This is a genomic window from Allobosea sp. 10L422 (assembly GCF_056395345.1).
In genome coordinates, this window is sequence record NZ_JBFTJI010000008.1 from 1 (window position 1) to 217,048 (window position 217,048).

Sequence of the window (217,048 nt, forward strand, 5' to 3'; positions counted from 1 at the left end):
GGGAGCGGCTGCGGCGCTGTGCGCGGCGGCGTCGGCTCGGCCGGCGGACGTGGCGGCGTCGGCCGGGCCGCGGGCGGCTGCTGAGGTATAGGCGCCATGTTCGGGGYGGGGCGCGGAGCGGGAGGCGCCTCACGCTGCGGCATTGGCGGGCGCTCGGGCTGCGGACGCGCAGCAGGCGGCTCGGCACGCGGCTGCGGCGCGGGCATCGTGGGAGGCTGCGGCCGGGGAACAGCCGGGCCGGGCTGCATCTGCGGCGGGCGCGGAGCCTGGGGGGCGCCCGGCGCGGCGGGCCGCTCAGGACCGCGCTGGCCCGGCTGCCCACCCGGCGGACGGTGCTGCTCCTGTGGCCGCTGGCGTGGTCCCCGTCCCGGCTCCTCGTCGCCGGCTGCGGGGGCCTGGGCCAGCCGGTATCCGGCTTCGGCAAAGGCTTGCCCGGCCTGCGAAATGACGAGGGCCGGCAGGACGGTCCCGACCAGCAACCAGCGTTTCGTGCGCATTGCAATTCCCGTTGTTCGTTTCAACGCGAGGGTATCAGGCCGGTCAGGGCCTGAACCCGCGATGAAGCGAAAACGGCAGGAATCGGGCAGCGGTTCCGATCGGACGGGTCAGAGCCCGGCTTCGGCCTTCACATAGGCTGCGATCTCGGCATGGGTCGCGAACCAGCAATCGCCCTTGGCCTTGGCAAGCCGGACCAGCTCTTCGAGGATCCAGAAGCGCGAGCGGTAGGTGATGACATGGGGATGCATGGTCAGCAGGAAGAGGCCGCCTTCGGCATAAGCTCCCTCGAACTCGCGGCGGAAGATGTCGAAGACCGCCTCCGGCGGTGTGTAGGGCCGCAGTGCCTGGAAGCGGTTCATGCTGAGATAGGCCGCGTCGTCGCGAATCCATTCGACCGGCAGCTCGACCATGCCGGTCGCCTCGCCCTTCTCGACGATCTCATAGGGATCGTCATCGGCGAAGAGCGAGGAATCGTAGAGCAGCCCGAGTTCGCGCTCGACGGCGAGCGTCACCTCGGAGAAATCCCAGGACGGGGTGCGCATGCCGACCGGGCGGATGCCGGTGATCTTCTCCAGCGTATCGGCCGAGCGCAGATGCAGTTCACGCTCATCGGCCGGCGGGACGGCCGTGTTGACCTCATGGATCCAGCCGTGAAGGCCGACCTCGTGCCCCTCGCCGACGATCCGGCGCTGCTCGTCGGGATAGAGCAGTGCTGTCACAGCCGGTACGAAGAAGCTCGCCTTGATGTCTTCCTTCTCGAGGAGATTCAGGATGCGCGGGATGCCGACGCGATTGCCGTACTGGCCCCAGGACAAGCGCCCGACCGATTTGCCGCCGTCTCTCAGCTCATTGGTCTCGTGGTCGACGTCGAAGGAGAGCGCGATCGCGCAGCGGGCACCGTTCTTCCACTTGGCCGGCTTCAGGTTGCGGCCGGCGCGCACCTGCTCGACCTTGCCGCGCCAGATCTCTTCCGGCCATTGCCAGGGCAGGAGTTCCACGAGTTCGGCGTCGCTCATCGGCTGTCTCCTCAGATCGTCGCAGCGCCCGGCAACACCGGCACGGCGGCGAGCAGTCGCTTGGTGTAGTCGTGCTGCGGATGGTCGTAGACCTCGCCGGCCGGGCCGCTCTCGACGATACGGCCGCGATACATGATCGCGACGCGGTCGCAGAGATGGCGGACGACCGAGAGGTCGTGCGAGATGAAGATCAGCGTCAGGTCGAGTTCCTGCCGCAGGCGGATCAGCAGATTGATGATCTGCGCCTGGATGGAGACGTCGAGCGAAGCGACCGGCTCGTCGCAGACCACGACATCGGGCTGCATCGCGAGCGCCCGCGCTATGGCGACGCGCTGGCGCTGGCCGCCCGAGAACTGATGCGGATAGCGGGCAGCAAAGGCGGGATCGAGCCCGACTGCCGCCAGCCATTGCCGGACATAGTCCTTCGCCTCGCCGCTCTTGATGAGCGCATGCGCGAGGGGCCCTTCGGCGATGCTGTCGCCCACCGTCATGCGCGGATTGAGCGAAGCGAAGGGATCCTGGAAGATCGTCTGGACGCGGGTCGTGAGCTTGCGGGGCCGTTCGCCGGTGCTCATCACCGGCGCGCCGTCGATGCGGACGAGGCCATGGTCCGGCGCGTAGATGCCGGCCGCCACGCGTCCCAGCGTCGACTTGCCGGAGCCGGATTCGCCGACAAGGCCGAGCGCCTCACCACGCTTCAGCACCAGCGTGACGTCGTCGACAGCCTGCACGGCGGCCGGCGCCTTCGACAGACCGGCCTTCTGGGCGAGTTTGCGGAACAGACCGGGCGTCCCTGCGAAGCGCTTGGCGACGTGTTCGATGCGGACGTAATGCGCCGCATCGGCAGCTACCGCTTCGGCCTGCCTGACCACGCGCGGCGGCGGAGCAACGTCTGAGCCTACGCCACCGGCGAGCAGGGTGCCGGGTTCGGCGCGCGAAGGCAGCGCGTCGAGTAGGGCCCGCGTGTACGGATGCTTCGGATGGGTCAGCACCGAAAGCGTCGGCCCGGCCTCGACGATCTTGCCATGGCGCATGACACAGACATGGTCGGCGAGCTCGGCGACGACCGCAAGGTCGTGGCTGATCCAGATCAGCGCCGTGCCGAGTTCGGCGACCAGTTCCTTCATCTCGGCGAGGATCTCGGCCTGCACGGACACGTCCAGCGCGGTGGTCGGCTCGTCGCAGATGATCAGCTTGGGACGATGCAGCAGAGCGATTGCGATTGCGACGCGCTGGCGCATGCCGCCGGAGAACTGGTGCGGGTAGAAATCGACCTTGCCCTCGGGGTCGGGAATGCGGACCTGCGCCAATGCCGCGACGGCGCGGCGGCGCGCCTCGGCGCCCGAGACCGTCTCATGCGCTTCCAGAGCCAATCGGATTTGCGTCCCGATGGTCAGCATCGGGTTCAGCGTCATCATCGGGTCCTGGAAGACCATCGAGATCTGCTTGCCGCGGATCTTGCGCAAGTCGGAGGCAGGCAAACCGACGAGTTCGCGGCCCTCGAGCTTCACCGACGAGCCGGACTCGACGCGGCCGGGCGGGTCGATCAGCCCGATGATCGAGAAGCCGGTGATGCTCTTGCCCGAGCCGGACTCGCCGACCAGGCCCATCACTTCGCCGCGCTTCAGCGCGAAGGAAACGCCGTCGACCGCCTTCACCACGCCGGCACGCGTGTGGAAATGGGTGGCGAGATTCGTGACTTCGAGGAGAGGGGTCTCGGTCATCGGCGTTGACCTCCGCCGTCGTGCTCGCCCTTGTGGCGAGCATCCACGTCTTGAACACAGTCCTCAAAGAACAAAGACGTGGATGGTCGGGACAAGCCCGACCATGACGGGTATGGCGTGCCCCGAGCCCTCATCGCTTGAGCCTCGGATTGACCTGATCGCGGACGCGGTCCCCGACAAGATTGATGGCGACGATCAGGATGATCAGGGCGAGGCCGGGATAGATCGAGATCCAGTAGCGGCCCGAGAGCATGTACTGGAAGCCGTTCGCGATCAGCATGCCCAGCGAAGGCTCGGTGACGGGCAGGCCGACACCGAGGAAGGACAGCGTCGCCTCCAGCGCGATGGCGTTCGCCACCTGCACGGTCGCAACGACGATCAGGGGCGGCAGGCAGTTCGGGAAGATGTGGCGCAGCACCACGCGCCAGCCGGGCAGCGGCGTCGACAGCACCGCCTCGACATAGTCCTTGCCGCGCTCGGCCGAGGCCGCGCCATGGGCGGTACGGGCGAAATAGGCGTATTGCGCGGCGGCGAGCGCGGCGATGAGCTGGACCTTGCCCTGCCCCAGCAAGGCGGAAAGCACGAGCGCGAGCAGAATCGCCGGGAAGGCGAGTTGCAGGTCGATGACGCGCATGATGAAGGCTTCCCAGCGCCCCCCGGCATAGGCGGCGCCGATGCCGAGCGAGACGCCGAGCGCGAAGGCCAGCGCGCCCGCCACCAGCCCCATCTGCAGGGAAATCCGCAGACCGTAGAGGATGGCCGAGAACAGGTCGCGCCCCTGCGCATCCGTGCCGAGCCAATGCGTATAGCCGCCCTCGCCGACATATCCCGGCGGGCGGCGCGCATCGGAGAGCGAGAGATTGGCGAGGTCGTAGGGGTCCTGCGGCGCGACGAGCGGCGCCAGCAGCGCGATGCCGATCATCAGCACGACCACGGCGAGCGCTACGACCGCGGTCTTGCTCTCGCGGAACTCGGCCCAGAAGCGAGCGGCGGGAGAAGCGTCCTTCATCGCGCGCCCCCCTTCCTGAGGCGCGGATCAAGCCCGACATAGGCGAGGTCGACGAGGAAGTTGATGGTGATGAAGACGAAGGCGACGAGCATGAGATAAGCGACCATCACCGGCCGGTCGAGCGACTGGATGGAGTCGATGATCAGCTTGCCGATGCCGGGCCAGGAGAAGATCGTCTCGGTGACGACGGCGAAGGCGAGCGTCGAGCCGAATTCCAGGCCGAAGACGGTGACCAGAGGGATCGAGATCAGCCTGAGCACGTGCCGGCGCAGCACGGTCCATTCCGAGAGGCCGGCGGCGCGGGCGAACTTCACCGTATCCGACAGCATGGCCTCGCGCGTGCCGGCCCGGGCCAGACGCGTCATCAGGGCAAGCTTGAAAAAGGCGAGGTTCAGCGCGGGCAACAGGAGGTGCGTGAGCCCGTCCAGAGTCAGGAAGCTCCATTCGATGCCGAAGACGGAAACGGTCTCGCCGCGCCCGCCGGCAGGCAGCCATTGCAGTTCGACGGCGAAGGCCATGATCAGCACGAGGCCGATCCAGAAGGTCGGCACGGAGAAGCCGAGGATCGAGACCGTCATGATCAGCTTGGAGGCGATGCCATCCGGCCTGTAGCCGGCATAGATGCCGGCGGGGATGCCGATCAGCGCCGCGCCGCAGACGGCGGCCAGCGTCAGCTCAAGCGTCGCGGGCAGCCGCGACAGGATGAGCTGCATCACCGGCATGCCGAAGACGAAGGAGCGGCCGAAATCGCCGTGCAGAACGCGGCCGAGGAAGGTGAGGTACTGCTCCCAGAGCGGCCGGTCGAGCCCGTAATGCGCGATGGTCTGGAGCCGGAGTTCCTGGCTGACATCGGGGCCGATCAGCACGTCGATCGGGTTGCCGATCGCATAGACGCCGACGAAGACCAGCACCGACATGACGAGCATGACGACGAGCGCCTGCAGCAGACGGAGGGCGACATGCCCTAGCATGCGGCCGGCCTCCGAGATGGCGTCACGGCCAGTTCTCCACCATCGCCGCGCGGGTCTCCTCGACACCCACTTGCCAGACCTTCAGCATCTCGTCGTCCGGCCGCTGATAGAGGCCGTGGAAATTGCCATCTCCAATGATCTCGCGCCGCCTCACGGGGCTCGCCGCCTGGTACTGCGCCGTATTGAAGGGCGGCTTGGGCGTATCGGGCATCGTCACGCCCGCAAGCCGCGTCCAGGGGAAGTTCTCCATCCAGGAGGCGTGCGAGGCGGCGGGGTCGATGGCCTTTACCGCGGCCTGGAATAACGGCGCCGCCCACCAATTGTGCAGCCGGATGCTCGCATCCGGATGGCGGCCCAGCCATTCGGTCGCGAAATTCAGCGCCGGCGAATTGCCGCCATGACCGTTGACCAGCACGATCCGGCGGAAGCCCGAGCGATAGAAGCCATCGAAGATGTCGCCCAGCAGCGCCGTGTAGGTGTCGAGCTTGAGCGAAATGCTGCCCGGAAAATCGAGGAAGCCCGGCGTCATGCCATAGGCCAGCACCGGGAAGACGGGGATGCCGAGCGGCGCGGCCGCCTCCTTCGCCACCCGCTCGGAAAGGATCACGTCGGTGGCAAGGCTCAGATAGGCGTGCTGCTCGACGCTGCCGAGCGGCAGGACGCAGCGGTCGTCCCGCTTCGCCTGGGCTTCGATCTGCATCCAGTTCATCTCTGCGACCAGCACGGCGCGTTCCTTGCTTTGCTTCCGCAGGCAGTAGACAGTTCGCCCAGCCACCCGCCAAAACCATCCTTGACTCTGGCATTCCGGAGCGTCAAGTTCCATTTGGAACTAAATTGGCAGGGAACCCTCGCATGCGGCGCTCGCCAGCCTCTCTTTCGCCCGTCGATCCGGAACGGGAGGCCGCGCTGGCGACGCTCGATCCGCTCACCGTCACGAAGCTCTGGGACAATCCCTGCTGGCTGTCATTTCGGCTGAACTTCCTCGCCTTCCGCTTCAACGATCCGGTCTATCGCTGGATCGAGACCCGCTACGGCCTGGTGCGGCCCGAATTCGTCGCGCTCTATGCCGTGGGGTTGCGGGAGGGAGTCGCCGCCAAGAACATCGTCGCCTCGTCAGGCCTGCCGAAGAACACGCTGTCACGCGCCGTGCAGAAGCTGCTGCAGAGGCGGCTGCTCAAGCGCGAGACCGATCCCGGCGACCTGCGCAGCTATGTGCTGCATCTGACGACGGCAGGCCGCAAGATCTACGACGAAACCATGCCGCTGATGGTGCAGCACCAGAACACCATGCTCTCCCGCCTCGGCGAAGACGAGCAGCATCAGCTCTGCGTGCTGCTCGACAAGCTCGTCATCGCTTCGCCCGTCTGGCCCAACGAACTCGAAAACGAGGGGAACTTATCATCATGAAACCGGCCCGCACCTTCCGCCTCGCGGCCTTTGCCAGCCTGCTCGCCGCTGCCGTCTCGACCGGCGCGCTGGCCCAGACCCTGACGATCGGCGTGCGCGCCGGGCCTGAATCGATCGACCCCCATTTCACCGCCACCGGCACCCATGCCGAGGCGCTGAAGCATGTCTTCGACACGCTGACCTGGTCCGGCGACAAGCTGCAGATCGAGCCGCGGCTGGCGCTGAGCTGGAAGACGCTCGAGCCGACCGTCTGGGAGTTCAAGCTGCGCCCCGGCGTGAAATTCCATGACGGCTCGGACTTCACCGCCGAGGATGTGAAGTTCTCGATCGAACGCATCCCCGTCGTCGCCGGCCCCAACCCGACGACGATCTATGTCCGGCGCGTCAAGGAGGTGAAGATCATCGACCCGCTGACGGTGCATATCGTCACGGACGGGCCGGCCCCGAACCTGCCGAACGACTTCATCCGCCTGTTCATCGTCTCGCACAAGGCAGCTGCCGGCCTGAACAAGGACAACGCCAACGAGGCCTTCAACTCCGGCAAGGCAGCTGTCGGCACCGGCCCCTACAAGTTCGTTTCCTGGACGCCGAAGGACCAGATGGTGCTGGATCGCTTCGATGGCTACTGGGGTCCGAAGGAGCCTTGGGCCAAGGTCGTGCGCAAGGAGCTGCCGAACGATGCCGCCCGCGTCGCCCAGCTCAAGGCCGGGCAGGTCGACATCATCGTACGCGCGCCGGCCTCCGACGTGCCGACGCTGAAGCGCGACGCCAAGCTCAACGTCGCCACGGTCGAGAGCGTCTATCTGTTCAACATGGAGCTCGACATGCGGGACAAGACCCCGCAGGTCACCGCCAAGGACGGCTCGGCCCTGCCTAAGAACCCGCTGCAGGACGTCCGCGTGCGCGAGGCGATCGATCTCGCGATCGATCGGCCGGCGCTGGCGGAGATCGCGATGGAGGGCCTCGGCGCCCCGGCCAACCAGCTGGTGACGCCGACCATCGCCGGCTTCAACAAGAGCCTGCCGGCGCTCAAGCCCGACATCGCCAAGGCCAAGAAGCTGATGGAGGAGGCCGGCTATCCCAACGGCTTCAAGATCAGCTTCTCCTTCACCAATGACCGCCTGCCCGGCGATCGGCAGGTCGGCACCTCGATCGCGCAGATGCTGGCGCGCATCGGCATCGACGTGAACGCCAACGCCCAGCCGGGCGCCGTGTTCTTCCCCGCCCGCCTGCGCGGCGAYTTCTCGATGTCGATGTCGGGCTGGGGCACGCTGACGGGCGAGGCCAACTACACCCTGTCCTCACTGGTGCATTCGAACGACCCGGCCAAGAAGCTCGGCGCCTTCAACGTCCAGAACTACGCGAATCCCCAGGTCGACAAGCTGATCGAAGATGCTGCGGTGGAGATGGACGAGGCCAAGCGCAACCAGATGCTGGCCGATGTCGCAGCCATCGTCGCCAAGGACCGGCCGCGCCTGCCGATCACCGCCGTGGGCTCGGCCTGGGCGATGCAGAAGGACAAGGTGACGATCAGCCCGCGCGTCGACGAGGACACGCTGGCCATGGACATCAAGCCCGCCAAGAAGTAACGCCGCGGCCCTCAGGCGTCATGATCGGCCCGCCCGGCCATGACGCCGTTCGACCAGACCGCTTCAGTTACCTGACAGGAAATCGACATGACCCTCGCGCTTGCCATCCATGGCGGCTGCGGCACGTTGCCCAAGGCCGAGATGACCGAGGCCGAATGGGCGCAGGCTCGCGCCGACCTCGCCGCCGCGCTCAGGGCCGGCTGGACGATCCTGACCAAGGGTGGCAAGGCGGTGGATGCCGTCGAGGCCGCCGTGCGGGTGATGGAGGATTCGCCGCATTTCAACGCCGGCCATGGCGCGGCCTTCAACACCGATGGCGAGCACGAGCTCGATGCCTCGATCATGGATGGATCGACACTGGCGGCCGGCGCGATCTGCGCAGCCCAGCGCATCCGCAACCCGATTACCGCCGCTAAGGCGCTGATGCTGCGCGGCGACCCGCTGCTGCTCGCGGGCCCGGCCGCCGACGCTTTCGCCGAGAATGAGGGGGTCGACACCGTCGACAACGAGCATTTCTCGACCGAGCGTCGGCGCAAAAGCCTGGCCTCGATGAAGATCCGGGAGATCGTCGGCACCGCCGCCGAGGCGAGCGAGGCCGAGAAGCACGGCACGGTCGGCGCCGTCGCCTGCGACGTGCAGGGCCATCTCGCCGCCGCGACCTCGACCGGCGGCTACACCAACAAACCGGCCGGCCGCGTCGGCGACACCCCGATCATCGGCGCCGGCACCTATGCCCGCGACGGGCGCTGCGCCGTCTCCGGCACCGGCAAGGGCGAGTATTTCATCCGCTACTGCGTCGGCCATGAGATCGCATCGCTGATCGCCTATAAGGGCCTTTCGCTGGAGGCCGCGACGCAGGCCGTCATGGCGGAGCTCTCCGAGCACAAGATTGGGGCCGGGCTCGTAGCAGTCGGCGCGGATGGCACGGTCGTCGCTCCCTTCAACACCGACGGCATGTATCGCGGCTGGGTGACGGCCGACGGCCTGCTTCATGTCGCCACCCACAGCAGCGTCGAGATGGCCGGCCAGGCGTGAGACAGCACCGATGAGCGAGCCGATCCTGATCTGGGGTGCGGGAGCCATCGGCGGCACGCTCGGCGCCTATTGGGCGCGGGCGGGCGTGCCGGTTCTGCTGGTCGACATCGTCGCCGAGCATGTCGAGGCCTGCCGGACCCGCGGCCTCGCCATCTCGGGACCGGTCGAGGAATTCACGCAGGTGGTGCCTGCCGTGACACCGGCTGAGCTCAACGGCCCCTACAGCCGCATCGTGCTCGCCGTGAAGGCGGGCGCGACCGAAGCGGCGCTCGCGGCGCTCAAGCCACATCTGGCCGAGGACGGCTTCGTCCTCTCCGCCCAGAACGGGCTCAACGAGCTAGCCATCGCCAGGGCCGTCGGCGAACGGCGCACCATGGGCTGCTTCGTCAATTTCGGCGCCGACTGGCTCGGGCCGGGTGAAATTCTCTACGGCAACCGTGGCGCGGTCGTGGTCGGTGAGCTCGACGGGTCGATCGGCGAGCGCGCCACCGAGATGCATCGCCTGCTCGGGCTGTTCGAGCCGGATGCGATCTTGACCGACAATGTCTTCGGCTATCTCTGGGGTAAGCTCGCCTATGGCGCGATGCTGTTCGCCACGGCGCTCACCGACGATTCTATGTCGGCGAATTTCGCCGATCCCACCCGCTTGCCGGTCTGGCTCGCGCTCGGCCGCGAGGTCGGTGCGGTCGCAGCCAAGCGCGGCGTGATCTCGCTAGGCTTCGGGGAGTTCGACCCGATGGTCTTCGCCCCGGGCCGGCCGGAAGGCGCGCAGATCGAGACCATCCGCTGGCTCGCCCACTACACCGCGCAGACGGCCAAGACCCATTCCGGCATCTGGCGTGACCTTGCCGTGCGCAAGCGCAGGACCGAGGTCGATCCGCAGATCGGCATCATCGCGACTGTTGGCCGCGAGGTCGGCGTGGCGACGCCGGCGCTGGAGACGCTGGTCGCGCTGATCCACGACATCGAGGAAGGCCGCCGCCCGATGGCCTTCGAAACGCTGAAAGTGCTGATCGACCGATGCAGATCCGTTTCGACGGCCGCGTAGCCCTCGTCACTGGCGCGGCCCAGGGAATCGGGCGCGCCATCGCTGCCGCGCTCGCCCAAGCCGGAGCTTGCGTCCACATCGCCGACATCGATACAGGCGGCGTGCAGGAGACTGCGCGGGAGATCGGCGCGACCGGGCATGGGGTCGATCTCGGCTCGCCCGAGGCCGCGCAGGCGCTGGTAGGCGACATCGTCGCGACGGAAGGCCGGCTCGAACTTCTGATCCATGCCGCCGGCGGCGTGCGCGGACAGGTCGGCCGCGCGATCGAGGAGATTTCGGAGGAAGACTGGCGGGTGATCTTCGCCGCCAATGTCGATGCCGCCTTCTTCCTCGCGCAGGCGGCGGCGCCGGCGATGAAGCAGGGAGGCTACGGCCGGATCGTCACCATCTCATCGGGCGCTGGCCTGCGGCCGAGCCTCACCGGCATCCAGGCCTATGCCAGCGCCAAGCACGCGCTGGTCGGGCTGACGAAGCAACTCGCCTGGGAATTCGGCCCGCATGGCGTCACGGTAAACTCGGTCGCGCCGGGCTTCGTGCGCTCGAACCCCGCGACCGAGCGGCAATGGCAGAGCTACGGGCCGGAAGGGCAGAAGCGCCTCGTCGAGAGCATCCACACAAGGCGCCTCGGCACGCCGCAGGACATCGCCAACGCTACGCTGTTCTTCCTGAGCGAACAGGCCGGCTGGATCACCGGCCAAATCCTCTCGGTGGATGGCGGGCGGTCCTGAGCCTGCAGCCGTCATTCCCGGGCGACCGAGGGTCGACCCGAGAATCTCGTTCCGAAAAGGTGCATCGGGCAGGAGTTGCTCGGGCCCAGCCCGAGCATGACGAGCGTTTGTGGCCTCAGCCGCAGTTCGCTTTATCGGCGGGCTGCTCGGCGCCGACCATCCAGCTGGTGCCGAAGCGATCGACCAGCATGCCGAAGCGGGGCGACCAGAAGGTCTCGGCCATCGGCATGGTGATCTTGGCGCCACCTTCGGAGAGACCCGCGAAGATGCGCTCGGCCTCCTCGGGGGTCTTCACGCCGACGCTGACGAAGACCGAACGCATCGGTCCGTCCGAGCGATCCGGCGGCGCATCGGACGCCATCAGCATCTGCCCGTCGACCTCGAGGCAGGCATGCATGATCTTGTCGTGCCACTCGGGCGCGATATGCGCCTCGGCCGGCGTGCCCTTGTGGTCCATCATGGCCAGCATCTTGCCGCCCAGTACCTTCTCGTAATGGGTGAAGGCCTCGCGGCAATTGCCCTCGAACATCAGATAGGTCGAGAGTTTCATCGTCTTTCCTCCTCGCTATGTTGAAACGTTCAGGCGATGCGGCGGTAGTGAGCCGCCATGAACTCGGTCCACTGGCCGTCGGCGCCGAGAGCGCGCGAGGTCAGCGTACGGTGATCGGGCGACAGGAAGGTGATGATATCCTGATACTTCGCCGTGGAGCCGTCGCCCGCCATGCTCGGCCCTTCGGTATCGAGGACCAGCGACTTGTCGTCGGCCGAGAGCGCGCCGTCATAGCGCCAGATCATCGTCATCATCGAGGCGACGAAGGTGCCGACGAAGCGGCCCTTTGCCGGGTCGAAGCCAAGAGTCATCAGGCTGGTAACCGGCGTGCCGTCCGGACAGGTGCCTTCGCCTTCGCCGAGCGTCCAGAGCCCGCCGAGGGAGCGGACGGTCTCCGCGCCCGTCGATGTCGTGGGCGGCTGGCCCGGCCCCATCGAGCACGTCATCTCCGCGGTCCACGCGCCGACGAGCTGATGAAGCCACTCATGTTCCTTCTGCGGTTCACCCATCATGCGCATGATCCTTAATGATTGCCGTCGGCCAGCTGATCGCGGTTGCCGAGGGCGGCTCAGGCGGGGCGCTCGGCCGCCGTCTTCATCGCCGTCAGGCCGGATTCGAAATCGCCGCCGACCATGCGATCCATGTCCATGAAGACGTGCATGATCTTGCCGACGAACGGGGTCGGACCGGTCATGGTCCAGGTCACGAGCGTCGCCGGACCTTGAGGCGTCAGCGTGAAGGTCACGTCGTTATTGGCCTCGAACGGCTTGACGAAATCGAGCTTGAGCGCGACCCGGCTCGGCGTATTGGCTTCCATGATGCGCATGCTGCCTTCGCCGACGTTCTTATCGCCTGCCCAGGCATAGGTCGCGCCGACGCCGGTCTCGGGGCCGCCATAGCTGCGCTTCATCGCCGGGTCCTTCTTCTCCCAGGGCGACCAGGCGCCCCAGGCCTTGAAATCGGCGATCAACGGGTAGACCCGCTCGGGTGGCGCATTGATCGTGGCGGTGCGGGTCACCTGAAAGGTGTCGGGCTTGCGGGCGGCGAGGATCAGCACGACGGCGATCCCGACCACGACGATGCCGAGCAGGCTGAGAAGAACGGTCTTGAGCATGGTAGTCACCTGCAAAAAGGCTGAGGGGAATGGTCGAGCGTCACACGCTCGTTTCATCGGGTGGTTTCGCCCTGATCTCACGCAGAACCTCGTCCAACCGGCCCAGGCTTTGGTCCCAGAAACGGCTGTAGTGTTCCAGCCATTCCGAGACGTCCTGCAAGGGGCTGGGGTCGAGCCGGCAGGGTCGCCACTGGGCTTCCCGCCCCCGCGTGATCAGCCCCGCGCGCTCCAGCACCTTCAGGTGCTTCGAGACTGCGGGGAGGCTCATCGCGAAGGGCTCGGCCAGTTCCTTCACCGAACTCTCGCCTTGCGACAGCCTGGCCAGAATGGCGCGGCGCGTCGGATCGGCGAGGGCGGCAAAGGTCAGGCTGAGCGGGTCCGTCGACATCGTATGAAACCGATCAGTTAATTAACCGATTGGTTTTGTAATGCTGCCCTTCCCACCTGTCAACCGCCTTCGTAAGCAGTTTGTCGTAAGCCACCGCCGGTTGTTGTCAGGAGCAAGGACACGCAAACAGGGCTCTTCGCCCTGGCGCATTTTCTTCACGCGCACCGGTGTCCACTTCGCTCGAAAATGCTCTAGAACCGACATACGAGGAGGACGGACCCGCTCATGAGCTTCGAGACCGCAGCGACACCCGAAGCCGCCATCGACCGGCTCGAGCAGCTCTATGACGAAGCCCGCTCGGCGCTGCGCCGCGACCTGCAGCACTTCTTCGATACCGGAAAGGCCCCGACCACGGAGGATCGGGAGCGCTACCGCTACCCCATGCTGCGGGTGACCTACGAACCGTCGAAGCTCCCGGAGGCCACGCGGCGCGGCTATGCCAAGTTCGCTGCGCCCGGCATCTATTCGACGACGGTGACGCAGCCCGCCGAATTCCGGGCCTATCTGCTGGATCAGCTCAAGCCGCTCGTCGCCGAATACGGCGCGACGATCGAGACCGGCATCAGCACGCAGGAAATCCCCTACCCCTATGCGCTGGAAGGCGGCGACGAGCTCGGACGCGGGAAGACCACGCCCGCCGAACTCGCACGGCATTTCCCGACGCCGCTGCTGGCGCTGGTCGGCGACGAGATTGCCGACGGGACCTATGAGCTTATCGAAGGCGAGCCGCGCCCGCTCTCCCTGTTCGACGCGGTGAGGGTCGATTATTCGCTGCGGCGCCTCGTGCACTACACCGGCACGGACTGGCGGGCGGTGCAGCCCTGGGTTCTGCTGACGAACTATCACCGCTATGTCGACCAGTTCGTGCGGCTTGGGCTGGCCGAGATCGAAGCCGGAACGGCCGAGGCGCTGGTCGCGCCGGGCGGCATCCGCATCGGGCGCGACGGCCTCGACGTCTCGGCGGCGGAACGGGTGATGTCGGCGCCCTGGCACCGCTTCCAGATGCCCGCCTACCACCTGATCCGGAAGACCGGCGAGGGGGTGACGCTGGTCAATATCGGCGTCGGCCCGTCCAATGCGAAGAACATCACCGACCATCTGGCGGTTCTCAGGCCGAATTGCTGGCTGATGGTCGGCCATTGCGGGGGCCTGCGCCAGACCCAGATCATCGGCGACTACGTCCTCGCCCATGCCTATCTCAGGCAGGACCACATTCTCGACGAGCTGGTGCCCCCCGAAGTTCCGATCCCGGCGCTGGCGGAGGTCCAGGTCGCGTTGCAGCAGGCCGCCGCCGAGATTACCGGCGAGAAGGGCGACCGGCTGAAGCAGCGGCTGCGCACCGGGACCGTGGTGACCCAGGACGACCGCAACTGGGAACTGCAATGGACCAAGGAACGGCGGCGCATCAACCTGTCGCGCGCCATCGCGGTCGATATGGAATCCGGCACCATCGCCGCGCAGGGCTATCGGCTCCGCGTGCCCTACGGCACGCTGCTCTGCGTCTCCGACAAGCCGCTCCATGGCGAGATCAAGCTGCCGGGCGCCGCCAACGCCTTCTATGAGCGCGCCATCGGCGAGCATCTGCGGATCGGGCTCGCTGCGCTGGAGAAGCTGAAGGAGGCGGGCTCCGCCATCCATTCGCGCAAGCTCCGGAGCTTCGATGAGCCGCCGTTCCGGTAGGCGAGGGGAGAAGCGGCGTCACGCTCGGGCTTGACCAGAGCATCTCGTGACGGAAAAGCGCCCTCTCCTCCGAGAGATTCTCGGGTCGAAGCAAGGCTTCGCCCGAGAATGACGATTCAGCGCCTGCCTCAGCCGAACACGCCGTAGGCGACCAGCGCCGCGATCACCCAGAGCGCGGCGGTGCCCCAGCGATTGCGCTGCGCCTCGGCACGCCCGATCGCCTCGACGCTCCGCTCGTCGAGCGCAAAGCCGTTGCGCGAGGCGTCCTCCAGTTGGCCGAGCACGCGCTCTGCACGAACGATCGTGTCCGGGAGCGCTGCAAGCGAACCGAGCAGCGAGCGGGCGCCGCGCCCGGCCTCCTCCAGCTTGCCGATCGGCCCGAGATGATGGGTGATCCAGCTGCGGACGACCGGATCGGCCGTGCCCCACATGTCCAAATGCGGATCCAGCGAGCGGGCGACACCCTCGACGACCACCATGGTCTTCTGCAGCATGACGAGCTCGGTGCGGGTCGCCATGTCGAACATGCCGGTGATCTCGAAGAGCAGGGTCAGCACCTTGGCCATCGAAATCTGGTCGGCGCGCTTGTCGTGGATCGGCTCGCCGACGGCGCGGATCGCCTGAGCGAAATCCTCGACATCGTGATGGGCCGGGACATAGCCCGCCTCGAAATGCACCTCCGCCACGCGGCGGTAATCGCGGGTGATGAAACCGAGCAGGATCTCGGCAAGGAAGCGCCGCTCCTTCAGCCCGAGCCTGCCCATGATGCCGCCATCGACTGCGACGAGCCGCCCTTCCGCATCGACGAAGAGGTTTCCGGGGTGCATGTCGGCATGGAAGAAGCCGTCGCGGATCGCGTGCTTCAGGAACGACTGGATGATCGTGCGCGCGAGTTCCGGCAGATCGTGGCCGGCAGCGCGCAGGCCCTCGATGTCGGAGAGCCTGATCGCCTCGATCCATTCGTCGACCAGCATCTCGCGGGCGGTGAGCTGCCAGTCCGGCTCCGGCACGCGAAAATCGGCGTCTTCCTTGGTATTTTCCGCGAATTCGGAGAGGGCGGCCGCTTCCAGCCGCAAATCCATTTCCATCGCGACCGAGCGCGCCAGCGTCTCGACGACCCCGGTGAAGCGCAGGCGCCGCGCCTCGGCCGAGCGGCGCTCGGCCTGCTCGGCGCCGAAGCGCATCGCGGCGAGGTCGCGGTTGAAGCGGTCGCGGATGCCCGGCCGCAGGATCTTGACCGCGACCTCTCGCCCGTCCTTCAGCCGGGCGCGATGGACCTGCGCGATCGAAGCGGCGGCGACCGGCTCGCTGAATTCCGGAAACAGCGTCTGCAACGGGACGCCGTGCGCGGCCTCGACGATGGCGCGCGCTTCCGCCATCGGGAAGGCCGGCATCCGGTCCTGCAGGGCAGACAAGTCCTCCGCGATCTTCATGCCGACGACATCAGGCCGCGTCGCCAGGAACTGCCCGAACTTGACATAGGACGGGCCGAGCCGTGTCAGGGCCGCAGCGAGCCGCGTCGCCGAGGAACCGGCGCCCCGCCGCTCGATCAGTCGGCCGAGGCGGATGAGACCACGTGCCAGGGGCGGCAGCACGGAAGGATCGACCAGGGAGAGCGCGCCCTCGCGCGCCAAGACGAAGCCGACGCGTGCGCCGCGCAGCATGTGGAAGAAGGAGGAGATCATGCGCGGCTCGCCCGCGGAGGGGTCCATGTCGTCATGGTCGGGCTTGTCCCGGCCATCCACGTCTTTCCTTCATTCGCGTCGCAAGACGTGGATGCTCGGCACAGGGCCGAGCATGACGGCAGCAGGATCATCACAGCTTCCAGCCGGAATGCAGCGCCACGACCCCGCCGGTCATGGGCGTGAACTTGGCCCGGCGGAAGCCGGCATCCTCGATCATCCCCGCGAAGGCCTGCGGCTTCGGGAATTTGCGGATCGATTCGACGAGATACTGATAGGGCTCGGCCTCGCCGGTGACCATGCGGCCCATCGGCGGAATGACCTTGAAGGAATAGGTCTCGTAGATCTTGTCGAGCAGGGGCACGTCGACATGGCTGAATTCGAGGCAAAGGAACCGGCCGCCGCGCTTCAGGACGCGATAGGCCTCGGCCAGCGCCTTGTCGATGCGCGGCACGTTGCGGATGCCGAAGGCGATCGTATAGCAGTCGAAATGGTTGTCCGGCAGGCCGAGCGCCTCGGCATTGCCCTGGACGAAGCGGACGCGATCATCCTCCGGAAAGCGCTTGTCGGCCCGCTCGCGCCCGACACGCAGCATATCGGCGTTGATGTCGAGCACGGTGACGTCGGTCTGCGGCCCGCCGGCCTCGAGCACCGCAAAGGCGACGTCGCCGGTGCCGCCGGCCACATCGAGGTGGTGGAAAGGCCGGTCCTTGGCCGGGTTGATCGCGGTCAGCAGCGCGCTCTTCCATGCGCGGTGCAAGCCGCCCGACATCAAATCGTTCATCAGGTCGTAGCGATTGGCGACCTTGTGGAAGACGTCGTCGACCTTGGCCTGCTTCTCGGCGAGCTTCACCGTCTCGAAGCCGAAATGAGTGGTGTCGGAGGCTGCTGTCACGTTTGGGCGGACCTTTTGCGGGCGGACCTTGTATTCGGCTGAGGCGATGAATAGCCAAAGGCGGCGGGCTTGTCGCGGCCCGTCTCGACGCAGGCTTTACGAAGGTCTCAACTCATGCCCGAGCTACCCGAGGTCGAAACCGTCCGGCGCGGGCTGGAGCCTGCCATGCTGGGCGAGCGCTTCGCGCGCGTCGAGCAGCGCCGGCCCGATCTGCGCTTTCCGTTGCCCGACCGGTTCTCCGAGCGGCTGACCGGCCGACGCATCGAGGCGTTGTCGCGCCGGGCAAAATATCTGATCGCCGATCTCGACGACGGCGAGGCGCTGGTCATGCATCTGGGCATGAGCGGGCGCTTCATCGTCGAGGCGCCCGGCACGCCCCCGACCGAGCCGGGCTCCTACTATAATGAAATCGGCCGGCACCTGATCCACGACCATGTCGTGTTCGAGATGGGGACGGGCGCGCGCATCACTTATAACGACGTGCGTCGCTTCGGCTTCATGGACCTCGTGCCACGTGCCGCGCTCGCAACGTCGAAGCATTTTTCGGGCATGGGCATCGAGCCGCTCGGCAACGAATTGTCCGGCGAAATGCTGGCCAAGCTCTTCGCCGGCAAGATCGCTCCGCTCAAGGCCGCGCTGCTCGACCAGCGGCTCGTCGCCGGTCTCGGCAATATCTATGTCTGCGAGGCGCTGTTCCGCGCCGGGCTTCATCCCGAGGCGGAAGCCGGGACGATCGCGACGCCGACCGGCCGCCCACGCGACAAGGCGCATGAACTCGCCCGCATCATCCGCGAGGTGCTGGAGGAGGCGGTGGCGGCCGGCGGCTCGACGCTCAGAGACTTCGCCCATGCGGACGGCTCGCTCGGCTATTTCCAGCATCGCTTCCGGGTCTATGACCGCGAGGGCGAGGCTTGCCTCACGCCGGGCTGCGGTCAGCCGGTGAAGCGGCTGGTGCAGTCGGGCCGCTCGACCTTCTATTGCGAGAGCTGCCAGCCACGACGGTGAGGACCTCGCGTCATTCTCGGGCTTGACCCGAGAATCTCAGGCCGGAAAGGCACGGGTGCCTCATTCTGCAGGAGATGCTCGGGTCAAGCCCGAGCATGACGAGCCCCTGATCCCGGGTGCGAATGCGCGGATGCGCGCAACGCGCATGGACTTGAGCCTTGCCGGCCCGCTAAAGCTGCGACGACAGCATCATCGGGGAGGCCGCCATGGCTTATGAGACCATTCTCGTCGAGACCAAGGGCAAGGTCGGGCAGATCACCCTCAACCGTCCGCAGGCGCTGAACGCGCTGAACGGCCAGCTCATCGGCGAGATCAACGCGGCGCTCGACGGCTTCGAAAAGGATGCCGGCATCGGCTGCATCATCATCACCGGCTCCGAGAAGGCCTTCGCCGCCGGGGCCGACATCAAGGAGATGCAGAGCCGGACCTTTCCCGGCACCTATCTCGACGACAAGTTCGCGGATTGGGACCGGATCGGCCAGCGCCGCAAGCCGATCGTCGCGGCGGTCGCCGGCTTCGCGCTCGGCGGCGGCTGCGAGCTCGCCATGATGTGCGACTTCATCATTGCGGCCGACAATGCGAAGTTCGGTCAGCCCGAAATCAATCTCGGTGTCATCCCCGGCGCCGGCGGAACCCAGCGCCTGACCAAGGCGGTCGGCAAGGCCAAGGCGATGGACCTCATCCTCACAGGCCGGATGATGAATGCCGAGGAAGCCGAGCGTTCCGGTCTCGTAGCCCGCATCGTGCCGCTCGCCGATCTGATGGCCGAGACGCTGAAGGCGGCCGAGACGATCGCGGCGAAGTCCCTGCCCTCCGTGCTGATGGCGAAGGAATCGGTCGAGCGTGCCTTCGAGGTGACGCTGCAGGAAGGCCTGCGCTTCGAGCGCCGCGTCTTCTCCTCGCTCTTCGCCACCGCCGACCAGAAGGAAGGCATGTCCGCCTTCGCCGAGAAGCGGAAGCCGGACTTCAAGAACGCCTGACGCCGCGCGTGCGGGCCGACGCCGCGCCGGCGCGCACGACCGATCACCTCCATGCATGGCCGGGGCGTCGATCTTTGACTTGAACCCGGCCCCGCCCTGCTGACACGATGCACCTTCATCAGCAGGACGAAACCCATGACCACCGCAGCCCGCATCGCCGCCCCCGAGGGCATCACGCTACCGACCTATGCCGATGTCGAGCTCGCCGCCGAGCGCCTGAAGGGCGTCGCGCATCATACCCCGGCGATGAGCTCGGCGACGGCCAACCGGCGCAGCGGGGCGAGCCTCGTCTTCAAGCCCGAGAACCTGCAGCGCATGGGCGCCTTCAAGTTCCGCGGCGGCTACAACGCCATTTCCGCGCTCTCCCCCGAGCGGAAGAAGGCGGGCGTGCTCACCTTCTCCTCAGGCAACCACGCCCAGGCCATCGCCTATGCCGGCAAGCTGCTCGGCGTACCCACCACCATAATCATGCCGGAAGACGCACCGAAGGCGAAGGTCGAGGCGACCCAGGGCTATGGCGGCGAGGTCGTTCGCTACGACCGCTACACCCAGGACCGGCTGGAGATCGGCAACCGCATCGCCACCGAGCGCGGGCTGACGCTGATCCCGCCCTATGACCATGCCGACGTCATCGCCGGCCAGGGCACCGCGACCAAGGAGCTGATCGAGGATGCCGGGCCGTTCGACATCCTGATCGTGCCGCTCGGCGGCGGCGGGCTTCTCGCCGGGGCTGCCCTGGCGGCCAAGGCGCTCAATCCCAATTGCCGCATCTTCGGGGTCGAGCCCGAGGCCGGCAATGACGGCCAGCAGTCGCTGCGCTCCGGCAAGATCGTCAGGATCGGCGTGCCGAAGACCATAGCCGACGGCGCGCAGACCGCATTCCTGGGCGATCGCACTTTCCCGATCATCCAGGCGCTGGTCGAGGACATCGTCACCGTCAGCGACGCCGAGCTCATCGAGGCCATGCGCTTCTTCGCCGAGCGGATGAAGCTCGTGGTCGAGCCGACCGGCTGTCTCGCCGCAGCCGCGGCGCTGACCGGCAAGGTTCCGGTCGAAGGCCAGCGCGTCGGCGTCATCATCAGCGGCGGCAACGTCGATCTGGCGAGCTTCGCCCGCTTCATCGCGCCCTCCGCGTGAGGATAGCGCGGCGAAAGCGATTCCGGCGTTGACGGCGGTGTCGCAAGCGACTATAGCCCCACCACTCGCGGCGGCCCGCGCAAGCTCGGCCGCCGCTCACGTTTTTCCAGCAAGGAAGCGGCCAGGCCCGCCGGCAATAATGCCAGGCGCCCAACCGCGATGAGAACGAGGACGTTTCGATGGCCAATACGACGTCGGCCAAGAAGGCTACGCGCAAGATCGCCCGCCGCACCGAGGTCAACAAGACCCGCCGTTCGCGGATGCGCACCTTCCTGCGCAAGGTCGAGGAGGCGATCGCCTCGGGCGACAAGTCTGCCGCAGCCGAGGCCCTGAAGGCTGCTCAGCCCGAGATCATGCGCGCTGCGCAGAAGGGCGTGGTTCACAAGAACACCGCCTCGCGCAAGGTTTCCCGCCTTGCTCACCGCATCGGCGCGCTGGCTTCCTGAGCGTAAAAATCCGTCTGTTTCGACGGCGAAAAGCCCGGCCTTGCGGCCGGGCTTTTTCGTTGGCTAAAGCCTCTCCTGTTGCGACTCGGCCACATGCGTCGACGGAACAGAAAAACCTCGCCCGCAAGCCATTTCCGCAGGCTTTCCACGGGTTTGCGGACTTGACTCTCAGGCGCGCTTCAGAGCGAAAAATCGGCCTCCGCAACAGACTCCGCCGCTCACAAAAAGACCTGTATTATCATCACCTTAGTGGGCAAAGGATTTTGGCGAGTAGAATCGCGGCGACTCTGCGGCGGGCTTTTCGAGACCAGCGAAAAAAAGATTCGCGGCGTGCAGGGGAGCCGGGCATCAAGAAAATCTTAAGTTCCCCAACCAATTGCAGGGCGCAGCCTCGCTTTGGCGGAGCCACCTCGCAGGCCAAGTCTTCGAAGCCGGCTGAAAGGGATGTTGCAGCCCGTCGAGAGCGCCTTGTAAGGTCCCTTCATCGCCCGGCGGACAGCAATGACCGCCAGGCGTTTTCCAGAGATGATAAGCGTTTTGGCTCGCGACCATGGAGGTTGGAGGATGTAGCTCCTTTGTCTTTTAGTGTTGAGATAAAGGGCGGCATCGTCCCTCGACGAGCCTTCCAAGCGTAATCGACAGAGCATGGATCGGAACCTGCGGGCGATAAAGCGCCCGACAGGACGGGATCCTTTTTTAACCGGACAACAGTGCCAGGAACGCGGCCGCCCTGTGGCCGCCGCTCCGAAGGCGCGTGCATTTCAAAGAATGGGGCCATTGATGTTCGAGCGACAGGAACTCGGTGATACGGTCGATACAGCGTCTGTGGTGGTGATCGCGGCTGACGAGGCCGCCGGGGTTCAGCTGGACGAGGTTTCGGTTCAGGACGCCTGGGAACGCGTTCGGCGGCGCCTGCGCGCCGAGCTTGGCGAAGACGTCTTCTCCAGCTGGTTCGGCCGGCTCGAGCTCGCCGGCATTGTCGAGGGCGTGGCCTATCTCACGGTCCCGACCCGCTTCCTGAAGAGCTGGCTCGAGGCGCATTATGCTGAGCGCCTGCGGGTGAACTGCATGGCGGAGCTGCCGGCGCCGGGGGGCGTGCTGCTCTCGGTTCGCACGGTCTCGCGCGAAACCACGGTCGTCGCACCACGCGTCGACGCCGCCCTGCGCGCCCGGCCTGCCACGACGCCCTCCCCCGTCGCGGCCGAAGCCGCCCGGCCGGCTGCCGCTGGCGGCGCTCAACCCTGCGAATCCGATCTCGTCGATGCCTGCGGCACTGCGCTCGACAAGCGCATGAGCTTCCAGAGCTTCGTCGTCGGCAAGTCGAACCAGCTCGCCTTCGCGGCGGCCGAACGCATCGCCGGCGCACCGGCGGGCCAGAGCCCCTATAACCCGCTCTATCTCCATGCCGGCGTCGGCCTCGGCAAGACGCATCTGCTGCAGGCTGTGGCGCAGGAAGCGCGCCGCCAGGGCAAGCGCGTCGCCTACTTCACCGCAGACCGCTTCATGTATGGCTTCGTCGCGGCGCTGAAGTCGCAGACCGCGCTCGCCTTCAAGGAGAAGCTGCGCGGCATCGACCTGCTCATCGTCGACGACGTGCAGTTCATCCAGGGCAAGTCGATCCAGCAGGAGTTCGGCCACACGATCAACGCACTGCTCGATGCCGGCAAGCAGATCGTCGTCGCCGGCGATCGCCTCGCCGGTGAACTGGAAGCGCTCGATGAGCGCATCCGCTCGCGGCTTGGCGGCGGCCTCGTCGTCGAGGTCGGCGAGCTCGACGAGGCCCTGCGCGTCAAGATTCTGGCGACCCGCATGGACGCGCTGCAGGGCGCCCATCCGAACTTCCAAGTCAGCCCGGATGTGATCGCCTATGTCGCTCGCGTCGTCACGACCAACGGCCGTGATCTCGACGGCGCCGCCAACCGCCTGCTCGCCCACGCGACGCTGTCGGGCCAACTCGTAACGCTGGAAACGGCAGAGTCCGCAATCCGCGATCTCGTTCGGACGCGCGAGCCGCGCCGGGTCAAGATCGAGGACATCCAGAAGCTCGTCGCGACGCGCTACAATGTCAGCCGCGCCGACATCCTCTCGGAGCGCCGCACCGCGGCAGTGGTCAAGCCGCGCCAGATCGCGATGTATCTGTCGAAGGCGCTGACGCCGCGCTCGCTGCCCGAGATCGGCCGCCGCTTCGGCGGACGCGATCACACCACGGTGCTGCACGCCGTGCGCAAGATCGAGAAGGCGATCAGCGAGGACCGCTCGCTGCATGACGAGGTCGATCTCCTGAAGCGCATGCTGCAGGAGTGAGCCCGGCGCGGATAGATCGCCCTGCGTCCCTCCGGGCGTGAAGCGGTCTATCCCTTTGTCGAAGTGTCGACTTCGCCCGAAAGGTGGGCTCCACTTTTCGGGCCGATACGCGGGCACGCGCCCGTTGCCGCCAAAGGTTGTGGCTGCCGGAGCGCACAGGTCTTGCGCGCCCGCCCCGCGTCCTGCAATGTCGCTGGCCATTCATCGGCCCGGGCAGCCATGCCCGGGCGGCTAGCGCCAGAAGACTAGACAATCATGAAGGTCACGGTCGAACGTTCCACGCTGCTCAAGTCGCTTGGCCACGTGCATCGCGTGGTGGAGCGCCGCAACACGATCCCGATCCTGTCGAACCTGCTGCTGAGCGCCTCCGAGAACGGCCTGCGGCTCAAGGCGACCGATCTCGACATCGAGGTGGTGGAGACGATTCCGGCCGACGCAGCCGAGCCCGGTGCCACGACGGTTCCCGCCCATACCCTCTACGACATCGTCCGCAAGCTGCCCGACGGCGCGCAGGTCTCGCTCGAGACGACCGGCGATAGCGGCCTTGTGCTGCGCTCGGGCCGCTCGCGCTTCCAGCTGCAGACACTGCCGGAGAGCGATTTCCCGGACATCACCGCAGGCGAGATGGCGCATCGCTTCGTGCTGCCGGCCGGCGAGCTGAAGCGGCTGATCGACAAGACACAGTTCGCGATCTCGACCGAGGAGACGCGCTACTACCTCAACGGCATCTATCTCCACACCATCGACGTCGATGGCCGCCCGGTGCTGCGCGCCGTGGCGACGGACGGACACCGGCTCGCCCGCGTCGACACCGCGGCGCCGCAGGGCTCGGTCGGCATGCCCGGCGTGATCGTGCCGCGCAAGGCCGTGGCCGAGATCCAGAAGCTGCTGGAAGACGGCGAGAGCGAAGTCGCGGTCGAGCTTTCCGGCTCGAAGATCCGCGTCGCGACCGCCAGCGTGGTGCTGACCTCGAAACTGATCGACGGCACCTTCCCCGATTATCAGCGCGTCATCCCGAGTGGGAACGACAAGCGGCTGACGGTAGACAGAGGCGATTTCGCCGCTTCCGTCGACCGCGTCTCGACCATCTCGTCGGAGCGTGGCCGTGCCGTGAAGCTCTCCATGGCTGACGGGCGCATGACGCTCTCCGTCACCAATCCGGATTCCGGCTCGGCGACCGAGGAGATCGAGGTCGATTATGAAGCCAGCCCGCTCGATATCGGCTTCAACGCCCGCTACCTCATGGACATCGCCGCCCAGCTCGACGGCGACACCGCCCTGCTCAAGCTCGCCGATCCGGGGTCGCCGACCGTGATCCAGGATCGCGAAGGCGCTTCCGCGCTCTATGTGCTGATGCCGATGCGCGTCTGAACGAGCGGCCCATGGCCGCCGTCGCGCGCCTGATCCTGCAGGACTTCCGTTCCTACGAGGCCCTCGATCTTCCGGTCGGGGGCCAAATCGTTGCGCTGATCGGCGAGAACGGAGCCGGCAAGACCAATATCCTCGAAGCGCTCTCGCTGTTCACACCGGGACGGGGCCTGCGCCGTACCGAGCTTTCAGTCATGGCGCGGCAAGGTGGCGACGGTTCCTTCGCCGCCTCGATCACGCTCGCCGAGGATGCTGGTCGGCTCGGCATCGGCCTCGGCCCCCTCGACGCGGAGGGGCGCCGGCCGCGTCTCGCCCGCATCGACGGTGCCGCGGTCGGCTCGGCGCTCGCCTTCAGCGACTATCTGCGCGTGGTCTGGCTCACGCCCGATCTCGACGGCTTGTTCCGGGGCTCCGCCGGCGACCGCCGCCGCTTCCTCGACCGTTTGGTGCTGGCGATCGACCCGGGCCACGCCACCCGCTCGAATGCGCTGGAACGGGCGCTGCGCTCGCGCAACCGCATCCTCGAGGAAAGCCCTGGACAGGCCCAATGGCTCGACGCGATCGAACGCGAGGTCGCCGAACTCGGCGTCGCCGTCGCGGCTGCGCGCGCCGAGACAGTGGCGCGTTTGTCCGCGATCATAGCCGAGACCCGCGATGAAGCCTCGCCCTTCCCCTATGCCGATATCACGCTTTCGGGCGAGATCGACGAACTCGTGGCCCGCCTGCCGGCCATCGATGCGGAGGACGCCTATCGCGACCTGCTGCGCCAGGGCCGCCATCGCGACCGGGCAGCCGGGCGCACGCTCGCAGGCCCGCAGGCCTCCGATCTCGATGTCCGCCACGGACCGAAGGACATCCCGGCCGGACAGGGCTCGACCGGCGAGCAGAAGGCGCTGCTGATCGGGCTGGTGCTGGCCCATGCCCGGCTCGTCGCGGCGATGAACGGCATCGCCCCGCTGGTCCTGCTCGACGAAATCGCCGCGCATCTCGACCCGCGCCGGCGCGCGGCGCTTTACGAGGGCCTCACCGGGCTGGGCTGCCAGGTCTGGATGACCGGCGCCGACGCCGCCCTGTTCGGCGACCTGCCGGCCGGCGCGCAGCGTTTCGCGATCACGCCGGGCCGGGCCGACCCGCTGGATTGATCGATCGGACCACGTCTTGCGATGGGACGGGGCGGAGCGTCGCTGTTAGCATCTCGATAAATCGGGAGACGCCCATGGAACTCGCCAGCCTCGCCCTGTTCGCGGGCGTCTATTTCCTCGCCGTCGCCTCGCCCGGGCCGGCGATTGCGGCTCTCGTCGCACGCTCCCTCTCCACCGGCTTTCGGCGATCCCTGCCCTTCCTCGCCGGCATCGTCGCAGGCGACCTCGTCTGGTTCACGCTCTCGGCGCTCGGCCTCAGCGTCCTCATGCAGAGCTTCCACGGCGTCTTCGTCGCGATCAAATATGCCGGCTGTGCCTATCTCATCTATCTCGCCTTCAAAGCCTGGACGGCTCCGGCCGAGCCGCCCAAACCTTCCCCCGCCGCGCGCGGCGAGGGCATCCGCCTGTTCCTGGGCGGCATCGCGCTGACGCTCGGCAATCCCAAGGTCATGATCTTCTTCCTGTCGATCCTGCCATTGGTCATCGATCTCAACGCGCTGACCCCGCTCGCCTATCTGGAAGTCATGGCGCTGATCGCGCCGATCCTCGGCGGGACGATGCTGGCCTATGCCTATGCGGCCGATCGGGCACGGCGCCTCGTCGCCAGCCCGCGCGCCATGCGCTGGATCAACCGGACGACCGGCGGCGTGATGGCTGGCGCCGCAGCAGCCATCGCGACGCGAAGCTGAGCCGTCGTGCTGCTGGCCGCCGGCCTGCTCGATCTCGGCTTCGCCCTGTTCCACGCCGCCTTCTGGCGATTGTTCGGCTGGCCGGAGAAGCTCGAGCGCTCCGGCAGCCTGAACACCGCGATCACCCAGACGCTCAACGTCATGCTGGGTTTCGTCTTCCTCGCCTATGGGGCGGCGCTGCTCTGGCAGTCGGAGCAAGCGAGCGCCCAGCCGCTGCTACCCTTGGCCGGTGCCGGCTTCTGGAGCCTGAGGCTCGTCCTGCAATTCATCTGGTTCGATCTACGGCCCTGGCCGTCGAGGCTGATCGCCGCGATCTTCGCATTGACCGCACTCGTTCATCTGTTGGCGGCGCGCGGCTAGGCGGGCGAAAGACTGGCCAAGCGCGTCCGGCTGCGGCACACCCCTTCCCCATGTCGCCATCCCGCGAATCAGAAGCCCGCGCGATCCTGAAATCCGTGTGGGGCTACGATGATTTCCGCCCCGGCCAGTGGGAGGTGATCGAAGCTGCCCTTACCGGCCGCGACGTCTTCGCGGTGATGCCGACCGGCTCCGGCAAATCGATGTGTTACCAGCTCCCGGCGCTGGTCGCGGGCGGCCTCACTCTCGTCGTCTCGCCCCTGATCGCGCTGATGCGCGATCAGGTCGGCCAGCTCGTCCGGGCCGGAGTGCCGGCTGCCTCGCTCAACTCGATGAACAGCGAGAGCGAGGCCACCGAGGCCTGGGACCGCCTCAACGCGGGCGATCTGCGGCTCCTCTTCGTCTCGCCGGAGCGGCTTGCCGGAGAGGGGCTGGTCTCGCGCCTCAAGCGCATCGGGGTGACGCGGCTCGCCATCGACGAGGCGCATTGCGTCTCGCAATGGGGCCACGACTTCCGCCCGGAATATCGGCTGCTCGCCAAGACGCGCGAAGCACTTGGCGGCGTGCCGGTGACGGCGCTGACCGCCACCGCCGACCGGCAGACCCAGGCCGACATCGCCGCCCAGCTCTTTCCGCAGCCGCCGCAGATGGTGGTGCATTCCTTCGACCGGCCGAATCTGAAGCTCGCCTTCGCGCCGAAGGATCAGCCGCGTCGGCAGATCGACGATTTTCTGCGGCGCCACCGCAACGGCTCCGGCATCGTCTACTGCTCGTCGCGCAACAAGACCGAACGGCTCGCCGAAGGCCTGCGCGAGAAGGGCTGGAACGCGCTCGCCTACCATGCCGGGCTGGAGCAGGCGGAGCGCAACCGCAACCAGGACACCTTCCTGCAGGAGGACGGCGTCGTCGTCTGCGCCACCATCGCGTTCGGCATGGGCATCAACAAGCCGGATGTGCGCTTCGTCGTTCATGCCGACATGCCCGGCTCGATCGAGAGCTACTATCAGGAGATCGGCCGCGCCGGCCGCGACGGCCTGCCGGCAGACACGCTCACCCTCTACGGCGTCGACGACATGGCGCTCCGCCGCCGCCAGATCGACGAGAAGCCGGTCGACGATGAGCGCAAGCGCATCGAACACAAGCGCCTGAACGCGATGATCGACCTCTGCGAGAATGCATTGTGCCGGCGCAGCGCGCTGCTCAGCTATTTCGGCGAGGAGACGCCACCCTGCAGGCATGGCCAGGCCCCGTTCCGCTGCGATCTCTGCGGCGCCGAGGCGCCGGCGCTTCAGGACGCGACGCTCGATGCGCGAAAACTGCTCTCGGCCGTGATCCGCTCGGGCGAGCGCTTTGGCGCCGGTCACCTCGCGGACATCCTGACTGGGACGGCGACCGAGACGATCCGCCGCCAGAACCATGACGGGCTCAAGACCTTCGGCGTCGGCTCGGACAAGCCCAAGGCGGCCTGGACCGGGCTGACGCGCAAGCTCTTCGCCGCCGGCGCGCTGGCCGAGGCCAGCACCGAGCATGGCGGCTTCCGCCTGACGCCGAAGGGCGAGGACATCCTGTTCGGCCGGGAGAGCATCGCGCTCAGGGCCGATCCCTTCGCCGAGCGTCGCTCCCGCCGCGGAGAGCGCGATGCCGCCCGCGCCGACGGTCTCGACGAGGGCACGGCCGCCCTCTTCGAGCATCTGCGCAAGCTTCGGCTTCAGCTCGCCCGCGAGGAAGGCGTCGCGGCCTACATCATCTTCACCGATCGGACCCTGATCGCGATGGCGCGCGAGCGGCCGCTCGGTCTCGAAGAGATGCGCGCGATCGAAGGCGTCGGCGAGCGCAAGCTCGCGCAATATGGCGAGGCCTTCATCGAGGCGATAACGGAATTTCGGGGGTAGGCGCTCCGGCCTGGGCAGCCGTCATTCTCGGGCGGAGCGAAGCGTAGACCCGAGAATCTCTGACATGCGGCAACGCCGGAGCCTCCATCGGCATGCGATGCTCGGGTCAAGCCCGAGCATGACGCTCTGTTCCGACGCCGAAGACACCGGCATCAACGCGCCGACTCGCACACGCGCGCCTATGCGCGTGAAAAAGCCATCGTCTACCCCTATATTGTCCTTTCGAATCAGGATCATCGCGGGCACTCGCTCGCCCGCTCAGGGACCACTTCATGACCGATGCCGCGCTCAGCGCCCAGCCAGACGACTACGGCGCCGATTCCATCAAGGTTCTCAAGGGTCTGGATGCCGTTCGCAAGCGGCCTGGCATGTATATCGGCGACACCGATGACGGCTCCGGCCTGCACCACATGGTCTACGAAGTCGTCGACAACGCGATCGACGAGGCGCTCGCCGGACATGCGGACCTCGTCACGGTGACGCTGAATGCCGACGGGTCGGTCACCGTGACCGACAACGGCCGCGGCATCCCGACCGATATCCACAGCGAGGAAGGCATCTCGGCGGCCGAGGTCATCATGACCCAGCTCCATGCCGGCGGTAAGTTCGACCAGAACTCCTACAAGGTCTCGGGCGGCCTTCACGGCGTCGGCGTCTCCGTCGTCAATGCGCTCTCGGTCTCGCTCAAGCTGCGCATCTGGCGCGGCGGGCATGAGCATTTCATGGAATTCCGCCATGGGGACGCGGTGGCGCCGCTCGCGGTGGTCGGCCCGCAGGGCGACAAGCGCGGCACGGAGGTCACCTTCCTGCCGTCGCAAGAGACCTTCACCATGGTGGAGTTCGACTACAAGACGCTGGAACACCGGCTGCGCGAGCTCGCCTTCCTGAATTCGGGCGTGCGAATCGTGCTGACCGATGCCCGCCATGCCGAGGTGGTCCGTGAAGAGCTGATGTATGATGGCGGCGTCGAAGCCTTCGTGCGCTATCTCGACCGGGCCAAGACGGCGGTGATCGAAAAGCCGATCATGCTGACCTCGGAGAAGGACGGCATCACCGTCGATGTCGCCCTGTGGTGGAACGACAGCTACCACGAGAACGTGCTCTGCTTCACCAACAACATTCCGCAGCGCGACGGCGGCACCCATCTCGCCGGCTTCCGAGCCGCGCTGACGCGCCAGGTCACCGGCTATGCCGAGAGCTCGGGCATCTCGAAGAAGGAAAAGGTCTCGCTGACCGGCGACGACTGCCGCGAAGGCTTGACCGCGATCGTCTCGGTCAAGGTCCCCGATCCGAAGTTCTCGTCGCAGACCAAGGACAAGCTGGTTTCCTCTGAAGTCCGCCCGGTCGTCGAGAACGTCGTCAACCAGGCGCTCTCCGAGTGGCTGGAAGAGCATCCGAGCGAGGCCAAGACCATCGTCGGCAAGGTGGCGGAAGCCGCTGCCGCCCGCGAGGCCGCCCGCAAGGCACGCGACCTCACCCGCCGCAAGGGCGCGCTCGATATCGCCTCGCTTCCGGGCAAATTGGCTGATTGCCAGGAACGCGACCCGGCCAAGTCCGAACTCTTCATCGTCGAGGGTGACTCGGCCGGCGGCTCCGCCAAGCAGGGCCGCGCCCGCGAATACCAGGCTGTGCTGCCGCTGCGCGGCAAGATCCTGAACGTCGAGCGAGCCCGCTTCGACAAGATGCTCTCCTCCGACCAGGTCGGCACGCTGATCACGGCGCTCGGCGCCGGCATCGGCCGGGCCGATGCCGAACAGGGCGGCTTCAACCTGGCGAAGCTGCGCTACCACAAGATCATCATCATGACCGACGCCGACGTCGACGGCGCCCATATTCGTACCCTGCTGCTGACCTTCTTCTACCGGCAGATGCCGGAATTGATCGATGCCGGCCATCTCTTCATCGCCCAGCCTCCGCTCTACAAGGCGGCACGCGGCAAGAGCCATGTCTACCTGAAGGACGAGCGGGCGCTGGAGCAATATCTGGTCGACTCGACGGTCGACGGCGCCACCTTCCGCACCGGCGACGGCATCGAGCGCGGCGGCGCGGATCTGCGCGTCCTGATCGAGGAAGCTCGCAACGTGCGCAATGCGCTGTCGCAGCTGCATTCGCGCTATGACCGGCGCGTCGTCGAGCAGATGGCGATCGCCGGCGTGCTGCATCCGGTGAGCGAGGAGAACGAGGCGCAGGCGAACGAGGCCGCAGCCTATGTCGCGCGCCGGCTCGATGCGATCTCTGACGAGTTGGAGCGCGGCTGGGAAGGCAAGGTCAGCGAAGGCGGCTTCGTCTTCTCGCGCATGGTCCGCGGCGTGAAGCAGGCGGCGACGATTGATGCCGGCCTGCTCGCCAGCGCCGAGGCCCGCAAGCTCGATGCCGCGGCGCTCTCGCTGCAGGAGGCCTATGCCAAGCCCGGCACGCTCGCCCGCAAGGGTGATTCCTTCACGATCAATGGGCCGAGCGATCTGTTCGATGCGGTCTCGACCATCGGTCGCAAGGGCGTCGCGCTGCAGCGCTACAAAGGACTGGGCGAGATGAACCCCGACCAGCTCTGGGAAACGACGCTCGACCGCGACGTGCGCTCGCTGCTGCGGGTCAAGAACGACCAGAACGACGAGGCCGACGATCTCTTCGTCAAGCTGATGGGCGATGTCGTCGAGCCGCGACGCGAGTTCATCCAGACGAACGCGCTGAACGCGACCGTCGACATCTGATTTCGGTTTTGCTTATCCGAACGCCTTGAATCGAGACCGAGGCTGCGACGCGCAGGTGGAAGGCCGCGAACGGGAGACCAGCCGCCGGATGGCGGCCGGTCTGGAAATCACATCTTCTTGCCGTCCTTGCCGAATTGTTTGAGGAAGGCCGTCAGATCCATGATTTCCTTCTCGTTCTTGATGCCCGCGAAGACCATCTTCGTTCCCGGGATCTTGGCCTTCGGGTCCTTGATGTATTCGGCGAAATTGGTTTCGTCCCAGGTCAGATTCGCCGCTTTGTTCGCCGTCGAATAGCTGTAGCCCTCGACCGAGCCCGTATGGCGCCCGAAGAGGCCGTTCAGCTCCGGACCGACGCCATTCTTAGCCGTCTCACCAAGCTGGTGACAGGCCCTGCACTTATTGAAGGAGCGCTCGCCGGCGGAGACATCCTGCGCAGGGGCCGGCTGTGCCGCGACAAGTGCGAGCAGGAAGGGAACGGGGATCAACGTCTTCATCGGATTCCTCTGTGGCGGTGTGAACAGGAAAAAGCTGCGCTAACCGAGCATGTCGGCCGTCATCGCGGCATACCAGGACAGGTTCTCGACCTCGTTCTGCTTACGAAGCTCGGCCGCTTCGCCGTTCTGGGACACGAAAGTCTCGATCGCCGCGATGCGTCCGTCGCGCGGCTCGTAGCGCCCGCCGACCTTGATCGCGTCGTCGGTCTCGACCAACGACCAGCAGGTGTTGAGATAGCGCGGCGGAAAGCTGCGCGCGCCCGTGAGCTCCGCGCGGATCGTCATTGCCGCGACCTTGGCCTGGCTGTTGGCCGCGAAGGCGGATTTCGGCATATCACCGGCGATGCAGGCATCGCCGAGGACGTAAATGTTCGGATCGGCCGTTGATTTCATCGTCGCGGGGTCGATCGCACAATAGCCGCCCATAGGCGCAAGGCCGGCGCTGCGCGCGATCTCGCCGGCCATCTGCGCCGGGATCACGTTGACGAAGGCGCAGTCGCGGTAGGTTTCGAAGCCGGTCACCACGGTGTTCGTCGCCGGATCGACCGACTTGATGCCGTCATGCACCTTCGGCCCGAGCCATTCGATCATGGTGCCGTAATGCGCCTCCCAGCCTTCCTGGAAGACTCCCTGCTTCGAGAAGCTTTCCTTGGGATCGAGGATGACGATTCGCGCATCGCCCCGGCCGCTGCTCTTGAGCACATGGGCGAACATCGAGGCGCGCTCATAAGGTCCGGGCGGACAGCGATAGGGATTGGGCGGCGCGATCATCACGATGGTGCCGCCATTCGGCACGGCATCGAGCTTGCGCTTGATGAGCTGCGTCTGCGTTCCCGGCTTCCAGCCATGGGGCATCGCCTCCTCCCCGGCTTTCGACCAACCGGGAACGGAATCATATTTGAGGTCGATGCCGGGCGAGACGACGAGGCGATCGTAGGGCAGCCTGCGGCCGTCGGCGAGCACGACCTCGCGCTTGTCTCGATCGATCTGCGTGGCGCGGGCCCTGGCGAGCGTGATGCCGTGCCGGCTCACCAGCGCATCATAGCGATGGGTGATCTCGTCGTAGCTCTTGAACCCGCCGAGATAGAGGTTCGAGTGGAAGCAGGTGTGGTGGAGCTCGTTCTCCTCGACCAGCGTTACGGCGAGGGCCCCGTCGGCGTCCTTGGCCAGGTAGCGGGCGGCCGTGGCCCCGCCGGCACCGCCGCCGATCACCACCACGCGCGCCCTGGCCTGGCCGAGCACGGCAGGCGCCGCCAGCGTCGCCGCGGCGATGAGGCCGGAGCGCATCAATCCCCTGCGATCGATCCGCATGGCGCTAACCGATCTTCATATAGGTGAAGCCCTTGGATTGCAGCGCCGCGACGGCAGCCACTCCCGAGGGCACGAAGCTGATGAAGGACGCGTCACGCGCCTTGGCCTTGTCGATCCTGTTACGCTGAAAGGTGATCTCGCAGAGGTGGATCCGCAGGCCGCTCTTGGCGACATCCTCGACCCGTTCGAAGATTTTCGGCACCATGGCCTCGTCCGCCCAACTCGTTCCCTCCAGGGAGTTGAGGAAGAACTTGACGCCTGCACCATGGGCGACGACGACGATCTGCAAGGCGAAGGGATCGGCCCCATAAGCCGAATAATGGTTCGAAATATTCGTCAGCATCTGCACGAAACGCTGCGGGTCGCCAAAATCGCAGTGGTATAGGCAGGCGACATCGGCCTCCTTCTTGAGATCCGCCAGGCTGACCTGTGGCGGAGCGGCCGCGGCTGCCGTCGCAGCGGCGGCCAAGCCAGAAGCCGCAGCCGCGAGCAGCCCGCGGCGCGACGGTATCCCAGCGCAATCCGTCATCGTCTTCCTCCCTGTTCGCCGCCGCATATCGACGGTCAGGGGGCCGTTTTCAGCCCCTCGTAATAGGCGGCCAGAGCCGCAACTTCCTCCGCGGAAAGCTGCCGGGCGACGTTGCGCATCGCGGCGTTGTCCCGGTCTCCCAAGCGATAGGCATCCATCAATGCAGTGAACTGATCCACCGGCATTCCCGCGAGCCCAGGGATGGCGCCGGCCTTCGGCGCATTGCCATGACAGGTCGCGCATTCCGCCGAGAGATATTCACCGAGCGCGCGATCGCCCGCGGCATGGGCCTGCCCGACAGCCAGCCCTGCCGCCACGGCGGCAAAGCCAATCCAGCCGGGCGCGCCCTGGGCCATCCCCATCAATCGACTTTCGGCGCGGTCTTGGAGTCCGGCGTCACGTCGAGCACAGTGGCGCGCCCGGTGATCCGCACCTCGCTCTTGCAGTCCTTCATGCAGGGCTGCCTGCCCCAGAACGACTTCTCCGCCGTCTCGCGGTCGTCGTCATAGAAGGCGGAGGCATTCGGCAGCTTCACCGAGGTGAAGTTCTTGTCCGAGAGCTCGAAATCCTCGTCCTTCACGATGTCGTTCAGATAGAGCAGATAGGCCGTCAGCGCGTAGACCTGATCCGGCTCCAGCGACTGCGCATTGCCGAAGGGCATCGCGCGATGGATGTAGTCGTAAACCGTCGAGAGATCGGGCCAGAACGAGCCGATCGTCTTCTCCGGCCGGTCGTCCTTGAGCGAACCCTGCCCGCCCGCGAGCACAGGCCAGCGACCATTGCCCTGCCCGAACTCGCCATGGCAGCTGGCGCATTGCGCCTGAAAGATCTCGTCGCCCTGGCGGACCGTGCCCTTGCCCGGCGGCAGGCCCTTGCCATCGGGCCGGACGTCGATCGACCAGGCCTTCACTTCCTCGGGCAGCGCCTCGCGGCCGAGACCCGTCCTGGCGGGAGCCGCCGGGCCTCCGCCGGGCGGCTGCGACTGGACGACATGGGGATGCTTCGGCTGGGAATGCTGCTTGTGCGCGGGCTGTGCCAGCAGGGGCCCGGCAATGGCGACCACGAGCCCGGCCGCGCCGGCGAGCAGCGCGATCCTAGGAGATTTCGACATTCTCGGTCTCCCCGTTCGGCTTCACATGCCAGGTCTGGATGCCGTTGTTGTGGTAGATGGAGTTCGCGCCGCGGATCTTGCGAAGTTCCTCCTTCGTCGGCTGGACGTAGCCGGTCGAGTCCATCGCGCGCGACTGCACCAGCAACTCGCCGCCATTCCAATCGAAATCGACATAGAAGCGCGTCAGCGATTTATCGAGAACAGGGCCGTCGATGCGGGCCTGCTGCCAGTTCTTGCCGCCGTCCAAGGTGACGTCGACACGCTTGACGGTGCCGCGGCCCGACCAGGCGAGACCCGAGAGCACATTGCGGCCCCTGGCCTTCAGCGGCGCCTGCGGCGAAGGGTTGGTGACGACCGACTTCGCATCCATGATGAAGGTAAAGCGGCGCGAGCGCCCATCCGCCAGCAAGTCGGTGTATTTCGAGGTCTCCTCGCGCGCCATCCACGGCATGTCTCCGACCTCGATGCGGCGAAGCCACTTCACCCAGAGATTGCCTTCCCAGCCCGGGATGACCGCACGCAGCGGATAGCCCTGCTCCGGGCGCAGCGCCTCGCCGTTCATGGCGAAGGCGACGAGCACATCGTCGAGCGCCTTCTCCAGCGGCAGGGACCGGTTCATGCCGGCAGCGTCGGCCCCTTCCAGCATCAGCCATTTCGCGCTGGGCTTCAGCCCCGCCTCGGCGAGGATCACCTTCAACGGCACGCCCGTATACATGACGTTGTGGACCATGCCATGGGTGAACTGGCAGCCATTGAGCTGCGACCCGCGCCATTCCATACCGGAATTCGCCGCGCATTCGAGGAAGTGCACGCGATTCTCGCGCGGCATCCGCTTGATGTCCTCCATGGTGAAGACGAGCGGCTTGTCGACGAGACCGTGGATCATCAGCCTGTGGTTAGCCGGGTCGATATCGGCGATGCCAGCATGGTGACGCTCGAAGCACAGCCCCGAGGGCGTGATGATGCCGTCGAGATCGTGCAGCGGCGTAAAGTTCACCGAGGATTCCGGCGAGGCCGTGAGCCAGGGCACGTCGCGACGGATCACATTCTTCTCGAAGCGCGAGGGCGAACCGTAAGGGTGCTTGTCGACCCCCTCGCCGAGATAGCGGTTCCAATCCTGCACCTCGGTAATCAGCGGATCGGGCTTGGCCGTTTCCGCGCGGGCGACGCCTGCCGTCGCGAGGCCGGCACCGGCCAATGCGGCGCCACCGAGGAAACCACGCCGGCTCGGCGCCGGATTGTCAGCGTGCGAGGTCATTCTCTCATGTCCTCCGATCAGTTTCGCGGCCAGGCGGTCGCGGCGCTCATGCGCCGCTGACCTTCACGGCGTTGTTGGGTTTCGGCGCGATCGTCTTGGTCGCGGCCACATGATCGCGCACCACGTCCCAGATCGGCGGACCTTGCGTACCTTCGTTGACGCTCGCCCAGCCGGAGACGACATAGTGCTTGCCCGCCTCGATCTGCTGGCCGGATTTCAGGTGGGTGAGCTCGGAGATGCGGCTGCCCATCGGCTTGGCGACGTCGATCGCGTAGCCCATGCCGCCGACTCGGACCATGTCGCCACCACCCTGGAAATAAGGATCGGGGTGGAAGATGTTGTCGGCGACGTCCTCCAGCACATCCTTGAGCTGCTGGCCGGTCATTTCCATCCGGTAGCAGTTCGGATAGGTGATGGCGGTGGCATTGGTGATCGCTTCCCAGGTGATCGCCTCGCCCGGCAGCAGCGAGCCGCCCCAGCGGAAGCCCGGCGAGAGCGTGATCTCGGCGTCGCGCTGCTGCATCATCGCATCGCAGATCAGGTCGTCGAAGGTGCCGTTGAAATTGCCGCGACGATACAGCAGCGCGTCCGTCCGGCCGATCTCCCTGGCGAGATCGGCGGCAAAGGGCTCGCGCAGCTTCGTCACCAAGGCAGCCATTTCAGGGTCGGGCGCGATCGCGTCGGCGAAAACCGGCAACAGCTTGAAACGGAGATCGGCGAGCTTGCCGTCCTTCACCGAAAGATCGAGACGCGACAGGAACTTGCCATGCGAGCCGGTCGCGACGAGCACGGTGTCGCCGACGCGGATCAATCCCGGCATCGCGTCATGGGTGTGAGCCGTCAGGATGACGTCGATACCTTTGACCCGCGAAGCGAGCTTGCGGTCGACGTCGAAGCCATCATGCGAGAGCAGCACCACGACTTGGGCGCCCTCGGCGCGGGCTTCGTCCACCTGCTTCTGCAGTTCCTCCTCGCGGATACCGAACTCCCAGTCCGGGAACATCCAGCGCGGATTGGCGATGGCGGTGCGCGGCAGGGCCTGGCCGATCACGGCGATCCTGGCGCCGCCCTTCTCGAAGATCTTGCGCGGCGGGAAGACCGGCTCGTTCCATTCCTTGTCGCGGATATTCTGCGCGAGGAAGGCGAAAGGCGCGGTTTCGACGATCTCCTTGACCCGGTCTGCACCGAGCGTGAACTCCCAATGCGAGGTCATCGCGTCGACCTTCAGCGCTGTCATGGCGTCGACCATGTCTTGGCCCCTGGTTTGCAGCGCGCTCCAGCTGCCCTGCCAGGTATCGCCGCCATCCAGCAGCAGCACGTTGCCGTCGCCACGCTCGGCCCGTACCGCCTTGACCAGCGTCGCGATACGATCGAGCCCGCCCATGCGGCCGTAGTTGCGCGCAAGCTGGACGAAATCGTCAGAGGTGAGAGCGAAGGCGTCGGGCGTTCCCGCGGCGATCTTGAAGTAATCGCGGAAGGCGGCGTCGGTCAGATGCGGCGGCAGGCCCTTGACCTCGCCGACGCCGAGATTGACCGAGGGCTCGCGGAAATGCAGCGGCACGAGCTGGGCATGGATATCGGCCAGGTAGAGGATGGTGACCGTGCCCAGCGGATCGAAGCGCAGGATGTCGGCCTGCGAAAGCTTCTGCTGTGCGGCCGCACGTCCGAGGGGACCGAGCCCCGAGGCGGCGGTGATCGCCGCCGCCGCGGCCGTCGCCTGAAGAAATTCGCGTCTTGAGATCATGTGTCGTCCTTCGGAGACGCGCATGTCGCGCCCCGGGAGATGATCGATGGTCGAAGCGGATCCGGAGGCGCCCTCGGCGCGCGCCGGCAGGGACCGGCGTCAGCCGACAGTCAGCTTGCTCTTGGCCGTGTAATCGGAGCCGTCGTCATCCTTCCAGACGAAGGTGAACTCGCCGGACTCGGCGGCCTTGAAGAAGAAGGACTGGTAGGGGTTGGCGGAGATCGCCGGGTTCCAGTCCGCGACGAAGACCGGCTTGCCGTTGAAGCTCGCCGTGAACTTGTTGATGATCTTGCGCGGGATCGTCTCGCCCCTGGCGTCCTTGCGCTGCCCGGATTCCATTTCATGCGAGATCAGCGTCTTGATCTCGATCATCTCGCCGGGCGCAGCCTTGGCCGGGACGCGGACGCGGGGCGTCGGTTTCGTGCTCATGGTTTCCTCGCCTTTTTTCGTCGTTTCGCGGGGTCGGCTTGTCAGCCGCCGCAGCCGCCGATCGTGACCTTCACATTCGCTTTGGCGGAGTAGAGGTCGCCGTTCGACATTTCGGCGATGCAGATCACATCCTGCGTCTGGGCGAGGCGCATGCGGGTCGCGGCGGAAGCCTTTCCGCAGGCCGGCGTGAACTGGTAGCTGACCACGCCGGGCTGCGGATTGCCGTCGGCGAAGACGTGGACCGCCTTGACGTAATCGGCATCCGTCATCGGGCTTTCGACCTCGACATTGACCGGTACGACGAGGCCGTTCTCAGCGATTTCCGGGACGTCGAGCTTGATCTTGCCCTGCGCCATCTTCTTGTCGCCGTAGAGCTTCTTGATCTCGGCAGCGACCGCTTTCTCGTCGGCGAAAGCCAGGCGCGGCGCGATCGCCGCAGCGGCGAAAGCCATGGCCGCAGCCTTGATCGAGTCGCGGCGCGACAGCCCTGAAAGGCCCTTCTTCATTCGCGTTCCTCCCTGGAACTGGTCTCATTTTAATGCTTGACGGGGCGGCGAAACGCCGCACATCATTTGCACGTATCGTTATATCGATTTTTTTGAATGTAAAGCCCCTCGAAGGGCTGAAGGCACCCGCAGCATAAGCGGGCGATGAGGAAACGAAAGGGCTAGGGATGAAGATTCCGGTGATCGCGGCGGCCGCATTCGCGGCTGCCCTGACATTTGCTGCCGGCCTCGTGTCGGCGCAGTCACCACAGGACGACAGCGAGAAAGAGATCGAACGCTATCGCCAGATGCTGTCGGACCCGTTCTCGAATCCCGGCTTCCTGGCGGTCGATCGCGGCGAGGCGCTGTGGAGCGAGGCGAGAGGAACGAAGAACGTTTCGCTCGAAGGCTGCGACCTCGGCGAAGGCGCCGGCAAGCTCGAAGGCGCCTATGCGAAGCTGCCACGCCATTTCGCCGATGCGGACAAGGTCATGGATCTGGAGCAGCGCCTGCTCTGGTGCATGGAGAAGGTCCAGGGACTCGACACCAAGGACGTCGTCGCCCGCCGCTTCTCCGGTCCAGGCAAGGCCTCCGACCTGGAAGATCTCGTCGCCTTCATCGCCAACAAGTCGAATGGCATGAAGATCGAGCCACCGCTCTCGCACCCGAAGGAGAAGGAGGCGGCCGCCGTCGGCGAGGCCCTGTTCTACACGCGCGGCGGCGTCAACGACTTCTCCTGCGCCACCTGCCATGCGGAGGAAGGCAAGCGCATCCGCCTTCAGGGCCTGCCGAATCTCTCGGTCAAGGGAAAGACCGCGCAGGAAACCATGGCCTCCTGGCCGACCTATCGCGTCTCGCAGAGCGCGCTGCGCACCATGCAGCATCGGCTCTGGGACTGCTACCGCCAGCAGCGCTGGCCCGAGCCGGCCTACGGCTCGGAGGCACTGACCGCCCTGACCGTCTTCCTGGAGACCCGGGCGGAAGGCGGCGAGCTCAACGTTCCCTCAATCAAGCGCTGAGGACAAGACGATGCTGAAACTCGCCATCGCGCTCGCCGCCGGCGTTCTCCTCGCCGGACAGGCGGCCGCGCAGGAGCGCCCCAGCCAGGCGGTCATCGACGCCTATCTGCACTCGACCTTCGGCAAGGCCTCGCCGGAATGGCAGGCCCGGATCAAGCCCGACGAAACCCTCGCGATCTGCAACACGACGCGGAACAATCCGTCGTCGGCGCAGTCCGACGAGATCCTGAAGCGTGAGGCCACGCGCGTGACCTACCCGGCCGACGGCAAGTTCCTCGGCGATTGGAAGAAGGGCTACGCCGTCGCCAATAACGGCCGCGGCGGCCAGTTCTCCGATCCGCCCGGCACGGTCGCCGGCGGCAACTGCTTCGCCTGCCACCAGCTCGATCCCAAGGAAGTGAGCTACGGCACATTGGGCCCCAGCCTCGCCGGCTATGGCAAGGACCGCAAATACGATGCCGAGAGCGTCAAGGACGCCTACACCAAAATCTACAACTCGATGGCGGTGGTGCCCTGCTCCAACATGCCGCGCTTCGGCGTGAACAAGGTCCTCAGCGAGGCCCAGATCAAGGATGTAATGGGCTATCTGTTCGACCCCGAATCGCCGGTCAACAAATAGGCCGGGCCATGCTGACACGCCGCCTGCTGCTCGCCGCCGGAGCCGCGAGCCTCGCCGCTCCGGCCGCCGCGCAAGTCGTGACCAGGCTCGGGCCCGAGGCGGAGCAGCTCACCATCCTGAGCGATGGGGGCTTCGAAATGCCGCTCGCGATGCTGGCGCGCGAGGTGCCGACCGACGCGATCGCGGCCGAGACCGGACCGGCCGATCCTTATCGGACGGTGCTGAACGTCACCTGCCTGCGGCGCGGCGCCGACCTCATCCTGTTCGATTGCGGAGCCGGCGCACATTTTCTGCCCGGCTCGGGGCAATTGCAGGAGAGCCTGCGCGCCGCCGGCATCGAGCCGGAAGCCGTGACGCATGTGCTCTTCACCCATCTGCATCCGGATCACTTCTGGGGGGCGCTCGACGAGTTCGATAGCCCGCTCTTCCCGAATGCGCGCTGGCTCGCCGCCGCCCGGGAGATCGATTTCTGGACGGCGCCGAAGGTCTACGAACAATTGCCGGCCGACCGGCACGCCTTCGCCGCAGGGGCGCAGCGCATCGCCAGAGGGCTTGGCGACAAGCTGGAGCGTCTGCAGGCCGGGGGCGAATGGCTGCCCGGAATCGCGGCAGTCGAGACGGCCGGTCACACGCCCGGACACGTCTCCTTCGCCTTCGAGGCGGGAGGCCAGCCCGTGATGGTTCTGGGCGATGCGCTCACCCATCCGCGAATTTCCTTCGCCTATCCCGAATGGCGGCCCGCATCCGACCAAGATGCCGATGTGGCGGTCGCCACGCGTCGATCCCTGCTCGACAGGCTGAGCGCGGACCGGACGATCGCGATCGGCTATCATCTTCCCGGAGCGGCAGGCCGTGTCGAAAAGCACGGCCCGGCCTATCGGTTCACCGCAAGCTGAGCGGCGATCAGGTGGCAACCCCGCCGAACACCGCGCCATAGCCGCTCCACACGACGTAGAGCCCCACCAGCGCGACAATGCCAGCGAAGACACGCGTGAGCAGCGTTTTGCCGGCTGCGAGCCGATGCGCGAGCAGCGTCCCTCCGATGCCGCCGACAATCCCGCCGGCGACGAAGAGGGCGGCAATGCGCCAATCGACCAGGCCTGACAGCGCATAGGACACTGCCGTTGTGATCCCGAAAGCGGTGACCGCGACGAGCGAAGAGCCGATTGCCATGATCATCGGCATCCGCGCCGCACCCATCAGACCCGGCACGATCAGGAAACCGCCTCCGATTCCGAAGAACCCCGACAGGCCGCCGACAAGCCCGCCCATGCCGAGCAACCTCGGCAACAGCGTCCTGGCCGTCGCCCGGCCGAGCGATTGGAACGCGACGCCATCGCCCTTCTTGCGAACAAGCATCATGACCGCGATCACGATCATCAGCAGCCCGAACAGCAAAAGCAGCTTCTGCCCGTCGAAGCGCTTGCCGATGGCCGAGCCGGCAGCGGCTCCGGCGATGCCGGCGGCGGAAAAGACAAGCGCGCAGGGCCAGCGCACATTGCCCACCCGCGCATGCCCGACGAGGTTGGAAAATGCACTGAGCGCCACCGCGACCGAACTGGTGCCGATCGCGATATGCGGGGAGCCCACGCCGACGACATAGACCAGCAGGGGCACGGCCAGGATGGAACCGCCGCCACCAATGAGGCCGAGAACGAAGCCGACCAGCGAGCCGGATCCGACCGAGGCGATATCGGGCGTCGCGATCATGCCGCGAGCTCCGGCTTTGCGGCGTCCGCCCGCCCGATCCCTCCCGATCCCAACAGGGTATCGTCGATGCATTCGATCTGCATGGTCATCCTCCCGAGTCCGGCGCCATCCGCTCTCTCTCTGGGCAAGGTCGGGGAGCCCGTGAACCGGCCCCCGGAGTGGGTCGCGGGCGGCTCAGAGCACGTTGAGCGGCACCTTGAGGAAGCGCTTGCCGCTGTCGTCGGCCTTCGGCAGTTCGCCTGCCTTCATGTTCACCTGCAGAGACGGGATGATCAGCTTGGGCATGTCGAGCGTGCGGTCGCGCGCCTCGCGCTTCTCCACGAATTCATCCTCGCCGATGCCGTCGCGCACGTGGACGTTGTGCTCGCGCTGCTCGGCGACCGTGGTTTCCCAGCGGATTTCACGGCCATTGGGACCGTAATCATGGCACATGAACAGCCGCGTCTGCTGCGGCAGCGCCAGGACCCGCTTGATCGAGCGGTAGAGCGTGCGCGCATCCCCGCCCGGAAAATCGGCGCGCGCGGACCCGCCATCCGGCATGAACAAGGTGTCGCCGACAAAGGCGGCGTCGCCGATGACATGTGTCATGCAAGCCGGCGTATGTCCGGGCGTATGCATGGCGAAGGCGGTCAATCCCCCGATGCCATAGGTGTCGCCATCGGCGAAGAGCCGGTCGAACTGGCTGCCGTCGCGCTGGAATTCGGTGCCTTCGTTGAAGATCTTTCCGAAGGTTTCCTGAACGACGGTGATCCGGTCGCCGATCCCGATCCTGCCGCCGAGCTTGCCCTGGATATAGGGCGCGGCCGAGAGATGGTCGGCATGCACATGGGTCTCGATCAGCCATTCGAGGAGAAGCCCGCGCTCGCGGATGAAGGCGATGATCGCGTCGGCGGACTCATAGGAGATGCGGCCGGCGGCATAGTCGATATCCATGACGGAATCGATCACTGCGCAGGCGGTCGAGGCCGGGTCTTTCACGACATAGCTGACTGTGTTGGTCGCCCTGTCGAAGAAGGCGGTGACCTCGGGCCTGGTCGCGAGGTCGACGGGATGGGGAATGCCTTGCATGGGATCGATCCTCAGTTGCGGTGAGCCGGCGCGGTCGGCGGTGTTGCCGGGCTTGCGGCTAGCCGCCGCGCGAGAGCCATCCCGGCGAGCATCGCCACGATGAAGACGAGAGCGGGCAGGCCGCCGGTCAGGGTGGCGACGAGAGCCGGGCCCGGGCAGAAGCCGGCGAGCCCCCAGCCGATACCGAACAGCGCCGCCCCGGTGACGAGCCGCCTGTCCGGCCGGTTCGCTGCTGGCAATGCGAAGCGCTCCGCGAGCAGCGGGCGGCCCCGGCCCAGCACGAGACGATAACCGACCAGGGTCACGCCGATGCCGCCGGCCATCACGAAGATCAGGCTCGGATCCCACATTCCGCGCGGTATGGCGCCGAGATCGAGGAAGGCCAGGACCTTGGCCGGGTCCGACATGCCGGCCAGGATCAGGCCGAGACCGAAGACCAGCCCTACGAGGAATTGGATCAGAATCGACATGGTCGGCTCACAACAGGTGCCGGACGACGAAGACGGTCGCGATCGCCGTCGTCATGAAGGTCGCTACCGCGATGAGCGAGCGCAGCGAGAGCCGCGAGAGCCCGCAGATGCCGTGTCCGGAGGTGCAGCCATTGCCCCAGACCGAACCGAAGCCGACCAACAGCCCCGCAGCCGCGAGCACCGGCATCGCCACGCTCACCTGAGGCACCGGCCAGACCCCGGCAAGCGCCGCATAGGCGAGAGGCGCCAGCACCAGCCCCAGGACCATCGCGACGCGACCGGAGGTCTGCCCGTCGCGCTCCGGCGGCAACAGACGCGAGACGATACCGCTGATACCGGCGATGCGTCCCTGGAACAGCATCAGCGCGACGGCCGCTAGGCCGATCAGGGCGCCGCCGGCAAGCGAGGCGAACGGCGTAAAGCTGGTCGCGATCATGACGAACGCCCCGCGCTGCAAGTGCTGATGCCAAGCAGACCATACGCAGGGCAATGCCGGATGGTCGCCGTCAGGAGCATCACCGCACCCCACGCGGTGAGCGCGTATTTCCAGGCTCCGAGCGGCGCGGCCCAACCGGCCAGCGGCGGTACGAAGGCGGCTGCGACGAGCACGGCGCCGAAAATGAAGCGCAGCATGCGATCGCGAGAACCGATATTGACCATGTCAGGCTCCGGGTCTATTTGATATGCAATAGTCGATATATATCGAAATTAGAATATGTCAATCACGTTCGCCTCCGGAGCCGGCCTGACGGCGCCGCCAATCGAGAAAGCTGCCGCCCTGCTCGGGGCCATGGCGAATCCGCGGCGGCTGGCCATCCTGTGCCGGCTCGTCGAGGGCGAGGCTGCAGCCGCCGAATTGGCGGGCGTCACGGGCCTGAGTTCGGCCGGCGTCGCGTCGCACCTCGCTCAGCTGCGGCGGCTCGGCCTGATCGCCGCGCGCCGGCGCGGGATTTCCGTGATGTTTTCCCTGGCGAGCGTGGAGGCGGCGGCCATTCTCGAAACGCTTCACCGCCTCTATTGCGGAAGCGAAGCCGGTGTCAGCGTCTCGGCAGAAGCCCTCTGAGCGAGCCTTCCATGAGAAAGGCGATGCCGATCCTTGCCCCGATCATCATGCCCGCGATCGCGAGCGGCCAGGAAAGCGCCATCATCGAACCGGCCGAAATCCCCTGCCCGATCGTGCATCCCCCTGCCAGCACGCCGCCGCCGCCCATCAGCACGGCACCCAGCAGATGGCGGCGCATTTCGCGATCGTCATCGAACGCTTCCCAACGAAACTCCCTGTCATAGAGCGCGGAGAGGAAGGAACCGAGCACGACGCCGGCCAGCGTCCCGATGCCGAATTCGAGCAGCGCCGCCGGCGCCGTCAGAACGGCGTAAAGGGCGCGGCCGACAGGCGAAACGAAGGTCAGACTCTGGGCGCGCGGAACATGCTCGAAAGCATCGACCGCAACGCCCGTCACCCACCAGCCCGCCACAACCGCCAACCCCAGCGTCGCCCCGGCGATGAGCAGGCGAGGCGACCGCCGCAGCCGCGGATCGATCCAGACCAGCGTTCCGAGCAAGACGGCTCCGAGCAGCGTCAAAAGCAGCCGGGAGTGCGGAAACCCGAAATAGTCCAGCACGCTGTCGAGATTGCCTTTGATCTGGCCCGGCAGCGGCCAGGCGACCTTTTCGAGGACATCGATACGAACGGGCGCCAGCATTCCGCGCAACGTGGCATAGGCCACCGAGCCGAACACCATCATGACGATCAGGCTGCGCAGATCGCCGGCACCAAGCCGTACCAAAGAGCCGAAGCTGCAGGTTCCGACCAACGCCATGCCGAGCCCGAACAGCGTGCTGCCGACCATGATCGACAGCCATGGCAAGGCGGGCTGGACATAGGTCGAGCTGGAAGGGTCGAGCAGGCCGAGAGCGACCAGAGACTGCGTTCCCGCGAGCGCGACCGCCAGGGCCAGCCCGAAGATGCGCAGCCGGCGCGTATCCCCGCCGATCCAGGCATCCTCGACCGCGCCGAAGGAACACAGCCGCGCGCGCCGGACCGTGAAGCCGCAGACCGCTCCAGTTGCGACGCCCGCCAGCGCTGCGCCCCAGGCGGAGAACTCCGTCATGGTCCGAGCAGCCGGTCCGCCGGAAACGGGCTCACGGCTTGGTCGTCTCGCTTGCGCCGGTGCCGCAGAAGATATCGTAGATGACCGAGATCACGCGGCGGACATCGTCATTGGCGAGGCTGTAATACATCGCCTTGCCGTCGCGCCGCGTCGTGACGAGCTGATCCAGCCGGAGCCGCGCCAATTGCTGAGAAACCATCGGCTGACGAAGCGAGAGCAGGTTCTCAAGCTCCGTCACCGTCCTTTCGCGCTCGGCCAGCAGGCACAGCAGCAGCAGCCGATTCTCATGCGAGAGCGCTTTCAGGAAATCGCTCGCCTTGCGCGCCTTGCGCATGAGCTGATCGAGCTCCGGCGAGAATTCGGCGCCGTCGCGCAGCTCGGTTTCGAGCGCTTTCGAGACGATCGCGGTCATTCTGCCCCCATCTCAAGGCTTCGGTTTGCCATCGCGCTTGTCCATGCCAGCTAAGAGCTGCCCGAGCAAACCCCAAAACATATCGTCGTTCAGATAGCCGGTGATGCGGCCGACTTCACGGCCATCGTCGACCAGCACAAAGGTCGGCGTCGCGATGACCGGCTCCCGCAGGCCAGCATCTCGCACTCCTCCTGCCGAAAGATCGATGCGCCTCAACGGGGCGAGCGCGCCTTCGCGCGTCTTGGCGTAGACCGGCGCGACCTCGCGCTCGAAGCGGACGCAAAACGGGCAGCCGTTGCGCCGGTACATGACAAGTTCCGCAGCACCTGCCGATGCGAGGGATTGGGCCGACAGCACAAAGGCTGCCGCAGCGATCTTCCCCCCATGCCACCAGCTTGCAATCATATCGACAACATAGTCATATTCATATGTTTATACCAGCGACTTCCAAGCCTGCCGCGGGAGGCTGCCCATGATCACCAGAAGAGACCTGCTCGCCCCGGCCTTGGGCGCGGCCCTCGCCGCGTCGAACCTGCGGCCGGTCTTCGGCAAGGCGCGGCTCGGCGAGGACGGCCTCTACGCGTTCGACTGGTATCTCGAGAGCTTTCTGGATCTCGCGGACGATCTCGGAGCGGCGACGCGAGACGGCAAGCGCTTTGCGATCCTGTGGGGGTTGCGCAACTGCCCCGCCTGCCGGCGAATGCATGAGGTCTGCATGGCCGACCCCTCGATCGAGACCTATATCCGCGACCATTTCGCCATCCTGCACCTGAACATCCTGGGTTCGCGCGAGGTGACGGATTTCGATGGGATAAGGCTGACCGAAAAGCGGCTTGCCGCCCGTTACGGGATCATCGGCACACCGGCGGTCCAGTTCTTTCCGCAGAATGCGGAAGGCCTCGCAGGCCGGCAACCGCGTGATCGCGAGTTGGCGAGAATGGACATGCTGCCTGCACAGGATCGATTTCTCGCCCTGTTTCAGGATATGCGGCGCTAGCACCACACACACTGCCGGAAGGTTCAATCCGAGGCTACGCGCCGCGTCGATGGGCCTGTGGCCGGCGTCAGGCCGGCCTGCCAGCGCCGGATGTCGAGATTGTATCGGCCGGACGGTCCGCCACGGCGTCAATGACGCCATCTCGCCCGTCGCGAGCAGCTTAATGCACGCGTGCGCTGCGGGCCGACCCTCCGAATCCATAACATCCCGGCATCGCTCGATACCCTCCGGTCGATTGCCGCCAATTTCCAAAGCTTTGAGTATCAGCCCGACAAGGGAAAACGACCATGCACGACCTGACACTTTGCGTTCATCACCCGGCCGTCGACGAGGAGGGCTATGCCTCGCTCGCCGTGCCGACGCATCGCGCCTCGACCATCGTCTATCCGGACGGAGCAAGCTTCATGGCCCGCAAGTATCGCGGCTTCGACGGCTATACYTAYGGYCTGCACGGCACGCCGACGACSCGCACGCTCGAAGCGCAATTGACGGTCCTGCACGATGGTGTCCGCACCGTGCTGGTGCCCTCAGGGCAGGCGGCCGTCACTCTCGTAATGCTGTCCGTGCTGATGCCCGGCGACAAGGTCCTGATCCCCGACCATGTCTATCCGCCGGTCCGCAGTTTCTGCGCCGAATATCTGGCGCCGCGCGGCATCGCCTATGGCGTCTATGATCCGCTGATCGGCGCCGGCATCGCCGATCTCATCGACGAGACCGTCAAGCTGGTCTGGGTCGAGTCGCCCGGCTCCAATACGATGGAGGTGCAGGACGTGCCCGCCATCGTGGCTGCCGCCAAGGCSAAGGGCGYGCTCGTCGGCTGCGACAACACCTGGGCGACGCCGCTGATCTTCAAGCCGCTGGAGTATGGCGCCGATTTCGCCTGCGAGGCGCTCACCAAATATGTCGGCGGCCATTCCGACCTGCTGCTCGGCTCCATCACCGTCAAGGACATGGCGCTGCGCCAGAAGATGAAGGAGATCCTGCGCGGCTTCGGCGTCGGCGTCTCGCCGGACGAATGCCAGCTCGCCTTGCGCGGCATCGAGACCATGGGCCTGCGCGTCGCCCATATGGGGAAGGTCTCGGAGGATTTCGCGCGCCGGCTCGTCGATCATCCCATGGTCGAGCGCGTGCTGCATCCGGCCCTGCCGTCATGCCCGGGCCACGCGATCTGGAAGCGCGATATGGGGCGGTCCTCGGGGCTCTTCAGCCTCGTGCTGAAGCCTGTCGACGACGACGCCATGAGCGCGGCGTTGAGCGCATTGCGCATCTTCGCGATCGGAGCCTCCTGGGGCGGCACGCGCAGCCTCGTCGCGCCGCAGGCGGTCGTGCAGGATCGGACCGCGACGAACTGGACGGCCAAAGGTCCGCTGCTGCGCATCAGCATCGGCCTCGAAGATCCGGAGGAGCTGTGGGCCGACCTGAGCCGACTGCTTTCGGTCCTCGGACAGGCCCCCGCGAACAAGGCTGCCTGACAAGAAGCAAAGCCAAGCCGGGGACGACGAAGACACGGCGCGAGGCTCGCGCCGTGATCGGGAGAACTTTGCCCGAAGACGGCGTCTGGAACACAAAAAGAAGGGGAAGTACGATGAAGATGGTTTTCACCGGGCTCGGCGCAGCCCTCGTGGCGGCGTGTCTCGCCACGCAGCCGGCTGCCGCGGATACGCTCAAGACGATTCGAGATCGCGGCAAAATCATATGCGGCACCAGCACAGGCGTCGCCGGCTTCTCGACCCAGGACGCCAATGGCCGCTGGCAGGGCTTCGACATCGACATCTGTCGCGCACTCGCCGTCGCAATCTTCAACGATACGGAGAAAGCCTCCTTCGTACCGCTGACTTCCAAGGACCGATTGATCGCCTTGCAGGCGGGAGAGGTCGACGTTCTGCCGCGCACGACCACCTGGACGCTGGCGCGCAACACGGGCCAGGGCGTCACCTTCACCGGCGTGAACTACTATGACGGGCAAGGCTTCATGGTGCCGAAGAAGCTCGGGGTCGCCAGCGCGAGCAAACTCGACGGAGCATCGATCTGCGTCGCGCAGGGCACGACGAGCGAGCTTAACCTCGCCGACTATTTCCGCCGCACCAAGATGAAATACGAGGTCGCGGCCTTCGGCACGGCGGAGGATGCTCTCAAGGCTTACGAGTCCGGACGGTGCGACGCCTACACCACGGACGTCTCTGCGCTCTCTGCGAATCTGCTCAAGTTCCGAGACCCAAGCGAACATGTCGTGCTGCCCGAGATCATCTCGAAGGAACCGCTGGGTCCTTGGGTCCGCAGCGGCGACGATACCTGGTTCAATCTCGTACGCTGGACCCTGTTCGCCCTGATCAATGCGGAGGAGCTCGGCGTGACCAAGGCGAATGTCAGGGAGCTGGCGGAGACTTCAGCCAATCCCGAGATCCGCCGCTTTCTCGGCAAGGACGGGAAATATGGCGAAGGTCTCGGCGTGACCGCCGACTGGACCGTTCGGATCATCACCGCGGTCGGCAATTACGGCGAGAGCTTCGAGCGCAATCTCGGCATGAGCTCGCCCATGAAGCTCCAGCGGGGCCCCAACGCCCTCTGGATGGAAGGCGGACTGCAATACTCGCCCCCGTTCCGGTAGAGCACCTCGTCACATCGCCCTCAGAGCCACATAGTGAATGCGCTTGTTCATGGAATGCTCCTGTCGTCCGCGGTTTGAAACTCATGGCCGGATCAGGACGGCGTCCTTGATCCGGCGCATCTCGAAGTCGGAGATCAGGATTTCGAGCTCGACCTCCCAGCGGCCAGGCACCGGCAGGTTCAGCTCATCCACCCGCCAGATGCCGTCCTCCCCAAGACGCGCGCGCCGCTCGATCGGCTCGATCCCGGCCGCGGGGTTGCTGAAGCCGAGGCTGAGCTCCTTGGCGGGCAGCGGACCGAACTCGCCGTTCATCAGCACAACATCGACCGAGACCCGTCCCACCCGGCCGGGCGAGACGGTGACGTCCGCCATCGCCTGCATGGTGTGGATATGGACCAAGGCTGGCTGCGTCTGCGCCGCCAGAATGGAGCGCGGCGGCGGCGTGAAGCGCCAGAGCGCAGCGGTGCCCAGGACCGCGACCAGCACAGCAAGCTCGGCAGCGATGACACGCCTCATGACGCGTGCGGCGATGAGGTCGCCGGCCTCGGTCCGCCGCGTCAGGCGCCAGCGGTTGAAACCGGCCAGCGTGAAGACGACAGCGACAAGGGCAAGCTTGGCGAGCAGGACGCGGCCATAAGCCGTCCACAGCAGCGCCGCCGGCGTTTCGACCTGCACGACGGCCAGAACGAATCCGCTGAGCAGAAGCGCGGCGACGACGACCGCAATCCCGGAGGAAAATCGCCGCAGTGCGCCACGACCTGCCTTGATCCGCAGGGCCAGAGACAGCGGCAGCAACGCGCCTGTCCAGAGGGCGATCGCGCTCGCGTGCAGGAACACGGCAGGACGCATCAGCCATTGTGGATGGGCGGCGCTGGCATGGCCGCTGCTCGCGAGGGCAACCCCGGCCAGCAATGCGCTGAGAAGCCCGGCTACGCCCGCCGCCGTTCCACGCAGCTGGATTCCGACGAAGGCGATGGCCAGGGCCATGGCCGCGCCGACGGCGGTCCAGAGATAGCTGGTCGACGCCGCGGCTTTCCAGATCGCCGGCTGGAAGAAGGCAACGAGCGAAGCCCCCATCGCGTCGAGGCCTTGCGCGCTCAAAGCGACGGGCACGCAGATCAGGCCGAGCACGGTCATGACGGTGGCGAAGCGCCTCGCCGAGCCGGGGAGCGGGCCGACCCATGCCCCACTCGCAGCGGCGCCGCAGCCGAGGAACAATCCGAGATAGAGACCCAGCCGGCTCAGCCAGACGAGCATTCGCACGCTCGTATCGAACTGCTCGCCGGTCTCGGGCGCCGTGCTGCTGGGCGCACCGATCGAAAACACCAACGTGCCGCCGACGGGGTGGCCGTCCTCCGAGACGACGCGCCAGCTCAGCGCGTAGGTGCCGCTCACCAGTCCGGCCGGAGCAGTGATCACGACCGTGCCGTCCTTCAGCGCGAAGCGATCGAGTATGCGGGCTGCGCCATCCGGCCCGAGCAGCCTCAGCGCAAGCGGCGAGACCGGCTCGCTGAAAACGAGATCAATCTGCCCCGGCGGAGCCACGAGCACGCTGCCATCGGCCGGAACGGCACGGTTCAGCGCCGCATGCGCCCAGGCGAGACCGGGCGCCCCGGCGCCAACCAGAGCAAGGAGAAGCAGCAGCAAATAGCGGCGGAATCGGACTGACATGGCTAATCCTCGCGGCGGAGCGCAGGATGCGCCCCGCCGCCAAGCGGTCACTTCGCGGGGGTGAGCTTCACGCCCGGCGCCGGGAACTTGTAATCGTCCGCTACCTTCCCGGCGGCCGGAATCTCGATCCAGCGCTCGACGGCGCCGCCCTCGCATTCCTGCACGACCGGCATATAGAGCGTCGTGTCGGCCTTCAGATCCTTGGTCAGATAGCCGCGCAGGACGAACTCGTCGTAATGCTCGTCGAGCAGCTTGCCGCCGCTCCAGACCACTTCCCTCACGCCCTCGGAAGTCGGCGTGCCGTAGTAGTCGTAGGACTTGTCGTACTTGCCCTTGACGGTCTCGAGGGTCCAGCCCGGCTTCGGCATCGGCTTCACGGCGATGACGCCTTCCGGAATCTGGACGCGGACCTTGGTCGTCGCCGCGCCCTTGCAGCCATGCGGTACGCGGAGCACCGCCTTGTAGGTCGAGCCGAGGGCGGCTGAGGGGCCTTCAAGCGTGATATGCGCGAAAGCCGGGCCGGCAGCGATGAGGCCGGCCACTGCGAGAAGATATTTCATGATGCTTGCCCTTGCTGATTGAGGCCGTTTCGTCGGCCGGTTTGCGACAGGCTGGCAGCCCGCCGGATTGGGAAAAGCGGGGAACGACAGTGCGGAAGAGATGCGCCATGCGGCAACCCAGCGGCGGCAAGTGGCCGCTCGCGTCCGCCCAGGACATCATCGATGAGCGCGATGGCGGCTGCGAGCGCGCCTGTCGCGAAGCAGCCCGCAAGGCGAGCCGGGGGATGGGATGGCATGGCACCGAATCCGCGCCGTGCCGGCGTCGGATCGGGCTATGAAGCGCGTCACAACGGCCGGCGGCAGGCTGAAGTCAGCCGTCGCGGACGCTCAGGGCGCCGGACGGCGGCTCAGACGATAGCCGGAGGCGCGCGCGGGTTAGCGAGAGAATGCTCGGACAGGAATCCGACGGGCCGGTCGAGCCGGCGAGCGAAGGCGACCTGATCGACCGGCCGATGCAGCAGTAGCTGGAATTCCGGCTGCGCCGGATCGGCTCCAGCGAGCATTGGGCAGCCGGCCGTGCAGCAGCTCATGCCGGCATGGCTCTGCGATTTGTCATGATCGCTTCCCGTCTGCACATCGCCGCCCGGCGCGCAGTGCGTCAACGCGAGTGTGCGGTCGAGCGAGAGCGCATTGGCGTATGTACCGGCGGCGAAGCCAGCGAACAGGGCCTGGATCACGAGCAGATAGGCCGCGAAAATCGCGACCCAGCTCCTGACATCAGATCCGCTGCGATGGCTCAAAGCATCGACCTCCGATGCCTCGATATCACCGACGCGGCCGAGATCAAATGGCTTTGCGGTCGCAGGCTGCGTCGGCTTCTCCGCTCGCAATTGGCCAGGAGCGCATTGATCCGCTCAGGCGAGCCCCGGGCATCGGGAAGCTCGGCGCGCCGCCGATGCGAGCCCGCTCGGTTCCGCCGCTGGTTCGTTTCCGAGCATGTGTTCCGCGATGATGCGCTCGACGGCCAACTCGGCGGCGCCGCCATATTCGGTCGCCTCGCCGGTCATCCTCACTCCCAGCTCAGCGCGCCCCCGTTCTGGTACTCGATGACGCGGGTCTCGAAAAAATTCTTCTCCTTCTTCAGGTCCATCGCCTCGCTCATCCAGGGGAACGGGTTCTCGGCCTCGGCGAAGACTGCGGCCAGGCCAAGCTGGGCGCAGCGGCGGTTGGCGATGAAGTGCATGTACTGCTCGCAAAGCGCGGCGTTCAGCCCGAGGAAGCCCCTCGGCATCGTGTCGCGGCCATAGGCGGCTTCGAGCTCCGCGGCTTCCCGGAGCATGCCGCGCACCTCGTCCTGGAAGGCCTTGGTCCAGAGATGCGGGTTCTCGATCTTGATCTGGTTGATGACGTCGATGCCGAAGTTCAGATGGATCGACTCGTCGCGCAGGATGTACTGGTACTGCTCGGCGATCCCCACCATCTTGTTACGCCGGCCGAGCGAGAGGATTTGCGCGAAGCCCGTGTAAAACCACATCCCCTCGAAGATCACGTAGAAGGTGATCAGGTCGCGCAGCAGGGCCTGGTCGTTCTCCGGCGTGCCGGTGCAGAACTCCGGGTTCTCGATGCTCTGCGTGTGCTTCAGCGCCCAGGCCGCCTTGTCGGTGATCGAGGGCACCTCGCGATACATGTTGAACAGTTCGCCCTCGTCGAAGCCGAGACTCTCGACGATGTACTGGAAGGTGTGGGTGTGGATCGCCTCCTCGAAGGCCTGGCGCAGCAGGTACTGCCGGCACTCCGGGTTGGTCAGGTGGCGGTAGATCGCCAGCACGATGTTGTTGGCGACGAGGCTCTCGGACGCCGCGAAGAAGCCGAGATTGCGCTTGAGCATGCGCCGCTCGTCCTCGCTGAGCCCGTCCTTCGACTTCCACAGCGCGATGTCGGCCTGCATCGAGACCTCGGTCGGCATCCAGTGGTTGTTGCAGCCGGAGAGGTACTTCTCCCAGGCCCATTTGTACTTGAGCGGCAGGAGCTGGTTCACGTCGGCGCGCGCGTTGATCATGCGCTTGTCGTCGACCGTGACGCGTCCGCCGTTGCGGTCGATCTCGCCGAGGCCGGTGGCATCGACGACAGGCGATGGGTTGGTCAGGATGGCGGGATTGGCCGGGGCCGCCGGCTTGGTGTCGGACCAGTCGAGCATGGGATGTTCCGTTCAATGGAGTGCGGGGCGTCATGCTCGGGCTTGACCCGAGCATCTCTTGCCGAGGAGGCTCTAGCGCCTCGTCCTGCCGGAGATTCTCGGGTCTGCGCTTCGCTTCGCCCGAGGATGACGCGGATTGCGATGAAGGCGGCCGTTACTGGCAAGCTTCGCAGGTCGGATCGTCGATCGAACAGGCGTTTGGCACGGCCACGCCGTTTTCCAGCGGGATGTCGATGATGATTGGCGCGGCGGCCTTGGCAGCGACCGGCACGGTGGCCGAGACCGCATTGAGCTTGCCGTCGGTGCCCTTCAGCGTCGACTTCTCGACGTGGGTCGCCGACAGCGCCCGCAGGTAATAGGTCGTCTTCAGGCCCAGCCGCCACGCCAGCCGATAGGCCTCGTCGAGCTTCCGGCCGGAGGGCTGCGCCATGTAGAGGTTCAGCGATTGGCCCTGGTCGATCCATTTCTGGCGTCGGGCGGCGGCGCGGATTAGCCACTCGGTCGGGATTTCGAAGGAGGTCGCGTAGAGCGCCTTCAGGTCCGCCGGGACGCGGTCGATCTGGCTGACCTTGCCGTCGTAGTATTTGAGGTCCGAGACCATCACCTCGTCCCAGAGCCCCCTCGCCTTCAGGTCATGGACGAGCCCGGCATTCACCACGGTGAAGTCGCCCGACATGTTCGCCTTGACGTAGAGCTGGCTGTAGGACGGCTCGATCGACTGCGAGACGCCGACGATGTTCGAGATCGTCGCGGTCGGCGCGATCGCCATCGTGTTCGAGTTGCGCATGCCGGTGGTCTTCACCCGCTCGCGCAGGCCCTGCCAGTCCAGCGTCGCCGAGCGATCCAGCTCGGCATCGCGATCGCGGGCTTCCGAGAGGATGTCGAGCGAGTCGATCGGCAAGATGCCCTTCGACCAGAGCGAACCCTCGAAGCTCGGGTAGCGGCCGCGCTCGGCGGCAAGATCGACCGAGGCCGAGATCGCATGAAAGCTGATCGCCTCCATTGACGTATCGGCGAAGGCGACGGCCTCCTCCGACGCCGTCGGCAGGCGCAGCGTCTGGAGCGCGTCCTGGAAGCCCATGATGCCGAGCCCAACCGGACGGTGGCGCAGGTTCGAGCGGCGCGCTTCCGGGATCGTGTAGAAATTGATGTCGACGACGTTGTCGAGCATGCGCATCGCCGTCTTCACGGTCCGCGCCAGCCGAGCCTGGTCGAGCCCGTCGGGGCCGACGTGGGCGGCGAGATTGACCGAGCCGAGATTGCAGACCGCGACCTCGTCGGCCGAGGTGTTGAGGGTGATCTCGGTGCAAAGATTGGATGAATGCACCACTCCGGCATGTTGCTGTGGTGAGCGGAGATTGCAGGCGTCCTTGAAGGTGATCCAGGGATGGCCGGTCTCGAACAGCATGGTCAGCATGCGTCGCCAGAGATCGACGGCCTTCAACTTCTTATGGACACGCAGCTCGCCGCGGGCGGCCTTCGCCTCATAGGTCTCGTAGGCTTCCCGGAACGGCTTGCCATAGAGATCGTGCAGGTCCGGCACCTCGTCGGGCGAGAACAGCGTCCAGTCGCCGCCCGCCTCGACGCGCTGCATGAACAGGTCGGGAATCCAGTTCGCCGTGTTCATGTCATGGGTGCGGCGGCGGTCGTCGCCGGTGTTCTTGCGGAGGTCGAGGAACTCCTCGATATCGACATGCCAGGTCTCGAGATAGGCGCAGACCGCGCCCTTGCGCTTGCCGCCCTGGTTGACCGCGATGGCTGTATCGTTGGCAACCTTGAGGAACGGTACGACGCCCTGGCTCTCGCCATTGGTGCCCTTGATATGGGCGCCCAAGCCCCGCACCGGCGTCCAGTCATTGCCGAGCCCGCCGGAATATTTGGCGAGCAGGGCGTTGTCCTTCACTGCCTTGAAGATGCCGTCGAGGTCGTCGGCGACCGTGGTCAGGAAGCAGGAGGAGAGTTGCGGACGCAGCGTGCCCGAATTGAACAGGGTCGGCGTCGAGGCCATGAAATCGAAGGACGACAGCAGGTCGTAGAACTCGATCGCCCGCGCTTCCCGGTCGATCTCGCGGATGGCGAGGCCCATGGCGACGCGCATAAAGAAGGCCTGCGGCAGCTCGAAGCGGTTGCCACGGACATGCAGGAAGTAGCGGTCGTAAAGCGTCTGGAAGCCGAGGTAGTCGAATTGCAGGTCGCGCTCCGGCTTCAGCGCCGTAGCGATACGGACAATGTCGAAGCGGCCGAGCTCGGGATCGATCAGTTCGTTCTCGATGCCGGTCTTGAGGTAGGCCGCGAAATAGTCGCCGTAGCCGGCGGCCATCTCTTCCTGCGTCGCCTGCTCGGTATGACCCTGGACGAAGGTGAGCGCCTCGCGGCGCAGTTTGTCGAGCAGCAGGCGGGCCGAGACCTTGGCGTAGTTCGGCTCGCTCTCGATCAACGTGCGGGCAGCTAGGATCGGCGCCAGCGCCAGCTCGTCGAGCGAAATGCCGTCATAGAGGTTGCGGCGGGTTTCCGTCAGGATCGGCTCGGCCGCGACACCATCGAGACCGGCGCAGGCCTCGCGCACCACCTTGTCGAGGCGAGCAGAATCCAGCGGCACCATCGCGCCATCGGCCAGCTTCATTCGGAAGGCTGGTGCGGCCGACTTAGCAGGCTTCGCTTCAGACAGCGCCTTGGCTCGCTCGCGCGCGCGTTCCTCACGATAGAGCACATAGGCGCGAGCGACCTTGTGGTGCTCGCCGCGCATCAGCGCGAGCTCCACCTGATCCTGGACGTCCTCGATATGGAAGGTGCGGCCGTTCGCGGCGCGACGGGTCAGCCCGGCGACGACCTGGTCGGTCATTTCCGCGACGGCTTCGTGGATGCGACGCGAAGCGGCGGCGTTCGATCCCTCGACCGCCAGGAACGCCTTGGTCAGCGCGACCGAGATTTTCGAAGGGTCGAACGGCGTCACTGCGCCGTTGCGGCGAATGACCTGGTAGCCGGGTTCGCTAGCCGCGGCCTTGGCCACCACAGGATCGGCGGCCGGAGAAACGGCAACCGGCCGCTCGGCTTCAAGAGAAAGAGACATGGCATCAACCCCAAATGTTGGGGGCAAAGGCCAGAGCGGTTGCGTCGAGAAGGCGCGCGGCACCACAAGGCCGCGACCTGCCAAGCGCACCACCGGGACACCCCGCCCGTGGACGTTCATGGTGTCGCGGCAGGTCTCCTGGCTCGCGGGTCAGCGCTCTCGTCCCGTCTTCCCAAGACCTTGCGGTCTCAGTGACTCAATCGTGGACGTGAACTCGCCGCTTACAGTTGCGGGGGCAGCGCCGGCTTCGCACCGGCTTCCCTCTTAGCTCTCGATCTTGCGATTCGAGAGACCATCGACCACCAGATCTAGTGGCCAACGCTGTTCCGGTGTCAATAGGTCGCTATGCCCTTCATTCGGCGCCTTCGATCATCGCCACCGTCGGCCCGGCAGGCATACCGCAACGCGAGCCCAAGGCCTCGCCACGCCCAGTATGAAAGGCCTTACACGGCGTTGTACGGCACGAAGCCGTGCATGCGCTCGTCGATGGCGAGCGGCTTGCCGATCGGCGGGAAAGCCCGCTGCGGGCAGTTCGAGCGTTCGCAGACCTTGCAGCCGGCGCCGATCGGCGTCGCCGCGCTCGGGTCGCCCAGATCGAGGCCCTTCGAATAGACGAGGCGGCTCGCATGGCGGATATCGCAGCCAAGCCCGATCGAGAAGGTCTTGCCGATGTCGCCGTAGCCGCCAACCGCGTCGTTCACGGTGCGGGCGATCCAGAGATAGGTCCGCCCGTCCGGCATCTGCGCAGTCTGCGTCAGAATGCGCCCGGGCTGCGCGAAGGCTTCGTAGACGTTCCAGAGCGGACAGGTTCCGCCTACCCGCGAGAAGTGGAAATCGGTCGCGGATTGCCGCTTGGAGATATTGCCGGCCCGGTCGACCCGGACAAAAAAGAACGGCACGCCCGGCGCCCCCGGCCGCTGCAGCGACGACAGGCGGTGGCAGACGGATTCGAAGCCGACGCCGAAACGCCGGGCGAGGCGGTCGATATCGTAGCGCTCGGCCTCCGCTGCATCGAGGAAGGTGCGATAGGGCATGAGCAGCGCCGCGGCGAAGTGATTGGCGAGGCCAATGCGGGCGAGCGCGTGCACCTCCGCCGCCCCGGCCGCAGCCTCCTCGGCCAGCCGCCCTATCGCCTCCTCCATTTCCAGGAAGCCGATCTGCGTGGCTATCTGGAAGGCGCGCTGTCCGGGATCGAGGAGAGCCGAAAGGTGAAGCCGGCGCTCCTTCGGGTCATAGCGCCGCTGGGCCTGCCCCGCCATGTCATTGGAGAGCTGGATACGGACGCCATGCCGGCGATCGAGGCGGCGGGCTAGCCCCTCCGCCACCTGCCCGACCTTCAAATCCGCCGTTTCGAAGATGCGCTCCGCCGCTTCGTCGAGTTCGGAAAAATGATTGTGGTGCGCGTAGAAGAAGTCCCGCACCTGCTCATGCGGCATCAGCGCCCGGAAGGTCGCCTCGCCGCCGCTGCCGAGCCCGAGTTCGCCCGCCATCGCATCGGCCCGCTCCAGCGCGTTGCGGTAGCGCCGATGCAGCGCGACGACCGCCCGGCCGAGCGCGGGCATGTTCTCCACCACCTCGCGGATCTCGCTGACACTCACGGAATCGCCATTGGCCGGATCGGCGAAGACCTCGCGCAGGTCGGCGACCATCCGCGCCTCATCCCCTTCCGAGAAGAGCTGGACGTCGACGCCGAAGACCGCGTTGATCTTCAGCAGCACCTGGACGGTCAGCGGGCGCAGATTCTTCTCGATCTGGTTGAGATAGCTCGGCGACACCTCGAGCGCCTGAGCGAGCGCAAGCTGGGTCAAGCCGCGCTCTTCGCGCAGGCGCTTGAGGCGGACGCCCGCAAAGACCTTCTTCATAGGCAAGTTCCATTCGCAAAATTCGCAAACACGTCCTATGCCATTCGCATTATTTCACATTTTCAGTCATTTTGCGCCGCAGCAATAGCGAATATTGTGTGAGTTATTCTTATCAAACGAGAGGGCTTTCGCAATGGATGTGATCGGTTTCGACCCAGTCGCCGGACATCGCGGGACGAACACCGCCGCCAAGGCGCAGGCGGCTCCGCGCAAAACCTATTCGGAACTGAGGGCCGAGCTTCTCGCCCGCTATCCCTCCGGCTTCGGCCCCGGCGGCGTCGCGGTGGATGACATCGTGCAGTTGCGGCAGCAGAACAGCTTCGACACGCATCTCGACATCGCCCGCGCCATGGCGAGCGTGGTTCGCCGCGACATGGCGATCTACGACGCCGACCCATCGCAATTCACGCAATCGCTTGGCTGCTGGTCGGGATTCCACGCCCAGCAGATGATCAAGTCGGTCAAGCGGCTGCGCGGCACGGCCAAGGGCGCGTATGTCTATCTCTCCGGCTGGATGATCGCCGGCCTGCGCAACCGCTTCGGCCACCTGCCGGACCAATCCATGCATGAGAAGACGGCGGTCGCCGACCTGATCGAGGAGATCTATGTCTCGCTGCGCCAGGCCGACGAGGTCGCGCTGAACGACCTGTTCCGTGCGCTGAAGACGGCGCGGGAGGCGGGCGACGCCAAGGCCGAGGCCGAGGCGATCGCGGCCATCGACGCGTTCGAGACCCATGTCGTGCCGATCATCGCCGATATCGATGCCGGCTTCGGCAACGAGCATGCGACCTATCTGCTCGCGAAAGAGCTGATCAGGGCCGGGGCCTCATGCCTGCAGATCGAGAACCAGGTCTCCGACGCCAAGCAGTGCGGCCATCAGGACGGCAAGGTCACGGTGCCGCGCGAGGACTTCATCGAGAAGCTGCGCGCCTGCCGCCTCGCCTTCGAGGAGCTCGGCGTGACCGACGGCGTCGTCGTCGCCCGCACCGACAGTCTCGGCGCCGGCCTCACCCAGAAGATCCCGGTCAGCCAGCAGCCGGGCGACCTCGCGGCGGAGTATATGAAATGGCTCAAGACCGAGCCGGTGACGGCCGAGGCGCCGCTGCGCGACGGCGACGTCGCGCTCTGGAAGGACGGCAAGCTCGTCAAGCCGGCACGGCTGCCCAACGGCCTGTTCCAGTTCCAGGAAGGCTCGGGGCGCGCGCGCGTCATCGAGGACTGCATCGCCTTCATCAACGACGGCGGAGCCGACCTGCTCTGGATCGAGACCGACACGCCCAACGTCAACGAGATCGCCTCGATGGTGGCCGAGATCCGCAAGGCGGCACCGAGCGCCAAGCTCGCCTACAACAACTCGCCTTCCTTCAACTGGACGCTGAACCTGCGCAAGCAGGTCCGGGCCGAGTGGCTGAAGGACGATCGCATCAAGGCCGGGGACTACCCGGACAACAATGCGCTGATGGGCCCCGATTTCGACGACAGCGAACTGGGGCGCGAGGCCGATGAAAGGCTCGCCCGCTTCCAGGTCGATATCTCGGCCGAGGCCGGCGTCTTCCACAACCTGATCACGCTGCCGACCTTCCACCTCACCGCGAAGAGCGTCGACGAGCTCTCCCGCGGCTATTTCGGGGCGGACCGGATGAAGGCCTATGTCAACACCGTCCAGCGCGAGGAAATCCGGCGCGGGATCTCGGCGGTGAAGCACCAGCACGAAGTCGGCTCCGATCTCGGCGACAGCTTCAAGGAAATGGTCGCCGGCGAGCGCGCGCTGAAGGCGGGCGGCCACGCCAACACCATGAACCAGTTCGCCGCCGCCTGATCCAATCGGCCGGCGCGCTCCCGCGCCGGCTTCTGCCCCATCAACCAGAGGGAGGCCGTCATGTCCCAGCCGGAATTCAAGATCGTCCCGAAGGCCGAACTTTCCACCGAGGATCGCGCCATCCACCGCCTTGCGGATGCGGTTCACCGCCTCAATGAGGCCGTCCAACGCGCGGTCGAGGCGGGCATTTCGATCGAGCTGGTGCGCGCCTCCCGCTTTCATGACGGCAGCGGCAACTGGGGCGACCAGATGGTGCCGCTGGTGCGCGCTCCCGCGGCGCCGGCACCGGCTCAGGGCTGAGGAAGACCGCCGACGAGGCCGAGGCGAGGACGCCCGGCCACCCCGCATTCGGTGCGGAGGTCGATCCGGGAAGTCGGCCCGCGCAGACCCTGATCTGCGCGGGTTTTCTCGTTATTTGAAGCCGATCAGCACGCCGTCCGCGCCCAGCGAAAGCTGCAGCCCCTTGCGGCGGGTGGCCAGCTTCAGGGTCACGCCCTTGTCGTTTCGCAGCCAGAGCGTGCCGCGCCCCTGGCCGCCAAGCGCCCAGCCTTCACGCAGCTGGAGATAGGCGCCCGGGAAGTCGTCGAGCCGGGTCAGCCCATAGACGGTTCCGTTCGCCGTCAGCTTCGATGCGCCGATGCCGCCGACGCCGAGGCCTCCGACAGTGATGCCGTAATTCCGCTTGCGGAAGTTGAGCGTGCCGCCACCCACCTGGCCAGAGCCGATGAACGCGACCTGGACTTGCTCGATATGGACCCTGCCCGTCGCCGGGCCAAGATTGCCCTGCTGCGCGCTGGCCGGCAGCGCCAGCATCAGGATCGCCACGAGCAGGGAAAGAGCTTTTGCAACGTGCTTCATCATGGTCTCCTCGCTTCAGAATGGATTGATGTAGTTGGTGATCGCGATCTGCCGCAGCAGGACCTTGCGGATCAGATGGGCCGGCTTGACGCGGTCGGTGAAGATCGCCGCCGTGCCTGTGCTGCCCGCCGGCAGAGAACGGGCGAAGGCTTCGTCGTCGAGCTTCACGCGCACCACGAAAGGAGCGGCCCTGATCGCGCTCGGCGTAACGGCGGCACCCGAGGTCTGGACTTGTCCGGTCGAGACGGCCTGCAGAATGCTCTCGACCTTGCCGGCCTGGACCGTTCCCGGCGTCATCTTGAAGGTGAGCTCAACCGGCTGGCCCGGCGCGAGATAGCGCGAATCGACCTGGTTGATCTCGACCCCCGTGATCGTGTCTGCCGTGTCGATGAAGGCCATGACCGGCGAGAGCGGCAGGCTGGAGACGCGAGCGCCCTTGCGCAACGCGACATTCGTGACATAACCGTCGGCCGGCGCGCGGACTGTCGTCTTGTCGAGATTCCATTTCGCGCCGTCGAGCTGGGCCCGGAGCTGAGCCACGGAGGCCTGGCGCTCCTCGACATCGAAGGCGCGGCCGGTGCCCTGGCTCTGCAATTGCGTCATCTGGACAAGGCGCGTCTCCTGGAGCGAAAGCTGCGCCTGGATGGCGTCGACCTGCGACTGGAAAGGCGTCGGATCGATCCGGAACAGGATGTCGCCCGCCTTCAACGGCTGATTGGCCTGAACGGGAACGTCGATCACCTCGCCGGCGACATCGGGAACGATCGCGACGGAGTTGCGGACGACAAGCACGCTGCCCTGCGGCGCGCCCCAGCCCATCGGGATGAAAAGGCCGATGAGCAGCAGCAGAAAGACAAGGACAGGCGAGACCTTCCAGAAGGAGTTGAAGGGCACGATCCTGAGTTTCACCAGGATGAAGAGCAGGGCGAGATAGGCGTTGAGGAGGACGACGATCATCGCGCGGCCTCCGCTCCGGAGGATGCGCGCTCCGGCCTCGCGGGGATATCGACATAGGCCCAGATCAGCACGGCCGGCCAGAGCACGAAGCCCAAGAAGAGCGTGATCCAGCCGCCGATCGCCACCGCCTCGGCCCAGGGATGGTTGCGTCGTCTTGCGACCATGCCGGGCCACATCGCCATGAAGACGATGACGAAGACCGTGCTGGCGGCCAGCACGATCAGGACGATCCAGGCGAAGAGATCAAGGCCGGACATCGCTGGACGCTTTGTTCATGCTCGCGCTCCAAGCAGTTGGATTCAGTGGTGGCAGTGAATTCCCGGAGCCTCGCAATGAGCCGTCGCTCCGCTTGCGAAAGGCGACTGCCGCACCCGCCAGCCGTTCCCCCATCTTGCGATCCCAGGTCGGGCCTGCGCCGAAGAGGCTGCGCTCGAGCAACGCGATGGCCGAGCCCAGTTCGCCGGTCGAACGCGCATGTAATTGCTGTTCGGCCGGCAGACGCTGGAGCCATTGAATGAGCGCGCAGTAGGTCGCTGAAGCATCTCCGGCCCTGGCTGTACGCGCCAGCTCCCGTCGCGCCGCGCCTTCCGATGCGCGGTGGCGCTGTTCGGCCCGCTGCCAGAGCGCGGCCAACCTCCCGCGCAGCAGGATCAAACCAAGAGCGAGTGCGGCGAGAATGAAGCCGGCTGCGAGCCATAGAGGTCTCGACGTCCAACCCAAGCGAACTTCGGGACGGCCCGCCGGCGCTGCGACCGTCACCGCGACGCCGGGCAGAGTTTCCGTCCGCGCCCGCTTGGCCGAGAGGCTCCACCAGGGCTGCGTCAGCGCCGGCAGATCATAGGCTCCAGCCTTCTCGAAGACATAGGTGACCTTGTCGGTGCGGTGGCCTTCGACGGCACCGCGCTCGCTGCGATCCTCGACGACCGGCGGATCGGCATAGATGCGCACGCCGTCAGGCGCGGCGAATGTGAACTCGGCCATGCCGAGCGCCGGCACGCCATCCGCCTGCCGCCGAATGGTCCGCACAAGCGCGCTCCCGGGCCTGAACTGCGCGGTCCGGGGATCCGGCGACCAGCTCTGCGCGACGCTGACGCCGTCGGCAGCGAGCACCGGACCAGACGGATCGAGACCGGGCGGCACCGTTACCGCGATCCGCATCGGCTCGCCCTTCGCCGCCCCGACGGAATCGCCATTGCGATCGAGCAGCGTCACATTCGGCGCGGGAACGGCTATCTCGCCACCGCGGCGCGGAAAGACGATGAATTCGAAGCTCTGGCCGACATAGTCCTGATCGTCGATCCGGTCCCGCATCGTCGTCGCCTGCGTCTCGAAGCGCAGGATCTGCGCGCCGGGTGCCTCGGGAACGCTGACACGCGGCGGATGAAGCATCTCGCCCGGAAACATGACCTGAACGTCGAGCCGCACCGGCTGGCCGATCACGATGCCCTGAGCGGGGCTGATCGTCGTGCGGATCACCGGTTGGCCCGCAGGGGCCTGCGCCCAGGCCAAAGCCGGGATCAGCGTCCAGACGAACGCCATGGCGAGCTTCATGGCGCCGCTCCCTCCGCTTGCGACTGGAGCTGATAGGCAAACTTGGCCCGCAGGAAATCGGCGGGCTGCGTCTGGACGCGCTTCAGCCAGAGAGCGCGGACCTGCTCGTCCGACATCGGCTTCTCGCCCTCGACCGTCGAATCCTCGCCGCCCTTCTTCGTCTTGTCGAAGACGATCTCGTCGGGCTTGTCGTCGGTGTTGCCGGTCTCGCCGCCCTCCGTCTTCTTCCGCTCGCCGCGGATACGGGCGATCTCGCGGTTGTTTACCGCCGCCGGCCAATCGGGGCGCAGCGCCAGCGCCCGGCCATAGCGCTTCATCGCGTCATCGTACTGACCGAGCATCACCAGCGCATTGCCCTGATTGAAGGCGCCTTCGGCCGTATCGCGCGCGGCGAAGGCCTGCGCCGCTTCCTTGAATTCCCCGGCCCGGAACAGCGCGACACCGCGCCAGAGCGGATCCCGAAACGCCTTCGCAGCATCCGCCGGACGGCTGCGGCTCATCAACAGCCGACCACGCTGATCGGGCGTCAGCCAGAGATCGCGCCAGCCGATCCGATATGCCGCAGCCGACAGTGCCAGGATCGCAACAAGCGCGATGGCCGCATAGGGAGAAGACCACAGTGAGCGGGCGCTTTTCATGTCAGCACCCAACCGCGGCGGAACCAGAGCAGGTTGAGCAGACCGAGCAAGGGGACCAGCCAGTAGCCGGCTTCCCGCCAATGCTCGCCCTCGCCCGCGACGCTGGCAGCGGCATCGCCGCTGTCGAGGCGGCGCACCACGGCGGCGACGTCCGTCTGATCCGGCGTGGTCGGAATCGTGGCGGCGCCCATAGCCCGCGCCGCATCGGCCACGCCGCTCGTATCGACCTCCGGCGGGACCAGGGCGAGCAGCGTCACGGCCGGCCCCTTGATCCGACCGAGATCGACGACCGCCTCGGGCGCGATCGTATCGGCCATGACCAGGATCGAGCCGCCATCGGCACTGCCTGCGAGCGCGCGCCCGGCCAGCTTCAGCGCCCCCGCGAGATCGTCGCCCTCCTTCGGCATGATGCGCGGCGAGAGCGCCTTGGCGAGATCGAGCACGACGCTGCTATCCGGCGTCGCCGGCAGCACGAGATGCGCGGAGCCGGCATAGGCGACGAGCGCCGTCGAAGCCCCTTCGCGCGCGGCCATGATGTCGGCGAGCTTCTGCCGGGCACGGTCGAGCCGCGTCGGCGCGAGGTCCTGCGTCAGCATCGAGGGCGTGACCTTCAGCACGACCGCGACGGCAGGCTTGGCCTGCGCGAAGGGCGAGGGCTCGCGCTGCCAGGCAGGGCCGGCCACGGCGAGCGTCGCGATGATCCAGGCGAGGAAGAGCCAGTCCGACGGGGTGATGCGCTGGTGCCGATCCGCGCCGACGAGGAGATAGGGCAGCAGCGCCGGATCGATGACGCGGCGCCATTGCTGCAACGCGTCGGAGCTGCGGCGCTCGATCAGCCACAGCGCCGCCGCCGGGAGCAGCGCCAAAAGCCAGAGCGGCCGCAGGAAATGGAAGGCGCCGAGTGCGTCCATCATCGCAGCGCTCCCGCGATCGCTGCGGGCTCGGACGCTCCCCGGCGCCGGTGACGCCGCAGAATGAACAGCGCCTGGGCCAGCATGCTCAGCACCAGCATGCCCGCCACCGGCACCCAGTAGATGTCGCGGCGCGGGCGAAAACTCACCGTATCGATATGACGGGTCTCGATCTCGTCGAGCCTGCGATAGATATCGGCAAGCTGGGCACGGTCGAGCGCACGGAAGAAGCCGCCGCCGGTCGTATCCGCGACCTCCTTCAGCGCGGCTTCGTCGAGCTTGTCCTCGCCCGCCGCCTGCGGATCGCCGACTGCGACCGTATGGATGACGATGCCCTTGTCCCTGGCGACGCGCGCGGCCTCGGCCGGCGGGACCTTGCTCATCGTGTCGTTGCCATCGGTCAACGCGATGATCGTCCTGGCCTTGACCGTGCTATGGGCGAACAGGCCGATCCCGAGGCCGATGGCATCGCCGAAGGCCGTGCGCGGGCCGGCCATGCCGACATCGGTGTCGCGCAACATCGTGCGGCACAACTCCAGATCGGTGGTGAAGGGCACGAGCGCGAAGGGTGCATCGCCGAAGACGACCACGCCGACGCGATCGCCCTTGCGGCGCGAGAGGAACTCGTCGAGCACCTGCTTCACCGCCGTCAGCCGATCCACAGTCTTGCCGGATGCGTCGACGAAATCCTTGGTGTCCATCGAACCGGAGAGATCGACCAGGACGAGCAGGTCGCGGGTCGGCACATCGTGATGCAGGGGCGGTTCGATCCATTGCGGCCGGGCGAGCGCGGCGAGCGTCAGGAACCAGGCCAGCGTCAGGAGCAGCAGGCGCCCGAGATGACGGCGCGCGACCACGCCGCCGGAATAGGGCTGCTCTCCGCTCAGCCGCGCCAGCCTGTCGAAGAAGGGCACCCGCAGGCCGGCGCGCCGTTCGGCATGGGCGGGCAGCGCGAACCAGACGAGCAGCGGCAGCGGCGCCAGCAATCCGACCCAGGGATAGGCGAAGGAGAGCATCGTCACCTCCGCCCTGAGACACGGCCGCGCTGGCCGCGCAGCCAGGCCTTCGCTTCTGTGGACAGCGCCACCTGAGCTTGAGCTTGCGCCCCGTCATTTGCCGCGAACAACGCATCGAGACGGGCGGCCAATCCGTCCATCGGCGTGCCGGAAGGTGCGGTCGCGCGGATAAAGGCCGTCCAGGACGCGCCGGTCAGGGCGGCTACGCGCTCGCGCCCATAGGCGACCATGGCCGCGCGCTTGAGCACGGCCGAAATGGCGCCGGCCGCATCGCCATCTCGCGCAGCGCTATCGACCTCCTTGGCGGCACGGCGCAGATAGGCGTCGGCGCGATAACGCTGCAGGGCGCGCCAGCCGAACACGGCGAGAGCCGCGACCGCAGCGCTTCCGACGATCCAGATGCCGACGGCCGGCGGCCAAAAGGCGAGCGCCGGCGGCAGCGCCAGATCGGCCATGTTGGCGAGATCGCCGGGATCGCCGCTCATGGCGATCTCCCGCTGGCGCTTGCGAGCCTCTGCGCCTGCCGCCGGCCGATCAGCTCGCGCATCTGCTCGGCCACGTCGCGATCAGGCGCGATCGGCAGCACCGGGATGGCGCGGCTGCGCGAGAGCCCCGCCATTCGCGCACGCCATTCCACACGCTCGTCGGAAAAGCGCCGGCGCAGCGACGCCCCGGAGGCATCGACCTCGATCTGCGCCTGCCCCGAGCTGAAGGTCGCCCTGCCGATATCCGGCAGATCCTGCTCCAGGGGGTCCTGGACGAAGACCGCAAGCACGTCGTTATGGGCGCAGAGACGGGTCACAAGCCGCCGGGTTTCCTCGTCCTCGCCGGCAAGATCGGAGATGACGCAGATCAGCCCGTCATGCTTCACCATGCGTGCAGCCGCGCTCAGCGCTTCGTTGAGCCGGCCCGGGCTGCGGTCGGATGGCGAGGCATGTTCGAGCGCCGCATTCTGCCGGGCAACCTCGCTGAGGACACGTACGGCACCCAGATCCCGGGCGCGCGGCTGGACCGTCACGACCTCATCGTCACCGAAGACGACGGCTCCGACGCGATCGCCGAGGGAGGTGACACGCCAGGCCGCGAGCGCGGCAGCCTCAGCAGCGGCAACCGACTTCATCGCCCGCCTGCTGCCGAAGAACATCGTGCTGCGCTGGTCGACAAGCAGGATGACCGGGCGATCGCGCTCCTCGGAATAGACCCGCACATGCGGGCTGCCGAGCCGCGCCGTCGCGAGCCAGTCGATGGTGCGGGTGTCGTCACCCTCGAAATAGTGCCGGAGTTCCTCGAAATTCAGGCCGCGCCCGCGCAGGCGCGAGGCGTGGCGGCCGGCGAGCAGGCTATGCACGGGCTGGCGCGGCAGGAAGCTGAAGCCAAGGGCGCGATGCTTGAGCCGAAGCAGGTCGTCGAGCGTGGCGAAGGCACGGGCTCCCGCGGCCGGAGCCGGCCCTCCCGTCCTCGCCCTCTCCCGCATCAACGCCATGACGCGCCTCGCTACGCCGCAACGGCGACCTGTTTCACCACCTCGTCGAGCACCGCATCGGCGCTGACGCCCGCGGCACCCGCCTCGTAGCCGAGCGAAATCCGATGCCGTAGGCAGTCATGCGCCACGGCCTGCACATCCTCGGGGGTGACGTAGTCCCGCCCCTGCAGCCAGGCATAGGTCCGCGAGCATTTGTCGAGCGCCAGCGTCCCGCGCGGGCTGGCGCCGACCGCGATCCAGTTCTTGAGGTGCTCGCCATATTCGGCGGGCCGCCGCGTCGCCGCGACGAGCCCGACCATATAGGCCTCGACAACACCCTTCGTCGTCACCCGGTCGATCTCGGCGCGGGCATCGAAGATCACTTGCTGCGGGATCGACGCGGCTGTCTCCGGCGGCCTCACATTCGCGGCGGCGGTCTCGGAGCGCACCAGCCGCATCACCTTCACCTCGTCGGCATCGGAGGGGTAGTCGATGCGAACATGCATCAGGAACCGGTCCATCTGCGCCTCGGGCAGCGGATAGGTTCCCTCCTGCTCGATCGGATTCTGCGTGGCGAGCACCATGAAGAGCGGCGGCAGGTCGTAGCGCTTGCCAGCCACGGTGACGTGGCGCTCCTCCATCGCCTCTAGCAAGGCCGACTGGACCTTGGGCGGGGCGCGATTGATCTCATCGGCGAGGATCAGGTTGCCGAAAACCGGGCCCTTGCGGAATTCGAACTGGCCATTGGCCCGCAGGATCTCGCCGCCGGTCACATCGGAGGGCAGCAGGTCCGGCGTGAACTGGATGCGGCTGAACGCGGATTCGAGATTGGCCGAGAGGCTCTTGATCGCCCGCGTCTTGGCGAGGCCCGGCAGTCCTTCGAGCAGGACATTGCCATTGGCGAGCAGCGCGACGACGATGCGCTCGACGACCCGCGCCTGCCCGATGATGTCGGCATTCATCCGGCTCTGCAGGTCATTCACGGTATCGCGCGCGGTCCGCCCGGCTCCATCCATGGCCCGATCCCTCAACTGCATCCGGATCGGACTGTGGCGAAAGCTGAGCTCAAGTCAGCCGCGTAACCGTTACGGCGGCAGGGGGCGGCCCGCGCCCGCGCCATGGCGAGAAGCGGCTCTGTGCGGCCCATGCCTGCGTCGTCAAGCGTGTAACCGTAAATGCCGGGTCGGGGCCGAAGCCCCGAACCGGCATCGCCGGCTTCAGGGAATCTTGGGAACGAGATCGTTGCCGAAGCTGTCCGTCTGGCGCGCGAAGCTGTTCGTGCCGGCCTGGATGTAGGCAGGTCCGCCGGCGCGCGCCGGGATCGGACCGGGATCAAGATAGCTGCGCGGCGGCGGCACCGACGTCACGCTGAGCTGCGGCTCCGGCGACGAAGCAGCCTCCTGGGTCGTACAGGCACCCAGCATGGCGGCGGGAACGATGAGCGTGAGCAAGGCGGAGAAACGGAGACTGCTGGTGTCGATCATGCGGATTTCGGCCTCAGCCGTCCTTTTGTCGCGCGTGGTTGCAGCTCATCTCTAGAGGGGTCAGCGCCCGCGGACAACACAGCGAAAGCCGACATGGCTGGTGGAGGTATCGATCGGTTCGGCGTGACGTGCCGCCGGCCGGTACCGCCGGCAATAATTCGGCGCGCAGAGATGGGAGCCGCCCTTCAGGACCTTGCGCGGGATGCGGATGTCCGGCATGCGCGGATCATAGCTCTCGGCTTCGGGGCCGCCGCGCGGATTCTGCGGCACGCAGCAGGCTTTCGGCGCATCGCCCTGATGTTGCACCGACCAGAAATCGGCGGTCCACTCCCAGACATTGCCGATCATGTCATAGAGGCCATAGCCATTCGGCGGGAAGGTCCCGACCGGCGAGGTACGGGCCCAGCCATCCTCCTTGGTGTTCTCGAAGGGGAAGTTCCCCTGCCAGGTATTGGCCATGTGCCGGCCACCCGGCATGAGCTCGTCGCCCCAGGCGAATTCAGAATCGTCGCGGCCGCCCCAGGCGGCGAATTCCCATTCCGCCTCCGTCGGCAGCGCCTTGCCGGCCCAGGCCGCATAGGCTTCGGCATCGCGATAGGCGACATGGACCACCGGGTGATCGTCCAGCCCCTTGAGCGAGGAGCCTGCGCCATAGGGCTTGCGCCAGGTCGCACCGAACTTGAAGGTCCACCATTGCGACCAGTCGCGCAGATCGACGGGATGCGAAGGCGGGTCGAACATCAGCGACCCCGCCCGCAACATATGCGGCAGGGCGCCCGGATAGTCCTTCGGGTCCGGGGCGATTTCGGCGAAGGTGACATGGCCCGTCGCCTCCACGAAAGCGCGGAACTGCCGGTTGGTGACCGGCGTCACATCGATCCAGAACGGGTCGACGCAGGCACGATGGCTCGGCGCCTCCTCGGAATAGTGCTTGTCCGAGCCCATCCGGAACAGGCCGCCGGGGAGATGCACCATTCCATCCGTCCCGGCGCGGGCCTCGATCTCCGCGGCATCTGCCATGGCCCTAGTCTCCCTTGCCGTTCTTGCGTTCGCCATCGGCGAGAAGCTGCTTGCGCGCCTTCGCCATCGCCTTGCGCAGATCTTCGTCGAAGGCCGGAAAGCGCGGGTCGAGCTTTTCAAGGCGTTCGACGATCGTCGCCGCCACGACGAGCCGCGTGAACCATTTATTGTCGGCCGGCACGACATGCCACGGAGCGACCTTCGTCGCGGTGGCGGCGATCGCGGCCTGATAGGCCCGCTGGTAGTCGTCCCAATGTTCCCGCTCGACGATGTCGTTCAGATCGAACTTCCAGTTCTTGTCTGGCTCGTCGATGCGCGCGAGCAACCGACGCCTCTGCTCCTCCCGGGAGAGGTTCAGGAAGAACTTCAGCACGACCGTGCCATTCCGCGCGAGATGTTTCTCGAAGTCGCGAATGCTCTCGAAGCGCTTGGTCCAGAGCTCTTCGCCGGCGGGCTCGGGCGGCAGGTTCTGCTTGCGCAACAAATCCTCATGGACGCGCACGACCAGCACCTCCTCGTAATAGGAGCGGTTGAAGATGCCGATTTCGCCGCGCTCCGGCAGTTTGCAGCCGGCCCGCCACAGGAAATCGTGGCGAAGCTCCGACAGGCTCGGAGCCTTGAAGGAATGCACGATGCAGCCCTGCGGGTTCACGCCCGACATGACGTGCTTGATCGTGCTGTCCTTGCCCGCCGTGTCGATCGCCTGCAGAACGATCAGGATCGACCAGCGGCGCTCGGCGTAAAGGCGCTCCTGGAGGTCGTGCAGACGCTTGACGCCGAGCTGCAGCAGCTCCTTCGCCTCGTCCTTCTCGATGTCGAGACCGCAGGTCTCGGCCGGATCGAACTGCTTCAGTCGGAAGCTGTCGCCATCGGCGACCCGGAAACGAGCGATGATGTCATCCGGCCGCATCGCCAGCCCTTTCTCGCGAAGATCGGCCGCGCAGGCAACGCCGCGGCATTCTGCTACACTTCCCTGCTTGGATCGCATGCCGCCCCAAGAGGGCGCAATCGCCATTTGCGACCACGCCCGTCCTCCGCCCCCGCGAAAGCTGGGGAGCCCGCCTTCGCAGGCCCCCTCGTTCGGCCGGCGGCTATTTTGAGGCGCCCGTGCGGTCCAGATTGCGCATCAGAGCATCCACCATCTGGTCGACGCTGAAGCTCGCCGGACGCTGGCTCGGCGGAAACTCCTTGAAGGTCTGCAGGAACGGCGCGACCTTCCAGACGCCGTATTGGATCAGATAGGCGTTCTTCGCGAGCCAGTCATAATACTGGTCCGAGACGATGTCGGCCCGCTCCATCGGGTCCATGCGCAGGTTGAAGACTTTCGGCGCGCGCAGGCAGGTGAAGGGGTTCGCCCAGACGATGAAACCGCCGGGCTGACGCTGCTCGCAGAACACGATCTTCCAGTCGTTGTAGCGATAGGCGACGAGTTCACCATCGTCATTGAAGTAGAAGAACTCGTTGCGGGCCGATTTTGGCTGCTGGCCGGTCAGGTAGGGCAGCTGATTGTAGCCGTCGAGATGGACCTTGGCCTGTTGGTTGCCGAGCGTCGTGCCCTTGGCGAGCTTGTCCTTGATATCGCCATCGCCAGCGGCGGCGACCAGTGTCGGGAACCAGTCGAGGCCGGAGACCATCTCGTTCGAGGCCTCGCCCGCCTTGATCTTGCCCGGCCAGCGGATCATTGCCGGGACGCGGAAGGCGCCTTCCCAATTCGTATCCTTTTCCGAGCGGAATTGCGTGGTCGCCGCATCGGGCCAGGACCATTGGTTGGGGCCGTTGTCGGTGGTGTAGACGACGATGGTGTTGTTGGCGACGCCGAGATCGTCGAGCGCCTTCAGGAGCTTGCCGACATCCTCGTCATGCTCGAGCATCCCGTCGGCATAGTCGTTGCCGGGCATGCCGCTGCGGCCCTTCATGGACTCGCGCACATGCGTGTAGACATGCATGCGGGTGGTGTTCATCCAGGTGAAGAAGGGCTTCTGCGCCTTCACCTGCCGCTGCATGAAATCGATCGCAGCCGCGGTGGTCTCGTCGTCGATCGTCTCCATCCGCTTGGCCGTGAGCGGGCCGGTGTCCTCGATCTTGCCGTCGGCGGAGGTCTTGAGCACGCCGCGCGGTGAATTGGATTTGACGAAATTGGCGTCGTTCTTCGGATAATAGGGGCGCTCCGGCTCCTCCTCGGCATTGAGATGGTAAAGATTGCCGAAGAACTCGTCGAAGCCGTGCCGGGTCGGCAGATATTCGTCGCGATCGCCGAGATGGTTCTTGCCGAACTGTCCGGTCGCGTAGCCCAAAGGCTTGAGCGCCTGCGCGATGGTGACGTCGCGGTCCTGCAGCCCGACAGTGGCGCCGGGGATGCCGACCTTGCAGAGGCCGGTCCGCAGACAGACCTGACCGGTGATGAAGGTGGAACGGCCGGCCGTGCAGCTGTTCTCCGCGTAATAGTCGGTGAACATCGTGCCTTCCCGGGCAATACGGTCGATGTTCGGCGTCCGGTAGCCGACGACCCCATGCGAATAGGCGCTGATGTTGCTCTGCCCGATGTCGTCGCCGAAGATCACGAGGATGTTGGGCCGGGCAGGGGCCGAGGCCGGGGCGGGTTGCTGGGCCTTTGCGGCCCCTGAGAGGCCCATGACGGTGGCCAACGCCGCCGCCGCCACCGCAGCCAGGAATTTTTGGCGTTCCATGAAATGCTCCTGGTTTCGCATCGCGACAGTGGAGACATTGCCGACACAGCGTTCGTCCGCGCACGCGATCGAATGCATCGCACGGGGGCATTCCGAGCTTAAGCTTGTAACAGTTACGGTCGCCCGGCGCCGCGCGCGTGCCGACGCAGGCCGATGGCGGCGGAGATCGCGCTCGTGGCTTCGGCGGCCAGGTTGTCGACGCGCTCATAGCCACATGCACCCGCGACCACATAGTCCCGGAAACTGGTGGCCAGGACTTCTCCGGTGCCGAGATCGCCCAGGCGCCAGGAATAGCGCATCGTGCTGTCGACGGGGCGCACGGCGATATCGAGCGAGAACGCCTCGTGCGGCGCGGAGTAGATGGCCTGGATCGACTCAACTGCCGCCCGGCGCTCATCCGACGGCACCACGCGGATGGAGAAGGAAGCCCTCTGCAGCATCATGGCAAGTGCATCGACGAAAAGCTCGGCCCGCGCCGCCATGTCGTCGTTGCCGCGCCCGGTATGGTCCTGCAGGATGACTTGCGGGGCGAACGACGAATGGTCGGCCCCGCTCTCGACAAGACCACAGCCAGCTTCGATACCGTCGACCACACAGGACCAGGCGAAAACCGGGACGTAACCGCCTTTAGGAAGTGAAATCCGGAGAGCGGCATCAGATCCGGCGCCTTCGTAATAGTACGCCAGGGCCGTTCTCAGGCGGGTCGCTTCGATCCTGACGATCGGATCCGTCGTCGGGTCAAAGGCTTCGTCACGGCCGAAAACATCGACCCCGATGGTGTAGGCCTTGATGCGATCGGCCGAGCCCTTGACGGCCTGCGTCACCACAAATGCGAGAAAGCGTCGGTTGCGCTCGGACAGGCGTAGATCATCGGAATTCAGCAGTACTTCGAGCGCTCCGAGAACCTGATCGGCTCCTGGTGGCTCCTGCCCGCTATTCAAGCTCTCGCCCATCGCTCAGCCCCGCTGCTGGACCGAAACCACGTCGATATTCGCTATATGCCGATCGCACTATGACTCTCTGTCAATCCCGTGGGCAAGCGCGAATACGCATGGCGCGCTCGCGAATCTTCCCTACCTCAAGAAAGTCGATTCAAGATATCTTGCTCTGTCGCAATCATCAGCGAGCGATATTCCTGCGACCGCTCGAGGGCGGCAGGAGCCGCAGACTTGTCCCAATAGGACGCCGCCTCGCAGGCGACCTCATAGGCTTCGCATAATTCCGCAATCCGCGCATCCCTGTCGAACAGGGTCTTGAGCGCCGCGCGTTTCTGTGGCCACCGAAGCATCAGGCGAGCCAGGCCGCGTCTTTGCGCCTTTTCCATCGGCCGCGCCTTCTTCAGTGGAACGGGCACGTCCACATTCTGGCTGAGGTCATCGCTTGCTGAACATCATGTAACCGTAACAATGCCGGTCCTGGGACCAGAAACGGAAAGACCGCGCTTCTTGACGACTGAAGCAAATCAGCCCAGCGTCGACGGCAGGGGTCAGGGAAATCGTTCATGCGGCGCATCGGTACGGCCGTCTTCGCAGCGACGGCGTGGGTCGTCGCCGGTGCAATTCCAGATACCGCATTCGCCACCGAGGGCGGCGCGAGCCTTTATGTTCCTGGATTTCGGGGACCCGGCGCAGGCATCGTCCCGCCGCCCGGCTTCTACTTCGAGAACGATTTCTATTCTTATTCGGGGCGCCTCTCGGCGAGCCGGCAGACGCAGATCGGCGGCGCCGTCCTGGCCAATGTGAAAGTCGAGGCGCGGGTCGATTTCGTCACACCGACCTGGGTAACGCCGATCGAGATTTTCGGTGGCAATCTGGGTTTCGCCCTGACCCTGCCGTTCGGCCAGCCCCGCGTCAGTGCGGGCGCGCTGATCGCCGCGCCCCGCCTCGGCCGCGCCTTCGGCGCAAAGCTGCGGGATTCGGACTTCCTGTTTGGTGACCCCGTTCTCACCAGCTTCGTCGGCTGGCATGCCGGCAACTTCCATTGGCAAGTCGGCGGCGCAGTCAACATCCCGTCGGGCACTTATCAAGACGGCTCGCTGTCCAACCTCTCGTTCAACCGCTGGATCGGCGACATCTACGCCGCCGCGACCTGGCTCGATCCGAAGATCGGGCTGGACATCTCCGGCGCGGTCGGCCTCGAGATCAACGGCACCAACGACGCGACCGACTACAAGAGCGGCAACGCCGTGCATGTCGACCTCGCCGTCAGCCAATATTTCAGCAAGGAATTCTCGGTCGGCGCGTTGTTCGCACATTACCAGCAGATCACCGGCGACAGCGGTTCGGGCGCGTCGCTCGGCCCCTATAAGGGCCGTGTGACCGCTGTCGGCGGCACGATCGCCTATTCCTTCGCCGTCGCCGGCACGCCGGTCACGGCACGCCTCAAAGTGCTGCGCGAGGTGAGCGTCGAAAACCGGCCACAGGGGACGATCGGTCTTTTCAGCATCGCGTTCCCGCTCGGCGCCGTCGCGCAGGCAGCGCCGCCGCCCGAGCCCGTGCCTGGCGCCCGTGTGGTAAAGTACTAGCCGACCGACGTCGAAGGATCTGCAGGAAGTCGCGGGCGCTGCGCTTTCCAAGTCGCCGGCAAGGGGGTACTTGGCTGTCGCGGTGAGTGCGCTCGCGCCCTGCACCGGTTCCGCCGCTAGCCCAGTATTCACCGGATCATGGCCCAGACGACCCCTGCCACCCAGGCATTGAAGCGGCTCGGCATCGGCTTCGAGCTACGCAGCTACGACTATGATCCCAATGCCGAGCGGGTCGGATTGCAGGCAGCCGAAGCGCTGGGAGAGCCGCCCCATCGCGTCCTCAAAACCCTGATCGCACAGGTCGACGGCAAGCCGGTCTGCATCGTGCTCGCCTCCGATCGCGAGGCCAGCATGAAGAAGGTCGCGGCGGCCTTCGGCGGCAAGTCGGCAGCGATGATGCCGGTGCCGGATGCCGAAAGGCTCACCGGCTACAAGGTCGGCGGCGTCAGTCCCTTCGGCCAGAAGCGCAAGTTGCCGACCATCGTCGACGAAGCGGCGTCCGGCGAGGCGCTGGTTTACGTCAATGGCGGCCAGCGCGGCCTGCAGATCGCGCTCACGCCCGCCGATCTCCTGCGTGCTGCCGACGCGCGCAGCGCCCCGCTCTCAACCTGATCGCGGCCTCGCGCCGCCTTTCCCACTCGCTCCCGATGGCTTAGTGGCACGGGGGCGCCGCTTCCCAGGGTTTCCAAACGAATGATTCGCCTCGAGAACATCAGCAAGCAGAACGGAAAGCAGATCGTCTTCATCGAGGCGTCGGCCGGGCTCCTCAAGGGCGAAAAGGTCGGCCTCGTCGGGCCCAACGGCGCCGGAAAGACCACGCTTTTCCGGATGATCACTGGCGAGGAAGGACCGGACGAGGGTCAGGTCTCGATCGATCGCGGCATCACCATCGGCTATTTCAGCCAGGATGTCGGCGAGATGTCCGGCCGCAGCGCGGTCGCCGAGGTGATGGACGGGGCCGGGCCGGTCAGCACGGTCGCGGCGGAGCTCGCAGAGCTCGAGGCCGCCATGGTCGACCCGGACAGGGCCGACGAGATGGAGGACATCATCACCCGCTATGGCGAGGTGCAGGGCCGCTTCGAGGAGCTCGACGGCTACGCCCTGGACGGGCGGGCCCGCGAAGTTCTGGCGGGCCTTGGCTTCAGCGAAGAGATGATGGAAGGCGATGTCGGCGCGCTCTCGGGCGGCTGGAAGATGCGTGTCGCGCTCGCCCGCATCCTGCTGATGCGCCCGGACGCGATGCTGCTCGACGAGCCGAGCAACCATCTCGACCTCGAAAGCCTGATCTGGCTGGAATCCTTCCTCAAGGGTTACGAAGGCGCGCTGCTGATGACCTCGCACGATCGCGAGTTCATGAACCGCATCGTCGGCAAGATCATCGAGATCGACGGCGGCGCGTTGACCACCTATTCCGGCGACTACGAATTCTACCAGCAGCAGCGCGCGCTGGCCGAAAAGCAGATGCAAGCGCAGTTCGAGCGCCAGCAGGCGATGCTCGCCAAGGAAATCGCCTTCATCGAGCGCTTCAAGGCCCGCGCATCGCATGCCGCGCAGGTGCAGAGCCGGGTGAAGAAGCTGGACAAGATCGAGCGCGTCGAGCCGCCGCGCCGGCGCCAGACCGTCGCCTTCGAGTTCCAGCCGGCGCCGCGCTCCGGCGACGATGTCGCCAGCCTCAAGAACGTGCACAAGGCCTATGGCAGCCGCAGCATCTATGAGGGGCTCGACTTCCATATCCGTCGCAAGGAGCGCTGGTGCATCCTCGGCGTGAACGGGGCTGGCAAATCGACATTGCTCAAGCTCGTCACCGGCGCGACCGAGGCCGACGCGGGCACCGTCACCGTGGGCAGCAGCGTCAAGATGGGCTATTTCGCCCAGCACGCCATGGAGGTGCTCGACGGCGAGCGCACCGTGTTCGAGGCGCTGGAAGACCGCTTTCCGCAGGCAGGGCAGGGCTCGCTCAGGTCGCTGGCCGGCTGCTTCGGCTTCTCCGGCGACGATGTCGAGAAGCGCTGCCGCTTCCTGTCCGGCGGCGAGAAGGCGCGCCTCGTGATGGCGATGATGCTCTACGACCCGCCGAACTTCCTCGTGCTGGACGAGCCGACCAACCATCTGGACATCGCGACCAAGGAGATGCTGATCACCGCGCTCTCGCAATATGAGGGCACGATGCTCTTCGTCTCGCACGATCGGCATTTCCTCGCTGCGCTGTCGAACCGGCTGCTGGAGCTGACGCCCGAAGGCGTCCACGCCTATGGCGGCGGTTACACGGAATACGTTGCGCGCACCGGGCAAGAGGCGCCGGGCCTGCGGAGCTAGACGTTCTCGCTAGCGCGCGAAGACCGACCAGCCGGTCGCCTCGGCCAGGCGTTCCAGCGCCTGCGTGCCGAGCAGCGAATTGCCGTTGGCGTTGAGGCCGGGCGACCAGACAGCGATCGCGGCCTTGCCTGGAGCGACGGCGAGGATGCCGCCGCCGACACCCGATTTGCCGGGCAGGCCGACGCGGAAGGCGAAGTCGCCCGAAGCATCATAGTGGCCGCAGGTCAGCATCAGCGCGTTGATGCGCCGCGCCCGCTGGGCCGAGACGACGCGCGGCCCGCCCGGTTCGTAGAGCCCGCCATGCATCAGGAACCGCCCGGCCATGGCGAGCTGGCGGCAGCTCATGGCGATCGCGCATTGATGAAAATAGACGCCGAGCGTCAGCTCCGGCGCGTGGGTGACGTTGCCGAAGGCCTTCATGTAGTTGGCGAGCGCGATGTTGCGGAAACCGGTCGCCTGCTCGGCCCGCGCGACAGCGTCGTCGATGACGATCCTGTCGTCATCCGCCAGGTAGCGCACGAAGCGCAGCAATTCGCCGATCGCGACGCGTGGCTCGTGGCCGGCGAGATTGATGTCGGCGACGACGAGCGCGCCGGCATTGATGAAGGGATTGCGCGGCACGCCCTGCTCGCGTTCGAGCTGAACGATCGAGTTGAAAGGCGTGCCGGAGGGTTCGCGCCCCACCCTGCGCCAGAGYGTGTCGCCGACCTTGCCGAGCGCCTGGGTCAGAGCAAATACCTTGGAGACGCTCTGGATCGAGAAGGGTTCCTCGCTGTCGCCGGCGGCGTGCACTGCGCCATCCGCCGTCACGACGCAGAGCCCGAACTGACGCGAATCGATGCGGGCGAGCGGCGGGATATAGGTCGCGACCTCGCCGCGCTCGCCGGCGTCGCGCATCTCGTCGGCAATGTCGCGGACGAGCCGCCCGATATCCGTCACGCCTGAGATCCCGGCTGCTGCGCATGGCAGGCAAGCCCGAGCGGGACCGCCGGGTCAAGCCCCTCCGCGCCGGCAACCGCTTATTGCAGGCGAAGCGTCCCGCCGGAGGAGGCGCCCCCGATCACCGGACGCTGCGAAGCGATGACGCACAGCGATTTGCCGCGCGACTTCGCCTGGTACAGCGCGGCATCGGCCGCGGTCATCAGGCTGTTCATGTCGCGGCCATGCTCGGGAGCGAGCGCAATGCCGACGGAGGCGCCGATATGGAGCCTGTGGCCGCTGTCGAGCTCGTAAGGCTCCGAGATTTCCCGCACGATCCGCTCGCCGAAGCGCTGAAGCTGAACGTGCTCGGTCTGCTCGGAGAGGACGACGAACTCGTCGCCGCCGATGCGCGCCGCGATGTCGGACGCCCGGACGAGGCCGCGCAGCCGCTCGGCCACCAGCTGGAGCAAAGCGTCCCCCGCCATATGGCCGTAGCTGTCATTGACGGCCTTGAAGCCGTCGAGATCGAGATAGACCAGGGCAAGCCCCTTGGGAGGCTTCGCATCGTCGAATTTCGTCGTGAAGGCCTTGGCCAACCCGGTCCGGTTCGACAGCCCCGTCAGCATGTCGTGCCGCGCGTGGAAGGCATTCTCGCGTTCCGCCCGCATGGTGGAGATCAGCATCCCGTTCAGCTTGTAGGCCGCCATCGTCATGCTGAAGAGATAGAACGGGATCTGCATGAAGGTGATGAGCATTATCGGCTCGGACAGGAAAGGCGCCGCAAGCACGCAGGGACCGAGCGTGAGTGCGACCATCACGCCGGCCATGCGCGGCGCCGCGAAATTTCGAAAGCAAATGCCGCCCACCATCGCAGCCGCCGACAGGCAGGCGAGCGTGGACGCCACCCAGTCGCCGCTCATCAGGCTCAGGAACGTGCCGGCGCCGATGCCGGCCGCCCAGGCGACGCCGAGCAGGAGATAGATGTCGGTGGGGGTCGATTGGCCGCGCGCGGCACGCTTGCGCGCCGCAAGCAGGACGCACAGGCGCACGACGCAGCAAACGATCTCGAAAGCACACCAGAGCGTGAATGGCAGGGTCGGGATGCGCCAGGCGATCAGGAAGGACACCGCCAGCGAGTTGATGACGCCGCCGGCGAAGATCGGCAGCGTGCCGTAGAGGCTTGCAACCAGCGCGCCCCGGATATCGGGGGGGACATCCGGGCCGGCATCCGCAAGCCAGCGCGTCACACGCCAACGCGGCAGGCTGAAACGGAGGACTGGGGCACTCATCGGCTGATCCGGCTCCTCTGGCGAGCAGGCCAGCGGAGCACCCGGTCGCGAAGGGTGCCTAGCAATCAGGGGTTACGATTCAGTGAGGAACGCCGCGCGAATCAAGCGTTGTATGCAATGCAGGGCTGCCGAAAACTCGGATCGTCACCGGATCTGGCGGTAGACCCAGACCCGCGCAGGCGGAATGTTGCGCAGCACCCAATCGGAGACGAAGGCCTTGAGGCCGGATCCCTTGCGCGGGATCGGCGAGATCACCGAATAGGTGAACTGGATGAACGGCGCGCCCTCGACAAGCAGCGGAAAGGCCTCGCGCGCCAAGGCCGTGCGGGTGGCCGGCGGCCGGTTGAACAGCGGCAGGCTCGAGACGAGCGCGATCGCCTTCTCGTGCAGATGGCCGGTGAGAGTCTTGGACAGGGCATACGCATCGCCCTGCACCACCGTCGCACGCGGAAAGCGCTGACGCAGGAGCTCACAGAACTCCGGGCTGTACTCGACGAGGATGAGACGGCTCTCGTCGATGCCACGCTCGATCAGCGCTTCGGTGACCGGGCCGGTGCCGGGGCCGATCTCGATGACCGGGCCGGGCTGTTCGGGATCGACGAAGGAGGCCATCCGCCGCGCGAGCGCCGGGCTCGACGGCGTCACCGAGCCGGTGCGCAGCGGGTCGTCGATCCAGGACTTGATGAAGCGGGCCTCGTCGCCGAGCTTCGCCCTGGCTTCGCTGACTCGACTCTTGAACTTCTCGGCGGTGCTGCGAACTTCGCTCTCGACCTTGTAGCGGACGGCCGCCACCTTGAGCTTGGCTTCGGCGACGCTGTCGACAAGGTCAGCCGCCGTCACCCGCACCTCGCCCTCGATCCGCGACGCCACGCGGGATTGCCCGAGGCGAGCGGCGAGCGACGTTGCGCGCGGACGATGACGGATCGTCGAAGACATGGCACCCCTTGATCGCCGCAGAGACGACGCGTCTGACGCAGCCGAACGTTACCTGCGCGGCATATGGGGTCAAGAGCGGCCGCCCGCCAAGTTCTTTTCCGCAGTTCCGGCAAAAAGCTGTCAGATCAACGGCCTCGGCGGCGAAGCCTGCTCGTAGACCGCAGCCATATGTGCGGTCAGGCGCGGGTTGAGCAGCGTCAGCCGCCCGCCCGAGAGCGAGAACAGCCCGGCCTTGCGCAGACGCGACCAGGTCTTGCTGGTGTGGACCAGAGACAAGCCCAGCGCATCGGCGAGCTGCTGCTGCGAGAGCGGAAAGGCGAAGCTGTGGTTGCTGACGAGGCCTAGCGTATCGGCGCGATGGTAGAGCGAGATCACCAGCGCGGCGATCCGCTCGCCCGCATTGCGCTGGCCGACCGTGGTCAGATTGTCGTCGATCAGGCTCTCCTCGCGTGAGCCCAGCCAGGCCAACTCATAGGCCAGCGTCGGCATTCTGACGAAGAGGTCCCAGATCCGCCTGCGCGGGAAGACGCAGAGCTCGACATCCGTGAGCGCTTCGATGCCGTGCTCGGCCGCGCTGAGCAGGGAAGCCTGCAGGCCTACGAGATCCCCCGGAAGGAGAAAATTGAGGATCTGGCGGCGCCCGTCTGGCAGGGATTGGTAGCGGAAGGCCCAGCCCGAATAGAGCGTGTAGAGTTCGGCATCCTCCTGGCCGGGGTGAATGATGTCGGCGCCGGCCGGAAGGCTGCGATGGTCGATCTTCATGGCCTGAATGAAGCGGATCTCGTCGTCTGCCTTGTCCTTGAAGGCGGGCTTGAGCCGCAGCGGGCAGGCAAGGCAAGGCGTTCCCAAGCGGCCCTGCTTACTGACGATGTTCATGAACCCACCGGTCCCCCCGACTCCGCCGCGGAACGCATCGGCAAGCGTCCAACGCGCAAGACGGCGGCGCGTTCCGAATCGGCTCCAAAGGAACCATCTCGGCTTCCGCTGCGTTTTCCTGTCGAAATCCGGCCCATCCGGGCCGGAAGCGTTGGGAGATGGACATGCCGAAAGCCAGCCTTGCCCCCGCTGTACGAGCCCTGCTTTTCTTCGGCTTCATGGGTGCGGCCGTCACGGGTCTGACCATCGGAGCGCAACTGCAAATCCCCTCCGACCAGAGTTCGACGAGCGTCGCCATGGCCAGGGGCGAACGCGACAAGGCCGCGGATCTCCGCTTCGCCGCGGTCGATTCCGCTGACCGGACGCGCAGCACGGCGAAGAGGGCGATCGCCTCACCGTCTCAGCAGGCGCTTGCAAGCGGGCCTATAACGCATGTCGTACGCTGAGCCTGCCAGCGGAACCTGACGCGGTTCCCCGCGTTAAACGCGCGGCGCATCCTCGCGTCGCACTTCAAGGCCGCCTCTGGCGGCTTATTTTTTGAGTGCAGGCAGAGCCCCCATGCTGCGTATCCGACACGCAACGACCTATCGCTATGCGCAGCCCGTCGCCTTCGGCCCACATCGGCTGATGCTGCGGCCACGCGACAGCTTCGACCTACGCGTCGTCGATACCGCCCTCTCGATCTCGCCGTCCGCCAGCCTGAGCTGGATGCACGACGCCTACGGCAATCCCGTCGCCATCGCGAATTTCGAGGCCGAGGCCGATACGCTCGACATCGTCAGCACCCTGATGCTCCAGCGCTTCGGCCCCGCCATTCCGCGCTCCGAGATCAAGCCCGGCACAGCGCTGACCGGGGTCGTCTACGGCGAAAACGAGCGGTCGGCGCTGCAGCCGTTCCTCGCTCTCGCCAGCGCCGACCCCGACAAGATGCTCGACCGCTGGCTCGCCGATTTCAGGGCGAGAACCGGCCAGGGCTCGGGCCATCTCCTGCGCGATCTCGCTCACGCGCTCCATGGCGCACTCAGCTACACCACCCGTTTCGACGAAGGCACGCAGCACCCCGTCGACACCCTGGAGAGCGGTTTTGGCTCCTGCCGCGACTACGCCTGGCTGTTCATCGAACTCGCACGGCGCATGGGTTTCGCCGCACGCTTCGTCACCGGCTACATCCATGACAGGAGCCCGGACGACGCCCTGCTGACCAGCGCGGTGGGATTGACCCATGCCTGGGCGGACGTCTTCATCCCCGGCGATGGCTGGGTCGAGTTCGATCCGACCAATGATCTCGTTGCCGATCGCCAACTCCTGCGCGTCGCAGTCGCCCGCGTGCCGGAGGATGCCTCACCCATCGCCGGCAGCTTCACCGGCCCGGCAGGGTCCTTCCTGGGGCTGAGCGTCGGCGTATCGATCGAACCGGTCGACGCGCCCCAAGCCGGATCGGATCTGGCTGAATCAATGTGATCGGCCAGTCCCGCTCTGACTTGGAAAGAGCTCGGTCAGGACGTATGACTGACACGCCAGCGGCCAAGCGAACCGCCTTGAGGCTCTGCTGTCTGCACCGCCTCGATCTGGGCGAGGAGGCCGGCAAAAATACGCGGCGGCGCGCCGTGGCTGATCTCGCGATCGGCGTCGAGCCAGACCTCGATCGTGTCGTCGTCGATATCGACGACATTGACCGTGACGCGCACGCCCGGCGTGCTGCGCAGCGCGCGCGAAGCGACATCAGCCACAAGAAATCCGAGCGGGATGATGCGATCCACCGAAAGCGTCGCCGCCGTATCGATCCGGCTCGTCACCCACTGATCGCGGCTGCGGATCAGATTCGAGATCATCGTGACGACGTCGTCGAGGAAGAGATCGACGCGGACCGGCTGCATCTCTCCGTCCGCCAGCGTGAAGCGATAGGCTGCCGAAAGGACATGGACGCGACATTCGGCATCGGCGAGAGCCAGCCGGGCCTCGTCGCGGTAATCGCGCTTACTCAGGCCGATATAACTCTGGACGACCTGCAGGCTGTTCTTCACCCGGTGATGCAGCTCACGCACGAGGAAACGGTTGTCGTCCAGGGCGGTTTGCAGGCGGCGCTGACGCACCTCCTGCTCGTCGACCATGGCGTTGAAAGCTTCCGCCACGCTGCGGATATCGCTCGGCATGTCCTCGGCGAGCGCCACTCTCGCCCGCCCGGACGAAGCCCGCGCACGGGCCGCCGCTTCGATGCCGCGCAGCCAGCGGGCGCAATGCTTGTCGATCGCGCGCAGGTAGACGACGCAAAGCAGTGCAAGAGTGGTCAGCGGCGCGAGCAGGAGCACGAAGAACTGCAGGCGCGCGGCTTGGGCCGGCCCGTCGTCGAAGCTGGCGATGACGTAGAAGTCGGGATCGGCGACCATCCGGGCCGAATAGACGCGATCGGGACCGGCGCGACTGGGCGCCGTCCAACGTTCGCGGCCGTTCGGAACCCGATTCTGTTGCGGCAGCCAATTCATATCCGCATCGTCGCCGCGGTTGGCCACGATGTCACTGCCCCGGCCGATCAACGCGACATTCATGTCCCGCCGCCCATCGCCAAGATCGAAGACGTTCTCCAGCAGCTCCGGCGCGGTCAGGAGAAGTGCCTCTTGCAGACCCCTGCCGGCCGTCTCCGGGTCGGCCATCAGGATGGCGAGATAACGCCGGCCGGCGAGCGTGACCTGATCATAGCGGATTCTGCCGAGATCGGCGCCGTTCCAGTTCGCGACGGAAGGAAGCTTTGCCAGCTGTCTGGCGACGTCGCCCAGTGTCTCCTTCGAGAGATCGGCATTGAGAGAAGCCGCGCAGATGCGACCATCGGCGCTGCGCAGGAAGAAGGCGTGGAAGCCGCTCGCCCGCTGCATCGCTTCCAGCCCCGCTTCCTCGCAGACAGCAGGATCGACGCGCGGATCGCTCGCCATCGTTCCAAAGGCGAGCAGTGCGCGCGAAGCCCCCCGGTACCAGACGCGCGTGCGCACCGCGAAATCATCGACCGCGCGCAGCTGGGCTGCCTCGATCGTCGCGACGGCAGCGCGATAAGTGGCATAGGCAGCGAAAGCCGTGGCGCAAGCAACCGGGACCGCAATAGCGATCAGAAGGGCCAGAAGGCGCCCTCGAACGGTGCTGAACCGCGCCAGACGCATCAGGAGCCGACTGGTTCGGAACCGACCCTTTGCATCGCGGCCGCGCTGGTGCGGTCCGGCCCAAGATCGTCGACGCCACCGATGGAAAGCAGCTCGGCGAGCTTCGTCCGAGCGCGGTTCACCCGGCTCTTGATCGTGCCGATCGCCACGCCGCAGATGTCCGCCGCCTCCTCGTAGGACAAGCCGGTCGCGCCCACCATGATCAGGACTTCACGCTGCTCCTCGGGAAGCTTCGCCAGCGCCTTGCGGAAATCGGCGAGGTCGAGATGGCTTTCCTGATTGCCATGCGTCGCCATCCTCTCGGCATAGGTGCCTTCGCTGTCCTGCACCTCGCGCCCGCGCTTGCGATAGAGCGAGTAATAGGTGTTCCGCAGGATGGTGAAAAGCCAGGCGCGCAGGCTGGTGCCCGGTTCGAACTTGTCGGAGTTGCCCCACGCCTTGAGAAGCGTATCCTGGACGAGATCGTCAGCGAGCTGCATCGACCCCGACAACGAAGCCGCGAAGGCGCGCAAGTTCGGGATTTCGCGAATCAGGCCGTCCTTGAACTCGTTGGCAGCGCGGGAAGCCTGAGGGAGATCATTTGCACTCATCGGACGACGCTCCGGCTGCGCGCAGTTCCGTCGCTTCGAGCTGCGCCAGCAGCACAAGGAATTTGTCCGGGACAGGTGCGTTCACAATGTCGTCGTAGTGCGCCTTGAGCGAGCGACCTATGGATTCCTGCACCTTCGCATCCAGAACCAGTTCGAAGTCGTCATTGTCGCCTCCGTCCGGCTCGGACATCGCTGTATCCACGTTGCTCATCTCAGCCCTCGCGCCGCAACCGGGCCTGCTTTTCCAGCAAGTCCCGCACTTCATCTCTCTGTCGGCGAAACCAGAGCCAGATGGCGGTGGCGACACCAATGCGCCCTAATAACAGCCGCGATTTCAAAAGGTTCCGCATCCGGCAAAAAATAAATTCCTTGTCAGCGGCTCATCCTAAGCCATTATCCAGGCACGATAAAAGGGACGCGTTCATGTCTATCGCAAAAGAAATTGCGCCTCATCTTCCTTACCTGCGCCGGTTCGCGCGCGCCCTCAGCGGCACTCAGGCCAGCGGTGACGCCTATGTCGTCGCAATGCTGGAAGCGCTCGTCGCCGATCCATCAGGCTTTCCTCGTGGCATCGATCCTCGCGTCGGTCTCTATCAGTCCTTCCTGAAGCTGTGGTCCTCGGCCGGCGTCGATACCAGCGAGCCGATCGTCGAGCTCACGCGGGCTCCGGCCGAGCGCAATCTCGAGGCGCTGACGCCAAGGCCACGGCAAGCCTTCCTGCTGCGAACCGTCGAGGGCTTCTCGATCGAAGAGGTCGGGACGATCATGGGCGTCGACACGACCGAGGCGGCCGCGCTCGTCCAGACCGCCGGCCAGGAGATTGCCGAGCAGGTCGCGACCGACGTGCTGATCATCGAGGACGAGCCGATCATCGCGCTCGACATCGAGACGATGGTCGAGGAACTCGGCCACAGCGTCACCGGCGTGGCCCGCACGCAGCGCGAGGCGATCGCGCTGGTCGGCAAGAAGCGCCCCGGCCTTGTGCTGGCCGATATCCAGCTGGCCGATGGCAGCTCCGGGCTCGATGCGGTCAACGAGATCCTGACCTCGATCGACGTGCCCGTGATCTTCATCACAGCCTACCCTGAGCGGCTGCTCACGGGCGACCGGCCGGAGCCCGCCTTCCTGATTACCAAGCCGTTCCAGCCGGAAGCGGTGAAGGCCGCGATCAGCCAGGCGCTGTTCTTCGATCGGCGGGCCGGCCGCAAGGCCGCCTGAGCCCCTTTACTTGCTGATCAGAAGCCCGCGGCGCGCCGCGGGCTTTTTTTGTCGCGCCCGGAACCAGCACCGCCGCCGCACGTTCCGCAACACGATGTCGGTTTGGTTTTCGGTGCGGGAGGGCATGGACCATGGCGATGACCTGCTTGTCGGCAGCGATCGCAGCGATTTCGGTCGCGGCAACGCTGTTTTCAGGAGCCGTGGCACCGGGCGCCATGAGCGGCGAGATTCTGTCACTGGTACTGGCCGCATTGACCAGCCTGGCTGTGGCGGGAGCAGCCGCTCTCGACAGCTGATCCCGGCAAGTCGCCTCGGCGGTTCAGCCGCACGAATTCTTCTGCTGACCGCAGTCGGCCTCGTCTCCGCGTCAGTCCGCGCGGAGGTCGCGTCACCGCGGTTCCAGGGGTCCGTGCCAAGTTGGTCCCTGCAAAGATTGCCGCCGCCGCGGCCCGCAGAGCTTCCGGCGCGCACGCCCGCTCCTCCCCCGGAGCAAGCCAAGCCCTCGCCCCCCCCGCCCGCCCAGCCTTCCCAGCCCTTGCCCCAGACGACAAGCGTAGAGCCCCAGGCTTGCCTCGTCAGGATGGCCTCCATTCCCGGAAACAGGTTGGAGTCTGCCGTTTCGAAAGTTTCGAAGGCCGACCCCGCCTGCCGCGTGGACGAGCCGGTCCGCCTCCACGCGCTGGCAATCCGGGGCAGCGCATCGGGACAGACGGTGACCTTCGAGCCGGCGCCGCTGATCAGCTGCGCGATGGCATCGGCCATCGCAGACTGGCTCGACACCAGCATTCAGCCCTTGGCGCGCGGATATTTCAACCTCAGCCTCACCGCGATGCGTGTCGGCGGCGGGCAGGAATGCCGGCGACGCAATGGAGCTTCCACCGGCCCGATCAGCGAGCATGCGAGCGGTCAGGCCTTGGACATCTTCGCCTTCAAACTCGCGGAAGGCGGCACGTCGGAAACAGTCCTGGTCGAGAAGCCCTCCGGCCTTGTCCAGAACCGCTTCCTCGACGCAGTCCGTCAGTCGGCGTGCGGGGCGTTCATGACGGCGCTGGGGCCGGGCTCCGACGCCGCCCATGCCAACCACCTGCACGTCGATATCCAGACGCGACGTTCGCGCACATCACGTTTTTGCCAGTAGGGGAGATCTAGGCGCCAGTGTCGAAGCGCAGCAGGAAAGACCGGGATTCCGGGGTATCATCAACCCCGTCGCCATCGACAAGCCGCGGAGCGGCGCGCCGCGCCGCCATCACAGCCAGCGCCGCGTCGCAATCAAGTCCGGTCGCCAGCAGATCCTCAAGCTCCCAGAATGGCGGAAGAGCCGCCTCGGAGGCCTGGTCGTGGATTGTTGGGATTTCTCCCCGCAGACGACTCACGGACATCGACATTCCCATGCCAAGATAACGAGTCAACGCAACAGGCTAGCTTTGGTTCCCTTACGGCGGAACTGTGGGTTTCTTGGGGCGTTTCGATCGGTCCACCGCCAGGAGCATATGCGATGATTACTGGGCATTCCCGATCCAGCCTTGCCCTCGCCGCCTTCGCAGGCCTGGCATGCCTGACCAGCCCGGTATCGGCCCAGCAGCCGACCGGGCCGTCCACCGGGCGGCTATCCTGCACGCTCAGCAGCCCCCCTGCCGCAACGGTGACGACGCAGAAGCCGATGGAGTGCCGCTTCCGCCCCAGGCGCGGGCCGCTCCAGCAATATACCGGCGTCGTCCGCGGCTTCAGCATGGATCTCGCGTCGATTCGCAGCGCGGCGATGGCCTGGCGCGTCTTCGGTCCGTATGCACGCGCGCCCCTCGGAGCGCTGACGGGTCAGTACAGCGCGTCGGGGACGGGCGCCGGAACAAGCGGACATGTCCTGAACGGGGGAGAGAAAAACCAAGTGACCCTGCAGCCGCTGCCGTTCCAGGGCCATCGCGGCATCAATGTCGCGACGGGCGTGACCGCCCTGGAACTGACGCTTGTGCCTCCCGGCAAGCGGCGCTGAAAGACCGACATTCGATAGGGCGGGAACGCGTTCCCACGACCTGATCAAAACCTCTGGGCCAGCGTGATCCTCCCCGAAGAATTACTTTTCGCTAACCTTGACCTGGCAAAATTGACTCAAAGTCAACGTTTCTACCCCACTATCGAGATGGAAGCAGGAACATCGCCAATCCCATGACGTTATCGAGACATCATGGGGTTGCAGAGTGAGAAGCCGCCGGTCGATGGCTGATATCCGCGTTCTGATCGTCGAAGATGACCCGTTCATCGCCATGGACATCGAAAGTGCCGTGGCGGAGCAGCTAGGCGCCGAGGCCGAGCTGATCGTGGTCGAATCCGTCGCCGAAGCACACCGCGCCGCGGCTAGAAAATTGTCCTGCGCGCTGCTCGACATCGACGTCGTCGACGGCAAGACCTTCGACGTCGCGCGTGCTCTTCAGAAAGCCGGAACACCCTTCGCTTTCGTCTCGGGATCGGCTCCGAGCGATGTTCCCGCCCCTCTGCGCAGCGAACGCTTCCTGCGCAAGCCGTTCTCGATTGGCGAAGTGGCCCGTTTCGTCGTGAATGCGATCGGGGCCCGCGACGAGGCCACCCAAGGCTAGCGGCCAAGCGCTCGATCACCGCACAAACTCAACGCATCAAGGCGAAGGCTGCGAGTTCTCCCGCTTCGGAAACGTCAACGTCACACGCGTCCCGGGCCGTTCGTTCCCCGGGCGCAGCGGCTCGGTCGTCATTGTGGCCCGCATGCTGCGCAGCAGGCTCGCGATCACCGTCTGTCCCAGGCCCTTATTCTCGGCTGCGGCGGGCAGACCGACGCCATCGTCCTCGATCGACATGGTGAGGGCCGGCGCGTCCTCAGCGTCTTCGCGTGCGAAGCGGATCATGACTTTCCCGGGCATACCGTCCGGAAAAGCATGCTTGATCGCGTTGGTGACGAGCTCGTTGACGATGACGACGAAGGAGACGGCATCGCGCCCCGGCAGGCGGATCGAATCCATATCGAGATCGATGGTGATCGGGCGACCTTCCGCCGCCTTGCCGATCTCGGCGAGCAGGTCCTCCATATAAGGGCGCGCGTCGATCTCGTCCGTCTCGATATCGAGGCGCAGCCGCCTCTGGCCGGCCGCGATCGCCTGGATGCGCGACTGCGCCTGAGCCAGCGCTGCCTTCACCGCCGGCTCCCGCGTCTGCCGGCTCTGAACGTTGAGCAACGCCGAGACCATAGCCAGGTTGTTGCCGACACGGTGATTGACGTCGCGCAGCAGCGCCTCGATCCGCAGATGTTCGTTCTCGAGCTGCCTGGTCCGTTCGCTGACGATCTTTTCGAGCTCGGCATTGCTGAGCGCCAGCGCCAGGCTGCGGCGCTGGCGCCGGCGCAGCTGCTGCCAGGCGGCGAACGCCAATCCCGCCAGCGCGATGACGATACCCGTGCTGCCCCAGAGCCGGCGGCGCTCCTCCCGGCGATAGAGAGACAGGAGGCGGACGTTCTCCGTCTGCTGGATCTCCCGCACCGTGTCGCGCAGCCGATCCATCGCGTCGTTGCCGGTGGCATCGCGCACGAGGGCCAGCGCCTCATCGCGGCGCCCTGCCCGCTCGAGCACGATCGTGCGGTCGAGCTCCTCGAATTTAAGGCGCATGTCGTCGCGCAGTTTGGCCACCTGCGCCGTCTGGAGCGGATCGGCATCGACGAGGGCGGCGAGGATATCGAGCTCCGGCCCGGCTGCCGCCCGCCCTTCCGTGAAGGGTTCGAGATAGCTCGCCTGGCCCGTGAGGAGATAGCCGCGCTGGCCGGTCTCGGCATCGCGGAGCCGGCCGAGGAAGCGCTCGGCCCGCTCGCGGATCTCAACGGCATGCGCGGCCGAGTCGGCGGCCTCGCGCGCCTGCTGGTTGATCCACGCAGCCACGACGATCGCCACGGCAACGACGCCGATCGCAATGATCGTGGTCGTCGCCGAGCGAAGCCGCGTGCCGAAGGCCGGGAGGGCCGGAAGCGAAAATCGACTGCGTGTGCTCACTTGGGCAGGCATGCCAGCCTTGTTAAAGGACGCATGCCGATATCCCTATGTAAAATGACACAGGCCGTCCACCGCGGCGGCGCCGAACAGGTCTGTGAGGTCACGCCTCGTCCTTGTCCTTGTCGCCGCCGGCAACGATCTGTCGGCCGAGAATGGCGCCGAGCACGACTACGCCACCGGCGACAGCTATGCGCCAGCTCAGCCGCGGACCGATCAGCTTTGCGGCCAATGGCGCTGCAGCGAGCGCCGCCGCGGCGGTCGGGCGCGGCGGCCGGCGCCGGTTCTTGACGAAAAGCCCAATGCTGAAGGCCAGCAGAGCCGCTGCAAACAGCCCTCCCGCGATCCACAGGCTCGCAGCGATCGCGCCGTAGCGAAGCGCCAGCAGCGTGTGCAGGGCGTTCAGCGCGTAGCCGGCCGCGCAGAGCAGCAGCAAGGCCGCAACACCGAACAGGCCGTAAACGGTGACGTTGCGCTTCACCGCCCCGGAAACCTCCGAAGCGATGAAAGATCCGAGCCCCCCCAGCATGGTCAGCGCGCCGACAGATAGCCGACGAACAATCCGACCGCGGCCGCCAGGCCGAGGGCGCGCAGCGGGCGCTCGCGGATCTCGTCCTCGATCAACCTCTGCAACTCGGTGGCCTGCTCCTTGGCGACATCGACCATCTTGTCGGTGTCGACGCCGACGGCGCGCAGCCGATCCGTCACGGTCGCCGCGATTTCTTCGGCGCTGCGGGTCAAGGTGTCCTCGAGCGCGCTCGTCTGCCGCTTGGCACGGGCACCGGACTGGCGCATCTCGGCCGCAACATCCTCGGCACCCGCCTCGACTTCGGCCTTGGCGCGCTTGGCGGCCGCGGCCGCCTGACGTTTCGCGGATGTCGTTGTTGCCATGGCGATCGGTTCCTGTCGCTTTCCTGAAAGGGGATGGTGCCGGGGCGGCTGCGCCGCCGCAAGAGGCCCCGCCGCTGTCGCAACGCGCCCGGCCGCGGTTCTGTTCCGGCTAGGCCGCCTGGGCTTCCTGCGCCTCCTCGCCGTCAGCCTTGGCCTTCTCGCGGCGATAGCGGGCGAATTCCTCCTGCGCCACCATGGCGACGATCACGATCGGCGTCGAGAGCACCGCTCCGATCGGCCCCCAAAGCCAGAGCCAGAAGATGAAGGCGATGAAGACGAGGAAGGGGGAGATCGTCAGCCGATTGCCGACGAAGACCGGCGTCACGGCATTCCCTTCGACGAGATGGAGGGCGTAGTAGGCCGCGGCCGGCCAGAGCGCGGAGAGAAGTGACGGTGCATCCAGGAGCGCGCCCGCCAGCAGCAGAACGGCGACGATCGCCGGACCGATGAAGGCGAGATAGTTGAGCAGGAAGGCGAGCGCACCCCAGAAAACCGGGAAAGGCAACCCTGCCAACCAGGCAATGGCCATGGTCAGCACGCCCATCCCGAGATTGATCACCGTCACCAAAGCGAAGTAGCGCGCCACCCGGGTCTCGATCTCCTCGAAGAACGAGCCGGCGGATCGGCGCGCACCGCGGCCGAGGCAGAGCCTGAGGATCCGGGCCTTGAGGTGACGCCGTGTCGCCAGCCAGAAATAGACGGTGGCGACAAAGATCAGCATGCCGCCCGCGGCCGCCGAGGACGTCAGGGCGATATCGAAGAGCGGGTTGCCCTGGGAGACGCTGAGCTCGGCGCCCTTGCCCGTCATCGCGGCGATGCCGCGCTTGAACTCGTCCATGAAGGCGAAGACGCCGGCGAGCTTGGTCTGGAGGGCCGCCATCATCGCGGGGGCCTGATCGCTCCAGCCTGCGACCGGCACGGCAAGGATCGCGACCGCTCCGAGCAGCAGGCCAATGAAGAACAGAACCACGAGCGCCGATGCCGCCTGCTGCGGCACGCCATAGCGAACGAGCCCGTCGGCCAGCGGGCCGAGCACCAGCCCGAAGATGACGCCTGCCATGACCGGCATGGCGATGACCTTGGTCAGCGCGAGCGAGGCCGTCGCCAGGATGACGAAGATGCCGACAATGGCGTAGCGGACGATGAGATCATGCTCGTAAGCCGTGACCTCGGCGCTTTCCTCCACCGGATCCGGTTCCGCCATATAACGCGGAAACGGCCGCCAGGCCGATGAGCTGAGCATGTTCCTGCTTCCAACGCGTTAGAGCACGCGCCCCCCTGGCGCGTCGGTAGCGTCAACGCGGGATGGATCGGCCCGGTTCCCGGCGGCCTCAGTGCGCCTCGTCCCAGTTGTCGGCGGCGCGGGCCTCGACGGCGAGGGGCACCCTGAGCTGCACGGCCGGATGCGGGGCTTCGACCATCACCTTCTCGATGATCGGCAGGGTCCTTGCGACTTCCTCCTCCGGCACCTCGAAGACGAGCTCGTCATGGACCTGCAACAGCATCCGGGCATTGAGCCGGTTGGCGGCCAGTGCGTTGTCCATGCGGGTCATGGCGCGGCGGATGATGTCGGCGGCCGAGCCCTGGATCGGTGCGTTGATCGCCTGGCGCTCGACGAAGGCGCGCTCCGACGGGTTCTTCGAGGAAACCGCCGGGAAATGGCAGACCCGGCCGAAGATCGTCGTGACCTGGCCGTGGGCGCGCACATGGGTCTTGGTCTGGTCCATGTAGTCGCGGATGCCGGGGAAGCGCTCGAAATATTTGCGGATATAGGCGCTCGCCTCCTCGCGGCCGATGCCGAGCTGGTTGGCGAGGCCGAAGGCCGAGATGCCGTAGATGATGCCGAAATTGATCGCCTTGGCGCGGCGGCGCACCTCGCTCGGCATGCCCTGCACGGGCACGCCGAACATTTCGGAGGCCGTCATCGCGTGGATGTCGATGCCATCCGCGAAGGCCTGCCGGAGCTGCGGGATCTCGGCGATATGGGCGAGCAACCGCAATTCGATCTGGCTGTAGTCGGCCGAGACGAGCTTATAGCCCTTCTCGGGCACGAAGGCCGTTCTGATCTTGCGGCCCGCTTCCGTGCGGATCGGGATGTTCTGCAGATTGGGCTCGGAGGAGGAGAGCCGGCCCGTCGTCGTCGCCGCCAGCGCATAGGAGGTGTGGACCCGGCTGGTCTGCGGGTTCACATAGCCCGGCAGCGAATCCGTATAGGTCGATTTCAGCTTGGCGAGCTGGCGCCATTCGAGAATTTTCGAAGGCAGCGCGTGGCCCTGCTCGGCGAGATCCTCCAGCACGCCGGCGCCGGTCGCCCATTGGCCGGTCGCGGTCTTCTTGGCGCCTGCCAGCCCCATCTTGCCAAACAGGATGTCACCAAGCTGCTTGGGACTGCCGATGGTGAACTTCTCGCCGGCAAGCTCGTAGATCTCGTCCTCGAGCCGCGCCAGCCCCTGCGCGAAATCGCCGGAGAGGCGCGACAGGATCTGCCGGTCGATGGCGATGCCGCGCGTTTCCATGGCGGCGAGCACGGCGACCATCGGCCGCTCCAGCACCTCGTAGACCGCGGTCTTCTTCTCGGCGGCCAGCCGCGGCTTCAGCGCGAGCCAGAGGCGCAGCGTGACATCGGCATCCTCGGCGGCATAGTCGGTCGCCTTGTCGAGCGGCACCTTGTCGAAGGTCACCTGCGATTTGCCGCTGCCGGCCACCTGTGCATAGGGGATCGTCTCGTGGCCGAGATGCAGCTCCGAGAGCTTGTCCATGCCGTGGCTGTTRKTGCCGGCATCSAGCGCATAGGARATSAGCATCGTGTCCTCGATCGGGGACACGGAGAGCCCGTGGCGCTCCAGCACCAGTAGATCGTATTTCAGATTCTGGCCGATCTTGAGCACGCCCTTGTCGGCAAGCAGGGGCTTCAAGGCCGCGACGGCCTGCGCCAGCGGGATCTGCTCCGGCAGCAAGCCCTCGTCGAAGAGGCCGCCATCCCCGGCACGGTGCTGAAGTGGGATGTAGCAGGCGCGGCCGGGCGCAACCGCCAGCGAGATGCCGACGAGATCGGCCTGCATCGCGTCGAGCGAATTCGTCTCGGTATCGAGAGCGACATGGCCGGCCTGATAGGCCCAGCCGATCCAGCGTTCGAGATCGGCGAGCGTGCGCAGGCATTCGTATTTGGAGCGGTCGATCTTGGCCGCGATCGCCTCGTTCTTGCGGGACGCGGCCAGATCGGCTGGCTTCATCCAGCCGGCCTCGCCACCGCCGGCCTCCGGCGCAGTCGCGGCCGGCGACGGCGCAGCGGGGCCGGTGGCAGAGACGGCGTCCTCTATGGCATCGGCGCCGGCATAGAGCGCCTTGAGCTCGGCCGCGCGCGAGCCGCCCGGCGCCAGCGCGGGATCGGGGTCGATCGCGCCGACATCGGCCTCATAGGCCTCGGCGACGCGCTTGGTGATGGTGGTGAATTCCATCGCCTTGAGGAAGGCGACGAGCTTCGCCGGGTCCGGCTGTTCGAGCGTCAGGTGTTCCAGCGGCGTCTCGACCTTCACATCGTCGACCAGCGTGACGAGCTTGTGCGAGATGCGGACCTTCTCGATCACTTCCGGATTGGTCAGCGTCTCCCGGCGCTTCGGCTGCTTGATCTCGCCGGCCCGCGCCAGCAGGGTTTCGAGATCGCCATATTCGCCAATGAGCTGCGCGGCCGTCTTGATGCCGATGCCGGGCGCGCCCGGCACATTGTCGGTGGCGTCGCCCGCGAGCGCCTGCACATGCGTGACCTTATCCGGCGTGACGCCGAAATACTCGACCACCTCCGGCTCGCCGATGCGGCGCTCGGCCCGGAAGCCGGCACCCTTCTTCTGGTCGCCGGAGGCGGGGTCGTACATCGCGACACCCGGCCCAACGAGCTGCATCAGGTCCTTGTCGGCGGAAACGATCAGCACCTCGGCACCGGCCTCGCGGGCCTGACGGGCATAGGTCGCGATCAGGTCGTCGGCCTCGTAGACATCCTGCTCGACTGGGATGAGACCGAAGGCGCGCACCGCCTCGCGCATCAGCGGGAATTGCGGGATGAGATCGGCCGGCGGCTCGGAGCGGTTGCCCTTATAGGCGGGGTAGATCGCCTTGCGGAACGAGTTCTCCGACTTGTCGAAGACGATGGCGAGATGAGTCGGCCTGACGCCGAGCACGCCTTCACGCACGAACTGGAAGAGCTTGGTGGCAAAGAGCCTGACCGCGCCGGAGGGCAGACCGTCCGATCGGGCGTTGTATTTCCGGTCCTGGTTGATCGACTGGAAATAGGCCCGGAAGATGAAGTTCGAGCCGTCGACCAGAAAGAGGTGGTCGCCGGGCTTCAGGGCGGGGGCGTTCGTGGCTGCATCGCTCATGGCGCGGACCATAAGCGGGCGCAGGCAGCGGGTCCATTGCGATGGCGGCGCGACGTGCAAGAAGCTGTCAGGAATGGCGGCGCCCAAGCCGTCATGCTCGGGCTTGACCCGAGCATCTCTTTCACCAGTGCACGCTTGTCCTGAGATTCTCGAGTCCGCGCGATGCGCGGCCCGAGAAAGACGACACGTTACTTCACGATCGCATCGATCTCCGCCAATTCCTCGGCGCTCAGCGCCCAGTCGGCCGCTCTGACGTTGGCCGCGACCTGCTCGGGCTTGGTCGCGCCGGCGATGACGCTGGAGACGACCGGCTGCGCGGCGAGCCAGGAGAAGGCGAGCTCGACGAGGCTGTGGCCGCGCGCCTCGGCGAAGGCAGTCAAACCCTCGATCCTGCGCCAGTTATCCTCGCTGAAGATCTCGCCGGCACGCTGCGGCAGCTTGGTCAGGCGTGCGCCTTCCGGCATCGCCGCGCCGCGCTTGTACTTGCCGGTCAGTGCGCCATTGGCGAGCGGGAAATAGGGCAGGAGACCCATGCCGTAATGGGCGATGGCCGGGATCAGGTCCTTTTCGGCGCCACGCTTCAGCAGGCTGTACTCGTCCTGCGCCGAGGCGAAGCCGGGAATGCCGAGATCGCGCGCCGTCCATTGCGCATCGGCAACCTGCCAGGCGACGACGTTCGAGCAGCCGACATAGCGGACCTTGCCCTGGCGGACGAGGTCGTCGAGCGCGCGCAGCGTCTCCTCGATCGGGGTCAGCGCATCGGGCCGGTGGAGCTGGCAGAGATCGATCCAGTCGGTCTTGAGACGGCGCAGCGAATCCTCGACCGCACTCATGATGTAGCGGCGCGAACCGCCCTTCTTCACGCCCTCGGCATCCATCTCCATGCCGAACTTGGTCGCCAGCACAATCTGCTTGCGCCTTGCGCCGAGCACCTCGCCCAGCGCCGTCTCCGAGCCGCCGCGCTCGCCATAGACATCGGCGGTGTCGAACAGGGTGATGCCGTGCTCGATCGCAGCATCGACCACCTTGCGGGTCGCGTCGAGATCGATGCGCCCGCCGAAATTGTTGCAGCCGAGCCCGACGAGCGAGACGCGCAGGCCCGAACGGCCGAGATTGCGGAATTGCATGGCAGTGATCCTCCTCCGGAAGGCGCACACAGGATCAGAGCCGGGACAGGCCGACAAGCGCAGCCGCCGTCACCCAGGCACTGCGCCCCGCGCAGAACGGAGACTTCGATGCCGACGCGCCTCCGGTTTCCCCTGGGGCATTTGACCCAGCGCAAGGCGCAGGCAGAATGATCCGGCAAACGTGTGCCGGACATTGCCCAACAACCGGAGATTTCGATGGCCCCGTCGATCAAGAGCGTCTTCACCGCCTATACCGAGGAAGGTCTGGGCGAGCATGACACCGCGCTGGGCTATGCCCTGTCGCTCGCCGAGCAGGCCGGCGCGCATCTGACGATCCAGGCGGCGGCGATGCGCTACGCCGTTCCGGCCTCGTTCGTCGGAGACTTTGGCGCCAGCTTCGTCAACGTCGAGAACCGCCGCATCAGCGCGCTCGCCGAGCGCTTCGCCGAGCACGCCAAGACCAGCGCCGGCCTCGCGGGCGTAACCAGCACCATCGAGACGCCACAACTGGTCTATGCCGAGCTCGCCGACCGGCTCGTCAGCGAAGCCCGCGTCCACGACCTTACCGTGCTCGATGTCGAGAAGGACGCGGCAGAGCGCGACCGGGGCCTGATCGAAGCCGCTCTGTTCGACAGCGGCCGGCCAGTGATCATCGTGCCGCCAGGTGCCGAAGCCTTTGCCGCCAAGCGCATCCTGATCGCCTGGGACGGCAGTGCGGGCGCCGCGCGCGCGGTCGCAGAAGTCCGGCCGTTCCTGAAAGGTGCCGAGGTCGAGATTCTCTCCGTCACCGGCGAGAAGGATCTGTCGCGCTTCGTCGCGGGAACGGAGCTGGCGCCGCATCTGGCGCGCCACGGCGCGTCCGTGACCGTTCGGAACGTCGCGGTGAGCGGAAAGAACGATGTGGCCGAGACGATCCGGCAGGCGGCAGCGGATTTCCGCGCCGATCTGATCGTCTGCGGCGCCTACAAGCATTCGCGACTGCGCGAATGGCTGCTCGGCGGTGTCACGCAGTCGCTGCTGAAGTCCACGCCGCTGCCGCTCTTGATGAGCCGCTGAACCGGGCCGAAATGAAAAGGGCCGCCAATATGGCGGCCCAATTCCTCAGGCCACTTCGGCCTTCTGCTTCTGCGAGCGCTTGCGCTCGTTCGGGTCGAGGATCGCCTTGCGCAGGCGGATCGACTTCGGCGTGACTTCGACGAGCTCGTCGTCGTCGATCCAGGCCAGCGAGCGCTCCAGCGTCATGCGGATCGGCGGGGTCAGGCGGACCGCCTCGTCCTTCGACGTCGTGCGGATATTGGTGAGCTTCTTACCCTTGAGCACGTTCACCTCGAGATCGTTCTCGCGGGTGTGCTCGCCGACGATCATGCCCTGATAGACCTTCCAGCCCGGCTCGATCATCATCGGGCCGCGATCCTCGAGGTTCCACAGCGCATAGGCCACGGCCTCGCCGGTCTCCATCGCGATCAGCACGCCGTTGCGGCGCCCGCCGATCTCGCCCTTATAGGGCAGGTAGTCATGGAACAGCCGGTTCATGATCGCGGTGCCGCGCGTGTCGGTCAGCAGTTCGCCCTGGTAGCCGATCAGGCCACGGGTCGGGGCGTGGAACACGAGACGCAGGCGATTGCCGCCCGACGGGCGCATCTCCAGCATGTCGGCCTTGCGCTCCGACATCTTCTGCACGACGACGCCGGAATGCTCCTCGTCGACGTCGATCACGACCTCTTCGATCGGCTCGAGCAGCTGGCCGTCCTCGCCACGCTTCAGCACCACGCGGGGACGCGAGACGCCGAGCTCGAAGCCCTCGCGGCGCATCGTCTCGATCAGGATCGCGAGCTGCAATTCACCGCGGCCGGAGACGATGTAGCTGTCCTTGTCGGAAGCTTCCTCGATCTTCAGCGCCACGTTGCCCTCGGCCTCCTTGAACAGGCGGTCGCGGATGACGCGGGTGGTGACCTTGTCGCCCTCGGTGCCGGCGAGCGGGGAATCGTTGACCATGAAGGTCATCGACACCGTCGGCGGATCGATCGGCTGCGCCTTGATCGGGGTCTCGACCGAGGGGTCGCAGAAGGTATCGGCGACGGAACCCTTCACCAGGCCCGCGATCGAGACGATGTCGCCGGCGACGGCCTCCTCGATCGGCTGGCGCTCCAGCCCGCGGAAGGCGAGGATCTTCGAGATGCGGCCGGTCTCGACGACCGAGCCGTCGCCGGAGAGCACCTTGACGGTCTGGTTCGGCTTGGCCGTGCCCGAGGTCACGCGGCCGGTGATGATGCGGCCGAGATAGGGGTTGGCCTCCAGCAGCGTGCCGATCATGCGGAACGGGCCTTCCTCGACGGTCGGCTCCGGCACATGGGAGAGGATGAGGTCGTACATCGGCGCGAGGCCGTTGTCCTGCGGGCCCTCCGGCGAATGGGCCATCCAGCCCTGCTTGCCCGAACCGTAGAGGATCGGGAAGTCGAGCTGCTCGTCGGTGGCGTCGAGCGCGGCGAAGAGATCGAAGACCTCGTTGATGACTTCGGTGACGCGTGCGTCGGGCTTGTCGACCTTGTTGATCGCCACGATCGGGCGAAGGCCGAGCTTCAGCGCCTTCGAGACCACGAACTTGGTCTGCGGCATCGGGCCTTCGGCCGCGTCGACCAGCACGATGGCGGAGTCGACCATGTTCAGGATGCGCTCGACCTCGCCGCCGAAATCGGCGTGGCCGGGCGTGTCGACGATGTTAATGCGCGTATCCTTCCAGACGACCGAGGTCGCCTTGGCCAGGATGGTGATGCCACGCTCCTTCTCGAGGTCGTTCGAATCCATCACGCGCTCGATGACGCGCTGATTGTCGCGGTAGGTGCCAGACTGCTGCAGCAGCTTGTCGACGAGCGTGGTTTTGCCGTGGTCGACGTGCGCGATGATGGCGATGTTGCGCATGGACATGCGGATAGGGCCTTGCTTTCAAGGCCACGAGCCGGTCAGGTTCGAAGCCCTGCCGGCGCAGCCAGTTTCACGTGAATCCGGAATTCGTTGCGCTGCACATAAACGCTGGAAGGCGTTTCGGCAACCGTTGAGGCTGCCGAAAGGTGAGCATGCTCAGACTTCGGCCAGTGCCCGCTGCCGCTCGGCAACGGCCCGGCCGACCTGATCGATGGCAAGCCGGTAGGCGGCCAGAGCGGCGGTATCGAGGTCGCCCTTGGCATAGTCGGCGAGAACGCGGGTCAGAATCTGGTCCGCCTCGCGCCCGAGCCGGGCGAGTTCCGCCTCGTCCTCGCAGGAGCGGATCACGGTAAGCAACTCCAATAGCTCGTCGAGGCCGGACATGGCGCGGCGGCGCCGGTTGGCGCTGTCGCGGCTGAGCAGCGCGGCGCCGCCGGTGCCAACCGCCGACAGGGCCATCGCACCGATATAGAACCAATCGCCGTAACGATCGAAAAAGGTCTCCTGCTCGCCGTCGATATAAGCTGCGGCGCCCGAATGGACCGGCAGCGGCGCGTCCTTGTCGGTCGAGGGAGTTTCCAGCGCCTGCACTGCCGGCACCTCCCCCGCAAGCGTCAGTCTCAGACCGAGGACGTCCTTGGTCAGGTCGCCGACCAGATTGTCGTCGAGGCTTTGCGCAGCGACGAGGCGCGAGGTGATCGAGATCGTCTGCAGGCCCTCGGCCGGCCGGGGCGGGTCGCCGCCCAGCGCGCCGCGGACGATCTCACCGGATTCGATCGCGCGATAGTGAGCCGCCAGCGCGTCGGCCTCGCGGATCGGGATCAGGACCGGGTCCTCGCCCCAGGCGGTCCGCAGGCGGCGCAGGCCTTCATTGTTGGTGTGCGAGCCGACGGCATTGATCGAGAAAAACACCTCGATGCGCCCCTCCTTCGCCGCCGGGATCACCTCGTCGGGCGCCAGGGCGACGATCTCGACATCCTCGGGCCGCACCTCGTACTGCGTCAGGACGCGCTTGAGCAGGGTGAGATTTCCCGGCGGGTTGCGGATCACGCCGACCTTGCGGCCGCGCAGATCGGCAATGCGGGCGATGGCGCTCTCTTTGGTCGTGATGAAAAAGGGAAAGGTCCGCCGGGTGATCAGAACCGTGTCTGCGGTGGAAGGCATGGCGATGTCGGCCCGCAGCATGGCAAGATCGGCCTGTCCGGCATCGATTTTCTTCGCACTGTCCTCGGAGCCTTCCGTCAGGATGAGGCGCAGGCGGATGGCGGCCTTGTCGCGGTTGAGGCCCTGGACGAAGGCCGCCGCCATACGCGCATCCTCGGAGCCGAGGGGGCCGACAGCCAGACGCAGCGTGTGCGGCTGGCTGACATAGTAAAACCCCGCGGCAGCGAGGCCGGACATGGCGAGCAATGCCGCCAAAACCGCCAGACCGCGCCTGCCCATGCCCAGCCGGACCAATCCGTGCCCCCTTCGTCGCCCCGTTCAGCATGACTTCCTTCGCCATCATGTCGCAAGTACGGCATGCACCGGCGAACGGACCATGCTAAAGGCTCGGCCATGTCGATTGGCTCCCCGTTCCTGGTCAAGATCTGCGGTCTCTCAACCCCCGAGACCATGCGTGCCGCGCTCGATGCCGGCGCGGACATGATCGGGCTCAACTTTCACCCGAAGAGCCCGCGCTTCGTCACGCCCGAGCGCGCCGCCGAGTTGGCCGACATGGCACGCGGCAAGGCCGAGATCGTCGCGCTGGTCGTGGACTGGGACTTGCAGCGCGCCGCCGAACTGGCCCGGTTCCTGAAGCCCGACTGGCTGCAGCTTCATGGCTCCGAGCCGCCGGAACTGGTCTCAGCCATCGCCGCGGCAAGCGGCAGGCCGGTGATGAAGGCGCTCGGCATCGCCGAAACCGGCGATCTCGCAGCCATCGCGGCCTATCGCGACGTGGCCGGCCGCATCCTGCTCGACGCCAAGCCGCCGAAGGACGCGGCCTATCCCGGCGGCCACGGCCGGCCCTTCGACTGGACGCTGCTCGCCGATCTCGACCCCGGCTTTCCCTTCATGCTATCGGGCGGGCTCGATCCGGCGAATGTCGCGGACGCTATTCGTATCGCCCGGCCGGCGGCCGTCGACGTCTCCTCGGGCGTCGAAAGCGCGCCGGGGGTCAAGGACCCGCAATGGATCGCGGAATTTATCGCGGCGGCCCGCAAGGCCGCTGCGGCAGTACAGGAAGGCTCGAGCGCATGAACGCCCCCTCCAACCCCAACAGCTACCGCAACGGCCCCGATGAGAACGGCCGCTTCGGCCTGTTCGGCGGCCGCTTCGTCGCGGAGACGCTGATGCCGCTTATCCTCGAGCTGGAGCAGGCCTATAGCGCAGCCAAGGCCGATCCGGCCTATCATGCCGAGATGACGGACGGGCTGAAGCATTATGTCGGCCGGCCCTCGCCGCTCTATTTCGCCGAACGACTGACCGAGCATTTTCGTAGTCAGTCGACGGCCTCCGGCCTATCGGGCGGCGCCAGGATCTACCTGAAGCGCGAGGAGCTGAACCACACCGGCTCCCACAAGGTGAACAACGTGCTCGGCCAGATCCTGCTGGCGCGGCGCATGGGCAAGAAGCGCATCATCGCCGAGACCGGCGCCGGCCAGCATGGCGTCGCGACCGCGACGCTCTGCGCCCGCTACGGCCTCGAATGCATCGTCTATATGGGCGCGGTCGATGTCGCCCGTCAGGCTCCCAACGTCTTCCGCATGCAGATGCTCGGCGCCACCGTCGTTCCGGTCGAATCCGGCACCAAGACGCTGAAGGACGCGATGAACGAGGCGCTGCGCGACTGGGTGACCAATGTCGCGACGACGTTCTACTGCATCGGCACGGTCGCGGGCCCCCATCCCTACCCGGCGATGGTGCGCGACTTCCAGTCGATCATCGGCAAGGAGACCCGCGAGCAGATGCAGGAGGCCGAAGGCCGCCTGCCGGATTCGCTGATCGCCTGCATCGGCGGCGGCTCCAATGCGATGGGGCTGTTCCACCCCTTCCTCGACGACGCCTCCGTCGAGATCTACGGCGTCGAGGCCGCCGGCCACGGCATCCCGAGCGGCCTGCATGCGGCCTCGCTCACCGGCGGGCGCCCCGGCGTGCTGCACGGCAACCGCACCTTCCTGCTGATGGATGATGACGGGCAGATCAAGGACGCCCACTCGATCTCGGCCGGGCTCGATTATCCCGGCATCGGCCCCGAGCATTCCTGGCTGCACGATGTCGGCCGGGTGAAGTACCTCTCGGCCACCGACGAGGAGGCGCTGGAGGCGTTCCAGCTGATCTCCAGGTTGGAGGGTATTATTCCAGCGTTGGAGTCGGCGCATGCCCTCGCCCGCGTCGCCGAGCTTGCCCCGCAGAAGCCGAAGGACCATCTGATGGTGGTCAATCTCTCCGGCCGCGGCGACAAGGATATCCCGCAGGTCGCGGAGATCCTGGCGGGACGCTGATCGTCGCCTCGCACGCCCAAAGTTCTTGCCTCGAGGCTCTCGACTCCCGGTATATAATCGGCAACCATGAGTTGTTCAGGCGCGTTCGCGCCGGAACTGCTGCATGAGGCGGGACCGGGCCGGTGGGGGACAGCGGTAGCGACAGCTGTTCGATCGATCCCGGACTCGCGACTGCGGGTTTTCCGGTCGAAATCGCTTTTCTCGCGCGGCACGGCGTAGCCCCTGCCGCGCTGAGGCGGGCAGCCGAGCGCGCCATGCGCAACCGCACCGATCCCGCGCGCGAAGCCATGGCGCTCGGCCTGATCGACGAAGTCGGTTTCTACCGTGCGTTGGCGGCCGAGATGGGCCTATCATTCCGATCCACTCCCCCGTCGCTGCTGCCGGGTGGCGGATATGGCGCGATCCTGCGCCAGGGCATCGCGCCCACGGAGGAAGGGACCTCGCTCCGCTTCGTACTCGCGCCGGAAGGGCCGGCGCTGCGTCGAATGCTCGAAGGCGGCCCGCGACGGCGCGCGGATATCGCGGTGACAACGCCGCGCCGCTTCGCCGAGGCCTTGCGCCGTTCCAATGCCGCCGAACTGGCGCGCCATGCCGCTGGGCTCGACGAGACCGGGCTCCTCCGCGACAGCGCCCGCACCGGCGCCGGCCGCGGCCAGGTGATCGCCACGGGCATCAGTCTCACTGCGGCGGCGATCGGCGGCATCTTCGCGCCGCTCGAAACGTTCTTCGCGCTCGCCCTGCTGCTCGGCCCGCTCTTTCTCGGCCTCATCATGCTGCGCCTCGCGACCACGATCGAACGCACGACGCCCGATCTCTGGCAAAGCCATCGGTGGCGCGTCGACGATGCGCGCCTGCCGGTCTACACGGTCGCCGTGCCGATGTACCGCGAGGAGGCGGTTCTGCGGCAATTGACCGATGCGCTCTGCGCCCTCGACTATCCGCCAGCCAAGCTCGATATCCGCCTGCTGATCGAGGCCGACGATGCGGGCATGCGCACGGCGCTGGCAAAGATGGCGCTGCCGCCGCACTTCACCGTGACGGTCGTGCCGCCGGGCGTGCCGCGCACGAAGCCGCGGGCGCTCAATCTCGCGCTGCTCGAAGCCCGCGGTTCGCTGTTCACCATCTTCGACGCCGAGGACATCCCGGACCGGCAGCAGTTGCGCATGGCGGCAGCACGCTTCCTTGGCGCGCCACCTGAACTTGCCTGCCTGCAGGCGAGGCTCGTGATCGACCACGCCGAGGAAGGCACTCTCCCTGGCCTTTTCGCCCTCGAATATGCCGGGCTCTTCGAGGTGCTCAACCCCGGCCTGCTTCTGTTCCAGCTGCCGATTATGCTGGGCGGCACCTCGAACCATTTCCGGACCGAGGTGTTGCGCAAGGTCGGCGGCTGGGACGCCTGGAACGTCACCGAAGATGCCGATCTCGGCCTGCGGCTGGTACGCGCGGGCTATCGCATCTGCGATCTGCCCTCGACGACGCGTGAGGAGGCGCCTCTGACGATCCTGGCCTGGCTCAAGCAACGCTCGCGCTGGATCAAGGGTTACATGCAGACCCTGGTGACGCATTCGCGCAACCCGCTCGCGCTGCTGCGAGAGGCCGGTTTGAGCGCGAGCTTTGCCTTCCTGTCGCTGACTTTCGGCACGATCGCGACAGCGCTGGGCTATCCGGTCTTCGCCCTCGCCGCGCTGCTCGCCTACTGGGATGGTTCGCTGTTCGCCCCGGTCGGCACGTTCGCGACCGTCACCTCGACGATTGCCCTCTGCGTCTGGCTTCTCGGAAGCGTCGCACTTTTCGCGCCCCCGGCGGTCGGCGCGCTGCGCAGGGGCTCACCCGGCCTGCTCCTGCTGCTGCCGCTGCTGCCGCTCTATTACGCTTTGGTCTCGGTCGCCGCCTGGATGGCGCTCTACGAGTACTTCAATCGCCGCTTCGTCTGGAACAAAACCGAGCACGGGCTGGCGCGCCGGCGCGCGCCCGTCGAGGCGCCGGCTACGAGTGACGCAGCCATTCCGCTGCAGCCTGTGCCGGAGTCTGCTCGATATTGAACGCGCCGATGAAGCTGCCGTCCTTGCCCATCAGATAGACCAGTGCGGTGTGGTCCATCGTGTAGTCGCCATCCTTCAGCGGCACCTTCTTGGCGTAGGCGCGGTAGGCCTTGACCACGGCGTCGATCGCCGGCCGGTCGCCACTCAGGCCAATGATGCGGGAATCGAAGGAGCCGAGATAGCTCTTCATGGTTTCCGGCGTGTCGCGCTCCGGGTCGACGGTGATGAACAGCGCCTTGAGCCTCTTCGCCTTGTCGCTCTCGCCAGCGGCCCGCAGCGCCTCGGATATCTCGAAGAGCTTGGTCGGGCAGACATCCGGGCAATGGGTGAAGCCGAAGAAGACCAGGAACGGCGAACCCTTCAGATCCGTGTCCGAAAGCGGCGTTCCGTCCTGCGTCGTCAGCGTGAAGGGGCCGCCGACGCTCGCGGTGCCGCTCCCTCCGCCCTGGCGACCAGGCGCGAAGGTCAGGATCGCAGCCGCGGCCAGCGCGAGCGCGCCGGCAAGGAACACGACGAGAGGAAGGACGATACGGCGGTTCACGAAGAGCTTCCCGGAAGAGCGGACTACAAGCCGCTAGAAACACGCGACGATGGCGGCGATGAGCCCGTCGGTGAAGAGCCGGTCCCCCTCGCGCCACCACAGCAGCAGGCCCGCCAGCAACAGCCCGAAGAAGCCGCCGCCAAGCAACAGAAGCCCGTTGCGGCTCGAAGAGCCCGCCCCGGCTTGCGCTGTCGGATCCACCTGCACCATTCCGCCACCCTATCGCCAGCCGGCGCCGCCCGAAAGCGGGCGGCGTGACGCAGGGGCTCACAATGCGGCGATGCGGCCATGCGCAAGGCACAGCCCGGGCTGGCCGCCGCACGACGACGCGGCCCGGGCTCTGCCGCCGGCTTACTTCACGGGGAAGGTCAGCGGCGAATAGTCGGTGACCGGACGCTTGATCCAGTCATTGCCCGGTGCCGCAGCTTCCGTCCGCTTCTGAGCTTCGTGGAGGCGCAAAGCCGCCGCGGGATAGTCCATGGTCAGGACGGTGCCGTCGCGCACGACGAGCTTCCCGTCGACATAGACGCGGTCGACCGCGCGCTCGGCAGCGGCATAGACCATGCTGCGAACGGGGTCGCGGTGCGGCTGCATCATCGGGTGCCTGAGATCGACCATGACGAGGTCGGCCTTGCAGCCGGCTTCAAGCCGCCCGATGTCGTCGCGGCCGAGCGCGGCAGCGCCGGCCGTGGTCGCGGCCTCGAAGATGTCGGTGGTGGTGAGCGTACGCGGGTTCTCCGCCATCAGCCGGGCGACATAGCCGACATGGCGCATCTCCTCGAGCATGTTATGCGGATAGGTGTCGGTGCCCAGGCCGATCCGGACGCCGGCGCGGCGATAACGCCCGAAATCATCGAGCGCGATGCCGCGACGCATGAAGACCGTCGGGCAATGGGCGACCATGGTGTCGGTCTCGGCGAGCAGCGCGAGGTCGCGGCGGCTGTGCCAGCCGAGGCGCGGATAATCGTCGAGGAAGATGCCGTGGCCGACGATGCTGGTCTCGCCGAGGACGCCGAGCTTCTCCAGCCACTGGATCGGCGTCACGCCATGGCGGCGGGTGATCTCGTGGAACTCGACCGTCGACTGGGCGGCGTGGATCTGCCAGGGCAGGCCGCGACGCCTGGCTTCGGCGTAGCTGTCCTTGATCAGGCCCTCGCTGCAGGTGTCGATCTGGGCGGGGCAGACCATGCCGAAGAGCCGGCCGGACGGGTGCTTCTGCGCCTGCTCGATGACGTCGAAGGCGGTCGCCATGGCAGCGGCACCGGCCTTCTCGTCCCATTCGTATTCCACGACATGGCCGTTCTTGGTGTACCAGCGTGCCGAGCGGAACATCGGCGAGACGCAGACGCGCAGGCCGCTATCGGCGGCCAGATCGAGCCAGCCGGGATGGGCGACCGAGAGATCGGCGAGCGTGGTAACGCCGGAGAGCAACAGTTCGGAATAGGCGACCTGCACGCAGTCCGGCACCGCCTCGGCATCGGGCCGCAGGATCGGCATGAACTCGTAGAGCGAGGAATTGTAGAGCGCGGGCGAGCCGAGCTCGTCGAGGAAGCCCTTGTTGAGCGCCTCGCTCGAGGGGTGCGAATGAATGTTGACGAGGCCGGGCATGACCATGCGCCCGTGGCCGTCGACGGTCTCGTCGGCCTGCCCCTCATAGCGGGCGCCGACATAGCGCAGCGTGCCATCCTCGAAGGCGACATCGGCTCCGCGCAGATAGACATGCCGGGCGGCTTCCGCATCCCAGGCGACAACGACGTCGGCGTTCTTGATGACCGTGATCGTCATGATGTTCCCTCCTCAGAGCATTCCCGCGCCGCTTCGAAGCGTTGAAATTCTCTATCCCTTTGTTTTGACGCATTTTCTTCACGCGAACCGGTAGCCACTTCGCTCGAAAATGCTTCTCCAGCCAGACGTCGAAAAAGCGCCGCGCGACCGGGGCCACGCGGCGCTGAGGAAGCTAGCGCTTCAGCTTGATATCCAGCCCCTTGTAGAGGCCGGCGCCGTAGATGCCGTGGGCGCGCACGCCCTCGACCCGGTCACCCGCGACCACCCAGAGCGGCTGCGACGCCAGCGGCACCCAGACATTCGCCTCGGTGAGCTGGTTCTGCACGGCGCCGATCGCCTGCTTGCGCTTGTCCGCATCGACGGCGGTCGCCGCCGCCTTGAGCAGCTCGTCGGTCTTCGCGTCCTTCCAGTTCATCCGGTTCGGCGTCGGTGCCTGCCGGCTGGCGAAGTAGAGGTTCAGCGCCTCGGTGGCCGTCACATAGGGGTAGGACATGTAGAAGGCATCGAACTCCTGCGTCGCGAGCTTGCCCCAGGCGACGGTGGCGTCCCAAAGCTGGATCTTCAGGTCGATGCCGACCTTGCGCAGATCGGCCTGCATCGCCTCGGAGATGCGCGGATTCACGTCGTTGCGGATGCCGTAGACGATGAAGGTTGCCTTCTGGCCGTCCTTCTCGCGGATGCCGTCGGCGCCCGGCTTCCAGCCAGCCGCTTCCAGCACCTTGATGGCGCGGGCGGCGTCATGCTTGGGCATCTTGCCGGCCGAATCCTTGTCGTAGTCGAGCACGGCCGGGTTGAGCAGCGAAGGCAGCGCGGTGCCCTTGCCGAAGAAGATCGCCTTGGCGATGGCCTGCTTGTCGACGGCCATGTTGACCGCTTCGCGGATCGCCGCGTCCTTCGAAACGGGCTTGTCGACCTTGAAGCCCATGAAGATGTCGTAGATGTAGTTTTCCTGCCGCTGCACCGTCATGCCCGGGATGCGCTGCATCGTGTCGAGCGCGATATAGGGCATGTAATAGGTCACGTCGGCCTGCTTGGCCTGGATCGCGGCCATCAGCGTGTTCGACTCGGGAATGACCTTCCAGACGATTTCGTCGATCTGCGGCTTCGGGTCCTTGTAGATCGGCGGGCCCCAGCTGTAGTGCGGGTTTTTCTTGAGCACCAGCTCCTGGCGCGGGGTCCATTTCGACCAGCAATAGGGGCCGGTTCCGTTGAAGCCCTGCACGCCGAAGTTCGGGCCGAGCTTCTCGACCGTGTTCTTGTCGACGACCGAGGCGAAGGACAGCGCCATCTGGAACAGCAGGTCGCTATAGGGCTCCTTCAGCTCGTAGATCAGCGTGGAATCGCCCTCGGCGCGGATATCCTTGACCGGTCCGCCACGGAAGGAGACGGGCGACTTGTTGGCCGGGTCGGTCCAGCGCTTCAGCGAATAGACGACATCGTCGATCGTCATCGGCCGGCCGTCGCAGAACTTGACGTCGTTGCGCAGCTTGAAGGTGTAGGTCATGCCGTCCGGCGAAACCGTCCAGCTGTTGGCGAGGCCGGGCTTGATCGTCTTCATGTCGAAGTCGACCGTCACGAGCGTATCCGCCATCATGTAGAGCACCTCGGCGGCGGCCGTGGCGGTGGTGCGGATCGGATCGTAGTTGTCGGCGTCGATCACGCGCAGGATCGAGAGCGGCGCCTTCTGCTGCGCCAGGGCCGGCATGGCGGCCAAGGTCGCGGCAGCAGCACCGGCCAGAAGCAAGGTGGATCGTTTCATCATCGGTCTGGTCCCCTTTTGACGTTTCTTGACTGGAATGAGCGGCTTACTTGCGCAGCTTCGGATCGAGAGCGTCCCTCAGCGCATCGCCGAGCACGTTGAAGGCGAGGACGACCGCGAAGATCGCGAGACTCGGCAGCACCGAGACATGCGGCGCGAAGAACAGAAAGTTGCGGCCGTCGGCGGCCATCGCGCCAAGCTCGGCTGTCGGAGGCTGGGCGCCCAGTCCAAGGAAGGAGAGCGCCGCGCCGAGCAGAATGACCTGGCCGAAGCGCAAGGTGACGAAGACGAACATCGCCGAGAGGCAGTTCGGCAGGACATAGCGCAGGATGATGCGGAGATCGCTGAGGCCGAGCGAGCGGGCCGCCTCGATATAGCCCTGCTGCAGCACCACCAGCGCCGAGCCGCGCACGACGCGCGCCATCAGCGGCACGGTCGCGATCGAGAGCGCGATGATGACCGCCGTCAGCCCGGGCCCGAAGATAGCGGCGATGGCGAGGCCGAAAAGGATGGCCGGGAAGGAGAGCAGCACATCCATCAGGCGCATCAGGACGCCCGAGAGCTTGGGATAATAGGCCGCGGCGAAGCCGATGACGCCACCGATCAGGCAGCCGAAGATCACCGAGGCGCTACCCATGAGCAGCGTCGTCCTGAGGCCGAAGAGCAGGCGGGTGATCATGTCGCGGCCCTGCCCGTCCGTGCCGAGCAGGCCCATCTCGCCCGGCGGCTTCAGCGTGTTGGCGAGGTCGTTGCCGTAGGGATCGGTCGGGGCGAGCCAGGGCGCGAACACCGCGCCGAGGATCGCGAGCACGACTAGGGCGAGCGCGATGCAGGCGCCGACATCGGAGAGCAGCATCCTGAGCACCGTCTTCCGGCGGACAGGCGTGGCGGCGGCCACACTCACGGCGGCTTCCACCGCGCTGGTGCCGGGCTGGAGCGGGCTGGTGACGGAACTCATCAGGCGCCCCTCACACGTGGGTCGAGCACGGCATAGAGGACGTCCACCGCGAGATTGACCAGGATGAAGCCCAGCGACAACACGATGATCGTGCCCTGCGCCATCGGCAGGTCGCTCGACAGGATGGCACCGACCGCGAGCCGGCCGATGCCCGGCCAGCTGAACACGGTCTCGGTCACCACTGCGCCGCCGAGCAGGAAGCCAATCTGCAGGCCGATCAGCGTGACGACCGGCACCAGCGCATTGCGCAGCGTGTGCCTGATCAGCACAACCCACTCAGCCAGCCCCTTGGCGCGGGCGGTGCGAACATGGTCGGCGCCGAGTTCGTCGAGAACCGAGGTACGGGTCATACGTGCGACCGGGCCGACGAAGACGCCGCCCAGTGTGAGCGCCGGCAGGATGACGCCCTGCAACCCTTCCCAGGTCCAGAGCGGGCCGACGCGGCCGGTGAAGGGCAGGATCGGGTATTTGAAGCCGAAGAGCCAGATCAGGCCGAGCCCCAGAAAGAAGACCGGCAGCGAGACGCCCGCGACCGAAACCGCCATGATCGCGCGATCGAGCAGCGAGCCGCGGAAATAGGCGCCGAGCGTGCCCAGCAGCATGCCGAGCGGGATCGCCCAGACCAGCGATGCGAACATCAGCTCGAGCGTCGGGCCGATGGTATTGCCAAGCTCCTGCACGACCGGGACGTTGTTGATGATGGAGACGCCGAGATCGCCCTGCGCAAGGCGCCCGATATAGATCAGGAACTGCTTCCAGAGGGGCTGATTGAGCCCCAGCTCCTGACGGATGGCCTCGACGACGTCCTGCGTCGCGGTCGGGCCGGCGCGGACCTGCGCCGGGTCGGTCGGCACCACCTGCATCAGCAGGAAGCCGATCAGCAGCACGCCGAGCAGGACCGGGAGGACCAGCAGCAGCCTTTGCAGCGTATGTCGGAGCATGAAGTGGTCCCCGGCCTATTGCGCGGCAGCGGCAAGCTGACCGTGACGGTCGAAAACGACCTCGCCGCCGAGCAGCGTCAGGTCGCAACGCACCTCGTTCTCGACCGCTTCGACCGGAACCGAGAAGATGTCGTGCGAGAGCACGGCGACGTCAGCGAGCTGGCCGGGAACGAGCCGGCCGAGCTTGTCCTCGGCGAACTGGGTGTACGCGCCGAGAAGCGTATAGGCGTGGACCGCCTCCTCCATGCTCAATCGCTCGGCGCCGCCTATCACCGTGTGGCGCTTGGTCTGGCGGGTGACCATGGTGAAGAGGTTCTTGAACGGATCGGTGGCGCAGACCGGCGCATCCGAGCTCGCCGCGGCGTGAAGCCCGGCATCAAGCCATTTGCGCATCGGATAGGAGGCACCGGCGCGCTGCTCGCCGAGATTGATCACGTAGAGATCGCCGAACTCGTAGATGAAGGCCGGCTGCGGCACGGGGTCAATGCCGGCCGCCGCCATGCGCGCGAGCTGGCCGTCGGTCAGGAAGCCGCAATGCTCGATGCGGTGGCGGCGCCCGCGGATCGGGTACTCGGGGCTGTCCGCCTTCTCGATACCGGAGAGCACCTGCTCGATCGCGGCGTCGCCGATGGCGTGGATAGCGAGCTGGTAGCCGAGCTTGTGATAATGCGCGAGATAGCCGTGCATATCGGCGTCGGAATAGATGAAGATGCCGCGATTGTCGGGGTCGCCGACCAAGTAGGGCTCGCTCATCGCGGCGGTCAGACCGCCGGCACTACCGTCGCCGAAGACCTTCATCGCGCCGTAGCGCAGCAGGCCCGTCTCGCGGCCGAAGCGATAGCCGGCCGCATGCGCCTCGTCGCCGATGCCATCGGCATTGCCGTAGATGCAGACCCAGGTGCGGACCGGCAACGTGCCGGCGCGCGCGACCTCCTCATAGGCCTCGATCTCGGCCATGCCCGCGCCCATGCCGACACCGGCATCCATCACGCTGGTGAAGCCCTGCGCGAGCATGTAGTGGCCGGCCTTCTCGATCGCTGCCTTCAGCTCGGCAATGCTCGGCTGCGGCATGGCCTCGACGATCAGCCGCATGGCGCTCTCGGCCAGCAGGCCGGTCAGCTTGTTGTCGCGCCGCTCGATCAGGCCGCCAGCCGGGCTGGGAGTATTGTGGCCGATGCCCGCGGCCGCCATGGCCCGGCCGTTGACGACGCCGACATGGCCGCAGGTGCGCTTGATGTAGACGGGATTGTCCGGCGCTATGCGATCCAGCTCCTCGGCCGTGGGATGGCGCCCCTCGGCGAGTTCGTTATGGTCGTAGCCGCGGCCGGTGACCCATTCGCCGGGCTTCTTGCCTTTCACCGCGGCAGCGATGCGACGCAGGATTTCGTCGATGCTGTTGACGCCTTCCTCAGGGCGCAGATTGACCTCGCCCATGGCGAGGCCAAGCGGCAGCAGATGCATATGCGCGTCGTTGAGGCCGGGAATGGCGACGCGACCGGCGAGATCGACGACCTTCGTTCCCGCGCCCTGCAGAGCGGCAATCTCAGCAGCCGATCCGGCTGCGAGCACCTTGTCGCCCGCGATGGCCAGCGCTTCCACGAAGCCTTCCGCCAAGCCGCAGAAGATGCGGCCATTCAACAAAACGGTCTCGGCCTGCGTCATCGACCCTGTTTACCCTGTTTTCCCTGTTGAATTCTCGCCAGGGGTCTTGGCACGCGACTAGTATTCGGCAAGCAGCTACCGTCACATGGGAACGAAACATCGCTTCCACGCGGTCCTACCGGACAGGATCAAGAATTTAGTCTGGACGGCCTGCTCTAAACGCGAAAACTATTCCACTCCGCCGGTTCCCCATGACACTATTTTCTTATTGGCTTTCCGTCAGCATTGCTCAGAATATTGAGCATGGCAAGGGCCGTCGAGCGGGCGCGCCCTGCATGACGCGCAGAAACGACAAGGCGCGCAAAACGGGGAGGCTGAACAGCGATGAGCTTTGATGTCGGCGGAAGGCTGAAGGAAATAAGGCTCGCAGCCGGGCTTTCCCAGCGCGAACTTGCGGCGCGCTCGGGCGTGACACACAGCCTGATCTCGCTGATCGAGCAGAATCGGAACAGCCCGTCGGTGGCGTCGCTGCGCAAGATTCTCGACGGCATCCCGATGAGCATGGTGAATTTTTTTGACGAAGCCCGGGCGCCGAAGGACAAGGTCTTCTTCGAGGCGCCGGACCTGCTCGACCTCACCTCGCGGCTGCATCAGGTCAATGGCGGCGAAAGCCGGGGGCAGATGTCCTTCCGCCAGGTCGGCGATGCGCAGGCGCACAACCTGCAGATCCTGCACGAATCCTACGAGCCCGGCGCCGATACCGGCATCGCGATGCTCAAGCACGATTCGCATGAAGGCGGCGTCGTGCTCGCCGGAGAGCTCGAGATCACCGTCGGCGACCAGGTCAAGGTGCTCAAGCCGGGAGACGCCTATCTCTTCGACAGCCGCATCCCGCATCGCTACCGCAATATCGGCACGGAGCGCTGCATCGTCGTCAGCGCCTGCACGCCGCCCTATCTCTAGGCCGCGTGCCCGGCGCCGGCAGCGTCAGCCCTCGCGAACCGCGACGATGAACAGGCGCGGGAAGCGCAGCAGCACCTTGCCGTCCTGTTCGGGCGGATAGGCCGGCGCAATGCGCGCGAGATAGCGCGTGAGGAAGACCTCCCGCTCCTCAGCCGTCAAACGGTCGAGATAGGGCTTGAGCCCCGTGCTCTTGAACCATTCGGCGATGGCTTCGACGCCGGCGAGCGCATGCACATAGGTCGTCTGCCAGATGTCGACCCGGCAGCCTGCGGCCATCAGCCAGCGGCGGTAATCGCCGAAGGAACCGATTGCCGAGCGCTCCGCCTTGGCGGTGGCCAGCCGCACTGCCCAAGGCCCTTGCGCCGCGACCTCGCGCATCGCGACATGCGAGGGCTCAGCGAGATTGTTCGGCATCTGCACGGCGAGGCAGCCGCCCGGCTTGAGCGAACCTGCCAGCCGCGGAAACAGGCCTTCATGGTCGGGCAGCCATTGCAGCACGGCATTGGCGAAGATCAGGTCGTAGCCCGCCGCATCCGACCATGAGTTCACGTCGCCCAGCACGAAGGACAGGTTCGGCAGGCGTTTGCGTGCCTTCTCCAGCATGTCCGGCGAGGAATCGAGCCCCTCGGTCGCGGCACCCGCAAACCGCTGCGCGACCAGTTCGGTGCTGTTGCCGGGGCCGCAGCCGAGATCGATGCAGCGCTTGGGATCGCCGAGCGGGACCCGGGCGAGAAGATCGATCGACGGGCGCGTACGCTCATCCTCGAAGCGCAGATATTGTGCGGCGTCCCAGTCGGGCTTTGCGGTCATGCCGAAGGCTTCCGTGCGAGCAGGGCGAAGCGGGTCGAGGATGCCAGCCGGATCGCGTCGTGCAGCGGAGCAGCTCGCTGCTGCTCGCGAACGACCTGGATATAGTCGGCCGGGACGATATCGACGAAGCCCGCGGCCTTCAGCATCTCCTCGAGACGCTGCCGGCTGAGGCCGTCCTTGAAATAGAAGCGCTTGGTGATCGAGGCATGGGTGTCCGCGTCGATCTGGTGGACGGGCGCTCCGCGCCTGTCGCGCAACCAATTGCCGAAACGGTTGACCAGGGCCTGCCAGCGCGTGCGATTGACCCAGTCGCCGTCGATGACGAGCAGCCGCCCGCCGGGCCGCAAAACCCGGAACCATTCTCCAAGAGCCGCCTCCGGATCGGTCAGCGTCCAGACGAGATGGCGGGTGATCGCCGCATCATAGCTGGCGTCGTCGTCGAGCAAGTGCTCGGCATCGCCGAGCCGGAAACGCGCCGCCTTGCCATGCTTGGCGCGGGCGCGCTCCAGCATGGCCTCGGAGAAGTCGAGCGCGGTGACACGGTGGTTCAGCGAAAGCAGCGCACGGGTGATCTCGCCGGTGCCGCAGGCGAGATCCAGCACGTCGAGCGGTGCGGGGCCGAAGGAATCGCGGATCAGGCGCTGGAAGGCCTGCAACTCCCGGTCGGATTTGATCGCATGGCCGAAGGAAAGATCGAAGCTCTCGGCCCGCGCCGACCAATAGGCCCGGATCTCTTCCTTCAGTGTGAAATTGTCGTGCGGAGCGGAAGCGGACATGGCTCAATGAACCTGGATATAGGGCTCGACCAGAAGCGTGCCTCGGCTGGAATGCTCCAGATGCACGCCGACCGCATATGTCTCGGAGACGGCCGGATGCGCAAGCACTTCGGCCGGTGCGCCCGCCTGGGCGATGCGTCCGCCGTTCATCACGAGGACACGATCGGCGAAGCGCGCCGCGAGCGAAAGATCGTGGATCGCCACGACGGTAACGATGCCGCGCCGGCGCGTGGCCTCGCGGATCGTCGCCATTACGTCGAGCTGGCGGCGCACGTCGAGCGCGCTCGTCGGCTCGTCGAGCAGGAGCACGTCGGGCTCGCGCACCAGCGCCTGGCCGATGGCGGCGAGCTGGCGCTGGCCGCCCGAGAGCGTGGCGATGTCACGCGAGGCGAAGGGAGCGAGGCCTAGCTCCGCGATCACCGCCTCGACGGCGCGTATATCCTCGGAAGAGGCCGCGAGCGCGAAACCGCGATGCAGGCTCTTGCGGGCGAGCAGGATGATGTCGAAGACCGAGAGCGCCACGCGCGCGTCGGTGTCCTGGGCGAGATAGAAGACCTTGCGCGCGCGTTCCCGCGCCGGAAGCATCGCAAGGTCGCGATCGTCGAGCTTCACCATGCCTGCCTGCGGGGCAAGCAGGCCAGCCGCGCAGCGGAACAGGGTAGACTTGCCCGAGCCGTTCGGACCGACCAAGGCGGTCAGTTCGCCGCGCGGCAACTCGCCGGTGCCCAGCCCTTGCAGGACAGGCGTGGCGCCATAGCGGAAATCGAGATCGCGGATTAGCAGCGCCACGGCTCAGGCCCCCCTGTTGCGGATCGACATGACCAGGCTGACGAAGAAGGGCACGCCGATCAGCGCGGTGATGATGCCGATCGGATAGATCACGCCCGGCGTGATCACCTTCGAGACGGTGGAGGCGAGCGAGAGCAGCACCGCGCTCGCGATCGTCGCGACCGGCAGGAAGAAGCGCTGGTCCTCGCCAACCAGAAGCCGCGCGATATGCGGGCCGACGAGGCCGATGAAGCCGATGCCACCGACGAAGGACACCGAGACCGCCGCCAGCAGCGAGGTCGCGATCAGGATCTCCAGCCGCAGCCGGTCGACGCGGACGCCGAGGCTTTCCGCCCGCTCGTCGCCGAGCCGGAGCGCAGTCAGTGCCCAGCCGCGCATCAGGAAGAAGGGCAGGGCCAGCGCAATCAGCACTGCGGCCACGCCGACCTTGCCCCAGCTCGCGCGGGCGAGGCTGCCCAGGGTCCAGAACACGATCTGGGTGAGTTGAACTTCGTTGGAACGATACTGCAGCAGCGCGGTGATGGCGTTGCAGGTGAAGAGGAGGGCGATGCCGACCAGGATCATCGTCTCGGCGCTGACGCCGCGCAGCTTCGTCATGAAGAACAGCACGAGCGAGGCGGAGAGAGCGAAGACAAAGGCGTTGGCCGTGACGATGAAGGGGCCGGCGCCGGGCAGGACGCTCCAGCCGAAGACGATGGCCACGGAGGCGCCGACCGTCGCTGCGGCGGAGACCCCGAGCGTGAAGGGATCGGCCAGCGGATTGGCGAGGATGGTCTGCATGCCGGCCCCGCTCAGGCCCAGCATGGCGCCGACGGTGAGCGCCATCAGCGCGATCGGCAGGCGCAGGTCCCAGACGATGACGGACAATCGCGGCGAGGCCGATTGCGGGTCGGCGAGCGTGCGCAGGACGTCGCCAAGCGGCAGATTGCCGGGCCCGATCGAGACATCGAGCGCTACCGCAAGCAGCAAGGCCAGCACACCGAGCAGAACGAGCTTCAGGCGCTTCGTGCTGCGCTTGCGGTAATCTGCGGTCGCAGCCGGCGTCACGGGCAGGACTGCCGTCATCGCTTGGCCGCGCTCACTGGAGTTTGGCCCAGAACACGCCGGAATAGGAGATCGGCAGGAACTTCTCGTGGAATTCCTTGAACACGGCCTCCGGATCGACGTCCTTGAAGCGATCCGGATAGAACTCCTTCGCCATGGCGAGTTCGGCGATGAAATAATAGGGCATGTCGTAGAACTGATGGTAGAAGGCCATTACTTTCTTGCCTTGCACGGCCTTGAGCTGCTGGAAGCCGGGCCGGTTCATCAGCGCCGCCATCTCCTTCTGAACCTTCTCGGGCGTCGCGTCATAACCGAGGCTGACGGCATTGCTGCCGGGATTGCTGCCATACCAGTTGGCGCCGGTCAGGAAGTAGATGTCGGGGTTGTCCGAGAGCACCTTTTCCTGCGCGGCCTGCGCCTGGAAGGCGGAGAAGAACTGGCTGCCCCAGTTGCGGCCGCCGGCCTCCTCAATATAGCGGCCGAAATTGAAGGGGCCGAAAGTGGCGCAGCAGGGCAGGAGGCCGGCAGCCCGCTCGACGAAGACCATGGGCTTCTGCTTGTCGGGGATCGCGCCGATTCGGGCGTAGATGCTCCGGGTCTGGCGCAGATAGTAATCGGCGAAGGCGTTCGCCTCCTTCTCGCGGCCCAGGACGCGGCCGAGGAGCTGTACGCTCGGCAGTGCGTTCTGGGTCGGATCCTGGCGGAAATCGACGAAGATCGTAGCGATGCCGGCCTTCTCCAGCTTCCCGAGCAGGCCGGTCTCCTGCGCCTTGAAGTAATTGGAGAGATCGAGGACGTAAACCTCGGTGCCGAGCGCGGCGATCTTCTCCATGCTGACATCGGCGGCATAGGGGTTGCCCATGTTCGCGACATCCTTGGCCTTCGGGAACTTGGCGAGATATTTCGCCCAGGCGCCGGGATCATTCTCGATCAGATCGTTGCCCCAGCCGACGACGCGCTTGAACGGGTCCTCGCGATCGAGCATCGCCAGCGTATAGAGCTGGCGGCCTTCGCTCAGCACGATCTTCGACGGATCGCGCGTGACGCTGACGACGCGGCCGGCGAGATCGGTGACCTCGATCGTTTCGGCGCTGGCGGAGGGAGCGGAGAAGACCGCCAGAGCCAATGCGGCCGCAGGCAGGAGGCGCGTCAGGCGGGACAGAGCGAACATGATAGCCGTCCATATCGAGAAGATCGCCCCGCGCTAACACAATCATTCGCCGGGAGACAAAGCAAATCTTCAGATTTTAATTATTCTAAAGAAATGAATACTGTGATTTTCTTTGGGAACGCACAGCATTCGATCACGGAACATTGCCCCCCCAAGAGCATCGCGCGCTCGCTGAGACCCGGATTTCCACCCAGGCGCAGGGGGCCGACGAGGCTTTTGCCGGACGGCACGATTTGTGCTGGAAATTGCATCGCTCATGATCGGCCCGCCCAGGCCGGCGGCAGCGGAAAGGATAGGATCCGTGCCCTATCGCCATGTCATCGGCTCGCAGAGCTATGTCTTCGAGGATTTGCGCGACCTCATGGCCAAGGCCACGCCGCTGCGTTCGGGCGATCAGCTCGCCGGCCTCGCAGCTGCCTCCGCAGAAGAGGCCGTCGCTGCCCGCATAGCGCTGGCCGAGTTGCCGCTCAAGACCTTCCTCAGTGAAGTGCTGGTCCCCTACGAGACCGACGAGGTCACCCGCCTGATCCTCGACACGCATGACGCGGCGGCCTTCGCGCCCGTTGCAAGCCTGACGGTCGGCGACTTCCGCGACTGGCTGCTTTCGGACGAGGCGTCAAGCGAAGCATTGGCCCGGCTCGCCCGGGGCATCACGCCTGAAATGGCAGCGGCAGCCTCGAAGATCATGCGGCTGCAGGACCTGATCGCAGTCGCGCGCAAATGCCGGGTGGTGACCCGCTTCCGCAACACGATCGGCCTTGCCGGGACCATGGCCGTGCGGCTGCAACCGAACCACCCCGCCGACGATCCGCGCGGCATCGCCGCCTCGATCATCGACGGGCTCTCCTATGGCTGCGGGGATGCCGTGATCGGCATCAACCCGGTTTCCGACAATCTCGGCGTGCTCTCGGACCTGCTCAAGCTGCTCGACGAGGTCATCCAGCGCTACGCCATCCCGACGCAGGGCTGCGTGCTGACCCATGTGACATCCTCGATCGAACTGATCGGGCGCGGCGCGCCGGTTGACCTCGTCTTCCAGTCCGTCGCCGGCACGCAAGCGGCCAATCATACCTTCGGCATCGACCTTTCCGTGCTGCGCGAGGGCTACGAGGCCGGGCTTTCGCTGAAGCGCGGCACGCTCGGGCAGAACCTCATGTATTTCGAGACCGGCCAGGGCTCGGCGCTTTCGGCGGAGGCTCATCACGGCGTCGATCAGCAGACGCTGGAGGCGCGCGCCTATGCGGTCTGCCGCGCCTTCGATCCCCTGTTGGTCAACACCGTCGTCGGCTTCATCGGCCCGGAATATCTCTATGACGGCAAGCAGATTACCCGCGCCGGACTGGAGGACCATTTCTGCGGCAAGCTGCTCGGCCTGCCGCTGGGTTGCGACGTCTGCTACACCAACCATGCGGAGGCCGATCAGGACGATATGGACGCCCTGCTGACGCTGCTCGGTGCGGCCGGCGTCACCTATGTCATGGGCGTGCCCGGCGCCGACGACGTGATGCTGAACTATCAGTCGACCTCCTTCCACGACCAGCTCTACATCCGCGACGTCCTCGGATTGAAGCGCGCACCCGAATTCGAGCGCTGGCTCCGGGAGCAGGGCCTTACGGGGACGGATGGCCGGCTGCTGGCCCAGGCTGGCGCACCGCGCCTGGTCACGTCTTTGGCGGAGATGGTGGCGTGAGCGCGCCCGATCCCTGGCGGCGGCTTTCCGCGCTGACGCCGGCGCGCATCGGCATCGGCCGCGCTGGTTCGGGCCTCGGCACGCACGAAACCCTGCGCTTCGCCCTCGCCCATGCGCGGGCTCGCGACGCCGTCCATGCCGAGCTCGATGCGGCCGTGGTCGCCGCCGAGCTGGCATCTCTGGGGCTTGCCTCCCTGCAGGTCGCCAGCCGGGCGGCCGGGCGCGCCTCCTATCTGCTGCGGCCCGATCTTGGCCGCAGTCTCGCCCCGGAAAGCCGCGCGGCGGTCGCGGCCAGCGGCCTTGCCGGCTGCGATATCGCGCTCGTCATCGCCGACGGCCTTTCGGCGCGGGCTGTGCAGGCTCATGCTGCGCCCTTCATCGCGGCTTTCCTCCCGCTGGCGGAACGCAGCAGCTGGTCGCTGTCGCCGGCCATCATGGTCTCGCAGGGCCGGGTGGCCGTTGGCGACGAGATCGGCGAGCTCCTTGGCGCCAGGCTGACGCTGCTGCTGATCGGGGAGCGACCGGGCCTCTCCTGCCCCGACAGCCTGGGGCTCTACGTCACCTACGCCCCCCATCCTGGCCGCAACGACGGCGAACGCAACTGTGTCTCGAACATCCACGGCGCCGGCCTATCGCCGATCGAAGCCGCCGGCCGGGCCGCCTGGTTGATCGAGGCTTCGCTGTCGCGGGGTCTCTCGGGCGTCGCGCTCAAGGACGAGAGCACGGCCGGTGCGAGCCCGCGCCTCGCCGCCGACGCGCCCTGAACCCTGCCGTCGTGGCCGGGCTGGAACCGGCCATCTCGTGACCAGCGCGGTCTGGTCCAGAGATTCTAGGTTCTATGCTTCGCTTCGCCCGAGAATGACGCCTGCCTCTTCCATGGCTTCGAGCGCCCGCCGCGCGAAGCGCTGTGCCAGCGGCGCGAAGTCGGCGGCATTGGCAGCCGCCGCCGTGCCGCTCCTGACACGGTCGGCGATGCCGACGAAGATCACGGCGAAGCGGAACAGCGCGAAGACGAGGTGGAAGCGGGTGAGCGGAGCGGTCGGAACCGCAAGCGCATAGTAATGCGCGAGGAACTCGGCCTCGCTGGGAATGCCGAGCGCCGCATGGTCGAGCCCGAGGATGCCGCCATATTCGTCCGGCGCAGTATGCCAGGGCATGGCGCAGTAGCCGAGATCGGCGAGCGGATGGCCGAGCGTCGAGAGCTCCCAGTCGAGGATCCCGATCACTTCGGGCTGCGTCGGATGAAAAAGCAGATTGCCGAGCCTGAAATCGCCATGGGCGATCGAGACCTGCCCGTCATCGACAGGCAGCTGCGTGGGCAGCCAGCCGGCCACCGTTTCCAGCTCGGCGATAGCCTCCCCCCGTGACTCCCGCAGCTGCTTGGTCCAGCGCGCGATCTGGCGCTCGAAATAGTTTCCCGGTCTGCCGAAATCGCCGAGACCGACATCATCGGGCCTGACGGCATGGAGCTTCGCCAGGGCCTCGGCCATGCCGAGATAGAGGCCGCGCCGTTCTGCCGGCGCGATACCGGGCAAGGCGCAATCGTGGAAGACGCGGCCGTCCAGCCGTTCCATCAGGTAAAAGGGCGTGCCGAGCGGTTCAGGTTCGGCGTGGAACAGCACGGCGCGGGGCAGGGGCACATCGGTCGATGCCAGGGCTTCCAGAACGCGGAACTCGCGATCAATCGCATGGGCGCCGCGCAGGATCGGCCCTGTCGGCTGCTTGCGCAGCACCAGCCGCCACCCGCCGTGATCGACGAAATAGGTCGGGTTCGACTGGCCTCCGCCAATCCGCTCAAGCGATAGCGGAGCGCGGCCAAAGCGCTCGTCGAGGAAACCCGCCAGTGCGGCGGGGTCGAAATCCGCTTTGCCGCCTGCAGTCTCGCCGCTCCCTCCGGTCATGGCGATGCCCTAGCCTCGTGCCTGCCCGGCGACGGGCCAGCGCCAGAAATCCCGGCCTTCCTCGGTGAGGAAGCGGTTCAGCACCATCTTGTGGACCTCGTCGGCACCATCGACCAGCCGCGCCTGACGGGCATAGCGGTAGATCCACTCCAAGACGGTGTCCTTCGAATAGCCGCGCGCGCCATTGATCTGGATGGCGACATCGGCGGCATCGTGCAGGACATTGGCGACCTGGACCTTGGCCATCGAGACTTCCTTGCGGGCGAAGCCGCCGCGGTCGAGCTCCCAGGCGGCCTTCATCACCAGGATGCGGCCGATCTCGATGCGCATGGCGAGATCGCCGAGCTTGAGCTGGATGCTCTCGCGATCGGCGAGGCGCTGGCCGAAGCCGTAGCGCTCGGCAGCATAGGCCTGTGCGATCTCGATACAGCGCTTGGAAAGGCCGAGCCAGCGCATGCAATGGGTCAGGCGGGCCGGCCCGAGGCGAACCTGCGTCACCTTCATGCCCCTGCCCTCGCCGCCGAGCACGTTCTCGACGGGGATTTCGAGCCCGTCGAATTCGATCTCGCAATGGCCGCCATGCTCCTCCGGCCCCATGATCTCGATGCGGCGCAGGATGCGCCAGCCCGGCTGGTCGGCATGGAAGAGGAAGGCGGTGAGGCCGTTGCGCGGATCGTCCGAGGTGCGGGCGATGAGGATGAAGTGCTTCGCCTCCTCCGCGCCGGTGATGAACCATTTGCGGCCGCTGACGACGTAATTGTCGCCGCGGCGCTCGGCCCTGGTCAGAATCATCGAGGGGTCCGAGCCGCCCCCCGGATGCGGCTCGGTCATGGCGAAAGCCGAGCGGACCCTGCCCTCCACGATCGGCTTCAGCCAGCGCTCCTTCTGGTCGGGCGTGCCGAGCGCCTCCAGCACCATCATGTTGCCGTCGTCAGGGGCGGCCGAATTGAACACGACGGGGCCGAAGATCGAGCGGTTCATCTCCTCGTAAGCGACCGCCATGCCCATCTTGCCGAGCCCCGCCCCACCGGTCTCAGGCTTGAGCTGCAGGCACCAGAGCCCCTCGGCGCGTGCCTTCCCCCGGAGCGTCTGCAGCAGGGGCAGCGCGATGTTGCCATGAGCATCATAGGAGGCCCGGTCCGCTTCCAGCGGCATGATCTCACGCTCGACGAAGGAGGCGATGCGGACGCGGTAATCTTCGATGCGCGGGGAAATCTCGAAATCCATGGTCGTTCTCACAGCGACGAAACGAGATGGCCGCCATCGACCTCGATGGTCGCGCCGGTGATGTAGCTGCCCGCGGCCGAGACGAGCAGCAGCAAGGCTCCGTCGAGCTCTTCCGGCCTGCCGAGCCTTCGCTGCGGGATGCGCTTGATCAGTTGCATGCCGGGTTCGGTCGCGAAGAAATCCCGGTTGATGTCGGTCTCGACATAGCCGGGGCAGAGCGCGTTGACGCGGATGCCGTCACGCGCCCATTCGAGCGCCAGCGCCTTGGTCAACTGGATCACGCCCGCCTTCGAGGCGGCATAGGCGCTGACGTTGCCGGCAACGCGATGACCGAGGATCGAAGCAATATTGACGATGCTGCCGCCCCGGCCGCTTTCGCGCATGCCGCGCGCGACGGCCTGGGCAACGAAGAAGACGCCCTTCAGATTGGTGTCGAGCACGGCATCCCAATCACCTTCGGAGAGATCCGCCGCCATGCCCACCCCGCTCACGCCGGCATTGTTGATCAGGATGTCGAAATGCCGACCGGCGAGAGCTTCCACGATCGACGGAGCGCTGGCCACGTCCAGCACCATGCTTTTCGAGATGCCGCCTGCTTCGGCAATCTCCCCGCTCGCCTGATCCAGCGCCGATTGCCGGCGCGCGGCCAGCGTGACCTCGACACCGTGGCGCGCGAGCAGCTTGGCGAAATGCAGCCCCAGCCCACCGGAGGCCCCCGTCACCAGGGCGCTTTTTCCTGAGAGATCCTCGAACATCCGGCATCCCATCTCGAATCCGGCCCAGTCTCGGCCGGCCGCGCGCTGCGATCAAGGCGCCCAAACGTCGAAGCCCGGCGCGATGCGCCGGGCTTCCTCGGTTCATTCATGGCCGGCCGACGGCCGTCGCTCACTGCCAGGTCTGGCGGCCGTACCAGGCGTCGACATCGCTGCGGGCCTTGTCCTTGGCGATCCCGTAGCGCTCCTGGATCTTGCCCTCGAGCTGGTCGCGCTTACCGGCGATGACGTCGAGATCGTCATCGGTCAGCTGTCCCCACTGCTCCTTCACCTTGCCCTTGAGCTGCTTCCAGTTTCCTTCGACGCGGTTCCAGTCCATCGGGACCTCCTTAGGCGAGTGTGGATTCCCGGAAAGAACGCCTCAACGGCGCGATTGTTCACCTGGAATGCCACGGCGGTATAAATACCCGGATAAAATATTGCCTTATTAAAATCCGGGTATTATTTGTGTGCCATCAAACAGGACGGACTGCACCGATGCAGATGGCGGATAGGAAAGCGGCGACGGCCGCCTACAAGGAACGGAAGACGGTGGCGGGCATCTTCGCCCTCCGCTGTGAGGCGGCCGGGCTGACATGGGTCGGGCGGGCGCCCGATCTCACGACGATCGAGAACCGCCTGCGCTTCACGCTGCGCCATGGCAGCCACCGCCAGCGCTCCTTACAGGCGGCGTGGAACGCGCATGGCCCCGATGCCTTTCGCTTCGAGGCGCTGGAAAGGCTGGCGGACGAGGATATCGCCTATGTGCGGGATCGCGTGCTGAAGGAGCGTCTCGCCCATTGGCAGGCGAAGCTCGGCGCGGAAGCGCTCTAGCAGGTCAATTGCGGTCGTTGAGCGCTACCCTTGTCATTCCGGGGCGCGCCATGGCGCGAACCCGGAACCCACGACCGGGCGAGCCATCCCGCACCTCGTCATAAACCGTGACCCAGTCATGGCTTCCGGGCTCTTCGCTTCGCGAAGCCCCGGAATGACAGTGGTGGTTGTGACGAGGAACCGCGCGGCTGCGCCGGCTCAATCGTCCATTTTGAGGGCGGCGATGAAGGCTTCCTGCGGGATTTCGACCTTGCCGAACTGCCGCATCTTCTTCTTGCCTTCCTTCTGCTTCTCCAGAAGCTTGCGCTTGCGGGTGGCGTCGCCGCCATAGCATTTGGCGGTCACGTCCTTGCGCAGCGCCCGGATGGTCTCGCGGGCGATGATCTTACCCCCAATGGCAGCCTGCACCGGAATCTGGAACATGTGCGGCGGGATCAGCTCCTTGAGCTTCTCGCACATGGCGCGGCCGCGCGCATCGGCGCGCGAGCGGTGGACCAGCATCGAGAGCGCATCGACCGGCTCGGCATTGACCAGGATCGACATGCGCACGAGGTCGCCCTCGCGATAGTCGGTGATCTGGTAGTCGAAGGAGGCATAGCCCTTCGAGATCGACTTCAGCCGGTCGTAGAAGTCGAACACCACCTCGTTCAGCGGCAGGTCGTAGACGACCTTGGCCCGCGAGCCGACATAGTTGAGGTCGATCTGCAGGCCACGCCGGTCCTGGCACAGCTTCAGCACCGAGCCGAGATACTCGTCAGGCGTGAAGATCGTCGCCCTGATCCAGGGCTCCTCGATGAATTCGATCTTCATCACATCCGGCATGTCGGCCGGATTGTGCAGCTCCAGCGTCGTGCCGTCGCGCAGCTTGAGATGATAGACCACCGAGGGCGCGGTCGAGATCAGGTTGAGGTTGAACTCGCGCTCCAGCCGCTCCTGGATGATCTCCAGATGCAAAAGGCCGAGGAAGCCGCAGCGGAAGCCGAAGCCGAGCGCGGCCGAAGTCTCCATCTCGTAGGAGAACGAGGCATCGTTCAGCCGCAGCCGGCTCATCGCGGCGCGCAGCAATTCGAAATCGGCGGCGTCGACCGGGAAGATGCCGCAGAACACCACCGGCTGCACCGGCTTGAAGCCCGGCAGCGGCTCGGCGATCGGCTTCCTGTCGTCGGTAATGGTGTCGCCGACGGCGGTGTCCGCGACCTCCTTGATCGAGGCGGTGAAGAAGCCGACCTCGCCGGGGCCGAGTTCCTTGACCTCCTGCATCTTGGGCTTGAACACGCCGACGCGGTCGACGCCATAGGACGCCTTCGCCCGCATCATCCGGATGGTCATGTTCTTCTTGAGCACGCCGTCGATGACGCGCACGAGAACGACGACGCCGAGATAGGCATCGTACCAGCTATCGACCAGCAGGCATTTCAGCGGCGCGTCGGGATCGCCCTTGGGCGCCGGCAGTTTCTGGACGATGGCCTCGAGCACGCCCTCGATATTGAGTCCGGTCTTGGCCGAAATCGGCACGGCCTCGGAGGCATCGAGCCCGATCACATCCTCGATCTGCTGCTTGATCCGCTCGGGGTCGGCGGCGGGCAGGTCGATCTTGTTGAGGACGGTGACGATCTCGTGGTTGGCGTCGAGCGCCTGATAGACGTTGGCGAGCGTCTGCGCCTCGACACCCTGCGAGGCGTCGACGACCAGCAGCGAACCCTCGCAGGCCGCCAGCGAACGCGAGACCTCATAGGCGAAATCGACGTGGCCGGGGGTGTCCATCAGATTGAGGACGTAATCCTTGCCGTCCTGCGCACGGTAGTCGAGCCGCACCGTCTGGGCCTTGATGGTGATGCCGCGCTCCTTCTCGATATCCATCGAGTCGAGGATCTGCTCGCTCATGTCGCGGGCGGCGACGGTGCCGGTCTGCTGGATCAGACGATCGGCCAGCGTCGACTTGCCGTGGTCGATATGCGCGACGATCGAGAAGTTGCGGATATTGTCGATGGTGCGGGTGCTCATGCGCGCGCCATAGCAGTGAAGCCGCCTCGCGCCAAGCGGTTGGCCTGTCCGAAGGTCGCTCCGGGGCGCTTTTCCCGGAGCCGCCTCGTCATCCCGCACGAAGCGAAAGCGGAGATCCGGGATCCATCTTAGCGCGACAGAACCCTCCAGTAGGCCCCGGGTCAAGCCGCCGGATGGCGGAGGCTCCGTCGCGGACCCGTCCGAACGCACCCCCTTGCCAATTCCAATATATCAGAATTATTCTCCTAATATGGAATTTGAAAACGACATCGAGATCGACCGCCTGCTCGGGCAGCGGCTGAAAGCGGCTCGCCAGCGCCATGGCCTGACGCTCGACGCCCTCGCCGAGCGTAGCGGCGTCAGCCGTGCCATGATCTCGCGCGTCGAGCGCGGAGAATCGAGTCCGACGGCGGCGCTCCTGGTCCGGCTCGGCTCCGGGCTCGGCCTCTCGCTTTCGGCGTTGCTGGAAGAGCAAGCAGGAACCGGCCCGCTCGCACGCCGCGACGCCCAGCCGGTCTGGCGCGATCCTGCGAGCGGCTATCTGCGCCGCAATGTCTCGCCGCGCGGCACGGGCTCGGGCTTCGAGATCGTCGAGGTCGAATTACCCGCAGGCGCGGAAGTGCGGCTCGACAGCGCGACCGGCGCTCCGGCGCTCGATCAGCAGGTCTGGGTGCTCCGGGGCCGGCTCGACCTGACGGTCGAAGGCGCCCGCCACGAGCTCGCCGAGGGCGACTGCCTGCAGATGCATCTGCGCGGCGCGATCATCTACCGCAATCCGGGCAGCGCGCCCGCTCGTTACACCGTCATCCTCGCCGCCAGAAGCGGCGCCTTTCCGGGACATACCGCATGAACGCGACCACGCTCACCGTCGCCGTCGAAACGCTCGATGCCGGCGCTATCGAGGCAGCCATTCCCGCGCTTACCGAAATCCTGCGCGACTGCGTCGCCAATGGCGCCTCCGTCGGCTTCATGGATCGGAACACTCTGGCGGATTATGAGCGCTTCTGGCGCGATGTCGCAGCCGGCGTCGCAAGCCGGCAGGTCACCCTGTTCGTTGCACGAACTGCCGGGGGCCTCGTCGGCACGGCGCAATTGCATCTGATCGGCAAGCCGAACCAGCCGCACCGGGCGGAGATCGCCAAGGTGCTGGTGCATTCACGCGCGCGCCGACAAGGCATCGGCGAAGCGCTGATGCGGCATGCCGAGGCGGCGGCGCGGGACATGGGCCGCAATCTGCTCGTGCTCGACACCGACGAACATGGTGCCGCGCGCCGGCTCTACAACCGCCTCGGCTGGACGGAGGTCGGCACCATCCCGCGCTTTGCGCTGATGCCCGGCGGGGCCGATTGCGGATCGACCTTCTTCTACAAGGATTTGCGCTGAGGGGCTCTTGCGAGGTCAGCTCTTGCGGATCCTCCGCAGCACGACGGTCGGACCGGCCTGCTTGCCGGTGCTGCAGGAAACCTCGGCGATGTCAGCGAACTGGCCGGCTTTGAACGTGCAATCCCGCGGGTGGCCGAACATGCGTCTGCCGCTGCAGTGAACAACGAAGGCGTTGACCTTGGCGCTTGCGGTGCCGCCTATCTGGACGCCGCTGCCTGTCAGCATGCATTCGGCATAGCCAACGCGGATCGTTTCCCGCAGCATCACCTCTTGGCCGACGACATCGATCGCCAGGCCGAGATGGCCTTCGCGCTCAACGACGAGAACCCAGTCGCCTTTGAGATCGGAAAGGGCGGGCGCCGCGGCGAGGGGCTCGATCACGGCGAAAACAGCACCGCAGACGGCGATGCCGCGACATGCCACATGCATCGATCTGCCTAGCATCATCCCCTCCAGTGCTCGACCGGCGCAAAGACCGCACGTGACGGTGAGTTCCTCTCGAAGCCCTTGCGGCGGTCGGCGACGCGCTCCTCTGCAATTCCCGCGATACTGCGAAACAGAAACAATCCCGCCCCGACGGCCGCCGCCGGAACGAGGCCAGCGGACCCGAGATATGGCAGGGCGCCGACAGCGAGGTCGCCGAGAGATTTCGCAACATCGCCAGTTCCGGCCCCCGGCATGAAAATGGCTTTGAAAATGCCTTCGACCGACTGACCGATGCCGGGGATCGCTCCCAGCCCGCCGACGACACCGGCTGCGCCGACACCGATCGCGGCCTTGCGGTTGTTGTCGGCGGCCACGATGGCAGGCACGCCATCCTCATACAGATCTCCCGGCGTCGCCTGCGCTCGCGCCCGCGCGATCGGCATCGGCAACCCGCCCGCGAGAGCCAGCAAGGTCGCATCGTCGGGCTGTCCCGTCGCCGACAGGCCATTCTGCATCTGGAAGGCGAAGAGGGCGCCGGAGGTGATTGGACCGAAGAGACCGTCGATCTTGCCCACCGAATAGCCCAGACGGGCAAGGTGCTCCTGCACGCGTTCCATCTCGGTCCGCCCGCGCGTGACCGAAGGGGACAGGACCGTGGCGGCAGCACCGGGCATGCGCAACCGCGCCGCCCAGGCCCCGTAGGCTGTTTCCAGCCGCGTGTCGTAGCGGTTCGCGGCGTAGCCCTTGCCATTATAGCGATACGCGAAACCGGCCCAGTCGCGGCTCCGCAAGGCCCGCGTCATCGCGGGGTTCATCGCGATGAAGCGCAGCATCGCCTCGATCTGCGCGGTCACGCCCGTTGCCATGCTCGCGACCATATCGGTGGCCGAGGCGTAGCCCAGCGCGACCGCGTTGAAGCCCATGATCTGGCCGAGGCCCCAAGACGCCGAGCGATTGGCGAGCTCCTCGTGAATCGCCCGGGCGCGCTGCAGCACACTCAGACGGCCCGCACGCCCCTGATCGGCGTATTGAGAGGCGCGTTGCCAGCTCGGGATGGCGAGACCCTCCGCTTCCGCCCGCGCCAGCAGCGATGGCGCAGCCTCGCGCAGCAGCCGATGGAAGACATGCTTCTCGAACAGGAAGACGGGAGTGGCGCCGTCGGCCTCGAAGGCGCGACCATTGCTCTCGACCTCGACGACGGCGAGAGCTACGGCCGGCTCCAGCCCCTGTGTCTGGGCCAGCCGCGTGATCTCGTTGACGATGTCCTGCGTGAAATCGACCATAGGCTCCCCCCTCGATCAGTAACGCAGATTCGCGCCCGTCCGGTGTTCGTCGACACGCTGGGCGGTGGTCGCCTGAGCATTGCGCCAGAGCATGACGGCAAGCGCGATCAATATGATCCAGACTCCGCCCCTGGCACCCAGAAGGACCGGCAGGATCGTGGGCAGGGAGCTCCCCGCCTCGTCGGCAAGGGCCGCAGGCATGACCCAGTCCGTCACCGAAGAGGATTGCACGACCTGCGTTGCGGCTGCTTCGGCCTTGGTGGCCAACTGACCGGTCTTCTCGAAGAGGCCGGTTCGCGCATCCGTCAGCCCCAATACGCCGAACAGCGCGGTCGCGAGCGCGAGCCAGCGCCCGCGGTCGGTCAGCGCGATCGTCTGCGAGCCCTCCCGCTTCAGCTCCCGCGCCGTCTCGTTGCGCCGCTCCGGCCAGAGCGGCATCGGCTCCCCGTTCTGGAGCTGGAACCAGGTCCAGGCATCGACGATGCCCGTCGGCGGGATGCCGTTGGCCTGCTGGAAGGAGAAGACGGCCGTCATTGTCCGCAGCCCGTAATCGCCATCTTCGGTCCCGGGCGGATAGCCTTGCTTGTTCAGCAGCTTCTGGACGGCCTCGACCTTGTCGATGAAATCTGGATTGACGCCAGGACCGAGGGGCAGAAACTCGGGGAGGCCTTGCCCTCCATCGATCGCGCCGAGCACCCCGCGTTGCTCGTTCTCCAAAGCCTCCGTCGTGATCTGCTCGTCGGGTACGCCGAGCTGCAGAATGTTCGGCAGGAGGCCGCTGGCCGCAACCGGCACCCGCTCGGTTGGCCACCGAAAACCAAGCAGCCTGGACTTCGAATAGCTGGAGACCGTGACGCTGTCCCTCTGATTGCCGCCGAGCACGAACAAGTGCTCGTCATCCTCGCGCAGGAAAAAGCCGACATGCCCGTAAGAGCTGTTCGCCTCGTTGCGCGAGAGCACCACGATGCAGCCTTCGCGTGGCTCTTCGAGCTTCGCACCGAGGTTGAGATAGCTGCGGGCCATCAGCGAGCGGCTCGACGCGTAGCCGGAAAGCACGAGGCAGGCACCGACGAAAGCCGCACACCACGCCTGTTCGTCGCTGCGGACCTGACCGTGCCCCGACAGGCGGAACATCTCCAAGATCCGCGGTTCCGCGGCTGCGCCCTTGTATTCGGAGATGCCTCGGAGGGTGTTCGCAATCAGCAACCAAGGAGACAGAATCATCGCCTCACGCAACCATTGGTTGCATGATCAATGCATATACGCCGCCTCAACGCAATGCCGTAGCGGCAACTGCGTTAATGCGAGAGGCTCCCGAGAGCGCCGGCCACTGCCCGGCGCCTCGTCTCCTCAGCCGTAGGGGAACCTTCCGTCAGCCCTCGGCCTGAGCCGCGCCGCGGATATAGGGCTCGACAGCGCCCTTGAGCGTGATCGTCATCGGGCGGCCGAAGCGGTCCTTGGCGGCGCCGGCCGCGACCTTCACCCAGCCTTCGGAGACGCAATATTCCTCGACATTGGTCTTCTCGACGCCCTTGAAGCGGATCCCGATGTCGCGCGCCAGCACCTCGGCGTCGTAAAACGGGCTGTCCGGGTTGACGGAGAGGCGGTCGGGAAGCTGGTCTGACATGGCTCTGGCCTTGGATGTTCGGGCGCGAACGGGTCGCTTTCGCGCGCAGAGGTAGCCTCATCCGCGCCGGAAGCCAAATCCGTCTTCAAAAGTCAGAGCAGGATCGCGAAAAAACGGTTCTCACTATTTTTGCACCCTGCTCTCGCCTCAACGCTCGCCGTCGAGCAGGCTGCCGACCACCTTGGCGGTGTAGTCGACCATCGGGACGATGCGGGCATAGTTCAGGCGCGTCGGGCCGATGATGCCGACGACGCCGACGATGCGCTGCTCGGCATCGCGGAAGGGCGCCGCCACCATCGAGGAGCCCGACATCGAGAACAGCTTGTTCTCCGAGCCGATGAAGATGCGCACGCCATCGCCGTCCTCCGCCCGCGACAGAAGATCGATCATGTCGGTCTGGGTCTCGAGATCGCCGAAGAGCAGGCGGATGCGCTCGAGATCCTCCTGCGCCTTCAGATCCTCGAGCAGGTTAGCCTGGCCACGGACGATCAGATGGCGGTCGCTGCTCGGGCCCGACGAGGTGGCGATGCCGTTCTCGACGAGGCGCGCAGTCAGCGCATCGAGCTCGCGCTCCATCTGCGAGCGCTGGGTCGCGATCTCGCCCCGCAGCTCGGCGAGCGTCTTGCCGATGATGCGGGCGTTGAGGAAGTTCGCCGCCTCGCTCAGCGCCGAGGCCGGCAGGCCGGGCGGCAACGCCAGCAGGCGGTTCTCGACGGTGCCATCGTCCGCGACCAGAACGACCAGCGCACGGGCGGGATCGAGCCGGACGAACTCGATGTGCTTGAGCCTTGGGTCGGCCTTGGTGGTGACGACGACGCCGGCGCCGCGCGACAGGCCGGAGAGGAGCGCCGAGGCTTCGGTCAGCGTCTGGTCGAGGCTGCGGTTGGTTGCGGCAGCCCTGATCTGCGCCTCGATGCGCTTGCGCTCGTCGGAGGTGAGATTGCCGACCTCCATCATCGCATCGACGAAGAAGCGCAGGCCTCTTTCTGTCGGAAGTCGCCCCGCAGAGGTATGCGGCGCGTAGATCAGCCCGGCCAGCTCCAGATCGGTCATGACGTTGCGCACCGTCGCGGGCGAGAGCGACATCGGCAGCAGGCGGGCAATGTTGCGCGAGCCGACCGGCTCGCCGGTCGCCAGGAAGCCGTCGACGATCTGGCGGAAGATCTCGCGCGAGCGCTGATCGGTCTCGACCAGGCTGCTGATCGTCTCGGGGCGGGGGGTATGGGCGCTCATGAACCTTTACGGGCGAACCGTTCCTCCATCCTATTGTCGTCATACGATGCGCATGGATCAAGGGGCGGAAAGGCTCCTGCCTTGCCGTACCGGGCGGGAGAGCCTAAAAGCCGCCACTTCTCCGCAAGACAGGATCATTTCATGCGACCCTCCAAACGCGCCGCCGACGAGATGCGCAAGGTCACGCTCGAACGCGGCGTGGTGCGCTATGCCGAGGGCTCCTGCATGGTGACGTTCGGCGAGACCAAGGTGCTGTGCGCCGCGACTGTCGAGGAAAAGGGGCCGCCGTGGCTGCGCGGGACCGGCAAGGGTTGGGTCACCGCCGAATATTCGATGCTGCCGCGCGCCACGCATGAGCGCACGCGCCGCGAGGTCACCTCCGGCAAGCCCTCCGGCCGCACGCAGGAGATCCAGCGACTGGTCGGGCGCTCGCTTCGCGCCGTCGTCGACCTGACTGCGATCGGCGAGCGCCAGATCGTCGTCGACTGCGACGTGCTGCAGGCCGATGGCGGCACACGCACTGCCTCGATCACAGGCGCCTGGGTCGCCCTGCACGATGCGCTGAAGTGGATGGAAGGCCGCGGGCTCCTCAAGGGTACCCACCCGCTGAAGGACCATGTCGCCGCCGTCTCCTGCGGCATCGTCGCCGGCAACCCGGTGATCGATCTCGACTATGTCGAGGATTCCGGCGCGCAGACCGATGCGAATTTCGTCATCACCGGCGCAGGCGGCCTCGTCGAGGTGCAGGGCACGGCAGAAGGCGCGCCCTTCTCGGAGGACGAGCTGCTCGCGCTGCTCAAGCTCGCCAAGGGCGGCGTTTCCAAGCTCGTCGCGCTGCAGAAGGCGGCGGTAGCCTGATCGATTGATCGCATAGACAACGAAACAACGCCGTCATTCCGGACTTGGCGAAGCGGAGATCCGGAATCCATCGTAGAGCTTCGGCGCCTTTCGATGGATCCCAGCTCAAGCCCGGGATGACGAGGCGGATACGAGAAAACCGATGTCGAACCACCGCCTCCTCACCGGCAAGGTCGTGATCGCGACCCACAACCAGGGCAAGCTGCGCGAGATGCGCCAGCTATTGGCTCCCTACGGCATTGAGCTCGTCTCGGCCGGAGAGCTCGGCCTGCCCGAGCCGGTCGAGGACGGCACCATGTTCTCGGAGAATGCGGCGATCAAGGCGGTGGCCGCCACCAAAGCGAGCGGGCTACCGGCGCTCTCCGACGACTCGGGCGTTTGCATCGATGCGCTCGACGGTGCGCCCGGCCTGTTCTCGGCCAACTGGGCCGGGCCGGGCAAGGATTTCGCCCCGGCGATCGCACGCGTGCAGATGGAGCTGGCCAAGCGCGGTGCCGCCACGCCCGACAAACGCAGGGCGCATTTCGTCTCGGCGCTGGTCATCGCCTGGCCGGACGGCCATCAGGAATTGTTCGAGGGGCGCGTCTTCGGCACGGTCACTCATGAGGCCCGTGGCGCGGGCGGCTTCGGCTACGACCCGATCTTCCTCCCCGATGGCCAGGGCAAGACTTTCGGCGAGATGACGGCGGACGAGAAGCACGGCATCCCGGCCGATGGCTCGCCCGGCCTGTCGCATCGGGCGCGCGCGTTCCATGTGCTTGCCGCCGCCTGCCTGAGGAAATCGGCGTGAGTGCCGCGGCCGCCCTGTCGGAGCGGCCCACCGCCTCGCATCCGACTGCGGATGCGGGCTTTGCCGTCTATGTGCATTGGCCATTCTGCCTGGCCAAATGCCCCTATTGCGACTTCAACTCGCATGTACGCCTGCAGCCGCCGGATCAGGCCCGGTACATCGCCGCCTTCCACCGCGAGATCGCGCATCGCGCCGCGCTGGCGCCGGGCCGCACGGTCTCCTCGATTTTCTTCGGCGGCGGCACGCCCTCGCTGATGGAGGGCCGCACGGTCGGGGCGATCCTCGACGCGATCGGCGAGCACTGGACGGTCGATCCGAATTGCGAGGTGACGCTGGAGGCGAACCCGACCAGCGTCGAGGCCGGCCGCTTCCGTGACTTCCGGGCGGCAGGCGTCAACCGTGTCTCGCTCGGGGTGCAGGCGCTGAACGATGCCGATCTCAAGGCGCTCGGCCGAATGCATTCGGCCGAGGAAGCGCTCGCGGCCGTCGCTATCGCACGCAAGTATTTCGAGCGCTATTCCTTCGATCTGATCTATGCCCGCTCGCCGGCGCAGACGCCGGCGCTCTGGCGCGCGGAGCTGGAGCTGGCGATCAGCCACGCGGCCGAGCACCTCTCGCTCTACCAGCTCACCATCGAGCCCGGCACCGCCTTCGAGCGGCTGTTCCGGGCCGGCAAGCTCGCCATCCCCGACCATGATGCGGGTGCGGCGCTCTACGAGACAACGCAGGAGATCACGGCCAAGCACGGCCTGCCGGTCTACGAGATCTCCAACCACGCCCGGCCGGGCGCGGAATGCCGCCACAATCTTGTCTACTGGCACTATGGCGAATATGCCGGCGTCGGCCCCGGCGCCCATGGCAGGCTGGTGACGGCGCAAGGGCGGATGGCGCATTCGACCGAGAAGCGGCCGGAAATCTGGCTGGAACGGGTCGCGGCCGAGGGTCAGGCCCTGGTCGAGGACGAGCGCCTGAGCGAGGAATCGCAGGGCGACGAATATCTGCTGATGGGCCTACGTCTGGTCGAAGGTATCGATCCCGCAGTGTTCAAGGCGCTCGCAGGCCGCGAGCTCAATGCCAAGCGCATTGCCAGCCTGATCGAGGAGAAGCTGCTGTTGCACCGGCAAGGCGGCCGGCTCGCGGCGACGCCGGACGGCGCGCTGCTGCTCGACGCGCTGGTGGCCGATCTGGCGGCTTGAGGTTCGCCGTCATTCGCGGGCGTCACCGCCGTCATGCTCGCCCTTGTGGCGAGCATCCAGGTCCTGAGCACGAGCCTCGACCAGCGAAGACGTGGATGGTCGGGACAAGCCCGACCATGACGGGGTACAAGCGCCTGCGGCTTCCGCAGCGCCCCGCTCAGTCCTTCCCCAGCCGCGCGCCCGTCTTCGGGTCGAAGACATGGACCTTGCCGGGATCGACCGTGATCCAGAGCCGGCCCTCCTGAGCAGGAACGTCGCCGGTCGCCGCCTGCATCACGAAGGGCTGGCCGGAGAGCTTGCCGTGGAAGAGCTGGGTCGCGCCGAGTTCCTCGATGAACTCGACATCGAAAGGCAGCGAGCCGGCATCGTCATCGGAGACGATCTCGACATCCTCCGGCCTCAGGCCGACCTCGACCGGCATCTGGGGCGGCAGATCCTCGCGCAGGTCGTGCGCCTGCAACACGGTGTCGCCGAGCGCGACGATGCCGTGGCCGTCGACCACGCCCGGCAGGATGTTCATCGGTGGCGAGCCGATGAAGGTCGCAACGAATTTGCTCGCCGGCTTGCGGTAGACCTCGGCGGGCAGGCCGATCTGCTCGACCTGCCCGGCATTCATCACCACGAGCTTGTCGGAGAGCGTCATCGCCTCGACCTGATCATGCGTGACGTAGATCGCGGTGACGCCGAGTGCCCGCTGCAGCTTCTTGATCTCGACGCGCATCTGGACGCGCAGCTTGGCGTCGAGGTTCGAGAGCGGCTCGTCGAACAGGAAGACCTGCGGCTTGCGCACGATGGCGCGGCCCATGGCGACGCGCTGGCGCTGGCCGCCGGAGAGCTGGCGCGGCCGGCGTTCCAGGAAGGGCTCGATCGCGAGGATGCGGGCCGCCTCCTTCACGCGCTTGTCGATCTCGTCCTTCGGCGTGCCGCGGTTGCGCAGCCCATAGGCCATGTTGTCGTAGATGTTCATATGCGGGTAAAGCGCATAGTTCTGGAACACCATGGCGATGTCGCGGTCGGCCGGCTCGATCTGGTTGACGACGCGCTCGCCGATCGCGACCTCGCCGGACGAGATGGTCTCGAGACCGGCGACCATGCGCAGCAGCGTGGACTTGCCGCAGCCGGAGGGGCCGACGAGCACGCAGAAGCCGCCGTCGGGAATGTCGAAGGAGACGCCCTTCACGGCCTCGACGCCGCCGGCATAGACCTTCTTGACGCTGTTGAGAGTGACCTGGGCCATTCGCGGATTACTTCTCGGTTTCGACCAGGCCCTTCACGAAGAGCCTCTGCATGGCGATGACGACGAGGACGGGCGGCAGCATCGCGAGCATGGCCGTGGCCATGGCGAGCTGCCATTCGGTCAGCGCGTCGGCGGTGACGATCATCTTCTTGATGGCGATGACGATGGTCTGCATCGAGTCCTTGGTCGTCACCAGAAGCGGCCAGAGATACTGGTTCCAGCCATAGATGAACTGGATSACGAASAGCGCCGCGATCGTTGTTATCGAGAGCGGCAGCAGCGTGTCCTTGAAGAACTTGAAGGGGCCGGCACCGTCGATCTTGGAGGCTTCGAGCAGCTCATCCGGGATCGTCATGAAGAACTGGCGGAAGAGCAACGTGCCCGTCGCGGAGGCAATGAGCGGGACGGCGAGACCCTGATAGGTGTCGAGCATCCGCAGGTCCGAGACGATCTTGAACGTCGGGAAGATACGGACCTCGACCGGGAGCATCAGCGTGATGAAGATGATCCAGAAGGCGGCCATGCGGAACGGAAAGCGGTAATAGACAACCGCATAGGCCGAGAGCACGGAGATGAAGATCTTACCCAGCGCGATCGCCATCGCCATGATGAAGGAGTTCAGCATCATGTGGATCACCGGCTCGCGCGTCGTGCTCGACGTGCCGATGAAGAGGATGCGGTTGTAGTTCTCCAGGAAATACGGGCCGGGATAGAGCGGCATCTGGCCGTTGATCACGGTCGAGGCATCCCAGGTCGAGGCGACGAAGGTCAGCCAGACCGGGAAGGCGACGATCAGCACGCCGATCGTCAGGATGACATAGGCGATGATGTCGCCCAGGCGGCGGTCCTCGACCATCAGATCCCCTTCCCCATCTCGCGCAGCAGGCCGGCCAGCGCTTCCGCGCAGGCATCGAGACAGGCTTGACCTTTTTCAGCCGTCGCGCGSCGYGCATCGCCGATCACGCCGGTTTCGGTCATGTCCCGGAAGGAACGGTGGCGAGAAACCTCCGGGCGTCCAGACGACCCACCCCGCGCACCGAACGCTTCCGACAGGCGCGGCTCGCGAACGCAGCCCGGCGCCAGCACCATCATCATCGAGGTCTCGACCTCGCAAGCGTGCTGCACACCCTTCTGGTCCTCGAGCAGCGCCGGGAGCGCGGCCTCGGCCAGCAGGAAATAGGTGGTCGCCTCGACATGCAGCCGCGTCTCACGGGCGAAGTCGGGCAGAAAGGCGGTCAGCGCGGCGATGTTGCCGCCATGGCCGTTGACGATCAGCACGCGGTGGAAACCGTGGCGCTCGATGCTCTTCAGGAGCGAGAGCAGCACTGCCCGATAGGTCGGGATATCGAAGGTGAAGGTTCCGCCGAAGGCCATGTGATGCTCGGCCATGCCGCACCACAGCGTCGGCGCGACGACGACGTCGACATCATCAGCACGCTCAGCCGCGGCCTTGCAGACGCCGCTGCAAAGGATGGTGTCGACGCCGACGGGAAGATGCGGCCCGTGCTGCTCGATCGAGGCGACGGGAAGAACGACGATCGCGTCCTTCGCCGCCTTGGCGCGCAGCTCCTCGGCGGTTAGGTCCATCCAGAGCACGGACGCCATCAGTAGCTCACCTTGCGCTCGATGAAGCGGAACTGGATCGCGGTCATTCCGATGACCATGATCAGCAGGATCACCGACTGCGCCGCCGAGCCGCCGAGATTGGAGCCGCCCTTGCCGTCGGAGAAAACCTTGTAGACCAGCGTCTCGGTCGCGCCCGAGGGACCGCCGCCGGTGACGGTGTCGATGATGCCGAAGGTGTCGAAGAAGACGTAGACGATGTTGACGACGAGCAGGAAGAAGGTCGTCGGCGAGAGCAACGGGAAGACGATGGTCCAGAAGCGACGCATCGGCCGGGCACCGTCGATGACGGCAGCCTCGATCACGCTCTTCGGGATCGACTGCAGGCCGGCGAGAAAGAACAGGAAATTATAGCTGATCTGCTTCCAGGTCGCCGCGAGGATGACGAGCAGCATGGCGTGATTGCCGTTGAGCCGCGGGTTCCAGGGAATGCCGAGCGATTGCAGACCCCGTGCGAGCATGCCCAGCGAGGGATCGAACATGAAGATCCAGAGCACGCCGGCAATGGCGGGCGCCACCGCATAGGGCCAAATCAGCAGGGTCTTGTAGATTTCAGCGCCGCGGATCTGCCGGTCTGCCATCACCGCGAAGAGCAGCGCGATCGACAGCGAGAACACGCAGACGAAGGTCGAGAAGATGACGGTGTTGATGAAGGCCTTGAGATAGCCGGGATCGGCGAACAGCAGCTGGTAGTTCTCGAACCAGACGAACTCGGTCGAAGTGCCGAAGGCGTCTTCAAGCAGGAAGCTCTGCCAGACCGCCTGGCTCGCCGGCCAATAGAAGAACACGACGGTGATCGCGAGCTGCGGCATCAGCAGCAGGAAGGGGATGGTCAGCCCCCGGAAGTACGCGTTCTTCTGCATCGGCTTCCTTGAACAAGACGGCCATCCCGGACGGATTTGTCCGGGATGGCCTGAAGATGCAAGGGCTATCCGCTCAGCGCGAGGCTGTCCGCTCGAACTGGCGCAGCATCTGGTTGCCGCGCTCGGCCGCCGCGTCCAGCGCCGCCTGCGGCGACTTCTGGCCGTTCAGCGCCGCTTCCAGCTCCTCCGACCAGATGTCACGGATCTGGACGAGGCTGCCGTAACGCAGGCCCTTCGAGTTGTCGGTCGGGGTCTTGTTGGTCAGCTCGAGGATCGGGGTCTCGAGATAGGGCTTGTCCTTGTAGAAGCCCGACGCCTTGACCTTCTCATAGGCGGCCTTGGTGATCGGCAGATAGCCGGACTCGGTGTGCAGCTTCACCTGACGRTCGACATCCGAGAGGAAGGTGAAGAACTTGGCGACGCCCTTGTATTCGTCAGCCTTCTTGCCACCCATCACCCACAGCGAGGCGCCGCCGATGATCGAGTTCTGCGGCGCGCCCTGCACATCGGGATAATACGGCATCGGCGCGTTGCCCCAGTCGAACTTGGCGTTCGCCTTGACGTTGCCGAAGAAGCCCGAGGAGGTCAGGAAGATCGGGCATTCGCCCGAGGTGAAGCGGCCTTCGCCATTGTTGGTGCGGCCGGAGTAGTCGTAGGTCTTGTCCTTCTGCAGCTCGACCAGATTGGTCCAGTGCTTGAGGAAGGCCGGGCTCTTGTTAAAGTTCAGCACGGCGTCGAAGCCGGCCATGCCGTTGACCTTGGTCGAGAGCGGGATGTTATGCCAGGCGCCGAACTGCTCGATATTGGCCCAGGTCGCCCAGGCGTTCGAGACGGCGCACTTGTCGTAGCCGGCGGCCTTCAGCTTCTTGGCGGCCTCGAAGGTCTCGGGCCAGGTCTTCGGCGGCTTCGCCGGGTCGAGGCCCGCCTTCTTGAAGGCGTCCTTGTTGTACCACATCACCATCGAGGACGAGTTGAACGGCATCGAGAGCATGTCGCCCTTAGCCGTCGAATAATAGCCGGTGATGGCGGGGAGATAGGCGTTCGGATCGAACTTCTCGCCGGCTTCCTTCATCACCTCATGAACCGGCTTGATCGCGCCCTTGGCCGACATCATCGTGCCGGTGCCGACCTCGAAGACCTGCAGGATGTGCGGCGCCTGGCCAGCGCGGAAAGCGGCGATGCCGGCGTTCAGCGTGTCGGGATAGGAGCCCTTGTAGACGGGAACGACCTTGTAGTCCTTCTGCGAGGCGTTGAAGTCCTCGGCGAGCTTGACGACCACGTCGTTGTTGGCGCCCGTCAGGGCATGCCACCACTGGATCTCGGTCTGCGCCAGAGCCGGCGAAGCGCCAGCGAGCGCAAAGGCGGCGACCGACATCAGGATGCGCGATTTGATGCTCATGGAGTGTCTCCCTTCCGCGGGCGGGCGCCGCCGCGGTTCTTGTCGTTGGTGCGCAAGCTAGCATGAAGCGCAGGCGACAGTTCAATGACAAAACGACGACAGTTTTTGCAAGGCACTTATGGCCGCGGCCGGCTTGCGCATTCACGCATAAACGGCTGATCTGCGCGTCCTGCCTCGCCTTTTCCGGACCGCATCATGACGAGCCTCGTCCTTTCCGCCTCGACAACCCTGCCGCAGGATGCCGGCGCCGCCGCGCTGGCCGGCCGCGTCTGGCGGCCCGATCTCGGCGGCCCGGCAGTGGTCACGCTGCGCGATGGACAGCTCGTCGACATCACAGCCGAATTCCCGACCAGCCGCGACCTCTGCGAGAGCGCTGATCCGGCGGCCGCGCTGCGCACCGCGAAAGGCGAAGCTCTGGGCTCGCTCGTCGACATCCTGGCCAATACGCCCGTCGACGGCCGCGATCCGAAGCGCCCCTGGCTGCTCTCGCCGCTCGACCTGCAGGCGGTGAAGGCGGCCGGCGTCACCTTCGCCGTCTCGATGCTGGAACGCGTCATCGAGGAGAAGGCGCGCGGCAACCCGGCCGCCGCCGCGACGATCCGCACGGAGATCGGAAAACTGATCGGCGACGACCTTTCCAAGCTGAAGCCCGGCTCGCCCGAGGCGATGCATCTCAAGGAGGTGCTGATCAAGCAGGGGGCATGGAGCCAGTATCTCGAAGTCGGCATCGGGCCGGACGCCGAGATCTTCACCAAGGCGCCGGCGATGTCGACGGTCGGCACAGGTGCCGATGCCGGCCTGCATCCGGCGTCGAGCTGGAACAACCCGGAGCCCGAAATCGTCCTGATCGTCGCCTCGGACGGGCGGATCGTCGGCGCCACGCTCGGCAACGACGTCAATCTGCGCGATGTCGAGGGCCGCTCGGCCCTGCTGCTCGGCAAGGCCAAGGACAACAACGCGGCGGCAGCCGTCGGCCCCTTCATCCGCTTCTTCGACGCCGGCTTCACGCTCGATCACATCCGCAAGACGACCGTGACCCTGACGGTGGAGGGCGAGGACGGCTTCACGCTGGATGGCTCGTCCTCGATCGCCAAGATCAGCCGCGACCCGGCCGACCTCGCTGCACAGATGATCGGCCCACATCACCAGTATCCGGACGGGGCGGCGCTCTATCTCGGCACCATGTTCGCGCCGATCAAGGACCGCGACGCACCGGGCAGCGGTTTCACCCATAAATACGGGGACATCGTCACCATCGCCGCGCCCGAGCTCGGCAGCCTCGTCAACCGGATGAAGCGCACCGACGCCTGCGAGCCCTGGACCTTCGGCGCCTCGCATCTGATGCGCCACCTCGCGAAGCGCGGGCTGCTTTAGGCGGAGCAGGCAAAGGGCGCGGGCGGATCGCGCTCGCGCTCTTCTGGGACATGTATCTCCGATGTAGGCAGCAAGCTCAGCCAGTGATCGCCTGACCCGCCTCCCAGCCGAGGATGGCGCGCTTGCGCGTCAGACCCCAGTGATAGCCGGTGAGGGCGCCTGACTTGCCGATGACGCGGTGGCAGGGCACCACGAAGGAGATCGGGTTCTTGCCCACCGCCATGCCGACGGCGCGCGCGGCACTGGGCTTGCCGATATGGCTGGCGACGTCGCCATAGGTCGTGGCGCAGCCGACCGGGATCCGGAGCAGAGTCTCCCAGACCCGGACCTCGAAATCCGTGCCGATCAGCACGACGCGCAAGGGCGTCTCGGCCGTCCAGGCCTTGGGTTCGAAGATGCGGGCGGCATAGGGTGCCGTCAGCACCGGATCGTAGTGATAACCGGCATGCGGCCAGCGACGCATCATGTCGGCCAGAGCCTCGGCGCGCCCACCGACGACCTTGCCGCCGTCGACGCTGTTGGAGACCCAGCCCAGCCCCGCGAGCCCGCGATCCGTGACCACGATCAGCGCCTCACCGAAGGGAGAGGCATGGAAGCCGTAGGAGAGCTTCAGCCCCTCTCCGCCGAGCTTCCATTCGCCGGGCGACATCGCCTCATGCGTGACGAAGAGGTCGTGCAGCCGGCCGGGGCCGGAAAGCCCGACTTCAAGCGCAGTGTCGAGGATGCTGGCCGAGGAGGCCAGCAGGCCCTTGGCGTGGTCGAGCGTGATCGCCTGCAGGAAGGCCTTGGGCGTCAGGCCGCACCAGCGCCGGAAGAGATGATGGACATCGGTCGGCGTTGCGCCGGCCGCATCCGCGATCGCCTCGATGGTCGGCTGCTCGCGCCAGTTATGCGTGATGAAGGCCAGGATGCGGCGGACCGTATCGTAGTCCGAGCCCGGCGCCACGGCAGGGAAATCGGCCTCGCTCGGCATGGCTTCGGCAGCGCGCGCCAGCACCGCATCGGAAAAACGCGTCGGGGTCATCGCCGTTTTCATCGGAGCATGAGCGTTCATGGCTTGAAACCTCGCATCATTCGTCATGATGCGAATCTAGGGCGCCGACCATGCCGTTCCCACCCGAAAGCTGACAAGGGCCGGCTTGCAGCCGCTATAGTTTCCGAGCCCGAGAGACCCTCTATTTTGGATGGACAATGGCGACCGCCTCCAGCGCTATCATCGATCTCTACGAGCGACACGCCGCTGCCTTCGACCGGCTGCGCGGCAAGACGTTGTTCGAAGGCGCATGGCTCGACCGTTTCCTCGCGCTTGTTCCGGAGCATGCCGCCATCCTCGATATCGGCTGCGGTTCGGGCGAGCCGATCGCCCGCTACTTCCTCGGCAGGAACCGCGCCATCACCGGCATCGACTCTGCCGCCGCGCTGGTCGAACTGTGCCGTCAGCGTTTCCCGCAGGCCGAATGGCATGTGCAGGACATGCGCCGACTTGCGCTCGGCCGCCGCTTCGACGGGCTGGTCGCCTGGGACAGCTTCTTCCACCTGACGCCGGAGGACCAGCGGGCGATGTTCCCGGTCTTTGCCGATCACGCCACCGCGACCGCAGCGCTGATGTTCACCAGCGGACCTTCGCATGGCGAAGCGATCGGCTCCTTCGAAGGCGAGCCGCTCTATCACGGCAGCCTGGCGCCGGAGGAGTATCGCGCGCTTCTGGCGGAGAACGGCTTCTCCGTGGTCGCGCATGTCGTCGAGGATGCAAGCTGCGGCGGCCGCACGATCTGGCTCGCCCGCAGGGGCTGATCGTCTCAGGATGCGCCATAATCGGGGCCGCGCCGGGCGCTCGCCAGCGCCTTTCCCAACGCATCCGCGAAGCCGGCGCGCTCCCGCGGCGAGAGCGCGGTGGCGACCGCGACGCTCCGGCCCCGCGAGACCAGCGTGAGGCCGAGCAGGCCGTAATCCTCATCGGTCTGACGTTCGAGCCGCGTCCAGGCGGGGTTGGAGCGCCAGATCGCCTCGCGGCCGTGATGCGAGACCTTGCGCAGCAAGACCTCCAGCGGCGTCACCACGATGCGCTCGAAGGCACGCGCATGCCGGAAATTGACGTGGAAGGCGACGAATAGCGCGAGCACGTCGAGGCCGAAGAAGCCGGCCACCGGCCAGGCGCCGAGCACGACGAAGGGAATCGAGGAGATCAGGCTCGCCAGGCAGACCAGCGTCATCACGATGCGAAAGCCGTTCTGGCCGAGCGAGCGATGCGGCGTGATCGTCGCGTCGAAGACCGGGCGCCTCATGGCGTCGGTGCTGCCGCTGGCAGGAATCTCGCTGGCAGGGCTCTTGCCGGGGTCCATGGCGGCATTATAACGCCGTCATGGACCCGCAGAACAGGCCCGCCCGCCCCCGCGCCCCCGTCAAGCGCATCACGTTGCCGCGCGCCCGCAAGCCGGCCGAAATCCGCGAGATCTTCGCGCGTTTCCAAGCCGCCAATCCCGAGCCGAAAGGCGAGCTGGAATCCGTGAACGCCTTCACGCTGCTGGTTGCCGTCGTGCTCTCGGCGCAGGCGACCGACGCCGGCGTCAACAAGGCGACGCGCCCGCTCTTCGCCATCGCCGACACGCCGGAGAAGATGCTGGCGCTCGGCGAGGACAAGGTGCGCGACTACATCAAGACGATCGGCCTCTTCCGCACCAAGGCAAGGAACGTGATCGCGCTCTGCGAGAAGCTGATCGCGGAGTTCGGCGGGCAGGTGCCGACCACGCGCGAGGCGCTGGAAAGCCTGCCGGGCGTCGGCCGCAAGACCGCGAATGTCGTGCTCAACATCGCCTTCGGCGAGATCACCCATGCGGTCGACACCCATGTCTTCCGCGTCTCGAACCGGCTCAGGATCGCGCCGGGCAAGAACGTCTTGCAGGTCGAGCTCGGGCTGGAGAAGGCGATCCCGGAGGAGTTCGGCCGCCATGCCCATCACTGGCTGATCCTGCATGGGCGCTACACCTGCAAGGCGCTGAGGCCAGAATGCGGGCGCTGCATCCAGAACGACCTCTGCGACTCTCCCGACAAGCGCGTCGTCTGACGCTGCCCGAGCCGTCCCTTCGCCTGCTTGACAGTCTCCGGCGGCTAGGCTGAGCTTCGTGCGCCGGACGCCTTGGGGGCTCGGAGAAGCCTGAGAGTCTGCGGCAGAGGAAGCTCAGGAGGTCAGTGTGATGAAGCGTTTCGTCCTCGCGGCGAGCATCGCCGTTGCCGCCCTATCCGTTCACGCAAGCGCCTTCGGGCAATCGAAAGGCCCGGTCATCGGGGTCAGCTGGTCGAATTTCCAGGAAGAGCGCTGGAAGACCGACGAGGCCGCGATCAAGGCGGCGGTCGAGAAGGCCGGCGGCACCTATCTTTCCGCCGATGCGCAGTCATCGCCGGCCAAGCAGCTCACCGATGTCGAGAGCCTGATCGCGCGCGGCGCCAAGGCGATCATCGTGCTGGCGCAGGACGCGCAGGCCATTCGTCCCGCCGTCGAGAAGGCGGTCAACGAGGGCATCGGCGTCGTCGGTTATGACCGCCTGATCGAGATCCCGCAGGCCTTCTATCTGACCTTCGACAATGTCGAGGTCGGCCGGATGATGGCGCGCGAGATCCAGAAGGCGAAGCCGGCGGGCAATTACGTCTTCATCAAGGGCTCGAGCTCCGACCCGAACGCCAATTTCCTCTATCAGGGCTCGATCGAGGTGCTGAAGCCGGCGATCGACGGCGGCAAGATCAAGAATGTCGGCGAAGCCTTCACCGATGGCTGGCTGCCGGCCAACGCCCAGCGCAACATGGAGCAGATCCTGACGCGCAACCAGAACAAGGTCGATGCCGTCATCGCCGCCAATGACGGCACCGCGGGCGGTGCCATTGCGGCGATGGATGCACAGGGGCTCTCCGGCTCCGTGCCTGTCTCCGGCCAGGATGCCGACCGCGCGGCGCTCAACCGCGTGGCGCTGGGTACCCAGACCGTGACGATCTGGAAGGATGCGCGCGAACTCGGACGCAACGCCGCCGAGATTGCACTGAAGCTCGCAGGTGGCGCCAAGCTCTCCGAGATTCCGGGTTCGGCTGCCTGGGACCAGGGCCCGTCCAAGCAGAAGATGACGGCGCTCTTCCTCAAGCCCGTGCCGGTGACGAAGGACAACCTCGCCGTCGTGATCGAGGCCGGCTGGGCACCGAAATCGGCGGTTTGCCAGGGCGTCGCGTCCGGCAAGGTCAAGGCCTGTGACTAGAGCAGGCTGCGAAAGAGTGGGAACCGGTTTTCCGCGAGAAGCCTGCTCCAGTTTTTTGGTGAGAGATGGATTCAGATGTCAGATGGGGTCGCTATGCGATCCCATCTGACATCGTCCGGCTCTGACGTGGCACCCGCGCCGGCCAACCCGGCGCAGGATGAGCGCAGCCTTGCCGATCGTCTGCGCGAGATCGAGTTCGATCCGCGCATGATCGGCATGGTCGCCGCGCTCGCGGTGATCTGGCTCGGCTTCAACTGGCTGTCGGACGGCGCCTTCCTGACGCCGCGCAATCTCTGGAATCTGCTGGTCCAGACCGCCTCGATCGCGATTATGGCCTGCGGCATGGTGCTGGTCATCGTCACCCGCAACATCGACCTCTCCGTCGGCTCGATGCTCGGCTTCGTCGGCATGGTGGTCGGGCTCGTGCAGGTCCGGCTCCTGCCCGAGATCTGGGGCTTCGAGCACCCGCTGACCTGGGTCGTCAGCCTGCTGCTCGCGATGGCGCTGGGCGGGTTCGTCGGGCTGCTGCAGGGCGCGCTGATCGCCTATCTCGCCATCCCCTCCTTCATCGTCACGCTCGGCGGCCTCCTGATCTGGCGCGGCGCGGCCTGGTGGGTGACGCAGGGCCAGACCATCGCGCCGATGGATTCGCGCTTCCGCCCGCTCGGCGGCGGCGTCGAGGGCGCGATCGGCACAAGCGCCTCCTGGGCGATCGGCATCGCGCTCTGCGCCGCGATCTCGATCGGCGCGGCGCTGATCCGGCGCCGGCGCAAGCGCTTCGGCTTCCTGCTGCGCCCGCTCTGGGCCGAGATCACGATCGCCGGGCTCGGCTGCGCCACGGTTCTGGCGATGGTGATGGTGGCGAACGCCTATGCGCTGCCCGCCGGCATCGCCCGGCGCGTCACCGAGGCGAAAGGCGGCATATGGCCTGAGGGCGGCCTGACCATCGGCCACGGGCTCGCCGTTCCCGTGCTGATCGCGCTCGCGGTCGGCGTCATCATCACCTTCATCGCCAACCGCCTGCGCTTCGGCCGCTATGTCTTCGCCATCGGCGGCAACCCCGAGGCCGCGCAGCTCTCCGGCGTGAACACGCGCAAGGTGCTGATGCTGGTCTTCGGGTTGATGGGCGTGCTCGTCGGCATCTCCGCCTGCATCTCGACGGCGCGCCTGAACGCCTCGACCAACGCCGCCGGCACGCTCGACGAGCTCTATGTCATCGCTGCCGCTGTCATTGGGGGCACCTCGCTTGCCGGCGGCGTCGGCACCATCGTCGGCGCCATGCTCGGCGCGCTGGTGATGCAGTCGCTGCAGTCCGGCATGGTGCTGATCGGCGTCGACGCGCCGCTACAGAACATCGTCGTCGGCATCGTCCTCGTCCTCGCGGTCTGGCTCGACGGGGTCTACCGCAAGCGGCTGAGCTGAGGAGGAGCGATGAGCATCACGGAATCGGCTGGTCTCGCCGACACCCATCCGGGCCAGGGCACGCCGCTGATCGAGATGCGCGACATCTCGATCGCCTTCGGCGGCATCAAGGCCGTCGATGGTGCGAGCGTCGACCTGATGCCGGGCGAGGTCGTCGGCCTGCTCGGCCATAACGGCGCCGGCAAGTCGACGCTGATCAAGATTCTGTCGGGCGCCTACCGGGCCGATGCCGGCACGATCCGCGTGAATGGCGATGAAGCGGCGATCACGAGCCCGCGTGACGCCAAGCAGCAGGGCATCGAGACGATCTATCAGACGCTCGCGCTTGCCGATAACGTCGATGCCGCCGCCAACATCTTCCTCGGTCGCGAGCTACTCTCCGGCTGGGGCACGCTCGACGATGCGACGATGGAGGCCGAGACTCGCAAGGTGATGGGTCGGCTCAACCCGCATTTCCGTCGCTTCAAGGAGCCGGTGAAGGCGCTCTCGGGCGGCCAGCGCCAGTCGGTCGCGATCGCGCGCGCCATCTATTTCAACGCCCGCGTGCTGATCATGGACGAGCCCACGGCGGCCCTCGGCCCGGCCGAGACGAAGCAGGTGGCGGAGCTGATCCTCCAGCTCAAGAAGCAGGGCATCGGCATCTTCCTGATCAGCCATGACCTGCACGACGTCTTCGATCTCGCCGACCGCGTCACGGTGATGAAGAATGGCAAGGTCGTCGGCACGGCGCGCACTGCCGACGTCACCCAGGACGAGGTGCTGGGCATGATCATCTCGGGCAAATGCCCGCCGGCCGCGGTGGCCGGCCCCGGCGCGCTACGCAGCTAGATCGCGCCGGGTCGATTCTGGAGCGGCGGGGAGCGCGAAGCTCCCTACGCCGTCGCGTGCGGCTCGTGCCGATAATCCCAGACTGCCCAGCCCGAGATCGCCGCAGTCAGCAGGCCGACGATCATGTGAGGCCAGAAGGCGCGGAGGTTACCGGTGAAGCCCAGCATCCAGGGCGAGGCCACCAGCCAGAGTCCGAGCGCGAGATTCAGCCATTCCTCCCATTCGGCGAAAGCCGAAAGCGCAGCGACCGCAATCACGGCGAGAGCCACGCTGACGATCCAGGCATTGCGCGTCGGCACGAAGTCGCCGACGAAGCCCATGTACCATGGGGAGAAGAACAGCAGCCCGGCCAGGATCAGATTACACCAGTCCTGCGGTCGCCTGACGTTTGTATTCGCGGTCAACATGATCACCTCCATCGGTGACGATCATCCAACCACTACGCCTCGCGCATGAGGCGCTTGGTCATTTTTATTATACGCTCAGGTCAGCAATAGCTCAAGAACAGAGTAGGAACGCCCGGCGGCCGATCGAATCCGACCGCCGGGCAAGACGACATGAGCCGCATCGCTGCGCCCAACCGAGCCAGCGATGCGGGCGTTCTCACTTCGCGTCGAGCAGTTCCTTCACCGAGAGCAGGACGAGTTCGTTGTCATCCGCCTTCTTGGGATCACGCGAGGACGAGAACGGCAGGTTGTTGTCGTTGCCGACGACGATGATGCCCTTGGCAAGATCGACGACGTCGACGTTCTCGATGGTGAAGAACGGGAAAGGCAGCACGCCGTCGATGGCGCCCTGCTTCGCCTTCTTGTCGGGGTCGGCGATCTTCATCAGGTCGATGAAGCCGATCCTGCGCACGGGCTTGCCGACATTGGCGTCGGTCATCTCGATCTTCACGATGCGCTTGAATTTGGCGAGGTCGTGGAAGCAGTCCGGGCCCTTCTGTCCGGCGGCACAGGCCTTGTCGGCAGTGCCTTCGCCGTTGTCGCGCTCGATGATCAGCGCCGTCGTCGCGTCGATCATGTTGAAGTCGCCGATGGCGAGGCCCTTCTGCTCCAGCGGGAAGTACCAGGAGCGGCCGGTCCACTTCTCGTTGGCGACATCGAATTCGAGGATGCGCAGCACTTCCTTGCCGTCGACCTCTTCATTGCCCTTGGTCTCGGCGTTCCAGAGCGGCCCCTCCAGCAGCGGGTAGAGGAAGCGCCCGTCGGGAGACTGCGCCATGCCCTCATAGCCCTTGGAGCGGCGGACATTGAATTCGACGGACTGGTTCGGTGCGCCGGGCGTCGTCACGGCGTAATGGTCCGGCGAGCGGGCCGGCTTGCCATCGACCGTGGTCTCGAACACCGCCTCGACCTTGCCGTTGGCATCGACGCGGATGAGGTAGGGGCCGAACTCCTCGCCGATCCAGTACTTGCCGCCGATCGGCTGGATCGACTCGGGATCGAAATCGGCGCCGGTCAGATAGCGCTTCTCGGTGCCCTCATGAACGATGCGAAACGGCACCTTCTTGTCGGGGTCGTGCAGGAAGATGGTCGAGAGACGCTCGATCGCGCCCTTGTCGAAATCGGCCTTGAGACGATGGAAGAACAGCATCGCGTCGGGCGAATTGACCTTGGAGCCGAAGCCGTTGTCGGTCAGGACGAGGAACTCGCCATTGCCGAGCGAGCGGATGCCGGAGAAGCCCTGCACGGGCTGGCCGGCGAATGGCGTGGAAAGACCTGTCGGGCGGCCGCCCGAGGTGCCCATCACCGAACCGACGGTTTCGACACGCTTGCCCGGGGTTACGAACTTGCCGGACACCTTAAGATCGGCCGGCGCATCGGCAGGAGCCGGGATGATCGTGTTCGCCGGCAGCAGGGCGTGACCGACGAGCTTCGACGGAAACTCCTTCTGGGCGTCCTGGGCCCCGGCGAGAATGGTCGAGGACAGGAGCAGGGCAAAGGCGAGCGACAAGCGCATGAAATTCTCCGGGCTGGAAATGACCAACCCGCTTCGCCCGCCCGGATTGCGACCCGACGACAGCGCGGCGACCGTTCGGTGACGGGGCATTTGAACTCGCCAGCCCTCATCCTGGGGAACAGGCGAAGCCTGTGTCTCGAAGGGTGTTCCAGTGTACGCTCGAACCATCCTTCGAGACGCCGCTCTCGCGGCACTCAGCATGAGGACTGGAGCTGAACAGCCACAGAAGCGGCCGATCCTTTAGTACCCCCTGGCCGGATCGACCACATGCTGCAGGGGCTCGCCGGCTTCCAGGCGCCTGATCTGCGCCGTGATCAGCGAAGCGATCGCTTCAGGCTCCGACATCGCCGCGTTATGCGGCGTGATCGTCACGCCCGGATGGGTCCAGAGCGGCGAGGCGGTCGGCAGCGGCTCGGTCTCGAAGACATCGAGCGTCGCGCCTTTCAGCGTGCTGGCTTCGAGCGCCGCCAGGATATCCTCTTCCACCTGCAAGCCACCGCGGCCGGCATTGATCACGAACGGACCTCCGAGGCGACCATCCTGCGCCAGCCCTGCGATCAGCCCGGCGTTGATGATGCCGCGCGTCTCCGGCGTGAGCGGCACGAGGCAGACGAGGATGTCCGTCCGCGCCAGGAACTCCTTCATGCCCTCCTCACCCGAGAAGGTGCGCAGCCCCTCGATGCTCTTCGGCGAGCGGCTCCAGCCGGCGACGTCAAAGCCGATGACCTTGAGCTTGGCGGCGGCATCCAATCCGAGTTCGCCCAGCCCCATGATGCCGACGCGAACCGAGCGGGCCGCTGGCTGGTTGCGATCGTCCTCCCAGAGCCTTTCGCGCTGCTGGCTGAGGTAGCGGTGCTGCTGGCGCAGATACATCAGGCAGTGCAGCACGACGTACTCGCTCATCCGCGTGGTCAGATCGGGATCGACGACGCGGGCGATCGGCACCGCCGGCAGCTTGTCGTCGGCGAAGAGGAAATCGACGCCGGCGCCAAGCGAGAAGATGGCGGCGAGATTGGGCAGACCGGTCAGGCTGCCGGCCGGGTGCTTCCAGCTCGCGACATAATGGACGGCGCGGCGGTCGAAGGGCTCGCCGAGAACCACGATCGGCATCTCCGGCAGCAGCGCCTGGAACCTGGCGCGCCAGTCCTCGACATGCCAGCCCGTCATGGCCAGAAGCAAACTCATGCCGACACCCTCTCCGTGATCCGTTCCGCGACGAGCCGGCCGCGCGCCGCACCCTCACCGATCCAATAGGCCTTGCGCAAGCGCGCACTCGCCGCGGCGAACTGCGCCTCGTCGCGCGCGTGGATGATCCCGAGCGGACGCTCCGCGCCAATCTCGGCTCCAATGCCAGCCAGTTCGACGATGCCGACGGCATGGTCGATCGGGTCCTGCGGGCGGACGCGGCCGCCACCGAGCGTGACGACCGCAAGCCCGACCGCACGCGTGTCGACCGCGACGACCGACCCCGCCGTTTCGGCGAAGACCGGCTTCACGATCGGCGCAAAGGCGAGATGATTTGCCGGCTTTTCCAGCAAGTCCGTCGGTCCTCCGAGCGCCGCCACCATCCGCGCGAAGCGCTCGGCCGCCGCACCCGAGGCGAAGGCATTCTCGATCTTTTCGCGCGCGGCATCGAGATCGGCGGCGAGCCTGCCCAGGAGCAACATCTCGGCGCCCAGCGCGACCGTGACCTCATGGAAGCGCGCCTCGCGGCGGCGGCCGGTCAGATGGTCGAGCGCATAGGCGACCTCGAGCGCATTGCCGGCGACCGAGGCGAGCGGCTCGTCCATATCGGTCAAGAGCGCGTGTGTCGGCAGCCCGGAATCGTTGGCGACGGCGACGAGAGCCTGCGCCAGCGCCTGTGCCTTGGCGTAGTCGGGCAGGAAAGCACCGGAACCGAACTTCACATCCATGGCGAGGCCGTGCAGTCCGGCGGCGAGCTTTTTCGACAGGATCGAGGAGACCAGCAGCGGAATCGTTTCGACCGTCGCCGTCACGTCCCGGATGGCATAGAGCCGCTTGTCAGCCGGGGCGAGATCGGCGGTCTGGCCGATGATGGCGCAGCCGACCTCCCGCACGACCTTGCGGAACAGATTGATGCACGGCTGGGTGACATAGCCCGGCACGGCATCCAGCTTGTCGAGCGTGCCGCCGGTATGGCCGAGGCCGCGACCGGAAATCATAGGGACGTAGCCGCCGCAGGCCGCCACCGCAGCCGCCAAAGGCAGGCTCACCGTATCGCCGACGCCGCCGGTCGAGTGCTTGTCGAGGGCGGGGCCGGGCAGATCATCCCAGCGCAGCACGGTTCCGGAATCGCGCATGGCGAGGGTGAGCGCGACGCGCTCCTTCTCGTTCATGCCGTTGAAATAGACCGCCATGGCGAAGGCGGCCGCCTGTCCTTCGCTCACCGAGCCATCGGTCAAACCGGCGATGATCTGGCGAATATCCGCATCGGGCAGCTCGGCACCGTCGCGCTTGGCGGCGATGATCTCCTGGGTCAGGCGCATTCAGTAGCTCCCACGCGGCGGCACTCCGGGCGCAGCGCCGCCGATTTCCTCGACGAGCGCGGTGTAGAGACCGCTCGCACCGAAACGGAAAGTCGCGGGCGTCGCCCAGTCCGGGCCCATCATCGCGTCGGCGAGAGCAAGGTAGCTCTTGGCATCCGCCAGAGTTCGGATCCCGCCCGAGGGCTTGAGCCCGATCGGGCGTGCTGTCATGCCGATCACGCCGAGCATGGCGCGCGCCGCCGGAATGCTGGCCGAGCGCGCGGTCTTGCCCGTCGAGGTCTTGATGAAATCGGCGCCGCCCGCGATCGCGAGCTCGGACGCGACCCTGACCTTGTCGAGATCGGGATATTCGCCGGATTCGAGGATGACCTTCAGCAGCTTGTCGCCACAGCGCATCTTGACGTTGCGGACCATGGCGGCCGCTGTGGCGAGTTGCCCGGCCAGCACGGCGCGCCAGGGCAGGACGAGGTCGATCTCGTCGGCGCCAGCCTCGAGCGCCTCCTCGGTCTCGCGGATGGCGGGCGCGATCGGGGTGTCGCCCTCCGGGAAGTTCACCACCGTCGCGATGCGCACCGGGCTGTCGCCGAGCGCCTGGCGTGCCACGGCGACGAAGCGCGGCCAGAGGCAGACGGCGGCGACCGGCACGGGGCCGGAGACGGCGCGCCGGCACAGGTCGCGCGCGCCGTCGGCGGTCGCCTCGTCGGCGAGATCGGTCAGATCGAGCAGCGCGAGCGCGCGCCTGGCGATATCCGCGTCCGACATGGCTCAGAGCTCCGAAAGGAAGGCGCGCAGCAGGCGCCGCAGCGCGCCGGCCGCCACAGCCGCGACATCGCGCGTCTCTGCATGGTGCGGCGCGCCGCCCTGCAGGCCGGCGCCCATATTGGTGACGATGGAGAGCCCGGCGACGCGGATGTCGTGGCGCCGCGCCAGGATGACCTCCGGCACCGTCGACATGCCGACGAGATCGGCGCCGAGCGTCTTCGCCATGCGGATCTCTGCCGGCGTCTCGAAGCTCGGACCGGAGAACCACATGTACACGCCCTCGCCGAGCGGCAGCGCCACCTTCTGCGCAGCCCGCTTCAGCCGGCCGCGCAGATGCGGGTCATAGGCATCGACCATCGGGACGAAACGGCCGTCGCCCTTGTCGCCGACCAGCGGATTGGGCCCATTGAGATTGATATGGTCGGTGATGAGGGCGAGGCTGCCCGGCCGCATGGCGGGGGACAGCGATCCCGCCGCATTGGTCAGGATCAGCGGTGGCGAGCCGAAGGCCGTGAGAACACCGAGCGGAACACGCATGACGGCCGGATCGCCGCCCTCGTAATAGTGGGCGCGGCCCTGGTAGATCAGAACCTTGCGGCCATGCAGCGTGCCGTAGCAAAGCTGGCGGGCGTGACCGGACACCTCGCCGCGCGGAAAGCCGGGCAATTCGGCATAAGGGATCCGCACTGCATCCTGCACATCCTCGGCGATGGAGCCGAGGCCGGTGCCCAGCACAAGCGCGCAATCGATCGTGTCTACGCCACGCTCGGCCAGCACGGATGCCGCCTCATCGAACACCGGATCGGCCGCCATCAGTCCCTCTCCCCGGCCACCGCAGCAGCCGTCGCAAATCACCGCGGCAAATTGGCCGGTCCGAAGGAGGCTGGCAACAGCTCCGCCAGGGTGAAACGCGCGCGGATGCCTTCGGGCCCCGCGATCGCCACCGGCGTTTCGGGCGCGGCGAATTCGCGGATGCGCTGGCGGCAGGCACCGCAAGGCGTCACGAGTTCGGCGCCGTCGCCGAAGACGAGGATTGCGCGGATCGCCTGCCCACCCCCGGCGACCATCGCGGAGATGGCGCCGGCCTCTGCGCAGGTGCCGACCGGATAGGCGGCATTCTCGACATTGCAGCCGGCATACACGGCGCCGTCATCGCCGAGGAGCGCGGAACCCACCTTGAAGCGCGAATAGGGCGCATAGGCGCGCGGCTGGATCGCCGCGGCCGCGGCAAAGAGCGTGTCGAAATCGGGCGCGGCCGGCAAATCAGCGTTCCTTGACATAGGGCAGGCCGGAGGCCTTGGGCGGCGTCGCCTTGCCGATGAAGCCCGCGAGCAGGACGATGGTCATCAGATAGGGCAATGCCTGGATCGCTTCCACCGGCACGAGGCCGATACCCGGCAATGTCACGCCCTGAAGCCTTATCGCGACCGCGTCGAGCACGCCGAAGAGCAAGCAGGCGCCAAGCGCCGGCCAGGGCCGCCAATTCGCGAAGATGACGGCGGCAAGCGCGATGAAGCCGCGCCCGGCCGTCATATGCGGCAGGAAGCCGGCCGATTGCGCGACGGCGAGATAGGTGCCGCCGATGCCGCAGAGTACGCCGCAGATCGCGACCGCGCCATAGCGCAGACCGGCAACGGAGATACCGGCGGTATCGACCGCAGCCGGATTCTCGCCGACGGCACGGATGCGCAGGCCAAAGCGCGTCCGGCCCAGCACGAAGGCCGTCACGAGAACGCAGGCGAAGGCAAGATAGGCCGGCGCGGCATGGCCCGAGACGACCTCGTCATAGAGCTGGCCGAGAATCGGGACGTGCTCCCGCGCCCAGGGCGCGAAGGGCAGCGTCAGCTCGCCGAAGCGTGCGGCCCCCTCCAGCGAGGGCGTGCGCCCGCCCTGCCCGTACCAGGCATTGCCGAGGACAACCGTGAGACCCGCAGCCAGCATGTTGATGGCGACGCCGGAGACGATCTGGTTGCCGCGCCAGGTGATGGCGGCGAAGCCGTGGACCAGCGCCAGCGCCACTGCCGCGAGGATAGCGGCGCCAAGACCTATCCAGGCCGAGCCGGTGACGAAGGCCGCGACGGCCGAGGCGAAGGCCCCGATCAGCATCTTGCCCTCGAGGCCGATATCGACGACGCCGGCCCGCTCCGACCACAGACCAGCCATCGCCGCGCAGATCAGCGGGATCGACAACCGGATCGTCGAATCGAGCACGACGGCGAGCGTCTGGAGCCAATCCATCAGACGGCACCCCGGCAGATGCGCAGCACACCCGCAACCAGCCGGCGAAAGAGCCCGTCGAGCGCTCCCGCGAAGAGGATGAGCACGCCGCCGATCACCACCACCATGTCGCGGGTGATGGCCGGCTTGTCGAAGGAGAGTTCCGCCCCGCCCTGGTAGAGGACGCCGAAGAGCAGGGCCGCGAGCGCGACGCCCACGGGGTGGCCGCGCCCCATCAAGGCGACGGCGATGCCGACGAAGCCGTAGCCGGCGGTGAAATCAAGCACCAGCCGATGCTGCACGCCGAGCGCCTCATTGACCGCGAGGCCGCCGGCGAGCGCGCCCGAGATCGCCATCGCGACCATCGTGACGGCAGCCGGCGAGATGCCGGCATAGGCAGCGGCGCGCGGATTGGCTCCGACGGTGCGGATCGCGTAGCCGAGCCGCGAGCGGTAGATCAGCAGCCAGACGGCGAAGAGCGCCATCAACGCCAGCAGGAAGGCGCTGTTGAGCGGGGTCGAAGGGAGGCTCAGCCCGAGCGGAGCGAGAAGCTGGTGCATCGGCGTCAGCACGGCCTGGGCCGGAAAATCCGGCGTCTCCGGCTGCATCGAGCCGGGTTTCCCGATCACCTCGCGCAGGAGGTAGACGATCAGCGTCGCCGCGACGAAATTCAGCATGATCGTGGTGATCACGACATGGCTGCCGCGCTTCGCCTGGAGCCAGCCCGGGATGAAGGCCCAGAACGCGCCGCCCGCCGCCGCAGCCAGGACAGCGAGCGGGACCGCGAGGATGCCCGGCGCCCAGGAGAGGCCGAGGCAAGCAACGGCCATCGCGACGCCGGCTATTGTCGCCTGCCCCTCGCCGCCGATGTTGAACAGCCCGGCATGGAAGGCGACCGCAACGGCAAGCCCCGTAAAAATGAAATTCGTCGTGTAATACAGCGTGAAGCCGATGCCCTCAGCGCTGCCCAGCGCGCCGCGCAACAGCAGCGTCGTCGCCTCCAGCGGGTTCTCGCCGATGCCGAGCACGACGAGCCCGGCCACGAGCAGCGCGGCAGCGACCGATACCAGCGGCACCAGCGCGACATCGGCCCAGCGCGGCAGGTCGAGCGGGGCCGCGGTCATCCAGCGAGCGTCACGTTGCCAGCGGAGTCGAGCGGAAAGAAGGGATTGTGGGCGAGTTCCCAGAGATGGCCGTCGGGATCGGCGACATATCCGGAATAGCCGCCCCAGAACACTTTCCGGGGCGTCTTCACTGCCGTAGCTCCCGCCGCAACCATTTCCGCGAACAGCGCATCGACCTCGTGCTCGCTGCGCAAGTTGTGGGCAAGGGTGATGCCGGAGAAGCCGGTCGGTCCGTCGGCCACCTGCGCGTCATTCGCCAACTCGGCCCGCGGAAACAGCGACAGGCCGATGCCATTCAGCTGGAAGAAGGCGACGCTGCCCTGCCGCGGCTCGATCTCGCGCCAACCCAGGGAGCCATAGAATCGCCGCGAGCGCTCCAGATCGGCGACGCCGAGCGTCACCAATGTCAGCCTCTGTTCCATCATGCGGCCTCCTCGACGCCAGCCATCAGCAGGCCCAGTTCGCGCTCATCAGCACCGGACCCGGCCCGCTCGCCGGTGATCCGGCCGCCGCACATGGCGATGATTCGGTCGGAAAGCGCCATCACCTCCTCGAGTTCGACCGATACCAGCAGGATCGCGACGCCCCGATCGCGCAGTTCGATCAGACGACGATGGATGAACTCGATCGCGCCGATATCCACGCCCCGCGTCGGCTGCCCGACCAGCAGAACCTTGGGATGCCGCTCAATCTCGCGAGCGAGGACGATCTTCTGCTGGTTGCCGCCGGAGAACTTCGACGTCTTCAGCGCCGGATCGGGCGGGCGCACGTCATAAGCGGTGAATGCATCGCGGGCATGGGCCTCGATCCGGGCGGGCGACAGGAGCGGGCCGGGACCGAAGGCGGGATCATGCTGATAGCCGAGGATCGCGTTCTCGGCAGCCGAGAAGGCGGTGACGAGCCCGCTGCGATGGCGATCCTCGGGGATATGCATCAGCCCGAGTTCACGCAGCCGCGCCGGATGGCGATCGGTGCCCGACAGGATCTCGCCGCCGAGGCGGATGACACCGCGCGTCGGCTGGATCAGCCCGGCCAGCACTTCAAGGAGTTCGCTCTGGCCGTTTCCGGCGACACCGGCGATGCCGACGATCTCGCCGGCATGGAGGGTCAAGCCAACGTCCCGAAGCGTGTCAGCCCCGCGCGCATCACGGCAGGACAGGCCGACCGCCTCCAGGACGGGCGCACCGCGCTCGCGCGGCGGCTTCTCCACCCGCAGCAGCACGCGCCGGCCGACCATCGCCTCGGCGAGTTGCGGCGGCGAGGTCTCGGCAGTGGCGACATGAGCAACCATCTCGCCACGGCGCATCACCGAAACCCTGTCGGTGACATCCATGATCTCGCGCAGCTTGTGGGTGATCAGGATGACGGTCTTGCCCTGCGCCTTCAGGGCCCGGAGCAGGGCGAAGAGCTGATCGGCTTCGGCGGGCGTCAGGACCGCCGTCGGCTCGTCGAGGATGAGGATCTCCGCACCGCGATAGAGAGCTTTCAAAATCTCGACGCGTTGCTGCAGGCCGACCGAAAGCTCGCCGACGATCGCATCGGGATCGATGACGAGGCCATAGTCCTGCGAGAGCCTGGCCAGCGCCGTCCGCGCCTGCGAGAGTCCGCCCGTGAGGAAGGTGCCGCCTTCGGCGCCGAGCACCACGTTTTCGACCACGCTCAGCGTCTCAACCAGCATGAAGTGCTGGTGGACCATGCCGATCCCGGCCGCGATCGCATCCGCCGAGGAACGGATGCGGCGCGGCGTGCCGGCGATCCTGATTTCGCCGTCATCGGCCTCGTAGAAGCCGTAGAGAATCGACATCAGCGTCGATTTGCCGGCGCCGTTCTCGCCGACGATGCCGTGGATCGAGCTGGCCGCGACCGAGAGGGACACGTCCCTGTTGGCAGCGACCGGGCCGAAGCGCTTGGAGATCCCGACGAGCTCGATGGCGGGTGGAGAGACGGCCTCCATCATCACACGGGAACCACGACGCAGAACCCCTCTCCCGGATGGGAGAGGGGCAGGGGTGAGGGACCGCCGCTGATTGTTGGGGCGAGGCAACCGCCGCTGCACCTTCTACGGATAGGGCGGGCCCTCATCCCTGCCCTTCTCCCACACGGGAGAAGGGTTCTCCGCGCATCATTCGGTCCCGTCGGCACGATCCCTCGCTCACATCGTGCATTTCTGGTCGGACATGTAGTCGTGGACCTTCACTGTACCGGCGATAATGTCGGCCTTTGCCTTGTCGGCCGCGGCCTTCATCTCGGGCGTGATCAGCGCCTTGTTGGCGTCGTCCAGCGCCCAGTCGATACCGCCTTCCTTGAGGCCGAGCACGGAGATGCCCGGCTTCCACGAGCCGTCCTGCGCAGCTTTGAAGGAGTTGTAGGCGGCGACGTCGACGCGCTTGAGCATCGAGGTCAGGATCTTGCCGGGATGGAGCGCGTTCTGGTTGGAATCGACGCCGATACCGAGCTTGCCGGCATCGGCCGCGGCCCTGAGCACGCCGATGCCGGTGCCCCCGGCGGCGTGGTAGATCACATCGGCGCCGCGATCGATCTGCGACTTGGCGAGTTCGCCGCCCTTGACCGGATCGGCCCAGGCCGAGGGCGTCGAGCCGGTCATGTTCTGGTAGATCTCGGCATCGGCCTTGCCCGCCTTGACGCCCTGGACATAGCCGCAGGCGAATTTGCGGATCAGCGGAATATCCATGCCGCCGACGAAACCGACCTTGCCCGTCTTCGAGGCCATCGCAGCGAGCAGGCCGACGAGATAGGAGCCTTCATGCTCCTTGAAGACGATCGACTGCACGTTCGGCAGGTCGACCACCATGTCGATGATGGTGAATTTCAGGTTGGGGAATTCGGCCGCGACCTTCTGCAGCGCAGTCGCCTGCGAGAAGCCGACCGCGATGATCGGCGAATGGCCGTCGCGGGCGAAGCGGCGCAGTGCCTGCTCGATCTGGGCATCGTTCGTCGGCTCGAAATCGCGGAAATCGACGCCGGTCTCCTTCTTGAACCTGTCGGCGCCGATGAAGACGCCCTCGTTGAATGATTTGTCGAATTTCCCGCCCTTGTCATAGACCACGGCCGGCTTGATCGCCTGCTGCGCCAGCGCCGCCACAGCCGAAAGCGCAACACCGGCCAGTGCCGCCGCAAAAGAACCCAGACGCATGAACCGATCCCCTTTGAAGCCGGGCGCCGTTGTCCGGCCCTCGATGGCGACACGATGGCATGGCTCGGCGGCGCGGCCAAGCCAGCCAAAGTTCATGCTCGGCGATGCCGCAATCGACCATGCCGATTGCCGAAGTTCGGCAGTGGTCTTACGCTGCCACGATGATGATGGGCGACGACGAGATCGAGCGCTATGCGCGCCATATCGTGCTGCCGGAGATCGGCGGCCCGGGGCAGCAGAAGCTGAAGAATGCGCGCGTGCTCGTCATCGGCGCCGGCGGACTGGGCGCACCGCTGATCCAGTACCTCGCCGCAGCCGGCGTCGGGAAGATCGGCATCGTCGACGACGACATCGTCTCGCTCTCGAACCTGCAGCGCCAGACCATCTTCACGACCGAGGATATCGGCGCCCACAAAGCTGTCGCAGCCGCCCGCTTCGTGCGCAATCTCAACCCGAACGTCGTGGTCGAGGAGCATGTCACCCGCATCGACCCGCACAATGCCCGCGCGCTGATCGCCTTCTACGACGTGGTGGCCGAGGGTTCCGACAATTTCGCGACGCGTTATGCCGTCTCCGACGCCTGCTTCCACGAGCACCGGCCGGTCGTGATGGGGGCGCTGGGGCGCTTCGACGGTTCGCTGACCACGATCCGCGCCCATGAAACCGGCCCGGACGGCGTGCCGAATCCAACTTGGCGCTGCCTCTTCCCCGAGGCCCCGCCTCCCGGCTCGATCCCGACCTGTGCGGAAGCCGGCGTGCTCGGCGCCCTGCCGGGTGTCCTCGGCTCGCTGATGGCGCTGGAGGTGATCCGCGCCATCACCGGCTTCGGCGAGCCACTGGTCGGCAAGCTCTTGCTGCTCGACGCGCTGACGATGCGCTTCGAGACGCTGCGCTATGGCTGGGACGAGATGAACCCGCTGAGCGGCGGCAGCGTCGCGGCTTAGTCTAATCCAACCCTCCGAGCCCTCATCCTGAGGAGCCATTCCCAAGGAATAGCGTCTCGAAGGATGCAGGAAGCTCCGGAGCAAGTTAGATCATCCTTCGAGACGCAGCCTGAGGCTGCCCTCAGGATGAGGGCTCACTCCCTCAGAAGCCAGGCGTGGCTCAGCGCTTCGACTCGATCACGTCCCAGAGCTGCGCCGCCAGATCCGGCCCGCCGAGCTTCTTGATCGCGCGAACGCCGGTCGGCGCAGTGACGTTGATCTCGGTGAGCTTGCCGTGGATGACGTCGATGCCGACGAGCAAAAGGCCGCGTTCGCGCAGCGCCGGGCCGATCGCCTCGCAGATTTCAAGCTCCTTCTTCGACAGGTCGGTCGGCCGGGCAGCGCCGCCGCGGACCATGTTGGCGCGCAGGTCGCCCACCGCCGGGACGCGGTTGACCGCGCCCGCCGCCTTGCCGTCGATCAGGATGATGCGCTTGTCGCCCTCGGTGATCTCCTTGATGAAGCCCTGCACCACCCAGGGTTCCCGGAAGAGATTGCTGAACAGGTCGAAGAGCGAGCCGAAATTGGGGTCGGTCCTGCTGGTCTTGAACACCGTCGCGCCGCCATGGCCGTAGAGCGGCTTCATGACGATCTCGCCATGCTCGTCGCGGAAGGCCTCGATCTCGGCCTTGTCGCGGGTGATCAGCGTCGGCGGCATCAGCTCCGGGAAATGGGTGACGAATATCTTCTCCGGCGCGTTGCGGACTTCCGCCGGGTTGTTGACCACCAGCGTCTTCGGGTGGATGCGCTCCAGCATATGCGTCGTGGTGACATAGGCCATGTCGAAAGGCGGGTCCTGCCTAAGCAGGACGACATCGAGCGTCGAGAGATCGATCTTCTCCTCGGCTCCCGCCGTGAAATGATCGCCCTCGGCATCCCGCACCGTGACCGGGCGCATCGGCGCCGTGACCTTGCCGTCGCGCATCGAGAGCTTGTCGGGAGTGTAGGTGTAGAGCGTGTGGCCGCGCGCCTGCGCTTCCAGCATCAGGGAGAAGCCGGTGTCCCCGGCGATCCGGATGCGCTCGATCGGGTCCATCTGGATAGCGACGGAGAGAGTCATGGCAGGCCTTCCTGTTGCGGCCGGTTCTTATCGGGCCGCGGGCGGGGTTCCTGCAAGTGGGTGGCATCGATCACGTCGCATTCTGACGGAATCGTCAAAATTCGAAAAACGTGATCGATCTTAAAATCTTAGAGCATTTCTGCAGCAAAAACCGGTACCCACTTTTTTGCGCAATGCTCTTGCGTCACAGGACGAGCGCAAAGGCGGCCGGCACATGGCGCGGCCGTCGCCAGGGCGCCAGGAACACCGCATCGGCGCGCAGATGATGATCGTTCGCCCAGGGGTTGCGCGAGAGCCAGTGCCGGATGCGCCGCTCGACGAGACGGCGCTTTTCCGGGGTCACCGAAGTCAGCGCATCCTCCAGCCGGCCACGTGCCTTGACCTCGACGAAGGCCACGGTGCGGCCACGCTTCATCACGAGATCGATCTCGCCGCCCTTGCCGCCGAAGCGCCGTTCGAGCAGCCGATAGCCCTTCGCGGTCAACCAGAGGATGGCGAGCCATTCGGCGCGGTGGCCGGTAAGCCCGGAGCGTCTTGCCTTGCGGCTGCGCTTGCCCGGATCGGCCGCCGCTCCGCTCACGGATGGTCGCGGGTGAGTTCGAGGGCGCGCGCGTAGACTTTCCGGCGCGGCTGGCCGGTCTCGGCTGCGACCTGCGCGACGGCCTCCTTCAGCGAGACCCTGGCCAGCGCCACGCGCAGCCGTTCGTCGATCACATCATCGGTCGGGACGAGCTCGGTGGCGCCGGGCGGGCCGATGATCACGACGATCTCGCCGCGCGCCTCCTCCTCGCCATCATAATGGGCGGCCAGCTCTGGAAGGGTGCCGCGCCTGACCGTCTCGTAGAACTTGGTGAGTTCGCGCGCGACAGCCCCCGGCCTCGCGCCCAGCACGGCGGCTGCATCGGCCAGCATCTCGGCGAGGCGGCGGGGCGATTCGAAGAAGACCAGCGTTCCGGGAATGGCGGCAAGTTCGGTCAGCCGCGTGCGACGTCCTCCCGATTTCGGCGGCAGGAACCCTTCGAAGAAGAAACGGTCGGTCGGCAGCCCCGCCAGCACCAGCGCCGCCAGCACCGCGGAAGGGCCGGGAATGCCGGTGACCGGCAGGCCTTCAGCCACCAGCTCGGCCACGAGCTTGTAGCCGGGATCGGAGACCAGCGGCGTGCCGGCGTCCGAGATCAGGGCGAGCTTGCCGCCCTCGCGCAGTTTCGCCAGCACCTTCGGCCGCATCTGCGCGGCATTGTGCTCGTGATAGGGCAGGAGCGGCGTCGAGATACCGTAATGCGCCAGCAGCGTCTTCGACGTGCGGGTATCCTCGGCGAGGATCGCATCGGCGGCGGCGAGCGTCGCCAGCGCCCGGAACGAGATGTCGCGCAGGTTGCCGATCGGGGTCGCGACGATGTGCAGCCCTGGCGCCAGCGGCTCGGCCTCGGCGCGCAGGCCGAAGGCGGTGTAACTGGGAGGGCGGGCTGCGGCATCGTTCGACATCGCGCCACGCTGCCACAGCGGCAGCCACCACGCCATGGCACAACGTCGCGCTGCGTGTGCAACTCATAGTTAACAACTTGAAAATAAGATTCCGCACTGGCACGTGTCCGGCGGGGAGATTCTTCCGCTGGAACTCATCGCCGGGCGAGCGCCTGCCTGCCCGGCCACGACTGGAGATCGCCCGTGTTGCATCATCGGTATGTCGCGCCGGTCCTGCGGTTCAAGGCACGGGCTCTCGCGGTCCTTCTACCGCTCACGCTGGCCGCCTGCGGCGGCGGCACCTCGGGCCTGCCGGGCTTCGATTCCGCGCCGGGCGCGGCACCGACCGGGCAGACCATCGGCAACGGCAAGGTCAAGGTCGGCCTCGTGCTGCCGCTGACGGCGGAAGGGCAGGGCGCGGTCGTCGGCAATTCGCTGAAGAACGCCGCCGAGATGGCGCTGGCCGAGTTTCCGAACGCAGATCTCACGCTCCTGGTGAAGGACGACCGCGGCACGCCGGAAGGCGCGCGTGCGGCAGCGCAGGAAGCGCTGTCGGAAGGGGCCGAACTGATCATCGGCCCGCTCTTCGCCCCCTCGGTGCAAGCGGCGGCGCAGGTGGCGCGCGGTGCGAATCGTCCGATCATCGCCTTCTCGAGCGACACCAGCGTCGCCTCGCGCGGCGTCTATCTGCTTTCCTTCCCGCCCGAGAACGACGTCAACCGCGTCATCGCCTATGCCAGCCAGCAGGGCCGGAAATCCTTTGCCGCACTCCTCCCCGATACCGCCTATGGCAAGGTCGTCGAGGCGGCTTTCCAGCAAGCCGTCGCCAGCAGAGGCGGCCGTGTCGCCGCGATCGAGCATTTCGGCGCCGATCCCGCGGCGATGCGCAGCGCGGTCCAGCGGCTGATGCCCTCGCTGCAGCAGGCGGATGCGCTGTTCGTGCCCGCCGCCGCCGATACCATGCCGACGCTCGGCCAGCTCCTGCAGGAAGCCGGCTACAATCCCGCGAAGGTGAAGCCGCTCGGCACCGGCGTCTGGAACGATGCCGGGATCGCACGCGTGCCGGCGATCCAGGGCGGCTGGTTCGCCTCGCCCGACACTGCCGGCTTCAACGCCTTCGCCGGGCGCTACCAGCAGCGCTTCAACAGCGCACCGACCCGCACCGCGACGCTCGCCTATGACGCGGTTTCGCTGTCAGCAGCGCTGGCCCGCACGCAGGGCTCGCAGCGCTTTTCCGAGAGCGTTCTGACCAATGCCTCCGGCTTTGCCGGCGCCGACGGCGTCTTCCGCTTCCGGCCGGACGGGCAGGTGGAACGCGGGCTTGCCGTGCTGGAGCTGCGCAACGGGCAGATCGTGACGATCAACGCCGCCCCGCGCGATCTCGGCCCGCGCTCGCAATAACCACGCGACAGCAGGCCGTCATGCCCGGGCCTGACCCGAGCAACTCTTACCGGAGATTCTCGGGCCTGCGCTACGCTCTGCCCGAAAATGACTGCTTTGAGCCTCAGCTCAGCGGCGCGTATTTCACGACGCAGCCATAAGCCTTGGTGCTCGCCTCAGAAACAGGCTTGCCGGCCTTCAGCTCGGCGATCGCCTGGCGGACATAGCTCTTGGCGCCTTTGAGGCTCGAGGCTGCGGAAGACGGCCTGTCGTCGATCGCGCCCATATAGGCAAGCGTGCCCTTGGGATCGATGATGTACATATGCGGCGTGGTCTGCGCGCCATAGGCCCGCGCCACCTGGCTCTTCGGATCGAGCAGAATGCCGGCCGGCGCGGCGTCACGCTGAACCGTCAGCTCCTTGGCCCTGGCACCGTCGACATAGCCCTGCTCGCCCGGCGGCGAGGAGATGACCGAGAGCCAGACGACGCCTTCCTTCGCCATGTCTTTCTGCAGCGTCTGCATGGTCGCGCTGCTGTAGTGCTTCCGCACATAGGGGCATTCGTGGTTGGTCCATTCGAGGATCACGGTCTTGCCTGCGAACTCGGAGAGGTTGCGGGTCTTGCCGTCGGCATCCACGGCCTGAAAGGCCGGGGCCGACGCACCGACCTTGGCGGCTCCCTGAGCGGAGGCGACCGCCGGAAAGGCGAGGCCGGCCATAGCGAGGCCAGCGATGAAAATCTGTCTGGTCAGGCTTTTCATGTCTGTCTCCCTCTCTGTTCACCGGAAGATTAAGGCGTTGCCGCCGCGGTCTTCGCCTCCCGGCCCGCCGCGCGCTGGGCGGCCGCGATCACAGCATCGGGCGTCAGGAGCTGCGGCAGGATCTCGGCCTGCCCGTCCTTGCGACCCGGATAGAACAGGTATAGCGGCACGCCGGCACGGCCCTGCTCGGCCAGCGCCTTGGCGATGCGCTGATCGCGATTCGTCCAGTCGGCCTTGAGATAGGCCACGCCGAGCTTGGCGAAAGTATCCTTCACCTCCTGGCGGGAGAGCGCGACGCGCTCGTTCGCGATGCAGGTGATGCACCACGCAGCGGTGAAGTTGACGAAGACCGGCTTTCCCTGCGCCTGCAGCGCCACGACGCGCTCGGGCGACCAGGCCTCGATATCGCCCGCATGCGCTTCGGTCGTCGCGCCGGGAACGGCGTTCTGGACCGTGAACCAGCCGGCGCCGAGCACGACCAGCGCGGCCAGCACCGAGCCGAAAACGCGACGCGGCAGAGAGCCGCGCGTGACGCCGACAAGCCAGACGACGAAGGCCGCCGCCAGAACGGCGACGAGCGCCGCCAGAACGCCCTGCGGGCCGCTCTGCACCGAGGCGACCCAGATCAGCCAGACCGCAGTCGCAAACATCGGGAAGGCGAAGGCCTGCTTCAGCACCAGCATCCAGCGGCCGGGCTTCGGCAACAGGCGCAGCAGGCCGGGCGCGAAGGAGAGTGCCACCACCGGCAGCGCAAAGCCGAGCGCCAACGCCGCGAAGACGGAGAAAGCGACGGCTGGCGGCTGCGCCACCGCATAACCCATCGCCGCCCCCATGAAGGGCGCCGTGCAGGGCGTCGCCACGACCACGGCGAGCACGCCGGTCATGAAGGCGCCGACGCGGCCGCCACGGCTGGCGAGGCCGTCGCCGACGCCGGCGACCGAGGCTCCGATCTCGAAGGCGCCGAGCAGATTCAGGCCGATCAGCACCATCACCACCGCCAGCGCGATGACGAGCGGCGGGGACTGGAGCTGGAAGCCCCAGCCGACGCTGTTGCCGAGCGCTCCCAGCGCAATCACCGCACCGGCCAGCACCGTGAAGGCGATGAGCACACCGCAGAGGAAGAGCAAACCTTGCTCACGCACCGCGTTGCGATGGGCGTGAGCGAGCTGCGCAAAGCCGAGCGCCTTGATGAAAAGCACCGGCAGCACGCAGGGCATCAGGTTGAGGATCAATCCGCCGACGAAGGCCAGTGCCAACGCGGCCCAGATCGTCAGATCGGTGCCTTCGACCGGGACCGGAATCCGCACCACGGCGGGCCGAGCCTCCGGCGTAGCTGTTTCGGCCGCTGTCAGCAGCGCGGGGTCGGCATCGGCGGCGAGCGTCACGGCCCTGGCCTCGCCATTCTCGCTGAAGGTCAGGACGCCTGAAACCTCGGGCTCCCGCAGCTTGAAGGCGCCCGAGCGCACCAGCGTCAGCATCGGCTTCGCGCCGGCGGCGAGCGGCTGGTCGGCCGCATGCTCGATCAGCGTATCGAGAACCGGAAAAAAGCGCAGATCGCTCGCTCCGGACGGAAGCCCCGGCAGATCCAGCACGAGCTTGTCGCCTTCGCCGCGGAGCTTGCCGCGGAACGATGCCGGTTTCGGCAGGGCTGCCAAGGCCGCATCGATGCGCGCCTGCGCCGCCTCGTCGGTGATGCCGGCAGCCGCAATCGGCAGATCGAGGGTGAACGAGCCCTCCTCGGGAATGCAGATCTTCTCGCAGACCAGCCAGGTCGCATCCGCTTTGAGCGTGAAATTGTCACCGGCTCTGGCGTCGGCGGGCACTGTGATCTCGACCGGCAGCAGCACCGTGCCCTCGAAGCCGAAATTGACGAGCGGCTCGACCCGGATCGCCTTCGGCGCCGGCCACTGGATCTCGCCGGCCGTGGCACCGGCGGGCAGCGTCCACTGAATCGCCGTCGGTTCGCCGGAATCGCCGGGGTTCAGCCAATAGGTATGCCAGTGCGGCGCGAGCTTCTGGACCAGCGCGACCTTGAAGCGCTCGCCGGGCGTCACCGCATCGCGACCAGACAGCAGCGTGGCGGTAACGCGCGGCGAGGTCACCGGGGCGGACTCGCCCGCCAGCGTCAGCCCGGGCGCCAACAGCCCCAGCGCCAACATGGCCTTGCCCAGGAAACGCCCATCGAAAATGCGCTGCATGATCTCGTCACTGTCCTCGAATACCCGACCCATGCCTCAATCCAGTCTTCCACACCAATGACAAGGAGGTGAGGCGGATCCCGCCGCATTCTCCGTCATGCGCTTGCGGCGGGCAGCGTGCCATGATGTCGCCGCGGCTCGCGCCTTAGCTCCACCGCCCCAATCCCGGACCGAGAAGATCATGACAAGCCACCCCGCTCTCGCTCCCTCGCATGTCGCGGTCATCACCGGCGGCGCGTCAGGGATCGGCTTCGCCGCTGCCCGCGCCTTCGCCGAGCGCGGCATGAGGATCGCGATCGCAGACAGGGACGCCGAGGCGCTCAAGGCAGCCGGTCAGGTTCTGGCGGCGCTGATCGGCGACGCCAATGTGCTCGCGGTCCAAACCGATGTCTCGCGCCGTGACGAGATCGCCCATCTGCACGAGGCGGTCATCGCCCGCTTCGGCAAGGTCCATGTGCTGATGAACAATGCCGGTACCCAGCCGGGCAGCGCGATCTTCGGACAGCAGGACAATTGGGAACGCACGCTCGCCGTCAATCTCGGCGGCATCATCGCCGGCACGCAGCTCTTCGGGCCGGAGATGATCGCCCATGGCGAGCCGGCGCTGATCATCAACACCGGCTCGAAACAGGGCATCACCACCCCGCCGGGCGACCCGGCCTACAATGTCTCAAAGGCCGGGGTGAAGGCCTTCACCGAGGCGCTGCAGCACGAACTGCGCAGCACCAAAGGCTGCAAGGTGACCGCCCATCTGCTGATCCCCGGCTTCGTCTTCACGCCGCTGACGGCGCGCGGACGCGTCGAGAAGCCGGACAGTGCCTGGACGCCGGAGCAGACTGTAGACTTCATGCTGGAGCGTCTCGGTGCCGGGGACTTCTACATCCTGTGCCCCGATGGCGAGACGACCCGCACTCTCGACGAAAAGCGGATGGCCTGGGCAATGGGCGACATCATCGAGAACCGCCCGCCGCTCTCGCGCTGGCACAAGGACTACAGCGAGGCATTCAAGGCTTTTCTCGGCAAGGACTGAGCGGCGCGTTCGATCAGATCGCCGCGCCGTCCATGACGATGTCGGCGCCGAGCCCCTGGCGAACGGCCCGCACGATCTCTGTCTCCGCTGCGGCACCGCGCCGGCGGGGGCGGGCCGCTTCGGTGCGATGCTCGGCGATGATCTGGCCGGGCGCGCCGGAGAGGATCACGACCCGGTCGGCGAGATAGGCGGCCTCGTCGATGTCGTGGGTGACGAAGAGCACGGTCTTGCCGGTGCGCTGCCAGACGCGGATGAGTTCGTCCTGCAGGGTTTCGCGGGTCAGCGCGTCGAGTGCGGAGAAGGGCTCGTCCATCAACAGGATCTCGGGCTCGACGGCGAGCGCGCGGGCGAGCGAGACGCGCTGGCGCTGGCCGCCGGAGAGCTGATGCGGCCAGCGCTGCGCCAGTGGGCTCAAGCCCACGAGATCGAGCATCTCGGCCGCCTTCGCCAGGCGCTCGGCACGCGAGGCCCGGCCTTCGAGGCCGAAGCCGACATTCGACACCACCTTGCGCCAGGGCAGCAGGCGCGAATCCTGGAAGACGAGGGCAACCGGCCTTCGCGTCGTATCTTTCGCGTGGATGACGACCTCGCCGCCGCTCGGCTGCGCAAGACCGGCTATCACGCGCAGCAGCGTCGACTTGCCGACGCCCGATGGCCCGACGATGGCCAGAAACTCGCCGCGCCCGACGCTGAGGTCGAGCTTGTGCAGCACTTCGGTCTGTTCGCCGTCGCGGGTGAAGGTCAGCGACAGACCCTTGATCTCGATCACGCTTTCCAACGCAGCACCCATTTCTGGAAGGCGACGAAGCCGGTGTCGAGCAGGCCGTAAAGCGCCGCCATGGTCAGCATGTAGACGACGACGATGTCGGTCGCGAGCAGACTTGAGGCCTGCATCATGCGTTGGCCGACGCCGGCGACGCCGAAGATCTCGGCCGCGACCACCGCCATCCAGGCCTGGCCCAGCGCCGTGCGGAAGCCGACGAGGATCCCCGGCATCGCCGCCGGCAGGAGGATCTTGAAGAGGCGCTGCCAGGGCGAGCGGAAGCCGAAGGCGTCGGCGACCTCGACGAGATCGCGATCGACGCCGCGGATCGCCCCCTGCGCCGCGAAGAAGGCGATCCAGAACACGCCGATGGCGATGATGAAGACCGCCGCGCCCGGCGTGACGCCGAACCAGATGATGGCGAAGGGCACCCAGGCGAGGCCGGGGATCGGCCGGAGCACGCGCACGACCCAGGCCGTCGCCTCCTCGGCGATCCGCGACATGCCGACGAGGACGCCGGCCGCGATGCCGAGCCCCGCGCCAACGAAGAGCCCGACGAAGTAATGCCAGAGGGAGCCCAGTATGGCCGTCAACCAGGCGCCGGACGAGACCTCACGCATGAAAGCCTTCGGCAGCGCACTGGGCGGCGGCAGGAAGGCCGGATTCACCAACCCGAACCAAGGCATCGCCTCCCACAGCAGCAGAAAGGCGAGGAGGCCCACAAGGGCGAGGGCCGGAGCCCGAAGCCGTGCCACCGTGTCAGCCGTTCGTCTTGACCGCGCGCTCGTAATACTGCGTCTCGAACAGGCCGTCGAAGGGCAGCTCCTTCTCGAGCGAGCCGAGCTTGACCTGATAGGCCTGCATGGCGCGCGAGGGCTCGATGATCTTGCGCGGATCGATCTCGAACCGGCTCGCGGGCGAGACCAGCGCCTTCTGGATCAGCTCGGGGTCGACAATGCCTTTGCCCAGGGCGGCGCCGACATGCGGTGCGGCCTTGGCGGGGTTCGCCTTGATCAGCGCTGCGGCCTTGACGAGGCCGTCGACGAGCGCCTGCACGGCTTGCGGGTTCTTGGTGGCGAAGGCGCCGGAGACGGCGACGACCGTGCCGGGCTGGCCGGGGAAGACCTCCTCGCCGCCGGCGATCAGCTTGATCTGCGGGTTGCGGCTCTGGATGATCGTCAGCGCCGGCTCGCGGACGCTGCCGCCATCGACGGCGCCGGCGAGAATCGCCTGCTGGGTGGCGTCGATGCCCATCGGCACGATCTCGACGTCCGCCCTGTCGACCTTCGCGACCTCCCAGAGCCAATATTGCAGCGTCGTATTCGGCACCGAGCCAGCCGGCTGGGTTGCGAGGCGGGCGGCTTTTCCATTGGCGGCTCGGAAGGCCTTGAAGGCGGCTGCGGCACCGGTACTCGGCGTGAAGAACTTCGTCAGCGACGGCGCGCTGACGACCACGTTCTCGCCGATCGCCGTCGAGGCGACCACGCGGATATCGACGCCGCGCGAGCGGGCGACGGCCAGCGGGGCTACGCCGGCGACATAGACGTCGATGGTGCCGGAGGCGAGCGCCTGGATCATGTTCGGGCCGGATTCGAAGACGGTGACGGCGACGTCGATGCCGCCCTGCTTCAGCCAGCCCTCGCCATTGGCGACGAAGAACGGCGCCGTACCGACGATCGGGATATAGCCGACGCGGGCCGTGACGCTCTGCTGCGCGCGAGCAACGCCGGCGAAAGTTGAAGCTGCCGCCAGGCTCGAACCGGCGATGAGAAACTGGCGGCGATCCATCGTCGAAACCCTTCAGAACGGTGCCGGAAAGGCACCCCATTGACAGATTGAGAAAAGGATTTTCTATCTGAATGCAATAGATTAGCCTCAAAAAGATATTTTATCTCTATGATGGCGGTATTGAAGCATAAAACACTCCAGAGAGCGAGTTTGAGAGAATGGACGCCATCGACCGGAAAATTCTCACTGTCCTGCAGGCCGACGCGAATATTTCCATTGCCGAGCTCGCCGACCGGGTCGGGCTGTCGCAGACGCCATGCTGGAAGCGCATCCAGAAGCTCGAACAGGCCGGGGTGATCCTGAAGCGCGTCGCGCTGGTCGCGCCGGAGAAGATCGGGCTCGGCCTCACCGTCTTCGTCCAGATCGAGACGGCTGATCATTCCGGCCCCTGGCTGGAGAAATTCGCGCAGATGGTCGCGGCGATGCCGGAGGTGATGGAATTCTACCGGATGGCGGGGGATGTCGACTACATGCTGCGCGTCGTCGTCGCCGACATGGCGGCCTATGACGGCTTCTACAAGAAGCTGATCGAGACGATCCCGCTCAAGAACGTCACCTCGCGCTTCGCCATGGAGCGGATCAAGGCGACGACGGCCTACAAGGTGCCGGACCTGCCGCGCGACTGACGAAGGCGGCAGCTTGCGCGGCGCATGACAGCGCCGCACCACGGGTGCTAGGAAGCGGTCAGTTCGCCGCAAGCCTTTGCCCGAGGAGCCGCCTTGTCCGCTTCCCGCTCCGTTCTCCTGATCATCGGCGGCGGCATCGCCGCCTACAAGGTGCTCGAAGTCATCCGCCGGCTGAAGGATCGCGGCATCGCCTCGCGCTGCATCCTGACCAGGGCCGGCGAGCAATTCGTCACGCCGCTCACCGTCTCCTCGCTTGCCGGCGAGCGCTGCTTCACCGACCTGTTCTCGCTGACCGACGAGGCGGATATCGGCCATATCCAGCTGTCGCGCTCGACCGATCTCATCGTCGTGGCGCCGGCGACTGCAGATCTCATCGCCAAGATGGCGCACGGCCTCGCCGACGATCTCGCCTCGACCGCCCTGCTCGCCACCGACAAGCGCATCCTGATCGCGCCAGCGATGAATCCGCGGATGTGGCAGCACCAGGCGACGCGCCGGAACATGGCGCAACTCGAAAAGGACGGCGTCCTCGTCGTCGGCCCGAATGTCGGGGCGATGGCCGAGCGCGGCGAAAGCGGGCCGGGCCGTATGGCGGAGCCGCCCGAGCTGCTGGCCGCGATCGAGGCCGCGCTGGCCGGCGAAAAACCCGCGGCCACCCGTGCCATCGGCTTCCTCGGCCGGCTGCCCGGCGGCGACCACACCAAGCCGGGCCCGCTCGCTGGCCGGCATGTTCTGATCACCTCGGGGCCGACGCATGAGGCGATCGACCCCGTCCGCTACATCGCCAACCGCTCCTCGGGGAAGCAGGGCCACGCCATCGCGGCGGCGGCGGCGGCGGCGGGCGCACGGGTGACGCTGGTCAGCGGCCCGGTGAATCTGCCCGATCCCGACGGAGTCGAGACCGTCCATGTCGAATCCGCCCGCCAGATGCTGGCCGCAGTCGAAACCGCCTTGCCGGCCGATATCGCGATCTTCGCCGCCGCCGTCGCCGACTGGCGCGTCGCCGATGCCGCGCCCGAAAAGATGAAGAAGGACGGCAAGGCGCTCGCGCCGCTCGCGCTGGTCGAGAACCCCGACATTCTGGCCACCGTGGCGCATCGCAAGAGCGGGCGCCCGCCGCTGGTCGTCGGCTTTGCCGCCGAGACCCAGAGCGTCATCGACTACGCCAAGGCCAAGCTCGCGAAGAAGGGCTGCGACCTGATCGTCGCCAACGACGTCGGCGGCACGGGCGTGATGGGCGGCGATGCCAATACGGTCCATCTCGTCACGGCCGCGGGAGTCGAAACCTGGCCGACGCTACCGAAGGATGAGGTTGCGAGCCGGCTGATCGCCCATATCGCGGGCCTTGCCCCGACCGACCGGGCGGGCTGATCGCGATGGTGACGGTTGCGCTGCAACGACTGCCGCATGGCGCAGATCTGCCCTTGCCGGCCTATGAGACGGCCGGCGCGGCCGGCCTCGATCTGCGCGCCGCCATCGGCGAGCCGCTCGTGCTGGCTCCCGGCGAGAGGACGCTGGTTCCGACGGGGCTCGCGATGCAGCTGCCTGATGGATTCGAGGGGCAGGTTCGCCCGCGCTCGGGCCTTGCCGTCAAGCACGGCGTCACCGTGCTGAACGCGCCGGGAACCGTGGACAGCGATTATCGCGGCGAGGTCAAGGTGCCGCTGATCAATCTCGGGCAGGAGGCCTTCGCCATTGCGCGCGGCGACCGGATCGCGCAGCTGGTGATCGCGCCCGCGACGCATGCCACGCTGACGGAGGTCGCAAGCCTCGATGCCACCGCGCGCGGCGCGGGCGGCTTCGGCTCCACCGGCGTCGGCGGCGGCAAAAACCGGGAGAAGCGGCCATGATGCTGCTCTCGCGCCGCAGCCTGCTTGCCATCGCAGCCGTGGTCGACATCGCGCTGCACGCCCGGCCTTCGCCGGTCGCCGCAAAGCTTCTGGCCGCGCGCCATGCCCTGCCGCCGCGCCATCTGGAGACGCTGCTTCAGACGCTTGTCCGCGTCGGCATTCTCAAGGGCGTGCGCGGCCCGCGCGGCGGCTATGAACTCGCCCGCGAAAGGCGCAAGATCACCGCCGGCGACATCGCCCGCGCCGCGATGCAGGAATCCGGCGAAGAAGGGCTCGGCCCCCTGCCGCAATCGCGGCTGGTCGACGAGGTCGTCGGGCCGGAGGTTGAGGCCGCGTCGGCCGCCTTCCTGGCAATGCTCGACAAGGTGACCGTGGAAGAGCTCTGCCAGCGGGCGCAGGCTAAATCCGTCTTCGGCAGAGGTAGTTCCGGAGCAGATTTCACTATTTAAGATTGTGATTTGTTTCTTTAATCGACACAATCTGTGAATTGACCTAGCTTCACCGCCGGCAGGCCCTCCAGGAGGATTCATCCATGGCTGAAGCGACAAAGGCCCCCGGACGCGGGCGCATCTACAACTCGATCACCGACACGATCGGCGACACCCCTCTCGTCAGGTTGAATCGCCTGCCGGCCGACCGCGGCGTCAAGGCGACGATCCTCGCCAAGCTCGAATTCTTCAACCCGATCTCCAGCGTGAAGGACCGCATCGGGGTCAACATGATCGATGCGCTGGAAGCCTCGGGCGCGCTGAAGCCGGGCGGCACGCTGATCGAGCCGACATCAGGCAACACCGGCATCGCGCTCGCCTTCGTCGCGGCAGCACGCGGCTATCGCCTGATCCTGGTCATGCCCGAGACGATGTCTCTGGAACGGCGCAAGATGCTCGCCTTGCTCGGCGCCGAGCTCGTCCTGACGCCCGGCCCCGGCGGCATGCGCGGCGCCGTCGCCAAGGCCGAGGAGCTCAAGAGCGAGATTCCCGACGCGATCATCCCGCAGCAGTTCGAGAACCCGCACAATCCGGAGATTCACCGCAAGACGACGGCCGAGGAGATCTGGAACGACACCAGCGGCCAGGTCGACATCATCATCTCCGGCGTCGGCACCGGCGGCACCATCACCGGCGTGGGCCAGGTGCTGAAGGCACGCAAGCCCAGCGTGAAGATGGTCGCGGTCGAGCCCGAGGATTCGCCGGTCCTCTCGGGGGGACAGCCCGGCCCGCACAAGATCCAGGGCATCGGCGCCGGCTTCGTGCCGGGCGTGCTCGATCGCAGCGTGATCGACGAGGTCGTCACCGTCGGCAACCAGACCGCTTTCGAAACGGCGCGCGCGCTCGCCAGAAGCGAGGGCATTCCGGCCGGCATCTCCTCGGGAGCCGCCGTTGCAGCGGCGCTCGAAGTCGGCGCGCGGCCGGAAAACGCCGGCAAGACCATCGTGGTGATCATCCCCTCCTTCGCCGAGCGCTACATCTCCAGCGCCCTGTTCGAGGGTCTGTGAACCCGCCAGCCATTCAGATCGTCCGGCTGGCCGAAAGCCTGCCGGACGATTTCGAGGCCTTGCGCCACGAGGCGAGCGCGGAAAGCTATCGTTTCGTCGAAGGCCTGCGCGAGGAATGGCTGGCAGGGCATTATGCCGGCAGCGACGACCGCTTCGCTGCCTTCGCGGCCTTTCAGCAAGGGGAACTCGCCGGCATCGGCGCCCTCACGCCCGATCCCTACGATCCCGAGCCGGACCTCCTGCGGGTCAGACATGTCTATGTCAGGCCGCTGCATCGCGGCAGCGGTGTCGGCCGCGCGCTCGCCGCGGCGCTCATTCAGCAGGGGCTGGCACTGGCGCCGCGCTTATCGCTGCGCGCTGGCGATCTACATGCCGCAGCGTTCTGGGAGGCGAACGGTTTCAAGCACGATGCGGGCGGAAGTCGTCGGTCCCACCTGCTGACGCGCTGAGCTTTCTCAGCGGGCCAGGACCAGCCTGTTGCCCCAGGGGTCGGCAATCGTCGGCGCCCCTTCGGCCTCGCTGCCGCCGCCGGCAAGGATGCGCTCGCGCATCGCCGCGAAATCTACCTCGCCCCGCGCCACGACCTCGAAGCGATCGAGCCCGGCCTCCCCGGGCCGGCGCGGCCCGGCGCCGCGGCTGCCCCAGATATTGCCGGCGATATGGTGGTGGTAACCGCCGCTGGCGAGGAAGCTCGCGCCGGGATAATGGACCATCAGATCGAAGCCGAGCAGGTCGCGATAGAAGGCCTCGGCCGCCACCGTGTCGCCGACGCGCAGATGAATATGGCCCATGCCGGTGCCTTCGGGCATGCCCGCATAGGGGGCGCTCTCGGCCTCGGCGAGCAGCTTGTCCAGGTCGAGCCGCTCGGTCGCCATGGCAATGCCGCCATCGGGACGGCGCGGCCATTCCGCCCGTTTGCGGTCGCGGTAGATCTCGATGCCGTTGCCCTCGGGGTCCGAAAGGTAGAGTGCCTCGCTGACGAGGTGATCGGAGGCGCCTTCGAGCGGGATGCGCGTCTCGGCGGCGTGCTTCAGCCAGTTGGCGAGATCGCGCCGCGACGGCAGCAGGATGGCGAGATGGAAAAGGCCGGCCGCCGAACTCGGCTGCGCCGCCCCGGCCTGAAGCCGGACCAGCACCTGCCCGCCGATGCCGAGCTCCGCGCTGTCACGGTCTTGCCGGCTCAGCCGCAGCCCGATCGCATCGCGATAATAGGCAACCAGCTTGGGGAGATCGCGCACGCGCAAGGTGACAGCCCCGACATGATAGGGAGCGTCATGCGCCTCCAGAATGGCGAGAGGCGCGGTCTTCTCTGCGGTCGCGGACATGGCGGGATCCTTTCACGGCAGCCGTACTGGCCGCCGTCATCAAACATGGCGCTTCCCACCCCGCTTGTCGCCACCTTCGCCGGCAAAGGCGAGATTGCAACGCTGCAATGCGATCGTTCACCCAGGCCGCGAGCGGTCGATCGCGAAATGCCCGAACCAGCCTTCCTCCCGGCCACGGACGAGCGAGCCGATCAGGCGGGACGCGAGGAAACTGAAGGTGATGCCATTGCCGCCATAGCCGTAGGCGGCGAGGAGACGCGGATGACCCGGCACGCGCCCGATCAGCGGCAAGCCGTCCTCCGTCTGGCCGAAAGCACCGGACCACGCATGGTCGACATCGAGGCGCGCCTGGGGGATCAATGCCTGAAGCCGGTGCAGCAGGGCTTGCGTCTTCAGTATTCCCAGCGCCTCGCGCCGCTCCGGGTCCGCGAAATCCTCGTCCTCGCCGCCGAAGACGATGCGGCCGCCGGCCGTGGTCCGGCAGTAGCAATAATCCTCGGAAGCTTCCCAGACGAGAGCCGGACCCGGCCAAAAAACGCCAGGCGGCTGCGGGGCAGTGGCGATCGCCCAGCTCGACGCGACGCGGTGCAGGTCGTCGCGCACGATCTCCGGCATGACATAGCCGGTTGCGAGCACGACATGCCCGGCTTCGACGACATGGCCCCCTGACAGGCCGACGGCCGCGCCACGGGCGGCTCCATCGAAACCGATCGCCTCGTCGCGAATCAGGCGCGCGCCGCGCCGGGCGGCGACCGCGATCAGGCCGTGACAGAGGCTCACGGGGTCGGCCTCGGCAGAGCCGGGGGAGACGATCGCCGCTTTGCGGTCGAAGCCGAAGCTGCCGAGCAGGGCTGCGTGCTCGACGAATTCGCCCTGCAATCCCGCGCGGCCGCGCAATTCGGCCTCATCGCGCAACTCGCGCGGCCCAATCTCCCCGGCGGCCAGATAGATCGTGTGGCGCGGCGAGAAACTGCAGGAAAGCTCGAGCTCGCCGACAAGCCGGCTAAGCCCGGCAACCGCTCCGGCGCTGAGCCGATAGATCTCGGCCGCCCGGTCGAAACCATAAAGCGCCGCCAGTTCGCGCAGCGGCAGATCGATCTCCCATTGCAGCATGGCCGTCGAGGCCGCCGTGCTGCCGAACCCTTCGCGCTCGCGATCGATCAAGACGGTGTCGAGCCCCATCGCCGTCAGATGCTCGGCCAAGAGCGCGCCGGTGATACCCGCGCCCACGATGGCCACGTCGCAACGCGTATCGGCTTCAAGCGGCTGCCCGGCCGGCCGGTCGATGCCGGCCCGCCAGGGACCGGTCCCACTGCGCAGATCGTCCTGGCGTGTGGTTTCGGGATCGAGCATCACTCCGCCTTCGCCGGGCCGACCCGGTCGGCGAGAGTGGCGCCGCGCTGGCCGAGAGGCTTCGGCTTGCCCGTCGTGGTGTCGTGCGCGGTCTGGTGTTCCAGCTCCGCGTTCAGCTCGGCCCCCGCGAGCACGATGGTCGCCGAGAGCCAGAGCCAGGTCATGAACACCACGACGGTCGCGAGCGAGCCATAAGCGGCGGTGTAGTTGCCGAGCGTGCTGACATACCAGGAGAAGGCATAGGAGGCCGCGCCCCATAGAAGGGCCACAGCGATGGCGCCGGGCATGACCCAGACGAAGCGCATGCGCTGGCGGCTCGGGCCGATCCAGTAGAGAACCGCTATCGAGAGCGTTGCCATGACGAAGAAGGCGGGCCAGCGCACCAGCCGGATCAGCCGTTCCAGCTCGAAATGGAAGGGAAATAGCGCGGTCACGACCGGCAAGCTGGCGATTGCGACCAGCGCCGCGACCAGCAGCACGACGCCGCTCACCGTGGTTAACAGCGAGATCGCGTTGAGCTTGAGGAAGCTCCGCTTCTCCTGTTCGCGATAGATGATGTTGAGCGCGTCGAAGATCGCCTTCACCGCCGCGTTGGCGGACCAGGCCGCGACGAGGAGGCTGATGTAGAAGGTCAGGGACAGGCTGACTCCCGACTGGGTCGAGAGCCGCATCGCCTGCTCGTGGATGAGCTCCCGCGCGGCCTGCGGGAACATGGTCGTCACCGCGTCGAGCTGCCCGGCGATGGTCGCCGGATCGGTGAAATAGCGGTAGATCGTCACCAGCAGCGACAGCGCCGGGACCAGCGAGAGCAGGGTGAAGAAGGCGACCGCGCCGGCAAGGGAGGTCAGCCGGTTGTCGGCGACATTGCCGACGAAGCGCAGCAGCACGTCCTTCCAGCCAAGCCACGTCATCTGAAGCGGCGTACGCGCTTGCCGTCCGCGAGCCTCCTCTTGCCGGCGCCGGCCGCGGCGATTGGCAAGTACCCCGGACAGATAGCCGAGCGCGACGCCGATGCCGGCCGCACCGGTGATCCGCTTCAGGAATGCCATCTCGGATTTCGCGCTCCGCCCTGCCTCGCCGCAGCTTGCGGTGAACCGCGCTCGGCCGCAATCGTTCCCGCGCTTTCCTCCCCCGGCACCAATTTAGCCGATTGTTAACCTTAATGCTTCGTTATGTCCGGGCGCGTTCGACCATTCGGGCGCATCACATGTCCTCGGAAAGCCCGATGTCGAAGCTGAGATATGCCCTGGCAGGATGCGTGGCGCTGCTGTCCGGCGCGTCCGCCGCGGCCGATCTGCGCGGCGTCGCCCTGCCGCCCGCGCCTGAACTGCCGGCGCTCTATTCCTGGACCGGTGTCTATGCCGGTCTCCAGGGCGGCTACTCCTGGGGCAGCAACCGCGTGCGGATCGGCGCGCCGATCGGCCCCTTCGCGCCGATGAGCTTCCGCATCGACGACGATTCCGCCTTCGGCGGCGCCCATGCCGGCTTCAACTATCAGTTCGGCAGCGTGGTGCTCGGCCTCGAGGGCGATATCGAAGCCGTCAACAGCCGCAGCCGCTTCGCCGGCATCGGCGTCAACGGCCGCGTCTCGCAGGACTGGCAGGGCGCGGCGCGCATCCGCATCGGCTATGCCTTCGACCGCATGATGATCTATGCCGCAGGCGGCGCCTCCTTTACCGAATATGAGCGGCGCGTTTTCGATCCGGCCGGCTTCGGCGAAAGGCTGACCAGCGCACGCACCGGCTGGAACCTCGGCGCCGGCGTCAACTTCGCCTTCACCGACAACCTGATCCTGGGCGCCGAGTACCGCTACACCGATTTCGGGCGGAACCGTTTCGCGAGCTCCGGCGCCTTTCCGGGCCTGACAGGCGATCAGGAATTCACGGCGCACAGCGCCCGCGCCAGCATCGCCTACAAGTTCTGAGGACGCTTCCGCTTGGCCGTCATGCTCGGGCTTGACCCGAGCATCCCGTGACAAAAACGCTCGCGCGCCTCGTCCGGCCAGCGATTCTCGGGTCTGCGCGTCGCTGTGCCCGAGAATGACGCGCGACGTCTCAAAACCCCGTGCGCTGGCGTATCGCGGCGGCCAGCGTGCCGTCGTCGAGATAGTCGAGCTCGCCGCCGACCGGAACGCCATGGGCGAGCTTCGTCACCTTGACCGGCAGATGCGCGAGCAGGTCGGTGATGAAATGCGCCGTGGTCTGGCCGTCGACCGTGGCGCTGAGCGCGAGGATGATCTCCTTCACCGCCGGATCGGAAGCGCGCGCCACCAGGGCATCGAGCGAGAGATGCTCGGGCCTGACGCCATCGAGCGCCGAGAGCACGCCGCCGAGCACGTGATAGCGGCCAGAGACCGCGCCGGAGCGCTCCAGCGCCCAGAGGTCCGAGATATCGGCGACGACGACGATCAGCCCGTCGTCACGGCGCGGATCGGAGCAGAGTCCGCAGGGGTCGCTGGTGTCGACATTGCCGCAGCGCGAGCAGACGACGATGCGCTCGCGCGCCACCGCCATCGCCTCGGAGAGCGGCCCGAGCAATTGCTCGCGCTTCTTGACCAGATGCAGCGCCGCGCGCCGGGCCGAGCGCGGCCCGAGCCCCGGCAGCTTGGCCAGGAGCTGGATCAGCCTTTCGATCTCGGGACCGGCAATGGCGCGGGACATGATGACTCGTCGATGGATACGTCATGGTCGGGCTTGACCCGACCATCTCAGGACGGGAGCCCTTCTGCACGAGATGCCCGGGTCAAGCCCGGGCATGGCGGCCTGTCTCAGAACAGCTTCATGCCCGGCGGGATCGGCAGGCCCTTGGTGATCTCGGCCATGCGCTCCTGCATGACGCGCTCGCCACGGGTCCGGGCATCGTTCGCGGCGGCGACGATCAGGTCCTCGAGGATCTCGCGCTCGTCCGGCACCATCAGGCTCGGGTCGATCTTCACGCCCTTGAGCGCGCCCTTCGCCGTCATCGTGACCGTGACCATGCCGCCGCCCGCCGTGCCCTCGACCTCGATGGCGTCGAGCTCGGCCTGCATGTCGGCCATCTTCTGCTGCATCTGCTGAGCCTGCTTCATCAGACCCATCATGTCGCGCATGGGAAATCCTCCTTAAAAAACTCAGAAATCGATGCCGTCGAAATCCGGCTCGGAATCATCGAAAAGCGGCTCGGCATCAGGCAGGTACTCGTCCTCGGCCGGCGCCGAGGCTGCATTCTCGGCCGCGGCGATGGCGCGCGGATCACGGACGTCGACGATGCGCGCACCGGGAAAGCGCTCCAGCACGGCCTTGACCGAGGGATGAGCCGCAGCGTCGCTCTCGCGCCGGTCCTTGGCCGCCACCGCCTGTTCGCGCAGGGTCGCGCCGCCCTCCTCGTTGACGACGGCGACCATCCAGGTCTGGTTCGTCCACTCCTTGAGGCGGCGCGAGAGATCCTGCGCGAGGGTACGCGAGGCGCCCTCGGCAAGCGAGAACTCGATGCGGCCGGGCTCGAAACGCACCGGCCGGATATCGCGCTCCAGGGCGATCTTCAGCGTGATGTCGCGGTTCTGCGACGCCAACGCGACGACATCCTCGATCGAGGCGACGATCGCGGCGGGGGCGGCGGCAATGCGCGCTACCGGCACAGGGGCCGGATTGGCGCTGGCGAGGATCGGCCGGGCGGCGAGCGCGGTGTTGCCGCCGCCGGAAGGCGGGCGCGGCGCGCCGCCACCATTGCCGTTTCCGGCTGGGATCGACCCCATACCGTCGCGCAGCAGCTTCAACGCCTCGTCAGGCGTCGGCAGGTCGGCGGCATGGGCGAGGCGCACGAGCACCATCTCGGCAGCCATCACCGGGCGGTCGGCCTGCTTCACCTCGCTGATGCCCTTGAGCAGCATCTGCCAGGTGCGGGCGAGCACGCGGATCGAGAGGCGCTGGGCGAAATCGCCGCCGCGCACGCGTTCGGCTTGGGCGAGGCTGTTGTCCTTCACCGCCTCGGGCACGAGCTTGAGGCGGGTCACGAGATGCGTGAACTCGGCGAGGTCGTTGAGCACCACCGCCGGATCGGCGCCGGCATCGTACTGCGCCCGCAACTCGCCCAGCGCCGCGGCGATGTCGCCCTTCATCACTGATTCGAAGAGGTCGATGACGCGCGCCCGGTCGGCGAGGCCGAGCATGGAACGGATGTCGTCGAGCGTGATCCGCCCGGCCGCATGGGCGATCGCCTGGTCGAGGATCGAGAGCGAATCGCGCACCGAGCCCTCGGCTGCGCGGGCTACGGCGGCGAGCGCCTCCTGCTCGGCATCGACGCCCTCGGCCTTGCAGATGCCGGCGAGGTGATCGACCAGCACATCGGCCTCGACTCGGCGCAGATCGAAGCGCTGGCAGCGCGACAGCACCGTGATCGGCACCTTGCGAATCTCGGTGGTCGCGAAGATGAACTTCGCGTGCGGCGGCGGCTCTTCCAGCGTCTTCAGGAATGCGTTGAAGGCGCCGGTCGAGAGCATGTGCACCTCGTCGACGATATAGACCTTGTAGCGCGCCGAGACCGGGGCATAGCGCACGGCGTCGTTGATCTGGCGGATGTTGTCGACGCTGTTGTTCGAAGCAGCGTCGATCTCCATCACGTCGATATGGCGGCCCTCGATGATCTCGCGGCAATGCACGCCGAATTCGCGCAGATCGGTGGTCGGGCCGCCCTGTCCGTCGGGCTTTTGGAAGTTGAGCGCACGCGCCAGGATGCGGGCGGTGGTCGTCTTGCCGACGCCGCGCACGCCGGTCAGCATCCAGGCCTGCGGAATGCGGCCGGCGGCGAAGGCGTTGGTGAGCGTGCGCACCATCGCTTCCTGGCCGATCAGATCGCCGAAATGCGCCGGCCGGTACTTGCGAGCCAGCACGCGATAGGGCGCGGGCGCCGCACCGGACGCCGCCTGCGGCGCAGGCGCCGGATCGAAACCGGCGAAACCCGGTTCGTCAGCAGAGGCGGCGTCGATCTGGTCGGTCATGAAAACTGGTTTCGCCAATCGGGAGGCGAGGGTCAATGGCGCTATGGCAACTTGCGCGCCGCGCCGTTTGACCTCGGCCCAGGCTTGGCGCGGGTGCACGGCGCTTTCACGCGGCGCATGAGGTGGGAGGCTGGACGAAGACCCGTTCGGTCTCGTTAGGGCTGCTTCCTTCCGGACCTGACCCGGTTGGCGAGTGAGACGTCCCTCGCCAACCTCCCGGGCGCTATATCGGGGATGTCAGCGCGAAGCGCAAGCCTGCCGGCACCAGATCCACCAGCGCGGTCACGGTCGCTTCGGCGCCTCGGGAGCGCGATTCTCCTCCTGCGCCGCGAAAACATTATGCGCATAGGCGTCGAGGATCGCTTCCGAACGCTGCAGGCGCTCGGCCGCCTCGCCGGCGCGGGGCGCGCCGTAGAAATCCAGCTTGCGGATCTTTTCGATCCAGTTGCGGAATTTCATCAGCTCCTGCTCGTTCTCCTCGAGCTCGGCAAAGGTGAAATGCGAGACCCGCGTTTCCTCGTCGATCTCGGCCTCGAAGGCGAGACACTTCTCGATGAATTCCTTGTACTCGTCGTCGCGATCGGCATTGAAGCGCGCGACGACCTTCTCCTGCTGTTTCTGGTCGAGGCCGACCGTCGCCAGCAGCAGCGCCTCGCCCTCCGCCTCGGCGATCTCGTTCTCGAGCATCTTGAGACGCCGCAGATGGTCGTCGGTCTTCGGCAGCAGGCAGACGCCGCCCTGCAGATAGACCGCGCCCATCCCCTTGAGCTTGCGCCAGATGGAGACCCGCTTGCGCGCCGGTTCGGCCGGAACCTTGTAGGTCAGCAACAACCACTCTAGCGACGCCATGGAACCTCTTGAATGTTACCACTGTTACAAATAGCATTTTACCCCAGCCATTCAAGACCGAAGCGGCAGTGACAGCAGAAGCCGCCATTGTCACCTACCGGCGAGACCATTCACAAGAGGTCGCTCATGACGTGGACCATGGCCGCTCCAGCGCTTTCCGCCGCCTTCCTCGCCTCGCTGGTCGAGGTCGTCGAAGCCTTCACCATCGTCCTCGCAGTCGGGACCGTCCGCGGCTGGCGGCCGGCGCTCATCGGCACGGGCTGCGCGCTGGCCGTGCTCGCATTGCTGGTGCTGCTGCTCGGCTCGGCCCTGACACGGGTGCCACTGCAAGCCCTGCAGCTTACCATCGGCATTCTGCTCCTGATGTTCGGCCTGCGCTGGCTCCGAAAAGCCATCCTCCGGGCCGCGGGCTTCATCGCTCTCCATGACGAGGAGGCAGCCTTCATCAAGGAAACCGGGGCCTTGCAGGCCGGCGATGCCGGAACGGCAGGTCATCACGACTGGATAGCGGGGCTCACCGCCTTCAAAGCCGTGATGCTCGAAGGCATCGAGGTCGTCTTCATCGTGCTCGCCGTCGGCGCCGGCCGGGGCCTGCTCTGGCCCGCCAGCCTCGGGGCGCTCGCAGCCTGCGCGCTCGTGCTGGCGCTCGGCCTCGTCCTGCGCAAGCCACTCGCCAGCGTTCCCGAGAACACCCTGAAATTCGCCGTCGGCGTGATGATATCGGCCTTCGGCATCTACTGGACGGGCGAAGGGCTGGGCGTCGATTGGCCCGGCGGCGACTTCGCAATCCCGGCGCTGGCGGCACTCCTGCTGGCGAGCGGACTCACCCTCGCCGCAACCTTTCGCCGGAACTCCATGGAGACTGCAGCATGAAGACGATCGGCATGATCCTGCGCGAAATTGCCGCTCTGTTCATCGATGACGAACGGCTCGCCCTCGCCATCCTTGTACTGGTCGGGCTATGCGCCTGCCTCGCTTTCGGCCTGCACGCCAGCCCGGCCGGCGTGGCCGCGGCTCTGACGGGCGGCTCCATCCTGGTTCTGGCCTTCAACGTCCGCCAGGGCACGAAGCGCCGGCCGCGCTGAATGCTGCGCAGAGCTTCCCCGCCGATGGCGGCTTCGCGGATCATTCGGCATTGACTCGGTGTCGTCCATCCGTCATAAGCCCGCCACCTGCGCAGCCGAAAGGCCGCGCCGACCCTTATCGCATGACAGGCTCGGTTGGCCATGCTTTCCCCGGAAAGCCGCGGCCGTCGTGCTCATAAAGGCCCCGGAGACGGACCGTGAAGAGAACCTATCAACCCAGCAAGCTGGTTCGCAAGCGCCGCCACGGCTATCGCGCCCGCATGGCGACCAAGGGTGGCCGCAAGGTCATCGCTGCTCGCCGCGCGCACGGCCGCAAGCGCCTGTCGGCCTGACAAGCACTGGCGCGTGACCATAGCGCGCCCGTTCCGGAAGACTGGCCAACCGCCATGCGCCTCGCCCGTCTGACGCAACGCAAAGAATTCCTGGCGGCGGCCGACCACGGCCGCCGTTTTCGTTCGCCTGCCTTCATGGCACAGGTGCGCGACTGCATGCCCGAGGAAGAGCGGGACGGGCTCAGGCTCGGGCTCACCGCCTCGCGCAAGACCGGCAATGCCGTGAAGCGCAACCGCATCCGCCGCCGCCTGCGCGCAGCCGCCGCCAAGGCGCTGCGTGACCAGACCGCGAAGCCCTGCGACATCGTGGTCGTTGCCCGCTCCGAAGTGCTGAAGGCAGATTTTCACGCACTCGTGGCCGATCTGTCCATTGCCATCGACCGGGCGAAGCCTCAAAAGCCGCATGCTGACCGGCACCGCTCGCGCATGAAGCGCGATGTGGCGCCGCGAGGCTGACCAGACACGCCGCCCCCTGCCGGACCAAGCGAGATTCGTTTCCGATCATGATGAAAGAAGACAACCGCAATCTGCTTCTCGCGATCGTCATGTCCGTAGTCATCCTGCTCGGCTGGCAATTCTTCTATGCCAAGCCGCAGATGGAGAAGCAGCAGGAGGCCGCGCGGCAGAACCAGCAGGCCCAGAGCCAGCAGGCGCCCGCAGCTTCCGGCTCGACCCCGACGCCCGCCACGCCGGGCCAGCCCGGCGGCTCCGCCGCGCCCGGCGCTCCCGCGACGCAGGCCGTCGGCACGCGCGAGCAGGCACTGGCCGCCAGCCCGCGCGTCAAGATCGACACGCCCCGGATCGCTGGCTCGATCTCGCTCACTGGCGCTCGCGTGGACGACGTCTCGCTCAAGGCATTCCGCGAGACGGTAGATCCCAACAGCCCGATCATCGTCCTGCTTTCGCCCGCCGGCGGCCCCAACGCCTATTATTCGGATTTCGGTTGGGTCGCAGCGCCCGGCAGCTCGGTAGCGGTGCCCAACGCAAAAACCGTTTGGACTGCGGATAACCAGACCCTGACGCAGACCACGCCGGTCACGCTGAGCTGGGACAACGGCCAGGGCCTGATTTTCAAGCGCATTATCAGCGTCGACAACAACGCTATGTTCACGATCCAAGACGAGGTCGAGAACAAGGGCGCCACCGCGGTCACGCTCTTCCCGTACGGCCAGGTCGTCCGTCAGGGCCGACCGCACACGCTGGGCTATTACGTTCTCCACGAAGGCCTCGTCGGCTATGTTGGCGACCACGGCCTGCAGGAATGGACCTACGATAAGCTCGATAAAGAGCCGGCGCTGTCGCCCGGAACCGTCGGCCGGAACTGGAAGGATGCTGTCGGCGGCTGGGTCGGTATCACCGACAAATATTGGGCGGCGACCGTCATCCCCGACCAGAAGCGCAAGTTCGAAGGCCGTTTTTCTTCGGTCCAGACCGGTTCGGAGCGCACCTACCAGGCCGACTTCCTCGGCGAAGCCGTGGCGGTGGCGCCGGGCGCGAGTGCTGCGTCGCAGTCGAAGCTTTTCGCCGGTGCAAAGGAAGTCGCGGCGATCAATGGCTATGAGCGCGATCTTCAGATCACGCGCTTCGACCTGCTGATCGACTGGGGCTGGTTCTATTTCATTACCAAGCCGATGTTCCTGCTGCTCGACTGGATCTACAAGCATGTCGGCAATTTCGGCGTCGCGATCCTGATCGTCACGGTGCTGCTCAAGGCGCTGTTCTTCCCGCTCGCCAACAAGTCCTACGCCTCGATGGCGAAGATGAAGGCGCTGCAGCCGGAAATGACGGCGATCCGCGAGCGCTACGCCGACGACAAGATGAAGCAGCAGCAAGCGCTGATGGAGCTTTACAAGACGCAGAAGATCAACCCGGTGGCCGGCTGCTGGCCGGTGCTGCTGCAGATCCCGGTGTTCTTCGCGCTCTACAAGATCCTGTTCATCACCATCGAGATGCGGCACGCGCCGTTCTTTGGCTGGATCCACGATCTCGCCGCGCCCGATCCGACGAACATCTTCTTCTTCCTGCCCGCGGCCATGACGAGCTATCTGCATCTCGGCATCTGGCCGATCATCATGGGCATCACGATGTTCATCCAGATGAAGATGAACCCGGAGCCGCCGGACCCGGTGCAGAAGATGATGTTCACCTGGATGCCGGTGTTCTTCACCTTCCTGCTCGGCTCGTTCCCGGCTGGCCTGGTGATCTACTGGAGCTGGAACAACCTGCTCTCGGTGACCCAGCAGGGCTTCATCATGCGCAAGAACGGGGTGAAGATCGAATTGTTCGACAACATCAAGGGCATGTTCGGCAAGAAGCCGGCTGCAGCGCCCGCCGCACCGGCGCCGCCAAAGCCGGCCAACACCAACAAGAAGTGAGTGATCGAAGGGCGGGTCTTCCCGCCCTTCGCCTTTTCAGGCCAAGGCCTTCCCGCGATGCCGCTTCCCGATCCGCAGACGCGCCATCCCATCCCCGGCTGGAAGGGCACCGCCTTCCTGAAGGCGGTCGTCGATCATCCGCTGATCGAGGTCGGCGACTACAGCTATTACGACGACTCGCGCGGGCCCGAGCATTTCGTCGCCCGCTGCGTGCGCTATCATTTCGACTTCATCGGCGACCGGCTGATCATCGGAAAATTCGTCGCCATCGCGCAGGCGGCGCAGTTCATCATGAACGGCGCCAATCATCCGATCGGCGGCTTCTCGACCTTCCCCTTCCAGATGTTCGGCCTCGGCGATCCCGAGGCGCTCAAGCGCCCCGGCCCGAACAATCGCGGCGATATGGTCATCGGAAACGATGTCTGGATCGGGCGCGAGGCGGTGATCATGCCCGGCGTCAGGATCGGCGACGGCGCGATCATCGGCACGCGGGCGCAGGTCACGAAGGACGTGCCGCCCTATGCGGTCGTCGCCGGCAATCCTGGCCGGGTCGTGAAGATGCGCTTTGCGCCCGAGATCGTGGCGGAACTGCTGGCGACCCGCTGGTGGGACTGGGAGGCGGACAGGATCGCGCGCCATATCGACGCGATCCAGGGCGCCGACATCGACGCGCTGCGCGCAGCCGTGTAAGAGCGAGCCATCCTCAGCCCTCATCCTGAGGAGCAGCCCTCAGGCTGCGTCTCGAAGGATGTTCCGGTACGCGCGGGAGCATCCTTCGGGACGCTGCTTGCGCGGCTCCTCAGGATGAGGGCTTCTGATTTCGAAAGAGCGGAAGCCATGACCACCTCCACGACCAAGCCCTATGACGCCGAAGAGATCGAAGCCGCCCGCAAACTCTTCGAGGGGCCGTGGGATTTCGTCTGGGCCTCGACCAAGATCGACGATCTGCCGCCGATGGTCGGGCAGGAGATTGCCTTCGCCGGCCGCTCCAATGTCGGCAAGTCCAGCCTGATCAACGCGCTGACGCGGCGCAACGCCCTGGCACGGACGTCGCATACGCCGGGCCGGACGCAGCAGCTCAACTTCTTCCGCCAGGTCGACCATGACGAGCGGCTGACCATCGTCGACATGCCCGGCTATGGCTATGCCGCCGTCGGCAAGGAGAAGGTCGCGGCCTGGACCAGGCTGATCCACGATTATCTGCGCGGCCGCTCGAACCTTATGCGCGTCTACGTGCTGATCGACGCGCGCCATGGCATCAAGGATGTCGACGGCGCCGTGCTGGAGACGCTCGACAAGGCCGCCGTGTCCTATCAGGTGGTGCTCACCAAGGGCGATGCGTTGAAGCCGGGCGACCAGCAGTTCATGTGCGAGGCGACCTATGACGAGATCAAGCGCCGGCCGGCGGCCTTCCCCGAGGTGCTGCTGACCTCCAGCGAAAAGGGAGTGGGCATTCCCGAATTGCGCGCCGCGATCGGCCGGGTTCTCGCCGAGCGGTTGTGATAATCGCATGAACGCGACAAAGACCCATCTCACCTTCGCCGCCCTGATGGGCCTGGCGGGCGTCGCGCTGCTAGCGGCTGCCGCCCACGTAACGGGCACGGCCAATGTCCAGACTGCCGGGCAGATGCTGCTGTTCCACGCTTCCGTCGTCATTGGCGCCACCGCCGCCCGCAAGGGCGGGCATCTGCAGGATGCGCTGGCCCGTTTCGCGCTCTCGGCCATCATCTTCGGTGCGGTGCTGTTCGCGGCCGATCTGGCCCGCCGCGGCTTCGCCAACGAGGCGCTGTTCCCGCGCGCGGCGCCGATCGGCGGCTGGTTCATGCTCGGCGGCTGGCTCGGCCTCGCCGTCGCGGCCGTGACAGCCAGGCGGAGTTGACGACCGGGCGCGCCTGACCGGCGCCGGACGTCCTTCCGCCGCCGCGCAAGTTCGGGTAGAAGCGCGCCCGGACCCTTCCTGCGGCCGCGCGGAGCCTGCCCGAATGACCGACCATCCCCTTCTGACGCCGTCGCAATCCGCCGAGCTGCTCGTCCAGGCGCTGCCTCACATGCAGCGCTACGACCAGGAAATCATCGTCATCAAGTATGGCGGCAACGCCATGGGCGATGCCGCCACCGCCGAGGACTTCGCCGAGGATATCGTGCTGCTCGAGCAGTCCGGCCTGAAGCCGGTGGTCTGCCATGGCGGCGGCCCGCAGATCGCGGCGATGCTGAAGAAGCTCGGCATCCAGTCCGAGTTCAAGCAGGGCCTGCGCGTCACCGACGAAGCGACCGTCGAGGTCGTCGAAATGGTTCTCGCCGGCTCGGTCAACAAGGAGATCGTCGGCTACATCACCCGCGAGGGCGGCCGCGCCATCGGGCTCTGCGGCAAGGACGGCAACATGGTCACCGCGCGCAAGGTGACCCGCACGATCGTCGACCCCGATTCCAAGATCGAGGAGGTTCTCGATCTCGGCTTCGTCGGCGAACCCGAGGCTGTCAACACCACGGTGCTCGACGCTGTGCTTAAGGCCGAGCTCATCCCGGTGCTGGCGCCGGTCTGCGCCGCAGCCGACGGCCAGACCTACAACGTCAACGCCGACACCTTCGCCGGCGCCATTGCGGGCGCGCTGAATGCCAAGCGCCTGCTGCTGCTGACCGACGTGCCGGGCGTGCTCAACAAGGACAAGCAGCTGATTCCGGAACTCACAGTCGAGGAATGCCGCCGCCTGATCGCCGACGGCACGATCTCGGGCGGCATGATCCCGAAGATCGAGACCTGCATCTACGCCCTGGAGAAGGGCGTCGAGGCCGTCGTCATCCTCGACGGCAAGGTGCCGCATGCGGCGCTGATCGAGCTGTTCACCGACACCGGCGCCGGCACGATCATCCGGCGCTGATTTCGCCCGTCATTCTCGGGCGGCGCAAAGCGCCGACCTGGGAAATCGCGTGGCCAGAAAGCACTGGTTTCGGAGATGGTCGGGTCAAGCTCGACCATGACGGTGGGAAGCGCTATGGCGATTAAGCCTTGGCCAAGGACTTGCGGCGCAGACTCCGGATCGCCACATCACGGAGTCCTATGAAAATACTCGCTGACATACCTGCCGCGGCACCGCCCTTTCCGACAGAGGGCTTCGCGCATGTCGATCACTGGATCTTCGATCTCGACAACACCCTCTACTCGCATGAGGCCAAGGTCTGGCCGCAGGTCGACGAGCGCATCACCCTGTTCCTCGCAGAGCTGTTCGGGCTTGATGGGCTCTCTTCGCGCGCGCTGCAGAAATATTACTACCAGCACTATGGCACGACGCTGAAGGGGCTGATGGAAGAGCACGGCGTCGATCCCGGCGATTTCCTCGACTTTGCCCACCAGATCGACCTGACCCTGCTCGACCCGAATCCCGATCTCGGCGAGGCGATCGCGGCCCTGCCCGGCCGCAAGCTGATCCTGACCAACGGTTCGCGCGGGCACGCCGAGAACGTCGCCAGCAAGCTCGGCATCCTCCATCACTTCGAGGATATCTTCGACATCGTGCAGGCCGGCTTCACGCCCAAGCCCGAGCGTTCGACCTATGAGACCTTCCTCGCCAAGCATTCCGTCGATCCGGGCCGGGCGGCGATGTTCGAGGATATCGAGAAGAACCTGGTCGTGCCGAGCGCGCTCGGCATGAAGACCGTGCTGATCGTGCCGAAGACGCCTGATCCCTTCCGCGAGACCTGGGAACAGGTCGCAGTCGAGGCTGGACATGTCCATCATGTCACGGCCGACCTCACCGGCTTCCTGAAGCCGCTCGGGCGCCCAACCGAACGCTGCACCTGAAGCCGCAGAAGGTTTGTCGCGAGAGCGGTTTTCAAAAAAGGAAATTCTGTTCTTCTTTACGAACAGAAGGGGAAGTGCTAGTGGCGTTGTCCGTTATAAAGAACGGACTGAGGTTCCCCATGTCGGCATCGGACAACGCCGCAGCCAAGCTGCATCCTGAAACCCGCCTCGTCCACGCCGGCACCATGCGCTCGCAGTTCGGCGAGACCTCCGAGGCGCTGTTCCTGACGCAGGGCCATGTCTACGACAGCGCCGAGCAATGCGAGGCCCGCTTCCTGAACAAGGATCCGGGTTTCCAGTACGCCCGCTTCTCCAACCCGACGGTGTCGATGCTCGAAGGCCGCATGGCCGCCTTCGAAGGCGCCGAGGCCTGCCGCGCCACGGCGACCGGCATGGCTGCCGTCACCGCGGCCGTGATGGCGCCCTTGCGTGCAGGCGACCATGTCGTGGCGGCCCGGGCGCTGTTCGGCTCCTGTCGCTACATCGTCGAGGACCATCTGCCGCGCTACGGCGTCGAGTCGACGCTGGTCGACGGCACCGATATCGAGGCCTGGCGCAAGGCGGTCCGGCCGAACACCAAAACCTTCTTCCTCGAAACGCCGTCGAACCCGACGCTCGAGGTGATCGACATCGCGGCCGTCGCGAAGATCGCCAAGGCAGCCGGCGCCCGGCTCGTCGTCGACAACGTCTTCGCGACCCCGCTCTTCCAGCGCCCGCTCGAGCTCGGCGCCGATCTCGTCGTCTACTCGGCGACCAAGCATATCGACGGGCAGGGCCGCTGCCTCGGCGGCCTCGTCGTCGGCTCGAAGGAGCTGATCGAAGGCGATATCCAGACCTTCCTGCGCCAGACCGGCCCGGCGATTTCCCCCTTCAACGCCTGGGTGATGCTCAAGGCGCTGGAGACGCTGCCGCTGCGCGTGCGCCAGCAGGCTGAGAACGCCACCAAGGTCGCGGATTGGCTCGCCGCTCATGCCAAGCCGTCCAAGGTCATCTTCTGCGGCCACAAGAGCCACCCCCAGGCCGAGATCATCGCCCGCCAGATGAGCGGCCCCTCGACGCTGATCGCCTTCGAGGTGCCGGGCGGCAAGGACGCCGCCTACCGCCTGCTCAACGCCTGCAAGCTGATCCGCATCTCCAACAATCTCGGCGACGCCAAGAGCCTCATCGTCCATCCGGCGACGACCACGCACCAGCGTTTCACGCCGGAGGTCCGTGCCGATATGGGCGTCACCGACGGCATGATCCGCCTTTCGATCGGGCTCGAGCACGCCGACGACCTGATCGCCGATCTGGAGCAGGCGCTGGCGAGGGTTTGACTCTGGCCGTCATTCTCGGGCGTAGCGAAGCAACGACCCGAGAATCGCGAGCAGGATAAGGTTTCGGAACCTCTCCTGACGTGAGATGCTCGGGCCAAGCCCGAGCATGACGGCTGTTGGAGCGGCCAGTGGCCATCTCCGCCCGCCCCTGCTAAAGCGGAGCCGGTTCCCGCCAAGGCTTGAGAGGCCAGCATGCGTTCGGGCGAAGTGATGCGCCGCACCAACGAGACCGATATCGCGGTCTCGCTTCTGATCGACGGCACCGGCAAGGCCGAGATCGCCACCGGCGTCGGCTTCTTCGACCATATGCTCGACCTCTTCGCCCGCCATTCTCTGATCGATCTCAAGGTCGCGGTGAAAGGCGACACCCATATCGACGACCACCATTCGGTCGAGGATGCCGGCATCGCCATGGGCGAGGCTTTGAAGCAAGCTCTCGGCACCAAGAAGGGCATCCGCCGCTATGCCGATGTCCACCTGCCGATGGACGAAACGCTGACGCGCGTTGCGATCGACGTCTCCGGCCGGCCGTTCCTGGTGTTCCGCACGGAGTTCAAGGCGCAGAAGATCGGCAGTTTCGATACGGAGCTGGTGCGCGAATTCTTCCAGGCCTTCGCCATCAACGCCGGCATCACGCTGCATGTCGAGACGCTCTACGGCGACAACGCCCACCATATCGCGGAAAGCTGCTTCAAGGGGCTGGCACGCGCGCTTCGCCAGGCACTGGAAGTCGATGCGCGCGAGGGCGACCGCATCCCCTCGACCAAGGGCGCTCTCTGATTCTTCGTCTACGCATTTTCTTCACGCGAACCTGTAGCCACTTCGCTCGAAAATGCTCTAGGAGGCGGCCATGGCATTCTACACCGTCCTGACACCGCCGCCGGCCGCAGGCGGCCGCGGCGAGGAAATCGAGCAGGCGCGCCTCATTCCCGAGAGCTTCTCCTGGGGCGCCTTCCTACTCACCGGCCTCTGGCTCCTCGGCAAGAGGCTGTGGCTGATGACCCTGCTGTTCGCGCTGGCCGTGGCCGGGCTCATCTATCTGCGCAGCCGCTTCGGCCTGCATCCGAGCGCGCTGTCGCTGATCTATTGGTCGAGCGCGCTGTTCCTCGGCGTCGAGGGCAACGACCTCGTCGTCCGAAAGCTGCTCCGCAAGGGCTGGCGCGTCGCCGACGTGGTCGAGGCCCGCAGCCTGCCCGAGGCCGAGCGCCGCTATTTCGAGCGGGGCCTGGCCGGCAAGGCCGCGCCGCCGCGTGCAGAGCCTGCCGCTCCTGCCCCGATGGTCCGCCCGAGCGGACCGCTGCCGATCATCGGCCTGTTCCCGGAGGCCCGCGGGCGATGAGTCAGAGCGTCGCCATCATCGATTACGGCTCGGGCAATCTGCACTCCGCCGCCAAGGCCTTCGAGCGGGCGGCGCAGGAAAGCGGCATCGCCTCGACCATCCACGTCACCAGCGACACCGGCATCGTGCGCGCGGCCGACCGTATCGTGCTGCCGGGCGTCGGCGCCTTCGCCGATTGCCGGCGCGGGCTCGATGCCGTGCCGGGCATGGTCGAGGCGCTGGAAGAGGTCGTGCGCGCCAAGGGCCGCCCCTTCCTCGGCATCTGCGTCGGCATGCAATTGCTGGCGTCGCGCGGGCTGGAATACACCGTCACCCAGGGGCTCGGCTGGATCCCCGGCGACGTCACGCTGATCGAGCCGGACGACGACAGCCTCAAGATCCCGCATATGGGCTGGAACGTCCTGCACAAGCAGGATGAGCACAAGCTGCTCGATGGCATCGAGACCGGGCCGCAGGGGCTGCACGCCTATTTCGTCCACTCCTACGCGCTGGCGGCGGAGCGCCCGCAGGACGTGCTGGCCCTGACCGACCATGGCGGGCCGGTTACCGCGATGGTGGCGCATGGCAATGTCGCCGGCACGCAGTTCCACCCCGAGAAGAGCCAGAAGCTGGGGCTGAAGCTCATCGCCAATTTCCTGAGCTGGAAGCCATGATCCTCTTTCCCGCGATCGACCTGAAGGAAGGCCGCTGCGTGCGGCTGAAGCAGGGCGACATGGCCCAGGCCACCGTCTTCAACGACGATCCGGCCGCGCAAGCTGCCGCCTTCGAGGCCCAGGGCTTCCAGTGGCTGCATGTCGTCGATCTCGACGGCGCCTTTGCCGGCAAGCCGATGAACGCGGCGGCGGTCGAGGCCATCCTGAAGCGTGTCGCCTTTCCGGTGCAGCTCGGCGGCGGCATCCGCGACATGAAGACGGTCGCCGGCTGGCTCGATAAGGGCATCGCCAGAGTCATTATCGGCACGGCGGCGGTGCGCGATCCCGGCTTCGTACGCGAGGCGGCCAAGGCGTTTCCGGGACAGGTCGCGGTCGGCATCGATGCGCGCGACGGCTTCGTCGCCGTGGAAGGCTGGGCTGAAACCTCGACATTGGCGGCAGCCGATCTCGGCCGGCGCTTCGAGGATGCCGGCGTAGCCGCGATCATCTACACTGACATCGCCCGCGACGGCATGCTCCAGGGCATCAACTGGGAAGGCACGATCGCGCTGGCGAAGGCGGTCTCGATCCCGGTCATCGCCTCGGGCGGACTTGCCTCGATGGCCGATATCGAGCGCCTCTGCGCCGATGATGCCGCCATCCTCGAAGGCGCGATCACCGGCCGTGCCCTCTATGACGGGCGGATCGACCCGGCGGCGGCGCTGGCGCGGCTTCGGAGCGCGACGAAGGGAGCCGCGGCATGACCCTGAAGACCCGCATCATCCCCTGCCTCGACGTCAAGGAAGGCCGTGTGGTCAAGGGCGTCAAGTTCCTCGACCTCGTCGATGCCGGCGATCCGGTCGAAGCCGCCAAGGCCTATGACGCGGCCGGCGCCGACGAGCTCTGCTTCCTCGACATCACCGCGAGCCATGAGGATCGCGGCATCCTGCTGGACGTGGTGACGCGCACGGCGGAAGCCTGCTTCATGCCGCTCACCGTCGGCGGCGGCGTGCGCAAGGTCGAGGATATCCGCGCGCTGCTGCTCGCCGGCGCCGACAAGGTCTCGATCAACACGGCCGCCGTCACCAACCGCCAGTTCGTCAAGGAAGCGGCGGAGAAGTTCGGCGCCCAGTGCATCACGGTCGCGATCGACGCCAAGCAGGTCTCGCCCGGCCGCTGGGAGATCTTCACCCATGGCGGGCGCAACGCCACCGGCATCGAGGCCGTCGCCTTTGCGCGCGAAGTCGTTTCGCTGGGAGCGGGCGAGCTCCTCGTCACCTCGATGGACAGGGACGGCACCAAGTCGGGTTACGATCTCGGGTTGACCTGTGCGATTGCCGACGCAGTCTCGGTCCCTGTCATCGCCTCGGGCGGCGTTGGGAATCTCGACGATCTCGTCGCCGGAGTCAGCAGGGGCCATGCCTCGGCTGTGCTGGCAGCCTCGATCTTCCATTTCGGCACCTATACGATCCAGCAGGCCAAGGCGCATATGGCGGAAGCCGGGCTTCGGATGAGGCTGGACTGATGGCCAACTTCACGCTCTCCGATCTCGAAACCCGCATCGCCGAGCGCGCCAGCGCCTCGCCCGAGGAATCCTGGACCGCCAAGCTGCTTGCGGCGGGGCCGGAACGGGCCGCCAAGAAGTTCGGCGAGGAGGCGGTCGAGGCCGTGATCGCCGCCGTGAAGGGCGATCGCGACGAGCTGATCGCCGAGAGCGCGGACGTGTTGTATCATCTTTTGGTGGTGCTCAAGGCGCGCAATGTTGCATTGCGGGACGTCTTGAGCCAGCTTGAGGCCCGCACCGCCCGCTCCGGACTGGCGGAAAAGGCGGCCCGGCCCCGTTGAGTACCGCGAGGATGGACCCGCGTTGAATCTCGAATCCTGGATTGCGGGCCGCGTCATGGACCAGCGTCTCGTCACGCCTGCGCCCGAGCGCGAACTGGTCTCGCCCTACCGCCTGTTCTCGCGCGACGAATGGGCGCATCTGCGCGCCGATGCTCCGCTGACGCTCTCGGTCGACGACCTGACCAAGCTGCAATCGATCAACGATCCGATCTCGCTCGACGAGATCGTCGCGATCTATCTGCCGCTGTCGCGCCTGCTCTCGCTCTATGTCGCGGCGACGCAGGGGCTGTTCAAGGCGACGCAGCGCTTCCTGATCGCCGAGTCCGAGGTCAAGGTGCCCTATGTCATCGGGGTCGCCGGCTCGGTCGCGGTCGGCAAGTCGACGACCGCACGCGTGCTGAAGGCCCTGCTCTCGCGCTGGCCGAACACGCCGAAGGTCGAGCTCGTCACCACCGATGGCTTCCTTTTGCCAAATGCCGAGCTCGAACGGCGCGGTCTGATGCAGCGCAAGGGTTTCCCCGAGAGCTATGACGGGGCGGCGATCCTGCGCTTCCTGTCGGATGTGAAGGCCGGCAAGCCGCAGGTAGCTGCGCCGGTCTATTCGCACCTCGTCTACGACGTCGTGCCGGGCGAGACGGTGACGGTCGAGCGGCCGGACATCCTGATCCTCGAAGGGCTCAACGTGCTGCAGCCGAGCCGGATGCCGAAGGATGGCACGGCCATCCCCTTCGTCTCGGATTATTTCGATTTTTCGGTCTATCTCGACGCCGATGAGAACGACCTGCATCGCTGGTACGTCAACCGCTTCATGACGCTGCGCCAGACCGCCTTCCGCGATCCCCGCTCCTTCTTCCGCAAATATGCGGAGATCGGCGAGGAAGAGGCGCTCGCGATCGCTGAGAAGCTCTGGACCGGCATCAATCTACCGAACCTGCAAGAGAACATCCTGCCCACGCGTCAGCGCGCCAGCCTGATCCTGACCAAGGGCGCGAGCCACCGCATCCAGCAGGTCGCCCTGCGGCGGCTTTAAGCATTTCAAGCCACCGAGCGCTCCTTGCCGTAGCAGCCTCTCCGAGAGCCCCATGGAACCGCTCGCATCCCTCGCCGCCATGGCGGGCGCGGCCTTCGTCGCTGCAACCTTGCTGCCGGCCCAGTCCGAGGCCGTCTTCGTCGGGCTTCTCGCGGCAAAGAGCGTCGACCCGCTCGCGCTGTTCCTGACCGCGAGCCTGGCGAACACGGCCGGCTCGATCCTCAACTGGTGGCTCGGACGGCTGATCGCGCGCCATGGCGTCGACCGGCTGCCGGTCCGCCTGCGGCCCGATCCGAAGCGTTTCACTCAGGCACAGGGCCTCTTCGCCCGCTTCGGCTGGCCATCGCTGCTGCTGGCCTGGCTGCCGATCGTCGGCGACCCCCTGACCTTCGCTGCCGGCACGCTGAACTATCCCTTTGGCCGCTTCGTCGCACTCGTGCTCGTCGGCAAGGCCGGGCGCTACGCGGCGCTCTGGGCGGGCTGGGCGAGCTTCGCCTGACCCCCCTGCCGCGGCAGGGGGATTTGACGACATCTTCCCTAAGGTCAGGCGCATATCATTTGCGAAACCGACCGGGCCGGGCTACCAGCGAAGCGTCCGTTCAAGGAGATCAGATTATGACCATTCAGCGTATCGGCGTCGGCCCGCGCATGTCCAAGGCCGTCGTGCACGGCAACACCGTCTATCTGGCCGGCCAGGTTGCGGACAAGGCCGCCGGCAAGAGCGTGGGCGAGCAGACCGCCGACATCCTCGGCATCATCGACGGGCTCCTGGCCGAGGCCGGCACCGACAAGTCGAAGCTGCTGATGGTCAACATCTGGCTCTCCGACATGTCGACCTTCGCCGAGATGAATGCCGTCTGGGACAAATGGGTCGTTGCCGGCCAGACCCCGGGCCGCGCCACCGTCGAGGCCAAGCTYGCCGCGCCGCAGTTCACGGTCGAGATCGCGGTCATCGCCGCGAAATAAGCATTTGGAGCATTCCGTGTTCTTCGACGCGCGGAATGCTCTATCTCTTTGTGCTGTCGCATTTTCTTCACGCGAACCGGTATCCACTTCGCGCGAAAATGCTTGAGGCCGAGCCGGAGCGGGAGGCAAACATCAGTCAACCCGACGAGATCGTCCCGCTTATGGCGCGCGTCGCCGGACGCCACGGCCTGCCGCCGGTGGCGCTGGCGGCGATGATCGCGGATTGGCTGCGCCGCCCCGGTTCGACACCTCCCACTGAGGCCCTGCTCGATCGCAAGGCGGGGGATTTCCAGGCCCTGGTCCAGCGCCTGGCGATGGAACACGGCGACGGCGAGATCCAGCGCCTGCGCCGTGAGGCCGCCGGCGCCCTGGCCACCGGGCGTCTTGCCGAAGCGGACAGGGCTCTGGCGCAGGCCGAGTTGCATGCCATCGGCGGATCGACCGACCTTTCGACATTGCCGATCGAACGCCGGCTGCTGATCGGCGAGAACCGGGCGGACCGGGCGGCGCTCAGCTTCCTGCGCACGACCGCCGAGAGCTATCAGGAGGCTTCAACCCGCTACGGCGAGGCCTCCACCCTGATCGGCCTCGCCGATGTCGAGCGCAGCCGTGCGGCGGCGCTGGAACAGGCCAAGGCTCTGGCACGCATCAGCGACGATTTCGGCGGGCGTGAGGGCTATGACGGGGCCGTCGCAACATTGCGCCGCTTGCTCGAAGGTCTCGACCGTCTGGCGGATACCGTGGCTTTTGCCGGCGCCCAGGACGCGTTGGCTGCTGCTCTCGAGGGCCTTGCGGGGCTCACCGGAGAGGCGAAACTCCTTACGACCGCGCTCGCCCATTGCCGTTCGGGCGCCGAATATCTCAGCCGCGACGAGGATCCACCGCTGTGGCGAGCGCTCAAGCTGCGCATCGGCCGCATCGCGGTCAAGCTCGGGGTCGCGCAGAAGGATGACGAGCTTCTCGAGGAAGCCATAGCCACCTACGCCAGCGTCCTCAGCGCCTGGAACCGCGCCGATGACGAACCGCGCTGGCTCGAAGCCGAGCATATGATCTCGCGCGCCCGGGCGACGCTCGGCCGGCGCCGGAGCGATCTTTCGCTGCTGGAGCGCGCCTTCAACGGCCTCAACCGCGTATCCATGGCGACGGAGCGCAGCCGCGAGCCGCTGCGCTGGGCTGAGCTGCAGGATCAGATGGGCAGCGTGCTCGCCGCCATGGGCGAACGCTACAGCGAACCAGTCGTCGTCGAGGAGGCGATCGCAGCCTTTGCCGCCGCCCTGCAGGAACGACGGCAGGACAAGGTGCCGTTGCTCTGGGCACGCAGCTTCGCCAACCAGGCCGAAGCCATGCTTCAGCTGGCGCGGCGCAACAAGGACAAGGAGCTGGCGCAGAAGGCGCTGGCCCAGCTGATGGCGGCGACGGAGACGGCGCGGCGCACGCCAGGCGGGGATTCGCTCGCTGCCGACCTCCAGAAGCGGCTCGTCGCCGCCGGCGCCGTCGCGACCAAGCTGATCGGCGGCTGACGAACATACATCCGCCTCAACGCGGACGGCGGGTCGCAAGCCTCTCCAGCGCCGCATCGAGCGTCGCGTCGCGCTTGGCGAAGCAGAAGCGGACGACGTTCTTGACCGCTCCTTCGGCGTAGAAGGCGCTGACCGGGATCGCAGCGACGCCGCTTTCGGTGACGAGGCGGCGGCAGAAATCGGCGTCGTCGCTCTCGCCGAGCGGGGCGATATCGACGTTCAGGAAATAGGTGCCGGCGCTGGGCAGCACCGCGAAGCCGAGATCGCGCAAGCCGGCGGCGAAGCGGTCGCGCGAGCGCTGGAAATCGGCACGCATACCCTCGAAATAGTCATCGCCCTTGCCCAGCCCATAGGCGACGGCCGCCTGCAGGTTCGGCGGGGTGGTGAAGGTGATGTATTGGTGCGCCTTGGCAAGGACCCGCATGATCGCCGGAGCGGCCATGACGAGCCCGACCTTCCAGCCCGTGAGCGAGAAGATCTTGCCCGCAGAGGAGATCTTGACGGTACGTTCGCGCATATCCGGCCGGCCCAGCACCGAGGCATGGCGGTGCCCGTCGAAGACGACATGTTCCCAGACCTCGTCGCAGATCGCGATGGCGTCGTGCCGGACGCAGAAATCGGCGAGGAGATCGAGGTCTGTCTTGCCGAAGATCGTCGCCGTCGGGTTGAGCGGGTTGTTGAACAGCACGACCTTCGTCTTGGGGGAGAAGGCCTTGGCCAGCGCCTCCTCCGTCAGACCGAAATGCGGCGGCGTCAGCGTCACGAATTTCGGGATGCCGCCAGCGCGCCGCACGAGCGGCAGATAGGCGTCGTACATCGGCTCGAACAGCACGACCTCGTCGCCGGGCGTGACAAGAGCCATCAGCGCCCCGGCGATCGCCTCGGTCGCGCCGGACGTCACCATCACCTCGGTGTTCGGATCGAGATCGAGCCCCTGCCAGTGCTTGTAATGCGTGGCTGCGGCCTGACGCAGCTCCGGCAGGCCCATCATCGGCGGGTATTGGTTCCAGCCGTCCAAGACGGCGTCCGCGGCCTTGCGCCGCACATCCTCCGGACCGGGATCGTCCGGAAAGCCCTGGCCGAGATTGACCGCGCCGGTTTCGCGCGCGAGCTGCGACATCGTCTCGAAGACGGTGGTCGGAAGGGCGGAGAAGATCGGATTCATCGCAGAGGCCGGCAGAAAAGAGGACGAAGCCGGCTTTAACATGCCGGATGGCGGCGCGCATCCCGATGCTTGTGCCGAGCCGGAGCGCCCGTATCAAGTGCCGAGTGATGAATGTTGACATTCATCATCGGTCAGTGTCTATCGAGTCTCAGCCGGTCCTCGGCGGGATCCTGTTACGACTTCGCCCCTTTGGCGTAGCAAGGTGCCGCAGTGGACCGGCGAACCTTGTCAGCATGGTGATCCTTCCGGGGCGTATTCCGCCTGGGCACGCCCGATGCAGACGGCACCAAAGTTCAACACCTTCCTTGCGTGACGATTGCCCCGGCTGGCGGCTTTCCGCACCCCGTGAAACCGGGCTAAGCAGGGCGATGTCCCGCGCGTCCACGCCCGCCATCATGATCCTCGGCACCGGCTCCAATGTCGGAAAGTCGCTGGTGGTCGCCGGCCTTTGCCGGCTCTTTGCGAATCGCGGTCTCGCCGTAGCCCCCTTCAAGCCGCAGAACATGTCGAACAATGCCGCCGCCACGGCAGCGGGCGAGATCGGGCGCGCGCAGGCGCTGCAGGCGCGCGCCGCGCGCATCGCGCCGCATCCCGACATGAACCCGGTGCTGCTGAAACCCGAGGGCGAGCAAGGCAGCCAGGTCATCCTGCAAGGCCGCGTCGCCGGGCGGCTCACTTCCCGCGATTTCGCTCGGCGCGGCGATTTTCTGCCCCGCGTTCTGGAAAGCTTCGAGCGCCTCGGCGAGCAGGCCGATCTGATCCTCGTCGAAGGAGCGGGCTCGCCGGCCGAGACCAATCTGCGCGCGCGCGACATCGCGAATCTCGGCTTTGCGCGAGCCGCCGGCGTTCCTGCGGTGCTGGTCGGCGATATCGACCGGGGCGGGGTGATCGCCAGCCTCGTCGGCACCCATGCAGTGCTGGATCAGGCCGACCGGGCGATGATCCGCGCTTTCGCGATCAACCGCTTCCGCGGGGATGTGGGGCTTTTCGGCCCCGGCCTGGACACCATAGCGGCGGCCACGGGATGGCCCTCGCTCGGCGTCATCCCCTGGTTCGCAGATGCGGCGCGCCTGCCTGCGGAAGACGGCCTCGATATCCGTTCAGGACGCAAGCCCGGTGCGCGCATCAAGATCGCGGTGCCCGTGCTGCCGGGCATCGCCAATTTCGACGACCTCGATCCGCTCAAGCTGGAGGACTGCGTCGACCTCGCGATGATCGGCCCGGGCCAGGCGCTCCCGGGGGATGCCGATCTCGTCATCCTGCCGGGCTCCAAGACGACCTTGCGGGACCTTGCGGCACTGCGACGGGAGGGCTGGGACATCGACATCCTCGCCCATCGCCGRCGYGGAGGGCATRTCCTCGGCCTCTGCGGCGGCTAYCAGATGCTCGGACGCGTGGTGCGCGACCCGCTCCGCCTGGAAGGCCCTGCCGGCGAGGCGACCGGCCTCGGCCTTCTCGATGTCGAAACCAGCCTTGATGCCGAGAAGACCGTTCGCGAGGTCGGCTTCTGCCACATTGCCAGCGCCACCAACGGGGAGGCCTATGAAATCCATCTCGGCCGAACCGTGGGCGGCGACACCGCCCGCGCGCCATTCCAGGTCGATGATCGGGCCGAGGGTGCGGCCAGCGCCGACGGACGGGTTGCCGGCAGCTATCTGCATGGCATCTTTGCCTCGGATGCAGTGCGCAGCGCCTGGCTCGCCCGTATCGCAGGGGCCAAACTGCCTTCGGCGCTGGGCTATGGCGACACCGTCGACAGCACGCTCGACGCGCTTGCAGGCCATATAGAGCGCCATCTCGACATCGATGCGCTGCTCGACATCGCAAAATCGCGATCTCCGACCGCATAGGGCAGCGCCCGCGGATCGCGGCCCATCGGCCATTGTAGCGGCTTGTCAGGATTTCACTTCAGCCAAAATTGATGCAGGTCAACGCAAAAGTCTTTATCTGCCATAACGTTGACGAATGACGAAATTCGTCATAAGGATCAATTCTTCACCGCATTCGTTGAAATACAAACAAGCCGGCGACGCCGTGAGTCATTCCGAACGCGATACCAAGCAGATCATCGTCGACACCGCCGAGCGCTTTTTTCGGGACATCGGCTATCAGAAGACGACCGTGGCGGACATCGCGAAGTCCCTACGGATGAGCCCCGCCAATGTCTACCGCTTCTTCGATTCCAAGAAGTCGATCAATGAAGCCGTGCTGGAGCGCTACAAGCGCGAGCAGGAAGAAGCGATCGCCACCATCGCCGCCGAGGATCGGCCTGCGGCCGACCGGCTTCGCGATATCCTCGCGACCTCCTACCGGCTTAACGCCGCCCGCTTCGCCGGGCATGCCCGCATGCAGGAAATGGTCTGCGCGGCCATGGAGGAAAGCTGGGATGCGATCATCGCCCATATCGAGCGCTTCGACGTTGTCCTGCGCCGTGTCGTGGCCGACGGCATCTCCCGAGGCGAGTTTCGGCCTGTTGAGCCTGCCCATGCGACGGGCTGCATCCGCACGGCGATGATTCGCTTCATGCACCCGCTGCTGATCACGCAATGCGAGTGTATTCCCGGCCCATCGCCCGACGAAATGATCGCCTTCGTCCTCAGCGCGCTGGAAGCCAGGCCGCCCGCTAACTGAGCAAGCGCCCATCGCGCGTTGACAAGCCATCGAGGGAGCGGGATACCCCGCCTGACATGGCCATCCTGCCCAAACAGAATCTGAAGAAGACGGCGGTCGTCGTCCACGACCTCGTGATGACGGCGCTGGCGATCTGGCTCGTCTTCGTCGTCCGCTTCGAAGGCGCGCTGCTCGACGAGCATCTGCGCTATCTGCCGCGATTCCTGCCGTTCTTCGTGGCTTATGCCGGGCTGGTCTACTGGTTCTTCTCGCTCTATCGCTCGAAGTGGCGCTTCGCCTCGCTGCCGGACCTATCGAATATCGTCAAGGCCGTCTCGGTTCTCACCGTCTCGCTGCTGGCTGTCGACTATGTGCTCGTCGCGCCCAACTTCTATGGCAATTTCTATTTTGGCAAAATCACCATCGCTCTCTACTGGCTCGTCCAGAATTCGCTACTGGGCGGACCGCGCCTTGCCTATCGCTATCTGAAATATGCCCGCTCGCGCTCCAGCGGACGCGAGGCGACCCTGCCGACGCTGATCCTCGGGCGCGGCGTCGAAGTCGAAATGGTGATCCGCGCCATCGAGACGGGAACGATGAAGCGACTACGCCCTGCCGGTATTCTGTCGCCCCGCCCCGACGATCTCGGCCAGTCGATCCGCGGCGTCCCGGTGCTCGGCCTGCTGTCCGACATCGAAGGAATCGCGTCCGAGGCCGCCGAACGTGGCGAGGCCTTCCGCCGCATCGTCGCCACGCCCTCGGCGCTGTTGCCGGAGGCGCAGCCGGAGAAATGGCTCGCCAGGACCCGTAAACTCGCCCTGCCGATCTCGCGCATCGAGGCGCTCGGCGAGGGCGCGCGCGACACCGAGGTTGCACCGCTGGAAATCGAAGACCTGCTGGTCCGCTCGACGGTCGCTATCGACCGCGAACGGCTGGGCGGGTTCCTCAAAGACAAGCGGGTGATCGTAACGGGCGGGGGCGGCTCGATCGGCTCGGAGATCTGCCTGCGCTGCGCCGCCTTCGGCGCCGCCGAACTGCTGATCGTCGAGAGCTCCGAGCCCGCCCTGTTCCAGATTACCGAGCAGCTGGCCGTCCAGGCCCCGGACACGGCTGTCTCGGGCGTCCTGGCCGATGTGCGAGACCGCGAGCGCATCGTCCCCCTCTTCGTTGCCTTCCGGCCGGATATCGTGATCCACGCCGCCGCGCTGAAGCACGTCCCCTATCTCGAGGCGGATTGGAGCGAGGGCATCAAGACCAACATCTTCGGCTCGGCGAACGTGACCGACGCCGCCGTTGCGGCGCAGGCGAAGACCTTCGTGATGATCTCGACCGACAAGGCGATCGAGCCGGTCTCCATGCTCGGCGCGACCAAGCGCTTTGCCGAGATGTATGCGCAGTCGCGCGATGCCGAGTTTGTGGCCGCCGCCTCCGACATGCGGCTCGTGGCCGTGCGCTTCGGCAATGTGCTCGGCTCGGTCGGTTCCGTAGTGCCGAAATTCAAGGCGCAGATCGCGCGCGGCGGCCCCGTCACCGTCACCAGCCCCGACATGATCCGCTACTTCATGACGATCCGCGAGGCCTGCGACCTCGTGCTGACCGCGGCGTCGCACGCCACCGTCGGCGGGCAGGATGCCGAGCGGGCGGCGGTCTATGTGCTCAAGATGGGCCAGCCCATGCGGATCATGGATCTGGCCGAGCGGATGATCCGCCTTGCCGGCTTCGAGCCGGGCGAGGATATCGAGATCATCGTGTCAGGCGTCAGGCCCGGCGAACGCCTGAACGAAATCCTGTTTGCCCGGGACGAGCCGATGGCCGAAACGGGGCTTGACGGCGTCATGGCCGCCAAGCCGATCTTCGCCGGCCGCGCCCGCCTGCAAGGCTGGCTGACCCGGCTTGAAGCGGCGATCAAGGCCGACGACCGTGGCGCGGCCAATGCAGTGCTCGAAGAGGCGATCCCCGATTTCAGCCAGCGCGAGGCGCAGCAGCAAGGCGCGCCAGAGCCGCGCCCGTCTCTACAGGCGGCCGCCAGCCGGCCTTGAGCAGGCGCTCGGGCCGCGCGACGAGGCTCCCTGCCAGCTTGAGAAAGGTTTCCTCGCGCCCGGCGAGACGCGCCAGCCGCCTGAGAAGCGATTCCGGCACCGAAATCAGCCCCGGCGAACGACCGAGGCCGGAGCGCAACGCCGCCAGCATGTCGGCGACGCTCATCGGCTCGGGGTCGGCGACCGCATAGGCCTGCCTTGCCGGGCAATCGGGCGTCAACGCGAAACGGACGGCATCGGCCATGTTCTCGACGGCGAGCAAGGAGCGTGGCGCGTTTAGGGCACCAAGCGGGAGGGGCAGCGGCAGGCTTGCCAGCCTGAGCAATGCCGCCATGTTGGCCTTGACGCCTGGGCCATAGATCAGCACCGGCCGCAGCGCCACCCAATCGAGAGAGAGCTGATCGAGCCCTCGTTCGGCCGCGAGCTTGGAACGGCCATAGGCATCGCCGGGCACAGGCTCCGCTGTTTCTGACAGGGGAGGCCCGTCGAAAGCGCCGGACAATGCCTTGATCGAGGAAAGGTAGACGAAGCGCCGCACGCCGGCCACCGCGGCCGCCTGTGCCAGTTCCAGCGTCGCTTCGGTGTTGATGCGGGCGTAGAGCGCTTCGTCCAAGCCAGGCCCGGCGTGGGCCAAGCCCGCCATATGGACCACGTGATCGACGCCTTCGAGCGCCGGCGTCCAATCGATCGGCCCCGCCAGGTCGCCCGTCAGGATGGTTTCGACGCCGGGTGGCACATCATGGGGCCGGCGCTGGGCGAGACGCAGGCGATAGCCGGCCTGCGTCAGAGCTGCAACGACATGCGGGCCGACGAAGCCACTGGCGCCGGTCACGAGGATCAATGGGCTAGCCATGGCGCGGACCTGCCGCAAAGCGGCGCAGCAGCAAACCCGTCAGCAGGCCGGCGGCAACGAGGCAACCTAGCTGGACCCCGGTCTGCGGCCAGGCGATCGAGATGCCAGCCAACACGACGAGAGCGACATTCAAGAGCGCGACGCGGCGGACCACAGCAATCACGCTGAAGCCGTTCGTCGTCGCCTGCTGGTAGAAATGCGAGCGATGCGCCTCCCAGACCTTCTCGCCGCGCGCCAGCCGGCGCAGCAGCGTGATGGTGGCATCGGCGATGTGGTAGAGCGGCAGGATCACCGCCGCGGCAAAGGCGCCGGTCCCGGCGAGCCGGTAGAGCAGATAGGCCGTGACGAGGCCGATCGGGAGCGAGCCGACATCTCCGAGAAACAGCCGCGCTACCGGTTTGTTGAAGGGGGCGAAGCCGATCAACCCGCCACAGAGCGCGGCGGCCAGCCAACCGGTAACCGGATCGATCGCGCCCAGGCTTCCCGCCAGCGCGAGAGCCCCGGCAAGCGGCACGATACCCGCGACGGTTATCCAGTCGAGCCCATCCATGAAATTGACGAGGTTGACGAACCAGACTCCGGCCAGAAGGGCCAGCGCCCGTTCGACCGCCAGCGGCACGATCTCCGGAAACAGGCGCAATCCAGGCGCGGCGCCAAACAGCACATAGCCGACGCAGGCGGCCTGCAGCACCAGACGGAGGCTGGCCGGCAGAGGCCGTATATCGTCCCAGGCTCCGACCACGGCCAGCGCCACGACTGCCGAGCCGAGGATCAGCACCGCCCGCCACGCTTCGCTTTCCGCCCGGCCGAGCCAGAGCGCCACGGCCAAGGCCAGGAGGGTTCCGATCAGCACAGCGATGCCCCCGCCCTGCGGCGTCGGCACTTTGTGGCTTGAGCGCGCATTCGGCCGAGCCAGCGCATAGCGCAACAGAAGCGGGCGCAGCCGAACGCATAGCAACGCCGCCAGGAAGGCGGCGGCGAAGAGAGCGACAAACGGGATCAACAGCATCGACAAGGCGGGCCGCACCATAGCCGAGGCTGCGCAAAAGCCTAGTGGCTAATGCGCGAGATGACCTTCGCCGACCCGTGCCAGCCCGCGATGGAGGCTATTGCTTGAAGGCGACCAACACGCCGTCGGCGCCAAACGAAAGCTGAAGCCCCTCCCGACGCGTCGCGAGCCGCAGGGTCACGCCCTTGTCGTTGCGCAGCCAGACATTGCCGCTTCCCTTATTGCCCACGGCCCAGCCTTCCTTCAACTGGACATAAGCGCCGGGGAAGTCGGAGACATTGCGCAGCCCATAGACCGTCCCCGTCGCGACGGTCCGGGAGGCGCCGACCGTACCGATTCCGAGACCGCCGACAGTGATCGGATAGGAGCGGCCACGGAAGCGCAAGGTTCCGCCGCCTCCCTCGCCCGAGGCGATAAAGCCCGCCTGAAGCTGCTCGATGCGAACGGAACCCGTGGAAGGCCCGAGCGAGCGCGCCGACTGCGCCATGGCTGGCGGAGCCAACATCATGAAGGCCGCGAGGGAAACGGCGGTGTGCCTGATCGTGATCATGTCCTACTCCTTGCGCCCGGTTGGCAGCGCGAGGAATGAACCCGCGAAACGCGATTTCGATCCCGACAGAGGGCGAAGCCAACAAATCTCGCGTTGCCGGGGTGCCTCCGGGAGGGGGCGAAAGCCAAAACATCAGCCTCAAAGGCCGGAACCATGCAAATCGACGCAATTTTACCTGTCGAATTGATCGCGATTTCAGAGCTTGCCGGCATCGTCCCGCGCAACGTTCCATCCGCCGCAGGTCACCATGTCTCCCGTTCGCTTCGTCAGCTTCGCTTTCCTGCTGGCGCTCGCCGTCTTTTTCTTCTCGGCGGCGCAATCGGCACCGGTGTGAACCGGCTTTTGGCGCTCCCAAATCGTCGTTTCGGCTGCTGGCTCCGTTGCCCTGGCCCGCCGAGCTATGCCCCCGTTTCAGCGATCTGAACGATATAGCGGCCGTAATCGCTCTTAGCGATTTCCTCGCCGAGAACTCTTAACTTGACGCTTGAAATCCATCCCTGGCGATAGGCGATCTCCTCGGGGCAGGCGATGCGCAGGCCTTGGCGTGCTTCCAGCGTGCGGACGAACTCGCCGGCCTCGAGCATGCTGTCGGGGGTGCCGGTGTCGAGCCAGGCGAAGCCGCGGCCCATGGATTCCACAGAAAGCTCGCCGCGCTCCAGATAGATGCGGTTGATGTCGGTAATCTCCAGCTCGCCACGCCGCGAGGGCTTCAGGGATCTTGCGATGTCGACGACCTGGCCGTCGTAGAAATAGAGGCCCGTTACAGCCCAGTTCGACTTCGGTACGGGAGGCTTTTCCTCGATCGAGATCGCCTTGCCGGAAGCATCGAACGCGACGACGCCGTAACGCTCGGGATCGCGCACGTGATAGGCGAAGACCGTCGCGCCCTTGGTCCGCGCCGCCGCCCGCGCCATCATCTCGGGCAGGGAGTGACCATAGAACAGATTATCGCCGAGGATGAGCACGGAGGGTTCGCCGGCGACGAAATCGGCCCCGATCAGATAGGCCTGGGCCAGCCCGCCTGGATGGGGCTGTTCCGCATAGCTGAGGCTCATGCCCCAGTCCGAACCATCGCCGAGGAGGCGCTTGAAGTTCGGCAGATCGTGCGGGGTCGAGATGATCAGAACCTCGCGGATGCCGGCGAGCATCAGCGTCGAGAGCGGATAATAGATCATCGGCTTGTCGTAGACCGGCAGAAGCTGCTTCGACATCGCCAGAGTCATCGGATGCAGCCGCGTGCCGGAGCCGCCGGCGAGGATGATGCCCTTCATCGTCTAGTCCTGATCCTTGAGAAGCCGCTCGACACAAGTCCGAAGCGAGCCTTGCCACTCCGGCAGGCCGACGCCATGTGTCACTGCCAGTTTCGTCGAGTCGAGCCGCGAATTCGCCGGCCGGCGCGCCGGCGTCGGGTAATCGACTGTGGCAATGCGCTTCACCGCGACCGGCTTGCCGCCCAGGCGCACCTGTTCGGCGAAGATCGCCTCGGCAACATCCGCCCAGACGGCCTCGCCCCGGGCTGCCATATGGAAGATGCCGCGCAGGGACGCCTCGCCCGGCCGCTCGATGAGATTGCGCGCCACGGCGAAGATCGCGTCGGCAATGTCGAGCGCACTGGTCGGGCAGCCCAGCTGATCGGCGACGACGCCGACCTCGTCGCGCGTCTCGGCCAGGCGCAGCATGGTCTTGACGAAATTCTTGCCGAAGGGGCTGTAGATCCAGGCTGTGCGCAGGATCGCGTGGTTGTCGGTCGCCGCAGCGACAGCCTGCTCGCCGGCGAGCTTGCTGGCGCCATAGGCCGAGATCGGCCCGGTCGGGTCGTTCTCGCGATAGGGGCGGTCGAGCGCGCCGTCGAAGACATAGTCGGTCGAGAGCTGGATCACGGGAATGCCGAGAGCCGAGGCGGCCCGGGCCGCCTCGCCAGCCGCTTCGCCGTTGACGCGCATGGCAAGCTCCGGCTCGCTCTCGGCCTGGTCCACGGCCGTATAGGCCGCGGTGTTGACGATGACGTCAGGCCGGGCTGCGCGCAGGGCCGGCGCGACCGTTCTGGGGATGGCGAGGTCGAGGTCCGGCCGGCGCAGCGCGATGACCTCGGCGCCGACGGGCACGCGCTCCAGCATGGCGCGGACGACCTGGCCGGTCCAGCCGGTGACGGCGATGCGGAGTGTCATCAGTCGAAATAACGCAGCATCTCGGCGAGGCGCGGATGCTTGCGGTCCTTGTCGGAGAGGGTGAGCGAGGCCAGCGGCGCGCCCCAGTCGATGCCGAGCGCCGGGTCGTCGAAGGCGAGCCCGTGATCGTTCTCGGGCGCATAGGGCGCCGTAACCTTGTAGAGCACCTCGGTATCCGGCTCGAGCGTGACGAAGCCGTGGGCGAAGCCGACCGGGACCAGGATCTGCTTCCAGTTCTCGGCCGAGAGCTCGACTGCGACATGCCTGCCGAAGCTCGGCGACGAGGCCCGGATGTCGACCGTGACGTCGAGAATACGGCCGCGCGTCACCCGCACCAGCTTGTCCTGCGCGAAGGGCGGCGACTGGAAATGCAGCCCGCGCAGCGTGCCCACCGGTGCCGACAGCGACTGGTTGTCCTGCACGAAATCGAGATCGAGCCCAGCCTCGGCGAAGGCTTTCCGGCTCCAGGTTTCCGAGAAGAAGCCGCGATGATCGCCGAACTTCTTCGGCGTGATGACCTTGACGGCAGGGATCGCCGTTTCCTCGACGCTCAGCATCGCTTCCGTTCCCTTTTCAGGCCGCGCCGAGGCGCTCGCCGCGATAGATGCCGGAACGGATGTCGCCCCACCATTTCGGATTGGCGAGATACCATTCGACGGTGCGGCGCAAGCCCGTCTCGAAAGTCTGCTTCGGCGTCCAGCCGAGCTCGCGGCCGATCTTGCCGGCATCGATCGCATAGCGCGCGTCGTGGCCCGGCCGGTCGGTGACATAGGAGATCAGGCGCTCGCGCGCACCCTTCGGATCGGGCCTGAGCTCGTCGAGGATGGCGCAGATCGCCTTCACCACCTCGATATTGGTCTTCTCGTTATGGCCGCCGATATTGTAGCTCTCGCCGAGCTTGCCGGCGGTCGCAACCGTGAGCAGGGCGTCGGCATGGTCGTCGACATAGAGCCAGTCGCGCACATTGAGCCCGTTGCCATAGACCGGCAGAGGCTTGCCCTCGAGCGCGTTGATAATGATCAGCGGGATCAGCTTCTCGGGGAAGTGATAGGGCCCGTAATTGTTCGAGCAATTGGTCATCACCACCGGCAGGCCGTAAGTGTGGTGCCAGGCCCGCACGAGATGGTCCGACGCCGCCTTCGAGGCCGAATAGGGCGAGTTCGGCTGATAGGCGGTATCTTCCCGAAAGAACCCTTCTGCACCAAGCGAGCCGAAGACCTCGTCGGTCGAGATATGGTGGAAGCGGAAGCGCGCCTTATCCTCGCCCGGCAGCGTCCGGTAGTGGCGCAGCGCCTCCTGCAGCAGCGTGAAAGTTCCGACGACATTCGTCTCGATGAAGGCGGCCGGTCCGTCGATCGAGCGGTCGACATGGCTCTCGGCCGCCAGATGCATCACCACGTCGGGAGCGAAATCGGCAAAGATCGCCTTCATCCGCAGGGCGTCGCCGATATCCGCCTGCTCGAAGCGGTAGCGGTTGCTGCCTGCAACAGGATCCAGCGATGCCAGATTGCCGGCATAGGTCAGCTTGTCGACCACGCAGACCTGATGCTCGGTCTCCCCGATCAGCTTCCGAACAACCGCCGAACCGATGAAGCCGGCACCGCCGGTGACGAGAAAACGCGAGGGCATTCTTGCGCGCCTCCGAGCAAGCCAGTGTCTTCAGCCGTGAAGCTCAGGGCAAGGACCAGCCTTGAGACGACGTGTCAAGCATCGCGCGTTCGCCGCCCCAGTCCCGGTCAGGCCTTGAAATGCTTGGAGAGCTTGAGGGCCTGGCCCTGATAGTTCGATTTCAGCCCGGCGCCGTAGAGCGCCTCCGGCCGTGCCGCCATGGTCTCGTAGACGAGCCGCCCGACGATCTGGCCGTCCTCGATGATGAAGGGCACGTCGCGGGAGCGAACCTCGAGCACGGCGCGCGCGCCTTGGCCACCGGCAGCGCTGTGGCCGAAGCCGGGGTCGAAGAAGCCGGCATAGTGCACCCGGAATTCGCCGACGAGCGCATCGAAAGGCGTCATCTCCGCGGCATAGTCCGGCGGGACGTGCACAGCCTCCTTGGAGGCCAGGATGTAGAACTGGCCGGGGTCGAGGATCATGCTGCGCGAGCCGTCGGCGGCGATCGGCTCCCAGAAATCGGCGGCGCGATAGGCGCCGACGCGATCGACATCGATCAGCGCGGTATGATGCTTGCCGCGATAGCCGAGCAACCCGTCGAAACCCGAGAGGTCGACGCTGACGGCGACGCCGCCTTGGAAGGAGGGTTCGGCGGCCGTGACTAGCGTCTCGCGGGCATGAACCCCTTCGAGTGCACGGTCACCGAGCCGGGTCTCACCGGAGCGGAAGCGGATCTGCGAGAGCCGCGAGCCGGAACGTACCAGCACCGGGAAGGTGCGCGGCGAGATCTCGATGAAGAGCGGCCCCTCATAGCCGTCCTCGACCAGATCGAATTCACGAGCCCGGTCGGTGATGACGCGGGTGAAGACGTCGAGACGGCCGGTCGAGCTCTTCGGATTGGCGGCGGCGCGCAGGCCCTTGGGCAGCTTCAGACCTTCCATCAGCTCGGCGATATAGACGCAGTCCGTTTCCAGTACCGCGCCGCGCGTCAGATCGATCTCATGCAGCGAGAGATCCTCGATCCGGCTGCGCACCGTGCGCTCGGGGCCGGGTAGGAAGCTGGCACGGACACGATAGGCACGATCGCCCAGCCGCAGATCGAGGCTCGCGGGTTGAATCTGCCCTTCCGCCGGCGGCCGGGCAAGCCTGATCGCGCCCTGCTCGATGAAGGCGCGGATGGAGCTATCTGGCTGGATGCCGGGCTTGAAGGGCAACATGCGAGGTCCGCAGGGGTAATCGATCATAGCTAGCGAAGCACTCCGGAAAGGCCAAGTACGGTGGACCGCATGCCGGGCAATAGCCACAGGGTTGTCCACGCCAGAATCACGGCACGGACGCATTGACGCTGCCGCTGGCAGGCCGATAACTGAACCGTGGCGGCAGACGTCGTCACAGGCTGCAGCCGGAGCCTCGACCATGTATCAGGCACAGACGCGCGGCGTGCGTGTGACCGTGGCGCCATCCTTCCTGGAAGCGGAATCCTCGCATGCGCAGGGCCGCTATTTCTGGGCCTACGCGATCGAGATCGTGAATCTCTCGACGCAGACGGTGCAATTGATGACCCGCCACTGGTTCATCACCGACGGGCGCGGCGAGATGCACGAGGTGCGCGGTGAGGGCGTCGTCGGCAGGCAGCCGGTGCTTAGACCGGGCGAGAGCTTCAACTATACCTCAGGCTGCCCGCTGACGACGCCGGACGGCTCGATGCACGGTTTCTACGCCATGCAGGATGAGAGCGGCACGATCTTCGACGTGGAAGTGCCGCTCTTCCCGCTCGACTCCCCTTATGTGAAGAAGGTTCTGCATTGACCGCCTCCGCTCAAACCGGGCAGCGCTACACGCCGCTCGAGATGCTCGCCCGCCTCGTCGCCTTCGACACGGTCAGCGACAAATCCAACCTGCCCCTGATCGATTTCGTCGAGGCCTATCTCGCCGGCTGGGGAGTGCCGTCCGTGCGCTTTCCGAATGCAGCGGGCGACAAGACGGCGCTATTCGCGACCATCGGCCCGCAGGATCGCGGCGGCGTCGTGCTGTCCGGGCATACCGACGTCGTGCCGGTGACCGGCCAGGCATGGAGCCGTGATCCGTTCACGCTGCATGTCGAGGACGGCCGCGCCTATGGCCGCGGCGCCGTCGACATGAAGGGCTTTCTGGCGCTGGGGCTGGCGCTGGTGCCGGATTTCCTCGCCGCCGACCTCAAGACACCGATCCACCTCTTCCTGTCCTATGACGAGGAAGTGACCTGCCTCGGCGTCGTCGACGGCATTGCCGCGATGAGCAAGACGCTGCCGCGGCCGCGCGCGGTCATCGTCGGGGAGCCGACCTCGCTCGACATCTGCGACGCGCATAAGGGCGTCAGGACGTTCCAGACCGTGATCAAGGGCTTCGCCGCGCATTCCTCCAAGCCGCAGCTCGGCGCCAGCGCCGTCCATGCCGGAGCGCTGCTCGCAGCCGAGCTCGACCACATGGCCGAGGACGCCAAGCAGAAGCTGGATGCAAGCGGCCGCTTCGACCCGCCCTACGACACCGTCCATATCGGCTCGTTCCATGGCGGCATCGCCCGCAACATCCTGGCCGATCACAGCGAGATCCTCTGGGAGATCCGCACGCTACCGACCTCCGATCCCGAGGCGGGTCCCGCACGCTTTGCCGGCGTGTCGGACAAGGTTCAGGCGCGCATGCGCTCGACCGCACCGAGCGCGGCGATCTTGACGGAAATGACCTCGGATGTGCCGGGGCTCGCGCCCGAGCCGGGCTCAGAGGCCGAGCGGCTCGCCATGCGCCTGTCCGGGCGCAACCACACCATCGCGGTCGCCTATGCGACAGAGGCAGGGCATTTCCAGCATGCGGGGCTGGCGACCGTGGTCTGCGGGCCCGGTTCGATCGACCAGGCGCATCAGCCCGACGAATACATCACGCTGGAGCAGCTCCAGGCCGGCGAGGCGTTCATGCGAAAGCTGATGGCGGAGTGTCAGAACGGCTGAAGCTGACGTCATTCTCGGGCCGCGCCCGGCGCGGACCCGAGAATCTTCCACCGGAGAGGTTCGGGAAACGCAGCCTTCTCGTCATGCGATGCTCGGGTCAAGCCCGAGCATGACGTCAAAGCCCCGCCGACAACCCGTCCTCGACCTCGGCCGGGTCGAAACTGTAGCGCCGCGAGCAGAACTCGCAGGTGACGCCGAGCTTCCCGTCATCGGCGATCATCGCGCGACGGTCCTCGGGCGAAAAGCCGCGCAACATCGCCAGCACGCGCTCACGCGAACAGCGGCAGGCCTCGCGGACGAGGACCGGCTCGAAGACGCGGGCGCCACGCTCGTGGAAGAGCCGGTAGAGCAAGCGCTCGCTCTCCAGCATCGGGTCAAGCAGCTCATGGTCCTCAACCGTCTCCACCAGCGAGCGCGCCTCCATCCAGGCGTCGTCGCTGATGCCGTCGGGATCACCGCTCAGGATCTCATGCCCCTCCGGCGCATCGCCGGGATGGATGTCGGCGGCCCGCAGGCGATCGGGCGAATGCGGCATGAACTGGACGAGGATGCCGCCGGCGCGCCATTGCGGCCGGCCGCCGGTCGTGACCGTGCCGACGCCGAGCCGCACGCGGGTCGGGATCTGCTCGGACTGGCGGAAATACTGATGCGCCGCCTCTTCGAGCCCCTGCCGCTTCAGCGCGACGATGCCCTGGTAGCGGGTCGTGGTCGTCCCTTGGTCGACCGTCATGGCGAGGTGGCCCTCGCCCAGCAGCTCGCCGGTGG

The 217,048-nt window shown here is 66.4% G+C and carries 225 protein-coding genes, 1 other RNA gene and 1 riboswitch (1 of these 227 cut by a window edge); of the genes, 92 read left to right on the forward strand and 134 right to left on the reverse strand.

The genetic code is table 11. The annotated features are described in order from the left end of the window. Positions 1–605 precede the first annotated feature (605 nt). The 5 genes from AC1DEZ_RS16425 to AC1DEZ_RS16445 all read right to left on the reverse strand — a co-directional run bounded on the left by AC1DEZ_RS16425 (position 606) and on the right by AC1DEZ_RS16445 (position 5,993). Positions 606–1,514, reverse strand: coding sequence for a polysaccharide deacetylase family protein (locus tag AC1DEZ_RS16425; protein ID WP_441509841.1), 909 nt, complete (start codon positions 1,512–1,514; stop codon positions 606–608). A gap of 11 nt (positions 1,515–1,525) precedes the next feature. Continuing rightward, positions 1,526–3,238, reverse strand: a complete 1,713-nt coding sequence (locus tag AC1DEZ_RS16430) for a dipeptide ABC transporter ATP-binding protein (RefSeq protein WP_476780017.1) — start codon at positions 3,236–3,238, stop codon at positions 1,526–1,528. Positions 3,239–3,368: 130 nt separating this feature from the next. Beyond that, positions 3,369–4,247, reverse strand: a complete 879-nt coding sequence (locus AC1DEZ_RS16435) for an ABC transporter permease (RefSeq protein ID WP_476780018.1) — start codon at positions 4,245–4,247, stop codon at positions 3,369–3,371. Beyond that, complete coding sequence (locus AC1DEZ_RS16440) at positions 4,244–5,218, reverse strand: ABC transporter permease (protein ID WP_476780019.1); 975 nt, start codon at positions 5,216–5,218, stop codon at positions 4,244–4,246. Before AC1DEZ_RS16440 ends, AC1DEZ_RS16435 begins: the two co-directional genes overlap by 4 nt. Positions 5,219–5,240: 22 nt before the next feature. Further along, on the reverse strand, positions 5,241–5,993 hold the full coding sequence (locus tag AC1DEZ_RS16445) for a creatininase family protein (protein ID WP_441509845.1): 753 nt from the start codon (positions 5,991–5,993) through the stop codon (positions 5,241–5,243). 77 nt (positions 5,994–6,070) lie between these two features. Here AC1DEZ_RS16445 and AC1DEZ_RS16450 point away from each other — a divergent pair, with 77 nt between their 5' ends. The 5 genes from AC1DEZ_RS16450 to AC1DEZ_RS16470 all read left to right on the forward strand — a co-directional run bounded on the left by AC1DEZ_RS16450 (position 6,071) and on the right by AC1DEZ_RS16470 (position 11,025). Continuing rightward, positions 6,071–6,625: a MarR family winged helix-turn-helix transcriptional regulator gene (locus AC1DEZ_RS16450; RefSeq protein WP_476780020.1), complete on the forward strand. Its 555-nt coding sequence runs from the start codon at positions 6,071–6,073 to the stop codon at positions 6,623–6,625. Continuing rightward, positions 6,622–8,214, forward strand: coding sequence for an ABC transporter substrate-binding protein (locus tag AC1DEZ_RS16455; RefSeq protein ID WP_476780021.1), 1,593 nt, complete (start codon positions 6,622–6,624; stop codon positions 8,212–8,214). Before AC1DEZ_RS16450 ends, AC1DEZ_RS16455 begins: the two co-directional genes overlap by 4 nt. Positions 8,215–8,301: 87 nt before the next feature. Continuing rightward, complete coding sequence (locus AC1DEZ_RS16460; protein ID WP_441509848.1) at positions 8,302–9,249, forward strand: isoaspartyl peptidase/L-asparaginase family protein; 948 nt, start codon at positions 8,302–8,304, stop codon at positions 9,247–9,249. A 10-nt stretch (positions 9,250–9,259) separates the two neighbouring features. Next, positions 9,260–10,297, forward strand: a complete 1,038-nt coding sequence (locus AC1DEZ_RS16465) for a ketopantoate reductase family protein (RefSeq protein WP_476780022.1) — start codon at positions 9,260–9,262, stop codon at positions 10,295–10,297. After that, positions 10,270–11,025 carry an SDR family NAD(P)-dependent oxidoreductase gene (locus AC1DEZ_RS16470; protein ID WP_476780023.1) on the forward strand — a complete coding sequence of 252 codons (756 nt, stop codon included), beginning with the start codon at positions 10,270–10,272 and terminating at the stop codon, positions 11,023–11,025. Before AC1DEZ_RS16465 ends, AC1DEZ_RS16470 begins: the two co-directional genes overlap by 28 nt. Positions 11,026–11,140: 115 nt before the next feature. Here AC1DEZ_RS16470 and AC1DEZ_RS16475 read toward each other — a convergent pair whose 3' ends face one another. Genes AC1DEZ_RS16475 through AC1DEZ_RS16490 form a run of 4 tightly spaced genes read right to left on the reverse strand, consistent with a single transcriptional unit; the run spans position 11,141 to position 13,077 of the window. Further along, a complete protein-coding gene (locus tag AC1DEZ_RS16475; protein WP_441509851.1) occupies positions 11,141–11,575 on the reverse strand; it encodes a VOC family protein in 435 nt (144 codons plus the stop codon). Between the two features lie 29 nt (positions 11,576–11,604). Next, positions 11,605–12,087: a DUF1579 domain-containing protein gene (locus tag AC1DEZ_RS16480; RefSeq protein WP_476780024.1), complete on the reverse strand. Its 483-nt coding sequence runs from the start codon at positions 12,085–12,087 to the stop codon at positions 11,605–11,607. 56 nt (positions 12,088–12,143) lie between these two features. Continuing rightward, complete coding sequence (locus AC1DEZ_RS16485; RefSeq protein ID WP_476780025.1) at positions 12,144–12,689, reverse strand: SRPBCC family protein; 546 nt, start codon at positions 12,687–12,689, stop codon at positions 12,144–12,146. A 40-nt stretch (positions 12,690–12,729) separates the two neighbouring features. Further along, on the reverse strand, positions 12,730–13,077 hold the full coding sequence (locus AC1DEZ_RS16490; RefSeq protein ID WP_476780026.1) for an ArsR/SmtB family transcription factor: 348 nt from the start codon (positions 13,075–13,077) through the stop codon (positions 12,730–12,732). Between the two features lie 225 nt (positions 13,078–13,302). On the opposite strand from AC1DEZ_RS16490, the gene AC1DEZ_RS16495 reads away from it, so the two are divergent. Beyond that, entirely contained in the window at positions 13,303–14,757 is a 1,455-nt protein-coding gene (locus AC1DEZ_RS16495) for an AMP nucleosidase (RefSeq protein ID WP_476780027.1), read from the forward strand. A 128-nt stretch (positions 14,758–14,885) separates the two neighbouring features. On the opposite strand, the gene ubiB is transcribed toward AC1DEZ_RS16495, so the two are convergent. Both ubiB and ubiE read right to left on the reverse strand, forming a co-directional pair. Further along, positions 14,886–16,442, reverse strand: a complete 1,557-nt coding sequence (gene ubiB, locus AC1DEZ_RS16500) for a 2-polyprenylphenol 6-hydroxylase (RefSeq protein WP_476780207.1) — start codon at positions 16,440–16,442, stop codon at positions 14,886–14,888. 130 nt (positions 16,443–16,572) lie between these two features. Further along, a complete protein-coding gene (gene ubiE, locus AC1DEZ_RS16505) occupies positions 16,573–17,334 on the reverse strand; it encodes a bifunctional demethylmenaquinone methyltransferase/2-methoxy-6-polyprenyl-1,4-benzoquinol methylase UbiE (protein WP_441509856.1) in 762 nt (253 codons plus the stop codon). 114 nt (positions 17,335–17,448) lie between these two features. Between ubiE and mutM the strand changes: the two genes are divergently transcribed. From mutM to gyrB, 11 genes are all read left to right on the forward strand, one after another. After that, a complete protein-coding gene (mutM, locus tag AC1DEZ_RS16510; protein ID WP_476780028.1) occupies positions 17,449–18,339 on the forward strand; it encodes a bifunctional DNA-formamidopyrimidine glycosylase/DNA-(apurinic or apyrimidinic site) lyase in 891 nt (296 codons plus the stop codon). 206 nt (positions 18,340–18,545) lie between these two features. After that, complete coding sequence (locus tag AC1DEZ_RS16515; protein WP_476780029.1) at positions 18,546–19,319, forward strand: enoyl-CoA hydratase; 774 nt, start codon at positions 18,546–18,548, stop codon at positions 19,317–19,319. Positions 19,320–19,454: 135 nt separating this feature from the next. After that, complete coding sequence (locus tag AC1DEZ_RS16520) at positions 19,455–20,456, forward strand: threo-3-hydroxy-L-aspartate ammonia-lyase (protein WP_476780030.1); 1,002 nt, start codon at positions 19,455–19,457, stop codon at positions 20,454–20,456. Positions 20,457–20,635: 179 nt separating this feature from the next. Beyond that, the gene (gene rpsT, locus AC1DEZ_RS16525) at positions 20,636–20,902 is read left to right on the forward strand and encodes a 30S ribosomal protein S20 (RefSeq protein WP_149131629.1); all 267 of its coding nucleotides are present in this window, start codon (positions 20,636–20,638) and stop codon (positions 20,900–20,902) included. Between the two features lie 780 nt (positions 20,903–21,682). Then, entirely contained in the window at positions 21,683–23,206 is a 1,524-nt protein-coding gene (dnaA, locus tag AC1DEZ_RS16530; protein ID WP_441509860.1) for a chromosomal replication initiator protein DnaA, read from the forward strand. A 255-nt stretch (positions 23,207–23,461) separates the two neighbouring features. Further along, positions 23,462–24,577: a DNA polymerase III subunit beta gene (dnaN, locus tag AC1DEZ_RS16535; protein ID WP_441509861.1), complete on the forward strand. Its 1,116-nt coding sequence runs from the start codon at positions 23,462–23,464 to the stop codon at positions 24,575–24,577. Between the two features lie 11 nt (positions 24,578–24,588). Next, positions 24,589–25,716, forward strand: a complete 1,128-nt coding sequence (gene recF / locus AC1DEZ_RS16540; RefSeq protein ID WP_476780031.1) for a DNA replication/repair protein RecF — start codon at positions 24,589–24,591, stop codon at positions 25,714–25,716. Positions 25,717–25,790: 74 nt separating this feature from the next. Then, positions 25,791–26,405, forward strand: coding sequence for a LysE family translocator (locus AC1DEZ_RS16545; RefSeq protein ID WP_441509863.1), 615 nt, complete (start codon positions 25,791–25,793; stop codon positions 26,403–26,405). 6 nt (positions 26,406–26,411) lie between these two features. Beyond that, positions 26,412–26,765 carry a hypothetical protein gene (locus AC1DEZ_RS16550; protein ID WP_441509864.1) on the forward strand — a complete coding sequence of 118 codons (354 nt, stop codon included), beginning with the start codon at positions 26,412–26,414 and terminating at the stop codon, positions 26,763–26,765. A gap of 50 nt (positions 26,766–26,815) precedes the next feature. Beyond that, positions 26,816–28,654 (forward strand): DNA helicase RecQ, encoded by a 1,839-nt coding sequence (gene recQ, locus AC1DEZ_RS16555; protein WP_476780032.1) that lies wholly within the window; start codon positions 26,816–26,818, stop codon positions 28,652–28,654. Between the two features lie 272 nt (positions 28,655–28,926). Further along, on the forward strand, positions 28,927–31,365 hold the full coding sequence (gene gyrB / locus AC1DEZ_RS16560; protein WP_441509866.1) for a DNA topoisomerase (ATP-hydrolyzing) subunit B: 2,439 nt from the start codon (positions 28,927–28,929) through the stop codon (positions 31,363–31,365). Positions 31,366–31,472: 107 nt separating this feature from the next. On the opposite strand, the gene AC1DEZ_RS16565 is transcribed toward gyrB, so the two are convergent. The 9 genes from AC1DEZ_RS16565 to soxY all read right to left on the reverse strand — a co-directional run bounded on the left by AC1DEZ_RS16565 (position 31,473) and on the right by soxY (position 38,747). After that, positions 31,473–31,859 carry a c-type cytochrome gene (locus AC1DEZ_RS16565; protein WP_441509867.1) on the reverse strand — a complete coding sequence of 129 codons (387 nt, stop codon included), beginning with the start codon at positions 31,857–31,859 and terminating at the stop codon, positions 31,473–31,475. 39 nt (positions 31,860–31,898) lie between these two features. Next, on the reverse strand, positions 31,899–33,170 hold the full coding sequence (locus AC1DEZ_RS16570) for an FCSD flavin-binding domain-containing protein (protein WP_476780033.1): 1,272 nt from the start codon (positions 33,168–33,170) through the stop codon (positions 31,899–31,901). Positions 33,171–33,174: 4 nt separating this feature from the next. After that, positions 33,175–33,699, reverse strand: coding sequence for a DsrE family protein (locus AC1DEZ_RS16575; protein ID WP_476780034.1), 525 nt, complete (start codon positions 33,697–33,699; stop codon positions 33,175–33,177). Positions 33,700–33,734: 35 nt separating this feature from the next. Then, positions 33,735–34,055: a c-type cytochrome gene (locus AC1DEZ_RS16580; protein WP_476780035.1), complete on the reverse strand. Its 321-nt coding sequence runs from the start codon at positions 34,053–34,055 to the stop codon at positions 33,735–33,737. 5 nt (positions 34,056–34,060) lie between these two features. Then, on the reverse strand, positions 34,061–34,810 hold the full coding sequence (locus AC1DEZ_RS16585; RefSeq protein ID WP_476780036.1) for a c-type cytochrome: 750 nt from the start codon (positions 34,808–34,810) through the stop codon (positions 34,061–34,063). Then, positions 34,794–36,068 (reverse strand): sulfite dehydrogenase, encoded by a 1,275-nt coding sequence (soxC, locus tag AC1DEZ_RS16590; RefSeq protein WP_441509872.1) that lies wholly within the window; start codon positions 36,066–36,068, stop codon positions 34,794–34,796. Before soxC ends, AC1DEZ_RS16585 begins: the two co-directional genes overlap by 17 nt. Positions 36,069–36,114: 46 nt before the next feature. Continuing rightward, the gene (gene soxB, locus AC1DEZ_RS16595; RefSeq protein ID WP_476780037.1) at positions 36,115–37,812 is read right to left on the reverse strand and encodes a thiosulfohydrolase SoxB; all 1,698 of its coding nucleotides are present in this window, start codon (positions 37,810–37,812) and stop codon (positions 36,115–36,117) included. A gap of 99 nt (positions 37,813–37,911) precedes the next feature. Then, a complete protein-coding gene (soxZ, locus tag AC1DEZ_RS16600; protein ID WP_476780038.1) occupies positions 37,912–38,241 on the reverse strand; it encodes a thiosulfate oxidation carrier complex protein SoxZ in 330 nt (109 codons plus the stop codon). 41 nt (positions 38,242–38,282) lie between these two features. Then, complete coding sequence (gene soxY, locus AC1DEZ_RS16605; RefSeq protein WP_476780039.1) at positions 38,283–38,747, reverse strand: thiosulfate oxidation carrier protein SoxY; 465 nt, start codon at positions 38,745–38,747, stop codon at positions 38,283–38,285. Between the two features lie 167 nt (positions 38,748–38,914). Between soxY and soxA the strand changes: the two genes are divergently transcribed. Genes soxA through AC1DEZ_RS16620 form a run of 3 tightly spaced genes read left to right on the forward strand, consistent with a single transcriptional unit; the run spans position 38,915 to position 41,260 of the window. Further along, on the forward strand, positions 38,915–39,745 hold the full coding sequence (gene soxA / locus AC1DEZ_RS16610) for a sulfur oxidation c-type cytochrome SoxA (protein WP_476780040.1): 831 nt from the start codon (positions 38,915–38,917) through the stop codon (positions 39,743–39,745). Between the two features lie 10 nt (positions 39,746–39,755). Continuing rightward, positions 39,756–40,364, forward strand: coding sequence for a sulfur oxidation c-type cytochrome SoxX (gene soxX / locus AC1DEZ_RS16615; RefSeq protein WP_476780041.1), 609 nt, complete (start codon positions 39,756–39,758; stop codon positions 40,362–40,364). Positions 40,365–40,372: 8 nt separating this feature from the next. Continuing rightward, positions 40,373–41,260: an MBL fold metallo-hydrolase gene (locus AC1DEZ_RS16620; protein WP_476780042.1), complete on the forward strand. Its 888-nt coding sequence runs from the start codon at positions 40,373–40,375 to the stop codon at positions 41,258–41,260. Positions 41,261–41,267: 7 nt separating this feature from the next. Here AC1DEZ_RS16620 and AC1DEZ_RS16625 read toward each other — a convergent pair whose 3' ends face one another. From AC1DEZ_RS16625 to AC1DEZ_RS16645, 5 genes are all read right to left on the reverse strand, one after another. Further along, positions 41,268–42,074 carry a sulfite exporter TauE/SafE family protein gene (locus tag AC1DEZ_RS16625; RefSeq protein WP_476780043.1) on the reverse strand — a complete coding sequence of 269 codons (807 nt, stop codon included), beginning with the start codon at positions 42,072–42,074 and terminating at the stop codon, positions 41,268–41,270. A 174-nt stretch (positions 42,075–42,248) separates the two neighbouring features. Then, positions 42,249–43,142: an MBL fold metallo-hydrolase gene (locus tag AC1DEZ_RS16630; RefSeq protein ID WP_476780044.1), complete on the reverse strand. Its 894-nt coding sequence runs from the start codon at positions 43,140–43,142 to the stop codon at positions 42,249–42,251. Positions 43,143–43,153: 11 nt separating this feature from the next. Next, positions 43,154–43,612, reverse strand: coding sequence for a DUF6691 family protein (locus AC1DEZ_RS16635; protein ID WP_476780045.1), 459 nt, complete (start codon positions 43,610–43,612; stop codon positions 43,154–43,156). A gap of 7 nt (positions 43,613–43,619) precedes the next feature. Next, positions 43,620–44,048 carry a YeeE/YedE family protein gene (locus AC1DEZ_RS16640; protein WP_476780046.1) on the reverse strand — a complete coding sequence of 143 codons (429 nt, stop codon included), beginning with the start codon at positions 44,046–44,048 and terminating at the stop codon, positions 43,620–43,622. Then, positions 44,045–44,272 carry a YgaP family membrane protein gene (locus AC1DEZ_RS16645; protein WP_476780047.1) on the reverse strand — a complete coding sequence of 76 codons (228 nt, stop codon included), beginning with the start codon at positions 44,270–44,272 and terminating at the stop codon, positions 44,045–44,047. The genes AC1DEZ_RS16640 and AC1DEZ_RS16645 overlap by 4 nt, the downstream gene beginning before the upstream one ends. Positions 44,273–44,327: 55 nt before the next feature. Between AC1DEZ_RS16645 and AC1DEZ_RS16650 the strand changes: the two genes are divergently transcribed. Beyond that, complete coding sequence (locus tag AC1DEZ_RS16650) at positions 44,328–44,675, forward strand: ArsR/SmtB family transcription factor (RefSeq protein ID WP_476780048.1); 348 nt, start codon at positions 44,328–44,330, stop codon at positions 44,673–44,675. On the opposite strand, the gene AC1DEZ_RS16655 is transcribed toward AC1DEZ_RS16650, so the two are convergent. From AC1DEZ_RS16655 to AC1DEZ_RS16665, 3 genes are read right to left on the reverse strand one after another with little or no spacing between them, the layout of a single operon-like run. Then, positions 44,650–45,723, reverse strand: coding sequence for a YeeE/YedE family protein (locus tag AC1DEZ_RS16655; RefSeq protein ID WP_476780049.1), 1,074 nt, complete (start codon positions 45,721–45,723; stop codon positions 44,650–44,652). The genes AC1DEZ_RS16650 and AC1DEZ_RS16655 overlap by 26 nt on opposite strands. Positions 45,724–45,754: 31 nt before the next feature. Continuing rightward, the gene (locus AC1DEZ_RS16660) at positions 45,755–46,135 is read right to left on the reverse strand and encodes an ArsR/SmtB family transcription factor (protein ID WP_476780050.1); all 381 of its coding nucleotides are present in this window, start codon (positions 46,133–46,135) and stop codon (positions 45,755–45,757) included. Between the two features lie 12 nt (positions 46,136–46,147). Next, complete coding sequence (locus AC1DEZ_RS16665; protein WP_441509887.1) at positions 46,148–46,540, reverse strand: thioredoxin fold domain-containing protein; 393 nt, start codon at positions 46,538–46,540, stop codon at positions 46,148–46,150. A 67-nt stretch (positions 46,541–46,607) separates the two neighbouring features. On the opposite strand from AC1DEZ_RS16665, the gene AC1DEZ_RS16670 reads away from it, so the two are divergent. From AC1DEZ_RS16670 to AC1DEZ_RS16680, 3 genes are all read left to right on the forward strand, one after another. Then, on the forward strand, positions 46,608–47,132 hold the full coding sequence (locus AC1DEZ_RS16670; protein ID WP_476780051.1) for a thioredoxin family protein: 525 nt from the start codon (positions 46,608–46,610) through the stop codon (positions 47,130–47,132). Between the two features lie 287 nt (positions 47,133–47,419). Next, a complete protein-coding gene (locus AC1DEZ_RS16675) occupies positions 47,420–48,604 on the forward strand; it encodes a trans-sulfuration enzyme family protein (RefSeq protein WP_476780052.1) in 1,185 nt (394 codons plus the stop codon). 113 nt (positions 48,605–48,717) lie between these two features. Further along, on the forward strand, positions 48,718–49,740 hold the full coding sequence (locus tag AC1DEZ_RS16680; protein WP_476780053.1) for an amino acid ABC transporter substrate-binding protein: 1,023 nt from the start codon (positions 48,718–48,720) through the stop codon (positions 49,738–49,740). 81 nt (positions 49,741–49,821) lie between these two features. Here AC1DEZ_RS16680 and AC1DEZ_RS16685 read toward each other — a convergent pair whose 3' ends face one another. From AC1DEZ_RS16685 to AC1DEZ_RS16715, 7 genes are all read right to left on the reverse strand, one after another. Then, positions 49,822–51,411 (reverse strand): copper resistance CopC/CopD family protein, encoded by a 1,590-nt coding sequence (locus AC1DEZ_RS16685; RefSeq protein ID WP_476780054.1) that lies wholly within the window; start codon positions 51,409–51,411, stop codon positions 49,822–49,824. 47 nt (positions 51,412–51,458) lie between these two features. Next, the gene (locus tag AC1DEZ_RS16690) at positions 51,459–51,974 is read right to left on the reverse strand and encodes a YcnI family copper-binding membrane protein (protein ID WP_441510116.1); all 516 of its coding nucleotides are present in this window, start codon (positions 51,972–51,974) and stop codon (positions 51,459–51,461) included. A gap of 344 nt (positions 51,975–52,318) precedes the next feature. Continuing rightward, a complete protein-coding gene (locus tag AC1DEZ_RS16695) occupies positions 52,319–52,711 on the reverse strand; it encodes a hypothetical protein (protein ID WP_476780055.1) in 393 nt (130 codons plus the stop codon). Positions 52,712–52,825: 114 nt separating this feature from the next. After that, positions 52,826–52,978, reverse strand: coding sequence for a hypothetical protein (locus AC1DEZ_RS16700; RefSeq protein WP_476780056.1), 153 nt, complete (start codon positions 52,976–52,978; stop codon positions 52,826–52,828). Positions 52,979–52,980: 2 nt separating this feature from the next. After that, positions 52,981–54,108 carry a ribonucleotide-diphosphate reductase subunit beta gene (locus tag AC1DEZ_RS16705; protein ID WP_476780057.1) on the reverse strand — a complete coding sequence of 376 codons (1,128 nt, stop codon included), beginning with the start codon at positions 54,106–54,108 and terminating at the stop codon, positions 52,981–52,983. A gap of 154 nt (positions 54,109–54,262) precedes the next feature. Then, complete coding sequence (locus AC1DEZ_RS16710; RefSeq protein WP_476780058.1) at positions 54,263–57,178, reverse strand: ribonucleoside-diphosphate reductase subunit alpha; 2,916 nt, start codon at positions 57,176–57,178, stop codon at positions 54,263–54,265. 111 nt (positions 57,179–57,289) lie between these two features. After that, positions 57,290–57,491: riboswitch (cobalamin riboswitch) on the reverse strand. 130 nt (positions 57,492–57,621) lie between these two features. Beyond that, positions 57,622–59,040, reverse strand: a complete 1,419-nt coding sequence (locus AC1DEZ_RS16715) for a short-chain fatty acyl-CoA regulator family protein (protein WP_441509894.1) — start codon at positions 59,038–59,040, stop codon at positions 57,622–57,624. A 133-nt stretch (positions 59,041–59,173) separates the two neighbouring features. Between AC1DEZ_RS16715 and AC1DEZ_RS16720 the strand changes: the two genes are divergently transcribed. Next, positions 59,174–60,859, forward strand: a complete 1,686-nt coding sequence (locus AC1DEZ_RS16720) for an isocitrate lyase (RefSeq protein ID WP_476780059.1) — start codon at positions 59,174–59,176, stop codon at positions 60,857–60,859. A gap of 60 nt (positions 60,860–60,919) precedes the next feature. Next, entirely contained in the window at positions 60,920–61,159 is a 240-nt protein-coding gene (locus tag AC1DEZ_RS16725) for a hypothetical protein (protein ID WP_441509896.1), read from the forward strand. A gap of 111 nt (positions 61,160–61,270) precedes the next feature. On the opposite strand, the gene AC1DEZ_RS16730 is transcribed toward AC1DEZ_RS16725, so the two are convergent. The 16 genes from AC1DEZ_RS16730 to AC1DEZ_RS16805 form a co-directional block, all read right to left on the reverse strand. Beyond that, positions 61,271–61,717 carry a hypothetical protein gene (locus AC1DEZ_RS16730; RefSeq protein ID WP_476780060.1) on the reverse strand — a complete coding sequence of 149 codons (447 nt, stop codon included), beginning with the start codon at positions 61,715–61,717 and terminating at the stop codon, positions 61,271–61,273. Between the two features lie 15 nt (positions 61,718–61,732). Next, positions 61,733–62,674, reverse strand: a complete 942-nt coding sequence (locus AC1DEZ_RS16735) for an HlyD family secretion protein (RefSeq protein ID WP_476780061.1) — start codon at positions 62,672–62,674, stop codon at positions 61,733–61,735. Next, positions 62,671–62,931 (reverse strand): DUF3302 domain-containing protein, encoded by a 261-nt coding sequence (locus AC1DEZ_RS16740; RefSeq protein ID WP_476780062.1) that lies wholly within the window; start codon positions 62,929–62,931, stop codon positions 62,671–62,673. Before AC1DEZ_RS16740 ends, AC1DEZ_RS16735 begins: the two co-directional genes overlap by 4 nt. Next, on the reverse strand, positions 62,918–64,225 hold the full coding sequence (locus AC1DEZ_RS16745; RefSeq protein WP_476780063.1) for a BatD family protein: 1,308 nt from the start codon (positions 64,223–64,225) through the stop codon (positions 62,918–62,920). The genes AC1DEZ_RS16740 and AC1DEZ_RS16745 overlap by 14 nt, the downstream gene beginning before the upstream one ends. Next, positions 64,222–64,863, reverse strand: coding sequence for a tetratricopeptide repeat protein (locus tag AC1DEZ_RS16750; RefSeq protein WP_476780064.1), 642 nt, complete (start codon positions 64,861–64,863; stop codon positions 64,222–64,224). Before AC1DEZ_RS16750 ends, AC1DEZ_RS16745 begins: the two co-directional genes overlap by 4 nt. Then, positions 64,860–65,777 carry a VWA domain-containing protein gene (locus AC1DEZ_RS16755; RefSeq protein ID WP_476780065.1) on the reverse strand — a complete coding sequence of 306 codons (918 nt, stop codon included), beginning with the start codon at positions 65,775–65,777 and terminating at the stop codon, positions 64,860–64,862. The genes AC1DEZ_RS16750 and AC1DEZ_RS16755 overlap by 4 nt, the downstream gene beginning before the upstream one ends. After that, on the reverse strand, positions 65,774–66,790 hold the full coding sequence (locus tag AC1DEZ_RS16760; protein ID WP_476780066.1) for a VWA domain-containing protein: 1,017 nt from the start codon (positions 66,788–66,790) through the stop codon (positions 65,774–65,776). Before AC1DEZ_RS16760 ends, AC1DEZ_RS16755 begins: the two co-directional genes overlap by 4 nt. Positions 66,791–66,792: 2 nt before the next feature. After that, positions 66,793–67,275, reverse strand: a complete 483-nt coding sequence (locus AC1DEZ_RS16765; RefSeq protein WP_476780067.1) for a DUF4381 domain-containing protein — start codon at positions 67,273–67,275, stop codon at positions 66,793–66,795. Beyond that, the gene (locus tag AC1DEZ_RS16770) at positions 67,272–68,273 is read right to left on the reverse strand and encodes a DUF58 domain-containing protein (RefSeq protein ID WP_476780068.1); all 1,002 of its coding nucleotides are present in this window, start codon (positions 68,271–68,273) and stop codon (positions 67,272–67,274) included. Before AC1DEZ_RS16770 ends, AC1DEZ_RS16765 begins: the two co-directional genes overlap by 4 nt. 11 nt (positions 68,274–68,284) lie before the next feature. After that, entirely contained in the window at positions 68,285–69,268 is a 984-nt protein-coding gene (locus AC1DEZ_RS16775) for an AAA family ATPase (RefSeq protein WP_476780069.1), read from the reverse strand. A gap of 201 nt (positions 69,269–69,469) precedes the next feature. Next, positions 69,470–69,736, reverse strand: a complete 267-nt coding sequence (locus AC1DEZ_RS16780; RefSeq protein WP_476780070.1) for a hypothetical protein — start codon at positions 69,734–69,736, stop codon at positions 69,470–69,472. 60 nt (positions 69,737–69,796) lie between these two features. Continuing rightward, complete coding sequence (locus tag AC1DEZ_RS16785) at positions 69,797–70,756, reverse strand: formylglycine-generating enzyme family protein (RefSeq protein ID WP_441509908.1); 960 nt, start codon at positions 70,754–70,756, stop codon at positions 69,797–69,799. A 4-nt stretch (positions 70,757–70,760) separates the two neighbouring features. Then, complete coding sequence (locus tag AC1DEZ_RS16790; RefSeq protein ID WP_441509909.1) at positions 70,761–71,666, reverse strand: polyphosphate kinase 2 family protein; 906 nt, start codon at positions 71,664–71,666, stop codon at positions 70,761–70,763. A 181-nt stretch (positions 71,667–71,847) separates the two neighbouring features. Next, on the reverse strand, positions 71,848–73,443 hold the full coding sequence (locus AC1DEZ_RS16795) for an arylsulfatase (RefSeq protein ID WP_476780071.1): 1,596 nt from the start codon (positions 73,441–73,443) through the stop codon (positions 71,848–71,850). 113 nt (positions 73,444–73,556) lie between these two features. After that, positions 73,557–74,396 carry a hypothetical protein gene (locus AC1DEZ_RS16800; RefSeq protein ID WP_476780072.1) on the reverse strand — a complete coding sequence of 280 codons (840 nt, stop codon included), beginning with the start codon at positions 74,394–74,396 and terminating at the stop codon, positions 73,557–73,559. A gap of 125 nt (positions 74,397–74,521) precedes the next feature. After that, positions 74,522–74,797 carry a hypothetical protein gene (locus AC1DEZ_RS16805; protein ID WP_441509912.1) on the reverse strand — a complete coding sequence of 92 codons (276 nt, stop codon included), beginning with the start codon at positions 74,795–74,797 and terminating at the stop codon, positions 74,522–74,524. A 147-nt stretch (positions 74,798–74,944) separates the two neighbouring features. Between AC1DEZ_RS16805 and AC1DEZ_RS16810 the strand changes: the two genes are divergently transcribed. The 3 genes from AC1DEZ_RS16810 to AC1DEZ_RS16820 all read left to right on the forward strand — a co-directional run bounded on the left by AC1DEZ_RS16810 (position 74,945) and on the right by AC1DEZ_RS16820 (position 78,283). After that, complete coding sequence (locus AC1DEZ_RS16810; RefSeq protein ID WP_476780073.1) at positions 74,945–75,967, forward strand: SphA family protein; 1,023 nt, start codon at positions 74,945–74,947, stop codon at positions 75,965–75,967. 138 nt (positions 75,968–76,105) lie between these two features. Then, positions 76,106–76,579 carry a Cys-tRNA(Pro) deacylase gene (ybaK, locus tag AC1DEZ_RS16815; protein WP_476780074.1) on the forward strand — a complete coding sequence of 158 codons (474 nt, stop codon included), beginning with the start codon at positions 76,106–76,108 and terminating at the stop codon, positions 76,577–76,579. Between the two features lie 81 nt (positions 76,580–76,660). Further along, the gene (locus AC1DEZ_RS16820; protein WP_476780075.1) at positions 76,661–78,283 is read left to right on the forward strand and encodes an ABC-F family ATP-binding cassette domain-containing protein; all 1,623 of its coding nucleotides are present in this window, start codon (positions 76,661–76,663) and stop codon (positions 78,281–78,283) included. 9 nt (positions 78,284–78,292) lie between these two features. Here the strand turns inward: AC1DEZ_RS16820 and AC1DEZ_RS16825 are convergent, their stop codons facing one another. The 4 genes from AC1DEZ_RS16825 to AC1DEZ_RS16840 all read right to left on the reverse strand — a co-directional run bounded on the left by AC1DEZ_RS16825 (position 78,293) and on the right by AC1DEZ_RS16840 (position 82,305). After that, entirely contained in the window at positions 78,293–79,222 is a 930-nt protein-coding gene (locus AC1DEZ_RS16825) for a glutaminase (protein ID WP_476780076.1), read from the reverse strand. Between the two features lie 80 nt (positions 79,223–79,302). Continuing rightward, entirely contained in the window at positions 79,303–80,493 is a 1,191-nt protein-coding gene (locus AC1DEZ_RS16830) for a diguanylate cyclase domain-containing protein (RefSeq protein WP_476780077.1), read from the reverse strand. A 144-nt stretch (positions 80,494–80,637) separates the two neighbouring features. Further along, positions 80,638–81,429, reverse strand: coding sequence for a class I SAM-dependent methyltransferase (locus AC1DEZ_RS16835; RefSeq protein ID WP_476780078.1), 792 nt, complete (start codon positions 81,427–81,429; stop codon positions 80,638–80,640). A gap of 120 nt (positions 81,430–81,549) precedes the next feature. Next, positions 81,550–82,305: a Crp/Fnr family transcriptional regulator gene (locus AC1DEZ_RS16840; RefSeq protein ID WP_476780079.1), complete on the reverse strand. Its 756-nt coding sequence runs from the start codon at positions 82,303–82,305 to the stop codon at positions 81,550–81,552. A gap of 164 nt (positions 82,306–82,469) precedes the next feature. Between AC1DEZ_RS16840 and AC1DEZ_RS16845 the strand changes: the two genes are divergently transcribed. Further along, complete coding sequence (locus AC1DEZ_RS16845; protein WP_476780080.1) at positions 82,470–82,751, forward strand: hypothetical protein; 282 nt, start codon at positions 82,470–82,472, stop codon at positions 82,749–82,751. 112 nt (positions 82,752–82,863) lie between these two features. Continuing rightward, on the forward strand, positions 82,864–83,766 hold the full coding sequence (locus AC1DEZ_RS16850) for a transglutaminase family protein (protein ID WP_476780081.1): 903 nt from the start codon (positions 82,864–82,866) through the stop codon (positions 83,764–83,766). A 35-nt stretch (positions 83,767–83,801) separates the two neighbouring features. On the opposite strand, the gene AC1DEZ_RS16855 is transcribed toward AC1DEZ_RS16850, so the two are convergent. From AC1DEZ_RS16855 to AC1DEZ_RS16865, 3 genes are read right to left on the reverse strand one after another with little or no spacing between them, the layout of a single operon-like run. Next, positions 83,802–85,454 (reverse strand): sensor histidine kinase, encoded by a 1,653-nt coding sequence (locus AC1DEZ_RS16855; RefSeq protein WP_476780082.1) that lies wholly within the window; start codon positions 85,452–85,454, stop codon positions 83,802–83,804. Further along, complete coding sequence (locus tag AC1DEZ_RS16860; RefSeq protein ID WP_441509923.1) at positions 85,454–86,044, reverse strand: sigma-70 family RNA polymerase sigma factor; 591 nt, start codon at positions 86,042–86,044, stop codon at positions 85,454–85,456. The genes AC1DEZ_RS16855 and AC1DEZ_RS16860 overlap by 1 nt, the downstream gene beginning before the upstream one ends. Beyond that, positions 86,031–86,255, reverse strand: a complete 225-nt coding sequence (locus AC1DEZ_RS16865) for a NepR family anti-sigma factor (protein ID WP_476780083.1) — start codon at positions 86,253–86,255, stop codon at positions 86,031–86,033. The genes AC1DEZ_RS16860 and AC1DEZ_RS16865 overlap by 14 nt, the downstream gene beginning before the upstream one ends. 212 nt (positions 86,256–86,467) lie before the next feature. Between AC1DEZ_RS16865 and AC1DEZ_RS16870 the strand changes: the two genes are divergently transcribed. The 3 genes from AC1DEZ_RS16870 (at position 86,468) to AC1DEZ_RS16880 (ending at position 88,400) form a co-directional block, all read left to right on the forward strand. After that, a complete protein-coding gene (locus AC1DEZ_RS16870) occupies positions 86,468–87,262 on the forward strand; it encodes a response regulator (RefSeq protein WP_476780084.1) in 795 nt (264 codons plus the stop codon). Between the two features lie 131 nt (positions 87,263–87,393). Continuing rightward, on the forward strand, positions 87,394–87,558 hold the full coding sequence (locus tag AC1DEZ_RS16875; RefSeq protein WP_441509926.1) for a hypothetical protein: 165 nt from the start codon (positions 87,394–87,396) through the stop codon (positions 87,556–87,558). Between the two features lie 284 nt (positions 87,559–87,842). Then, the gene (locus AC1DEZ_RS16880; RefSeq protein ID WP_476780085.1) at positions 87,843–88,400 is read left to right on the forward strand and encodes an extensin-like domain-containing protein; all 558 of its coding nucleotides are present in this window, start codon (positions 87,843–87,845) and stop codon (positions 88,398–88,400) included. Positions 88,401–88,407: 7 nt separating this feature from the next. On the opposite strand, the gene AC1DEZ_RS16885 is transcribed toward AC1DEZ_RS16880, so the two are convergent. Next, complete coding sequence (locus AC1DEZ_RS16885; protein ID WP_476780086.1) at positions 88,408–88,647, reverse strand: hypothetical protein; 240 nt, start codon at positions 88,645–88,647, stop codon at positions 88,408–88,410. A 110-nt stretch (positions 88,648–88,757) separates the two neighbouring features. Between AC1DEZ_RS16885 and AC1DEZ_RS16890 the strand changes: the two genes are divergently transcribed. Together AC1DEZ_RS16890 and AC1DEZ_RS16895 are read left to right on the forward strand one after the other, a co-directional pair. Beyond that, positions 88,758–89,252: a DUF992 domain-containing protein gene (locus AC1DEZ_RS16890; protein WP_476780087.1), complete on the forward strand. Its 495-nt coding sequence runs from the start codon at positions 88,758–88,760 to the stop codon at positions 89,250–89,252. Positions 89,253–89,475: 223 nt separating this feature from the next. Continuing rightward, positions 89,476–89,853, forward strand: coding sequence for a response regulator (locus AC1DEZ_RS16895; protein WP_476780088.1), 378 nt, complete (start codon positions 89,476–89,478; stop codon positions 89,851–89,853). Between the two features lie 36 nt (positions 89,854–89,889). Here AC1DEZ_RS16895 and AC1DEZ_RS16900 read toward each other — a convergent pair whose 3' ends face one another. The 6 genes from AC1DEZ_RS16900 to AC1DEZ_RS16925 form a co-directional block, all read right to left on the reverse strand. Next, positions 89,890–91,278, reverse strand: coding sequence for a sensor histidine kinase (locus tag AC1DEZ_RS16900; protein ID WP_441509931.1), 1,389 nt, complete (start codon positions 91,276–91,278; stop codon positions 89,890–89,892). Positions 91,279–91,366: 88 nt separating this feature from the next. Beyond that, positions 91,367–91,792, reverse strand: coding sequence for a hypothetical protein (locus AC1DEZ_RS16905; RefSeq protein ID WP_476780089.1), 426 nt, complete (start codon positions 91,790–91,792; stop codon positions 91,367–91,369). A gap of 2 nt (positions 91,793–91,794) precedes the next feature. Beyond that, complete coding sequence (locus AC1DEZ_RS16910; RefSeq protein ID WP_476780090.1) at positions 91,795–92,154, reverse strand: glycine zipper domain-containing protein; 360 nt, start codon at positions 92,152–92,154, stop codon at positions 91,795–91,797. A 109-nt stretch (positions 92,155–92,263) separates the two neighbouring features. Beyond that, positions 92,264–93,397: an AI-2E family transporter gene (locus tag AC1DEZ_RS16915; RefSeq protein ID WP_476780091.1), complete on the reverse strand. Its 1,134-nt coding sequence runs from the start codon at positions 93,395–93,397 to the stop codon at positions 92,264–92,266. An 88-nt stretch (positions 93,398–93,485) separates the two neighbouring features. After that, the gene (gene polA / locus AC1DEZ_RS16920; protein ID WP_476780092.1) at positions 93,486–96,527 is read right to left on the reverse strand and encodes a DNA polymerase I; all 3,042 of its coding nucleotides are present in this window, start codon (positions 96,525–96,527) and stop codon (positions 93,486–93,488) included. 188 nt (positions 96,528–96,715) lie between these two features. Next, positions 96,716–97,654 carry an aldo/keto reductase gene (locus AC1DEZ_RS16925; RefSeq protein WP_476780093.1) on the reverse strand — a complete coding sequence of 313 codons (939 nt, stop codon included), beginning with the start codon at positions 97,652–97,654 and terminating at the stop codon, positions 96,716–96,718. A 216-nt stretch (positions 97,655–97,870) separates the two neighbouring features. On the opposite strand from AC1DEZ_RS16925, the gene AC1DEZ_RS16930 reads away from it, so the two are divergent. Next, positions 97,871–98,710: a universal stress protein gene (locus tag AC1DEZ_RS16930; protein ID WP_476780094.1), complete on the forward strand. Its 840-nt coding sequence runs from the start codon at positions 97,871–97,873 to the stop codon at positions 98,708–98,710. A 45-nt stretch (positions 98,711–98,755) separates the two neighbouring features. Here the strand turns inward: AC1DEZ_RS16930 and typA are convergent, their stop codons facing one another. Together typA and AC1DEZ_RS16940 are read right to left on the reverse strand one after the other, a co-directional pair. Beyond that, positions 98,756–100,579, reverse strand: coding sequence for a translational GTPase TypA (gene typA, locus AC1DEZ_RS16935; RefSeq protein ID WP_441509938.1), 1,824 nt, complete (start codon positions 100,577–100,579; stop codon positions 98,756–98,758). A 153-nt stretch (positions 100,580–100,732) separates the two neighbouring features. Next, a complete protein-coding gene (locus AC1DEZ_RS16940; protein WP_441509939.1) occupies positions 100,733–102,019 on the reverse strand; it encodes a TAXI family TRAP transporter solute-binding subunit in 1,287 nt (428 codons plus the stop codon). Between the two features lie 114 nt (positions 102,020–102,133). On the opposite strand from AC1DEZ_RS16940, the gene AC1DEZ_RS16945 reads away from it, so the two are divergent. The 3 genes from AC1DEZ_RS16945 to AC1DEZ_RS16955 all read left to right on the forward strand — a co-directional run bounded on the left by AC1DEZ_RS16945 (position 102,134) and on the right by AC1DEZ_RS16955 (position 106,103). Continuing rightward, positions 102,134–102,817: a phosphoribosylanthranilate isomerase gene (locus tag AC1DEZ_RS16945; RefSeq protein ID WP_476780095.1), complete on the forward strand. Its 684-nt coding sequence runs from the start codon at positions 102,134–102,136 to the stop codon at positions 102,815–102,817. Then, the gene (gene trpB / locus AC1DEZ_RS16950; protein WP_476780096.1) at positions 102,814–104,061 is read left to right on the forward strand and encodes a tryptophan synthase subunit beta; all 1,248 of its coding nucleotides are present in this window, start codon (positions 102,814–102,816) and stop codon (positions 104,059–104,061) included. The genes AC1DEZ_RS16945 and trpB overlap by 4 nt, the downstream gene beginning before the upstream one ends. Before the next feature lie 254 nt (positions 104,062–104,315). After that, a complete protein-coding gene (locus tag AC1DEZ_RS16955) occupies positions 104,316–106,103 on the forward strand; it encodes a glycosyltransferase family 2 protein (RefSeq protein WP_476780097.1) in 1,788 nt (595 codons plus the stop codon). Here the strand turns inward: AC1DEZ_RS16955 and AC1DEZ_RS16960 are convergent. The 7 genes from AC1DEZ_RS16960 to AC1DEZ_RS16990 all read right to left on the reverse strand — a co-directional run bounded on the left by AC1DEZ_RS16960 (position 106,048) and on the right by AC1DEZ_RS16990 (position 113,749). Beyond that, positions 106,048–106,644, reverse strand: a complete 597-nt coding sequence (locus tag AC1DEZ_RS16960) for an SCO family protein (RefSeq protein WP_441509943.1) — start codon at positions 106,642–106,644, stop codon at positions 106,048–106,050. The genes AC1DEZ_RS16955 and AC1DEZ_RS16960 overlap by 56 nt on opposite strands. Before the next feature lie 33 nt (positions 106,645–106,677). Further along, positions 106,678–106,854 (reverse strand): hypothetical protein, encoded by a 177-nt coding sequence (locus AC1DEZ_RS16965; protein WP_476780098.1) that lies wholly within the window; start codon positions 106,852–106,854, stop codon positions 106,678–106,680. 141 nt (positions 106,855–106,995) lie between these two features. Then, positions 106,996–108,429 (reverse strand): amidohydrolase family protein, encoded by a 1,434-nt coding sequence (locus AC1DEZ_RS16970; RefSeq protein ID WP_476780099.1) that lies wholly within the window; start codon positions 108,427–108,429, stop codon positions 106,996–106,998. A 172-nt stretch (positions 108,430–108,601) separates the two neighbouring features. After that, positions 108,602–110,191: an ABC transporter substrate-binding protein gene (locus tag AC1DEZ_RS16975; RefSeq protein WP_476780100.1), complete on the reverse strand. Its 1,590-nt coding sequence runs from the start codon at positions 110,189–110,191 to the stop codon at positions 108,602–108,604. A gap of 43 nt (positions 110,192–110,234) precedes the next feature. Beyond that, positions 110,235–111,146 carry an ABC transporter permease gene (locus tag AC1DEZ_RS16980; RefSeq protein WP_476780101.1) on the reverse strand — a complete coding sequence of 304 codons (912 nt, stop codon included), beginning with the start codon at positions 111,144–111,146 and terminating at the stop codon, positions 110,235–110,237. Next, positions 111,146–112,087: an ABC transporter permease gene (locus AC1DEZ_RS16985; protein WP_441509948.1), complete on the reverse strand. Its 942-nt coding sequence runs from the start codon at positions 112,085–112,087 to the stop codon at positions 111,146–111,148. The genes AC1DEZ_RS16980 and AC1DEZ_RS16985 overlap by 1 nt, the downstream gene beginning before the upstream one ends. A gap of 15 nt (positions 112,088–112,102) precedes the next feature. Continuing rightward, the gene (locus tag AC1DEZ_RS16990) at positions 112,103–113,749 is read right to left on the reverse strand and encodes an amidohydrolase (protein WP_476780102.1); all 1,647 of its coding nucleotides are present in this window, start codon (positions 113,747–113,749) and stop codon (positions 112,103–112,105) included. Between the two features lie 324 nt (positions 113,750–114,073). Between AC1DEZ_RS16990 and AC1DEZ_RS16995 the strand changes: the two genes are divergently transcribed. After that, positions 114,074–114,652, forward strand: a complete 579-nt coding sequence (locus tag AC1DEZ_RS16995) for a cupin domain-containing protein (RefSeq protein WP_441509950.1) — start codon at positions 114,074–114,076, stop codon at positions 114,650–114,652. A gap of 24 nt (positions 114,653–114,676) precedes the next feature. Here the strand turns inward: AC1DEZ_RS16995 and tam are convergent, their stop codons facing one another. Genes tam through AC1DEZ_RS17020 form a run of 5 tightly spaced genes read right to left on the reverse strand, consistent with a single transcriptional unit; the run spans position 114,677 to position 119,242 of the window. After that, positions 114,677–115,462, reverse strand: a complete 786-nt coding sequence (gene tam, locus AC1DEZ_RS17000; protein ID WP_441509951.1) for a trans-aconitate 2-methyltransferase — start codon at positions 115,460–115,462, stop codon at positions 114,677–114,679. Continuing rightward, on the reverse strand, positions 115,459–116,238 hold the full coding sequence (locus AC1DEZ_RS17005) for a class I SAM-dependent methyltransferase (protein WP_476780103.1): 780 nt from the start codon (positions 116,236–116,238) through the stop codon (positions 115,459–115,461). The genes tam and AC1DEZ_RS17005 overlap by 4 nt, the downstream gene beginning before the upstream one ends. Before the next feature lie 3 nt (positions 116,239–116,241). Next, a complete protein-coding gene (locus AC1DEZ_RS17010; protein ID WP_476780104.1) occupies positions 116,242–117,027 on the reverse strand; it encodes an ABC transporter ATP-binding protein in 786 nt (261 codons plus the stop codon). A 3-nt stretch (positions 117,028–117,030) separates the two neighbouring features. Continuing rightward, entirely contained in the window at positions 117,031–118,092 is a 1,062-nt protein-coding gene (locus AC1DEZ_RS17015; RefSeq protein ID WP_476780105.1) for a FecCD family ABC transporter permease, read from the reverse strand. A 13-nt stretch (positions 118,093–118,105) separates the two neighbouring features. Then, positions 118,106–119,242, reverse strand: a complete 1,137-nt coding sequence (locus tag AC1DEZ_RS17020) for an ABC transporter substrate-binding protein (protein ID WP_476780106.1) — start codon at positions 119,240–119,242, stop codon at positions 118,106–118,108. 301 nt (positions 119,243–119,543) lie between these two features. Between AC1DEZ_RS17020 and AC1DEZ_RS17025 the strand changes: the two genes are divergently transcribed. Next, the gene (locus AC1DEZ_RS17025) at positions 119,544–120,932 is read left to right on the forward strand and encodes an ethanolamine ammonia-lyase subunit EutB (protein ID WP_476780107.1); all 1,389 of its coding nucleotides are present in this window, start codon (positions 119,544–119,546) and stop codon (positions 120,930–120,932) included. Further along, positions 120,929–121,696, forward strand: a complete 768-nt coding sequence (gene eutC, locus AC1DEZ_RS17030; protein WP_476780108.1) for an ethanolamine ammonia-lyase subunit EutC — start codon at positions 120,929–120,931, stop codon at positions 121,694–121,696. Before AC1DEZ_RS17025 ends, eutC begins: the two co-directional genes overlap by 4 nt. A gap of 72 nt (positions 121,697–121,768) precedes the next feature. On the opposite strand, the gene AC1DEZ_RS17035 is transcribed toward eutC, so the two are convergent. The 4 genes from AC1DEZ_RS17035 to AC1DEZ_RS17050 form a co-directional block, all read right to left on the reverse strand. Then, entirely contained in the window at positions 121,769–122,833 is a 1,065-nt protein-coding gene (locus AC1DEZ_RS17035) for a phosphotransferase family protein (protein WP_476780109.1), read from the reverse strand. 9 nt (positions 122,834–122,842) lie between these two features. Beyond that, a complete protein-coding gene (locus AC1DEZ_RS17040) occupies positions 122,843–124,060 on the reverse strand; it encodes an acyl-CoA dehydrogenase family protein (RefSeq protein WP_476780110.1) in 1,218 nt (405 codons plus the stop codon). Between the two features lie 8 nt (positions 124,061–124,068). Then, a complete protein-coding gene (locus AC1DEZ_RS17045) occupies positions 124,069–124,815 on the reverse strand; it encodes an SDR family NAD(P)-dependent oxidoreductase (RefSeq protein WP_476780111.1) in 747 nt (248 codons plus the stop codon). A gap of 130 nt (positions 124,816–124,945) precedes the next feature. Further along, complete coding sequence (locus AC1DEZ_RS17050; RefSeq protein ID WP_441509961.1) at positions 124,946–125,152, reverse strand: CsbD family protein; 207 nt, start codon at positions 125,150–125,152, stop codon at positions 124,946–124,948. Between the two features lie 158 nt (positions 125,153–125,310). Here AC1DEZ_RS17050 and AC1DEZ_RS17055 point away from each other — a divergent pair, with 158 nt between their 5' ends. Next, on the forward strand, positions 125,311–125,646 hold the full coding sequence (locus AC1DEZ_RS17055) for a GIY-YIG nuclease family protein (protein ID WP_441509962.1): 336 nt from the start codon (positions 125,311–125,313) through the stop codon (positions 125,644–125,646). Between the two features lie 198 nt (positions 125,647–125,844). Here the strand turns inward: AC1DEZ_RS17055 and lepA are convergent, their stop codons facing one another. After that, the gene (gene lepA / locus AC1DEZ_RS17060) at positions 125,845–127,650 is read right to left on the reverse strand and encodes a translation elongation factor 4 (protein ID WP_476780112.1); all 1,806 of its coding nucleotides are present in this window, start codon (positions 127,648–127,650) and stop codon (positions 125,845–125,847) included. A 250-nt stretch (positions 127,651–127,900) separates the two neighbouring features. Here lepA and AC1DEZ_RS17065 point away from each other — a divergent pair, with 250 nt between their 5' ends. Both AC1DEZ_RS17065 and AC1DEZ_RS17070 read left to right on the forward strand, forming a co-directional pair. Further along, the gene (locus AC1DEZ_RS17065) at positions 127,901–128,500 is read left to right on the forward strand and encodes a helix-turn-helix domain-containing protein (protein ID WP_476780113.1); all 600 of its coding nucleotides are present in this window, start codon (positions 127,901–127,903) and stop codon (positions 128,498–128,500) included. Next, positions 128,497–129,033 carry an N-acetyltransferase family protein gene (locus AC1DEZ_RS17070; RefSeq protein ID WP_476780114.1) on the forward strand — a complete coding sequence of 179 codons (537 nt, stop codon included), beginning with the start codon at positions 128,497–128,499 and terminating at the stop codon, positions 129,031–129,033. The genes AC1DEZ_RS17065 and AC1DEZ_RS17070 overlap by 4 nt, the downstream gene beginning before the upstream one ends. 15 nt (positions 129,034–129,048) lie before the next feature. On the opposite strand, the gene AC1DEZ_RS17075 is transcribed toward AC1DEZ_RS17070, so the two are convergent. The 5 genes from AC1DEZ_RS17075 to hrcA form a co-directional block, all read right to left on the reverse strand. After that, positions 129,049–129,477 (reverse strand): hypothetical protein, encoded by a 429-nt coding sequence (locus tag AC1DEZ_RS17075; protein ID WP_476780115.1) that lies wholly within the window; start codon positions 129,475–129,477, stop codon positions 129,049–129,051. Next, positions 129,477–130,742: an N-acetylmuramidase domain-containing protein gene (locus tag AC1DEZ_RS17080; protein WP_476780116.1), complete on the reverse strand. Its 1,266-nt coding sequence runs from the start codon at positions 130,740–130,742 to the stop codon at positions 129,477–129,479. The genes AC1DEZ_RS17075 and AC1DEZ_RS17080 overlap by 1 nt, the downstream gene beginning before the upstream one ends. Before the next feature lie 15 nt (positions 130,743–130,757). Next, on the reverse strand, positions 130,758–131,966 hold the full coding sequence (locus AC1DEZ_RS17085) for a C40 family peptidase (protein WP_476780117.1): 1,209 nt from the start codon (positions 131,964–131,966) through the stop codon (positions 130,758–130,760). Between the two features lie 148 nt (positions 131,967–132,114). After that, the gene (locus tag AC1DEZ_RS17090; protein ID WP_476780118.1) at positions 132,115–132,369 is read right to left on the reverse strand and encodes a DUF3297 family protein; all 255 of its coding nucleotides are present in this window, start codon (positions 132,367–132,369) and stop codon (positions 132,115–132,117) included. Positions 132,370–132,516: 147 nt separating this feature from the next. Further along, complete coding sequence (hrcA, locus tag AC1DEZ_RS17095; RefSeq protein ID WP_441509971.1) at positions 132,517–133,602, reverse strand: heat-inducible transcriptional repressor HrcA; 1,086 nt, start codon at positions 133,600–133,602, stop codon at positions 132,517–132,519. Between the two features lie 141 nt (positions 133,603–133,743). Here hrcA and rph point away from each other — a divergent pair, with 141 nt between their 5' ends. The 3 genes from rph to hemW all read left to right on the forward strand — a co-directional run bounded on the left by rph (position 133,744) and on the right by hemW (position 136,446). Further along, positions 133,744–134,460: a ribonuclease PH gene (gene rph / locus AC1DEZ_RS17100; RefSeq protein WP_476780119.1), complete on the forward strand. Its 717-nt coding sequence runs from the start codon at positions 133,744–133,746 to the stop codon at positions 134,458–134,460. 142 nt (positions 134,461–134,602) lie between these two features. Then, a complete protein-coding gene (rdgB, locus tag AC1DEZ_RS17105) occupies positions 134,603–135,250 on the forward strand; it encodes an RdgB/HAM1 family non-canonical purine NTP pyrophosphatase (protein WP_476780120.1) in 648 nt (215 codons plus the stop codon). Beyond that, complete coding sequence (gene hemW / locus AC1DEZ_RS17110) at positions 135,247–136,446, forward strand: radical SAM family heme chaperone HemW (RefSeq protein WP_476780121.1); 1,200 nt, start codon at positions 135,247–135,249, stop codon at positions 136,444–136,446. The genes rdgB and hemW overlap by 4 nt, the downstream gene beginning before the upstream one ends. A 157-nt stretch (positions 136,447–136,603) precedes the next feature. On the opposite strand, the gene AC1DEZ_RS17115 is transcribed toward hemW, so the two are convergent. From AC1DEZ_RS17115 to ugpB, 5 genes are all read right to left on the reverse strand, one after another. Beyond that, positions 136,604–137,683 (reverse strand): sn-glycerol-3-phosphate import ATP-binding protein UgpC, encoded by a 1,080-nt coding sequence (locus AC1DEZ_RS17115; RefSeq protein ID WP_441509975.1) that lies wholly within the window; start codon positions 137,681–137,683, stop codon positions 136,604–136,606. A 7-nt stretch (positions 137,684–137,690) separates the two neighbouring features. After that, a complete protein-coding gene (gene ugpE / locus AC1DEZ_RS17120; protein WP_441509976.1) occupies positions 137,691–138,539 on the reverse strand; it encodes a sn-glycerol-3-phosphate ABC transporter permease UgpE in 849 nt (282 codons plus the stop codon). Next, positions 138,539–139,288, reverse strand: a complete 750-nt coding sequence (locus tag AC1DEZ_RS17125; protein WP_441509977.1) for a creatininase family protein — start codon at positions 139,286–139,288, stop codon at positions 138,539–138,541. Before AC1DEZ_RS17125 ends, ugpE begins: the two co-directional genes overlap by 1 nt. Next, positions 139,288–140,169, reverse strand: coding sequence for a sn-glycerol-3-phosphate ABC transporter permease UgpA (gene ugpA, locus AC1DEZ_RS17130; protein WP_441509978.1), 882 nt, complete (start codon positions 140,167–140,169; stop codon positions 139,288–139,290). Before ugpA ends, AC1DEZ_RS17125 begins: the two co-directional genes overlap by 1 nt. Positions 140,170–140,242: 73 nt before the next feature. Next, a complete protein-coding gene (gene ugpB, locus AC1DEZ_RS17135; protein ID WP_476780122.1) occupies positions 140,243–141,568 on the reverse strand; it encodes a sn-glycerol-3-phosphate ABC transporter substrate-binding protein UgpB in 1,326 nt (441 codons plus the stop codon). A gap of 195 nt (positions 141,569–141,763) precedes the next feature. On the opposite strand from ugpB, the gene AC1DEZ_RS17140 reads away from it, so the two are divergent. Beyond that, entirely contained in the window at positions 141,764–142,942 is a 1,179-nt protein-coding gene (locus AC1DEZ_RS17140; RefSeq protein ID WP_476780123.1) for a fumarylacetoacetate hydrolase family protein, read from the forward strand. Positions 142,943–143,018: 76 nt separating this feature from the next. On the opposite strand, the gene AC1DEZ_RS17145 is transcribed toward AC1DEZ_RS17140, so the two are convergent. Further along, the gene (locus AC1DEZ_RS17145; protein ID WP_441510117.1) at positions 143,019–143,915 is read right to left on the reverse strand and encodes a methylated-DNA--[protein]-cysteine S-methyltransferase; all 897 of its coding nucleotides are present in this window, start codon (positions 143,913–143,915) and stop codon (positions 143,019–143,021) included. Positions 143,916–144,133: 218 nt separating this feature from the next. Here AC1DEZ_RS17145 and AC1DEZ_RS17150 point away from each other — a divergent pair, with 218 nt between their 5' ends. Further along, entirely contained in the window at positions 144,134–144,736 is a 603-nt protein-coding gene (locus AC1DEZ_RS17150; RefSeq protein ID WP_476780124.1) for a class I SAM-dependent DNA methyltransferase, read from the forward strand. Between the two features lie 5 nt (positions 144,737–144,741). Here AC1DEZ_RS17150 and AC1DEZ_RS17155 read toward each other — a convergent pair whose 3' ends face one another. Continuing rightward, entirely contained in the window at positions 144,742–145,284 is a 543-nt protein-coding gene (locus AC1DEZ_RS17155; protein ID WP_441509982.1) for a DUF2244 domain-containing protein, read from the reverse strand. A 20-nt stretch (positions 145,285–145,304) separates the two neighbouring features. Between AC1DEZ_RS17155 and nth the strand changes: the two genes are divergently transcribed. The 4 genes from nth (at position 145,305) to AC1DEZ_RS17175 (ending at position 149,433) form a co-directional block, all read left to right on the forward strand. Continuing rightward, positions 145,305–146,006 (forward strand): endonuclease III, encoded by a 702-nt coding sequence (gene nth, locus AC1DEZ_RS17160; RefSeq protein WP_476780125.1) that lies wholly within the window; start codon positions 145,305–145,307, stop codon positions 146,004–146,006. 130 nt (positions 146,007–146,136) lie between these two features. Beyond that, positions 146,137–147,183 carry a D-xylose ABC transporter substrate-binding protein gene (gene xylF, locus AC1DEZ_RS17165; protein ID WP_476780126.1) on the forward strand — a complete coding sequence of 349 codons (1,047 nt, stop codon included), beginning with the start codon at positions 146,137–146,139 and terminating at the stop codon, positions 147,181–147,183. Positions 147,184–147,276: 93 nt separating this feature from the next. Beyond that, positions 147,277–148,605: a sugar ABC transporter permease gene (locus tag AC1DEZ_RS17170; RefSeq protein WP_476780127.1), complete on the forward strand. Its 1,329-nt coding sequence runs from the start codon at positions 147,277–147,279 to the stop codon at positions 148,603–148,605. Between the two features lie 9 nt (positions 148,606–148,614). Continuing rightward, the gene (locus tag AC1DEZ_RS17175) at positions 148,615–149,433 is read left to right on the forward strand and encodes an ATP-binding cassette domain-containing protein (RefSeq protein ID WP_476780128.1); all 819 of its coding nucleotides are present in this window, start codon (positions 148,615–148,617) and stop codon (positions 149,431–149,433) included. A gap of 44 nt (positions 149,434–149,477) precedes the next feature. Here AC1DEZ_RS17175 and AC1DEZ_RS17180 read toward each other — a convergent pair whose 3' ends face one another. The 12 genes from AC1DEZ_RS17180 to AC1DEZ_RS17235 all read right to left on the reverse strand — a co-directional run bounded on the left by AC1DEZ_RS17180 (position 149,478) and on the right by AC1DEZ_RS17235 (position 161,159). After that, positions 149,478–149,840, reverse strand: a complete 363-nt coding sequence (locus AC1DEZ_RS17180; RefSeq protein WP_476780129.1) for an SPW repeat protein — start codon at positions 149,838–149,840, stop codon at positions 149,478–149,480. A gap of 196 nt (positions 149,841–150,036) precedes the next feature. Next, positions 150,037–151,395 carry an esterase-like activity of phytase family protein gene (locus AC1DEZ_RS17185; RefSeq protein ID WP_476780130.1) on the reverse strand — a complete coding sequence of 453 codons (1,359 nt, stop codon included), beginning with the start codon at positions 151,393–151,395 and terminating at the stop codon, positions 150,037–150,039. A 240-nt stretch (positions 151,396–151,635) separates the two neighbouring features. Beyond that, positions 151,636–152,580: a 2-hydroxyacid dehydrogenase gene (locus tag AC1DEZ_RS17190; RefSeq protein ID WP_476780131.1), complete on the reverse strand. Its 945-nt coding sequence runs from the start codon at positions 152,578–152,580 to the stop codon at positions 151,636–151,638. Next, the gene (gene deoA, locus AC1DEZ_RS17195; protein WP_476780132.1) at positions 152,577–153,902 is read right to left on the reverse strand and encodes a thymidine phosphorylase; all 1,326 of its coding nucleotides are present in this window, start codon (positions 153,900–153,902) and stop codon (positions 152,577–152,579) included. The genes AC1DEZ_RS17190 and deoA overlap by 4 nt, the downstream gene beginning before the upstream one ends. After that, positions 153,903–154,664: a deoxyribose-phosphate aldolase gene (deoC, locus tag AC1DEZ_RS17200; protein ID WP_476780133.1), complete on the reverse strand. Its 762-nt coding sequence runs from the start codon at positions 154,662–154,664 to the stop codon at positions 153,903–153,905. 3 nt (positions 154,665–154,667) lie between these two features. Further along, positions 154,668–155,477 carry a purine-nucleoside phosphorylase gene (locus tag AC1DEZ_RS17205; protein WP_441509992.1) on the reverse strand — a complete coding sequence of 270 codons (810 nt, stop codon included), beginning with the start codon at positions 155,475–155,477 and terminating at the stop codon, positions 154,668–154,670. Positions 155,478–155,515: 38 nt separating this feature from the next. Then, positions 155,516–155,926 carry a cytidine deaminase gene (locus AC1DEZ_RS17210; RefSeq protein ID WP_476780134.1) on the reverse strand — a complete coding sequence of 137 codons (411 nt, stop codon included), beginning with the start codon at positions 155,924–155,926 and terminating at the stop codon, positions 155,516–155,518. A gap of 1 nt (position 155,927) precedes the next feature. Continuing rightward, positions 155,928–156,902 (reverse strand): ABC transporter permease, encoded by a 975-nt coding sequence (locus AC1DEZ_RS17215; RefSeq protein ID WP_476780135.1) that lies wholly within the window; start codon positions 156,900–156,902, stop codon positions 155,928–155,930. Beyond that, a complete protein-coding gene (locus AC1DEZ_RS17220; protein ID WP_476780136.1) occupies positions 156,902–158,005 on the reverse strand; it encodes an ABC transporter permease in 1,104 nt (367 codons plus the stop codon). Before AC1DEZ_RS17220 ends, AC1DEZ_RS17215 begins: the two co-directional genes overlap by 1 nt. Next, positions 158,002–158,430, reverse strand: coding sequence for a VOC family protein (locus AC1DEZ_RS17225; RefSeq protein ID WP_476780137.1), 429 nt, complete (start codon positions 158,428–158,430; stop codon positions 158,002–158,004). The genes AC1DEZ_RS17220 and AC1DEZ_RS17225 overlap by 4 nt, the downstream gene beginning before the upstream one ends. After that, entirely contained in the window at positions 158,427–159,962 is a 1,536-nt protein-coding gene (locus tag AC1DEZ_RS17230) for an ABC transporter ATP-binding protein (RefSeq protein ID WP_476780138.1), read from the reverse strand. The genes AC1DEZ_RS17225 and AC1DEZ_RS17230 overlap by 4 nt, the downstream gene beginning before the upstream one ends. A 195-nt stretch (positions 159,963–160,157) precedes the next feature. After that, a complete protein-coding gene (locus tag AC1DEZ_RS17235; RefSeq protein ID WP_476780139.1) occupies positions 160,158–161,159 on the reverse strand; it encodes a BMP family lipoprotein in 1,002 nt (333 codons plus the stop codon). A gap of 161 nt (positions 161,160–161,320) precedes the next feature. Here AC1DEZ_RS17235 and AC1DEZ_RS17240 point away from each other — a divergent pair, with 161 nt between their 5' ends. Beyond that, on the forward strand, positions 161,321–162,103 hold the full coding sequence (locus AC1DEZ_RS17240; RefSeq protein ID WP_476780208.1) for a HesA/MoeB/ThiF family protein: 783 nt from the start codon (positions 161,321–161,323) through the stop codon (positions 162,101–162,103). Between the two features lie 160 nt (positions 162,104–162,263). On the opposite strand, the gene gshB is transcribed toward AC1DEZ_RS17240, so the two are convergent. From gshB to rsmI, 3 genes are all read right to left on the reverse strand, one after another. Beyond that, positions 162,264–163,202 (reverse strand): glutathione synthase, encoded by a 939-nt coding sequence (gshB, locus tag AC1DEZ_RS17245; RefSeq protein WP_441509999.1) that lies wholly within the window; start codon positions 163,200–163,202, stop codon positions 162,264–162,266. A gap of 184 nt (positions 163,203–163,386) precedes the next feature. Further along, complete coding sequence (locus AC1DEZ_RS17250) at positions 163,387–163,782, reverse strand: YraN family protein (RefSeq protein ID WP_476780140.1); 396 nt, start codon at positions 163,780–163,782, stop codon at positions 163,387–163,389. Beyond that, entirely contained in the window at positions 163,779–164,687 is a 909-nt protein-coding gene (gene rsmI, locus AC1DEZ_RS17255) for a 16S rRNA (cytidine(1402)-2'-O)-methyltransferase (protein WP_441510119.1), read from the reverse strand. Before rsmI ends, AC1DEZ_RS17250 begins: the two co-directional genes overlap by 4 nt. Before the next feature lie 183 nt (positions 164,688–164,870). Between rsmI and AC1DEZ_RS17260 the strand changes: the two genes are divergently transcribed. Then, complete coding sequence (locus AC1DEZ_RS17260) at positions 164,871–166,067, forward strand: penicillin-binding protein activator (RefSeq protein ID WP_476780141.1); 1,197 nt, start codon at positions 164,871–164,873, stop codon at positions 166,065–166,067. Between the two features lie 103 nt (positions 166,068–166,170). On the opposite strand, the gene AC1DEZ_RS17265 is transcribed toward AC1DEZ_RS17260, so the two are convergent. After that, positions 166,171–166,806: a thioredoxin family protein gene (locus AC1DEZ_RS17265; RefSeq protein ID WP_476780142.1), complete on the reverse strand. Its 636-nt coding sequence runs from the start codon at positions 166,804–166,806 to the stop codon at positions 166,171–166,173. 29 nt (positions 166,807–166,835) lie between these two features. Continuing rightward, positions 166,836–169,037 (reverse strand): protein-disulfide reductase DsbD family protein, encoded by a 2,202-nt coding sequence (locus tag AC1DEZ_RS17270; RefSeq protein WP_476780143.1) that lies wholly within the window; start codon positions 169,035–169,037, stop codon positions 166,836–166,838. A 148-nt stretch (positions 169,038–169,185) separates the two neighbouring features. Between AC1DEZ_RS17270 and AC1DEZ_RS17275 the strand changes: the two genes are divergently transcribed. Further along, positions 169,186–170,034: an SDR family NAD(P)-dependent oxidoreductase gene (locus AC1DEZ_RS17275; RefSeq protein ID WP_476780144.1), complete on the forward strand. Its 849-nt coding sequence runs from the start codon at positions 169,186–169,188 to the stop codon at positions 170,032–170,034. Between the two features lie 13 nt (positions 170,035–170,047). Here the strand turns inward: AC1DEZ_RS17275 and AC1DEZ_RS17280 are convergent, their stop codons facing one another. From AC1DEZ_RS17280 to AC1DEZ_RS17290, 3 genes are all read right to left on the reverse strand, one after another. Beyond that, a complete protein-coding gene (locus AC1DEZ_RS17280) occupies positions 170,048–170,824 on the reverse strand; it encodes an ABC transporter ATP-binding protein (protein ID WP_476780145.1) in 777 nt (258 codons plus the stop codon). Then, a complete protein-coding gene (locus AC1DEZ_RS17285; protein WP_441510120.1) occupies positions 170,800–171,483 on the reverse strand; it encodes an ABC transporter permease in 684 nt (227 codons plus the stop codon). Before AC1DEZ_RS17285 ends, AC1DEZ_RS17280 begins: the two co-directional genes overlap by 25 nt. Positions 171,484–171,556: 73 nt before the next feature. Next, a complete protein-coding gene (locus tag AC1DEZ_RS17290; RefSeq protein ID WP_476780146.1) occupies positions 171,557–172,585 on the reverse strand; it encodes an ABC transporter substrate-binding protein in 1,029 nt (342 codons plus the stop codon). Positions 172,586–172,743: 158 nt separating this feature from the next. Here AC1DEZ_RS17290 and AC1DEZ_RS17295 point away from each other — a divergent pair, with 158 nt between their 5' ends. From AC1DEZ_RS17295 to AC1DEZ_RS17320, 6 genes are all read left to right on the forward strand, one after another. After that, entirely contained in the window at positions 172,744–173,211 is a 468-nt protein-coding gene (locus tag AC1DEZ_RS17295; RefSeq protein WP_149131741.1) for an Lrp/AsnC family transcriptional regulator, read from the forward strand. A gap of 93 nt (positions 173,212–173,304) precedes the next feature. Then, positions 173,305–174,582, forward strand: coding sequence for a phosphopantothenoylcysteine decarboxylase domain-containing protein (locus AC1DEZ_RS17300; RefSeq protein WP_476780147.1), 1,278 nt, complete (start codon positions 173,305–173,307; stop codon positions 174,580–174,582). Positions 174,583–174,587: 5 nt separating this feature from the next. Continuing rightward, on the forward strand, positions 174,588–175,061 hold the full coding sequence (gene dut / locus AC1DEZ_RS17305) for a dUTP diphosphatase (protein ID WP_476780148.1): 474 nt from the start codon (positions 174,588–174,590) through the stop codon (positions 175,059–175,061). Beyond that, the gene (locus AC1DEZ_RS17310) at positions 175,058–175,510 is read left to right on the forward strand and encodes an RrF2 family transcriptional regulator (protein WP_441471129.1); all 453 of its coding nucleotides are present in this window, start codon (positions 175,058–175,060) and stop codon (positions 175,508–175,510) included. Before dut ends, AC1DEZ_RS17310 begins: the two co-directional genes overlap by 4 nt. Before the next feature lie 83 nt (positions 175,511–175,593). After that, on the forward strand, positions 175,594–176,556 hold the full coding sequence (gene cysK, locus AC1DEZ_RS17315; RefSeq protein ID WP_476780149.1) for a cysteine synthase A: 963 nt from the start codon (positions 175,594–175,596) through the stop codon (positions 176,554–176,556). Beyond that, a complete protein-coding gene (locus AC1DEZ_RS17320) occupies positions 176,553–177,005 on the forward strand; it encodes a GNAT family N-acetyltransferase (RefSeq protein WP_476780150.1) in 453 nt (150 codons plus the stop codon). The genes cysK and AC1DEZ_RS17320 overlap by 4 nt, the downstream gene beginning before the upstream one ends. 6 nt (positions 177,006–177,011) lie before the next feature. On the opposite strand, the gene AC1DEZ_RS17325 is transcribed toward AC1DEZ_RS17320, so the two are convergent. The 3 genes from AC1DEZ_RS17325 to AC1DEZ_RS17335 all read right to left on the reverse strand — a co-directional run bounded on the left by AC1DEZ_RS17325 (position 177,012) and on the right by AC1DEZ_RS17335 (position 180,283). Continuing rightward, complete coding sequence (locus AC1DEZ_RS17325; protein WP_441510012.1) at positions 177,012–177,881, reverse strand: VOC family protein; 870 nt, start codon at positions 177,879–177,881, stop codon at positions 177,012–177,014. A gap of 117 nt (positions 177,882–177,998) precedes the next feature. Next, positions 177,999–179,234 carry an NAD(P)/FAD-dependent oxidoreductase gene (locus AC1DEZ_RS17330; protein WP_476780151.1) on the reverse strand — a complete coding sequence of 412 codons (1,236 nt, stop codon included), beginning with the start codon at positions 179,232–179,234 and terminating at the stop codon, positions 177,999–178,001. Next, a complete protein-coding gene (locus AC1DEZ_RS17335; protein ID WP_441510014.1) occupies positions 179,234–180,283 on the reverse strand; it encodes a YihY/virulence factor BrkB family protein in 1,050 nt (349 codons plus the stop codon). The genes AC1DEZ_RS17330 and AC1DEZ_RS17335 overlap by 1 nt, the downstream gene beginning before the upstream one ends. 176 nt (positions 180,284–180,459) lie before the next feature. Here AC1DEZ_RS17335 and AC1DEZ_RS17340 point away from each other — a divergent pair, with 176 nt between their 5' ends. Continuing rightward, entirely contained in the window at positions 180,460–181,158 is a 699-nt protein-coding gene (locus AC1DEZ_RS17340; RefSeq protein WP_476780152.1) for an outer membrane protein, read from the forward strand. 130 nt (positions 181,159–181,288) lie between these two features. Here AC1DEZ_RS17340 and recR read toward each other — a convergent pair whose 3' ends face one another. From recR to AC1DEZ_RS17365, 5 genes are all read right to left on the reverse strand, one after another. Then, positions 181,289–181,894 carry a recombination mediator RecR gene (recR, locus tag AC1DEZ_RS17345; RefSeq protein ID WP_441510016.1) on the reverse strand — a complete coding sequence of 202 codons (606 nt, stop codon included), beginning with the start codon at positions 181,892–181,894 and terminating at the stop codon, positions 181,289–181,291. Between the two features lie 107 nt (positions 181,895–182,001). Further along, positions 182,002–182,322: a YbaB/EbfC family nucleoid-associated protein gene (locus tag AC1DEZ_RS17350; protein ID WP_441471122.1), complete on the reverse strand. Its 321-nt coding sequence runs from the start codon at positions 182,320–182,322 to the stop codon at positions 182,002–182,004. Positions 182,323–182,343: 21 nt separating this feature from the next. Further along, positions 182,344–184,209 carry a DNA polymerase III subunit gamma/tau gene (locus AC1DEZ_RS17355; protein ID WP_476780153.1) on the reverse strand — a complete coding sequence of 622 codons (1,866 nt, stop codon included), beginning with the start codon at positions 184,207–184,209 and terminating at the stop codon, positions 182,344–182,346. A gap of 121 nt (positions 184,210–184,330) precedes the next feature. Next, an RNA gene (gene ffs, locus AC1DEZ_RS17360) (signal recognition particle sRNA small type) lies at positions 184,331–184,427 on the reverse strand. A gap of 64 nt (positions 184,428–184,491) precedes the next feature. Continuing rightward, a complete protein-coding gene (locus AC1DEZ_RS17365) occupies positions 184,492–185,058 on the reverse strand; it encodes a Chromate resistance protein ChrB (protein ID WP_441510018.1) in 567 nt (188 codons plus the stop codon). 126 nt (positions 185,059–185,184) lie between these two features. On the opposite strand from AC1DEZ_RS17365, the gene AC1DEZ_RS17370 reads away from it, so the two are divergent. The 21 genes from AC1DEZ_RS17370 (at position 185,185) to AC1DEZ_RS17470 (ending at position 201,297) form a co-directional block, all read left to right on the forward strand. Next, positions 185,185–185,931 carry a COG4280 domain-containing protein gene (locus AC1DEZ_RS17370; protein WP_476780154.1) on the forward strand — a complete coding sequence of 249 codons (747 nt, stop codon included), beginning with the start codon at positions 185,185–185,187 and terminating at the stop codon, positions 185,929–185,931. Then, positions 185,928–186,143: a hypothetical protein gene (locus AC1DEZ_RS17375; RefSeq protein WP_476780155.1), complete on the forward strand. Its 216-nt coding sequence runs from the start codon at positions 185,928–185,930 to the stop codon at positions 186,141–186,143. Before AC1DEZ_RS17370 ends, AC1DEZ_RS17375 begins: the two co-directional genes overlap by 4 nt. 197 nt (positions 186,144–186,340) lie before the next feature. Beyond that, a complete protein-coding gene (gene rpmH, locus AC1DEZ_RS17380; protein WP_038364779.1) occupies positions 186,341–186,475 on the forward strand; it encodes a 50S ribosomal protein L34 in 135 nt (44 codons plus the stop codon). A 54-nt stretch (positions 186,476–186,529) separates the two neighbouring features. Next, on the forward strand, positions 186,530–186,931 hold the full coding sequence (gene rnpA, locus AC1DEZ_RS17385; RefSeq protein WP_476780156.1) for a ribonuclease P protein component: 402 nt from the start codon (positions 186,530–186,532) through the stop codon (positions 186,929–186,931). Between the two features lie 50 nt (positions 186,932–186,981). Next, positions 186,982–188,850, forward strand: a complete 1,869-nt coding sequence (gene yidC, locus AC1DEZ_RS17390; RefSeq protein ID WP_476780209.1) for a membrane protein insertase YidC — start codon at positions 186,982–186,984, stop codon at positions 188,848–188,850. A 57-nt stretch (positions 188,851–188,907) separates the two neighbouring features. Next, positions 188,908–189,540, forward strand: a complete 633-nt coding sequence (locus AC1DEZ_RS17395; protein WP_441510122.1) for a CatB-related O-acetyltransferase — start codon at positions 188,908–188,910, stop codon at positions 189,538–189,540. A 147-nt stretch (positions 189,541–189,687) separates the two neighbouring features. After that, positions 189,688–190,353 carry a ribosome biogenesis GTP-binding protein YihA/YsxC gene (yihA, locus tag AC1DEZ_RS17400; RefSeq protein ID WP_476780157.1) on the forward strand — a complete coding sequence of 222 codons (666 nt, stop codon included), beginning with the start codon at positions 189,688–189,690 and terminating at the stop codon, positions 190,351–190,353. Between the two features lie 7 nt (positions 190,354–190,360). Next, positions 190,361–190,729: a DUF423 domain-containing protein gene (locus AC1DEZ_RS17405; protein ID WP_476780158.1), complete on the forward strand. Its 369-nt coding sequence runs from the start codon at positions 190,361–190,363 to the stop codon at positions 190,727–190,729. Positions 190,730–190,832: 103 nt separating this feature from the next. Then, entirely contained in the window at positions 190,833–191,729 is an 897-nt protein-coding gene (argB, locus tag AC1DEZ_RS17410; protein WP_476780159.1) for an acetylglutamate kinase, read from the forward strand. 179 nt (positions 191,730–191,908) lie between these two features. Next, entirely contained in the window at positions 191,909–192,649 is a 741-nt protein-coding gene (locus AC1DEZ_RS17415) for a pyrimidine 5'-nucleotidase (RefSeq protein WP_476780160.1), read from the forward strand. 119 nt (positions 192,650–192,768) lie between these two features. After that, on the forward strand, positions 192,769–193,965 hold the full coding sequence (locus AC1DEZ_RS17420; RefSeq protein WP_476780161.1) for an O-succinylhomoserine sulfhydrylase: 1,197 nt from the start codon (positions 192,769–192,771) through the stop codon (positions 193,963–193,965). A gap of 192 nt (positions 193,966–194,157) precedes the next feature. Further along, on the forward strand, positions 194,158–194,745 hold the full coding sequence (gene hisB, locus AC1DEZ_RS17425) for an imidazoleglycerol-phosphate dehydratase HisB (RefSeq protein WP_476780162.1): 588 nt from the start codon (positions 194,158–194,160) through the stop codon (positions 194,743–194,745). Between the two features lie 70 nt (positions 194,746–194,815). After that, positions 194,816–195,304 carry a DUF2628 domain-containing protein gene (locus AC1DEZ_RS17430; protein WP_476780163.1) on the forward strand — a complete coding sequence of 163 codons (489 nt, stop codon included), beginning with the start codon at positions 194,816–194,818 and terminating at the stop codon, positions 195,302–195,304. Next, the gene (gene hisH, locus AC1DEZ_RS17435; RefSeq protein WP_476780164.1) at positions 195,301–195,957 is read left to right on the forward strand and encodes an imidazole glycerol phosphate synthase subunit HisH; all 657 of its coding nucleotides are present in this window, start codon (positions 195,301–195,303) and stop codon (positions 195,955–195,957) included. The genes AC1DEZ_RS17430 and hisH overlap by 4 nt, the downstream gene beginning before the upstream one ends. Beyond that, entirely contained in the window at positions 195,945–196,700 is a 756-nt protein-coding gene (gene hisA, locus AC1DEZ_RS17440) for a 1-(5-phosphoribosyl)-5-[(5-phosphoribosylamino)methylideneamino]imidazole-4-carboxamide isomerase (protein ID WP_476780210.1), read from the forward strand. Before hisH ends, hisA begins: the two co-directional genes overlap by 13 nt. Continuing rightward, on the forward strand, positions 196,697–197,461 hold the full coding sequence (gene hisF / locus AC1DEZ_RS17445) for an imidazole glycerol phosphate synthase subunit HisF (RefSeq protein ID WP_441510030.1): 765 nt from the start codon (positions 196,697–196,699) through the stop codon (positions 197,459–197,461). Before hisA ends, hisF begins: the two co-directional genes overlap by 4 nt. Continuing rightward, a complete protein-coding gene (locus AC1DEZ_RS17450) occupies positions 197,461–197,781 on the forward strand; it encodes a phosphoribosyl-ATP diphosphatase (RefSeq protein ID WP_476780165.1) in 321 nt (106 codons plus the stop codon). The genes hisF and AC1DEZ_RS17450 overlap by 1 nt, the downstream gene beginning before the upstream one ends. 55 nt (positions 197,782–197,836) lie before the next feature. Next, a complete protein-coding gene (gene coaA, locus AC1DEZ_RS17455; RefSeq protein ID WP_476780211.1) occupies positions 197,837–198,811 on the forward strand; it encodes a type I pantothenate kinase in 975 nt (324 codons plus the stop codon). Positions 198,812–198,863: 52 nt separating this feature from the next. Further along, entirely contained in the window at positions 198,864–199,310 is a 447-nt protein-coding gene (locus AC1DEZ_RS17460) for a YqaA family protein (protein ID WP_476780166.1), read from the forward strand. A gap of 116 nt (positions 199,311–199,426) precedes the next feature. Next, positions 199,427–199,777, forward strand: coding sequence for a RidA family protein (locus tag AC1DEZ_RS17465; protein WP_441510033.1), 351 nt, complete (start codon positions 199,427–199,429; stop codon positions 199,775–199,777). A gap of 161 nt (positions 199,778–199,938) precedes the next feature. Beyond that, positions 199,939–201,297, forward strand: coding sequence for a coiled-coil domain-containing protein (locus AC1DEZ_RS17470; protein ID WP_476780167.1), 1,359 nt, complete (start codon positions 199,939–199,941; stop codon positions 201,295–201,297). Positions 201,298–201,313: 16 nt separating this feature from the next. On the opposite strand, the gene AC1DEZ_RS17475 is transcribed toward AC1DEZ_RS17470, so the two are convergent. Next, a complete protein-coding gene (locus AC1DEZ_RS17475) occupies positions 201,314–202,462 on the reverse strand; it encodes an aminotransferase (protein WP_476780168.1) in 1,149 nt (382 codons plus the stop codon). 368 nt (positions 202,463–202,830) lie between these two features. On the opposite strand from AC1DEZ_RS17475, the gene AC1DEZ_RS17480 reads away from it, so the two are divergent. From AC1DEZ_RS17480 to AC1DEZ_RS17490, 3 genes are all read left to right on the forward strand, one after another. After that, the gene (locus AC1DEZ_RS17480) at positions 202,831–204,312 is read left to right on the forward strand and encodes a cobyric acid synthase (protein WP_476780169.1); all 1,482 of its coding nucleotides are present in this window, start codon (positions 202,831–202,833) and stop codon (positions 204,310–204,312) included. A gap of 184 nt (positions 204,313–204,496) precedes the next feature. Continuing rightward, entirely contained in the window at positions 204,497–205,093 is a 597-nt protein-coding gene (locus AC1DEZ_RS17485; protein ID WP_441510037.1) for a TetR/AcrR family transcriptional regulator, read from the forward strand. A 65-nt stretch (positions 205,094–205,158) separates the two neighbouring features. Further along, a complete protein-coding gene (locus AC1DEZ_RS17490) occupies positions 205,159–207,111 on the forward strand; it encodes an SDR family NAD(P)-dependent oxidoreductase (protein ID WP_476780212.1) in 1,953 nt (650 codons plus the stop codon). Here the strand turns inward: AC1DEZ_RS17490 and AC1DEZ_RS17495 are convergent. From AC1DEZ_RS17495 to AC1DEZ_RS17505, 3 genes are all read right to left on the reverse strand, one after another. After that, entirely contained in the window at positions 207,035–207,964 is a 930-nt protein-coding gene (locus tag AC1DEZ_RS17495) for an NAD-dependent epimerase/dehydratase family protein (protein ID WP_441510038.1), read from the reverse strand. The genes AC1DEZ_RS17490 and AC1DEZ_RS17495 overlap by 77 nt on opposite strands. Then, positions 207,957–208,973, reverse strand: a complete 1,017-nt coding sequence (locus AC1DEZ_RS17500; RefSeq protein WP_476780213.1) for an MraY family glycosyltransferase — start codon at positions 208,971–208,973, stop codon at positions 207,957–207,959. Before AC1DEZ_RS17500 ends, AC1DEZ_RS17495 begins: the two co-directional genes overlap by 8 nt. Positions 208,974–209,070: 97 nt before the next feature. Continuing rightward, on the reverse strand, positions 209,071–209,523 hold the full coding sequence (locus AC1DEZ_RS17505) for a hypothetical protein (protein ID WP_476780170.1): 453 nt from the start codon (positions 209,521–209,523) through the stop codon (positions 209,071–209,073). 153 nt (positions 209,524–209,676) lie between these two features. Between AC1DEZ_RS17505 and AC1DEZ_RS17510 the strand changes: the two genes are divergently transcribed. Further along, positions 209,677–209,946, forward strand: a complete 270-nt coding sequence (locus AC1DEZ_RS17510; RefSeq protein WP_476780171.1) for a hypothetical protein — start codon at positions 209,677–209,679, stop codon at positions 209,944–209,946. Here AC1DEZ_RS17510 and rfbA read toward each other — a convergent pair. The 5 genes from rfbA to AC1DEZ_RS17535 all read right to left on the reverse strand — a co-directional run bounded on the left by rfbA (position 209,922) and on the right by AC1DEZ_RS17535 (position 214,516). Beyond that, positions 209,922–210,794 (reverse strand): glucose-1-phosphate thymidylyltransferase RfbA, encoded by an 873-nt coding sequence (gene rfbA / locus AC1DEZ_RS17515; RefSeq protein WP_476780172.1) that lies wholly within the window; start codon positions 210,792–210,794, stop codon positions 209,922–209,924. The two genes, AC1DEZ_RS17510 and rfbA, sit on opposite strands and share 25 nt — an antisense overlap. Positions 210,795–210,797: 3 nt before the next feature. Continuing rightward, a complete protein-coding gene (gene rfbD / locus AC1DEZ_RS17520) occupies positions 210,798–211,691 on the reverse strand; it encodes a dTDP-4-dehydrorhamnose reductase (RefSeq protein WP_476780173.1) in 894 nt (297 codons plus the stop codon). After that, the gene (gene rfbC / locus AC1DEZ_RS17525) at positions 211,691–212,248 is read right to left on the reverse strand and encodes a dTDP-4-dehydrorhamnose 3,5-epimerase (protein ID WP_476780174.1); all 558 of its coding nucleotides are present in this window, start codon (positions 212,246–212,248) and stop codon (positions 211,691–211,693) included. The genes rfbD and rfbC overlap by 1 nt, the downstream gene beginning before the upstream one ends. 16 nt (positions 212,249–212,264) lie before the next feature. Continuing rightward, the gene (gene rfbB / locus AC1DEZ_RS17530; RefSeq protein ID WP_476780175.1) at positions 212,265–213,320 is read right to left on the reverse strand and encodes a dTDP-glucose 4,6-dehydratase; all 1,056 of its coding nucleotides are present in this window, start codon (positions 213,318–213,320) and stop codon (positions 212,265–212,267) included. Between the two features lie 107 nt (positions 213,321–213,427). Further along, on the reverse strand, positions 213,428–214,516 hold the full coding sequence (locus AC1DEZ_RS17535; protein WP_476780176.1) for a 2'-deoxycytidine 5'-triphosphate deaminase: 1,089 nt from the start codon (positions 214,514–214,516) through the stop codon (positions 213,428–213,430). A gap of 199 nt (positions 214,517–214,715) precedes the next feature. On the opposite strand from AC1DEZ_RS17535, the gene apaG reads away from it, so the two are divergent. Further along, positions 214,716–215,108: a Co2+/Mg2+ efflux protein ApaG gene (apaG, locus tag AC1DEZ_RS17540; RefSeq protein ID WP_441510047.1), complete on the forward strand. Its 393-nt coding sequence runs from the start codon at positions 214,716–214,718 to the stop codon at positions 215,106–215,108. Continuing rightward, positions 215,105–216,283, forward strand: coding sequence for an acetylornithine deacetylase (argE, locus tag AC1DEZ_RS17545; RefSeq protein WP_476780177.1), 1,179 nt, complete (start codon positions 215,105–215,107; stop codon positions 216,281–216,283). The genes apaG and argE overlap by 4 nt, the downstream gene beginning before the upstream one ends. Positions 216,284–216,398: 115 nt before the next feature. Here the strand turns inward: argE and AC1DEZ_RS17550 are convergent, their stop codons facing one another. Then, a protein-coding gene (locus AC1DEZ_RS17550; RefSeq protein ID WP_476780178.1) for an Hsp33 family molecular chaperone crosses the window boundary here: on the reverse strand, positions 216,399–217,048 show its 3' portion. It continues 352 nt past the right edge of the window; only the last 650 of its 1,002 coding nucleotides appear in the window; the start codon falls outside the window, past its right edge; it ends in the stop codon at positions 216,399–216,401.

What these genes read in the sequence shown, in the direction of transcription:
- AC1DEZ_RS16425 (WP_441509841.1), bottom strand. Translation starts at nt 1,514, where the DNA reads ATGAGCGACGCCGAACTCGTGGAACTCCTGCCCTGGCAATGGCCGGAA.
- AC1DEZ_RS16430 (WP_476780017.1), bottom strand. Translation starts at nt 3,238, where the DNA reads ATGACCGAGACCCCTCTCCTCGAAGTCACGAATCTCGCCACCCATTTC.
- AC1DEZ_RS16435 (WP_476780018.1), bottom strand. Translation starts at nt 4,247, where the DNA reads ATGAAGGACGCTTCTCCCGCCGCTCGCTTCTGGGCCGAGTTCCGCGAG.
- AC1DEZ_RS16440 (WP_476780019.1), bottom strand. Translation starts at nt 5,218, where the DNA reads ATGCTAGGGCATGTCGCCCTCCGTCTGCTGCAGGCGCTCGTCGTCATG.
- AC1DEZ_RS16450 (WP_476780020.1), top strand. Translation starts at nt 6,071, where the DNA reads ATGCGGCGCTCGCCAGCCTCTCTTTCGCCCGTCGATCCGGAACGGGAG.
- AC1DEZ_RS16460 (WP_441509848.1), top strand. Translation starts at nt 8,302, where the DNA reads ATGACCCTCGCGCTTGCCATCCATGGCGGCTGCGGCACGTTGCCCAAG.
- AC1DEZ_RS16465 (WP_476780022.1), top strand. Translation starts at nt 9,260, where the DNA reads ATGAGCGAGCCGATCCTGATCTGGGGTGCGGGAGCCATCGGCGGCACG.
- AC1DEZ_RS16470 (WP_476780023.1), top strand. Translation starts at nt 10,270, where the DNA reads ATGCAGATCCGTTTCGACGGCCGCGTAGCCCTCGTCACTGGCGCGGCC.
- AC1DEZ_RS16475 (WP_441509851.1), bottom strand. Translation starts at nt 11,575, where the DNA reads ATGAAACTCTCGACCTATCTGATGTTCGAGGGCAATTGCCGCGAGGCC.
- AC1DEZ_RS16480 (WP_476780024.1), bottom strand. Translation starts at nt 12,087, where the DNA reads ATGATGGGTGAACCGCAGAAGGAACATGAGTGGCTTCATCAGCTCGTC.
- AC1DEZ_RS16485 (WP_476780025.1), bottom strand. Translation starts at nt 12,689, where the DNA reads ATGCTCAAGACCGTTCTTCTCAGCCTGCTCGGCATCGTCGTGGTCGGG.
- AC1DEZ_RS16490 (WP_476780026.1), bottom strand. Translation starts at nt 13,077, where the DNA reads ATGTCGACGGACCCGCTCAGCCTGACCTTTGCCGCCCTCGCCGATCCG.
- AC1DEZ_RS16495 (WP_476780027.1), top strand. Translation starts at nt 13,303, where the DNA reads ATGAGCTTCGAGACCGCAGCGACACCCGAAGCCGCCATCGACCGGCTC.
- ubiB (WP_476780207.1), bottom strand. Translation starts at nt 16,442, where the DNA reads ATGATCTCCTCCTTCTTCCACATGCTGCGCGGCGCACGCGTCGGCTTC.
- mutM (WP_476780028.1), top strand. Translation starts at nt 17,449, where the DNA reads ATGCCCGAGCTACCCGAGGTCGAAACCGTCCGGCGCGGGCTGGAGCCT.
- AC1DEZ_RS16515 (WP_476780029.1), top strand. Translation starts at nt 18,546, where the DNA reads ATGGCTTATGAGACCATTCTCGTCGAGACCAAGGGCAAGGTCGGGCAG.
- AC1DEZ_RS16520 (WP_476780030.1), top strand. Translation starts at nt 19,455, where the DNA reads ATGACCACCGCAGCCCGCATCGCCGCCCCCGAGGGCATCACGCTACCG.
- rpsT (WP_149131629.1), top strand. Translation starts at nt 20,636, where the DNA reads ATGGCCAATACGACGTCGGCCAAGAAGGCTACGCGCAAGATCGCCCGC.
- dnaA (WP_441509860.1), top strand. Translation starts at nt 21,683, where the DNA reads ATGTTCGAGCGACAGGAACTCGGTGATACGGTCGATACAGCGTCTGTG.
- dnaN (WP_441509861.1), top strand. Translation starts at nt 23,462, where the DNA reads ATGAAGGTCACGGTCGAACGTTCCACGCTGCTCAAGTCGCTTGGCCAC.
- recF (WP_476780031.1), top strand. Translation starts at nt 24,589, where the DNA reads ATGGCCGCCGTCGCGCGCCTGATCCTGCAGGACTTCCGTTCCTACGAG.
- AC1DEZ_RS16545 (WP_441509863.1), top strand. Translation starts at nt 25,791, where the DNA reads ATGGAACTCGCCAGCCTCGCCCTGTTCGCGGGCGTCTATTTCCTCGCC.
- recQ (WP_476780032.1), top strand. Translation starts at nt 26,816, where the DNA reads ATGTCGCCATCCCGCGAATCAGAAGCCCGCGCGATCCTGAAATCCGTG.
- gyrB (WP_441509866.1), top strand. Translation starts at nt 28,927, where the DNA reads ATGACCGATGCCGCGCTCAGCGCCCAGCCAGACGACTACGGCGCCGAT.
- AC1DEZ_RS16565 (WP_441509867.1), bottom strand. Translation starts at nt 31,859, where the DNA reads ATGAAGACGTTGATCCCCGTTCCCTTCCTGCTCGCACTTGTCGCGGCA.
- AC1DEZ_RS16570 (WP_476780033.1), bottom strand. Translation starts at nt 33,170, where the DNA reads ATGCGGATCGATCGCAGGGGATTGATGCGCTCCGGCCTCATCGCCGCG.
- AC1DEZ_RS16575 (WP_476780034.1), bottom strand. Translation starts at nt 33,699, where the DNA reads ATGACGGATTGCGCTGGGATACCGTCGCGCCGCGGGCTGCTCGCGGCT.
- AC1DEZ_RS16580 (WP_476780035.1), bottom strand. Translation starts at nt 34,055, where the DNA reads ATGGCCCAGGGCGCGCCCGGCTGGATTGGCTTTGCCGCCGTGGCGGCA.
- AC1DEZ_RS16585 (WP_476780036.1), bottom strand. Translation starts at nt 34,810, where the DNA reads ATGTCGAAATCTCCTAGGATCGCGCTGCTCGCCGGCGCGGCCGGGCTC.
- soxC (WP_441509872.1), bottom strand. Translation starts at nt 36,068, where the DNA reads ATGACCTCGCACGCTGACAATCCGGCGCCGAGCCGGCGTGGTTTCCTC.
- soxB (WP_476780037.1), bottom strand. Translation starts at nt 37,812, where the DNA reads ATGATCTCAAGACGCGAATTTCTTCAGGCGACGGCCGCGGCGGCGGCG.
- soxZ (WP_476780038.1), bottom strand. Translation starts at nt 38,241, where the DNA reads ATGAGCACGAAACCGACGCCCCGCGTCCGCGTCCCGGCCAAGGCTGCG.
- soxY (WP_476780039.1), bottom strand. Translation starts at nt 38,747, where the DNA reads ATGAAGAAGGGCCTTTCAGGGCTGTCGCGCCGCGACTCGATCAAGGCT.
- soxA (WP_476780040.1), top strand. Translation starts at nt 38,915, where the DNA reads ATGAAGATTCCGGTGATCGCGGCGGCCGCATTCGCGGCTGCCCTGACA.
- soxX (WP_476780041.1), top strand. Translation starts at nt 39,756, where the DNA reads ATGCTGAAACTCGCCATCGCGCTCGCCGCCGGCGTTCTCCTCGCCGGA.
- AC1DEZ_RS16620 (WP_476780042.1), top strand. Translation starts at nt 40,373, where the DNA reads ATGCTGACACGCCGCCTGCTGCTCGCCGCCGGAGCCGCGAGCCTCGCC.
- AC1DEZ_RS16625 (WP_476780043.1), bottom strand. Translation starts at nt 42,074, where the DNA reads ATGATCGCGACGCCCGATATCGCCTCGGTCGGATCCGGCTCGCTGGTC.
- AC1DEZ_RS16630 (WP_476780044.1), bottom strand. Translation starts at nt 43,142, where the DNA reads ATGCAAGGCATTCCCCATCCCGTCGACCTCGCGACCAGGCCCGAGGTC.
- AC1DEZ_RS16635 (WP_476780045.1), bottom strand. Translation starts at nt 43,612, where the DNA reads ATGTCGATTCTGATCCAATTCCTCGTAGGGCTGGTCTTCGGTCTCGGC.
- AC1DEZ_RS16640 (WP_476780046.1), bottom strand. Translation starts at nt 44,048, where the DNA reads ATGATCGCGACCAGCTTTACGCCGTTCGCCTCGCTTGCCGGCGGCGCC.
- AC1DEZ_RS16645 (WP_476780047.1), bottom strand. Translation starts at nt 44,272, where the DNA reads ATGGTCAATATCGGTTCTCGCGATCGCATGCTGCGCTTCATTTTCGGC.
- AC1DEZ_RS16650 (WP_476780048.1), top strand. Translation starts at nt 44,328, where the DNA reads ATGTCAATCACGTTCGCCTCCGGAGCCGGCCTGACGGCGCCGCCAATC.
- AC1DEZ_RS16655 (WP_476780049.1), bottom strand. Translation starts at nt 45,723, where the DNA reads ATGACGGAGTTCTCCGCCTGGGGCGCAGCGCTGGCGGGCGTCGCAACT.
- AC1DEZ_RS16660 (WP_476780050.1), bottom strand. Translation starts at nt 46,135, where the DNA reads ATGACCGCGATCGTCTCGAAAGCGCTCGAAACCGAGCTGCGCGACGGC.
- AC1DEZ_RS16665 (WP_441509887.1), bottom strand. Translation starts at nt 46,540, where the DNA reads ATGATTGCAAGCTGGTGGCATGGGGGGAAGATCGCTGCGGCAGCCTTT.
- AC1DEZ_RS16670 (WP_476780051.1), top strand. Translation starts at nt 46,608, where the DNA reads ATGATCACCAGAAGAGACCTGCTCGCCCCGGCCTTGGGCGCGGCCCTC.
- AC1DEZ_RS16680 (WP_476780053.1), top strand. Translation starts at nt 48,718, where the DNA reads ATGAAGATGGTTTTCACCGGGCTCGGCGCAGCCCTCGTGGCGGCGTGT.
- AC1DEZ_RS16685 (WP_476780054.1), bottom strand. Translation starts at nt 51,411, where the DNA reads ATGTCAGTCCGATTCCGCCGCTATTTGCTGCTGCTTCTCCTTGCTCTG.
- AC1DEZ_RS16700 (WP_476780056.1), bottom strand. Translation starts at nt 52,978, where the DNA reads ATGACCGGCGAGGCGACCGAATATGGCGGCGCCGCCGAGTTGGCCGTC.
- AC1DEZ_RS16705 (WP_476780057.1), bottom strand. Translation starts at nt 54,108, where the DNA reads ATGCTCGACTGGTCCGACACCAAGCCGGCGGCCCCGGCCAATCCCGCC.
- AC1DEZ_RS16710 (WP_476780058.1), bottom strand. Translation starts at nt 57,178, where the DNA reads ATGTCTCTTTCTCTTGAAGCCGAGCGGCCGGTTGCCGTTTCTCCGGCC.
- AC1DEZ_RS16715 (WP_441509894.1), bottom strand. Translation starts at nt 59,040, where the DNA reads ATGAAGAAGGTCTTTGCGGGCGTCCGCCTCAAGCGCCTGCGCGAAGAG.
- AC1DEZ_RS16720 (WP_476780059.1), top strand. Translation starts at nt 59,174, where the DNA reads ATGGATGTGATCGGTTTCGACCCAGTCGCCGGACATCGCGGGACGAAC.
- AC1DEZ_RS16725 (WP_441509896.1), top strand. Translation starts at nt 60,920, where the DNA reads ATGTCCCAGCCGGAATTCAAGATCGTCCCGAAGGCCGAACTTTCCACC.
- AC1DEZ_RS16730 (WP_476780060.1), bottom strand. Translation starts at nt 61,717, where the DNA reads ATGAAGCACGTTGCAAAAGCTCTTTCCCTGCTCGTGGCGATCCTGATG.
- AC1DEZ_RS16735 (WP_476780061.1), bottom strand. Translation starts at nt 62,674, where the DNA reads ATGATCGTCGTCCTCCTCAACGCCTATCTCGCCCTGCTCTTCATCCTG.
- AC1DEZ_RS16740 (WP_476780062.1), bottom strand. Translation starts at nt 62,931, where the DNA reads ATGTCCGGCCTTGATCTCTTCGCCTGGATCGTCCTGATCGTGCTGGCC.
- AC1DEZ_RS16745 (WP_476780063.1), bottom strand. Translation starts at nt 64,225, where the DNA reads ATGAAGCTCGCCATGGCGTTCGTCTGGACGCTGATCCCGGCTTTGGCC.
- AC1DEZ_RS16750 (WP_476780064.1), bottom strand. Translation starts at nt 64,863, where the DNA reads ATGAAAAGCGCCCGCTCACTGTGGTCTTCTCCCTATGCGGCCATCGCG.
- AC1DEZ_RS16755 (WP_476780065.1), bottom strand. Translation starts at nt 65,777, where the DNA reads ATGATGGACGCACTCGGCGCCTTCCATTTCCTGCGGCCGCTCTGGCTT.
- AC1DEZ_RS16760 (WP_476780066.1), bottom strand. Translation starts at nt 66,790, where the DNA reads ATGCTCTCCTTCGCCTATCCCTGGGTCGGATTGCTGGCGCCGCTGCCG.
- AC1DEZ_RS16765 (WP_476780067.1), bottom strand. Translation starts at nt 67,275, where the DNA reads ATGAGCGGCGATCCCGGCGATCTCGCCAACATGGCCGATCTGGCGCTG.
- AC1DEZ_RS16770 (WP_476780068.1), bottom strand. Translation starts at nt 68,273, where the DNA reads ATGGCGTTGATGCGGGAGAGGGCGAGGACGGGAGGGCCGGCTCCGGCC.
- AC1DEZ_RS16775 (WP_476780069.1), bottom strand. Translation starts at nt 69,268, where the DNA reads ATGGATGGAGCCGGGCGGACCGCGCGCGATACCGTGAATGACCTGCAG.
- AC1DEZ_RS16780 (WP_476780070.1), bottom strand. Translation starts at nt 69,736, where the DNA reads ATGATCGACACCAGCAGTCTCCGTTTCTCCGCCTTGCTCACGCTCATC.
- AC1DEZ_RS16785 (WP_441509908.1), bottom strand. Translation starts at nt 70,756, where the DNA reads ATGGCAGATGCCGCGGAGATCGAGGCCCGCGCCGGGACGGATGGAATG.
- AC1DEZ_RS16790 (WP_441509909.1), bottom strand. Translation starts at nt 71,666, where the DNA reads ATGCGGCCGGATGACATCATCGCTCGTTTCCGGGTCGCCGATGGCGAC.
- AC1DEZ_RS16795 (WP_476780071.1), bottom strand. Translation starts at nt 73,443, where the DNA reads ATGGAACGCCAAAAATTCCTGGCTGCGGTGGCGGCGGCGGCGTTGGCC.
- AC1DEZ_RS16800 (WP_476780072.1), bottom strand. Translation starts at nt 74,396, where the DNA reads ATGGGCGAGAGCTTGAATAGCGGGCAGGAGCCACCAGGAGCCGATCAG.
- AC1DEZ_RS16810 (WP_476780073.1), top strand. Translation starts at nt 74,945, where the DNA reads ATGCGGCGCATCGGTACGGCCGTCTTCGCAGCGACGGCGTGGGTCGTC.
- ybaK (WP_476780074.1), top strand. Translation starts at nt 76,106, where the DNA reads ATGGCCCAGACGACCCCTGCCACCCAGGCATTGAAGCGGCTCGGCATC.
- AC1DEZ_RS16820 (WP_476780075.1), top strand. Translation starts at nt 76,661, where the DNA reads ATGATTCGCCTCGAGAACATCAGCAAGCAGAACGGAAAGCAGATCGTC.
- AC1DEZ_RS16830 (WP_476780077.1), bottom strand. Translation starts at nt 80,493, where the DNA reads ATGAGTGCCCCAGTCCTCCGTTTCAGCCTGCCGCGTTGGCGTGTGACG.
- AC1DEZ_RS16835 (WP_476780078.1), bottom strand. Translation starts at nt 81,429, where the DNA reads ATGTCTTCGACGATCCGTCATCGTCCGCGCGCAACGTCGCTCGCCGCT.
- AC1DEZ_RS16840 (WP_476780079.1), bottom strand. Translation starts at nt 82,305, where the DNA reads ATGAACATCGTCAGTAAGCAGGGCCGCTTGGGAACGCCTTGCCTTGCC.
- AC1DEZ_RS16845 (WP_476780080.1), top strand. Translation starts at nt 82,470, where the DNA reads ATGCCGAAAGCCAGCCTTGCCCCCGCTGTACGAGCCCTGCTTTTCTTC.
- AC1DEZ_RS16850 (WP_476780081.1), top strand. Translation starts at nt 82,864, where the DNA reads ATGCTGCGTATCCGACACGCAACGACCTATCGCTATGCGCAGCCCGTC.
- AC1DEZ_RS16855 (WP_476780082.1), bottom strand. Translation starts at nt 85,454, where the DNA reads ATGCGTCTGGCGCGGTTCAGCACCGTTCGAGGGCGCCTTCTGGCCCTT.
- AC1DEZ_RS16860 (WP_441509923.1), bottom strand. Translation starts at nt 86,044, where the DNA reads ATGAGTGCAAATGATCTCCCTCAGGCTTCCCGCGCTGCCAACGAGTTC.
- AC1DEZ_RS16865 (WP_476780083.1), bottom strand. Translation starts at nt 86,255, where the DNA reads ATGAGCAACGTGGATACAGCGATGTCCGAGCCGGACGGAGGCGACAAT.
- AC1DEZ_RS16870 (WP_476780084.1), top strand. Translation starts at nt 86,468, where the DNA reads ATGTCTATCGCAAAAGAAATTGCGCCTCATCTTCCTTACCTGCGCCGG.
- AC1DEZ_RS16875 (WP_441509926.1), top strand. Translation starts at nt 87,394, where the DNA reads ATGGCGATGACCTGCTTGTCGGCAGCGATCGCAGCGATTTCGGTCGCG.
- AC1DEZ_RS16880 (WP_476780085.1), top strand. Translation starts at nt 87,843, where the DNA reads ATGGCCTCCATTCCCGGAAACAGGTTGGAGTCTGCCGTTTCGAAAGTT.
- AC1DEZ_RS16885 (WP_476780086.1), bottom strand. Translation starts at nt 88,647, where the DNA reads ATGTCGATGTCCGTGAGTCGTCTGCGGGGAGAAATCCCAACAATCCAC.
- AC1DEZ_RS16890 (WP_476780087.1), top strand. Translation starts at nt 88,758, where the DNA reads ATGATTACTGGGCATTCCCGATCCAGCCTTGCCCTCGCCGCCTTCGCA.
- AC1DEZ_RS16895 (WP_476780088.1), top strand. Translation starts at nt 89,476, where the DNA reads ATGGCTGATATCCGCGTTCTGATCGTCGAAGATGACCCGTTCATCGCC.
- AC1DEZ_RS16900 (WP_441509931.1), bottom strand. Translation starts at nt 91,278, where the DNA reads ATGCCTGCCCAAGTGAGCACACGCAGTCGATTTTCGCTTCCGGCCCTC.
- AC1DEZ_RS16905 (WP_476780089.1), bottom strand. Translation starts at nt 91,792, where the DNA reads ATGCTGGGGGGGCTCGGATCTTTCATCGCTTCGGAGGTTTCCGGGGCG.
- AC1DEZ_RS16910 (WP_476780090.1), bottom strand. Translation starts at nt 92,154, where the DNA reads ATGGCAACAACGACATCCGCGAAACGTCAGGCGGCCGCGGCCGCCAAG.
- AC1DEZ_RS16915 (WP_476780091.1), bottom strand. Translation starts at nt 93,397, where the DNA reads ATGCTCAGCTCATCGGCCTGGCGGCCGTTTCCGCGTTATATGGCGGAA.
- AC1DEZ_RS16925 (WP_476780093.1), bottom strand. Translation starts at nt 97,654, where the DNA reads ATGCAATTCCGCAATCTCGGCCGTTCGGGCCTGCGCGTCTCGCTCGTC.
- AC1DEZ_RS16930 (WP_476780094.1), top strand. Translation starts at nt 97,871, where the DNA reads ATGGCCCCGTCGATCAAGAGCGTCTTCACCGCCTATACCGAGGAAGGT.
- typA (WP_441509938.1), bottom strand. Translation starts at nt 100,579, where the DNA reads ATGTCCATGCGCAACATCGCCATCATCGCGCACGTCGACCACGGCAAA.
- AC1DEZ_RS16940 (WP_441509939.1), bottom strand. Translation starts at nt 102,019, where the DNA reads ATGGGCAGGCGCGGTCTGGCGGTTTTGGCGGCATTGCTCGCCATGTCC.
- AC1DEZ_RS16945 (WP_476780095.1), top strand. Translation starts at nt 102,134, where the DNA reads ATGTCGATTGGCTCCCCGTTCCTGGTCAAGATCTGCGGTCTCTCAACC.
- trpB (WP_476780096.1), top strand. Translation starts at nt 102,814, where the DNA reads ATGAACGCCCCCTCCAACCCCAACAGCTACCGCAACGGCCCCGATGAG.
- AC1DEZ_RS16955 (WP_476780097.1), top strand. Translation starts at nt 104,316, where the DNA reads ATGCGCAACCGCACCGATCCCGCGCGCGAAGCCATGGCGCTCGGCCTG.
- AC1DEZ_RS16965 (WP_476780098.1), bottom strand. Translation starts at nt 106,854, where the DNA reads ATGGTGCAGGTGGATCCGACAGCGCAAGCCGGGGCGGGCTCTTCGAGC.
- AC1DEZ_RS16970 (WP_476780099.1), bottom strand. Translation starts at nt 108,429, where the DNA reads ATGACGATCACGGTCATCAAGAACGCCGACGTCGTTGTCGCCTGGGAT.
- AC1DEZ_RS16975 (WP_476780100.1), bottom strand. Translation starts at nt 110,191, where the DNA reads ATGATGAAACGATCCACCTTGCTTCTGGCCGGTGCTGCTGCCGCGACC.
- AC1DEZ_RS16980 (WP_476780101.1), bottom strand. Translation starts at nt 111,146, where the DNA reads ATGAGTTCCGTCACCAGCCCGCTCCAGCCCGGCACCAGCGCGGTGGAA.
- AC1DEZ_RS16985 (WP_441509948.1), bottom strand. Translation starts at nt 112,087, where the DNA reads ATGCTCCGACATACGCTGCAAAGGCTGCTGCTGGTCCTCCCGGTCCTG.
- AC1DEZ_RS16990 (WP_476780102.1), bottom strand. Translation starts at nt 113,749, where the DNA reads ATGACGCAGGCCGAGACCGTTTTGTTGAATGGCCGCATCTTCTGCGGC.
- AC1DEZ_RS16995 (WP_441509950.1), top strand. Translation starts at nt 114,074, where the DNA reads ATGAGCTTTGATGTCGGCGGAAGGCTGAAGGAAATAAGGCTCGCAGCC.
- tam (WP_441509951.1), bottom strand. Translation starts at nt 115,462, where the DNA reads ATGACCGCAAAGCCCGACTGGGACGCCGCACAATATCTGCGCTTCGAG.
- AC1DEZ_RS17005 (WP_476780103.1), bottom strand. Translation starts at nt 116,238, where the DNA reads ATGTCCGCTTCCGCTCCGCACGACAATTTCACACTGAAGGAAGAGATC.
- AC1DEZ_RS17015 (WP_476780105.1), bottom strand. Translation starts at nt 118,092, where the DNA reads ATGACGGCAGTCCTGCCCGTGACGCCGGCTGCGACCGCAGATTACCGC.
- AC1DEZ_RS17020 (WP_476780106.1), bottom strand. Translation starts at nt 119,242, where the DNA reads ATGTTCGCTCTGTCCCGCCTGACGCGCCTCCTGCCTGCGGCCGCATTG.
- AC1DEZ_RS17035 (WP_476780109.1), bottom strand. Translation starts at nt 122,833, where the DNA reads ATGACCGGAGGGAGCGGCGAGACTGCAGGCGGCAAAGCGGATTTCGAC.
- AC1DEZ_RS17040 (WP_476780110.1), bottom strand. Translation starts at nt 124,060, where the DNA reads ATGGATTTCGAGATTTCCCCGCGCATCGAAGATTACCGCGTCCGCATC.
- AC1DEZ_RS17045 (WP_476780111.1), bottom strand. Translation starts at nt 124,815, where the DNA reads ATGTTCGAGGATCTCTCAGGAAAAAGCGCCCTGGTGACGGGGGCCTCC.
- AC1DEZ_RS17050 (WP_441509961.1), bottom strand. Translation starts at nt 125,152, where the DNA reads ATGGACTGGAACCGCGTCGAAGGAAACTGGAAGCAGCTCAAGGGCAAG.
- AC1DEZ_RS17055 (WP_441509962.1), top strand. Translation starts at nt 125,311, where the DNA reads ATGCAGATGGCGGATAGGAAAGCGGCGACGGCCGCCTACAAGGAACGG.
- lepA (WP_476780112.1), bottom strand. Translation starts at nt 127,650, where the DNA reads ATGAGCACCCGCACCATCGACAATATCCGCAACTTCTCGATCGTCGCG.
- AC1DEZ_RS17065 (WP_476780113.1), top strand. Translation starts at nt 127,901, where the DNA reads ATGGAATTTGAAAACGACATCGAGATCGACCGCCTGCTCGGGCAGCGG.
- AC1DEZ_RS17070 (WP_476780114.1), top strand. Translation starts at nt 128,497, where the DNA reads ATGAACGCGACCACGCTCACCGTCGCCGTCGAAACGCTCGATGCCGGC.
- AC1DEZ_RS17075 (WP_476780115.1), bottom strand. Translation starts at nt 129,477, where the DNA reads ATGCTAGGCAGATCGATGCATGTGGCATGTCGCGGCATCGCCGTCTGC.
- AC1DEZ_RS17080 (WP_476780116.1), bottom strand. Translation starts at nt 130,742, where the DNA reads ATGGTCGATTTCACGCAGGACATCGTCAACGAGATCACGCGGCTGGCC.
- AC1DEZ_RS17085 (WP_476780117.1), bottom strand. Translation starts at nt 131,966, where the DNA reads ATGATTCTGTCTCCTTGGTTGCTGATTGCGAACACCCTCCGAGGCATC.
- AC1DEZ_RS17090 (WP_476780118.1), bottom strand. Translation starts at nt 132,369, where the DNA reads ATGTCAGACCAGCTTCCCGACCGCCTCTCCGTCAACCCGGACAGCCCG.
- hrcA (WP_441509971.1), bottom strand. Translation starts at nt 133,602, where the DNA reads ATGAGCGCCCATACCCCCCGCCCCGAGACGATCAGCAGCCTGGTCGAG.
- rph (WP_476780119.1), top strand. Translation starts at nt 133,744, where the DNA reads ATGCGACCCTCCAAACGCGCCGCCGACGAGATGCGCAAGGTCACGCTC.
- rdgB (WP_476780120.1), top strand. Translation starts at nt 134,603, where the DNA reads ATGTCGAACCACCGCCTCCTCACCGGCAAGGTCGTGATCGCGACCCAC.
- AC1DEZ_RS17115 (WP_441509975.1), bottom strand. Translation starts at nt 137,683, where the DNA reads ATGGCCCAGGTCACTCTCAACAGCGTCAAGAAGGTCTATGCCGGCGGC.
- ugpA (WP_441509978.1), bottom strand. Translation starts at nt 140,169, where the DNA reads ATGCAGAAGAACGCGTACTTCCGGGGGCTGACCATCCCCTTCCTGCTG.
- AC1DEZ_RS17140 (WP_476780123.1), top strand. Translation starts at nt 141,764, where the DNA reads ATGACGAGCCTCGTCCTTTCCGCCTCGACAACCCTGCCGCAGGATGCC.
- AC1DEZ_RS17145 (WP_441510117.1), bottom strand. Translation starts at nt 143,915, where the DNA reads ATGCCGAGCGAGGCCGATTTCCCTGCCGTGGCGCCGGGCTCGGACTAC.
- AC1DEZ_RS17150 (WP_476780124.1), top strand. Translation starts at nt 144,134, where the DNA reads ATGGCGACCGCCTCCAGCGCTATCATCGATCTCTACGAGCGACACGCC.
- AC1DEZ_RS17155 (WP_441509982.1), bottom strand. Translation starts at nt 145,284, where the DNA reads ATGGACCCCGGCAAGAGCCCTGCCAGCGAGATTCCTGCCAGCGGCAGC.
- nth (WP_476780125.1), top strand. Translation starts at nt 145,305, where the DNA reads ATGGACCCGCAGAACAGGCCCGCCCGCCCCCGCGCCCCCGTCAAGCGC.
- xylF (WP_476780126.1), top strand. Translation starts at nt 146,137, where the DNA reads ATGAAGCGTTTCGTCCTCGCGGCGAGCATCGCCGTTGCCGCCCTATCC.
- AC1DEZ_RS17170 (WP_476780127.1), top strand. Translation starts at nt 147,277, where the DNA reads ATGCGATCCCATCTGACATCGTCCGGCTCTGACGTGGCACCCGCGCCG.
- AC1DEZ_RS17175 (WP_476780128.1), top strand. Translation starts at nt 148,615, where the DNA reads ATGAGCATCACGGAATCGGCTGGTCTCGCCGACACCCATCCGGGCCAG.
- AC1DEZ_RS17180 (WP_476780129.1), bottom strand. Translation starts at nt 149,840, where the DNA reads ATGTTGACCGCGAATACAAACGTCAGGCGACCGCAGGACTGGTGTAAT.
- AC1DEZ_RS17185 (WP_476780130.1), bottom strand. Translation starts at nt 151,395, where the DNA reads ATGCGCTTGTCGCTCGCCTTTGCCCTGCTCCTGTCCTCGACCATTCTC.
- AC1DEZ_RS17190 (WP_476780131.1), bottom strand. Translation starts at nt 152,580, where the DNA reads ATGAGTTTGCTTCTGGCCATGACGGGCTGGCATGTCGAGGACTGGCGC.
- deoA (WP_476780132.1), bottom strand. Translation starts at nt 153,902, where the DNA reads ATGCGCCTGACCCAGGAGATCATCGCCGCCAAGCGCGACGGTGCCGAG.
- deoC (WP_476780133.1), bottom strand. Translation starts at nt 154,664, where the DNA reads ATGTCGGACGCGGATATCGCCAGGCGCGCGCTCGCGCTGCTCGATCTG.
- AC1DEZ_RS17205 (WP_441509992.1), bottom strand. Translation starts at nt 155,477, where the DNA reads ATGGCGGCCGATCCGGTGTTCGATGAGGCGGCATCCGTGCTGGCCGAG.
- AC1DEZ_RS17215 (WP_476780135.1), bottom strand. Translation starts at nt 156,902, where the DNA reads ATGGATTGGCTCCAGACGCTCGCCGTCGTGCTCGATTCGACGATCCGG.
- AC1DEZ_RS17220 (WP_476780136.1), bottom strand. Translation starts at nt 158,005, where the DNA reads ATGACCGCGGCCCCGCTCGACCTGCCGCGCTGGGCCGATGTCGCGCTG.
- AC1DEZ_RS17225 (WP_476780137.1), bottom strand. Translation starts at nt 158,430, where the DNA reads ATGATGGAACAGAGGCTGACATTGGTGACGCTCGGCGTCGCCGATCTG.
- AC1DEZ_RS17230 (WP_476780138.1), bottom strand. Translation starts at nt 159,962, where the DNA reads ATGATGGAGGCCGTCTCTCCACCCGCCATCGAGCTCGTCGGGATCTCC.
- AC1DEZ_RS17235 (WP_476780139.1), bottom strand. Translation starts at nt 161,159, where the DNA reads ATGCGTCTGGGTTCTTTTGCGGCGGCACTGGCCGGTGTTGCGCTTTCG.
- AC1DEZ_RS17240 (WP_476780208.1), top strand. Translation starts at nt 161,321, where the DNA reads ATGATGATGGGCGACGACGAGATCGAGCGCTATGCGCGCCATATCGTG.
- gshB (WP_441509999.1), bottom strand. Translation starts at nt 163,202, where the DNA reads ATGACTCTCTCCGTCGCTATCCAGATGGACCCGATCGAGCGCATCCGG.
- rsmI (WP_441510119.1), bottom strand. Translation starts at nt 164,687, where the DNA reads ATGTCGAACGATGCCGCAGCCCGCCCTCCCAGTTACACCGCCTTCGGC.
- AC1DEZ_RS17265 (WP_476780142.1), bottom strand. Translation starts at nt 166,806, where the DNA reads ATGAAAAGCCTGACCAGACAGATTTTCATCGCTGGCCTCGCTATGGCC.
- AC1DEZ_RS17270 (WP_476780143.1), bottom strand. Translation starts at nt 169,037, where the DNA reads ATGGGTCGGGTATTCGAGGACAGTGACGAGATCATGCAGCGCATTTTC.
- AC1DEZ_RS17275 (WP_476780144.1), top strand. Translation starts at nt 169,186, where the DNA reads ATGACAAGCCACCCCGCTCTCGCTCCCTCGCATGTCGCGGTCATCACC.
- AC1DEZ_RS17280 (WP_476780145.1), bottom strand. Translation starts at nt 170,824, where the DNA reads ATGGGTGCTGCGTTGGAAAGCGTGATCGAGATCAAGGGTCTGTCGCTG.
- AC1DEZ_RS17285 (WP_441510120.1), bottom strand. Translation starts at nt 171,483, where the DNA reads ATGCCTTGGTTCGGGTTGGTGAATCCGGCCTTCCTGCCGCCGCCCAGT.
- AC1DEZ_RS17290 (WP_476780146.1), bottom strand. Translation starts at nt 172,585, where the DNA reads ATGGATCGCCGCCAGTTTCTCATCGCCGGTTCGAGCCTGGCGGCAGCT.
- AC1DEZ_RS17295 (WP_149131741.1), top strand. Translation starts at nt 172,744, where the DNA reads ATGGACGCCATCGACCGGAAAATTCTCACTGTCCTGCAGGCCGACGCG.
- dut (WP_476780148.1), top strand. Translation starts at nt 174,588, where the DNA reads ATGGTGACGGTTGCGCTGCAACGACTGCCGCATGGCGCAGATCTGCCC.
- AC1DEZ_RS17310 (WP_441471129.1), top strand. Translation starts at nt 175,058, where the DNA reads ATGATGCTGCTCTCGCGCCGCAGCCTGCTTGCCATCGCAGCCGTGGTC.
- cysK (WP_476780149.1), top strand. Translation starts at nt 175,594, where the DNA reads ATGGCTGAAGCGACAAAGGCCCCCGGACGCGGGCGCATCTACAACTCG.
- AC1DEZ_RS17325 (WP_441510012.1), bottom strand. Translation starts at nt 177,881, where the DNA reads ATGTCCGCGACCGCAGAGAAGACCGCGCCTCTCGCCATTCTGGAGGCG.
- AC1DEZ_RS17330 (WP_476780151.1), bottom strand. Translation starts at nt 179,234, where the DNA reads ATGCTCGATCCCGAAACCACACGCCAGGACGATCTGCGCAGTGGGACC.
- AC1DEZ_RS17335 (WP_441510014.1), bottom strand. Translation starts at nt 180,283, where the DNA reads ATGGCATTCCTGAAGCGGATCACCGGTGCGGCCGGCATCGGCGTCGCG.
- AC1DEZ_RS17340 (WP_476780152.1), top strand. Translation starts at nt 180,460, where the DNA reads ATGTCGAAGCTGAGATATGCCCTGGCAGGATGCGTGGCGCTGCTGTCC.
- recR (WP_441510016.1), bottom strand. Translation starts at nt 181,894, where the DNA reads ATGTCCCGCGCCATTGCCGGTCCCGAGATCGAAAGGCTGATCCAGCTC.
- AC1DEZ_RS17350 (WP_441471122.1), bottom strand. Translation starts at nt 182,322, where the DNA reads ATGCGCGACATGATGGGTCTGATGAAGCAGGCTCAGCAGATGCAGCAG.
- AC1DEZ_RS17355 (WP_476780153.1), bottom strand. Translation starts at nt 184,209, where the DNA reads ATGACCGACCAGATCGACGCCGCCTCTGCTGACGAACCGGGTTTCGCC.
- AC1DEZ_RS17365 (WP_441510018.1), bottom strand. Translation starts at nt 185,058, where the DNA reads ATGGCGTCGCTAGAGTGGTTGTTGCTGACCTACAAGGTTCCGGCCGAA.
- AC1DEZ_RS17370 (WP_476780154.1), top strand. Translation starts at nt 185,185, where the DNA reads ATGACGTGGACCATGGCCGCTCCAGCGCTTTCCGCCGCCTTCCTCGCC.
- AC1DEZ_RS17375 (WP_476780155.1), top strand. Translation starts at nt 185,928, where the DNA reads ATGAAGACGATCGGCATGATCCTGCGCGAAATTGCCGCTCTGTTCATC.
- rnpA (WP_476780156.1), top strand. Translation starts at nt 186,530, where the DNA reads ATGCGCCTCGCCCGTCTGACGCAACGCAAAGAATTCCTGGCGGCGGCC.
- yidC (WP_476780209.1), top strand. Translation starts at nt 186,982, where the DNA reads ATGAAAGAAGACAACCGCAATCTGCTTCTCGCGATCGTCATGTCCGTA.
- AC1DEZ_RS17395 (WP_441510122.1), top strand. Translation starts at nt 188,908, where the DNA reads ATGCCGCTTCCCGATCCGCAGACGCGCCATCCCATCCCCGGCTGGAAG.
- yihA (WP_476780157.1), top strand. Translation starts at nt 189,688, where the DNA reads ATGACCACCTCCACGACCAAGCCCTATGACGCCGAAGAGATCGAAGCC.
- AC1DEZ_RS17405 (WP_476780158.1), top strand. Translation starts at nt 190,361, where the DNA reads ATGAACGCGACAAAGACCCATCTCACCTTCGCCGCCCTGATGGGCCTG.
- argB (WP_476780159.1), top strand. Translation starts at nt 190,833, where the DNA reads ATGACCGACCATCCCCTTCTGACGCCGTCGCAATCCGCCGAGCTGCTC.
- AC1DEZ_RS17415 (WP_476780160.1), top strand. Translation starts at nt 191,909, where the DNA reads ATGAAAATACTCGCTGACATACCTGCCGCGGCACCGCCCTTTCCGACA.
- AC1DEZ_RS17420 (WP_476780161.1), top strand. Translation starts at nt 192,769, where the DNA reads ATGTCGGCATCGGACAACGCCGCAGCCAAGCTGCATCCTGAAACCCGC.
- hisB (WP_476780162.1), top strand. Translation starts at nt 194,158, where the DNA reads ATGCGTTCGGGCGAAGTGATGCGCCGCACCAACGAGACCGATATCGCG.
- AC1DEZ_RS17430 (WP_476780163.1), top strand. Translation starts at nt 194,816, where the DNA reads ATGGCATTCTACACCGTCCTGACACCGCCGCCGGCCGCAGGCGGCCGC.
- hisH (WP_476780164.1), top strand. Translation starts at nt 195,301, where the DNA reads ATGAGTCAGAGCGTCGCCATCATCGATTACGGCTCGGGCAATCTGCAC.
- hisF (WP_441510030.1), top strand. Translation starts at nt 196,697, where the DNA reads ATGACCCTGAAGACCCGCATCATCCCCTGCCTCGACGTCAAGGAAGGC.
- AC1DEZ_RS17450 (WP_476780165.1), top strand. Translation starts at nt 197,461, where the DNA reads ATGGCCAACTTCACGCTCTCCGATCTCGAAACCCGCATCGCCGAGCGC.
- coaA (WP_476780211.1), top strand. Translation starts at nt 197,837, where the DNA reads ATGGACCAGCGTCTCGTCACGCCTGCGCCCGAGCGCGAACTGGTCTCG.
- AC1DEZ_RS17460 (WP_476780166.1), top strand. Translation starts at nt 198,864, where the DNA reads ATGGAACCGCTCGCATCCCTCGCCGCCATGGCGGGCGCGGCCTTCGTC.
- AC1DEZ_RS17470 (WP_476780167.1), top strand. Translation starts at nt 199,939, where the DNA reads ATGGCGCGCGTCGCCGGACGCCACGGCCTGCCGCCGGTGGCGCTGGCG.
- AC1DEZ_RS17475 (WP_476780168.1), bottom strand. Translation starts at nt 202,462, where the DNA reads ATGAATCCGATCTTCTCCGCCCTTCCGACCACCGTCTTCGAGACGATG.
- AC1DEZ_RS17495 (WP_441510038.1), bottom strand. Translation starts at nt 207,964, where the DNA reads ATGGCTAGCCCATTGATCCTCGTGACCGGCGCCAGTGGCTTCGTCGGC.
- AC1DEZ_RS17500 (WP_476780213.1), bottom strand. Translation starts at nt 208,973, where the DNA reads ATGCTGTTGATCCCGTTTGTCGCTCTCTTCGCCGCCGCCTTCCTGGCG.
- AC1DEZ_RS17505 (WP_476780170.1), bottom strand. Translation starts at nt 209,523, where the DNA reads ATGATCACGATCAGGCACACCGCCGTTTCCCTCGCGGCCTTCATGATG.
- AC1DEZ_RS17510 (WP_476780171.1), top strand. Translation starts at nt 209,677, where the DNA reads ATGCAAATCGACGCAATTTTACCTGTCGAATTGATCGCGATTTCAGAG.
- rfbA (WP_476780172.1), bottom strand. Translation starts at nt 210,794, where the DNA reads ATGAAGGGCATCATCCTCGCCGGCGGCTCCGGCACGCGGCTGCATCCG.
- rfbD (WP_476780173.1), bottom strand. Translation starts at nt 211,691, where the DNA reads ATGACACTCCGCATCGCCGTCACCGGCTGGACCGGCCAGGTCGTCCGC.
- rfbC (WP_476780174.1), bottom strand. Translation starts at nt 212,248, where the DNA reads ATGCTGAGCGTCGAGGAAACGGCGATCCCTGCCGTCAAGGTCATCACG.
- rfbB (WP_476780175.1), bottom strand. Translation starts at nt 213,320, where the DNA reads ATGCCCTCGCGTTTTCTCGTCACCGGCGGTGCCGGCTTCATCGGTTCG.
- AC1DEZ_RS17535 (WP_476780176.1), bottom strand. Translation starts at nt 214,516, where the DNA reads ATGTTGCCCTTCAAGCCCGGCATCCAGCCAGATAGCTCCATCCGCGCC.
- apaG (WP_441510047.1), top strand. Translation starts at nt 214,716, where the DNA reads ATGTATCAGGCACAGACGCGCGGCGTGCGTGTGACCGTGGCGCCATCC.